General features: G+C 57.7%; 190 protein-coding genes, 2 tRNA genes, 4 rRNA genes and 11 pseudogenes (2 of these 207 only partly in view). 105 read left to right on the top strand and 102 right to left on the bottom strand.

The window, feature by feature from the left end; all coding sequences use genetic code 11:
- Window positions 1-166 carry the end of a GMP/IMP nucleotidase gene (gene yrfG, locus KUIN1_RS26290; protein WP_152092466.1) on the top strand. It extends 497 nt beyond the left edge of the window, so the window shows 166 of its 663 coding nt (coding positions 498-663); its start codon lies off the left edge, out of view; the stop codon is at window positions 164-166.
- A gap of 44 nt (window positions 167-210) precedes the next feature.
- On the opposite strand, the gene lysM is transcribed toward yrfG, so the two are convergent.
- The gene (lysM, locus tag KUIN1_RS26295) at window positions 211-651 is read right to left on the bottom strand and encodes a peptidoglycan-binding protein LysM (protein ID WP_004406991.1); all 441 of its coding nucleotides are present in this window, start codon (window positions 649-651) and stop codon (window positions 211-213) included.
- Between the two features lie 149 nt (window positions 652-800).
- Here lysM and KUIN1_RS26300 point away from each other — a divergent pair, with 149 nt between their 5' ends.
- The 4 genes from KUIN1_RS26300 (at window position 801) to KUIN1_RS26315 (ending at window position 5,605) form a co-directional block, all read left to right on the top strand.
- Window positions 801-1,682, top strand: coding sequence for a LysR family transcriptional regulator (locus KUIN1_RS26300; protein ID WP_003401941.1), 882 nt, complete (start codon window positions 801-803; stop codon window positions 1,680-1,682).
- Window positions 1,683-1,785: 103 nt separating this feature from the next.
- Window positions 1,786-2,622, top strand: coding sequence for a formate dehydrogenase accessory sulfurtransferase FdhD (gene fdhD / locus KUIN1_RS26305; protein WP_003372302.1), 837 nt, complete (start codon window positions 1,786-1,788; stop codon window positions 2,620-2,622).
- Window positions 2,619-4,955, top strand: coding sequence for an FdhF/YdeP family oxidoreductase (locus KUIN1_RS26310; RefSeq protein WP_003401937.1), 2,337 nt, complete (start codon window positions 2,619-2,621; stop codon window positions 4,953-4,955). The genes fdhD and KUIN1_RS26310 overlap by 4 nt, the downstream gene beginning before the upstream one ends.
- A gap of 209 nt (window positions 4,956-5,164) precedes the next feature.
- Window positions 5,165-5,605, top strand: a complete 441-nt coding sequence (locus KUIN1_RS26315) for a glycine zipper domain-containing protein (protein ID WP_003401931.1) — start codon at window positions 5,165-5,167, stop codon at window positions 5,603-5,605.
- Between the two features lie 133 nt (window positions 5,606-5,738).
- Here the strand turns inward: KUIN1_RS26315 and KUIN1_RS26320 are convergent, their stop codons facing one another.
- Complete coding sequence (locus KUIN1_RS26320) at window positions 5,739-7,673, bottom strand: RecQ family ATP-dependent DNA helicase (RefSeq protein ID WP_172980084.1); 1,935 nt, start codon at window positions 7,671-7,673, stop codon at window positions 5,739-5,741.
- A 146-nt stretch (window positions 7,674-7,819) separates the two neighbouring features.
- On the opposite strand from KUIN1_RS26320, the gene KUIN1_RS26325 reads away from it, so the two are divergent.
- A complete protein-coding gene (locus KUIN1_RS26325; protein WP_057456760.1) occupies window positions 7,820-8,641 on the top strand; it encodes a hypothetical protein in 822 nt (273 codons plus the stop codon).
- Window positions 8,642-9,240: 599 nt separating this feature from the next.
- Here KUIN1_RS26325 and KUIN1_RS26330 read toward each other — a convergent pair.
- From KUIN1_RS26330 to tssA, 35 genes are all read right to left on the bottom strand, one after another.
- The gene (locus tag KUIN1_RS26330) at window positions 9,241-9,819 is read right to left on the bottom strand and encodes a hypothetical protein (RefSeq protein ID WP_050586324.1); all 579 of its coding nucleotides are present in this window, start codon (window positions 9,817-9,819) and stop codon (window positions 9,241-9,243) included.
- A gap of 41 nt (window positions 9,820-9,860) precedes the next feature.
- Window positions 9,861-10,718 (bottom strand): tetratricopeptide repeat protein, encoded by an 858-nt coding sequence (locus tag KUIN1_RS26335; protein WP_032636728.1) that lies wholly within the window; start codon window positions 10,716-10,718, stop codon window positions 9,861-9,863.
- 112 nt (window positions 10,719-10,830) lie between these two features.
- A complete protein-coding gene (locus KUIN1_RS26340) occupies window positions 10,831-11,418 on the bottom strand; it encodes a lysozyme inhibitor LprI family protein (protein ID WP_152092394.1) in 588 nt (195 codons plus the stop codon).
- Between the two features lie 95 nt (window positions 11,419-11,513).
- Entirely contained in the window at window positions 11,514-12,449 is a 936-nt protein-coding gene (locus tag KUIN1_RS26345; RefSeq protein WP_116886201.1) for a hypothetical protein, read from the bottom strand.
- Between the two features lie 312 nt (window positions 12,450-12,761).
- Window positions 12,762-13,295, bottom strand: a complete 534-nt coding sequence (locus KUIN1_RS26355; protein ID WP_178112641.1) for a hypothetical protein — start codon at window positions 13,293-13,295, stop codon at window positions 12,762-12,764.
- A gap of 142 nt (window positions 13,296-13,437) precedes the next feature.
- Entirely contained in the window at window positions 13,438-13,848 is a 411-nt protein-coding gene (locus tag KUIN1_RS26360; RefSeq protein WP_146050673.1) for a hypothetical protein, read from the bottom strand.
- 384 nt (window positions 13,849-14,232) lie between these two features.
- The gene (locus KUIN1_RS26365) at window positions 14,233-14,733 is read right to left on the bottom strand and encodes a tetratricopeptide repeat protein (RefSeq protein ID WP_146050672.1); all 501 of its coding nucleotides are present in this window, start codon (window positions 14,731-14,733) and stop codon (window positions 14,233-14,235) included.
- A 1-nt stretch (window position 14,734) separates the two neighbouring features.
- Window positions 14,735-15,070 carry a hypothetical protein gene (locus tag KUIN1_RS26370; protein WP_146050671.1) on the bottom strand — a complete coding sequence of 112 codons (336 nt, stop codon included), beginning with the start codon at window positions 15,068-15,070 and terminating at the stop codon, window positions 14,735-14,737.
- A 220-nt stretch (window positions 15,071-15,290) separates the two neighbouring features.
- Complete coding sequence (locus KUIN1_RS26375; protein ID WP_232059998.1) at window positions 15,291-16,100, bottom strand: hypothetical protein; 810 nt, start codon at window positions 16,098-16,100, stop codon at window positions 15,291-15,293.
- A 174-nt stretch (window positions 16,101-16,274) separates the two neighbouring features.
- The gene (locus KUIN1_RS26380) at window positions 16,275-17,015 is read right to left on the bottom strand and encodes a hypothetical protein (RefSeq protein ID WP_050554490.1); all 741 of its coding nucleotides are present in this window, start codon (window positions 17,013-17,015) and stop codon (window positions 16,275-16,277) included.
- Window positions 17,016-17,023: 8 nt separating this feature from the next.
- Window positions 17,024-20,062: a hypothetical protein gene (locus tag KUIN1_RS26385; protein ID WP_152092395.1), complete on the bottom strand. Its 3,039-nt coding sequence runs from the start codon at window positions 20,060-20,062 to the stop codon at window positions 17,024-17,026.
- The gene (locus KUIN1_RS26390; protein WP_103713752.1) at window positions 20,062-21,057 is read right to left on the bottom strand and encodes a sel1 repeat family protein; all 996 of its coding nucleotides are present in this window, start codon (window positions 21,055-21,057) and stop codon (window positions 20,062-20,064) included. The genes KUIN1_RS26385 and KUIN1_RS26390 overlap by 1 nt, the downstream gene beginning before the upstream one ends.
- A gap of 32 nt (window positions 21,058-21,089) precedes the next feature.
- A complete protein-coding gene (gene tssI, locus KUIN1_RS26395; protein ID WP_152092396.1) occupies window positions 21,090-23,126 on the bottom strand; it encodes a type VI secretion system Vgr family protein in 2,037 nt (678 codons plus the stop codon).
- Window positions 23,127-23,147: 21 nt separating this feature from the next.
- Window positions 23,148-24,155, bottom strand: coding sequence for a serine/threonine-protein kinase (locus KUIN1_RS26400; protein WP_162886067.1), 1,008 nt, complete (start codon window positions 24,153-24,155; stop codon window positions 23,148-23,150).
- A complete protein-coding gene (locus KUIN1_RS26405; protein ID WP_003413669.1) occupies window positions 24,152-24,877 on the bottom strand; it encodes a PP2C family protein-serine/threonine phosphatase in 726 nt (241 codons plus the stop codon). Before KUIN1_RS26405 ends, KUIN1_RS26400 begins: the two co-directional genes overlap by 4 nt.
- Window positions 24,877-28,404, bottom strand: coding sequence for a type VI secretion system membrane subunit TssM (gene tssM, locus KUIN1_RS26410; protein ID WP_162886066.1), 3,528 nt, complete (start codon window positions 28,402-28,404; stop codon window positions 24,877-24,879). Before tssM ends, KUIN1_RS26405 begins: the two co-directional genes overlap by 1 nt.
- Window positions 28,405-28,417: 13 nt before the next feature.
- Window positions 28,418-29,293 (bottom strand): type IVB secretion system protein IcmH/DotU, encoded by an 876-nt coding sequence (gene icmH, locus KUIN1_RS26415; RefSeq protein ID WP_003413671.1) that lies wholly within the window; start codon window positions 29,291-29,293, stop codon window positions 28,418-28,420.
- 5 nt (window positions 29,294-29,298) lie between these two features.
- A complete protein-coding gene (gene tssK, locus KUIN1_RS26420) occupies window positions 29,299-30,630 on the bottom strand; it encodes a type VI secretion system baseplate subunit TssK (RefSeq protein WP_024652737.1) in 1,332 nt (443 codons plus the stop codon).
- A gap of 2 nt (window positions 30,631-30,632) precedes the next feature.
- On the bottom strand, window positions 30,633-31,133 hold the full coding sequence (gene tssJ, locus KUIN1_RS26425; protein ID WP_003413673.1) for a type VI secretion system lipoprotein TssJ: 501 nt from the start codon (window positions 31,131-31,133) through the stop codon (window positions 30,633-30,635).
- Between the two features lie 5 nt (window positions 31,134-31,138).
- A complete protein-coding gene (tagH, locus tag KUIN1_RS26430; RefSeq protein ID WP_024652736.1) occupies window positions 31,139-32,335 on the bottom strand; it encodes a type VI secretion system-associated FHA domain protein TagH in 1,197 nt (398 codons plus the stop codon).
- Between the two features lie 17 nt (window positions 32,336-32,352).
- Complete coding sequence (locus tag KUIN1_RS26435) at window positions 32,353-32,493, bottom strand: hypothetical protein (RefSeq protein ID WP_017702037.1); 141 nt, start codon at window positions 32,491-32,493, stop codon at window positions 32,353-32,355.
- Between the two features lie 87 nt (window positions 32,494-32,580).
- Window positions 32,581-34,098, bottom strand: a complete 1,518-nt coding sequence (locus KUIN1_RS26440) for a sigma-54 interaction domain-containing protein (protein WP_057457106.1) — start codon at window positions 34,096-34,098, stop codon at window positions 32,581-32,583.
- Between the two features lie 10 nt (window positions 34,099-34,108).
- Complete coding sequence (gene tssH, locus KUIN1_RS26445; protein ID WP_103713663.1) at window positions 34,109-36,757, bottom strand: type VI secretion system ATPase TssH; 2,649 nt, start codon at window positions 36,755-36,757, stop codon at window positions 34,109-34,111.
- A 13-nt stretch (window positions 36,758-36,770) separates the two neighbouring features.
- Window positions 36,771-37,778 (bottom strand): type VI secretion system baseplate subunit TssG, encoded by a 1,008-nt coding sequence (tssG, locus tag KUIN1_RS26450; protein ID WP_003413682.1) that lies wholly within the window; start codon window positions 37,776-37,778, stop codon window positions 36,771-36,773.
- The gene (gene tssF / locus KUIN1_RS26455; protein WP_024652733.1) at window positions 37,742-39,529 is read right to left on the bottom strand and encodes a type VI secretion system baseplate subunit TssF; all 1,788 of its coding nucleotides are present in this window, start codon (window positions 39,527-39,529) and stop codon (window positions 37,742-37,744) included. The genes tssG and tssF overlap by 37 nt, the downstream gene beginning before the upstream one ends.
- Window positions 39,519-40,064, bottom strand: coding sequence for a hypothetical protein (locus KUIN1_RS26460; protein WP_178112642.1), 546 nt, complete (start codon window positions 40,062-40,064; stop codon window positions 39,519-39,521). Before KUIN1_RS26460 ends, tssF begins: the two co-directional genes overlap by 11 nt.
- Window positions 40,065-40,200: 136 nt before the next feature.
- Complete coding sequence (locus tag KUIN1_RS26465) at window positions 40,201-40,614, bottom strand: hypothetical protein (RefSeq protein ID WP_050586322.1); 414 nt, start codon at window positions 40,612-40,614, stop codon at window positions 40,201-40,203.
- Window positions 40,611-40,742, bottom strand: coding sequence for a hypothetical protein (locus KUIN1_RS28320; protein ID WP_258041221.1), 132 nt, complete (start codon window positions 40,740-40,742; stop codon window positions 40,611-40,613). Before KUIN1_RS28320 ends, KUIN1_RS26465 begins: the two co-directional genes overlap by 4 nt.
- Entirely contained in the window at window positions 40,739-41,113 is a 375-nt protein-coding gene (locus tag KUIN1_RS26470; protein WP_232059999.1) for a hypothetical protein, read from the bottom strand. Before KUIN1_RS26470 ends, KUIN1_RS28320 begins: the two co-directional genes overlap by 4 nt.
- Entirely contained in the window at window positions 41,110-41,961 is an 852-nt protein-coding gene (locus KUIN1_RS26475) for a hypothetical protein (RefSeq protein WP_024652731.1), read from the bottom strand. Before KUIN1_RS26475 ends, KUIN1_RS26470 begins: the two co-directional genes overlap by 4 nt.
- A 5-nt stretch (window positions 41,962-41,966) precedes the next feature.
- Window positions 41,967-42,470, bottom strand: a complete 504-nt coding sequence (locus tag KUIN1_RS26480; RefSeq protein ID WP_024652730.1) for a PAAR domain-containing protein — start codon at window positions 42,468-42,470, stop codon at window positions 41,967-41,969.
- Window positions 42,471-42,480: 10 nt separating this feature from the next.
- Window positions 42,481-42,888, bottom strand: a complete 408-nt coding sequence (gene tssE, locus KUIN1_RS26485) for a type VI secretion system baseplate subunit TssE (protein ID WP_003413694.1) — start codon at window positions 42,886-42,888, stop codon at window positions 42,481-42,483.
- A 13-nt stretch (window positions 42,889-42,901) separates the two neighbouring features.
- Entirely contained in the window at window positions 42,902-44,380 is a 1,479-nt protein-coding gene (gene tssC, locus KUIN1_RS26490) for a type VI secretion system contractile sheath large subunit (protein WP_003413696.1), read from the bottom strand.
- Window positions 44,381-44,408: 28 nt separating this feature from the next.
- Window positions 44,409-44,915: a type VI secretion system contractile sheath small subunit gene (gene tssB, locus KUIN1_RS26495; RefSeq protein WP_024652729.1), complete on the bottom strand. Its 507-nt coding sequence runs from the start codon at window positions 44,913-44,915 to the stop codon at window positions 44,409-44,411.
- Between the two features lie 32 nt (window positions 44,916-44,947).
- Window positions 44,948-46,504 (bottom strand): type VI secretion system protein TssA, encoded by a 1,557-nt coding sequence (gene tssA, locus KUIN1_RS26500; protein ID WP_003413699.1) that lies wholly within the window; start codon window positions 46,502-46,504, stop codon window positions 44,948-44,950.
- Window positions 46,505-47,284: 780 nt separating this feature from the next.
- Between tssA and KUIN1_RS26505 the strand changes: the two genes are divergently transcribed.
- The 31 genes and pseudogenes from KUIN1_RS26505 (at window position 47,285) to KUIN1_RS26655 (ending at window position 77,883) form a co-directional block, all read left to right on the top strand.
- Complete coding sequence (locus tag KUIN1_RS26505) at window positions 47,285-47,803, top strand: Hcp family type VI secretion system effector (RefSeq protein WP_003413701.1); 519 nt, start codon at window positions 47,285-47,287, stop codon at window positions 47,801-47,803.
- 133 nt (window positions 47,804-47,936) lie between these two features.
- Window positions 47,937-49,979 (top strand): type VI secretion system Vgr family protein, encoded by a 2,043-nt coding sequence (gene tssI / locus KUIN1_RS26510; protein WP_024652727.1) that lies wholly within the window; start codon window positions 47,937-47,939, stop codon window positions 49,977-49,979.
- The gene (locus KUIN1_RS26515) at window positions 49,969-50,712 is read left to right on the top strand and encodes a DUF4123 domain-containing protein (RefSeq protein ID WP_024652726.1); all 744 of its coding nucleotides are present in this window, start codon (window positions 49,969-49,971) and stop codon (window positions 50,710-50,712) included. The genes tssI (KUIN1_RS26510) and KUIN1_RS26515 overlap by 11 nt, the downstream gene beginning before the upstream one ends.
- Window positions 50,709-55,610 carry an RHS repeat-associated core domain-containing protein gene (locus tag KUIN1_RS26520; protein ID WP_152092398.1) on the top strand — a complete coding sequence of 1,634 codons (4,902 nt, stop codon included), beginning with the start codon at window positions 50,709-50,711 and terminating at the stop codon, window positions 55,608-55,610. Before KUIN1_RS26515 ends, KUIN1_RS26520 begins: the two co-directional genes overlap by 4 nt.
- Window position 55,611: 1 nt before the next feature.
- Window positions 55,612-55,953: a hypothetical protein gene (locus KUIN1_RS26525; protein WP_152092399.1), complete on the top strand. Its 342-nt coding sequence runs from the start codon at window positions 55,612-55,614 to the stop codon at window positions 55,951-55,953.
- Window positions 55,954-56,921 (top strand): annotated as a pseudogene (locus KUIN1_RS28225) (RHS repeat domain-containing protein); the annotation flags it as partial. It lies immediately after the preceding gene.
- 412 nt (window positions 56,922-57,333) lie between these two features.
- Window positions 57,334-57,771: an SMI1/KNR4 family protein gene (locus tag KUIN1_RS26535; protein WP_152092400.1), complete on the top strand. Its 438-nt coding sequence runs from the start codon at window positions 57,334-57,336 to the stop codon at window positions 57,769-57,771.
- Window positions 57,772-57,982: 211 nt separating this feature from the next.
- Window positions 57,983-58,291, top strand: a complete 309-nt coding sequence (locus tag KUIN1_RS26540; protein WP_152092401.1) for a scabin-related ADP-ribosyltransferase — start codon at window positions 57,983-57,985, stop codon at window positions 58,289-58,291.
- 3 nt (window positions 58,292-58,294) lie between these two features.
- Window positions 58,295-58,681, top strand: coding sequence for a hypothetical protein (locus tag KUIN1_RS26545; protein ID WP_152092402.1), 387 nt, complete (start codon window positions 58,295-58,297; stop codon window positions 58,679-58,681).
- Window positions 58,682-59,205: 524 nt separating this feature from the next.
- Window positions 59,206-59,309: pseudogene (locus KUIN1_RS28870) on the top strand (Rhs element Vgr protein); the annotation flags it as partial.
- A gap of 388 nt (window positions 59,310-59,697) precedes the next feature.
- Complete coding sequence (locus KUIN1_RS26555; RefSeq protein ID WP_232060037.1) at window positions 59,698-63,183, top strand: RHS repeat-associated core domain-containing protein; 3,486 nt, start codon at window positions 59,698-59,700, stop codon at window positions 63,181-63,183.
- A 15-nt stretch (window positions 63,184-63,198) separates the two neighbouring features.
- Window positions 63,199-63,627 (top strand): SMI1/KNR4 family protein, encoded by a 429-nt coding sequence (locus KUIN1_RS26560; protein WP_232060000.1) that lies wholly within the window; start codon window positions 63,199-63,201, stop codon window positions 63,625-63,627.
- A 120-nt stretch (window positions 63,628-63,747) separates the two neighbouring features.
- Window positions 63,748-63,987 (top strand): annotated as a pseudogene (locus KUIN1_RS26565) (RHS repeat-associated core domain-containing protein); the annotation flags it as partial.
- Complete coding sequence (locus tag KUIN1_RS28875; RefSeq protein ID WP_346330269.1) at window positions 63,970-64,476, top strand: HNH/ENDO VII family nuclease; 507 nt, start codon at window positions 63,970-63,972, stop codon at window positions 64,474-64,476. The pseudogene KUIN1_RS26565 and the gene KUIN1_RS28875, both read left to right, overlap by 18 nt.
- Window positions 64,473-64,898 (top strand): SMI1/KNR4 family protein, encoded by a 426-nt coding sequence (locus KUIN1_RS26575; RefSeq protein WP_054091957.1) that lies wholly within the window; start codon window positions 64,473-64,475, stop codon window positions 64,896-64,898. The genes KUIN1_RS28875 and KUIN1_RS26575 overlap by 4 nt, the downstream gene beginning before the upstream one ends.
- A gap of 184 nt (window positions 64,899-65,082) precedes the next feature.
- A pseudogene (locus KUIN1_RS26580) lies at window positions 65,083-66,936 on the top strand (RHS repeat domain-containing protein); the annotation flags it as partial.
- The gene (locus tag KUIN1_RS26585; protein ID WP_116886982.1) at window positions 66,933-67,403 is read left to right on the top strand and encodes a hypothetical protein; all 471 of its coding nucleotides are present in this window, start codon (window positions 66,933-66,935) and stop codon (window positions 67,401-67,403) included. The pseudogene KUIN1_RS26580 and the gene KUIN1_RS26585, both read left to right, overlap by 4 nt.
- Window positions 67,404-67,499: 96 nt before the next feature.
- Window positions 67,500-67,811 carry a hypothetical protein gene (locus tag KUIN1_RS26590; RefSeq protein ID WP_103713659.1) on the top strand — a complete coding sequence of 104 codons (312 nt, stop codon included), beginning with the start codon at window positions 67,500-67,502 and terminating at the stop codon, window positions 67,809-67,811.
- A 495-nt stretch (window positions 67,812-68,306) separates the two neighbouring features.
- Window positions 68,307-68,516 carry a hypothetical protein gene (locus KUIN1_RS27790; RefSeq protein ID WP_172980085.1) on the top strand — a complete coding sequence of 70 codons (210 nt, stop codon included), beginning with the start codon at window positions 68,307-68,309 and terminating at the stop codon, window positions 68,514-68,516.
- Window positions 68,517-68,693: 177 nt separating this feature from the next.
- The gene (locus KUIN1_RS26600; protein ID WP_116886984.1) at window positions 68,694-69,005 is read left to right on the top strand and encodes a hypothetical protein; all 312 of its coding nucleotides are present in this window, start codon (window positions 68,694-68,696) and stop codon (window positions 69,003-69,005) included.
- A gap of 183 nt (window positions 69,006-69,188) precedes the next feature.
- The gene (locus tag KUIN1_RS26605; RefSeq protein WP_096134047.1) at window positions 69,189-69,497 is read left to right on the top strand and encodes a hypothetical protein; all 309 of its coding nucleotides are present in this window, start codon (window positions 69,189-69,191) and stop codon (window positions 69,495-69,497) included.
- 43 nt (window positions 69,498-69,540) lie between these two features.
- Window positions 69,541-69,831 (top strand): annotated as a pseudogene (locus tag KUIN1_RS26610) (RHS repeat-associated core domain-containing protein); the annotation flags it as partial.
- 10 nt (window positions 69,832-69,841) lie between these two features.
- A pseudogene (locus KUIN1_RS26615) lies at window positions 69,842-70,028 on the top strand (IS66 family transposase); the annotation flags it as partial.
- A 352-nt stretch (window positions 70,029-70,380) separates the two neighbouring features.
- Entirely contained in the window at window positions 70,381-70,809 is a 429-nt protein-coding gene (locus tag KUIN1_RS26620) for a DUF2628 domain-containing protein (RefSeq protein WP_116886985.1), read from the top strand.
- A gap of 140 nt (window positions 70,810-70,949) precedes the next feature.
- Window positions 70,950-71,957, top strand: coding sequence for a 3-oxoacyl-[acyl-carrier-protein] synthase III C-terminal domain-containing protein (locus KUIN1_RS26625; protein ID WP_024652721.1), 1,008 nt, complete (start codon window positions 70,950-70,952; stop codon window positions 71,955-71,957).
- Window positions 71,954-72,970, top strand: coding sequence for an NAD-dependent epimerase/dehydratase family protein (locus KUIN1_RS26630; protein ID WP_152092403.1), 1,017 nt, complete (start codon window positions 71,954-71,956; stop codon window positions 72,968-72,970). Before KUIN1_RS26625 ends, KUIN1_RS26630 begins: the two co-directional genes overlap by 4 nt.
- The gene (locus KUIN1_RS26635) at window positions 72,963-73,769 is read left to right on the top strand and encodes an MBL fold metallo-hydrolase (protein WP_116865909.1); all 807 of its coding nucleotides are present in this window, start codon (window positions 72,963-72,965) and stop codon (window positions 73,767-73,769) included. Before KUIN1_RS26630 ends, KUIN1_RS26635 begins: the two co-directional genes overlap by 8 nt.
- Window positions 73,766-75,049 carry a F390 synthetase-related protein gene (locus KUIN1_RS26640; RefSeq protein ID WP_116865910.1) on the top strand — a complete coding sequence of 428 codons (1,284 nt, stop codon included), beginning with the start codon at window positions 73,766-73,768 and terminating at the stop codon, window positions 75,047-75,049. Before KUIN1_RS26635 ends, KUIN1_RS26640 begins: the two co-directional genes overlap by 4 nt.
- The gene (locus tag KUIN1_RS26645; RefSeq protein WP_116865911.1) at window positions 75,046-75,666 is read left to right on the top strand and encodes a phosphatase PAP2 family protein; all 621 of its coding nucleotides are present in this window, start codon (window positions 75,046-75,048) and stop codon (window positions 75,664-75,666) included. The genes KUIN1_RS26640 and KUIN1_RS26645 overlap by 4 nt, the downstream gene beginning before the upstream one ends.
- Complete coding sequence (locus tag KUIN1_RS26650; protein ID WP_024652716.1) at window positions 75,663-76,796, top strand: sterol desaturase family protein; 1,134 nt, start codon at window positions 75,663-75,665, stop codon at window positions 76,794-76,796. Before KUIN1_RS26645 ends, KUIN1_RS26650 begins: the two co-directional genes overlap by 4 nt.
- Entirely contained in the window at window positions 76,789-77,883 is a 1,095-nt protein-coding gene (locus KUIN1_RS26655) for a fatty acid desaturase family protein (protein ID WP_152092404.1), read from the top strand. The genes KUIN1_RS26650 and KUIN1_RS26655 overlap by 8 nt, the downstream gene beginning before the upstream one ends.
- A 521-nt stretch (window positions 77,884-78,404) precedes the next feature.
- On the opposite strand, the gene KUIN1_RS26660 is transcribed toward KUIN1_RS26655, so the two are convergent.
- Window positions 78,405-80,852 carry a PEP-utilizing enzyme gene (locus tag KUIN1_RS26660; protein WP_152092405.1) on the bottom strand — a complete coding sequence of 816 codons (2,448 nt, stop codon included), beginning with the start codon at window positions 80,850-80,852 and terminating at the stop codon, window positions 78,405-78,407.
- Window positions 80,845-81,312 carry a hypothetical protein gene (locus tag KUIN1_RS26665; RefSeq protein WP_024659492.1) on the bottom strand — a complete coding sequence of 156 codons (468 nt, stop codon included), beginning with the start codon at window positions 81,310-81,312 and terminating at the stop codon, window positions 80,845-80,847. The genes KUIN1_RS26660 and KUIN1_RS26665 overlap by 8 nt, the downstream gene beginning before the upstream one ends.
- 194 nt (window positions 81,313-81,506) lie before the next feature.
- Between KUIN1_RS26665 and acpP the strand changes: the two genes are divergently transcribed.
- The 4 genes and pseudogenes from acpP to KUIN1_RS28885 form a co-directional block, all read left to right on the top strand.
- Window positions 81,507-81,743 (top strand): acyl carrier protein, encoded by a 237-nt coding sequence (gene acpP / locus KUIN1_RS26670; protein ID WP_058399348.1) that lies wholly within the window; start codon window positions 81,507-81,509, stop codon window positions 81,741-81,743.
- Between the two features lie 172 nt (window positions 81,744-81,915).
- The gene (locus KUIN1_RS26675; protein ID WP_058399342.1) at window positions 81,916-82,716 is read left to right on the top strand and encodes a mechanosensitive ion channel family protein; all 801 of its coding nucleotides are present in this window, start codon (window positions 81,916-81,918) and stop codon (window positions 82,714-82,716) included.
- Window positions 82,717-82,836: 120 nt separating this feature from the next.
- A pseudogene (locus KUIN1_RS28880) lies at window positions 82,837-83,943 on the top strand (FIST signal transduction protein); the annotation flags it as partial.
- Between the two features lie 555 nt (window positions 83,944-84,498).
- A pseudogene (locus KUIN1_RS28885) lies at window positions 84,499-84,855 on the top strand (methyl-accepting chemotaxis protein); the annotation flags it as partial.
- 59 nt (window positions 84,856-84,914) lie between these two features.
- On the opposite strand, the gene KUIN1_RS26685 reads toward KUIN1_RS28885, so the two are convergent.
- On the bottom strand, window positions 84,915-86,396 hold the full coding sequence (locus KUIN1_RS26685) for a YdgA family protein (RefSeq protein ID WP_152092407.1): 1,482 nt from the start codon (window positions 86,394-86,396) through the stop codon (window positions 84,915-84,917).
- 275 nt (window positions 86,397-86,671) lie between these two features.
- Between KUIN1_RS26685 and KUIN1_RS26690 the strand changes: the two genes are divergently transcribed.
- The 7 genes from KUIN1_RS26690 (at window position 86,672) to KUIN1_RS26720 (ending at window position 95,985) form a co-directional block, all read left to right on the top strand.
- A complete protein-coding gene (locus KUIN1_RS26690) occupies window positions 86,672-87,361 on the top strand; it encodes an HAD-IA family hydrolase (RefSeq protein ID WP_003407919.1) in 690 nt (229 codons plus the stop codon).
- 20 nt (window positions 87,362-87,381) lie between these two features.
- Window positions 87,382-88,389 carry an aldo/keto reductase gene (locus tag KUIN1_RS26695; RefSeq protein WP_024659488.1) on the top strand — a complete coding sequence of 336 codons (1,008 nt, stop codon included), beginning with the start codon at window positions 87,382-87,384 and terminating at the stop codon, window positions 88,387-88,389.
- 318 nt (window positions 88,390-88,707) lie between these two features.
- Window positions 88,708-89,445: a GntR family transcriptional regulator gene (locus KUIN1_RS26700; RefSeq protein ID WP_152092408.1), complete on the top strand. Its 738-nt coding sequence runs from the start codon at window positions 88,708-88,710 to the stop codon at window positions 89,443-89,445.
- Between the two features lie 818 nt (window positions 89,446-90,263).
- Window positions 90,264-91,040 (top strand): DUF3050 domain-containing protein, encoded by a 777-nt coding sequence (locus KUIN1_RS26705; RefSeq protein ID WP_011269372.1) that lies wholly within the window; start codon window positions 90,264-90,266, stop codon window positions 91,038-91,040.
- Window positions 91,041-91,082: 42 nt separating this feature from the next.
- On the top strand, window positions 91,083-92,030 hold the full coding sequence (locus tag KUIN1_RS26710; RefSeq protein ID WP_024643247.1) for a diiron oxygenase: 948 nt from the start codon (window positions 91,083-91,085) through the stop codon (window positions 92,028-92,030).
- Complete coding sequence (locus KUIN1_RS26715; RefSeq protein WP_152092409.1) at window positions 92,027-95,473, top strand: non-ribosomal peptide synthetase; 3,447 nt, start codon at window positions 92,027-92,029, stop codon at window positions 95,471-95,473. Before KUIN1_RS26710 ends, KUIN1_RS26715 begins: the two co-directional genes overlap by 4 nt.
- 32 nt (window positions 95,474-95,505) lie before the next feature.
- Window positions 95,506-95,985, top strand: a complete 480-nt coding sequence (locus KUIN1_RS26720; protein ID WP_057457813.1) for an SRPBCC family protein — start codon at window positions 95,506-95,508, stop codon at window positions 95,983-95,985.
- Between the two features lie 117 nt (window positions 95,986-96,102).
- Here the strand turns inward: KUIN1_RS26720 and rrf (KUIN1_RS26725) are convergent.
- The 8 genes from rrf (KUIN1_RS26725) to KUIN1_RS26765 form a co-directional block, all read right to left on the bottom strand.
- Window positions 96,103-96,218, bottom strand: a 5S ribosomal RNA gene (gene rrf, locus KUIN1_RS26725).
- Between the two features lie 107 nt (window positions 96,219-96,325).
- Window positions 96,326-96,441, bottom strand: a 5S ribosomal RNA gene (rrf, locus tag KUIN1_RS26730).
- A 153-nt stretch (window positions 96,442-96,594) separates the two neighbouring features.
- Window positions 96,595-99,488 (bottom strand): 23S ribosomal RNA (locus KUIN1_RS26735).
- Window positions 99,489-99,731: 243 nt separating this feature from the next.
- Window positions 99,732-99,807 (bottom strand) — tRNA-Ala (locus KUIN1_RS26740).
- 30 nt (window positions 99,808-99,837) lie between these two features.
- Window positions 99,838-99,914, bottom strand: a tRNA-Ile gene (locus KUIN1_RS26745).
- Between the two features lie 123 nt (window positions 99,915-100,037).
- Window positions 100,038-101,576, bottom strand: a 16S ribosomal RNA gene (locus tag KUIN1_RS26750).
- Together the 16S, 23S and 5S rRNA genes with 2 tRNA genes alongside form the textbook arrangement of a ribosomal RNA operon.
- Window positions 101,577-102,165: 589 nt before the next feature.
- A complete protein-coding gene (locus tag KUIN1_RS26760) occupies window positions 102,166-103,389 on the bottom strand; it encodes a CaiB/BaiF CoA transferase family protein (protein ID WP_172980115.1) in 1,224 nt (407 codons plus the stop codon).
- Window positions 103,390-103,398: 9 nt separating this feature from the next.
- Complete coding sequence (locus KUIN1_RS26765) at window positions 103,399-104,580, bottom strand: acyl-CoA dehydrogenase (protein WP_003401217.1); 1,182 nt, start codon at window positions 104,578-104,580, stop codon at window positions 103,399-103,401.
- Between the two features lie 153 nt (window positions 104,581-104,733).
- Between KUIN1_RS26765 and KUIN1_RS26770 the strand changes: the two genes are divergently transcribed.
- From KUIN1_RS26770 to KUIN1_RS26815, 10 genes are all read left to right on the top strand, one after another.
- Entirely contained in the window at window positions 104,734-105,648 is a 915-nt protein-coding gene (locus KUIN1_RS26770) for a LysR family transcriptional regulator (protein WP_152092411.1), read from the top strand.
- Between the two features lie 419 nt (window positions 105,649-106,067).
- Window positions 106,068-107,189, top strand: a complete 1,122-nt coding sequence (locus tag KUIN1_RS26775; protein ID WP_152092412.1) for a Re/Si-specific NAD(P)(+) transhydrogenase subunit alpha — start codon at window positions 106,068-106,070, stop codon at window positions 107,187-107,189.
- Between the two features lie 10 nt (window positions 107,190-107,199).
- Window positions 107,200-107,523 carry an NAD(P) transhydrogenase subunit alpha gene (locus KUIN1_RS26780; protein WP_002555867.1) on the top strand — a complete coding sequence of 108 codons (324 nt, stop codon included), beginning with the start codon at window positions 107,200-107,202 and terminating at the stop codon, window positions 107,521-107,523.
- A complete protein-coding gene (locus KUIN1_RS26785; protein ID WP_024639005.1) occupies window positions 107,520-108,974 on the top strand; it encodes an NAD(P)(+) transhydrogenase (Re/Si-specific) subunit beta in 1,455 nt (484 codons plus the stop codon). Before KUIN1_RS26780 ends, KUIN1_RS26785 begins: the two co-directional genes overlap by 4 nt.
- A 179-nt stretch (window positions 108,975-109,153) precedes the next feature.
- Window positions 109,154-110,647: an acetyl-CoA hydrolase/transferase family protein gene (locus tag KUIN1_RS26790; protein ID WP_003401225.1), complete on the top strand. Its 1,494-nt coding sequence runs from the start codon at window positions 109,154-109,156 to the stop codon at window positions 110,645-110,647.
- Window positions 110,648-110,967: 320 nt separating this feature from the next.
- Window positions 110,968-111,183 carry a DUF1127 domain-containing protein gene (locus KUIN1_RS26795; protein ID WP_002555870.1) on the top strand — a complete coding sequence of 72 codons (216 nt, stop codon included), beginning with the start codon at window positions 110,968-110,970 and terminating at the stop codon, window positions 111,181-111,183.
- Window positions 111,184-111,494: 311 nt separating this feature from the next.
- Window positions 111,495-111,812: a DUF2388 domain-containing protein gene (locus KUIN1_RS26800; RefSeq protein ID WP_003340363.1), complete on the top strand. Its 318-nt coding sequence runs from the start codon at window positions 111,495-111,497 to the stop codon at window positions 111,810-111,812.
- Between the two features lie 86 nt (window positions 111,813-111,898).
- Window positions 111,899-112,204 (top strand): DUF2388 domain-containing protein, encoded by a 306-nt coding sequence (locus KUIN1_RS26805; RefSeq protein WP_003401226.1) that lies wholly within the window; start codon window positions 111,899-111,901, stop codon window positions 112,202-112,204.
- A gap of 38 nt (window positions 112,205-112,242) precedes the next feature.
- Window positions 112,243-112,563: a DUF2388 domain-containing protein gene (locus KUIN1_RS26810; protein ID WP_003316115.1), complete on the top strand. Its 321-nt coding sequence runs from the start codon at window positions 112,243-112,245 to the stop codon at window positions 112,561-112,563.
- Window positions 112,560-114,521 carry a DUF7844 domain-containing protein gene (locus tag KUIN1_RS26815; protein WP_011269381.1) on the top strand — a complete coding sequence of 654 codons (1,962 nt, stop codon included), beginning with the start codon at window positions 112,560-112,562 and terminating at the stop codon, window positions 114,519-114,521. Before KUIN1_RS26810 ends, KUIN1_RS26815 begins: the two co-directional genes overlap by 4 nt.
- Here the strand turns inward: KUIN1_RS26815 and KUIN1_RS26820 are convergent, their stop codons facing one another.
- From KUIN1_RS26820 to KUIN1_RS26840, 5 genes are all read right to left on the bottom strand, one after another.
- Window positions 114,522-114,899, bottom strand: a complete 378-nt coding sequence (locus tag KUIN1_RS26820; RefSeq protein ID WP_011269382.1) for a hypothetical protein — start codon at window positions 114,897-114,899, stop codon at window positions 114,522-114,524.
- Between the two features lie 165 nt (window positions 114,900-115,064).
- Window positions 115,065-115,508 (bottom strand): hypothetical protein, encoded by a 444-nt coding sequence (locus tag KUIN1_RS26825; protein WP_003401233.1) that lies wholly within the window; start codon window positions 115,506-115,508, stop codon window positions 115,065-115,067.
- A gap of 247 nt (window positions 115,509-115,755) precedes the next feature.
- The gene (locus KUIN1_RS26830) at window positions 115,756-116,031 is read right to left on the bottom strand and encodes an HU family DNA-binding protein (protein ID WP_011269383.1); all 276 of its coding nucleotides are present in this window, start codon (window positions 116,029-116,031) and stop codon (window positions 115,756-115,758) included.
- Between the two features lie 192 nt (window positions 116,032-116,223).
- A complete protein-coding gene (locus KUIN1_RS26835; protein WP_011269384.1) occupies window positions 116,224-117,372 on the bottom strand; it encodes an NAD(P)/FAD-dependent oxidoreductase in 1,149 nt (382 codons plus the stop codon).
- A gap of 63 nt (window positions 117,373-117,435) precedes the next feature.
- Complete coding sequence (locus tag KUIN1_RS26840; protein ID WP_003401239.1) at window positions 117,436-117,603, bottom strand: rubredoxin; 168 nt, start codon at window positions 117,601-117,603, stop codon at window positions 117,436-117,438.
- A 189-nt stretch (window positions 117,604-117,792) separates the two neighbouring features.
- Between KUIN1_RS26840 and KUIN1_RS26845 the strand changes: the two genes are divergently transcribed.
- The 5 genes from KUIN1_RS26845 to KUIN1_RS26865 all read left to right on the top strand — a co-directional run bounded on the left by KUIN1_RS26845 (window position 117,793) and on the right by KUIN1_RS26865 (window position 122,923).
- A complete protein-coding gene (locus tag KUIN1_RS26845; protein WP_024652671.1) occupies window positions 117,793-118,353 on the top strand; it encodes a chorismate--pyruvate lyase family protein in 561 nt (186 codons plus the stop codon).
- Window positions 118,353-119,243, top strand: a complete 891-nt coding sequence (ubiA, locus tag KUIN1_RS26850) for a 4-hydroxybenzoate octaprenyltransferase (RefSeq protein WP_024652672.1) — start codon at window positions 118,353-118,355, stop codon at window positions 119,241-119,243. The genes KUIN1_RS26845 and ubiA overlap by 1 nt, the downstream gene beginning before the upstream one ends.
- 167 nt (window positions 119,244-119,410) lie before the next feature.
- Window positions 119,411-120,100 carry a phosphate regulon transcriptional regulator PhoB gene (gene phoB / locus KUIN1_RS26855; protein WP_002555882.1) on the top strand — a complete coding sequence of 230 codons (690 nt, stop codon included), beginning with the start codon at window positions 119,411-119,413 and terminating at the stop codon, window positions 120,098-120,100.
- Between the two features lie 60 nt (window positions 120,101-120,160).
- Complete coding sequence (phoR, locus tag KUIN1_RS26860; protein ID WP_003401247.1) at window positions 120,161-121,483, top strand: phosphate regulon sensor histidine kinase PhoR; 1,323 nt, start codon at window positions 120,161-120,163, stop codon at window positions 121,481-121,483.
- Between the two features lie 99 nt (window positions 121,484-121,582).
- Window positions 121,583-122,923 (top strand): hemolysin family protein, encoded by a 1,341-nt coding sequence (locus KUIN1_RS26865; protein ID WP_003367992.1) that lies wholly within the window; start codon window positions 121,583-121,585, stop codon window positions 122,921-122,923.
- A gap of 321 nt (window positions 122,924-123,244) precedes the next feature.
- Here KUIN1_RS26865 and KUIN1_RS26875 read toward each other — a convergent pair whose 3' ends face one another.
- From KUIN1_RS26875 to KUIN1_RS26910, 8 genes are all read right to left on the bottom strand, one after another.
- Window positions 123,245-124,147 carry a peptidoglycan DD-metalloendopeptidase family protein gene (locus KUIN1_RS26875; protein ID WP_011269387.1) on the bottom strand — a complete coding sequence of 301 codons (903 nt, stop codon included), beginning with the start codon at window positions 124,145-124,147 and terminating at the stop codon, window positions 123,245-123,247.
- Window positions 124,148-124,337: 190 nt separating this feature from the next.
- The gene (locus KUIN1_RS26880; RefSeq protein ID WP_003401252.1) at window positions 124,338-125,222 is read right to left on the bottom strand and encodes a response regulator; all 885 of its coding nucleotides are present in this window, start codon (window positions 125,220-125,222) and stop codon (window positions 124,338-124,340) included.
- 204 nt (window positions 125,223-125,426) lie between these two features.
- The gene (gene phoU / locus KUIN1_RS26885; RefSeq protein WP_003401254.1) at window positions 125,427-126,188 is read right to left on the bottom strand and encodes a phosphate signaling complex protein PhoU; all 762 of its coding nucleotides are present in this window, start codon (window positions 126,186-126,188) and stop codon (window positions 125,427-125,429) included.
- Between the two features lie 70 nt (window positions 126,189-126,258).
- Complete coding sequence (gene pstB, locus KUIN1_RS26890; RefSeq protein WP_003401255.1) at window positions 126,259-127,092, bottom strand: phosphate ABC transporter ATP-binding protein PstB; 834 nt, start codon at window positions 127,090-127,092, stop codon at window positions 126,259-126,261.
- Between the two features lie 66 nt (window positions 127,093-127,158).
- Window positions 127,159-128,775, bottom strand: coding sequence for a phosphate ABC transporter permease PstA (pstA, locus tag KUIN1_RS26895; protein ID WP_172980116.1), 1,617 nt, complete (start codon window positions 128,773-128,775; stop codon window positions 127,159-127,161).
- Between the two features lie 69 nt (window positions 128,776-128,844).
- The gene (locus KUIN1_RS26900; RefSeq protein ID WP_172980086.1) at window positions 128,845-131,130 is read right to left on the bottom strand and encodes an ABC transporter permease subunit; all 2,286 of its coding nucleotides are present in this window, start codon (window positions 131,128-131,130) and stop codon (window positions 128,845-128,847) included.
- Between the two features lie 143 nt (window positions 131,131-131,273).
- Complete coding sequence (locus tag KUIN1_RS26905) at window positions 131,274-132,272, bottom strand: phosphate ABC transporter substrate-binding protein PstS (protein WP_103713019.1); 999 nt, start codon at window positions 132,270-132,272, stop codon at window positions 131,274-131,276.
- Window positions 132,273-132,438: 166 nt separating this feature from the next.
- Entirely contained in the window at window positions 132,439-133,728 is a 1,290-nt protein-coding gene (locus KUIN1_RS26910; protein ID WP_011269391.1) for an MFS transporter, read from the bottom strand.
- 430 nt (window positions 133,729-134,158) lie between these two features.
- On the opposite strand from KUIN1_RS26910, the gene KUIN1_RS26915 reads away from it, so the two are divergent.
- A complete protein-coding gene (locus tag KUIN1_RS26915) occupies window positions 134,159-134,560 on the top strand; it encodes an acyl-CoA thioesterase (protein WP_003316086.1) in 402 nt (133 codons plus the stop codon).
- 91 nt (window positions 134,561-134,651) lie between these two features.
- Complete coding sequence (locus KUIN1_RS26920; RefSeq protein WP_024651544.1) at window positions 134,652-135,563, top strand: D-hexose-6-phosphate mutarotase; 912 nt, start codon at window positions 134,652-134,654, stop codon at window positions 135,561-135,563.
- Between the two features lie 24 nt (window positions 135,564-135,587).
- On the opposite strand, the gene KUIN1_RS26925 is transcribed toward KUIN1_RS26920, so the two are convergent.
- From KUIN1_RS26925 to purE, 4 genes are all read right to left on the bottom strand, one after another.
- A complete protein-coding gene (locus KUIN1_RS26925; RefSeq protein ID WP_003401267.1) occupies window positions 135,588-136,130 on the bottom strand; it encodes a DUF3299 domain-containing protein in 543 nt (180 codons plus the stop codon).
- Between the two features lie 83 nt (window positions 136,131-136,213).
- Window positions 136,214-136,459, bottom strand: coding sequence for a GlsB/YeaQ/YmgE family stress response membrane protein (locus tag KUIN1_RS26930; RefSeq protein ID WP_003401269.1), 246 nt, complete (start codon window positions 136,457-136,459; stop codon window positions 136,214-136,216).
- 336 nt (window positions 136,460-136,795) lie between these two features.
- Window positions 136,796-137,878 carry a 5-(carboxyamino)imidazole ribonucleotide synthase gene (locus KUIN1_RS26935; RefSeq protein WP_003401272.1) on the bottom strand — a complete coding sequence of 361 codons (1,083 nt, stop codon included), beginning with the start codon at window positions 137,876-137,878 and terminating at the stop codon, window positions 136,796-136,798.
- A 9-nt stretch (window positions 137,879-137,887) separates the two neighbouring features.
- Entirely contained in the window at window positions 137,888-138,379 is a 492-nt protein-coding gene (gene purE / locus KUIN1_RS26940) for a 5-(carboxyamino)imidazole ribonucleotide mutase (RefSeq protein ID WP_003340324.1), read from the bottom strand.
- A 360-nt stretch (window positions 138,380-138,739) separates the two neighbouring features.
- Between purE and KUIN1_RS26945 the strand changes: the two genes are divergently transcribed.
- The gene (locus tag KUIN1_RS26945; RefSeq protein ID WP_003401274.1) at window positions 138,740-139,354 is read left to right on the top strand and encodes a reprolysin-like metallopeptidase; all 615 of its coding nucleotides are present in this window, start codon (window positions 138,740-138,742) and stop codon (window positions 139,352-139,354) included.
- Between the two features lie 50 nt (window positions 139,355-139,404).
- Here KUIN1_RS26945 and KUIN1_RS26950 read toward each other — a convergent pair whose 3' ends face one another.
- Complete coding sequence (locus tag KUIN1_RS26950; protein WP_024651545.1) at window positions 139,405-140,304, bottom strand: LysR substrate-binding domain-containing protein; 900 nt, start codon at window positions 140,302-140,304, stop codon at window positions 139,405-139,407.
- Between the two features lie 318 nt (window positions 140,305-140,622).
- Between KUIN1_RS26950 and aspA the strand changes: the two genes are divergently transcribed.
- From aspA to KUIN1_RS26965, 3 genes are all read left to right on the top strand, one after another.
- A complete protein-coding gene (gene aspA, locus KUIN1_RS26955) occupies window positions 140,623-142,047 on the top strand; it encodes an aspartate ammonia-lyase (protein ID WP_024651546.1) in 1,425 nt (474 codons plus the stop codon).
- A 281-nt stretch (window positions 142,048-142,328) separates the two neighbouring features.
- Window positions 142,329-143,780, top strand: a complete 1,452-nt coding sequence (locus KUIN1_RS26960) for an alanine/glycine:cation symporter family protein (protein WP_024638999.1) — start codon at window positions 142,329-142,331, stop codon at window positions 143,778-143,780.
- 29 nt (window positions 143,781-143,809) lie between these two features.
- Window positions 143,810-144,814, top strand: a complete 1,005-nt coding sequence (locus KUIN1_RS26965) for an asparaginase (protein ID WP_011269397.1) — start codon at window positions 143,810-143,812, stop codon at window positions 144,812-144,814.
- Window positions 144,815-144,869: 55 nt separating this feature from the next.
- Here the strand turns inward: KUIN1_RS26965 and KUIN1_RS26970 are convergent, their stop codons facing one another.
- From KUIN1_RS26970 to pdxR, 3 genes are all read right to left on the bottom strand, one after another.
- Window positions 144,870-145,757, bottom strand: a complete 888-nt coding sequence (locus KUIN1_RS26970; RefSeq protein WP_003316074.1) for a bestrophin family protein — start codon at window positions 145,755-145,757, stop codon at window positions 144,870-144,872.
- Between the two features lie 119 nt (window positions 145,758-145,876).
- Window positions 145,877-147,088, bottom strand: coding sequence for a YeeE/YedE family protein (locus KUIN1_RS26975; RefSeq protein ID WP_003401285.1), 1,212 nt, complete (start codon window positions 147,086-147,088; stop codon window positions 145,877-145,879).
- A gap of 54 nt (window positions 147,089-147,142) precedes the next feature.
- Window positions 147,143-148,705 carry a MocR-like pyridoxine biosynthesis transcription factor PdxR gene (gene pdxR / locus KUIN1_RS26980; RefSeq protein WP_152092413.1) on the bottom strand — a complete coding sequence of 521 codons (1,563 nt, stop codon included), beginning with the start codon at window positions 148,703-148,705 and terminating at the stop codon, window positions 147,143-147,145.
- A 90-nt stretch (window positions 148,706-148,795) separates the two neighbouring features.
- Between pdxR and KUIN1_RS26985 the strand changes: the two genes are divergently transcribed.
- The 3 genes from KUIN1_RS26985 to KUIN1_RS26995 are packed head-to-tail and all read left to right on the top strand — an operon-like array spanning window position 148,796 to window position 150,561.
- Window positions 148,796-149,434 carry an FMN-binding negative transcriptional regulator gene (locus KUIN1_RS26985; RefSeq protein WP_024642900.1) on the top strand — a complete coding sequence of 213 codons (639 nt, stop codon included), beginning with the start codon at window positions 148,796-148,798 and terminating at the stop codon, window positions 149,432-149,434.
- On the top strand, window positions 149,431-149,877 hold the full coding sequence (locus KUIN1_RS26990; RefSeq protein WP_103754217.1) for a GNAT family N-acetyltransferase: 447 nt from the start codon (window positions 149,431-149,433) through the stop codon (window positions 149,875-149,877). The genes KUIN1_RS26985 and KUIN1_RS26990 overlap by 4 nt, the downstream gene beginning before the upstream one ends.
- Window positions 149,878-149,892: 15 nt before the next feature.
- Window positions 149,893-150,561 (top strand): GNAT family N-acetyltransferase, encoded by a 669-nt coding sequence (locus tag KUIN1_RS26995; protein ID WP_152092414.1) that lies wholly within the window; start codon window positions 149,893-149,895, stop codon window positions 150,559-150,561.
- A gap of 152 nt (window positions 150,562-150,713) precedes the next feature.
- Here KUIN1_RS26995 and oadA read toward each other — a convergent pair whose 3' ends face one another.
- Both oadA and KUIN1_RS27010 read right to left on the bottom strand, forming a co-directional pair.
- Window positions 150,714-152,522 carry a sodium-extruding oxaloacetate decarboxylase subunit alpha gene (oadA, locus tag KUIN1_RS27005; RefSeq protein WP_011269402.1) on the bottom strand — a complete coding sequence of 603 codons (1,809 nt, stop codon included), beginning with the start codon at window positions 152,520-152,522 and terminating at the stop codon, window positions 150,714-150,716.
- Window positions 152,523-152,622: 100 nt separating this feature from the next.
- Entirely contained in the window at window positions 152,623-154,038 is a 1,416-nt protein-coding gene (locus KUIN1_RS27010) for an acetyl-CoA carboxylase biotin carboxylase subunit (RefSeq protein ID WP_152092415.1), read from the bottom strand.
- A 160-nt stretch (window positions 154,039-154,198) separates the two neighbouring features.
- Between KUIN1_RS27010 and KUIN1_RS27015 the strand changes: the two genes are divergently transcribed.
- Window positions 154,199-155,149 (top strand): LysR family transcriptional regulator, encoded by a 951-nt coding sequence (locus KUIN1_RS27015; protein WP_024638995.1) that lies wholly within the window; start codon window positions 154,199-154,201, stop codon window positions 155,147-155,149.
- On the opposite strand, the gene KUIN1_RS27020 is transcribed toward KUIN1_RS27015, so the two are convergent.
- Window positions 155,103-155,288 (bottom strand): PA3496 family putative envelope integrity protein, encoded by a 186-nt coding sequence (locus KUIN1_RS27020; protein WP_003401296.1) that lies wholly within the window; start codon window positions 155,286-155,288, stop codon window positions 155,103-155,105. The genes KUIN1_RS27015 and KUIN1_RS27020 overlap by 47 nt on opposite strands.
- Window positions 155,289-155,544: 256 nt before the next feature.
- On the opposite strand from KUIN1_RS27020, the gene KUIN1_RS27025 reads away from it, so the two are divergent.
- Complete coding sequence (locus KUIN1_RS27025; RefSeq protein ID WP_024660273.1) at window positions 155,545-155,856, top strand: hypothetical protein; 312 nt, start codon at window positions 155,545-155,547, stop codon at window positions 155,854-155,856.
- Window positions 155,857-155,949: 93 nt separating this feature from the next.
- On the opposite strand, the gene hexR is transcribed toward KUIN1_RS27025, so the two are convergent.
- Window positions 155,950-156,816 (bottom strand): transcriptional regulator HexR, encoded by an 867-nt coding sequence (gene hexR / locus KUIN1_RS27030; RefSeq protein WP_003401299.1) that lies wholly within the window; start codon window positions 156,814-156,816, stop codon window positions 155,950-155,952.
- A 312-nt stretch (window positions 156,817-157,128) separates the two neighbouring features.
- On the opposite strand from hexR, the gene uvrD reads away from it, so the two are divergent.
- The 3 genes from uvrD (at window position 157,129) to KUIN1_RS27045 (ending at window position 160,917) form a co-directional block, all read left to right on the top strand.
- Complete coding sequence (uvrD, locus tag KUIN1_RS27035) at window positions 157,129-159,312, top strand: DNA helicase II (protein ID WP_011269405.1); 2,184 nt, start codon at window positions 157,129-157,131, stop codon at window positions 159,310-159,312.
- A gap of 221 nt (window positions 159,313-159,533) precedes the next feature.
- Window positions 159,534-160,379 (top strand): Tim44 domain-containing protein, encoded by an 846-nt coding sequence (locus KUIN1_RS27040; RefSeq protein ID WP_103713012.1) that lies wholly within the window; start codon window positions 159,534-159,536, stop codon window positions 160,377-160,379.
- A gap of 130 nt (window positions 160,380-160,509) precedes the next feature.
- Window positions 160,510-160,917, top strand: a complete 408-nt coding sequence (locus tag KUIN1_RS27045) for an SMI1/KNR4 family protein (protein ID WP_003316056.1) — start codon at window positions 160,510-160,512, stop codon at window positions 160,915-160,917.
- A gap of 37 nt (window positions 160,918-160,954) precedes the next feature.
- On the opposite strand, the gene KUIN1_RS27050 is transcribed toward KUIN1_RS27045, so the two are convergent.
- A complete protein-coding gene (locus tag KUIN1_RS27050; protein WP_116866367.1) occupies window positions 160,955-162,718 on the bottom strand; it encodes a cation:proton antiporter in 1,764 nt (587 codons plus the stop codon).
- Window positions 162,719-163,009: 291 nt separating this feature from the next.
- Here KUIN1_RS27050 and KUIN1_RS27055 point away from each other — a divergent pair, with 291 nt between their 5' ends.
- Window positions 163,010-163,495, top strand: coding sequence for an acyl-CoA thioesterase (locus KUIN1_RS27055; RefSeq protein ID WP_003316052.1), 486 nt, complete (start codon window positions 163,010-163,012; stop codon window positions 163,493-163,495).
- 48 nt (window positions 163,496-163,543) lie between these two features.
- Here KUIN1_RS27055 and pdxY read toward each other — a convergent pair whose 3' ends face one another.
- A complete protein-coding gene (gene pdxY, locus KUIN1_RS27060) occupies window positions 163,544-164,410 on the bottom strand; it encodes a pyridoxal kinase PdxY (protein ID WP_011269407.1) in 867 nt (288 codons plus the stop codon).
- 118 nt (window positions 164,411-164,528) lie between these two features.
- Here pdxY and KUIN1_RS27065 point away from each other — a divergent pair, with 118 nt between their 5' ends.
- Window positions 164,529-164,921, top strand: a complete 393-nt coding sequence (locus KUIN1_RS27065) for a DUF3301 domain-containing protein (protein WP_003401310.1) — start codon at window positions 164,529-164,531, stop codon at window positions 164,919-164,921.
- Window positions 164,922-165,057: 136 nt separating this feature from the next.
- On the opposite strand, the gene KUIN1_RS27070 is transcribed toward KUIN1_RS27065, so the two are convergent.
- A complete protein-coding gene (locus tag KUIN1_RS27070) occupies window positions 165,058-166,029 on the bottom strand; it encodes a CobW family GTP-binding protein (protein ID WP_152092416.1) in 972 nt (323 codons plus the stop codon).
- A 52-nt stretch (window positions 166,030-166,081) separates the two neighbouring features.
- On the opposite strand from KUIN1_RS27070, the gene KUIN1_RS27075 reads away from it, so the two are divergent.
- Window positions 166,082-166,456, top strand: coding sequence for a hypothetical protein (locus tag KUIN1_RS27075; protein ID WP_011269409.1), 375 nt, complete (start codon window positions 166,082-166,084; stop codon window positions 166,454-166,456).
- A 3-nt stretch (window positions 166,457-166,459) separates the two neighbouring features.
- Here KUIN1_RS27075 and KUIN1_RS27080 read toward each other — a convergent pair whose 3' ends face one another.
- Together KUIN1_RS27080 and zigA are read right to left on the bottom strand one after the other, a co-directional pair.
- Window positions 166,460-167,110, bottom strand: coding sequence for a DUF1826 domain-containing protein (locus tag KUIN1_RS27080; RefSeq protein ID WP_152092417.1), 651 nt, complete (start codon window positions 167,108-167,110; stop codon window positions 166,460-166,462).
- The gene (gene zigA, locus KUIN1_RS27085) at window positions 167,110-168,318 is read right to left on the bottom strand and encodes a zinc metallochaperone GTPase ZigA (RefSeq protein ID WP_152092418.1); all 1,209 of its coding nucleotides are present in this window, start codon (window positions 168,316-168,318) and stop codon (window positions 167,110-167,112) included. Before zigA ends, KUIN1_RS27080 begins: the two co-directional genes overlap by 1 nt.
- 140 nt (window positions 168,319-168,458) lie before the next feature.
- Between zigA and KUIN1_RS27090 the strand changes: the two genes are divergently transcribed.
- Entirely contained in the window at window positions 168,459-168,842 is a 384-nt protein-coding gene (locus KUIN1_RS27090; RefSeq protein WP_024651559.1) for a hypothetical protein, read from the top strand.
- A gap of 5 nt (window positions 168,843-168,847) precedes the next feature.
- Here KUIN1_RS27090 and KUIN1_RS27095 read toward each other — a convergent pair whose 3' ends face one another.
- Together KUIN1_RS27095 and KUIN1_RS27100 are read right to left on the bottom strand one after the other, a co-directional pair.
- Complete coding sequence (locus KUIN1_RS27095; protein WP_024638986.1) at window positions 168,848-170,074, bottom strand: N-acetylmuramoyl-L-alanine amidase; 1,227 nt, start codon at window positions 170,072-170,074, stop codon at window positions 168,848-168,850.
- A gap of 200 nt (window positions 170,075-170,274) precedes the next feature.
- Window positions 170,275-170,796, bottom strand: coding sequence for a DUF3617 domain-containing protein (locus KUIN1_RS27100; RefSeq protein WP_003316040.1), 522 nt, complete (start codon window positions 170,794-170,796; stop codon window positions 170,275-170,277).
- A 169-nt stretch (window positions 170,797-170,965) separates the two neighbouring features.
- On the opposite strand from KUIN1_RS27100, the gene cls reads away from it, so the two are divergent.
- The 3 genes from cls to KUIN1_RS27115 all read left to right on the top strand — a co-directional run bounded on the left by cls (window position 170,966) and on the right by KUIN1_RS27115 (window position 173,568).
- Entirely contained in the window at window positions 170,966-172,405 is a 1,440-nt protein-coding gene (cls, locus tag KUIN1_RS27105; RefSeq protein ID WP_024641007.1) for a cardiolipin synthase, read from the top strand.
- Window positions 172,406-172,509: 104 nt separating this feature from the next.
- Window positions 172,510-172,977 (top strand): YhfG family protein, encoded by a 468-nt coding sequence (locus KUIN1_RS27110; RefSeq protein ID WP_024651560.1) that lies wholly within the window; start codon window positions 172,510-172,512, stop codon window positions 172,975-172,977.
- Between the two features lie 3 nt (window positions 172,978-172,980).
- Window positions 172,981-173,568: a putative adenosine monophosphate-protein transferase Fic gene (locus KUIN1_RS27115; RefSeq protein ID WP_024651561.1), complete on the top strand. Its 588-nt coding sequence runs from the start codon at window positions 172,981-172,983 to the stop codon at window positions 173,566-173,568.
- Window positions 173,569-173,655: 87 nt separating this feature from the next.
- On the opposite strand, the gene cfaB is transcribed toward KUIN1_RS27115, so the two are convergent.
- From cfaB to hflK (KUIN1_RS27140), 5 genes are all read right to left on the bottom strand, one after another.
- Window positions 173,656-174,843, bottom strand: coding sequence for a C17 cyclopropane fatty acid synthase CfaB (gene cfaB / locus KUIN1_RS27120; protein WP_116886549.1), 1,188 nt, complete (start codon window positions 174,841-174,843; stop codon window positions 173,656-173,658).
- 236 nt (window positions 174,844-175,079) lie between these two features.
- Complete coding sequence (locus KUIN1_RS27125; RefSeq protein ID WP_003401335.1) at window positions 175,080-177,044, bottom strand: heavy metal translocating P-type ATPase; 1,965 nt, start codon at window positions 177,042-177,044, stop codon at window positions 175,080-175,082.
- Complete coding sequence (gene hflK, locus KUIN1_RS27130; RefSeq protein WP_152092419.1) at window positions 177,041-178,111, bottom strand: protease modulator HflK; 1,071 nt, start codon at window positions 178,109-178,111, stop codon at window positions 177,041-177,043. Before hflK (KUIN1_RS27130) ends, KUIN1_RS27125 begins: the two co-directional genes overlap by 4 nt.
- Window positions 178,108-179,145, bottom strand: coding sequence for a protease modulator HflC (hflC, locus tag KUIN1_RS27135; RefSeq protein ID WP_011269416.1), 1,038 nt, complete (start codon window positions 179,143-179,145; stop codon window positions 178,108-178,110). The genes hflK (KUIN1_RS27130) and hflC overlap by 4 nt, the downstream gene beginning before the upstream one ends.
- An 11-nt stretch (window positions 179,146-179,156) precedes the next feature.
- Window positions 179,157-181,103, bottom strand: a complete 1,947-nt coding sequence (hflK, locus tag KUIN1_RS27140) for a protease modulator HflK (RefSeq protein WP_116886548.1) — start codon at window positions 181,101-181,103, stop codon at window positions 179,157-179,159.
- 180 nt (window positions 181,104-181,283) lie between these two features.
- Between hflK (KUIN1_RS27140) and KUIN1_RS27795 the strand changes: the two genes are divergently transcribed.
- The 4 genes from KUIN1_RS27795 (at window position 181,284) to KUIN1_RS27155 (ending at window position 186,889) form a co-directional block, all read left to right on the top strand.
- Window positions 181,284-181,433 carry a hypothetical protein gene (locus KUIN1_RS27795; protein ID WP_172452235.1) on the top strand — a complete coding sequence of 50 codons (150 nt, stop codon included), beginning with the start codon at window positions 181,284-181,286 and terminating at the stop codon, window positions 181,431-181,433.
- Between the two features lie 197 nt (window positions 181,434-181,630).
- Window positions 181,631-183,250, top strand: coding sequence for a glucan biosynthesis protein D (locus KUIN1_RS27145; protein WP_003401346.1), 1,620 nt, complete (start codon window positions 181,631-181,633; stop codon window positions 183,248-183,250).
- A gap of 377 nt (window positions 183,251-183,627) precedes the next feature.
- Entirely contained in the window at window positions 183,628-184,911 is a 1,284-nt protein-coding gene (locus KUIN1_RS27150) for a hypothetical protein (RefSeq protein ID WP_172980087.1), read from the top strand.
- A gap of 94 nt (window positions 184,912-185,005) precedes the next feature.
- Window positions 185,006-186,889 (top strand): acyltransferase family protein, encoded by a 1,884-nt coding sequence (locus tag KUIN1_RS27155; protein WP_116800373.1) that lies wholly within the window; start codon window positions 185,006-185,008, stop codon window positions 186,887-186,889.
- Between the two features lie 106 nt (window positions 186,890-186,995).
- On the opposite strand, the gene KUIN1_RS27160 is transcribed toward KUIN1_RS27155, so the two are convergent.
- The 8 genes and pseudogenes from KUIN1_RS27160 to KUIN1_RS27195 form a co-directional block, all read right to left on the bottom strand.
- The gene (locus KUIN1_RS27160) at window positions 186,996-187,634 is read right to left on the bottom strand and encodes a response regulator transcription factor (protein ID WP_003401355.1); all 639 of its coding nucleotides are present in this window, start codon (window positions 187,632-187,634) and stop codon (window positions 186,996-186,998) included.
- A complete protein-coding gene (locus KUIN1_RS27165; RefSeq protein ID WP_060409288.1) occupies window positions 187,634-188,701 on the bottom strand; it encodes a sensor histidine kinase in 1,068 nt (355 codons plus the stop codon). The genes KUIN1_RS27160 and KUIN1_RS27165 overlap by 1 nt, the downstream gene beginning before the upstream one ends.
- A 51-nt stretch (window positions 188,702-188,752) precedes the next feature.
- Window positions 188,753-190,057, bottom strand: coding sequence for an ABC transporter ATP-binding protein (locus tag KUIN1_RS27170; RefSeq protein ID WP_024640682.1), 1,305 nt, complete (start codon window positions 190,055-190,057; stop codon window positions 188,753-188,755).
- A 22-nt stretch (window positions 190,058-190,079) separates the two neighbouring features.
- Window positions 190,080-191,834 carry an ABC transporter permease gene (locus tag KUIN1_RS27175; RefSeq protein ID WP_024651895.1) on the bottom strand — a complete coding sequence of 585 codons (1,755 nt, stop codon included), beginning with the start codon at window positions 191,832-191,834 and terminating at the stop codon, window positions 190,080-190,082.
- Window positions 191,835-192,302: 468 nt separating this feature from the next.
- Window positions 192,303-193,166, bottom strand: a complete 864-nt coding sequence (locus KUIN1_RS28890; RefSeq protein ID WP_371136417.1) for a methyl-accepting chemotaxis protein — start codon at window positions 193,164-193,166, stop codon at window positions 192,303-192,305.
- Between the two features lie 39 nt (window positions 193,167-193,205).
- Window positions 193,206-194,225, bottom strand: a pseudogene (locus KUIN1_RS28895) (methyl-accepting chemotaxis protein); the annotation flags it as partial.
- Between the two features lie 181 nt (window positions 194,226-194,406).
- Complete coding sequence (locus tag KUIN1_RS27190) at window positions 194,407-196,437, bottom strand: methyl-accepting chemotaxis protein (RefSeq protein WP_024640378.1); 2,031 nt, start codon at window positions 196,435-196,437, stop codon at window positions 194,407-194,409.
- Between the two features lie 426 nt (window positions 196,438-196,863).
- Window positions 196,864-197,088, bottom strand: coding sequence for a DUF6555 family protein (locus tag KUIN1_RS27195; RefSeq protein WP_003316018.1), 225 nt, complete (start codon window positions 197,086-197,088; stop codon window positions 196,864-196,866).
- 427 nt (window positions 197,089-197,515) lie between these two features.
- Here KUIN1_RS27195 and KUIN1_RS27200 point away from each other — a divergent pair, with 427 nt between their 5' ends.
- The 3 genes from KUIN1_RS27200 to KUIN1_RS27210 all read left to right on the top strand — a co-directional run bounded on the left by KUIN1_RS27200 (window position 197,516) and on the right by KUIN1_RS27210 (window position 199,221).
- Window positions 197,516-198,397 (top strand): manganese catalase family protein, encoded by an 882-nt coding sequence (locus KUIN1_RS27200; protein ID WP_011269424.1) that lies wholly within the window; start codon window positions 197,516-197,518, stop codon window positions 198,395-198,397.
- A gap of 36 nt (window positions 198,398-198,433) precedes the next feature.
- Window positions 198,434-198,631 carry a hypothetical protein gene (locus KUIN1_RS27205; RefSeq protein WP_152092421.1) on the top strand — a complete coding sequence of 66 codons (198 nt, stop codon included), beginning with the start codon at window positions 198,434-198,436 and terminating at the stop codon, window positions 198,629-198,631.
- Between the two features lie 92 nt (window positions 198,632-198,723).
- Complete coding sequence (locus KUIN1_RS27210) at window positions 198,724-199,221, top strand: YciE/YciF ferroxidase family protein (protein ID WP_011269425.1); 498 nt, start codon at window positions 198,724-198,726, stop codon at window positions 199,219-199,221.
- A 68-nt stretch (window positions 199,222-199,289) separates the two neighbouring features.
- Here the strand turns inward: KUIN1_RS27210 and KUIN1_RS27215 are convergent, their stop codons facing one another.
- Window positions 199,290-199,808, bottom strand: coding sequence for a DUF4142 domain-containing protein (locus tag KUIN1_RS27215; protein WP_103713845.1), 519 nt, complete (start codon window positions 199,806-199,808; stop codon window positions 199,290-199,292).
- 334 nt (window positions 199,809-200,142) lie between these two features.
- On the opposite strand from KUIN1_RS27215, the gene KUIN1_RS27220 reads away from it, so the two are divergent.
- The 13 genes and pseudogenes from KUIN1_RS27220 (at window position 200,143) to KUIN1_RS27280 (ending at window position 213,298) form a co-directional block, all read left to right on the top strand.
- The gene (locus KUIN1_RS27220; protein ID WP_024640375.1) at window positions 200,143-201,594 is read left to right on the top strand and encodes an iron-containing redox enzyme family protein; all 1,452 of its coding nucleotides are present in this window, start codon (window positions 200,143-200,145) and stop codon (window positions 201,592-201,594) included.
- Window positions 201,591-202,538, top strand: coding sequence for a N5-glutamine methyltransferase family protein (locus tag KUIN1_RS27225; protein WP_024651900.1), 948 nt, complete (start codon window positions 201,591-201,593; stop codon window positions 202,536-202,538). The genes KUIN1_RS27220 and KUIN1_RS27225 overlap by 4 nt, the downstream gene beginning before the upstream one ends.
- Window positions 202,539-202,697: 159 nt before the next feature.
- Window positions 202,698-203,111: a VOC family protein gene (locus KUIN1_RS27230; RefSeq protein WP_024651901.1), complete on the top strand. Its 414-nt coding sequence runs from the start codon at window positions 202,698-202,700 to the stop codon at window positions 203,109-203,111.
- Between the two features lie 275 nt (window positions 203,112-203,386).
- Window positions 203,387-204,166 (top strand): ABC transporter ATP-binding protein, encoded by a 780-nt coding sequence (locus KUIN1_RS27235; protein ID WP_103713846.1) that lies wholly within the window; start codon window positions 203,387-203,389, stop codon window positions 204,164-204,166.
- A gap of 1 nt (window position 204,167) precedes the next feature.
- On the top strand, window positions 204,168-205,118 hold the full coding sequence (locus tag KUIN1_RS27240) for an ABC transporter substrate-binding protein (RefSeq protein ID WP_011269429.1): 951 nt from the start codon (window positions 204,168-204,170) through the stop codon (window positions 205,116-205,118).
- Window positions 205,115-206,158 (top strand): FecCD family ABC transporter permease, encoded by a 1,044-nt coding sequence (locus KUIN1_RS27245; protein WP_054092694.1) that lies wholly within the window; start codon window positions 205,115-205,117, stop codon window positions 206,156-206,158. Before KUIN1_RS27240 ends, KUIN1_RS27245 begins: the two co-directional genes overlap by 4 nt.
- Window positions 206,159-206,342: 184 nt before the next feature.
- On the top strand, window positions 206,343-207,671 hold the full coding sequence (locus KUIN1_RS27250; RefSeq protein WP_024651902.1) for a UDP-glucose dehydrogenase family protein: 1,329 nt from the start codon (window positions 206,343-206,345) through the stop codon (window positions 207,669-207,671).
- Window positions 207,668-208,663: an NAD-dependent epimerase gene (locus KUIN1_RS27255; protein WP_003401393.1), complete on the top strand. Its 996-nt coding sequence runs from the start codon at window positions 207,668-207,670 to the stop codon at window positions 208,661-208,663. Before KUIN1_RS27250 ends, KUIN1_RS27255 begins: the two co-directional genes overlap by 4 nt.
- 11 nt (window positions 208,664-208,674) lie before the next feature.
- Window positions 208,675-209,418 carry a glycosyltransferase family 2 protein gene (locus KUIN1_RS27260; RefSeq protein ID WP_024651903.1) on the top strand — a complete coding sequence of 248 codons (744 nt, stop codon included), beginning with the start codon at window positions 208,675-208,677 and terminating at the stop codon, window positions 209,416-209,418.
- A complete protein-coding gene (locus tag KUIN1_RS27265) occupies window positions 209,415-209,699 on the top strand; it encodes a lipid-A-disaccharide synthase N-terminal domain-containing protein (RefSeq protein WP_003367870.1) in 285 nt (94 codons plus the stop codon). The genes KUIN1_RS27260 and KUIN1_RS27265 overlap by 4 nt, the downstream gene beginning before the upstream one ends.
- On the top strand, window positions 209,696-211,225 hold the full coding sequence (locus KUIN1_RS27270; RefSeq protein WP_024651904.1) for an ArnT family glycosyltransferase: 1,530 nt from the start codon (window positions 209,696-209,698) through the stop codon (window positions 211,223-211,225). Before KUIN1_RS27265 ends, KUIN1_RS27270 begins: the two co-directional genes overlap by 4 nt.
- A gap of 41 nt (window positions 211,226-211,266) precedes the next feature.
- Complete coding sequence (locus KUIN1_RS27275) at window positions 211,267-212,247, top strand: SdiA-regulated domain-containing protein (RefSeq protein ID WP_103713850.1); 981 nt, start codon at window positions 211,267-211,269, stop codon at window positions 212,245-212,247.
- 350 nt (window positions 212,248-212,597) lie between these two features.
- Window positions 212,598-213,298, top strand: a pseudogene (locus KUIN1_RS27280) (NAD-dependent epimerase/dehydratase family protein).
- Window positions 213,299-213,746: 448 nt separating this feature from the next.
- On the opposite strand, the gene KUIN1_RS27285 reads toward KUIN1_RS27280, so the two are convergent.
- From KUIN1_RS27285 to KUIN1_RS27315, 7 genes are all read right to left on the bottom strand, one after another.
- Entirely contained in the window at window positions 213,747-215,072 is a 1,326-nt protein-coding gene (locus tag KUIN1_RS27285) for an Hsp70 family protein (RefSeq protein WP_232060003.1), read from the bottom strand.
- A 99-nt stretch (window positions 215,073-215,171) separates the two neighbouring features.
- Entirely contained in the window at window positions 215,172-215,312 is a 141-nt protein-coding gene (locus tag KUIN1_RS28230; RefSeq protein ID WP_232060004.1) for a hypothetical protein, read from the bottom strand.
- 549 nt (window positions 215,313-215,861) lie between these two features.
- Window positions 215,862-216,107, bottom strand: coding sequence for a hypothetical protein (locus KUIN1_RS28425; RefSeq protein ID WP_024651905.1), 246 nt, complete (start codon window positions 216,105-216,107; stop codon window positions 215,862-215,864).
- A gap of 1,092 nt (window positions 216,108-217,199) precedes the next feature.
- Entirely contained in the window at window positions 217,200-217,319 is a 120-nt protein-coding gene (locus KUIN1_RS28900; RefSeq protein WP_110455622.1) for an HNH endonuclease, read from the bottom strand.
- A gap of 136 nt (window positions 217,320-217,455) precedes the next feature.
- A complete protein-coding gene (locus tag KUIN1_RS27305) occupies window positions 217,456-217,866 on the bottom strand; it encodes a hypothetical protein (RefSeq protein WP_146050677.1) in 411 nt (136 codons plus the stop codon).
- 9 nt (window positions 217,867-217,875) lie between these two features.
- Window positions 217,876-226,710: a two-partner secretion domain-containing protein gene (locus tag KUIN1_RS27310; protein WP_152092422.1), complete on the bottom strand. Its 8,835-nt coding sequence runs from the start codon at window positions 226,708-226,710 to the stop codon at window positions 217,876-217,878.
- 24 nt (window positions 226,711-226,734) lie between these two features.
- A complete protein-coding gene (locus tag KUIN1_RS27315; RefSeq protein ID WP_146050678.1) occupies window positions 226,735-228,438 on the bottom strand; it encodes a ShlB/FhaC/HecB family hemolysin secretion/activation protein in 1,704 nt (567 codons plus the stop codon).
- 256 nt (window positions 228,439-228,694) lie between these two features.
- Between KUIN1_RS27315 and KUIN1_RS27320 the strand changes: the two are divergent.
- Window positions 228,695-228,795 (top strand): annotated as a pseudogene (locus tag KUIN1_RS27320) (transposase); the annotation flags it as partial.
- Window positions 228,796-229,197: 402 nt separating this feature from the next.
- Here the strand turns inward: KUIN1_RS27320 and glmS are convergent.
- Window positions 229,198-230,686, bottom strand: partial view of a glutamine--fructose-6-phosphate transaminase (isomerizing) gene (glmS, locus tag KUIN1_RS27325; protein WP_003401403.1) — the 3' portion only. It continues 347 nt past the right edge of the window; the window shows 1,489 of its 1,836 coding nt (coding positions 348-1,836); its start codon lies beyond the right edge, outside the window — the gene reads right to left on this strand; it ends in the stop codon at window positions 229,198-229,200.

Here is a 230,686-nt window from a genome sequence, read left to right on the forward strand (position 1 = left end):
ACGCAGTCTGTTCATCGACGACACCTTGCCGATCCTGCGCAGCGCCCGACACTTCGGTGTAGCCCATTTGCTCGCGGTCAGCCAGCCCAATAGCCAGAAAGGCCCGAAAGACACCGAGGAGTTCGCCGCAATGGACGACTACCGGGAGCTGAGCAAGGGATTGTAAGCAAAGCCGTGTGCCCGCCTGAAAAGGCGGGCAGCGTCTTCAGTTCACTTCGGAATACGAAGCTTCTGACCCGGATAAATCTTGTCCACGCTCTTGAGCATGGGCTTGTTGGCTTCAAAGATTTTCTGGTACTGGTTGGCATCGCCATACACGCGCTTGGAAATAGCGCTGAGGGTGTCGCCCGACTTCACTTCCACGTATTCGGACTCAGCGCCTGCGCCGCCCGAGACAGTCATCTGGTCGTCGACTTTTTCCACGCCGTGGATATTGCCCAGGGTCAGAACGATCTTTTCCCGCTCTTCCTGGCTGGAGACTTCGCCTTTGACGATGACCGTGCCGCCGTTAACCTCGGTCTGCACATTGGGGTTGCCCAGGCCGACTTCGGAGATATGCTTTTTCAGCACCTCATCGGCGTTGGCTTTATCTGGCAGAAGTGCATCCAGAATTTTCTCGCCTGCTTCTTTGATGAAACTGATAAGACTCATTTTCTGGTTATCCGTAAGTAGTGTTGAGGGCTGCGCGATTAGTGTAGCCCTCGTAAATCAAGGGCTGCAGGCTTCCGACCAACGTAGCTCGACCATCGTTCAGCCTGAACGCGTAGAATCGGCTGTCTGGATGGCTCACCGGAGTGAATATGGACATCAAGCAACTTAAATTTCTGATCGCCCTCGACGAGACGAGGCACTTCGGCCAGGCGGCTGCGCGTTGCAATATTACCCAGCCGACGCTGTCGATGCGCTTGCGCAATCTGGAAGAAGAGCTTGGCTTGCCACTGGTCAATCGCGGCCAGCGCTTCGAGGGTTTCACTGCGCCAGGCGAACGCGTATTGGCCTGGGCACGCACGGTACTGGCGGCCTACGACGGTCTGCAGGCTGAAGCGGCCGCCTGCCGCGGTCATCTGGTCGGGACGTTGCGCCTGGGCGTGGTGCCGCTGTCGAGCTTCGACCCGCTGCCATTGCTGCACCGGCTGCACCAGATGCACCCCAATCTGCGCTTCGAGCTGTCGTCACTCAGCTCCGAGCAAGTGCTGGAACAACTGGCGAGCAATCGTATCGACCTGGGCGTTTCGTACCTAGAACGGCTGGACAACGAGCGTTTCGATTCGCTGACCCTGGACGACACACGCATGGGCCTGCTGTATGACCGTCGGCACTTTACCTTTGGTGACGATCCCTTGAGCTGGGCCGACCTGGTCGAGTTGCCGCTGGGCACGCTGACCAGCGGCATGCATTTTCGCCAGTCGATCGATCACAACTTCCATAGCCGCGGCCTGCAACCCAATCCGCTGATACAAACCGATGCCGTTCATCAGTTGCTGCAAGCCGTACACGGCGGTTTTTGCTGCGCGATCATGCCGCTGGATGGCGGTCTGGAAACGCTGACCGAACATTTGCGTCTGCATCCGATTGCCGACTCCCGGACTTTGGCCCGGCTGGGGTTGATCATGCGCCGCAGTGCGCCGCGCTCGGCACTGGCTGAAGCCTGCTTTGCACTGGTAGCGGAAATACCGCGCTAGAGCGTTGATCGACGTCATCTATCGGGGCATCAGCACTAGCGATTAGACGATTTCCAATAACGGGCCTAGTCTTGCAGATGTCATTCTGCCGGTATTTCAGCCCATGCCCGTTACGCGCAAGGTCAGCTCGGCGTCCTTTGCTACGCCAGCCCCCGAAGCAAGCCAGTCCTACAGCTACTCGAATCTCGAGGGCACGGACTCTGCACGCAACGAACTTGCCGAAGAAGTGGCACTGGCAATTGCCTACAACGGTATCAGCCAGGCGGTCATGCTGGTCAGCCCGACCGATCTGGAAGACTTTATCGTCGGTTTCAGTCTGGGCAGCGGCATCATTGCCTCGCATGACGAAATCTACGACTTCAAAATTAGCGGTTGCGGCTCGGCCATGCAGGCCGAGGTCGAGATCGCCAGCCGCGCGTTCTGGGAACTCAAGCAGCAGCGTCGGCAACTGGCGGGCACCAGCGGTTGCGGACTGTGTGGCGTTGAAGCCGTCGAGCAGGCATTGCCTGACCTGAAGGCGCTGCCCGGCGCGCCCCTGCCCCCGATCGAATGGCTGGAAGGCCTGCGTCAGCGCATCGGCGAGTTCCAGCCGCTTGGCCGCCACTGCGGCGCTGTGCATGCGGCGGTGTTCATGGACGGTAATGGCCAGCTGTTGCTGGGCCGTGAAGACATCGGCCGCCACAACGCGCTGGACAAACTGATCGGCGCCCTGATCCGCCAAGACATCCCCCTGGCCGGCGGCGTCGCCATCGTGACCAGCCGCTGCAGCCTGGAACTGATTCAGAAAGTATTGCGCGCCGGCATCCAGACGCTGGTCAGCCTGTCGTCGCCCACCGGCCTGGCCCTGCAATGGGCCCGCCGTCATAACCTCAATCTAATTCACCTGCCGCAGAAAAGTGCGCCGCGGGTCTATAGCCCTGCGATGGAGATTCAAGCGTGAGCACTCATCATCAAGCCGACAAGACACCAACCCCCCGCTACAAGCCGTACAAAGGTGCGGCAGGCGGATGGGGCGCACTGATCAGCGTGACGCAACACTGGCTGGGCAGTGACAACGCGCTGAAGAACCTGCGCATGATGCTCAAGACCAACCAGAACGGCGGTTTCGACTGCCCGGGCTGCGCGTGGGGCGACTCGCCGGAAAGCGGCATGGTCAAGTTCTGCGAGAACGGCGCCAAGGCGGTGAACTGGGAAGCGACCAAGCGCCGCGTCGACCCGGCCTTCTTCGCCCGCTACAGCGTCAGCTCGCTGATGGAGCAGAGCGATTACTGGCTCGAGTATCAGGGCCGTCTGACCGAGCCGATGAGCTATGACGCGGAAACCGACCGTTACAAGCCGATCAGTTGGGACAGCGCGTTTGCGCTGATCGCCAAGCACCTGAAGAACCTGCCCAGCCCGAACATGGCCGAGTTCTACACCTCGGGTCGCGCCAGCAACGAAGCGGCGTACCTGTATCAGCTGTTCGTGCGCGCCTATGGCACCAACAACTTCCCGGACTGCTCGAACATGTGCCACGAGGCCAGTGGCGTAGCGCTGTCGCAAAGCGTCGGCGTGGGCAAGGGCACCGTGACCTTCGAGGATTTCGAACACGCCGATGCCATCTTCGTCCTCGGTCAGAACCCCGGCACCAACCACCCGCGCATGCTCGAACCACTGCGTGAAGCGGTACAGCGCGGCGCCCAGGTGGTTTGCGTCAACCCGCTCAAAGAGCGTGGCCTGGAGCGTTTCCAGCACCCGCAACACCCGGTCGAGATGCTCACCAACGGCGACCGCCCGACCAACACGGCCTACTTCCGCCCTGCCCTGGGTGGCGACATGGCGCTGTTGCGCGGCATGGCCAAGTTCCTGCTGCAATGGGAGCGCGAGGCGCAGGCCAACAACGCACCTTCGGTGTTCGACCACGCGTTCCTCAACGAACACACCGAAGGCGTACTCGAATACCTGGCCGCCATCGATGACACGTCATGGGACGCCATCGTCGAGCAATCCGGCCTGCCACTGAGCGACATCGAACAATCGGCACGCATGTACGCCAAGGGCAAGAACGTGATCATGTGCTGGGCAATGGGGATCACCCAGCACCGCCACTCGGTGCCGACGATCCAGGAAATTGCCAACCTGATGCTGCTGCGCGGCAACATCGGTCGTCCGGGTGCCGGTCTGTGCCCGGTGCGCGGTCACAGTAACGTGCAGGGCGACCGCACCATGGGCATCAACGAACGCCCACCGGTGTTCCTGCTCGATGCGCTGGAAAAACGCTTCCAGTTCAAAGTGCCCCGCGAAAACGGCCACAACGTCGTCGAAGCCATTCACGCCATGGCCGAAGGCCGCGCCAAGGTGTTCATTGCGCTGGGCGGCAACTTCGCTCAGGCCACCCCGGACAGCCATCGCACCGCCGAAGCGCTCAGCAAATGCGATCTGACCGTACAGATCAGCACCAAGCTGAACCGCAGCCACCTGTTCCACGGCAAGGACGCGCTGATCCTGCCGTGCTTCGGCCGCACCGACATTGATATCCAGGCCAACGGCCCACAAGCCGTCACCGTGGAAGATTCGTTCAGCATGGTCCACGCTTCCAACGGCCAGTTGAAGCCGTCCTCGAAGCAAATGCGTTCCGAGCCTGCGATCATCGCCGGTATCGCCAACGCAACGCTGGGCAAGACGCCTGTCGACTGGTTGTGGCTGGTCGAGGACTACAACCGGATTCGTGACCTGATCGCCGACACCATCCCCGGCTTCAAGGATTTCAACGAGCGCGTCAAGCACCCGGGCGGCTTCTACCTGGGTAACGCTGCTGGCGCACGCCGCTGGAACACTGCGTCGACCCGCGCCAACTTCAAGTCCAACGCGCTGCCGTTGACTCTGATCAATGAACACGTCAGCTCGACCGGGCAGATCCCGGACCTGATCATGCAATCGATGCGTTCGCACGATCAGTACAACACCACCATCTATGGCCTGGACGACCGTTATCGCGGGGTCAAGGGTCAGCGTGACGTGCTGTTCGTCAACGAAGCCGACATCATCCGTCTGGGCTTCCAGCCGGGGCAGAAGGCGGACCTGATTTCGATCTGGAGTGATAACCGCGAGCGCCGCGTCAAAGGCTTCACCTTGCTGCCGTTCGATATTCCGGCCGGTCAGGCTGCCGCCTACTACCCGGAGGTCAACCCGCTGGTGCCGCTGGAAAGCGTGGGCGATGGCAGCAGCACGCCGACATCGAAGTTCGTTGCCATCCGCCTCGAGCGCTCGGCAGAGTCGGCACGCATCCTCTGACGTCCCTGAAAGACGCCCACAAAAAAGGCCCGTTTCACTGGAAACGGGCCTTTTGCAAGTAACCTCAGACTCTCTTTTCAGACTTAAGTTCCTTAGCCAAAACAATAACTTAGCAGTTTGTGTGGCAATCGTGTTACTCGTCGGAATTGCATTGCTACATTCTTCACTTGACACCAAGATCGCGCCGTCATCCCTATGAGATTCCATACATGAAGTATTCCTCGATACTGTTGTTGTCTCTTACCCTGATCAGCGGTGCGGCGTCTGCAGGCAACCTCGAGTCAGGCGTAGGCGGAGCATTGGGTGGGGTACTCGGTTCGGTCGTCGGCCAGCAGGTCGGCGGCAGCACTGGTTCAGCAATTGGCGCAGGTGTCGGCGGCGCAGCCGGTGGCGCTGTAGGCGCGGACCGTCGCAACCGCACAGAGGCAGCCATTGGCGGCGGTCTGGGCGCAGCGGGCGGTAATGTGCTGGGTCGCAGCGTCGGCGGCAACACCGGCAGCCTGGTCGGCTCGGCGGTAGGTGGCGGCGGCGGTGCTGCACTCGGCAACTACATGGGCAACGAAAGCCGCAGCGACGATCGTCGTTATCGTGGTGGCCGTGACCATGGCCATCGCCCGAAGCACCACGGCCATCGCCGTCATCGTGACTGATACCACCGTCAGTTACTGAAACATAAAAACCGGCCGCTCTTGAGCGGCCGGTTTTCATTTGTCTGTCGCAACGCATGCTCAGGACTGGATGCAGAGCATTGCCCCACCTGGTCAGATGAATGTGTACGCGTAGTCAGTTGCCAGCCATCGCCTGCACCCACGTCCTGACCTGTGCGTACGGATAGTCCTCCAGCACCGCAAACCCGGTGGTGGCGCGGGCTTTGAGCCTGGTGAACAGCGGCACGCTGATACCGCATAGAAAACGCGTCAGGCAGTCGGCGCTGGGCGGCTGGCCGGTGTAGTTCTGGTGCTTGTGGATAAACTCGCTGCACAGTTGCTGAAAGTCCCGATTTGCCAAGGGCTCCAGCGCGGGTGGTTCGGGCAGGTGGGCGACTTCGCCCAGGCACACTGAACAATGCCCACAGCGCTCAGGCGCATTGTGGTCACCAAAGTACCGCGCCAGGCGATGGGTCAGGCACTGGTCACTGGCGAACACGTCCAGCATGGTGTGAATGCGCGCCACTTCAGTGGCTTCGTGATGAGCGAAATAATCGTGCAATTCGATGCTCAGGGCCTGTGCATCAAAGTCGCTGCGCAACAGGCTGTAGACCTCGGTCATCTGTTTGCTTTCAAGCTCGATCCAGCCTTTTTCCTGAAAGTAATCCAGCGCCTTGACCACCCGCCCGCGCTCGGCGCCGTATTGCTGGTACATCGCCTGGAAATCGACGGTGGCCCAGGTGCGTGCCCGGTTTGAGGTGTCGATCAGGGCCTGAACGAACCCGCGTCGCTCCCCTTCGAAACGCGCCATCAGGTCTTGCGGCTGGAGCAGAAACTTGAAGCGGTACTCGGCAAAATACGCGTAGCGCGGCGCAATGATCCCGCGCAGTTCCAGTTGCACCAGCAGGGTCTTCAGCGGCAATTGACGAATGTTGCTGAGGTCGGCGAGCGGCCCCAGCAGAAACTCCCACTGCCCGTCATGGCGCGCCCCGAGCAAGTCTTCCAACACACGGGCAATCCCCTCGCGCTCCGGCGTATCGCCATACACGAAGTTCTCCAGCACGTTGAGGCTGTCGCGGTTGGCCAGCACCAGACAATCCGAAGCAGCACCATCACGCCCTGCCCGACCGATTTCCTGGCTGTAGTTCTCGATGGATTTCGGCAGGTCGAAATGCACCACGTTGCGGATATCGCTCTTGTCGATGCCCATCCCGAACGCGATGGTTGCCACGATGCAGTTCAAATGGCCGCCCATGAACTGCTTCTGGATCGACTCGCGCTGATCGTTGGGCAGCCCGGCATGGTAGGCGCTGGCGGGCAGGCCATTCTGTTCCAGGTGCGCGGCGATATGTTCGGCTGTCTTTTGCAGGGTCACGTAAACGATGGTCGGCTGCCCGCGACGCTCGTTGAGCCAATCCACCAGCCGGCGTCGTTTGTCACGGCCGCTGACCGGCTTGACCCACAGGTGCAGGTTGGCGCGGTAGAAACCGGTGGTGATGACATCCTCGGGGGCGATGGCGAATTTGTCCTGCATGTCGATGATGACTTGCGGGGTCGCCGTGGCGGTCAGCAGCAATGTCTGGGGAATATTGAATTCGCGCTGGTAGTCCGGCAGCTTCAGGTAGTCGGGGCGGAAGTTATGCCCCCACTCCGAGATGCAGTGCGCTTCGTCGACCACCAGCAAGGAAATCGGCACTTGGGCGATGAAATTGCGGAAACGCTCGTTCTTCAGGCGCTCGACCGAGATCATCAGAATCTTCAGCTCGCCGGAACGTGCGCGTGCCATCACGTCAGCGATCTCGTCGCGGCTTTGCGCCGAATCAATGCTCGCCGCCGATATGCCATGGCGGTGCAGGAAGGCAAGCTGATCCTGAATCAGCGCCAGCAACGGCGACACCACCAGCGTCAAATGCGGCAACATCAGGGCGGGCAATTGGTAACATAGCGACTTGCCCGAGCCAGTCGGAAAGATCGCCGCAGCCGAGCGTCCGGCCAGTACCGCACTGATGGCAGCCTCCTGCCCCGGCCGGAACTGTGTGTAGCCGAATACCTGTTCGAGACGCTGGTGCATTCGCGGTCCATCCATCAGTCAAAAAACGGGCTCAACCTTAACGCGCCAGGCCGGATGCACATAGCGCCAAAGCGTTGCAGAAACTCTACCCAGCGGCCGATATCATTGTAATATCACCGCCAGACATCGCTTGATCAGGAGCAGGAATGGATTCCCTACAGCAACCCGAGGACGACGGGATCATCCGCATTCAGCGCCTCGTGCCGGGTCAGGTCGATGTGGTGCTGGGCTCGCATCCACGCCGCAAGCGCGTCGATGCGCCTCGCCGCTCACGCCCTTATGGCCTGTGGCTGGCGTGCCTTATTGCTGCAGCCTGCGTGGCCGGACTGATCACCTCACATGCGAGAGGCCCCAAAGCGCTGACAGTACCGCCTGTTGTGCAGTCCATACCCGAAACCCGGACAGTCGAGGCCGAGGCGCAGCCCGTAGCCGCCGCCGATCCCGCGCCCACGCACATTCGAAAAACCGCAGAGCTTGTACCGATCGCGGCCACTGTGGCGCCGCCTGCCCCTGTGAAGCCCTTGGATGACTGCATGAAAAACGGCAACGTCATCGATGAGGCGGTGGCGAACTGTCGATTCGGCCAGGCTCCACGCCCCGCTCAGGCAGAACCGGCAACAGGCATGGTGTCTGCCGACTACATGGCCGATTTCAAGGCCAATGCTTCACGCAATTCCACGCGTTCTTCCAGGCCTTACAGCGTAGCGACGGCCTCCATCCGCGAAGCGGACGGCAGAAATCGCTACCGCGCGCAGTGGCGGATTTACGGCAACACGATCGATGGCGACAGCGTCTGCGAAAACTTCGCCATTCGTTCATTCGAACGGCGCGAGTGTCGCAAGGCGGCAGCGGTCAATTTCAGAGAAGAGTGCCGTGAGTGGACCAAACGTGCGGCGAGAAACCGCGACGAGGACAGTAAAAACGCCCAACAGCGCTATTGTGAAGTGACCACGAATTTCTCACCTTGAAAACAAGCCTGCGCCGCTCTGGCACAACAGTTTCACCGGTTTTTTCTACGTTCCCGATGCATGGCCGTGCACCTGAGAATCCGCAAAAACGGACACATGTATAGCCAAAGGCTTACACGCAATGAAGCGAATGGCTATTTTGCACCTGCCGTCAGAGCCGTAGTATTGGATCCAACAACTGGCGAACAAGGAGTTCGCCAGGATCAGGGACGATCGACCATCGCCGGGAAGGCAGCCGACAGGGAGTTGGAATGGTCTTGGTACAAACCCGCTTCGGCGGGTTTTTTATTGCCTGCAATTTTTGCCGTCAGCAGGCAAACCGCTTCAAGATTTTCCTGACGCCAGATTTCCCGCTCTTCAAAGGGCCGTTCGAAGCTGACCCCGCGAGGTATAGCGAAAGGCTTACACGCGCTGGAGGAATTTGGCTATTTCCGACCCGGCTCGCGCTCCGTAGTATTGGATCCATCAAGGGGTGAACAGGAGTTCACCCGGATCAAGGATGATCGACCATCGCCTCGGAGGCGTCCGACAGGAAGTCGGGATGGTCTTGGAAAAACCCGCTTCGGCGGGTTTTTTGTTGTCTGCAGGAAAGCATCCGGCTATCGACGGCTCGCCTTCCTCTCGCGCAGCATGGCCCTGCGACTCTCGATATGGTGCCTACGCGCATCCCTGAGTTTGTACTCTTCACGCAGCGCCTTGCGGTGAGCGTGATTGAACAGGAACTGCTCACGCATCTCCCGGTGACGCTTGCTGTTCAGCGACAAAAAGCCAAGCAACGGAAACAGCACACCCAATATCGAACTGATCACATCGACACGCCGACCAGGCAAAGCCCAGATCACCAGCACCGTAGCCAGGCAGATCGCCAGCAACGCCACCAACACCCACATCCCCCACAGCCGCCCTCTTGCCAGCAAAATGCCGCCAGCTGACATGATCAAACTGGTACCCATCATGAGCCTGAGGGTATCCATGGAAGCATCGCGGTCATGAGCAAACCAGGCCTGTGTGACGATGCTTGTCGTGATGGCCAGCGAAAATATGCACATGAAGATGGAAAACATGAACATCGGGAAATAGCGGGCGCGAAAGTTATACGGGGCGTAGAAATACATCAGTTTTGGGTCGAGAGGGCCTGGCTTGTTGCGGGATTGTCTGCCCAATTTTTTGGTCTTCATTGCTGGGTAATGGCTCGTCTGCCAAGCGAACTGCTTAGCGCTTATTTCAACCGCAGCTGGACACGATTCGGAATCTTGTTCACAGAGCCTTTTTTCAGCATGGCATCACGGTAAATTGCGTAGTGAGATTTAGCATCGTTGCGCCGCCCCAACGCCCAGAGCGAGTCCGCGATATTAAGCTGCAGAGGAATCCTTTCCTGAGCCAGATCCAATAATTTCTCATAGACCTGCATGGCCCAGAGATGCTCCCCACCTTCCGCGAAGTAGAAACCAAGATCATTGTAAGCCGCAATATTTTCCTTTACCGGATAGCACGCCATGTATGAAGGAACACCCATAAACAGCGTGTCGCTCAGCGAAAGCGCGCGGGACTTGGCAGAGGACAATGTTGACGCCTGATTTCTAACCTCCTGAGGCGAAGATCCTGATTTTGAAAAGTCAATCAAACGACCTGTAGTGTCTTTCCACGCGTTGCCAACCCATTCTCCGTCACATTGAATCGCGGAACCGAGATTTCTGGCGCAACCGCTCTCCAGAGCGATCACATCGCAGTAGGTTTGCTCGGAAATAATACGATTGCCCTGTGGATCTTCGACATAGCCGAGCATTGTGCGCTGGATGAGAACATTCTTTTGATCCGGCGATACCATGCTGTTATCCGATCCTGCTACGACGCTTACCCCAGAATCGCCAATACCATCGGGTGGTGCATAGAGAAAGAAACGATGTGTGGGTGACGTATACTCCACATGGCTCCAGCCGCCGAATTTTTCGTTGAAATGACTGAAATGCAGCGCGCTACCGCCAATCCCGATAATATTGACTGGATCCGTGTCCGCGTGACATAGCATGGAGCATGAAAGAGATAGGGTCACAGCCACAATTTCACGATTAAACATTCAAACACCCTGTGATCGCAAAAACTCAAAAATCTGATAAAGAAGCGCCGATTAAGCATAGCGGACCCAAAAGCATTCGAATACAATTTATTGACGTGGCACTATTGTCATATTAATAAATAGGCGTTTGAAATCTCATTCTCGCCATACAGTCTTTCAGCGACTCACTGTACAATTTATTCGTCATGGCACAATTCTTCCCTGCGTAATCCTTCCATAATGCGCCAAAATCGCCGTCCCCGCTAACGTATTGGAAAGCTTTGGCGTAATCCAAGGATGTTACATTGTTACTTACCATCGAAACTGCTTTGTAGAACCCATCCCCCACAACGCCTGTATGAAGATAAATAATTTCGCTCAAGCGAAAGCTTGTGAATTGTGATTTACAGGAAATAATTTCCACCGAAGACTCAGCACCCGAGTGCTTCAGGTCGTCACAATATCCCTCTTTTAACTTGACCCACACCTTCTGTGTGGATAGCAGCTCGGACCTGGAGGACGAGTCCAGTTCAGAAAGCAACGACTTGTATTGCGCGTTCAATATTCTATCCAACCGGGCATAGGACGCTTGATTACACGTGATAATATCCGGATTGGATACTCCGCTGACATTACAGTCGTTGTCAGCGAACGCAACACCCGTCAAGTTCAGAATACATAACCCCATAAACAATTTCTTTGCTGCGGTTAACGACACCATCTGCCATCTCCTGCCAGTACGAATTATAAAAAATACTATATTACCGAAGACAATTTGATCCATTGATGCAAAATAGCTCCTTTTTGCTTTCGTATCTAATCTCCAAGTAGCCAGAACGATGTTCCAGAAATACGCACACGGTTACCCTTGATCAGATGGCCGTTGCTTCGCGAGCCTTCCGACGAATTAAAATATAACGTGGCCTTGTCTTGACTTACTGCAGCCGAAAAATTTCCAGCCTCTAGCGACAACACGGACTCTTCAAAGACCCAACCGGTAGTTTTTTTGCTTCCCGAATAGACCACATTAAAGTAGGAGGCATTACCATCACTATAATAGTCTTGCAACTCTACAATATCGCCCTTTACAAGATAAGCCTTTCTTTTAACAAAACTAGAAGAACCACTTTTATTAAAAAAATATGACTTTCCTACAACCACGCGCGCGCGTGCCTGCTCCATCGTGTTTTCCTTAACAATCTTTGGCTCGGAACAAGATGTTTCATTGCAAATTTCAAGCTTTTGCAAGCGCTCTGAAAACTGCGTTCTTTTCTCGCAAAAATAATAATCTTTTTTTATACGAGAATAGCAAACAGCGTCATCGTGCTTGATGGGACCATCATTGTAGCTACTTAAGATTTTTTCAGAGACAAAGTCCGGGCTCCCTATCGAACGCACGACTGACTTTTTAAATTTATCTGTTTTTTGGTCAAAAACGAACAGGTAATAACTTTCATTAACAGAGTTTTCTGCATACTGGAGTGCAATAACACAAGGCTCTTCTTTTCCTACGGAGCCATAATAAGCAGACAGATCACCCTCTTGCTTTTCCATATCTAAGTCATAAACCTCCCCAGAGTCTTTAACCACCCCAATACTTCCACTTTCAAACCGCAGGCTATTTTTATTACCAACACACTCAGCTCTTATTTTTTGCGTTACTCCTGACTTGATGAGTACGTCGTCAAATTGCGCGCAAGCTTGTACCGAGAAAAAAATTATTAGAGCCCTCCACGCTATAGAAAGCCTCATTTCATTGCCTCCTTGATCTTACTGACCTTCGAGACGGAGTGACTGGTCAGACCAGTTTGTTGCCACAGCAGCAAAAGCGGCCTCTGCAGAACCGTGCTCCGCATCATCTAGCTAGCTGTCCGATGCTGATACATAAAGTTGAGCTGATGACTGAGTCTCCGTATCTAACTGATTAAAAACTCTCCTCGTTTAAAAGCTCTCGCAGACAGCGATAATTTACCGCCTGGGTCTTGGCATCAAGTACTTTTTCGAGCGACCAGTATTCAATATAGCTTAAGGTCCAGCAATCGCTATACTTGAATGTGAGTATAGTCATTTGAAATCTTCGGCACTTTTAGACACGGTCTCCATGCCTTGATCAGCCTTCCTGCTAATAAACGCATAGCCACCTTCCTCACAGTTCTTCCTCAGTAACAATTTACCATCTTTCAAAACAGTCAAATAGCTAACAAATGCCTGCGCCAGCAAATATGTATATCGACCATTCTTAAATTTAATGATACCTTTGTTAACACTTCCTTCCGAAGCGTCCACCAAAAAGAACTTACCCGCTGGAGGAGCTTTTTTATTTGGATACAACAACTCCATATTATCGGGCGTTCCATATCGATATTGAACATAACCAGAGCCCGGAGCTTCATTATTAGACGCACACACCGAGACAATCTTATTTCCAGGCAAAGGGCAACTAAAGTAAACGTCCTCCTCAGCTGTGCATAAAGTCATACCCAAACCGTCTACATCTGTCTGGCCTGCATCTAAGGGCCCAGCGCATAAACAAGCAATAACAGCAAATAGCGAAGTATTTAGACCTGACTTTCCGCTCCAACTGCATTTCATATTCATTTACCCCCCCCAAAAAAGTTAAAATTTATTTATCCTTGCCCGCCTTCGGCCGCACCCTCTCCCGGAAGCGGCAGCACAAAGATACTTTTTCAACGTTGCAGTAAAAACTCTTTTGTGAGTCGGTGTTGCTGAGGATTTAATACTACTTCTCGGTTTCTAAACATTTTAGGTCTTTGATAGCAGACCCTTCAACTGGAATAATGCAGGCTCTGCGCTGCTCGCCCGTTGGCGTCAGCGGCGTAAAACTAAGCACTAAATGAAGACCATCATTTTTAACAGAGATCTGCTCAAATCCAGCATCGGCAAAGTCAGAATCAAAAGACTTGCCCTCAAAGCTGCAGAAACTCGAAACAGACAAAACTTTCCAATTATTTTCAGGGCTTACCACCTGTACTTCCAAGCAGCTATTATTGAAGGTTTTCACATATCGAACTACGTTAGTACCGACACGACCGACACCCACCTCTGAAACCGCCCCCAAGTCTGCTGCTACTGCAGAGGCACCGCCTACAGACAACACACCAAATATAAAATACACATTAAACATCTTCATGCATCACCTCAAATAATCAACACACTTATCGAATCGATCTTCAGGAACTTTAAGCCATTTTGTCCTATCACTTCTTACAGAAGAGAAGGCCGACAGATTATTACTCGTCATATGCCTCTGAATGATAGCACTAGAACTCCCGGTATAATCCCCTCGTTGTTGCTTCGCAACCTTCAAACCTGCCACGTTTTTGAACAAGTCTTGAACCTCAGCCTCAGCTATCAAAATTTTGATCTGTACTTGATATTTAATACCAACACAAGTATCTTTATTTGGTGAGGTTTTAGGTGTATCTGCAGTAGACCGTTGGATAACTGACCTTTCCCGCAGCGCCTTTAAAGCCACCGAATCAAAACTGGTCTAAGGTGCTGACAGCACTTCATGCTACTTTGTGCGTTCAGCGACTCGCGAAGGAACCTTATTGCTTTTCCCGTTAGCATTCATAGAATCAGCGTATTTCTTGTAGTATTTGACAGCTTCAGGAGTTTTTCCAGTATTCCAGAGCGAGTCAGCGATATTTAAAAACAACACTGTACGTTCGCCAATAGACTCAACTCTTCGATACATTCTAAGTGCGTCGCTATCATCACCCCCTTGAGCCAAATAAAACCCCAAGTCATTTAGCGCCTGTACATTTTCAACGCCTGAATAACAACTCGCATATGATTCAACACCCATGAACATTTGCTCTTTTATAGCGTCGGCCCTTAGGGTTGAACCGCGTACAGTCGAAATCGACTCGATCAATTTTTGAGGATTTATTGTTTCTAGCTTTGGTTTAACATTTTCCCCGCCGTCTGTCGACCAAATAGAACCCTTCCAACTTCCAGAACAAACCTCGGCAGATCTTGAGAGCAACACACAACCGCTATTAATTTCAACCATGTCACAATAGTTTTTTTTCAGTTTCCGTTACTTGCTCCGAATCGTAGAGCTTACCAAATATAGTTCTTTGAACCAGAGCATATCTCCCATCAGAAGACATGCTATCAGTATTTGCCCCTAGTCCTATCGAAGAGTCAGGAGCATTATTATACAAAGAAAAACTCAAGTTCTCTTTTTTAAAATCTACTGTCTTCCAAACGGCAGACTTTTCATCCCACGAGGAAAAATTTAACCTGGAATCGCCAGCCCCATTCAAAATTAGATCAGCAGCCTGGCAATTGGCAGCCATCAAAAACCAGCAAACAGCACTAGCAACTAAAAATCTCAAATTTGACATACTTATAACTCCGCCTTCAAGTGATTATATCGAAGCAATGCATTGGTTATTCTTCTTCGAGCACCATACAAGTCTAAAACTTTTCGTTCATTAAAGTTATATGCTGCGCCCCATGTATCAACATCCCGGCTGACTGTTGGATTTTGAGCAAAAAAAGTGTCAAGAGCAGATCCCAAATCATCCTTCACATACCCGGGTCGATTTATATCGTGATCTAAAACTACAGCTTTTCCGAGAGAGCTCTTGCCCCCCCCCCCGCAGTAAAGTTATAGCCTGTGGGCTTCTTCGTTAAAGAACTACGCAACCTTTCTATAAAATTCATTATTTGTATCTGTATATATGACGGACTTGCGATAGCGCAGGCCATCACTGAAACAGGCTGACAGTCAACCACCTTCCCAAATGTCGATTCACTGCAACCAATTTTTAAATTATCCTTCAGCGCCTGTCCTTCCAACTTTGCGCCACTAGCTCGAGCCGGCCCTTGATAATACATTTTCGTCGAATCACCTGTCTCATCCAACTTCCAGCCTTGAGAATCAAAGTATTCGACGTACGCCTCGGGGTGCTGATTTTTGAACTTTTTAACTTGTAACGGCAGCTCACCGCCACCGGACAAATTAATTGTTTTCTGCATCGCGCCGGCAGTAATTATTTCGCTATCATAACTTTGTACTCCGTTAATTTTCGCCTCGTTTCCAGACATTACAACAATAATTTTTTTCTCCTCTTCCGTTATTTTTCCTTCTGAGACCAGGTCATCCCACTGAGGCGCACTCCCAAGCTCTTTGTCACCCGTATGCAATGGGCCATAGTGCGTCTTACTGGAAGAAACCCAGCGGGTAGCCTTAACTATGGCGTTGCAAGCGCAGACTTTCTTAGCGCTAAATATTGAAATGAATTCTACGGGATGAAAATGCCATATTAAACTTGAGGTCATCTTAGCTTTCCCTGACAACTCATTCCAAAATACATATTTATCAATGCGTTCTTTCTTATGCTTCAACGTCTTCGGCGATGTTGCTAACATTATATCCAGCTTGCTCCAGTTAGCAGAGTCTGCTTTATCCTTACATAACCTGAAAAATCACAGCACGGCTTCCGAGCCAAAAAATAAGATGCTGCCGGAGCATTTCAAAATACGCTTACGACAGAAATTTTTGAAAACGCCCAACACGGAGAACCAAGCCTGTGAAGGTTAATATCATTTAGCGATATTATTTAACTTATCGTAGTCCAACCTATCAAACGCCGACTCCAAACTTTTCGCAACCACCTCAACATAAACAGGAGTGGTAATATTTGGATAATTAAAAACAGTAAAGACGGTCGAATTTCCAAAACTATGGGAGTGCCCGCCACTCTTCACGATGGTGGTCGGAGAACTGTCACTTAATTCTTCTTGCACCTTATATACTCGCACTAGACCAATACCCTTAATTCGCGCCTCTTCAATTGACACATCACGAGGTGGATCCTGCAGCAATGGCGAAATATCGACTGAGTCAACTTCACCTTTCCACAAGTCAGAATACTTATAAATTAGCTGATCATAATCTGCCGTCAGTTTGCTATCCAGACCGCAGACAGCCTTATTTATTAGCAAACCGTTTTGTTCACTCCTGATATTGCCATACACACAGTCGACTAAAACGTCACTGCCCACCCTTTTTACGGTGAGGTACGCTTCAAACTGACTGCGAGAGGCAAGATTCTCATAGTGCAGCGCTTTTTTCCCGCCAAAGTCAGTCAAATTTCTAGTGATTTCTCCTTTATCGCCCACTACACCTTTGATCAAAGCACTTCCGCCAGGCCAAAAAACTTTCAAACCTTGCGTCTTATTATCCACCTCATACGATTCGACGAGAGAACTATTCACCGAACCAGCGGCGTAAGCGTCCCCAAAAAAAATCGACAGCAGAGCAATAACAATTTTCATATTCATATTCATATTCAGTTGACCTCTGGTGCTACTGACGTAGCTTTCAATATCTCTTCAAATTTCAAAGCGTAACTTGCGATCAGTTGTTTTTTGTCCGATCCGTTGATGACTCTACGTGCACCTTCGTAATCAGTGAGACCATTGCGTATATAGGTTCCAATTTTTGCGCCACTGAACACCCCTTCCTTCATACCCCAAATCATGATGGGAATTGAGTGTTTGAACTCAGCAGCCAGCTCTGGGCTGGAGACAAAGTCCACACCGAAGTACTCTGCCGCTTCTCTGTAATTTTTTTTCCATGTTAAGTGAACCAGGCCTCGACCACGATATTTGTAGCCGTCTCCTTCCACTGTGTTTTCCATCTTGATCGCGGTATTTCTTCTTGTGGCAGTATCAGCCAAAACCGGGTCATATTTATTGAAATAAGCCACGCGACCAATTTCCGGCGCAGAGCTAAAAAACTCACGTGCTATAAAGTTGTAGGCTTCATGCCTGGCAGTGGCAAACATATAAGCAAGTTCATACCTAGTTAGTAACACTCGCTCTTTATCTACATAGATATTAATGTTGGTCACAATTTCCGTCAAATTTTTCTTTGATTTTTCCGAAAACGCCGGGCTTTCGGCTTGGAAAGTAGAGTGTTTTTCACTGTATAGAGCGACAAAGCGTTCAACATCAATGTATGCAGATTGAGTCAGGAAATTCCGCACTAATTCAATCGGGTGAAAATGCCAAACGGCATCAGTACTAATCAATGCCTTACCTATCAATTCCTCCCAAAAAACATACTTGTCTATTCTCTCTTTCTCATGTTTCAACGTCTTCGGCGACGTTTCCAGCAGTTTATCCAACTTGCTCCACTTGACGGAGTCTGCCTTATCCTTCCACTCCGTAGGGTGATGGGCAACAAGCCTGGCCCACTGGGTTCTGGTTTCCGGTTTCTTAAGTGCCTCAGCCAGTTCAGCAGGCTCCACCTCGCCATCGTGGTTCTTGTCGATCTTCGCGAATAGGTCTTTGAAGAACTGCGGCATTGCATCCGGGTCCAGGAAGCCATCGGCTGCTGCGTTGTTCTCCTCCACGATCTGAAAGCCCAATTTTTCCCAATCGTGCTGTGTGATGACTGACGCAGTGGTTTTTTTTATCAGGCCGGCTACAGGCTGATCGTCCTCGATCACGCTGACCTCATACCAGTCATCTACGCCTTCTTTGACAACCGTGGCTTTAGCCAAGTCAACCGCATGGTCTTGCTTGAGTGCTGTGGTGCCTGTCGCGGGCGCTTTTTGCTTGAGTACAGCCCCGCTTGCAAGGTGCAGGTATTGCTTCCCAATCTTCAAACCCGCGGTGTTCTTGAGGAATTCTTTAACCTCAGCATCGGCTGTGAAGATTTCGACGTGAACCTGGTATTTGCTGCTGACGCCGCCATTTTCACCGGTGAGATTTTCGGTTTGTCCAAGATAGCCAATTGGATCGCCCGCCTTCACTCCGGTGCTCGTCATAACGACCGTATCAAAACTGGTCGGCGTTACCGAGTCCCATTTCAATACTTTATTAGCAGGGTCATTTTCAACACATGCCCAAAAGCTGGGGGGAACCGCACCATGACCCCGCAGGCCGCCACTCAGCATTGTGCACTTGGCCATCCGATGCAGCTTGCCATCCAGCGCCAGGTTGACGACTTCCGAAGAATTAAACTCGATGACGCTGTTCATGACCAGCTCCAGAGTTCCCTTCCGGGCGCCTGCAGGCTGGCCATTTGTAGGGCTGGCAGGATCATCGTACAGCGGCAACTTATTCACGACGGAGGCTTTGACCTTACCCTGCCAGTAATTGGGTCTTGCTCGCTCAGGCACATCGTCAGCGAGCCAGATGCGCTTAGGGACTGAGTTTTTGTAGGGTTCGCCGTTTTTCAAATAAGCGAACCAGACCTCCGCCCCCTCAACCCGTTTCTTGGTCGCACCCTGCTTCACGCTGCCAGATAGAATCTTACCCTTGGCATAAGTAAGTTCACCATTCTCGGCGGTCTCGCTAATTTCCAACTTGGTGCCGATTGCCAGTTGTCCGCAGGACGCAGTGGTCACTCCGGGCGCTGGAGCGGTGTCGTAAGCCCTGAAATCTCCAACCTTCATGGTCACCTTGGGTTTAGGTGTTTCTGCAGGTGATAAGGGGTAACGCGCAAACGGCAACAGATGCATATACAAGCTGTAAAAACTCAGCTTGTTCTGCTTGCCTTTATTAGCTCCCTCCTCGGGATTAGGCGCTGATTTGTACTCGTGACGCACCAAGCAGAAGGAATTGGAGTATTTGAGTTTTTTCTCGTTATCGCCAAACGTGGATTCCAGATAATCCTCATTCAGACGATAGGCCACAACTTCACCGTCGGCCATACAGCGCACGGGCTCATTCAACACACATTGCGGGGCGCTCCTATCACTTATGTGGATACCACCGTGCCAGAATTTGTTACTGCCCAGCAGGTAGTGGCCGGATGTCTCTCCTTCCAACGCCTTATAGACTTCTTCTGCATCGGTGAACTGCTTCCCGTCAGCCTTGCGGAACGGAAATTGGAAATTCATCAAGGGTGCTGGCCCGGCAGGCGCGGGCGCTGGCGCATCTGCCGGTTGCGCTCCGCTTCGATACTGGGCTTTAGGCCTCAGATATTTGTCGGGCATCGGCCAGTAAGCGCCAGCGCCGAATTTTGCGGACTTCGGTCCCGTAGAGGTTTGCGATCCGAAGAATTCTCCCTTGGTGCGGGTTACATCCATTTTTTCCACAACACCGGTATGCCCCTTCGTTGTCCACAGGGCAATATCACCCTCCTGGACATCATTCAGGGCAATGAAATCGTAGTGGGTGGTGTCTGACGCTAACTCCCTCGTAGTTTTGTAAGGGATGGTATAGCCAGCATCAGTAAGCATTTTGGTCAGAAGATGCGAGCAGTCTATCTCTTTGCGACCGTCACCATCGGCATCGCTGTTACCGACGCTCCCATAACCGTACTCATAACCCGTGTGAGGGTAATTAGCGCGCTGTTCGAGTAATCCTGTGCTCATCAGAAGCGTCCTGCTTTAAGACAGTGAGTGTCGTTGTCTACGGTAATACCCTTCTTGCGAAGCCGTTCCACGTTTGAGGACGCTGCTTCGTGCCCTCCTTTCTCGGCTTCCTCATAGCAGGCCATGGCTCTGGGTAGATCGTTCGGCACAATGGCGCCGACTTCGTAGGCACCTCCCAACTGGATCAACGCTGAAGGAGCGCCTGAACGTGCCGCCGTTACAAGGGCATCCAGCGATTTCTCGGGGTTCAAACACGCTCGCGTCTCCTCGCTGTCACCCTCATTACAGTAAAAGTCGGCCAACGCCACTCCAGCCTCAGGCACGCTCTTGGAGGCATCGATAAGCAGTCCAAGAATCTTCGTGTTTTCGAGACGCGGTGCCTGGCCAGACAGGCTGATTGCCGCAGCAGCAAAAGCGGCCTCTGCAGAACCTTGCTCCGCACCGTCCAGGTAGCTGTCCAATGCCGATACGTAGAGTTGAGCTGATGACTGAGACTGAGTATCCATGCCCAACTGATTAAATAACTCCCCACGTTTAAAGGCTCTTGCAGACAGCGATAATTTACCGCTTGGGTCTTGAGCATCAAGTACTTCTTCGAGCGACCAGTTTTCAATACGGCTCAAGGTCCAGCAATCGCCATGCTTGAAGGTGAGTATCGTCAAAACCTTGCCTTTGTTGTCGCGTATGTAGACTTGATTCGGCAATTGAACGGTCGCGCTCAGGCCAGGCTTTTGAGCGTTTTCGGCAGCCAGTAGTGACTGCGTTGAAGCATCAACAGCTTGCAACGGTCTCGGCACCACCCGATAAGCTGATTCTTTCGGCTCGACCGTCTGCTGGACCACCGGGGAAGCAGTGAAGGCTCGCTGCACTTGCGGGTTCGTAGAGAATTCCTTGAAAAACCCGGCAAAGTCATGCGTCGGGCATTGCGCTGCAAAGGCGCCTGAACTCAGCCCTACAGTGAGCAGGATTAACCATTTAAAACCGAAATTTCGCACTCGATCGTTCCTTTTCATTGCAGACTTCTTCATCACTCAGAAAACACAAAAACAGCCTTCGGTTCAACCTTCTCAGGCGGTGCATTCAACAACGCCGGATCCATCAAACTCCCCGCCTTGTCCTTGTCCACAACCCCCGGCAACCTGGGCGGCTTGATGCCTATCCCGGTGCCGGTTCCGGCGGAGCCTCCAGCGTTGACCTTCGCGATCGGGCCGATCATGGTTATACCGCCCGCGTCGAGCTTGATGAAGCTTCCGCCCGCTTTCACGGTGAGCTCCACGCCTGCCTCGATGACGATCTTTTCGCCGGCCTTCAAGTGAATCTCGGTGCCTGCGCTGGTCAGTTGCGCGGTGCCCAGTTTCACGTGCTGGTTCTGCGCGACGGTCAGGTGGTCGTCCATGCGCACTTCCGTCTTGCGGTCGGCGTGGGTGGTGCGGTGTTCTTCGGCTTTCAGCTCGGTGTAGGTGTTCTTTTCGACCGTGTCGTGGCGTTCGTTGCCGACGCGGATTTTCTGGTCGTGCTCGATGTTCTCGTCCCAGTCCCGCTGGGCATGGATGAAGATCTGTTCCGCCCCTTTTTTATCTTCGATGCGCAGTTCGTTGTAGCCGCCACCGCCAGGGGAGCTGAAGGTCTTGAATACCGTGCGGGTCTTGTTGGTCGGCAGCGGGTACGGAACCTGGTTTTCCTTGTGATACAGGCAGCCGGTCACCAGCGGTTGGTCCGGGTCGCCCTCAAGGAATGACACCAGCACTTCCATACCTACGCGCGGGATGCTGATGCCGCCGTAGCGATCGCCTGCCCAACTGCTGGAGACGCGCAGCCAGCAACTGGTCTTGTCATCGGCCAGGCCTTCGCGGTCCCAGAAGAACTGGACCTTCACACGGCCATACTGGTCGCAGTGAATCTCTTCACCCTTGGGCCCGGTGACCACGGCGGTCTGGCTGCCGAGCACGCGAGGCTTAGGGTGTTGCAGTGCCGGGCGATAAAAGACGGCCCACGGGGTTGCCAGGAATCGGTTGCGATAGCCGTGGTGGAAGTCGTCCTTGTTGTTGGTGGTGTCGCTGGTCACCGACTCCTCCAACACTTGCGGCTGCTTGCCTTCATGGACGATCTCGGTCAGCAGCCATAAGTCGTTCCACTCCGCGCGAGGGTGCTCGGATAACGGAAGAAAATGCCCGCTCTTGAGCGTGGTCTGATCGCCCCAGCCTTCGGCTTGCTGATAGTCGGCGCGATGGCGCTCAAGGGCGCGCTGGCTGAGGAATTTACCCCGCGCACGATCCAGGAAGCGGCCCGGGTAGTCGTAGTCTTCCAGGTCTGGCTCGGTGCTGTCGCCAGCAGGCTTGTAGGCCGCTTCGAGTTGCAGGTTGGGTTTTTCAAAGTCGTAGTCGCGACGGGTGATGCGACTGGTTCGGGTTTCCAGACGCAGTTGGAATCCCTTTATCACCGGCACGTCAGCGACCAGGCCGCTGCCTTGCACATAAGCCGTGGGCCCACTCAGCTTGGGGAAGACCGTTTGATCGTCGCCGAAGACCAGCACATGCCCTTCCTGGCTGTGCTGGAAGTGGTAGTGAACCCCCTCTTCCTCGCACAGCCGCTGGACGAAGTGCAGATCGGTTTCATCGTACTGCACGCAGTAATCGCGCGCCGGGCATGGCTGGCCGAGCTGAAAGCTGTAGCCGTTGCCCTTGATTCCATGCTCTTCCAGGATCAGCGCGATGATTTGCTGCGCCGACATCTGCTGATAGATGCGCTGGTTGGTACGGTGATGCAGGTACTGCAACTGCGGCACCAACGACAGGGTGTAACGCGTCAGACGCTTGCCCGCGTCGCCTTGGGCGATGCGGTAGATCTGCCCGTGGATGCCATTCCCCTGTGGATCGAAGGCCAGAAATGCCTGCTTGTGCAGAAGCGTCTCCAGATCGATGTCGGGGTTTTCGCTAACCAGTTCCAGGTCGAACCGAAACGGTTGGCTGATGCTTTCAGTGCCTGTAAACGACAACACTTGCAGGTCGCCTGAAAAATCTTTGACGGTCAGACTGAAGTGCGTTTCGTTAGAAGGATTGAACATTGTTTGCTCCCTGTTCGGTCGTCATCCGTTACACCAAGGTATCAAGCGTTGCAGCCTGGACGAGGTGGCGGCGAAAGCGTCACGCAGTTGTTTGGCAGTGATCTTGCGATCCTGTGCATCGAATGTCAGTGCCGACCGCAAAGCGGGCCAGCAGTGTTTCGGTAAATTCCTGGGTGCCTTCAACTCACGCTCAAGACGCTCGTCACGCGCCTGGGTCGACGGCAAGCGGCGAAACGGGTGCTTGCCTCCCGACAGTTCAAAAATCACACAGGCAACGCCATACACATCGGCGCTGGCTGAAAGTGCCTGGCCTTCCAGCAATTCCGGGGCTGCATAGCCCGGAGTCCAAGCGTTGAAACGGTCGCGACTCAGGTGAGGCAGGCCCGGCAATACGCCCTCCTCGGCCTGGCCAAGGCCAAAGTCGAACAGGCGCACGCCTTCTTCGCTGAGCATGACATTGCTGGGCTTCATGTCGCCATGCAACACGCCGCGGGCATGGGCATAAGCCAGTGCGTCGAGCAGCGCCAGTGCAATGTCACGCAATTCTTTCCACGGCAGGCCCAAAGGCCGTTCGCATAGCAGTTTGTCCAAGGTCAACCCACGCATGAGCTCCATGGTGATGAAGGCCCGCTGGCAGTGAGTGTCCACTTCGAACGTGTGCAAGCGCAGCACGTTGTTATGACGAAGGCGTCGGGTCAGGGCGAACTCGCTGTAAAGCAAGGCGCTTGCATCCGGCGACTCGGCAAATTCTTCGCTGAGGATTTTCAGCGCAACATAAGGATCAGGCTCGCCGAACTGTTCGCTCAGCAAGTCCTTGGCCCGGTAGACCGCGCCCATGCCACCGGCACCGAGTAGTCGCTCGATACGATAACGACCTGCCAGCACGTCGGGCATCTCACCGATACTGGCCTTGGTCGGCGCCAGCACAGATTCGGCCTTGTGTGATTTGGCAAACGCGAAGTAGGTCAGGTTGCTGTCCTGCTCTTCGCTCACCGGCAGGTCGTCGTTCGGGCGCATGAGTTCAGTCATTTGCGGATCACCACGGCCGTCAGATTGTCTCGCGCAGAACCACGCAAGGCGCCATCGAACAAGCGCTCCAGCGCCACCTGTGGCGCGGTCAGGCTCAAGGCGCTACCGAGTGCATCGCTGCCAAGTCCCTGATACAGGCCATCGCTGCACAGCAAAAATGCGTCGCCGGGATATACCTCTAGCTCCAATACATCCAGGGTCAACTGTTCTGCCGCACCGACCGCGCGCGTCAAGGCGTGCGCGGATGGATGAGCTCTGGCCTGTTCGACGCTCATTTTCTCCTCGTCTATCAGCTGCTGTTGCAGCGAGTGGTCTTTGGACAGCTGGTACAGACGCTGTCCGCGCCACAAGTAACAACGGCTATCGCCCGCCCAGATACAGGCGGCGCGATTGCCCTCAACCATCAGCGCCACTACCGTGCTGCCCATGATGCTGTCATGGCGACCCGCAGTGACTGTCAACTCCTGACCCAGACGGCGGTTGAGCCAGTGCAGACATTGACGAATGCCCTTGAGGCGTTCGTCAAAGCCTTCCTGCACAGGCAGTTCCGCCAGGCTGGCGACGATCAACTGACTGGCAACATCGCCGCCCTGATGACCGCCCATGCCATCCGCGACCACCCACAGCCCATGCTGCGGGGAATCCAGAAAAGCATCTTCGTTACGCGCCCGTACCTTGCCGGCATCGGTGCGCGCAGCGCTGCGCCAAGGGCTGGCCAGCATCAAAGCTGCCCCGGCATACGGAAGGTGCGCAGTGCGCCCATGTCAAACGGGTTCGGCGTACGCTGGCTGGTCAACAGGTAGTTGGCGCGCAAACCACCCACGTCAGCCTTGAGCACCAACACGTCGCGCCCGGTCAGGTATTCGGTCTGCATCAGGTCGAACAGACGGAACAGCGACCATGGACCGGTATTCTTCTCAAGCCCCAGCGGACGACCCACCATTCTGTCGAGTACCAGGCTGGTGCGACCGTCTTCCGCATCTGTAGGCCATTTGAAGGACACCGGTACGATCGGACCGTGACGGTATTCAATGGTCTTGTCGCCAAACTTGAACTCGGAGCGACTGACAGACGGGTCAAGGGTGTAAGGCTCCAGCTTGAACTGCACCTGTGGTTCGGCCGGGTTGTCGGCGAAGAAGCTCTGGCGGATCACCAGTGCCGCGGCCATCTGGTCGAGATAGACCTTGGAAACCGGCAGGCTGTAGCCATCGACGCTGCGCATGCGATAGTTGCCTGCATCGCCACTCACGAACGGACGCATGTAGTTATCGAAGAAGCGATCGGCAATGCCCTGAGCCTTGAAGAACTCACGGAAGTCACTGATTGCCACGTCGCTGGCGCTGTGCGCGTCGAAGGGATAGCGCTTGCTGATCGCCTTGCCATAGAAGCTGTACAGCTCGCTCTGATAGCGCTGGTTAAGGTACTGATAGGAATCGCCCAGCACCAGGCGCCAGGTGTCTTCAGCCAGAACGTTGAACCACACGCCTACCGGACGCGGCAAACGGCCGGACGCCGTGCGCAGATTGCTCAACGCATCGCGCTGGCCACCCATTCGGCTTTTGGCCATTTCGAAGGCGGCCTGATCCGGCGAGCTGGAACGTGCAAGGCTGGCCATCTGCAGTTGCAGCTCATTGAGAGCGGCCAGGGCAGGCGTCAGGTCGGCAGTCGGTCCGTTGTTGTCATCCAGCAAGCGGTGCAACGGCTCGAAGCGACTTTGCAGAGACTTCCTCGCGGTATCCGGCAGTTTTTTCGCCAATGCATCCGATGCCTTGCCTGCTGCAGCAGCTGCCAGTTTGCCAAGCTTGCCACCATTCTCGGTCAGTTGCCCTGCTGCATCGGCAGCTTCTTCTGCTGAATCGGCAACCACCGGGAAGCGGGTATTTTCACGCACCTCTATGAGCAACTGGATGACCGGGGAGTTGGCTGACGTCAGACCTGCCAACTGCTCGGCGCCTTCGCCGAAGTCATTGATTGCTGGCAGTTGAACCTCGCCTATCGCTTCACCCCAATAGTTGGCGTAGTCGCGGAAGTACAGCTGCTCCAGTTCAACCATCAGGCGGCGCAAGTCCATCGTGCTGAGACCGGCACCTTCACCCAGAACCCAGTTATCGCTCAGGATGTCAGTGACCAGTTTGGTGCCCTGAACCGAGAAATACTGCTGGTAGCCCTGTTGGGTGTAGAAGCCGGGGATCGTGTAATCGGTACCGACAAACAGCGCACCCTGAGGGCCAAGGTGCTGGCCCAAAGTGTATTCAGGCAGATTACGGGCCTGCTCGCGCAGCATGCGGTAAACCACGGTCGCCAGGGACTCGCTACGCAGAATCTGACGCGCCTGAGCCACCAGCGGATCATTCAACGGGTAGCTGAATGGCTGCTTCAACAAACGATCAAAATGGGTGTTCAAGCCGTTCTGTACCGCAGTGTTGCCGGTATAGCGCTGGGACCATTCGGCAGCGACCCAATCCTTGAGCCACTGAGCGTCGCGGCGATCCGTCATGTTCAGCATCAGGTACGCACGCAGGCTGTTGAGCAGGCGGTCGCGATCCTTGGTGTTGGCGCGAATCTGGCTTTCCAGCAAGTTTGCAACACGAGGCAGCAACTGGTCGTGAAGCTCACGTTCGTAAGCGACCCTGACCACCGGATTGACGTCTTCGCCTTGATACAGACCGCCACGCTCGTGATAACTCACGTCACCTTTTTCCGGGAAGACTTGAGTGGCTGCGTAACTGGTGTCGAGCGTTTTGAGCACCGCCATGGAGTCATCGCGAGCGCTCAGCGCCGAACGTTGCTGAGTCCAGGTCTGAGCCAGACTGCGCAGGTTTTCCAGACGTGAATAGTTGGCCGAAAAGCCACCAGCCCACAATACGCCGAACAGCGCCAACGCTGCCAGCGCGCCCACGTACAACGCACGTTGGCCCCAATGGATGCGACTGCGCTCACGCTTGTCCAGTCCCGCGAGATCGGCTTCCGGAAAAATGACCCGGCTGAGCAGATGGTGGATAAATCGTGATCGGCCGCTGCGCAGGGTAGGCAACACTCCGGCATTCATACCCAGATTGGCGCCGATGCCAGCCGTAGTAGCGTCCATTTCCTCTGTCAGATGTGGCGCACTGGTCAGGTAAAAGCCGCGCAACTGACTGACACGCTGGTAGCGGTTACCCGTAAATGCCAGATCGACAAACAGGCACAGGCGCTCGCCGATCTGCCCGAGTCGATGCGGGAAGTCGAGAATTCGACCACGACGCTGCGTGTCACGCTCTTGATGCATGCGCATGATCACCTGACTGTTCAGGCGACGCAGCAGCTCTTCGAACTCGGTGCGCAACACCGCCACATCAGTGCCCATCTGCTCTTTGCGGAAGCTCGTGCCGAGGACCTGATCGCTTTCTTCACGCGTCAGTTGATCGAAGAACTCTTCAAAACCCAATAAACGGTCGGCCTTGCTCAGGACCAGATAGATGGGCACATCGACGTGCAGTTTCTGATGCACGTCCTGCAAGCGCGCACGCACCTGACGAGCGAGTGTTTCAAGGTTCTGTTCACTGTCATTCAGCAGGGTTTCGACTGGAATGGTCACCAGTACACCGTTAAGCGGACGATTGCGGCGACGTTTGCGCAGCAGTTCCAGCAAGGTGTTCCAGGCACTGCCGTCGACTTCGGCGTCAGGCTGGGTCAGGTAGCGGCCAGCGGTGTCGATAAGCACGCCGTGATCGGCGAAGTACCAGTCACAATGACGGGTGCCCAGAGTGTCCCGTGTCAGTTTGCGTTCAATCTTGTTGATCGGAAACTCAAGGCCCGAGAAATCCAGCAGGCTGGTTTTGCCACTGCCTTGCGGACCTATCAGCAGGTACCAAGGCAAGTCGCTGCGCCAGCGTTCACTACGGCCGCGATAAAGGCTCGAGGTTTTCAGCGTTTTCAACGCAGCCTTGAAGCGCGTTTTCAGCTCCTTCTGCTCTTCGTCGATCTGCTCTTCACGGCGGATGCGATCCTGGCCGTCTTCGCTGTCTTCGATGGCTTTTTTGCGAACACCCGCGCGCCAACTGACGAAAACCATCGTCAGGCCCCAGATCAGGAACAGCACGCTGATGGTCAGCAGTCGCGATGTGGAGCTTTCCCAGAACTTGTAATCATCTACCGCCAGCAGCGGCCCGGCGAACCACACCAACAGCGCAACAAACAGCACCAGCAGCAGCGTCCAGACCCATGTCTTGCGCAGGAATGCGCCGACTTTCTTGAAGAAGTTTTTCATCATGCGTCCCTGTTTACGGCTGCGACTGCGGCTGGACCGCCGCCGGATCAAACGGCTGATATGGTTGTAAGATGGTTTCGCGTTGATCGCCCAGTACCCAGGCGAAGCCGAAATACATCACTGCCAGACAAACCAGGGTAAACAACACCACCATCCAGGCAGGCACGATGCGCACCAAGCTGCGACGTCGATTGTTCAAGCCTTCCCAATGGGGTGACAGTTCACGTGGCACATCACCGCGCAATTGACGAATCTGGCGATACAGCGCATCACGGATACCTTCAAGCTCGAGCATGCCGCGCGCCTGCACCCGGTACTTTCCCTCGAAGCCGAGCGACAGACACAGGTACATCAATTCCAGCATCGGCAGGTGCTTGACCGGGTTCTTCGACAGTCGATCAAGCAACTGAAAAAACTTCTCACCACCGAAGGTTTCATTGTGGAAGCTGCTGAGCAGGCTCATCTGCGACCACTCGCTTTCGTTACCCCACGGGGTGGTCACCACTGCCTCGTCCACCACCGTGCACAACACGTAACGGGCGGCCATCACCTGGCTGCTTTCAGCACCGTTATGCAACGCGCGGACTTCAAACAGCTTCAGACCCGCAGTCAGACGCTCGTTGAGCGCATACAGGTCTTCACGCGTGTCGCTGTGCTTGAGGCGTACCACTTCCGACAGCAGGTCGGAGCCAGCCGCGACCAGCGAATTGAGGCTGATGTTGAATGCCTCGGCCGGGCGCAGGCGGGCCGCGTAAATCATGCGCTCTTCCAGTTGCTCAAACCGTGGCGGAGCAGCAAAGTCCGTCAGCGGGCTCGCCGCCGGGCCGTGGCCTTGGCGATCGAGCAGGACGGTTTTATCGTCCTGGTTGTAATTCGTATCCTTACTCATGTCGGTCAGTTCCTGATAGCCCAGAATTTCAGTTCAAGCTCGGCGAATTCGCCGGACACATGGAACGCGAAGCCGCCGGAGCGCTCGAGTTGCGCCAGATCTTCGGAACTGAGTTCGAGGATGAAATAGGTTTTGTTCGAATGGAACGCGATCTGCCGCGGGGCCACTGGTAATGGCTTGACCTTGATACCAGGCAGATGAAGGTTGACCAGTTGGCGAATACGCTCCACAGGACCGACCTTAAGGTGCGCTGGCAAACGGTGACGCAGCTCCTCGGAGTCGCAATTTGCGCTGGCTGCCAGAACGAACGACGCCGATCCCAACAGCTTGTGATCATGCAGCGGCGATACGATGATGCCGTACTGACGCGCCTGCAGAACCAGTTCGATAGCGTGCTGTTCCAGCACCATCGACAGCACCTGACGGATCGCCTCCATCAGCTTGCGGAAGCTGGCTCCCTGATCGCTGTGCTGGTAACGGCTGTCCAGACGCGGTCTCTTGCTATCGCTCGAAAACGTCGCCAGATCGCCAAGCATGGTCAGCAGCGTGCGATACAACTCTTCAGGGTGCACCTGCTCGAGGTCCAGATAGTGACGCAACAGCAACTCGGTACGGTTGATCAGTTGCAGCATCATGAAGTCGCCGACTTCGGCACCACCTACTTTACCGTTGGAGCGGATCCGGTCAGCGATGGTGTCGCCCCGGTGGCTGAGCATGCTGATGACTTCCTTGAGGCAAGACAGCAGGTAGCTGGAAGCGTGAGCCTGGAGGTAAGTCGGTACAAAATCGGGATCAAGGCTGATCACGCCATCCGGCGTCGTGTCGAGCACTTCACAGACCTTCAGCTTCACGTAAGCCTGATCGCTTTGCTGCTGGCCAAGCAACAGTTTGAAGTCGGGACGACCACAGCTGACCTGACTCGAGGAGTCATCGCCAGCGTTGGAGTCGGACACCTCAGCCTCGTAGGCGGTATAGCGCGCCAGCACATCGGATTGCTCGGGACGACGCGACTCAATGTGGTTACCCGTGACCAGCGGCAGCGCGAGATAGATCGGCGTATTACCGGTATTGGGCGGCACATCGAGCGCCAGCGGCTCAGTGTTGCCCCCCAACTCGAACAAGCTGCCGTCCGGCAGGATTCCCGAAGCATGGCTGATCACCAGTTTGCCCATATTGAGAAACTGCAGGTCGATGTCCAGACTCAGAAAACCCCACGTGTAGCTTCCCAATAGCTGGGTACGGGTTTTCATCTGGTGATCGTAGTAGCGATCGTTGTGCTGGAAGTGCTGCGGACGCAGCAACATGCCTTCCTGCCAAATGACTTTATGGGATTTCATGGTCAGTCATCTGCCTTGGCGAGCGGTTCATGGGTGTTACGAATGCCGTTCTGATCGAGAGTCAGGTCAGCGTCAGTGATACCTACCGGTGTTACCTGCAGCGTGTAGCGCCATCTGCTGTCCGGCAGGTCCCGATAGGCTGCAAGAACGCCGACGTAACGGCTGCCTTCCTGAAGGCTGAGCTTGAGCTCGACGGTTTCACCCGGCCGCAGTTCCAGCTCTTCAGACGCAACCATGTCCGGAGCCAGAGATTCTTTTGCGCGCTCATACAAGCTGAAGAAATCTGCATTTTCAAACGCTACCGGGTGCTTGAGCTCGAACAGGCGCACAACAACGGGTGACGGGCGACCGTTAAGGTCCGGGTTTACCTGGTCGCTGGCGGTCAGCTTCAGGTTGAGCTTGGTGACGTTTGAGTACGGCGACAACGCAGAGCAGCCGGCCAGCACCAACACGGCGGTGAGCGCAGCCAGCATGTTAAAGAAAGCAGTCGAGCGGCGAGACATGCGCATCATCCTTGGTGGTCAGTGTGGAGTGTGGAAATCAAACGAATCTGCTCTTCGTAGGCCTGAGCGAAATCCCGGGTCAGAAGGCGCTCGCTCCAATCGGTATCCTGGCTCAGCGCTTGGTGATAACGCCCGTAAGCTCTCCAGCGGCTGCCGGAGGTGGCGATTAACGGCTTGTTATCGCGCTCGAAACGCAACATGAGCTGTTGCGGCGAGAAGTGCTCGAGGGTGACTCGAACCGCTGCACGGCTGGCGGTCAGCAAGGCGACCTGGTGAGCCTGCAAATCACGGAATGCACGGGAGATCGCCTGCTCGGCCGGCAACTGCCCTGGCTTGTTGGCGTGCAACAGAATGTCCAGCGCCTCACCGGCATCGACGGCAAACTTCAGCGGGTTTTTCTGCGTGCCTTGCACGATGGTCTGCGCAAGACGCAGCTCGTTTTTGAGCTCGCTGCGAGTGCGCAGGCTCTGCTGCAAACCGCCGACGCTTTGCTTGAGCAAGCGAGCTGCGTTCAAGGCCAACGCTTCTTTAGCATCGTGATCGAGCCCTTTGAGATCAACGCCCAGCGCTGCACCGAACTTTTCCCAGAAGCCGTCGGCCTGGCGCTCAACCGGCGGTGGCGCAGGCGCAGGTGCAGGTTCTTTTGGAACCTCGACCAGTTCCGGCACCAGCAGGCTTTCCATATCGATACGTGCATAGTCAGCACGCTGTTTGCCATCATCAACGGCGATACTCGGTGAGATCAGTTCTTCGATTTCCGAGTAAACGCGCTCTTGCTGATCAAGAGCATTCAGCGGATCGAGATCCAGAAACGCGTCGTCCGGAATGATGCTGCCTGCAGCCTGCGGGCGACCGACTTCTACGTCAAAAGCCGCCGGGTCGCGTACCAGTCGGGCACGAATCTCAAAATCGCCCAGAGTGTATTCACTGCCATGTTCGATGCGTGTCGCTTCACCCTTGCGCAGGCGCGTGCCGTTCGTGCTGTCCTGAATACCATTGCTGCTGGTATCGGTCAGGAAAAACGAGCCGTCGCGATAGCTGATCAGCGCGTGATGATTGGACAGGTGCCGCTTGCGGTCCGGGATTATCCAGTCGCAATCGTCTCCCCTGCCGATCACGCCGCCAGCCTGCTTGAAGGTCTTTTGGCACAAGTCAGTGGGTACGAATTGCTTGGTGTTCAGCATTTCGAAAACCAGTTCCATGATGATGCTCCTTGCGGTCACTTGCCGCGGTTGACCGCCTGCGGATCACCCAATGGGCGATAGGTGTTGTCGTTGAATTTGTAGTTGCCGCTGCAGCCCCCGACGCCGCATAAAACGACAACAGTGAGCAGGACGGCTTGCCAGTGACGAACAGACATCAGAGGGTCTCCAGAAGTGAGTAAAAAGCGCCGCCCCTTTCGGGGAACGCTGTCAGAAGCGAATAAGGTGAAAAGAAGTGCTTTTGCCTAGCCATTGAAGTCACCCAGGTTGATATTCAGGCGCCCCAAACGGTAAAGCAGCGTGCGTCTCGGCAGGCCGAGTTCACGCGCGGAAAGAGTCTGGTTGCCGTCGTTCTTGCGCAGGCAATCGAGCAACAGGCTGCGCTCTACCTGCTCCAGCCGCTCGCGCAGATTGGGGCTGCTGCCTTCAGCCATGACTGCCGGGCGCAGTGAGAAATGCTCCGCCAGCAACTCGCTGCCCTCGCACAGCAGAACAGCACGCTCGACCAGGCCTTTGAGTTCGCGCACATTGCCGGGAAACGTATAACCGGACAGGAGATCAAGAGCTGCGTCCGACCAGCGCAACGGGCTCCGTTGCAAGAACGCACACGTCTTGTCGACGAAGTGCCGCGCCAGGTCGAGAATGTCACCCTCTCGATTGCGCAGGGCAGGCAGCTCAATAGGAAATTGCGCAAGACGGTAATACAAGTCCTCGCGGAATTTGCCTTCGCTGACCATCGCCGACAGGTCACGATGCGTTGCTGCAAGAATGCGCACGTCGATCTTGCGCGTATCGTTGCAACCCAATGGGCGAATCTCGCCCTCTTGCAGCACGCGCAGCAGCTTGGCTTGCAGCGGCATGGGAATGTCGCCGATTTCGTCAAGCAACAGCGTGCCGCCATTGGCAGCCTCGAACAGCCCGGTACGATCACTGTCAGCACCTGTAAAGGCCCCTTTGCGATAGCCGAAAAGCTCGCTTTCAAGTAAGTGCTCTGGAAATGCCGCACAGTTCTGAACAATGAAAGGCTGAGAGCGACGCGGCCCGAAGTCGTGAATAGCCCTGGCAACCACTTCCTTGCCGGTGCCGGTCTCTCCCCGCAGCAATACCGTGTACGGGCTGTGCAGCACCTTGCTGATCATCGTGTAGGTCTGACGCATGCTTGCGCTTTTTCCGATCAAACCGTATCCGCTGACGCTTGGCGTACTGATCACTGCCGGTCTTACCTCATCCACAGGCTTATGCAAGCGTTGCAGCAGGTTGAGTTGACCCAGTACGAACGAGCCGAACTGACCAAGGGAATCAGCAAAACCCTGCAGATCGACATGTCGGCGACTTGCGCATAACAACAGGCCTTCGACAGCTTGCTGATGGTTGACGACCGGGACACACAGCAGCGACTGCCACGGCGTACTTTGCGTCGGCAGAAAACTGGTTTCGTGCAGGCTGCTGCCCAGTTCGCCAAGGCAAACCACACGATTCTGACAAAGGGCAAATTGCAACAACTGTTCGCCGTTGTAATCCACCGGCAGGCTTGCCGCTTCCCTTGGTTGCAGCATCCCGTCCAGACACTCGGCTCTCATCTTCAAACACTTATGAGTGGCGTCCAGCAGATAAAGCTGGGATAGCTCGCAGCCGCTGAGCTCAGCAAGGCCACGTACAAAATCCCCCAGCAATTCGGCGCCATTCACCGCCCGCGCCAAGCTGGCGAATTGCGCCAACAAGGCTTCGGCATACGCCAGCGGCTGCGGCATTTGAGTGAACATCACACCCACCTCAGGCAAACTCACATGTCACGCTGCCGGAACTGTCCAGCGTGGCATGAACACGCTTCAGACTTTCTCCGCTAGCCATGGCATCAAGCAGGCGGTCAGCTACCAGCGGCAGGACATGAAGATCCAGCAGATGGTCGATCAGACGCGCACCGCTGTCGCTTTGAGTGCAACGCTGCGCCAAGTGATCAACGAGGTCCTGGCAGTAAGTGAACTCCAGTTGACGACGGTTAAGGCGCTCGCCCAGGCGACCGAGTTTGATTTCGATCAGCTCGCGTAACACCGGCCCGCTGACCGGGTAGTAAGGCACTACGCGCATACGTGCCAGTAACGCTGGTTTGAAGTGTTTGCTGAGGACCGGGCGAATGGTCTCCTCAAGCACTTCGGCGGTTGGCCGCGCGCCGTCTTCGCACAGTGCGCTGATCTGGTCGCTGCCGAGGTTAGATGTCATCAGAATCAGCGTATTGCGGAAGTCGATCTCGCGTCCCTCGCCGTCGTTGGCCACCCCCTTGTCGAAGATCTGATAGAACAGGTTGAGCACATCCGGGTCGGCTTTCTCGACTTCATCAAGCAGCACGACCGAGTACGGCTTCTGACGCACGGCTTCGGTGAGCATGCCGCCTTCGCCATAACCGACGTAACCTGGCGGCGCACCGATCAGGCGCGAAACGGTATGCTTCTCCTGAAACTCGGACATATTGATGGTGGTGATAAAACGATCACCGCCGTACAACAGATCGGCGAGCGCAAGTGCCGTTTCAGTCTTGCCAACGCCGCTCGGCCCCACCAGCAGAAACACGCCCACCGGCGCATCGGGTTTGTTCAAACCAGCGGCAGTGGCGCGCATGGAGCGATCAAGGGCGTGAACGGCCTGCTCTTGACCACGGATACGAATACGAAGGTCCTTGGCAAAACTGGCAACCTTGGCGTTGTGCTCACGAGCCAGTTGGGCCAGCGGGACACCGGTCCAGGCGCTGATCACCTCAGCCACAAGACGCGGGCAGACCTCGAAGCTCACAAGTCGCTCCTTGACCTGTAGTGCGACCAGGGAGACATGTGCCTCGTTCAGGGCTGCGGTCAGCGCCTCTACGCTTTGCGTCTCATCGAGCGCAACGGATTCGATGACCGTGCCCTCGTCGTCCTCTGCGATTTCGATGGCTGGCTCGACAGCTTCTGCTTCACGCGCCTTGGCCAGTTGCTGACGCAGTTCCAGCAAGCGTTCGGCCAGTGTTTTCTGTTCGAGCCACAACGCTTCCAGCACAGCCCTTTCTTCTTCGGCAGCTTTCAGGCGCGCTTCCAGCGCTTCCAACGCCTCGTGATCAATCAGCAGACCGGCTTCGGCGTCGCGACGCAGTGCCTGACGCTGGCGACCACCTTCAGCCAGCTCGCCACGCAGACGCTCGAGGCTCTCCGGCGCGGCAGCCAGGCTGATACGCACTCGCGCACACGCCGTATCGAGGACATCGACGGCTTTGTCAGGTAGCTGGCGGCCAGCGAGATAACGGGCAGACAACTCGGCAGCGGCAACCACAGCGTCGTCGCGCAAGTAAATGCCGTGGCTCTTCTCATAGACTTGTGCCAGACCACGCAGAATGGTCACGGCTTCGCTGACGGTCGGTTCATGCAATTGAACAGGCTGGAAACGACGGGCCAATGCCGGGTCTTTCTCGAAATACTTTTTGTACTCCGCCCAGGTCGTGGCCGCGATGGTGCGCAGCTCGCCACGCGCCAGCGCCGGCTTGAGCAGGTTGGCTGCATCGGAGCCACCGGCGTTGCCGCCAGCACCGATCAGCGTATGGGCTTCGTCGATGAACAGAATGATCGGCTTCGGCGACGCTTTGACCTCGTCGATCACACCTTTGAGACGACGCTCGAACTCACCCTTGACGCTGGCACCGGCCTGCAGAAGGCCCATGTCCAGCGACAGCAGCTCAACGCCCTTGAGCGCCTGCGGCACTTCACCTGCAGCAATGCGGGATGCGAGACCTTCAACGATGGCAGTTTTACCGACACCCGCTTCACCGACCACAATCGGATTGTTCTTGCGGCGCCGAGCCAGGATGTCGACCATCTGCCGAATCGCGCCATCGCGACACAGCACCGGATCAAGCTTGCCGTCGCGGGCCTGCTGGGTCAGGTTGTGAGTGAAGCGCTCCAACAGCGATTCACCCTGGGCGGCCGATTTGCCGTTGGCAGGCTGCTCCTGTTGGGACAGAGCAAACTCTTTCAGCCGATCAATATTCAGTTTGGCCAGCAAAGGCTGATAGCGGCTACCGGCGTAGCGCATCGGGTTGCGCAGCAATGCAAGGATCAGCGCAGCCTGTTCGACCTGGGTCTGACCCAATTCAAGGTTGGCCACCAGCAGGGCATCCTGCAGCCACTGCACCAGCTCCGGAGCAAACACCGGGTTGCGTGAAGCACTGTGTTCGACCCGCGATTGCAGGGAGGCACTCAATTCACCCGCATCCACTTCAGCATCCTGCAGGGCACGCGAGAGCAGACCTTGCGGACGCTCAAGCAGCTCCAGCAACAGATCTTCAACCAGTATCTTGCTGCCGCCACGGGCGACACAGCGCTCCGCAGAACTTTCCAGATCACGGCGGGTTTCGGCGTCCAGCGCTTGAATAAGTTGTTGCAGGTCTACGTTGCTCATCAGTCATTGATCCTTAATGAATTTTGCTGCCCAAGGTCACCACACCGTCCGCGTTTTCGCGACCGAGCCAACTGGTCCATCCCAGGCGACAGGCGTTCTGTTCACCTATACGCAGCTCGCGGATTTCTTCCTGGCGCAGAACCAGTCGAATGTCGTAGTCGAGTGGATCACGCAGCGTGAAACGCACCAGCGCGCACAGCGGTTGATAGCCGAAACCGATCGGCAGAAATTCGTGAAAGCGTTGCCAGTCGAGTTCGCGGATGTGAATGCGGAACTTGCCGCTGCGGTCACGCACGTGATCGCCCAACACAAGGTCCTCACCGAGCATGCTGTTGGCATGCCCCAGGCGATTGCGCTGTTCGTCGAGAATCTCCACGCGGCGCTCGATGCACTGCTCAATGGTCAGTTCGGCGTGCTTGAAGTAATAACGCAGCACTGCCTCGATCAGCGCAGCCGAGTGCGCACGCAGGCTGAGCAAGCCCAGGTAGGGCAGCAGACGCTTCCAGTTCAGTTCCTGAGCACGTCGAATCTCTTCGCCGCCCAGGCCGATCAAGGCAAACAGCTGTGCGGAAAACGGATCGAGCGCGCCGCTTTCAAAACTGGCCCGGTAGCGATACTTCTTCCAGATCGGCAACATCAGCCGTTGCAAACGGTGATGGAACAGGTCGAGGAAGTTGCGCGTCGGGTTGCCGTCTTCGCTGTCGCCCAGCGCCTGCTCACCGTAGAACGCCGGCAGTGGCGAACCCGAACCGACCAGACCGATCAGGTTGAACTGCATGCGCGCGCGCATCTGCCCATGCTCGTGGAAAAACTCCACGCGATTGACGTCACTCGACGGAAAGCCAAGGCTGGGGTTGGCCTGAAATTCAAGCTGGTCGTACAGGTCGTCTTCGCTCAGGTGCGGGTGCACATCGCGCAGCCGGTCAACGACCAGCAGCACGGCCTGAAACAGCGAGTACTCGCGTATACCCAGGGTCAGCCCGCTTAAAGCAGGGGCTGGAGGCCCATACGTGGTGTCCATTGGTACACCTCTCCCTGTGTGCTTTTTACCCGCAGCTCGTGGTACGAATTGAGACTGGCGTAAAGCGCGAAAAACTCGTTGAGAACCGAAGCGAATACGAACATATCGCCTTCACCGATATAGCCTTCCGGGTCGATGGTCAGCTCAGTGCGCAACCCGCGTACCGGCAACCCTCGGTGCAGTCTGTCTACGTGTCGATGCTTGATTGATTTCAAACCGCCCAGCAGGCGCTTGCTGACTTTTTCCGCGTGCTGGTCGTAGTACCGGGGCAAATCGTACGTTTCCAGAATCACTTTCAGCGCATTGACGTCAGCCAGAGACAAGTAGTTGAGCGACATATTGCTGATCAACTTCCACAGGAAGTCACGGTTCAGCGGGGGCGCGAAACTGGAAGTGGCAGGTGTGATATTGCGAAAACTCAAAAACTCCGGCGTGTCTTCGCAGGCCACGTTGATGTCGCCCAGTTTGAGTTTGCGTGGCAGGTTCTGGTTGGTGCACATCAACTCGATCGACAAGGTTTCGTGCGCTTCTGTGTGGCGAATGCCGAAGCTCAGGTAAGTGTCGAGGCCTTCATGCAGCAAAGAAGAACGCTGGCGAATGCTGTAATGCGGACGGCTGTTGGGCACGTCGAAACTGGGGTCGTGCTCGAAGGATTCGAACGGCACATAATCCTGATAGCCAAGACCGCCCGGCTTCCAACCGGTCACGGTCTCAACCGAAAAGACGCCACAGGTTTCCAGGTTATATTCGGCTGGCAGCAGCAGGTACTCGTCCTGCTTGCCATCAAGGCGAATCGGCAAGGCGTCGTGCTTGAACAAGTTGACGATCGGCGTGCAATGCAGCTTTACGTTATCCAGGGTGGGACGAAGACGCTGAATACCGCTCTTGCGAATATCGAAGCGCAACTCAAGACCGCGCACTTGTTTGAGTGTCTCTTCTGGCAGCGCGTTGAGCAGATCCAGACCGTTGATGTCGACGAACAGGAACTTGTCCTGAAACGCGAAGTACTCCTGCAGGTAACGATAGCCCCGAAACGTGTTCAGCGGATACGGGATCAGCGCTTCTTCTTCGGCAAACCCTACCGGCTGCACGCGATCGCCCGGCATCGTGAACGCCATCGGCATCCCATTGACACCGTTGATGGGCTTGCCGGTACCGTCCAGCGGGATCAGCTCGATACCCTCAAGATTGCGTAGCAGGCAGAGGTACAGCATCTGGCTGATGTAACGCTCGCCTGCAAAATGCAAACGCAGGCGGCTCAGTTCAAGCTCACCCAGGTGACCTTCAGCGCTCATCTCCAGGCGCAGGCTGAGCAACGAACCACCGCCTTTCACCGAGTAATTCAGCGCGGTCAGATCCAGCGCCTGAACTTCGGTCGGGTAGCACGTACGGAAGCGACAACGCACGTCATTAATCGGCTTGCTATCGACCGGTGTATCACGTTCGACCGTCAGCGCAGGACCCGAACGTTTCAACGGATCAAACTGCAAAATACTGAACGCCGGCAACGGCCGCATGTAATTGGGCCACAGCAGGTGCATCAGCGAATGGCTGAGTTCCGGCAGCTCGTCGTCCAGCTTCTGACGCAACCGCCCGGTCAGAAACGCAAAGCCCTCGAGCAACCGTTCCACATCCGGATCCCGCCCGGCCTGCCCGAGAAACGGCGCCAACGCCGGACTACGCTCGGCGAAGCGACGACCAAGCTGGCGCAGTGCAGTGAGTTCGCTTTGGTAGTAGTGGTTAAAGGACACGGGTTACCTGCCTGGTAGTGGAACTCATTGAAAAATTGTCTTGTAGAACGCGAGCGTCAGACCTGGCACTACCTGGCCCACGACGAGCAGAGTCGGACCATGCGACACGGGCGGTGAAACCGCCGTTTAACGCGTTCTCTTTACTGTCGTTTAAAGACGCGCACTCTGAAATATTCCAACCTTCATACCCGGTTGAAGTTGGATAAATCGCATGACCATGAACCCACTGCGAACGCTCATCCGTCGTGAACTCACTCTGCCAAAGCAGCCACTCAGACGACTTCAGCAGCTCTCCTTTATCGGTATACACTCGAAAAAAAGCTTCGCTGGTGAACAGCTTTACAAACCTCCCAACAACACCAAACCTCGAATACTGGGGAATATATGAGTTGATATAACACTTTTTCGAGTCATTCCAGGTTGTTGAATACATTACGGCCGCCGAAGCAGCTCCTTGTTTAACATACAACCAAGTAGCGCCTAAGGCGCAGAGCAAAACACTAATAAAGGCCAAAGTTAACGATTTTTTTCTCATGATCACTTTAGATCCAGAGCGCGAAAAATACTCATCAAAATCGATGGGACCAAAGTTATGTGGCCCACCGAAATAAGTCGTTTAGCCATTAGACGAGCGACTGTGGCAACTTCTACCCTCTCCGTAAGCCCCGCCATCAGTTTTCTAAAACCTTATAAGGCGTATTACTGACAAAAAAATCCAGCCAGTGCTCTCTAGGGTTGGGCAGTGCCAAAGTGAATTTTTTACTTTTCTTGTTAAACTCTATAAAAATAACACCCACCGTATTTTGATCTTCATCCGCTTGCATATCCAAAGAAATATCAGAGAAAAGCGGTGTTCTATAAATCTTATCGGGATTCCTTAAGTCAGTGAATCGCAAGTAGACAGCATCCCTCGGTGTCAAGAGAGAGCTTGCAGGAACCGACTCAATAAGATAATCCCCTGACGGACTTTTTTTTGAAACATCAGGCACGCGACCTAAAATACTGCTAACTAGAAAAGCAATGGCAATAGCCAAGCCAGTTATTAATACCAAAAAAACTACTAAAATTTTATTGAGAACTTTCATTTAGCAAGCCTCTCAATGGGCGTCGTGGACACGCCTTGATATTTTGAATCAACTACCGTAAAAGCCATTTCTGCAGCCGTTTCCATTCCGCCACTAATATTCTTCGGTGCTGCAATCGTGTGGCTCATTTCGCTGACCTTGAAATGAGTCGCTCTGCCATTAGACGAGCGACTATCGCAACAATACTCATGCTCCCTGTAAGTGCGCCATAAGCCATTGCGCGCACAGGATTCTCAGGAAGAAAGTATAGTAGAACGACACCCACCATAAGCCCTATCACAAAAAGCTTAAATAAAATCCTCGGAATCCAAAAAACAATAAAATTAACAAAAATGAAAAAACAAAATGTCAACTCCGCAGTTATACCTACCCCTACACCTCGAGCAGTAAATCCCCCCATATGCGTCTTATAAAAGTCAACGCCATAGTCATGAACAAAGAAATACAGCACCACCACCAAGAGGTAAGCTATCAACCCAGCAATAATCTTAAAAATCATGGCTTCCACGTTTTATATTTGGCAAGAGCATCAGCTGTTACAGCCATTTTCAGCCGTTCGTTTGAAGATGCAGCAAAGACAGTTTTCATAGGCGGGGCGGCGTCGGGAACACTTTTTTCGCCCACGGAATTTACGCCCTTTGGTACTAGAACGAAATTCTCAGACGCCCATAGGCACGCTCGGATAATCATGAAATTGTCATAGACATTTTCGCTACCTTTGTCGCTCCCACCGAGTGAGCCATCAGCCCAATTAAGCCCAGTGACACCAGTCTTCCTAACGGCAGTATCTATTTCGAGTGCTTCTTGCCAATACATCCGAAACGTATCAACGGCAAACGGTATTTGGCCGATCCCGTCGGTCCAATAGGGGCTCCCCTCGACAAGGGTAAGTAAATAACCATCCCCACCGTCCGACTGCCGTTTCCAGTCTCCGGGTAGATGGTTGTAAAACATAACGGAGCTGCGATCAACAATAGCGAAATCTATAATCGACTGCCAAGTGTGATGCTTGTAAGCGCTATAAACTTCAGAGCCTTCAAAACGACTTTTCGCATTAATCCATATCAGCTCCTTGTATTTATCTGCTAATGGCTCAAACCATTGGATTGCTTCAGCATATAGCTTTTCAGCAGTTAAAATACGAAATGGTTTATCACAAGAGCTTGGTCTCAGCGCAAATAGAGGAACACCGTTAGATCGCGTCACCACCCAAGCTTCTGGAAGTCCCAATTCATGAGGGACGATGTCATCACTTGCGGTAGTCACACTTTCAAGCTTTAATACCGTTGCGCCATCAATGGTCACAAATGTATAAGACACTTCGTCAACTTTAATAACCGTTTCCAAAATGCTTACTCCGCCGATACGTAAATCATGACGGGCTCGGCTTTTTGGCCGGTCGAAAAGATCCCAGATATACCGGCGCGTGCCGTACCTACCTTTTCAATACCGCTTCCAGAACGAACGCTATAGTTCAGTCCTTCCACGACTTTTCCACTAGTCGTTTTAAAAGCAAATGAGCGATTGAATATCCCAGGAATAATGACCGGCAACGGCGCCACAAACGGCGCAGGCGTATGGGAATTCCCGATAATCACTGTCCCGGAACCGGCGATCACTTTGTTGCCGTGAGTCCCGACGGAATCCACGGTGGCGGCTGGTTTTCCGTTGATCAGCACGGTGGTCGCCAAACCACCCGACATCGCACCCCCACACGCCGAGGCATCGCCTTGGCGGGCGGCCGGGAGGCCGTCGAAAAACACGTTGCTGGAGCCAGCAACGATAGGATTGGTGCCGTGGCCGGGGAGCGGGCAAGCCGTTGGGTCGGTGACGCGTGCTGCTGGTTTTCCGGACATACGAATCTCCTTAGTTGACCTTTACTTGACCGCTACCATCCAGGCGAGCGGCGAAACTGACCTGACGCTTGAAACCCTCGACTTCCAGCAGGCCTTCAATACTGAAGGACAAGCGAAGCTGATCGTGATCACGCGGCAGGGAAATGACACGCACATTGCTCAAGCGCGGCTCGTAGGCTTCGATGAAGCTTTCGATGGCCAGGCGGGCTTGACTCAGAGAGTCGTGCAGGCTCAGACGCATGTCATTGAGATCGGGTAGCCCGTAGTCGGACAGCGTTTGCACGCTGCCCGCACGGGTGCTGAGCATCTTGGCCAGATGGGCAGCCACGGACGCCGTGGCTGAAACCTCGCGGCTCCAACTGACGCGTTTTTCCGCATCGCCATTGAGGCGTTCGAAAAGGCTGCCGTATCCGGTCATGAGTGAACTCCGTTTACTCTTTGTCCAGCTTGCCAACCAGCGACAGGGTGAAATCAGCACCCATGTATTTGAAGTGCGGGCGCACGTTCAGGCTGACGCGGTACCAGCCGGGCTCGCCTTCGACGTCGCTGACGGTGATCTGGGCGGCGCGCAACGGGCGACGACCACGCACTTCGGCGCTCGGGTTTTCCTGGTCGGCGACGTACTGACGGATCCACTTGTTCAGTTCCAGCTCGAGATCGGTACGCTCTTTCCACGAACCGAGTTGCTCGCGCTGCAGCACTTTCAAGTAGTGAGCCAGGCGGTTGACGATCATCATGTACGGCAGCTGGGTGCCCAGCTTGTAGTTCAGCTCTGCAGCCTTGCCTTCTGCGCTGTTACCGAAGAACTTCGGCTTCTGCACGGAACTGGCGGAGAAGAACGCCGCGTTGTCGCTGCCCTTACGCATGGTCAGGGAGATGAAGCCTTCCTCAGCCAGTTCGTATTCACGACGGTCGCTGACCAGAACCTCGGTAGGGATCTTGGTCTCGATTTCGCCCATGCTTTCGAAATGGTGCAACGGCAGGTCTTCAACTGCACCGCCGCTCTGCGGGCCGATGATGTTCGGGCACCAGCGGAACTTGGCGAAACTGTCGGTCAGCTTGGTGCCGAACGCGTAAGCCGTGTTGCCCCACAGATAATGCTCGTGGCTGTTGGCGACGGTTTCCTTGTACACGAACGACTTGACGGGGTTTTCTTGCGGGTCGTACGGGTTGCGCAGCAAGAAGCGCGGAACGGTCAGGCCGACATAACGGGAATCTTCCGACTGGCGGAAGCTCTGCCATTTTGCGAACTGCGGACCTTCGAAGTGATCTTTCAGATCCTTCAGGTCAGGCAAGCCGGAGAAGCTCTCCAGACCGAAGAATTTCGGGCCGGCAGCAGCAATGAACGGTGCATGAGACATGCAGGCTACGCTGGATACGTACTGCATGAGTTTCACGTCCGGCGAGCTTGGCGACATGAAATAGTTGGCGATGATCGCGCCCACTGGCTGGCCACCGAACTGGCCGTATTCTGCGGTGTAGATGTGCTTGTACAGGCCCGACTGCATCACTTCCGGCGAGTCTTCGAAGTCTTCCAGCAAATCATCTTTGGAGACGTTGAGGATTTCGATCTTGATGTTTTCACGGAAGTTGGTGCGATCGACCAACAACTGCAGGCCACGCCACGACGATTCCAGGGACTGGAAGTCAGGGTGGTGGAGGATTTCGTCCATCTGGCGGCTGAGCTTGGCATCGATCTCGGCGATCATGCGGTCGACCATTGCCTTCTTGACCGGCTCACCGTCGTTCTGCGGCTTTAGCAGCTCTTCAATAAAGGCCGATACGCCACGCTTGGCGATGTCATAGGCTTCGTCGTCACGCGTCAGACTGGTCTGGGCAATGATGCTGTCGAGAATACTGTGTTCGCTTGTCTCAACGCTTTTTTGCTTTGCTGAGCTATTGCTTGGCATGAATTTGACTTCCTTGGCTGATAGGGACTCAGGCGTCCGGGGCTGGGGCTTTCAGGCCCAGTTCACCCAGTACGCGACCGCGGGATTCGTCGTCGGCAAGAACGCCTTCGATAGCTTTGCGGAACGCAGGCGCGTTACCCAGCGGGCCTTTGAGCGCCACCAACGCATCACGCAGTTCCATCAGTTTTTTCAGCTCTGGAACCTGTTCAACCAAGCTGGCCGGGTTGAAGTCTTTCATCGAGTTGACACGCAGTTTCACGGGCAGCTCTTCCGTTACGCCTTCTTCGTCCTGAAGACGATTAGGTACGTTCAGGGTCAGCTCCAACTCCTGCTTGGCCAACACTTCGTCGAAGGTCGTCTTATCGATGCTGATCGGCTTGCGATCTTCAACTTTGCGCTCGTCCCTGCGATGGGTGTAATCACCGATTGCCAACAACTTCAGCGGCAGCTCGATCTCTTCCTGATTACCGCCGGTAGCGGGTTTGAAGGTGACGTTGATGCGTTCCTTGGGGGCTACAGAGCCTTCTTTGGCCATGGCTTTTCTCCTTTCGGTTGTGGCCCTAAGGCCTATTCGAGTACCACTTCGAGATCTAGGTGGCACAGCCTGCGATAAATCTCTTCCTTGCGTTCGCGTACCACTTGGTTCTGCGGTAGCAGCTCACAGCAGCTATGCAGCAGATGCAGCACTTCCAGAGCAAGATCAGGCTCCCATGCATGCAGGCCCGACTCCTGTAATGTCTGATCCAGCGTCTCGAGTTGCGCCTTGGCCAGTTCGTATTTCTTGGCCACGAAGCACAGTCGGGCGAGAGCGAACTGCCAGAAAAATCGAGCGCGTCCGCCCTGCGCTTTTTGCAGCCCTTGCTTGAGGAACTGCACAGCGGGTTTCAGGCCTTCTTTGCGCAGGACGAGCAACGCCGCTTCAAGAGCCACTTCCCAGACTGGCTGGGTATCGGCGACTTCAACCTTGCGCGGTGCGTTGTTGGTTTGCAGATGCGGCAAGACGCTTGCGCTGATCCAGGCGCGCGTCGCCGGGTCGGCGAACGGTGTTCCATCGTGATAGCGCAATTCGACGATGCCGGGCAGACGCTGAATCAAAAGCGCGAAGTGGATTTCCACCTCACGCATAGCCATCTCTGCGTTCAGGCCTTGCAGGCACTCCCATACCATTCGTTGGCCGTCGAACCAGAAAGGCGCCTTCGCCAGACTCGCTTCCAGCTCGACCAGGAGATCGGCATATTGAGCCTGTTCATAGCGATCCCGATAAGCCTTGAGTTTGTCTGCAGGCAGGCCTCGCAGGGCAGTGATTTGCTCCGCGTTACGCTCCGGAACAGCATCGATCGGCAGCCACAGCAGGGTGCGATTAAGCCGCAAGGCTCGCAGATCGCTTGCTTTCTGTTTAAGCCACCAGGCACATAATGGGCGAGCGTTTTCCTGCTGGGCGCGCAAGGCCTTGTGCGCTTCCTTTTCGTTATCGATAGGGGCGCCGGGCGTGAACAGTTGTGCGGCAGCCTGCTTGACCTGGGCAACCGCTGCGCCGACCACACCAGGCTCCGGCTGGTTGTCAGCAGCGCGCTGGACCATGCTTTTCAGACGGCGAGAAATCGGCAACAGCAAGGGTGCGTCGTCGCCCAAATGCTCGGTGCACGCTTTATCGAGGCCTTCAAGGTGCTCGACCAGACGCCGAAACATCGGCAACTGTTCCTTGAGCGCGACGTTTTCGTTTAGCACCTGCTCAAGACGCGGCACCAGCCAGCCAATGGCAGCGGCACGAGTGCGGGCTTTTTTCGGATGAATGTCAGCCCAGTGCTGTTCGCAAAGATGGTGCAAAACACCGAGACCGGCCAACAGGCCCTGGAAGGACTCTCGCTGATACAGCGCCCATGCAAGCCAGGCGCCTACCCGCAAGTCTTTGGATTGGGTACGAAGCAGGCTCTCACTGTTTTCACGGATTTTAAGCCAGTCGATCTGCCCTGCTTCGTGCATGGACTGAGCTTTACCCAGCTCGCTTTCCAGCGACTCGAACTCAACCGAAAAGCGAACGTCATCACCGGCAAAATTCGCAGGCGAAACAGGAACCTTGGCGAGTTCTAAATAGTGGGCAGAAAGCTTACTTGAGTAGGACATCCATGACCTTCAATACGATCATACCTACGGCCATTAGATAAAATGGCACAAGGAAACTGAAAGGGTAGCGACGCGGCCGGGCCGGTCGAGAATTGTGCGCGTCCAAAGAAGTCGCCATGTTACTCACGGTAATGGCCACTAGCAAGCATTCGATTAAACATCAAGGTGAAGACCCTTCTTTTTTTGTAGGAAATTTCTGTACATGGCTACACCTCTGTATGACCTGGCTATATAAGCGAATTAAAAATAAAACGTAAGCCATTGAAAAGTATAGATTTACTCATGAAAACCTCAGCAGGATCCAGACGTCCAAAACCGCTCAAAAAAAGGATCACGTCTAAAAAAGCGATTAAAAATGATACAAATTCAAGCATCCATAATTACAAAATCTCTTTACCGACACATCAAAAACGGTGTACGAAATGTCTGAAATTCATCTTGCTGCGTATTTCGCAGCGACAAAATACGCAGAAGCACAACGCCACCTTGCGCAGAAAGTTGCGCACCAAAACTGTTAGTAACCTGTGGATATATCGCCACAGCACTTAGTTATCAAGGGGCGCAGCCGAGTGCGCAAGAAGTTGCGCAACGGTGCGCAACTTCTTGCGCAAGCCAAAAGCTTTTTTACAACGAAAAGAGGTCAAACGGCCGCAACGGCGAGTGTATTCAGCTGATTTAACTAGTTTTTTGTAACCTGGCATGATGATTGGAAGAGGAGTTAAACCCAATGAGCGATTTCGCCTCCCGGGTTACTACATCTATCCAGCAAGGAGCACCTCCATGGCTACGCCAGCGTACATGTCCATCACCGGCACCAAACAAGGCCTGATCACCGCCGGTGCCTTCACTGCTGACTCGGTCGGCAACACCTTCCAAGAAGGTCACGAAGACCAGGTGATGGTTCAGGGCTTCAGCCACGAAGTCATCATCCCGCGTGACCCACAGTCCGGTCAGCCAACCGGTCAGCGCGTTCACAAGCCAGTCAAGATCACCAAGGTGTTCGACAAGTCCTCGCCACTGCTGCTGGCAGCACTGACGTCGGGCGAGCGTCTGACCGAAATCACCATCCAGTGGTACCGCACCTCGGCTGCCGGCACCCAGGAGCACTACTACACCACCAAGCTTGAAGACGCGATCATCGTCGACATCAAGGACTACATGCACAACTGCCAGGACCCGGCGAACGCGCATTTCACCCACTTGGAAGACGTAGAATTCACCTACCGCAAAATCACCTGGACCCACGAAGTATCCGGTACTTCGGGTTCCGATGACTGGCGTTCCCCGGTCGCCGGCTAAGTCACGCCGACCGCTTCAAGCATCGGCCAGCTCTGCTGGTCGATGTTGTTTACGCAGCTCCAGAATTTCGCGTGTGCCGGGCAATTTTTTTTGAGCCCCGACGCACGCAGCAGCACTGCACGAGGAACAAGGGATGTTCGCGCCGGCCAATCAGACTCACTTCGCCCTGACCATAGAAGGCCTTTCCAATGATCTGCAGGTGCTTGCCTTGCAAGGTCGGGAAGCCATCAGCCAGCCCTTTTTGTTTGAGGTCGATCTGGTCAGTGAACAGCCGTCTCTGGACCTCGAAACACTGCTACACAAACCGGCCTTTCTGCAACTCTCGCCTGACGGCAGCGGTATTCACGGCCAGATCTACCGCGCCTCACAGGGCGATTCGGGCAAGCGGCTGACCCGCTACGCCGTGACCTTGCGCCCGCAGCTGGCCTACCTGGCACACCGCACCAACCAGCGTATCTTCCAGAACCTCACCGTCCCGAAAATCATCGGTATGGTGCTCGAAGAGCACGGTATTCAAAGCAACGCCTACGAATTCAAAGTCGGGACGATTTATCCCGAACGCATCTACTGCGTTCAATACGATGAATCGGACCTGCACTTCGTCCAACGCCTGTGCGAGGAGGAAGGTATCCATTACCACTTCCAGCACAGCACCACCGGCCACACGCTGGTGTTCGGCGATGACCAGACGGTGTTCCCGAAACTCGCACCAGTGGCCTACCAGCAAGACTCAGGCATGGTCGCCACCGATCCGGTGATAAAGCGATTCGACCTGCGTCTGGAAACCCGTACTAGCCGCACGACACGCCGCGACTACGACTTCGAGAAACCGCGCCTGACGCTGGAAAGCGAAAACCGGGGCGATTCCATCCCCGACCTCGAGGACTACGACTACCCTGGCCGCTTCGTGGATCGCGAGCGTGGCAAGCAACTGGCCAAACGAGCACTGGAACGTCATCGCAGCGACTACCAACTGGCCATGGGCAAGAGCGATCAGCCGCTGCTGGTCAGCGGCCACTTTCTGGCGCTGACCCAGCACCCCAAAGCCAAATGGAACGATCTGTGGCTGCTGACCGAAATCCTGCACGAAGGCAAACAGCCGCAGGTACTGGAGGAGTCGGTCACCAGCGACACGACCGACCTGAAGGATGATTTCCATCAGGGCTACCGCAACCGCTTCCAGGCCACCCCGTGGGACGTGCCCAACCGTCCGCAACTGAACCATCCCAAGCCGCGCATTCTCGGCAGCCAGAACGCCGTGGTCACCGGCCCCAAAGGCGAAGAAATTCACTGCGATCAGTACGGCCGCGTCAAGGTGCAGTTCCCTTGGGACCGCGAAGGCCAGTCCGACGACAAGACCAGTTGCTGGCTGAGGGTCTCCTCGGCCTGGGCCGGTGCGATGTACGGCGGCATTGCCATCCCGCGCATTGGCATGGAAGTGCTGGTGACGTTCCTTGAAGGCGACCCCGATCAGCCACTGATCAGTGGCTGCCTGTACCACAAGGAAAACGTGGTTCCGTACGACCTGCCGGCTAACAAAACCCGCAGTACCTTCAAGTCCTTGAGCTCACCCGGTGGTGGCGGGTTCAATGAGCTGCGCATCGAAGACAAGAAAGGCCAGGAACAGATATTCCTGCACGCCCAGCGCGACTGGGACGAGAACGTCGAGAACGATCAGAAGATACGCGTCGGCAACGAGCGACACGACACGGTCGAACAGAACAGCTACAGCGAATTCAAGGCCGAAGAGCACCATACCGTCTACGCCGACCGCAAAGTAGAAGGACGGGCTGACGATCACCTTACCGTGGGTGCGAACCAGCACGTCAAGGTAGGCACCGGCCAGTTCATCGAAGCAGGCCAGGAGATCCACCTGAGCAGCGGCGTGAAAGTGGTGCTTGAAGCCGGTAGCGAACTGACCCTGAAGGCTGGGGGCAGCTTCATCAAGATCGATGCTAGCGGCGTGACCCTGAGCGGCCCGGTGATCCGCGTCAACGAAGGCGGCAGCCCCGGCAGCGGAACCCCGGCGGCCCCGCTGATGCCAGGCCCTTTGCTGCAGGCCGATGCCGACAAGGCCGGTGCGGCTCTGACCCCGGCGCAGATCAACACCCTGAAACGCAATGCCCCGTTCTGTGAAGAATGCGAGAAGTGCAAGGACGGTGCCTGTGCGATCTGACCGACTCACGCCACAAGACTGGCTGACGCAACAACCGCTGCGCAAGGACGAACACCTGTACGTGGTCGTCAGCGCCGCCAGTGATGCCGACGCGCTTAAAACCCTGCACATGGCCGAGCCAGACACCGGATTCATCCCGATCTGGGGCGGCACGCCTTATGACACCTGGCAACCGGTGATGCCTTACCTGAGCGAGCTCAAGCCCCGCTCAGCCTTCCTGACCTGGGTAGCCGAAACCGATGCCGAAGACTGGGGCTGGCTGGCGGTTTCGACGTGTGCGCCGCAAGTGGTGTTCGAACATCTCCGCAGTCTGACCCAGGTAAAGATGCCGGACGGGGCCGAGGTGTTTTTCCGGTTCTGGGATGGGCGGCATATTTATCCGATTCTGAGCGAACTCGGCGCAGAAGCACCTGAAGTGGTTCCGGTTTTTGATCGCTATCTGATCAACGGGCGAGCGTTGATAACCGGTCAGGGGGTCGTCGGCGATCCGATGCCGTTCCCTTGGTGGAGCGTGCCGGACGCACTGATTAAAAAGCTTGCGGGCGATGACCACAACACTGTCATCGACAACATGATGCAGTGGCTGCAAGAAAATGAAGCCGAACTGTACTTTTCGTTTCCCGAATCCAATCTGCGGCAGAAAGTGGCTCGTTTCGTAAAACGCACCTCGCTCACGGAAGAAAACTATACCGGGCTGTTGAAAGCCCACCTGAAAAATGAGGTGACCGCATGAACATTTCCATGGGTTCTATCGTCGGCAACCTGACAGCCGAGCAACCCGATGCCCAGGTCATCATCAAGGACTTCAAGAAGTGCCTCGCCGACTACCGCAAACATGCCGAGGCCTGGTATGGCGGTATTCTGGATGCGGAACAGCAGTTTCAGGTAGGCGATGAAGTCGGCACTCAGGACAAGGACAGCAAGAGCAGCGCTGACCTGTATGCGACATGCCCGGCCAACGGCAAACTCAAGCTGGTGCATAGCTTCGAGTCCGCGCGTTTTGTACCGATCGGCAACACGCCTGTGCGACTTGTGCCTGTAGTCGACGGTTTAATCATGGGCAAAAATGAGGCTGGCGCTCCTATAAACGTGACCATTGGTCCCAGCGGTATCAAAGAAGTCACCGGTCTCAAGCCTAACCAGCAATACAAAATCACCTTTTTCCCCAACCCGACACCCGCCCAGATCGACAGCCTGTTCAACTCCTATCAGGGCGTCATCGGCGAGCTGAGCAGCTGGCTGACCACCCAGTGGAGTACCGATTTTCTGCCGCTCTGGCAGGCGCATAGCAACGCGTCCATGACTGGCCGTGCCCTGCAGCAACTGGATTCAGCCTGGAAAGGCTTTCTCAAAGCCATCATGGGTTTATGGGGAGATATCAAAAGTCTCTACAACCTGGTTGCCCACCCCCGAGAAAACTACGAGAAACTGAAGAAGTTCTTTACCGAGGAAGAGATCAAGAAGATCTACAACGCCTCGAAAAAAGCTATTCACACAGCGCTGCTGATCGCAAGTGATGAGCCTTTGATGTGGATTTACGTCGCTGCCATCGTGGCGTGGGTCAAGATGCTGCCGCCGCAGACCTGTACCGAAGTGCTCGCCGAACTGACCACCGAAGTGCTGATGAACATCCTGATCGGCGTCGTACTGACCGGTGGCATCGGCCTGACTGTGCGGGTCGCTACCAAGGCACTCAAAGCGACGCAAAACAGCGGCAAAGTCATGGCGCTGATTGAAGACTTCACCTCCATGCTGATGAAGCTCAGCCGGAAAAACGCAGAAGCTCACGCCGAAACCGCCAAGCCCCTGCTGCTGAATGCGGATGCCAGGCTGAACCCGGCGCGCAAGGCCGACGTCGCCATCGCACCTCCAAAACCGGCTGTCACGGCTACAGCACCGAAGAAAAAACCGCCCATTTCCGGCGCGGTGGAAGCGGACGCGCAGGTTCAGGCACGAGGCAAGAAGAAGAACGCCACAAAGGTTGAACAGAAAGAGCCAGTCGACGACGCGCCTGAACAGTCGAAGAACCCGGCTGATCAACCTGCGCAGTGTGCCAATAATACATGCACAAATGGTGAGCCCGTTTCAATGGTCACGGGGGAGGAACTGTTAACGCTGACCGACGGAGAGTTGGATGGTTTGTTACGGCTGCCATGGACTCGCTTTTACCGAACCAGTGCAGTAGAAACTGATAGTCGCTTGGGCTACGGCTGGAGCCACTCTCTTTCCCATCGCCTTCAACTGGACGATGAAGGAGTTCTGTGGACGGACAATGAGAACCGTCAAACCCGCTTTCCAATGCCCACCGAGCGACGCCCAGCCATAACCAATAGCTTGTCGAAATCGGCCATCTACCTCGGCGATACACCAGGTGAGCTAGTCCTTAACCAAGCAGAACAAGGTGACCGCTTTTACCATTTTCGAGCAAACCGCCTGATAGCTGTCAGCGATGCTTATGGCAACCGGATACACATAAGTTATGACTTGGTTGACCGGGTTCAGCGCGTCGACAACGGTGCAGGGCGGGCCTTATTACTGCGCTATGAAGACCGTCATATTACAGCAGTGGATTATCAGCAACAGCGTTCAGAATATGATGATCGTGGTGAGCGACAAGACCCTTGGTTGACCATTCAGACGCTGGTTACCTATCAATACAACGAAAAAAACCAACTTCTGTCAGCGACCAATGCCGCCGGTGAGGTGGAGCATTATCGTTACAACGAACAGCACGTTATCCTTGAGCGACAGCTAGCGGGTGGTGCAAGTTTCTTTTGGGAATGGGAGCGTGAAGGCAAACTATCACGATGCGTTCGTCACTGGGCCAACTATGCACAAATGGAAGCACGCTACATCTGGGACGATAAAGGCACCGTTACAGTTCTCAACACCGACGGTAGTGAGCAGGTCTACGTGCATGATGAGAATGCACGACTGATCAGTGAAACTGCGCCTGACGGTGCAGAAACGCAAAGAGCTTATGATGACGAAGGCCGCCTGATAGCGGAGAAAGACGCGCTCGGTGCTATCACCGAATATCATTACAACAATGCCGGACGCTTGATGTCCGTCGTACCAGCCGACGAAGAAGCAACGCACTACAATTACTTCGATGGTCAGCTCGTTGAGGTTCAACGCGGCGATGCGCGATGGAAATACGATCGCAATCGTCAAGGTGACATCACCGTCCAGATCGATCCGGACGGCAACGAAACCCATTACAGCTACGACCTGCACGGTCGCCTTCTGGAAATCCGTCACCCCGACGGCAGTCGTCACACGCTGGGCTGGAACGGCCTTGGCCAATTGCTCGAAGAGCGCCTGCCCGACGGCGGTCAGCGCAAATACCGCTACGACGCACTTGGCCGGCAGATCACCCGTCAGGAAGAAACCGGCGCCATCACCCATTACCAATGGGACGCAGCCAACCGCCTGGCGCAGATCACCCTGCCCGGCGGCGCCACCCGCGCGTTCACCTACAACGCCTACGGCAAAGTCACCGCCGAGCGCGACGAACTGGGCCGCATTACCCGTTACGAATACGCCGACAACCTGCATCTGGTCAGCCGCCGCATCAACCCGGATGGCAGCCAACTGCGTTATCGCTACGACAATGCCCGCCTGCTGCTTACCGAGATCGAGAACGAACGTGGCGAGCACTACCACCTCGACTACTACAGCAATGGCCTGATCCAGCGAGAAACCGGCTTCGACGGCCGCAGCACCGCCTACGAGTACGACCTCAACGGCAAGTTGCTGAAGAAAACCGAGTTCGGCGACGACGGCAGTGAATTGGTCACCGAGTATCAGCGTGACAGCGCTGGCCGTCTGCTGGTCAAAACCCTCGCCGATGGCGAGGAAATCCACTACCGCTACGACGCGCTTGGGCGCCTGGTGAACGTTGATGACGGAAACTGGCCGCTGGCTTACGAATACGACCTGCAAGACCGCCTGATCACCGAGCATCAGGGCTGGGGCACCACCCGCTACGAGTACGACGCGCTTGGCCAGTTGAGCCAGTGCCGCCTGCCTGACGGCAGCAAACTCGATTACCACCACCAGCGCGGCGGACAGCTGAGCAGCATCGACCTCAACGGCTCGCGCCTGACCACCCACCAGTTCAGCGCAGGCCGCGAGCAGCAACGCCAGCAAGGTCTGTTGCTCAGTCAGTATCAGTACGATGAACAAGGCCGACTGCAAGCACACAGCGTTAGCCAGCAGGACCGCCACCTGCTCCATCGCCACTACGCGTACGACGCAAATGGCAATCTGGCAGGCGTCAACGACAGTCGAAAAGGCAACCGTAGCTATCATTACGATCCGCTCGACCGCCTGATCAACGTGCGTGGCACCACCCCGGAAAGCTTCGCCCACGACCCCGCAGGCAACCTGCTCGGCCAAGGCGACCAACCGGCTGCAAACCTGGCCAACGTCAAAGGCAACCGCCTGCTGATGCAGGGCGACCGACACTTTGACTACGACGCCTACGGCAATCAGATCCGTGAGCGCCGCGGCACCGGACAGAAGCTTGTCACTGAATACCGCTACGACTGCCAGCACAGACTGATCTGCGTCAGCCTGCCGGGCGGTAGTACCACGTCCTACAAATACGACGCCTTCGGCCGTCGCATCGAAAAGACCGTCGATGGCCACACCACCGAATTTCTCTGGCAAGGCGAACGCCTGATCGCCGAAAGCGCCGACAACCGGTATCGCACCTACATCTACGAACCCGGCACCTTCCGCCCGCTGGCCATGCTGGACGGCGAAGGCCCGCTGAAAGCAACTCCGTTCTACTACCAACTCGACCACCTCGGCACCCCACAAGAACTCACCGATTACAGCGGCGAGATCATGTGGTCGGCGAAATACCGCGCCTACGGCAACCTCGCCACCCTCGACATCGCCGAAATCGACAACCCGCTGCGCTTCCAGGGTCAGTACTTCGATGCGGAAACGGGCTTACACTACAACCGCCATCGCTATTACAATCCCGGCACTGGACGGTTTCTGACGCCCGACCCGATCAAGCTGGCGGGTGGGTTGAACAATTACCAGTATGTGCCTAACCCTACGGGGTGGGTGGATCCGTTGGGGTTGGAGTGCGTAGGGGCGGACGGACATGAACCAGCGAATGGGACCAAGGATGCCAGTGCTAAAGCAGCCGTCGATGAGGGCGAGCCAGAAGTACCAAGTTACAAAACTCCTTATAAACCGTTAAGCGGGCCGAACAAAAAGGCAATAGAAGGTAAAATTGCAAACAGAACGGCGACTCAAGATGAGATGGCTAATTATGACTGGGACAGACGCTTCAGCTTGAGAAGACGGCAAGGCGTTAGAAGTTTTTGGACTGATGAAAGAAACAGGCTCAAGAGAGGCGAACCTGGAACAAGGGATTGGTCAGATGCCCAAAAAGAAGACATTTTAAACAAAAAGACTCCAAAATTTGATGGCAAGCCAATAGAGGGTCATCACATGTATAACGCTCTCGACTACCCACAACTGGCTGATAGCAAGCTAAATATCTACCCGACTACAAAAAGTGAACACCTTTATCGCTGGCATGGCGGCAACTTTCAAAATGACACGAAGGGCAAGCCGCTTAACCCCCTAGTTCCAGAGGAGTTCTGACATGCCTAAGATAAGCATTTCGTGCAGCAATCCTGTAAAGGATATAGAGGCAACAAAATTTTTGCACAAAACACTTGGATGGGCTTTAGGCAGCGCATCAAACATGCTGGCCATGGGCGAGAGGGGGGTTTTTTACACCTGTCAACTCTATCTGAGCGACCACATGGAACATGATAAAAAAATAAGGGCGATAATTGCTTTTTTTCAAAGAAAAAAAATACCATTAACAATAATTGAAATTGATGATGACGAAGATTGGGGATCGGTAGATCCAAGTGATTTGGACGACATAAAAATAAGTGAAGAGCTTATGCTAAATGAATTAAACAGCTCTGACGTTTAGAAAGAACGCCTGCAAGGTCTACTGCTCAGCCAGTATCAGTAGCCTTCAGGCCCGCAGTGTCAGCCAGCAGGACCGCAACCTGTTCCACCGCCACTACGCGTACGACGCAAACGGCAACTTGGCAGGCGTCAACGACAGCCGAAAAGGCAACCGTAGCTATCATTACGATCCGCTCGACCGTCTGATCAACGTGCGTGGCACCACCCCGGAAAGCTTCGCTCATGACCCGGCAGGCAACCTGCTCGGCCAAGGCGACCAACCGGCTGCCAACCTGGCCAACGTCAAAGGCAACCGCCTGCTGATGCAGGGCGACCGACACTACGACTACGACGCCTACGGCAATCAGATCCGTGAGCGCCGCGGCACCGGCCAGAAACTCGTCACCGAATACCGCTACGACTGCCAGCACCGGCTGATCGGCGTCAGCCTGCCGGGCGGCAGTACCGCGTCCTACAAGTACGACGCCTTCGGAAGACGCATCGAAAAGACCGTCGATGGCCACACCACCGAATTTCTCTGGCAAGGCGAACGCCTGATCGCCGAAAGCGCCGACAACCGCTATCGCAGCTACATCTACGAACCCGGCACCTTCCGCCCGCTGGCGATGCTGGACGGCGAAGGCCCGCTGAAAGCAACTCCGTTCTACTACCAACTCGACCACCTCGGTACGCCGCAGGAACTCACCGACTACAGCGGCGAGATCATGTGGTCGGCGAAATACCGCGCCTACGGCAACCTCGCCACCCTCGACATCGCCGAAATCGACAACCCGCTGCGCTTCCAGGGTCAGTACTTCGATGCGGAAACGGGCTTACATTACAACCGGCATCGCTATTACAATCCGGGCACTGGCCGGTTTTTGACCCCGGATCCGATCAAGCTGGTGGGTGGGTTGAACAACTACCAGTATGTGCCTAACCCTACGGGGTGGGTGGATCCGTTGGGGTTGGATAATTGTCCGGGTGCGGATGGGAGCAAGCCAGGCTTTGACGCCGATAACGCTACAACAAAACCGGCGGTCGACGAAGGCCAACGCGACGCCCCCACTTCTACGGGCTATGGCCCTAATGATCCAGCAGTGAGGATTGAAGGTGACTGGTCTACAAATGATCTGAAACAAGCACTGCTTGGCCACCCACCGAGAGGACTCAGAAGTCCTGACCTTCATCATGCGGATCAAATGCCGGGATCAGCAATTCATGAAATATTGCCAGCGGAGCATCGCGGTAACAAAACACTTCACCCTAACAAGTTCAATCAGGGCGTAACTCTAGAAATGAGGCAGCAGGATCGAAATCTCCACTGGTGGTATCGTGCGAGAGAACAGGGTGCAGATGAAAAGCTACCAGAATGGATTTATGACAATAAAGGCCCCAAAAAATGAACTTCCACGAATTTGAAGAATTTGTAAATGAAAAAAAGCTGGCCAATCCAGTTTGGTTTGGTTTGGATCCAGATAGCCTTGCAAGCGAAGAAAGTATAGAATTCGCTCAAAAGGAACTAAACGCAACTCTGCCTCATGAATACGTCCAGTTTGTGAAGCGATATGGCGGCGGATATTTTGCATTCGGCATAGTCTACTCACTAGATAAAGACAGCAGCTTTAATATTTTAGAAATAAATAAAGCCGAGTCTAAAAAAAGAGAAGATCATATTCTTTTCTCTGAAAATGGAGTAGGTGATTATTACGGATTTAAAATCAAAGAAAATCAATGTTTGCCAGACGTTTACTTTTTCGACCATGAAACTGAAAGCTGGCAGAAAACAAAATACGAAAATATGCTGACTTACCTTAGCGAGATTGCGCTCTCCAACTAAATGCAAAACAATAAATAGTAACGAAAAAAAGGATCGATCTATGAAAAATAAAAAATTAGCTTTGGTGTTATTTTATTTATCCCCGTAGAGGAATGATTCAAGTCTGCGAGATTTTTATATGTATCACAGTGCTATAAATATACCACCACAATTGGAGTTTACAAGAAATCTGTAACGCTTCAGAAATTACCTGACTCGTACTCCTGATAGCATGGACTTAGAACTCCATGCATTTGACAACAACACCCCTCCAAGCAATTTCATTAGCACATCAACCTCCCCTGATGTGGCGATAGACTTCGGAACAGCTTATAGAACGAAAACCGGAAATCTTTACACTCTAGGACGAATAGATGGTCGAGACGTCAATAGAGAGCTGGGATCAAAGATTCCTTTCCCAGAAGAAAAAGAAATTGCAATACCCGGGCAAATAAATACAGAAGATATTTTGGGGGTGACACCTTTGAAATCAGATGGTAGCTATGAAGGATATTCAATACCCAATCCGGCGAGAAAATGACAAATGGACAATAGAGAAATCACCTTAATACATAATGGGCTTCGAGAAAAAGCAACTATATATTACGATGTAGAACAACCATCTATAATCTTTAGATTCAAAAATCTTGAAAGAATCTGCCATGGTGAAAACTTATTTTCCTGTTTCATTAAGCTAAGGCAAGAGCTACCCGAAATTAAATTTCTTTGCAAAGGAGCAAAACGTAATGTACATCCGTCCAGAATGTCATCACAAATGTCAGCTGGATTAATGGCATACGAACTTGAGCTAGGAAAACAAGCCCGCAGAGAAAATCTGGTTAATATTTTTGATCATGAAGAAGAAAACTTGACTAACGAGCCCACCATGCAATCAGAATATTTTAAAAACTGGCTTAACTCACTCCAATAGAAATATTTTCAAATCCCATTTGCTCTCTAAAGGTGGCATGCTGGTAACTTTCAAAATTAGATAACAGGAAAGTCACTTAACCCACTAGTTTTTAGGGTTTTTAAATCATGATCAAAATAAGTATTGCCCCTGCATCTCCAACTCATGACATTGAAATCGCAAAATTCCTACATCAACGTTTCAAGATGTCACTTATTGACTCTCAAAAGAAACTGGCCAAGGGCGACAAAGGCTTTTTTTATATGTGCGATCTCTATGGAAACGACCACGTTCAGCGCGAAAAGATCTTCGAGACATAATTGACTTTTTCAATAAAAAGAGCTGCCCTTTATTTCTCTTGGAAATAGAGGATGATCAAGAGTGGGGGGACTTGGATGCCGCCAATCTTAGTCAAAACTCAATATCCGAAGAGAAATTGCTGAACGCTCTGAATTCGTCTATGGGGCTTTACGAGTAACTTAACTACTCCTTAATTAGTTACAAATCTATAAGGCGAAGAAATTCACTGCGATCAGCACGGTTATAAGACCGGTGCGGCTCTGACCCCGGAGCAGATCCCACCCTGAAACGTAACGCGCCGTTCTGTGAAGAATGTGAGAAATGTAAGGCAGGTGCGTATGCGATCTGATCTTTTGACTCCGCAGGTCTGGTTGGCTTAGCGGCCATTGCAGGTTGGGGAGCGTCTCTATCTGGTTGTTAAAAACGCAGAAGCTCACGCCGAAACCGCCAAGCCCCTGCTGCTGAATGCGGATGCCAGGCTGAACCCGGCGCGCAAGGCCGACGTCGCCATCGCACCTCCAAAACCGGCTGTCACGGCTACAGCACCGAAGAAAAAACCGCCCATTTCCGGCGCGGTGGAAGCGGACGCGCAGGTTCAAGCACGAGGCAAGAAGAAGAACGCCACAAAGGTTGAACAGAAAGAGCCAGTCGACGACGCGCCTGAACAGTCGAAGAACCCGGCTGATGAACCTGCAGAACCTGCGAAGAAAACCTGTACCAACGGCGACCCTGTTTCAATGGTCACGGGGGAAGAGCTTCTGACCCTCACCGACGGTGAGCTCGGCGGACTGCTGAATCTCGAGTGGACACGTCTGTACCGGACCAGCGCAGTCGAAATTGATAGCCGCTTGGGCCACGGCTGGAGCCATTCGCTTTCCCATCGTCTGCAACTGGACGATGAGGGTGTTCTCTGGACTGACAATGAGAATCGTCAGACCCGCTTTCCGATGCCAACCGAACAACGTCCGGCCATTACCAACAGCCTGGCCAGTGCAGCAATTTTCGTCGGCGATGCGCCGGGCGAACTCATTCTGACCCAGGCTGGGCAAAAGCCGCGCTTCTATCATTTCCGTGCGGGTCGACTGACAACCATCAGCGATGCCTACGACAACCAGTTACATATCGAGTACGACCTGGTTGACCGCATCCAGCGTATCGACAACGGCGCAGGACGCTCGCTGCTGTTGCGTTACGACGACCGCCACATCGCCTCGGTCGACTACCAGCAACAACGTCCGGAATATGATGAGCAAGGCAAGCGGCAGGATCCGTGGCTGACCATACAGACCCTGGTCACCTATCACTACAACGAGCACCATCAACTGGTACGCGCCACAAACGCAGCGGGTGAAAGCGAGCACTATCGCTACAACGATCAGCACGTCATTCTCGAACGGCAATTGGCCGGTGGTGCCAGCTTCCACTGGGAATGGGAACGCGAAGGCAAGGCTTCGCGTTGCGTGCGCCAGTGGGCCAACTACTCGCAGATGGACATACGCTACGTCTGGGATGACAACGGCACAGCCACGGTCGTCAATGCCGACGGCAGCGAACAGGTTTACGTGCATGACACCAACGCCCGGCTGGTCAGCCAGACCGATCCTGATGGCGCAAAAACACAGAAAATCTACGACGAACAAGGGCGTCTGATTGCAGAAAAAGATGCACTCGACGCCGTCACTGAATACCGCTACAACGACGCCGGACGCCTGATCGCCCTCGTCCCCTCTGAAGGACTTCCAACCTATTACGGCTATTTCGACGGCCAACTGGTAAGCGTCGAACGTGGCGATGCGCGATGGAAATACGATCGCAATCGTCAAGGTGACATCACCGTCCAGATCGATCCGGACGGCAACGAAACCCATTACAGCTACGACCTGCACGGTCGCCTTCTGGAAATCCGTCACCCCGACGGCAGTCGTCACACGCTGGGCTGGAACGGCCTTGGCCAATTGCTCGAAGAGCGCCTGCCCGACGGCGGTCAGCGCAAATACCGCTACGACGCACTTGGCCGGCAGATCACCCGTCAGGAAGAAACCGGCGCCATCACCCATTACCAATGGGACGCAGCCAACCGCCTGGCGCAGATCACCCTGCCCGGCGGCGCCACCCGCGCGTTCACCTACAACGCCTACGGCAAAGTCACCGCCGAGCGCGACGAACTGGGCCGCATTACCCGTTACGAATACGCCGACAACCTGCATCTGGTCAGCCGCCGCATCAACCCGGATGGCAGCCAACTGCGTTATCGCTACGACAATGCCCGCCTGCTGCTTACCGAGATCGAGAACGAACGTGGCGAGCACTACCACCTCGACTACTACAGCAATGGCCTGATCCAGCGAGAAACCGGCTTCGACGGCCGCAGCACCGCCTACGAGTACGACCTCAACGGCAAGTTGCTGAAGAAAACCGAGTTCGGCGACGACGGCAGTGAATTGGTCACCGAGTATCAGCGTGACAGCGCTGGCCGTCTGCTGGTCAAAACCCTCGCCGATGGCGAGGAAATCCACTACCGCTACGACGCGCTTGGGCGCCTGGTGAACGTTGATGACGGAAACTGGCCGCTGGCTTACGAATACGACCTGCAAGACCGCCTGATCACCGAGCATCAGGGCTGGGGCACCACCCGCTACGAGTACGACGCGCTTGGCCAGTTGAGCCAGTGCCGCCTGCCTGACGGCAGCAAACTCGATTACCACCACCAGCGCGGCGGACAGCTGAGCAGCATCGACCTCAACGGCTCGCGCCTGACCACCCACCAGTTCAGCGCAGGCCGCGAGCAGCAACGCCAGCAAGGTCTGTTGCTCAGTCAGTATCAGTACGATGAACAAGGCCGACTGCAAGCACACAGCGTTAGCCAGCAGGACCGCCACCTGCTCCATCGCCACTACGCGTACGACGCAAATGGCAATCTGGCAGGCGTCAACGACAGTCGAAAAGGCAACCGTAGCTATCATTACGATCCGCTCGACCGCCTGATCAACGTGCGTGGCACCACCCCGGAAAGCTTCGCCCACGACCCCGCAGGCAACCTGCTCGGCCAAGGCGACCAACCGGCTGCAAACCTGGCCAACGTCAAAGGCAACCGCCTGCTGATGCAGGGCGACCGACACTTTGACTACGACGCCTACGGCAATCAGATCCGTGAGCGCCGCGGCACCGGACAGAAGCTTGTCACTGAATACCGCTACGACTGCCAGCACAGACTGATCTGCGTCAGCCTGCCGGGCGGTAGTACCACGTCCTACAAATACGACGCCTTCGGCCGTCGCATCGAAAAGACCGTCGATGGCCACACCACCGAATTTCTCTGGCAAGGCGAACGCCTGATCGCCGAAAGCGCCGACAACCGGTATCGCACCTACATCTACGAACCCGGCACCTTCCGCCCGCTGGCCATGCTGGACGGCGAAGGCCCGCTGAAAGCAACTCCGTTCTACTACCAACTCGACCACCTCGGCACCCCACAAGAACTCACCGATTACAGCGGCGAGATCATGTGGTCGGCGAAATACCGCGCCTACGGCAACCTCGCCACCCTCGACATCGCCGAAATCGACAACCCGCTGCGCTTCCAGGGTCAGTACTTCGATGCGGAAACGGGCTTACACTACAACCGCCATCGCTATTACAATCCCGGCACTGGACGGTTTCTGACGCCCGACCCGATCAAGCTGGCGGGTGGGTTGAACAATTACCAGTATGTGCCTAACCCTACGGGGTGGGTGGATCCGTTGGGGTTGGATAATTGTCCGGGAACCCCCAGTTGTAAGCCGAGTATGCGTGGACCAGAGGATCCATCCGCAGCGGACCGTAACGAAGTCTTAAGCGGCATGGCAACGCCACTAGATCCTCATGCGTATAGCGTTTTGTACGAGACCAAAATTGGTCCAGATATATTAGCCATTCCAAATCGCGCAGAGCATTTCAAAGTTGCGAATGGAAATCTTTTAAGCGCTGCAGATTCTGATGCTGATTTCAATAGGATTATGGAGATCATGGTGCCAGGATTCAGGCAAGTCAAAGGAACCAAGATACCGACAAAAGGCATAAGCCCTAGCAAAGAAGTAACATGGCACCATGTACCGGGGACAGATATACTCCAGCTAGTTTGGCGATATCAGCATGAACAATCGAAGGGCCCACAGTGGAACGCTTTGTGGCAAAGGCTCTTCCATCCAGGTAATAAAGGAGGCTTTGCAGATGGTAAAAACTAACGTTAGGAGAGTTTTATGAAGATCGATTGGAGCTCCTTTGGAATTGAAAAAAACTCTGTTATAGACAGCAATTCAATATCTAAGGTACAGACATCACTTGGTGTGACCTTTCCGAGCACATACTTAGATTTGGTCACTTACTCTGATGAAGCGTCTCCAGAAATTTCTTCCTTTCCGTATGCTGAAACAGGAACATGCATAAGCGAATTTTTTTCGCTACTGCCTAATGACTTACCATATACAGTTTCATGGTATTCAGGATCCGGAAAACCACCAAACATTCCTAATGGTTTTGTTCCTATAGCAAGGGACGCAGGCGGTTACTTAATTTGCTTAAACTTTAAAAACCCCTCTCCCACCGTGGAGATATTTGACCCAAACTCAAATGAAACATCCTTTATAGCCAATAACTTTGACGAGTTTGTTAACATGTGGAGCGAGTAATAAACATCAACGCTATTTCCGAAAAATCGTGCTGAGATTTATTCTTTTTAGCTAATTTACAGAAATGGCTTGCGAAAGCTCACCGGCCACAGTAGCAATACTCTGTAGCCGGCGGGCATTGCCCACGACAACCTCGCCACACTCGACATCGCCGAAATCGACAACCCGCTGCGCTTTCAGGGTCAGTACATCGATGCGGAAACGGGCTTACACTACAACCGCCATCGCTATTACAATCCCTGCACTGGACGGTTTCTGACGCCCGACCCGATCAAACTGGCAGGTGGGTTGAACAACTACCAGTACGTGCCTAACCCCACGGGGTGGGTGGATCCGTTGGGGTTGGATAACTGTCCGGGAGCGGACGGGTGTAAACCTCTATCCAGACCTGAGTCTCCTGAAACTGGCGCTAAGGTAAATGAAGGTGCACCGGATGCTCCGGGGCCTGAAAGCGGTAAGAATCCAAAGTTCTTTAAAACTGAAAGCACATGGAAAGCAAGTGGAAAGGGTACAGGGAATGAATACAAAGTTTTTCAACAGGATATCGACTGGAATTTGGAGCATAAAGGCATGTCGAACTTGGATCGAGCAAAAGAAGGAGGTGCCCCTTACATCATGAAGGATGGGGTTCCTCAACAGCTTCAGTTGCACCACTCAAGACAAAATGGAAAGGGGCCGCTTTTTGAGCTAAGTCGTAAGACTCACCTTACAACCTTAAAAGGTAAGGGCCGAGAAGCAGTACATCCTTACGGACATAACCAACACCCAGATGCACCTGTAGACAGAGAGCTCTTCAAGAAAGAAGTCCCACAATACTGGAAAGACCGAGCAGCGGAGGCCGCGAAATGATTCCGAACGAGCTGATTCAACTTATTGAAAAGCAACCGGGCAATGTTCATCGGACAGATAAACGATCAGTTATCGAAGCGCTAGCAGCACTAGATATAAATCTAGACAGTGAGTTGTCAGAGTTTTTTCTAAATTACACAATAACGTTTTTCAAAAGCAACTCTTCAAATGAAGAACTCTGTGACATAGCCGAACCTAGCAATGAGATAGAGGTCGGCACCAACTTTATTCATGAGGTATGGGATCTTCCAAAAAATTTCATTTGCCTAACAAGTGTTCAAGGCGAAGGATGTTATCTGTATGACAAAAATAGCGGGCAGGTTTTAGATTTCAGCCTTGCTAGTCGAGATGATTTTCTAGCTGGAAAACAGCAGTTAAAATGGGACAGTTTTTTTGAGTTTCTAACTTGGTACTTATCTTAACGATAAAACCAGTCGATACAGTTCACGCAGCACAATGAGTCCTGGGGCGGTACCGCTTATGCGTCGCTGTCTAGTAGTCATTAGCCGCTGAGTTGACCAAATTGAGTTAACATGTAAGGCGTTAAGCTGCAACTGGTCCCGCCGTTGCCATCCACAAAGGTCTAGGAGGGCGCGCGTTAATTAGCGCGGCGAGCACTATCACCTCGACTATTACAGCAATGGCCTGATCCAGCAGGAAACCGGCTTCTATTTCCACAGCACCGCCTACGAATACGATCTGCAAGACCGCCTGATCACCGAGCATCAGGGCTGGGGCACCACCCGCTACGAGTACGACGCGCTTGGCCAGTTGAGCCAGTGCCGCCTGCCTGACGGCAGCAAACTCGATTACCACCACCAGCGCGGCGGACAGCTGAGCAGCATCGACCTAAACGGCTCGCGCCTGACCTCTCACCAATTCAACGCCGGCCGCGAACAGCAGCGCCAACAGGGGTTGTTGCTTAGCCAATACCAGTACGATGAACAAGGCCGACTGCAAGCACACAGCGTTAGCCAACAGGACCGACATCTGTTCCATCGCCACTACGCTTACGACGCAAACGGCAATCTGGCAGGCGTCAACGACAGTCGAAAAGGCAACCGTAGCTATCATTACGATCCGCTCGACCGTCTGATCAACGTGCGTGGCACCACCCCGGAAAGCTTCGCTCATGACCCGGCAGGCAACCTGCTCGGCCAAGGCGACCAACCGGCTGCCAACCTGGCCAACGTCAAAGGCAACCGCCTGCTGATGCAGGGCGACCGACACTACGACTACGACGCCTACGGCAATCAGATCCGTGAGCGCCGCGGCACCGGCCAGAAACTCGTCACCGAATACCGCTACGACTGCCAGCACCGGCTGATCGGCGTCAGCCTGCCGGGCGGCAGTACCGCGTCCTACAAGTACGACGCCTTCGGAAGACGCATCGAAAAGACCGTCGATGGCCACACCACCGAATTTCTCTGGCAAGGCGAACGCCTGATCGCCGAAAGCGCCGACAACCGCTATCGCAGCTACATCTACGAACCCGGCACCTTCCGCCCGCTGGCGATGCTGGACGGCGAAGGCCCGCTGAAAGCAACTCCGTTCTACTACCAACTCGACCACCTCGGTACGCCGCAGGAACTCACCGACTACAGCGGCGAGATCATGTGGTCGGCGAAATACCGCGCCTACGGCAACCTCGCCACCCTCGACATCGCCGAAATCGACAACCCGCTGCGCTTCCAGGGTCAGTACTTCGATGCGGAAACGGGCTTACACTACAACCGCCATCGCTATTACAATCCGGGCACTGGCCGGTTTTTGACCCCGGATCCGATCAAGCTGGTGGGTGGGTTGAACAACTACCAGTATGTGCCTAACCCTACGGGGTGGGTGGATCCGTTGGGGTTGAGCTCGGCTTGTCCGGGGCCTGATTGCAAGCTTCCGACAAACTCGGCGAACGCTACTAAACCTGACCATTTGCCAATGACTCAGGAAAAGTTCGACGAAATTATCGACATGGACAAAGCAGATCGGCCACCGAATCCCGGCGACTATCTTCCAGAGAGTTATGTAAGCGCTCATCGGGAAATTTTTGCAAAAGAAGGTGGATCCTTTGTCGTAATTGAGAAATGGATCACAGGTGCAAGATACGGGAGTCTCCCAGAGCGTAAATTCGTAGGTTTATCATCTGAAATGGATGAAGTTGTAGGAAAATATAACTCATCCAATAAAGATTGGCGCGTCTTAAGTAATGAGCTCAATTTAGGAGCAGATGATCTATCCGATACGGCCATTTACTTGGTGCGTATAAAACCAGAAGACCCTCGATTTACATACGAAATGCCCAACGGAAGGGAAAATGGTGCTTACCCAGAAGAATGGGTTCCTGGAGGAGCGACAAAAAGTGGTACAAAAGAAGCCGCATTAATAGGTTCAGAGCAAATAAAACACGACAAAAACATTGGCGCACTGCTAGATCAATTCGAAGACTGGGAAAAGCTTCAATGAAAACTAAATTCCAAATAGCTTTAGAAAAAAACGAATTTCCAGAGTTTTTTAAAGGTCAAAACGAATATTTTTCTCGTGACCCTGACTGGGGCGACCACCTCTATATCAACAACTGGCAAGGCTTATGTGGATATTTAAAGCTGAAAGAAAATCCTAACCGAATATTATTTGATGCATTCGGCGCATACTTAGACCCTTTAGATATCAACTACCAGAGCGCAGACTCACTCCTATTAAACATAGGCTGCTATTACTTGCTGCGAACAGAGACAAGCTTTATGTCTGAGAACGGCTTTGACCTGATCCAAAAACTTGATGATGCACAGAAAGAAAAGATCGGAAAGCTGTTTAGATTGCTTCGAAAAGAGTATGACATTAAAAACGCAGGAAAGCCGGTAATCAGCTTTGATAATTTCCTTTTAGAAATAAAATCAAATGGCTGCACCATCGATCTTGAAAATCTTTGAGCAACTAAAAGTAGCATTAGAGATATCTCAAACAAAGTCACAACTCTATAGACTAATAATAAAATTCGATAGAGTAGATATCCTCCCGGAGAAAGAATGAATAATTACTATGTGATTGAAAAAAAGGAATTGGAGCCAGAAATATTAAACAGTCCAGAATGGCCAAAAATCATTGGCTACTGTCATGAAAACAAATCATTTATTTTTATTGAAGGCAACGGTCACGGATTTAATGGCATTGTCGTGCCCGAAACTATCGCCAACGAACCCCGATGGGATAGACTATTCAAAATACTGGACGCCAACTGGTTCCTAAAACTAATTACTAGCACCCCGAGATTAGAAAAAACATTACTTGAAACCCATATAAAAGCAAAGCGCAACACTGTTGAAATCATAAAATCATGATATATAAACTCAAAAAATGGGTTAACCCCTTGTAAATCCAACTCTGACGATCCTGGATTTCAATATGAAGTGCCTCATGAAAATGAAGCAGGAGTATATGACAAAAAGCGAGCACCCAGAGGTGAAACGAAAAGCGGAATTAAGTAAGCAGCTTTAATAGCTTCAGCAAAAATTGTGCATGGAATGGATATCAACAAATTTCTAAACGCCTACGATGACTGAGAGAAACCTCAATGATTAGTAATTTTGAAAAAGCTTTGAATAGAAATGAGCTTCCAGAGTATTTCGGGGGTATGGGAATTTACTTCACAAGAGATCCAGACTGGGGCACTCAGCTCCACGCAATTAACTGGTCTGGACTATGTAGCTTTCTAAAAACGCAAAAAAAAACCGGACACCTTACTAAAAAATGCTTTTACAACGTACGTACTAAGCATAGAAGGCACTGTTGAAGATGCTAATAACCTGTTGGAGAATATTGTCTGCTATTACCATATGAAAAAGAAAGCTCCAATTCTATCCGAAAACAATCTTGACCTAGTCCGTGATCTAGGATCGAAAGCAACAAAGAAAATCTCAGAATCCATAAGGTTATTAAAAAAAGAAATCAGCAATTCCAGCGACAACCAAGATATTGAAAGCTATAATGCAAAAATAAAAAAACTAGCCAAAGATGGTGGACCAAAAAACATAGAAAATTTATAGCTGAAATTAAAATTCGCAGTCAGCCAAAGCAACAGCATTAATACGGCAATCATAATCCTCGATACTAGATCTCAAAGATCCCACTCCAGATATGACCTGTAGATCGACGTAATAGGGATTGCAATAAAACCCATAAATATTACCAACCCAATCAAGCCCACATAATACTGGACAAGAATGAGAGCTTTCTACGTGATAGCAAAAAAACATTTAGAACCCACACTGCCACATAGTTCTAAATGGCCAAAATTAATAGCCTACTCATATAAATATAACTTATTTTATCTAGCCGAAGGAAACGGCTATGGGTTCGCCGCAAACGATATGCCAGAATCTGAAATCAAAGAACCAAGGTGGCGCGACACCCTTACCACTTTAGATGCACTATGGATCATAGACTTTATAGATAACAATAAATTTCATGATGAAGAAGACTTTCTAGAAAAGCTGAAAACTGTAATAGGAACCCCCGAATTTATAGAGTCCTGAAAATTAATCGATCAAATTTACGCCTTAAAAACTCTGGCCATTCTGGAAATGGTGACTAAGATAAAATCAACGTAGAACCACTTCCTGAATCATATCCAGAATATGGCAATGTAGATGCACAACAGATTCACACAAGCAGTTGAGTTATTTATTTTGACGAAATAGAGGTCCTGCGGAAAAGTAATGAAAGACTACTTCATTTTAGCAAAGAAAGAGATTCTGTTAGATAACTCTCACGATTCGGACTGGCCAAAATTTATCGCGTACTCCTACGAGCATAAATGCTTGTTGTTTTCAGCAGGGAAAGGGCATGGGTTATCGGGATTCGAGTTACCCGAGGCTGAAGCAGCCGATCCCGAGTGGACACCTTTGTTTGTCGAACTAAACGCGCTCTGGATACTGGACCTTCTAAAGCTGTCACCCCCCACACTAAACGACTTCATCCAGTCGCTCAAAAAATTCAATATACCGATAATTAAATTCCGAGCGTAAATGAATGACGTCCGCAGAAATCGTGTTCAGTACAGTCACCGAACTGCTGAGTCAGTATCAGTACGATGACCAAGGCCGACTGCAGGCGCACAGCGTCAGCCAGCAGGACCGAAACTTGTTCCGGCGCCGGCATCGGCGACAGCCGCAAAGGCAACCGCAGCTGCCACCTAGACCCGCTCGACCGCTTGATCACGTGCGGGGCACCACCCCGGAAAGCTTCGCTCATGACCCGGCAGGCAACCTGCTCGGCCAAGGCGACCAACCGGCTGCAAACCTGGCCAACGTCAAAGGCAACCGCCTGCTGATGCAGGGCGACCACCATTACGATTACGATTACGATGCCTAAGGCAATCCGACCGTACGCCATCGGGCGAAAAGCCTGGCGGTTCAGCGACATAACCAAAGGCGCCACTGCCAGCGCCCAGATCTACAGCCGCGTAGAGACCGCTAAACTCAACGCTCAGGAGCGTTATACGTGAGCGTTTGCAGCATGCTGCATCGGTAAAAGATTACGAAGCCCGACTGCCTTAGAACTGCTCGCCAGGGATGCCTCGGTAAACCAGATACTCATTTTTGCCAAGCGGGGTTCGTGGCGCGGATCCCTTGGCAAGACGCTTTAGGCGCGTCCAGCCATGGGGACGGACCAGCCACGACAGCCGATAATCTGGCCGCAACCTGACCAGAAAAACGAGCGACTCCAGTCAATGGCTGCCTATCAGGCTGACCAGATGAAGAATTGTGGCGATTTAGCGCCCAGGTTACACGGTTGCGTAGTACACCACCCGAAAACTCCATACACTCAGCACCCTGATCATAAAAACGCCAGAACACAGGATTTCCCGGAAGAAAGACGTCACCCCAATGGAACATCAGGAGCAGCACCATGAGCACAGCAGATCAGACGCGCAGCACTGGCACGTATAGCGCCACGTGGCAGGAGCGCTTCAATTTCTTCGAGACGTATGGTGCGCCGAACGACCCGCGCTTCAAGGCCGGCCTAAAATCACTTCCCGGCTTCAGGAAGAAAATGCGGATCAATTTCAACGTCATCGCGTATTTCTTTGGCCCCATTTATTTCTTCGTGTTGGGCCTGTGGAAAAAAGGCATTGCGTTGATTGGCATAATGCTCGCGACCAACGCCTTGATCCTTCTGGTATGCACGCTTTTGGGAACCGAGGTTCCTTACGCGTTGGGGGGAGGTCTGAATGTGGCCTTCTCGCTGATGTATGCCTTGACCGTCAATTATTCGTACTACCTCAAAGAAGTAAAAGGCGAGCAAGGCTGGAACCCGTTCAAAGGCATGCGTCTTTAACCCGAAAAGATAACCGATGACACCCTACCCTTGCCGAGCATGAGGGTTCGCGGTTCATCGACCCATGCCATGTTCAGCCAGCGTTATATTTGAATCAGTCATTCAGGTAATTGCCACATGGATGCGAAGCCAGGACTCCAATGACAGCGCCCTCCTCCTCCGCAGCCTTGCTGCCACTGAAAATTATTGCGACTGGCGTAGCGGTGCCCGCAAATCGAGTGGACTCGTCTGCGCTGGACACGTTATTGAACAAGCCTGCGGGTTATGTCGAAAAGCGCTCCGGCGTACATTGTCGTTTTCACGCAACACTCGATGCCAGCCAGGCCGAACTTGCAGCACAAGCACTTCAGGATGCCTTGAGAAGAGAGCAGATCCCGGCGGGTTCGATCGATCTGTTGATCTCGGCCTCGGCAGTACCCATGCAGGCCTTGCCCTGCACGGCAGCATTGATTCTCAAAGCGGCCCATCTGCCATCGGGTACGCCCGGCTTTGATATCAACAGCAGTTGTGTCGGCTTCATTACAGCGCTACAGGTCGCTGCCGGCTTGCTCAATGCCGGGATCTACAAACGCATTGCGGTCGTGTCGGCAGATCTCGTTTCACGCGGTATCGACTGGGATGACGAAGAAAGCTCGCTGATCCTCGGCGACGGAGCAGCCTGCGCCATTGTCGAACGCGGTGACGGCAGCAGCGGCATTCTGAGCAGCCTGTCCGAGACCTATCCACAAGGCAGCGACCTGTGTGAGATTCAAGCAGGCGGTACACGCCGCAATCCACGTGCAGGCATGACTGACAGCGACTTTCTGTTCCATATGAAGGGCAAGCAGCTGTTTCGTCAGGCTGCCGCGTTGATCGAGGGCTACCTCGCACGCCTGTTGGAAAGGAGCGGATTGACGCTTGCCGAGATCGCCACCGTCGTCCCCCATCAGGCCAGCCATCTGTCGCTTGAGCACATGCGGAAAAGGCTTGGAGTACGGCCTGAGGTGCTGGTGGATATTTATCGCTATCACGGTAATCAGGTCTCGGCATCGATTCCGACGGCGCTGCATACTGCTTTTACCACCGGCCGCTTTACACCCGGCAAACCCGTGATGCTGATCGGTACCGCTGCCGGTCTGACATTGGCGGGCATGGTGCTGCTGCCATGAAGGTTCTGCTGACCGGCGCCACCAGTGGCCTCGGACGCAATGCGGCAGAGTGGCTATTGAACGCAGGCCATAGGGTACATACCACCGGACGTGACTCGGCAGTGGGGAATCTGCTGCGAGAACAAGGAGCGGCGTTCACCGCCCTGGATCTGACCCGGGCTACAGCACAGCAATGCGAGCAATTGATGCTCGGCAGTGACGTGGTCTGGCACTGCGCGGCAAAGTCTTCTCCCTGGGGTAGCGAGGCCGAGTTTCATGAGGCCAATGTAGTCGTCACAGAAAAGCTGGCCGAGGCAGCGGGCCGCTGCGGCGTTTCGCGCTTCGTGCACATATCCACGCCTGCGATCTATTTCGATTTTCAAGACCATGAGTGTATTGACGAGCAATACCGTGCCCGACGATTCGCCAACCACTACGCCAGCAGCAAGTATCAGGCAGAGCAATCCATACAGGCGCTGGTACCGCTTTATCCACAGACCACGTTTATTATCCTGCGGCCCCGTGGCTTGTTCGGCCCGTATGACCGGGTGATTCTGCCCCGTATTCTGGGCCAGATAGAACGCGACCGCGGCATGCTGCGTTTGCCCGGTGGTGGTGAGGCGGTACTGGACCTGACGTTTGTACTGAACGTTGTGCACGCCATGGACCTGGCGAGCCATAACAATTCTTTGTCTTCAGGCGCCGCCTACAACATCACCAATCATCAGCCCATGCGACTGGTGGATACCTTGCAGTTGTTACTGCACGAACAACTCGGCATTCGTTATCGTGTGCAGCGCGTACCTTACCGATTGCTGCACTCGCTGGCGACGGCACTCGAGCTTCTGGCCTGTATAACGCGCAAGGAACCCGTGCTGACTCGATACAGTGTGGCGGCGGTGAACTTCGATATGACCCTGAGCCAGACGCGAGCCATTGAAGAACTGGGCTACCGGCCGCGATACTCGATGGAAGAAGGCGTTCAGCTCACGGGAGAGTGGCTTAAGTCTCACGCGGTGAAGCCCCATGGCTAGCATTACCACCTTTGAAGTGGGTTACTGCACGCATATCGGTTGTATGGCGTTGCAAGGCGCGGGCCTGAGGGTCTGCAAATTTCCGTCCAGAGCTTATCTGCTGGAGGTTGGCGATCGCCGCTGGTTATGGGATACCGGCTACGCCAACCATTTTCAGGAGCATACCCGGTCGGGGGTGTTCCGCATCTACAGCCAGGTTACTCCGGTATACCTGGATGCGGGTGAAACGCTGCTGGATCAGCTGCGTAATGCGGGTTACGCGGCCAACGATATTCAGGCGCTGATTATTTCCCACTTTCATGCCGATCACATTGCCGGCCTGCGGGACTTCAGTCATCTCGACTTTATCTGCTCGGGCGAAGGCTGGCAGAAAACCCGCTCATTACGTGGCATCGCCGCGCTCAAGCGCGCCTTCGTACCGGGACTGATTCCGGAAGGTTTCGAAGCGGCGTTGCAGTTCGTGGAGGGCTTTGAGCAGGTGAGCCTGTCTGCACAGTTGGCCCCGTTTACACATGGCTACGAACTACCGGGCAGTGACGGGCAGATTGTTCTGGTGCCGCTACCAGGTCATGCCGCCGGACACCTGGGTGCATTTATTCTCACCGAAGATGGCTGGACATTGCTGGCCAGTGATTCCGCATGGTCGCCGCTGAGCTATCAAGAATTGCGCGGGCCTTCGGTGCTTGCCAACGTGCTGATGGACGACAGCAAGGCCTACTACCAGACGCTGAACCGTCTGAACCTGTTGTGGGCAGCAGGCCATGTGGATATTCGTTTGTGCCACGAGGGCGATTTATGATCCCGGTGATGACGCTCTGGCACTACTGGCGAGCACGTCGCCTGCGCTTTTCCAGTCGCCAGGCACTGGAGCATTTTCAGAACAGGCAACTGAAACGCTTTGCGAATAGGGTGCTGGCCAAAAGTCCTTATTTTCGGGCTTACAGCGCTCTGCCATTCAACGAATGGCCGCTGATGGACAAAGCGCTGATGATGACGCAGTTCGACCAGATGAACACCGCAGGTCTGCAACGTGATCAGTTGCTGGCCTGCGCAAGGCGCGGCGAAGCCGAACGCGACTTCACGCCACGCATCGGCCGCTTTAGCGTCGGGCTGTCCTCGGGCACGTCAGGGCAGCGCGGCGTTTTCGTCGTGAGCCCGCAGGAACAGCAGATCTGGGCGGGCGGGATGCTTGCCAAGATGCTGCCAGACGGTATTTTCGCGGGTGAGCGAGTCGCGCTGTTTTTACGTGCGGACAATAACCTGTACCACAGCGTCGACAATCGCTGGCTGAGCCTGGCCTTTTATGACCTGTTCGCGCCGTTCACTGAGCAGTTGCCTCGCTTACAAGCACAGGCGCCGACCATTATCGTTGCGCCAGCACAGGTGCTGCGCGCCCTGGCCCTGGCCGTTCTGGACGGGCAGATCCAACTCGAAGTAAAGAAAGTGATCTCCGTCGCCGAAGTCCTGGATGAGCAGGATCGCCAGTTGCTGAACACGGTGTTCCGCGAGGTCGGCGAGGTGTATCAGGCAACCGAAGGTTTTCTGGCGGCCACGTGCTCTCATGGCACACTGCATTTGAACGAAGAGTTCGTGCATATCGAGCCCCAGTGGCTTGATGAGCAGCGCTTCACGCCGTTGATCACCGACTTCACTCGCAGCACCCAGCCTATCGTACGCTACCGACTGGATGATGTACTGGTCAGGCAATCCGAGCCCTGCCCGTGTGGTCAGCATTCGATGGCGATTTCCCGAATCGAAGGTCGCCGCGACGATCAGCTTTCGCTGCCCGACCAGCACGGTGAGATGCAGATTATCTTTGCCGACCTGTGCAGTCGGGCAATTGCCAATGCACTGCCACTGACCAGTGACTACCGCTTGATTCAGCTTTCGAAAACCCGGCTGCAGCTGATTGCAGACTGTACGCAAACCGAACTGGAGCACAGCCGTAGACAACTTGTCGCCCTGTTCACACAACAGGGTATTGCCACTGACAAACTTGAATGGCAACTGACGGTGCAGAACGTGATGCCGAACTTCGATCGAAAACGACGCCGTATTGTCCGGCAGGCAGAAGCATGAACAACCCCATGATGTTTCGGTTGTGGCACATGCTGCTTGGCTGGGGTTCGGTCGGTCTGATCTATACGCTGACCGACCATTTGCAGAGCACCGGCCAGGTCATGACACCCTCGCCGCTCGACCGAATGATCGCATTCACGCCCCACGCAATCTGGCTGTACCTGTCGTTCTTCGTGGTTGTTCCACTGGGCTATCTGATGACCCCGCTTGATCGGGTGCGCTGGCTGTCTCGCGCCATGCGTCTTACCGCACTGGGTGCCGGAACGGTCTATCTGCTGTGGCCGACAACGATGGTGTACCCGGTCGATGAGGGCACAACGTTAAGCTCTACACTTCTGGCAGCACTGACCTATGTGGACTCGACCCAGAATTGCCTGCCATCCCTGCACATGGCCCTGATGGTGCTGGCAGTCTGGGGGATCAGTGCAGCAAGGCGTAGCGCGCGTACTGCAGTGTTTGTCTTATGGGTGGCCGCCATTGCTTATTCGATCCTGCAATTGCGCCGTCATCTGTTCATCGACGTGGTCAGTGGCGCCGTGCTCGCACTGGTGGCGGGTATGCTGTTCGATGCGCTCGGCCGAAGCAGGCAAGTCGCACTCAAAGGGAATATGCAATGAGCGATCTGGCCATTCCGATCATCATCATGCTGCTGGCCGTAACAGGCGAGGCCGTCATTCTGCAGTGGATGCAGCGCAAGCCGGTTGACTGGCATGACGTGGTGTTCAATCTGAATTCCGGCCACCTCATGCTGTGGCTGTTCCGTGGCCTGGAAGTCATCTGTTACGGATTTGTCGCCACGTACTTGAGCCTTGGCCTGCTGGATACATGGCCGCCACTATGGGTCTGGGCGTTCGCGTTGCTGGCCTGGGATTTCTGTTTCTACTGGCTGCACCGCCTGCATCACCACGTTGGCGTACTCTGGGCCGTGCATGTGGTGCATCATCAGGGCGAGCACTTCAACCTGTCCTTGGGCGTGCGTAACTCTTGGTATTCGTCACTCACCTCGATTCCGTTCTTCATTCCGCTGGCCGTGCTGGGGGTGCCACTGCATGTGTTTGTCGCAGTGTCGATCCTGCATTACTCGATGCAGTTTTTTAACCATAATGCGCTGACACCCAGGCTGGGCGTGCTGGAAAAGATTTTCGTTACTCCGACCCATCATCGCGTGCATCACGTCAAAGACCGGGCCTACTCAGACAAGAACTTCGGCGGTACTTTCATTTTCTGGGACAAGCTGTTCGGCACATTTTCCAGGCTGCCCGATGTGCCTTACACGTTTGGAATCGGAGGGCCTCGCTCTTCCGCAAATCCGTTCTGGGCCAGCAACGTACCTTTTCTGCATTACCTGCGACTGTCGATAAAATCGAACGAACCGACCCGCTCGCGCGTTTCGGGTTTGAGCATTTTCAGCGGCGCGTTGCTGCTCTTCGCGCTGGTGGTGGGCTATATCTATCAATACGGCTATGGCTACAGCGACATCACCTGGCCGCAGGTCGTCCTGTTCGTCTTTCTCGTGGTGGGCTCTGTGGCGCTGGGAGGGATGACCGAAGCGAGGACCTGGAGTGTTCCTGTCTGGCTGATAGTCAGCCTGGGGCTGGCGTTGCTGTTTCTGGGTTATTACGGCTGGTCGCAGGTTTACTGGCAATTGCCGATGGTCGCCCTCGCCCTGCACGGCGCATGGGTGGCTGTGTCTTCTCGCGGCTACAACCTTTCAGCCGCAAATCCGGTGGAAAAACATCATGGCTGAGTCACTTGCCCCCCTGTCATTTCCTGCCGATGGCGAACAGGCATTTCATCACGCCCTCAAGCAGGCGGCCCACGCCTACCTGGCAGACGACCATCGCTACGCAAGCATTCGGCAAAAGGTGACGGCATTGCTCCTTATCCTGCTGTGCGGCGGTTTTTATGCCTCGAGCCTTATGCAACTCAATGCGTGGGCATTCGTGGGCTGCTATTTCCTGTTTGTCCTGACAGGCATGCTACTCAACGTAATGGTGTTTCACGACGCCACCCACAATGCTTTTTTCCGGGCCGCCTGGGCAAACCGGCTGGTGGGGAGGTTGATGACCTTGCCGCTCGGGATTGATCCGGATTATTGGCGAGTCAGGCATGTGCAGTTTCATCATGCCTATGCCAACGTTGAACATTACGATCTGGACACCGAGGAGAATGGCGTCCTGCGACAGTCGCCCTTCCAGGGCTGGCGTAAGCACATGCGTTATCAACATCTTTACTGGCCCATGGTCGCAGCGTTGTCGCTGCCCTACATCTCATGGATATTCGACTGGTCGGACCGTCTTGGAAAGACGCCGCTCAAAGCCAAAAGAATACTTCCGGGAAACAAAGGCTGGGCGGTATTTCTGGCCAGTAAGGCATGCCATCTGCTGCTGGTACTGATAGTGCCGCTGGTGATATTCGAGGGCAGCTGGACGACGGTGCTGATCGCGTACTTTGTGAGCCAGATGCTCGCCTCTCTCTGGGTGGTATTTCTGCTGCTCGGTACGCACTGGGCAGAAGCGGAGTTCTATCAGCCATCAGACAGCCCGTTGATGCCACACGGCTGGTATCGACATAACTTCGCGACAACCTGCGACTGGCAAACCTCTCCACGCTGGCTGCACCATGCCGTGGGCGGGCTGAACTTTCATCTGACTCACCACCTGTTCCCTGGCTGGAGTCATCGACACTACCCGGCGCTGGCAAACATCATCGCCGACCTGGCACCCCGCCACGGTCTGCACTATCGCTGCATCGACTACCGTGAGTTGCTCAGGCAGCAGCGAAAGTTCTTGCGCAGCATGGGTCAGGATACGCAGGTGACGAACATCACCTGACGAACTCAGAGCCAGAAGCGTTGTGACTTCTGGCATGACCGCACTGATATTGTTTGTCTGTTTTTCCCATCGCTGGCCTTTTGTCGCTCAACAGCCGGCACGGTCGCGAATTGCATGTGCATTGGGCGCTCATTCGGTGCGAGCGCAAGGAGATCTGTCGGGAGATGCATCGCCGTAAAGATCTCGAGGAACATCGTCAGAGCCTGCGCAAGCGGAAGTCACCGCGCACATGATCCGGGATCACAGAGGACTTTATCGCGCCCAACAAAAAACCCGCCGAAGCGGGTTTTTCCAAGACCATCCCGACTCCCTGTCGGCTGCCTCCTAGGCGATGGTCGATCATCCTTGATCCTGGTGAACTCCTGTTCACCACTTGATGGATCCAATAATACGGAGGAAGGACCAGTTCGGAAATGGCCAAATCCCTCCACCGCGTGTAAGCCTTTCGCTATACCTCGGTGGTGCCAACCCGCGCCGCTCAATGAGCGTGCGGGTTGGCTGTGGATAACTCCCCTCGGGCTTTATGCCTGCCCTTCCACCAGCCGCAACTCCCCATCCACATACAACACTTCGCGCCCTACCCACGCCAGATCAACCTGCGGCAGCACGGCCGAGGGTTTGCGCAGTTCACGCAGCAAGGTCGAGCCGTGCGAGAGACGCCCGCCCATGCGCGCGATCACCGCGCGGGCGTTCTGGTAGTGCGCGTGGCGTCCGGGGTCGAGGGTGTCTTCCAGCAGGATGTCCTCGCCCAGAATGCCCTGGACCTGGCCCGGATAGATCATGAAGCCGGTGGCCTGCTCGGTGCCTTCGCGGCCGTCCTGCCAGAAGCTCCCCGTGCGGCTGCGAATGTCCGGATGCGGCGCAAACCAGTGTTCGCGGTCGGCGCTGGGCATGGCGTGGTGCAGGCGGAAGAACAGGCGCATCAGGTTGTCGCGATACCACTCGCGTACTTGCAGGTAGTAGCCGCGCATGCCCGGCAGGCCTGCGCGGTGGGCGATGCGAATGAAACCCGGCCAGGTCGGGAAGGCCTGTAAAGGCAGGTCAGTGGCTGCCGGGCGCGGGGTCGCGGGGTCGGTTTCCCAGGGCAGCCGGTGCGGGCAATGCTCCAGGTCGTCGTAAGCGGTCGGCGGACGTCCCAGCAGGTCTCCGCCGCTGCTGGCCAGCGAGGTGGCGATGCACAGGTTGCCTTGCACGACGAATACGTAGAAACGGGTGAACCAGTCAGCCAATTGCTGGCCGTCAGCACCTTGGGCCGTGAGGGCATGCAGCTCTCGGTCGAAGCGGTGCAGTTGCTTTTCCAGGGTCAGCAAGTGGCCACGCGCGATGCGCTGCATCCGCAGAAACACCGGTAATGAGCGCACCAGACGCAGCGGTCGCCACGGAAGATGCGGGGTCGCGCCGCCGACCTCGTCGGCGTAGCTGCTGGAGGCGATGCCCCAGTCAGCCAGACGTGCGAGAAACAGGTCGTTGTTGATGTAGGAAGCTGCGCCAAACAGTGCGGTAAATGGCTCGTTGTCCTGCAACACGCGTGAATCCCAACGCGCCATGATCGCCGGGATGCTGCCTGCGGCACGCCGCTGTGCGTACTCGACCAGCCTGCTGGGCTGTGGCGGCAGGATCTCCGCAATATTGGCGGCGGTCAGGTGGCGGCGCCAGCCGTAGTCACTGATCGGGCGGTACTGCAGCAGCCACAGCTGGCGGCCATCCCAGGCCCACTCCACGTCGCCCGGCACGTAGTGGAATACGCGCAGAACGCCCTGCAGGAAGTCCCAGAGCACCTCCTCGGTCAAACCGTGGGATGGCTTGAAGCCCCCGCTGCTCCAGGCCGCGCCGAGGCGGGAAATGATCGCTCGCTCAGGACTTGCCTGACCGTCGGCCAGCGACTCCAGATGGCCTTCCACCCACTCCAGCTCGACCGACAGGTGACGCACGAAAGCGATGCCGGAAAGCACCGGCGTAATGAAGCGCTGCACCACAACCTCTTCGACGCCAGCGTTGTGCAGCTCTGCGACGCGCGCGGGTACGTTGTGGCCGGGCTCACGAAGAAAAGTGGTGCTCAGACCGGCATTGGCCGCATCGGCCTGATCCTCACCGAAGCTGGATGAGCGCACGGCCCAGATAGCGTCAGGCTGACGGGCCAGAAACGCGGGCAAGGCCGAGTCATCGCCCTGCTCCAGAGACAGTGCCTCGGGCACCGGTTGCCCGGCGATGGCCGCCAGACGTAGACGGCCGCCTTTGGTGTGCGCAACGAAGCCGCGCTCGCCCGACTCCAGCCACTGCGCAAACTCGGCCGGCGCGTCGATCCACGGGTAGTGACCCCAGCCCGGTTTCAGGCTGATGGTCAGGTCGGCACGCGCCAGAATGGCCGACCACGCGGCTGCCTGCTCGATGCCCAGGACCTTGTCCTGATCGCCCCAGACCAGCTCTATCGGATCCTGCACCCACTCCAGCAGCGGCAACGCGGTGTCGGCACGCAACAGGTCCCAATACGGCACGAAAGCACGGCAGCGGGCGTAACCGGAGCCCATGCGCTGGTAGTGCGCGGCAGGCCAGGTCTGTCTGGAAAACTTGTGCGCAAACAGTGTGGGTTTGTTGGCCAGCAGCCAGTGAATGGTCTTGCGAATGGGCAGCGGCGACATCAGCGCAGGCAAGCGCCGCCGCCACAGAAAAGCCCCCACCGGTGCCAGCAGCACGCTTCTGCAGAAATGCCCCGGCTGGCGCTGCAAGGCATGCATGACCAGCAAGGCATTGACGCCCACAGCGACGATGGCGCTGCCCTTCACGGTCGCCGCCAACAGCGCATCGGCGCAGGCGGCAAGGTCTTCGCAGGGTGGCTGAGGATTGTTGCCGAAACCTGGCAGCTCCAGCGGCACGACCTGATGCTGCTGAAAATGCGGCAGCGCGTCGTCCCACCATTCGGCACTGCTGCCGTTGCCCGCCAGCAGATACAGCAGCGGCAAGTCAGACATGGCGAGGCTCCTTCGACGTGCGGCGATCATGGCGATACAGCCAGATCAGCGGCGGCAACAAGGCCAGCAGCGCTGCCAGATCGAGCCACACATGCGACCAGACGCCCCCACGCACGGAAATCAGGATGTCCTGAGGCGCCCAAAGCAGCAGGCCCGCAATCAGCCAGCCCCAGGGCATGGCGCTTTTCAGGCGGTTGCCCAGGTGCACCAGCGCCAGCATGTACACGGAATACGTTTGCAAGGTTGCGCCGAACAGCGCCATCCACCAGACCTGTTGCGCGCGAGCAGCGGCGGGAACCGCCTCGGTCCAGAACGCCTGCTCGAGGCTAGTCAGATAGCCATCGAGCAAGCCGGAAAAGCCTGCCCAGGTGAACACCAGACTGCCCAGCACATGCGCAACTGCGACGGCATACAGCCAGATCACCAGTGTACGGCGCAGGGTGTCAGAAGAGAGCGGCATACCAGGTCCTTGAATCGTCCTTGTGAGATGGCGAGTTTAGCGATTTCTCGATGGGCTTAATACGAGCATGGCCAAACTGCTCAGACCTCCCACTGTTGAACAACTGTTATTAATGCCAGTAGACAGCTTTTCTGCCGCGGCCTAATTTTATCCTTCAGTAGTCAGTAAAAAACGCAATCAAGGAGATGATCATCATGGTAGATGTAATGACACGTGTAAAAGAATTGGTGGCCGAGCATTTGGAAGCAGCGCAAGAAGATGTAAAACCGACATCTGACATAACCAAGGATCTCAAGGGTAGCAGTTTAGAAATTGTCGAGCTCGGCATGGCTCTGGAAGAAGAATTCAACATCAAGATCCCGGATGAAGACTTTGAAAAATTCAAAACGGTGCAAAACATAGTTGACTACATCTCAAAAAACAAAAAATAGACACGATGTAGGCTAACAGCCCACCACACTTGCTGAGTTCCCCAACGCCAGTTGCAGGCCCTTTGCCTCCAGTCAAAACTACCAGTAGCCACCAACCCGCTTTGCCCTTCAATGTACGGCTCCGCTCGTCAGGCCATCTGCCGGGCGAGCCTAGCAGTCGGGAGTAGCGGTGATGGATGCGCTGAATGTCATCAATATCGACACTGACGGAATCAACTCGCTGTTCACTATCGTTCTGCAATACGGAGCGACTGTTGTTTTGAGGTTGGTGATCGCCGCATTGCTGTGGATTGTCGGTCGCTGGCTGATCGGTGTGCTGGTCAGGATGGCGCAGCGTTCGCTGACGCGGCAGCGGTTTGATCCGACGGTTCTGCGCTATGTCGGCTCGTTCATCACGGTGACGCTGCATATCATTCTGGTGATCGCCATTCTGAGCTATTGCGGCATCGAGACCACCAGTTTTGCGGCGCTGCTGGCGGCCGTGGCGCTGGCGATCGGCATGGCCTGGTCGGGTTTGCTGGCCAATCTGGCAGCGGGGGGGTTCATCATCGTGCTGCGGCCCTTCAAGGTCGGCGATCTGATTTCGGCGGCGGGCGTGACCGGGACCGTTGTCGAAATCGGCTTGTTCGTCACGTCGATCAACACTCCGGAAAACGTGCTGAATCTGGTGGGCAACAACAAGATCTTCTCTGACACGATCGTCAATTTTTCCAGCAATGCTTTTCGCAGCGTCGAACTGACCGCGACATTGCCAGGCACCGCCGACGAGCAGAAGATCATCCCGCGCCTCAAGGATCAGATCGCCCGCCTGCCCAATGTACTGAGCAGCCCCGCTGTCGATGTGCACCTGTCCTCCACAACGGCCGACTCCATCACCCTGTCGGTACGGCCCTATTGCCACAATGATCATTATGATTCGGTGCATCGCCAGACGCTTGCCCTCATCAGAGCGTTGATGCTGCACCTGTCCTGAGCGGCACGCATAGGCAAAATTCATCGCCCTTCAAGCTCACCCGAACCTGTTGGCAGCCGATCAATAAGGATCGGTCCATATTCCGCGTGGCCTCTGCTTTTTATCTTTACGGGTTTAACCATGAGCCTTTTATCTCGTTTTCGGGCCGGCACGTCGCGGACCGAGGGCGCCATCAGTGTCATTACGTCCGCCCGAGAATTGAACGCCAAACTGTCTGCGCTGAGCTTCGATCCGGTCTATCTGACCGGTTTCGTTTCGCCGCACGTCGACTTCGATCAGGTAGCCAAGTCTGTCGCTGCGCGCTTTCCCAACGCGAAGATCAGCCTGTGCACAACGTCAGGCGAACTGTGCTCGGGCAATGATTCGCTGTACTGCGCGGCGGATAACCAGTGGGACAGGATTGTCCTTGCGCTGTTCGACTCAAGCGTCATCAAGAGTGCGGAGGTGTTACACATTCCGCTGCACAGCGAAGACATTCGCGGCGCGGGCAAGCGACTGTCGATGCGTGAGCGCATTGCGCGCCTGACCGACTCGATCAAGCGCACGCAGATCAACACCCCCATCGACCACCGCGATACGCTGGCCTACGTCACGTTCGACGGGCTGTCGGCGTCGGAGTCGTTCTTCATGGAAGCGCTGTATGAGTCCGGGCGCTTTCCGTGCCTGTTCGTCGGCGGTTCTGCGGGGGGCAAAGGCGACTTCAAGAAGACCTTGATTCACGACGGCAAACGCAGCTACGAAAATCATGCCCAGGTGGTGTTTCTCAAGAGCGCAAAAAACGTGCGCTTCGGCGTCTTCAAGAGCCAGAACTTCGAGCCGACGCCACTGAGCCTGAGTGTGCTGACGGCCTCCCTGGAGGAGCGTTACATCAGCCAGGTGGTCAACGCCAGAGGCGAGATCACCACCATGGTTGCGGCGCTGTGTGACGCGCTCAAGTGCGAGCGGCATGAGCTGGAGGGCAAGCTGGCGCAGTACTCGTTCGCCATCCGGGTGGGCGAAGAGCTGTTCGTGCGCTCGATTGCGCGCATCGATTATGAAAGCGAGCGGGTTCACCTGTTCTGCGACGTGGCGCCCGGCGAAGAGCTGGTGATGGTCAAACGAACATCCATGATCGACACCACGCGCAACGACTTCGCGCGCTTTCTGCAGGGCAAGTCCGGAAAGCCGCTGCTGGGTCTGTTGAGCGACTGCATCCTGCGGCGCCTGAACAACGGCAGTGAGCTGGGCCGGATGAACGATGTGTTCGGTGCGACGCCGGTGGTGGGCTTCTCGACCTTTGGCGAGATTCTGGGGTTGAACCTCAACCAGACGCTCACCGCCGTGTTCTTTTTCAAAGTGCCCGAAGGCCAGCCGTTCCGCGACGACTACATCGATAACTTCATCGCCTATTACGGCGAGTTCAAGGCGTTCTTTCTGCGCCGGCAGATCAAGAAGCTGGCTGGTCTGAGCCATGTGGTGGTCAAGCAGATCGATCAGTTCAAGCAGCGTAACTTCGTGCAAACCATTGACCCGAGTGGTCTGGACGAGCAGATCCGCCCGGTGTTCGGTGGCCTGAGCGACCTGGGCGATGTGCTGGTCAAGGCCCATCATGATCAGGAAGAAATCGCCGCTCAGTTGCGCCACTACTCTGGCGAGCTGCATGTGTCGATGGACGAGCTGTCGCAGACCATCACCCAGCAGGAAACGGTTATCGACAAAGCGGGCAATACCGTCAAAAGCCTGGTCAGTCAGGCGGACGAGGTGGTGCTGGGCTCGCGGGAGCTGGCCAAGTCCAGCCTGCGCATTCAGTCGGTGGTGCAGACGATCCAGCAGATCGCCGGACAGACCAACCTGCTGGCGCTGAACGCCGCCATCGAGGCTGCACGGGCGGGTGAAATGGGACGTGGCTTTGCCGTGGTGGCCGATGAAGTGCGCCAGCTGGCGCAGAAGACGTCGCAGAACGCCAACGACATCGGCACCGATATCGAGCGCCTGGCCGAGGAGATTCGCAAGGTGGCGCAGCACATCGAGGAGCAGTCCCTTGAGGTCGGAACGCTGACGGGGCTGCTGTCGGAACTGGAAGGCTCCAGCGACATGACGGCGGGCACTTCACAGCGTACCCGCCAACTGGCCGATACCCTGCGCGGGCTGACTCAGTAGCAGCGCCTGCGTCAGGACGGCATATTGCCCGTCCTGACGCAGACCGAGTTACAGGCGGCTTACTGGTTACCCAGCACGCCGACCTTGCCCATGACGTTGCTCATGAACTGCTGCACGGTCATTTTCTGGCCATTGAAGTCGACCATCTGGTTGGCGTAATGCAGGTCGGAGACGATGTTGTCGCCGTCGACCTTGGCCAGTTGCATCATCTCGGCCATGGCGCTGGCCATGTCGCCAGCGGCCTTGGCCTGATCGGCGATGACCTTGAGGTCGGTCTGGCCTTCACGAATGGCTTGCTGGGTCGCGAGGTCGCGAATCATCGGCTTGGACAGGACGACCCTGGCGTTGACTTCGCCCAGGCTCTTCATGAGCAGCGCATCGGAAGGCTGATCGAGCGAGCCTGGATCGGCCAGGTCCACGGCGATACGCATGTGGCTTTCACCGTTGCTGGTCTTGAGCGAGAGCTTTTCCAGCTCGATGTGCGGTTTGGCCGCCAGCAGCGTTTTCATCTGGGTGTTCATCAGCTCCTGATCAGCCGGGCTCAGCTCCAGGCGGAACGGACGTTTCTCCTGCGCGGCCTGTTGCTGCTGAGGCAGGATTTTATCCTGATACAACTGATACAGCGCCTGAGTCGCCAGCACATCGAAGTTGGCGATCTTGAAGCCCATGTGCGCAGAACCGACGTCCTTGCCGGCGTAGGCGATCATGCCGGCATCGTAGTTGATCTGGGCTGCCAGGTTACCGGCATCTTCCTGCGCCAGGTTGGTGTTGGTGAAATCGCGAATCTGCACCTGTGGCTTGCCCACCACCTGGAAACCCGCGTTCTGGATTTTCATGTTGGTGTGGCCCAGATAGAAACCGGACTTGCCTTTGGTACCACCCGTGTCGAAGGTCATGCCTTTGATTTCGATGCTGACCGGGCCGTCGGGCGACGCGACATTGAGTTGCAAATTGTCCATGTTGCCCGCAAGGCTGAATTTCTCCGCGTCGGCGGACGACTCGGCGTTCAGGTCCAGACCTGAAAAACGGAACGTGCCGTCGACGTCGGTCATTTCCAGCGGAGCCATCTGCAGCGTGCCTTTGGTGGCGCGGTCATAGCCGATGCTGGCCTGGCCCTTGAGCGGTGGAACGTCCTTGCTCATGGCGAACCATTTCTCGGCGCTGGGGCTTTTTTCCATCTGGACATTGCTCAGGGCCATGACCGGCAGCAGGTTCAGGGTTTTCAGATGCGACAGCGGAATGGGGCCGTGCTCGATATGGTCGACAAACAAGAACTGGCCGCCCTGGGTGCTATCGGACAGGTTCTGGATGTCGACGCGGTAGTGCGCCGTGCTGCTGAAGAAGTGCTTGTCGAGCGAGAGCATTTCCAGTTTGACGCTGGTGTCCGTGCCTTTGAACGACTTGGCCAGCTCCTGATTGGCCTTGCTGATCGAGTCGTTCAGCGCGCCTTCCAGTTGATTGCCGGTGTACCAGGCACCAGCCGTAGCCAGTGCGCCCGCTACGACGATGACGCCAATCGCTATACCTGCTGATTTATTCATAGTGACGTGAAGATATCCGTTCTGATGATGGGAAAGTCGTACCGGGAGCGGCAGCGCCGATTGAAAGCCGCGAGAGACTATCATCGGCAGATCCCGAGAGCCCAGCCTTCATGGTCATTTCTGTGGGCGCGTCGCCCTTCTGTAAGCGCGTTGGACATGGCCTTGTGCCTTTTGTTGCGCATGCCAATCCCGCTGAAAGGTTTTGAAACAGACCCTAGCCACAGCCTTCCCGGAAACGTTAGGCTGAAACGAATTTGCGAACAGGACGTGATCACATGAGCGAGCAGCAAAAACAACGAGGCCCGATCAAGGCCGTCATTTTCGACATGGATGGCCTGTTGCTGGACACCGAGGGGGTTTACACCGAAGTCACCCACTTGATTGCCAGCCGCCACGGTCGCACCTTCGACTGGTCGGTCAAGCAGCACACCATTGGCCGCGGTGCCCGGGACTTCTCGGACTACGTGATCAAGGCGCTGGAGCTGCCGATGTCGATCGACGAGTTTCTCGAAGTCAGGGAGCCCATGCTTGAAGAGCGTTTCCCGCGCGCCGCAGCCATGCCGGGTGCCGAAGCGCTGGTCCGTCATCTGGCTGCGCATAATATTCCGATCGCCGTGGGCACCAGCTCGTCGGTGCATTACTTCGAGGCCAAGACCACCCTGCACCGCGCATGGTTCGAACTGTTCGACACCGTCGTCACCGCCGACGACCCGGAAGTCGGCGCCGCCAAGCCGGCCCCGGACATCTTTCTGGTCGCCGCCCGCCGTCTTGGCGTCTCGCCTGCCGATTGCCTGGTCTTCGAAGACTCGCCATTCGGTGTGACCGCCGCCAAGGCTGCCGGGATGTACGCGGTGGCCGTGCCGGACTCGCACATGCCGGTCGAGCAATACGAGCATGCGGACCTGCTGCTGGGCTCGCTGGCCGACTTCCCGCTCAAGGCGTGGGGGTTGCCTGAGCTCGCCTGAATGACATGGAGATGCTGAGCATGAATTATCGAACCCTTGGCCAGTCCGGCCTCAAGGTTTCCACACTGACACTCGGCTCGATGATGTTCGGTGAGCAGACCGCTGCCGAGGAATCGCTGCGCATCATCGACAAGGCCAGGGATCAAGGCATCAATTTCATCGACACGGCGGATGTCTATAACGCCGGGCGCTCGGAGGAAATCGTCGGCCGGGCCATCGCGGCACAGCGCAGCGACTGGGTGCTGGCCACCAAGGTCGCGATCGGCCCGTCCGATGGTGTGCCCAATCGGGCCGGTCTGAACCGCAAGCACATGTTCAATGCCATCGAGAACAGCCTGCGGCGGCTGGATACCGACTATGTGGATATCTATTACCTGCACAAGGAAGATCACGACACGCCGCTGGAAGTGACGGTGTCGGCGATTGGCGATCTGATCCGGCAAGGCAAGATCCGCTATTGGGGCGTGTCGAACTTCCGCGGCTGGCGAATTGCTGAAATCGTCAACGTTGCGCAACGCCTGGGCGTGGACAAGCCGGTCATCAGCCAGCCGCTGTACAACATCGTCAACCGCCAGGCCGAGGTCGAGCAGATCACTGCAGCCGCACATCATGGCCTGGGCGTCGTGCCCTACAGCCCGCTAGCCCGCGGTGTGCTCAGTGGTAAATACGCTCCGGACATCGCTCCCGACAGCGAGAGCCGCGCCGGACGTCAGGACAAGCGACTGCTGGAAACCGAATGGCGCATGGAGTCGTTGCGTATCGCGCAGCGAATTCAGGCGTATGTGCAGGACAAAGGCGTCGGCATTGTCGAGTTCGCCATTGCCTGGGTGCTCAACAACCAGGCCGTGACCTCAGCCATCGTCGGACCAAGAACCGAGCAGCAGTGGGACGGGTATACCAAGGCACTCACGGTGGATATCACCGCTGAAGACGAAGCGTTCATCGATTCGCTGGTGACCCCCGGCCATGCGTCGACGCCCGGCTTCAATGACGTTCAGCACTTCGTTTCCGGCCGCCTGACGCGCTGAGACGATCACGCCTGCGGCCTTATGCCGCGAGCGTGTCACTGTTGCGCTCTGGACCGGTCGTTTCAGAGCGCGCTGTCATAAAAACAACACGTGAAACTCCTGTTACCTGTGAATACGCACTCGGTACGTGAGGTCGATGAGCGCTAAGATAGACGCGTATTTTGTCGAGTTCGCCGGGCTGCAGCGCGATTCGCTGCTCGCCGTTAAACATGATGATGTTTGTATTTTCGCGACGGACTGGCAAGTCTTGGCTAGTCTGTCGGCAACAAAGCGATTAATTGGACATTGTCCAGCCAGGGTTGATGAAGAAGTAGGCCAATGCGCAAATCAGATAGAGAAGCCTTTCTGGGCTCCGTACTGGGCAATGAGCAGCCTCCGGCGCACCTTGCCAGAACCGTGATTGAAGAAAAGCTGCGAAACGCCATTATCGATGGCAGCCTGCCAAGCGGCACGGCATTGCGCCAACAGGAACTGGCGACGCTGTTTGGCGTCAGCCGCATGCCTGTGCGCGAAGCACTGCGCCAGCTCGAGGCGCAGTCGCTGCTGCGTGTCGAAACGCACAAGGGCGCGGTGGTCGCGCCGCTGATCACCGAAGACGCAGTGGACGCCTATGCCCTGCGCATACTGCTGGAATCCGAAGCGTTGCGTCTGTCTATCCCGTTGCTAGATGCCGACGATCTGGCGGCGGCGAAGGGCTACATCGAGCAGCTTGAGGTCGAGACAGATTTCGGCCAGATCGGCAGACTCAATCGAATGTTCCACCTTTCGCTGTATGCCAAGAGCCACAACACGCGTCTCATGCGTCTGGTTGAAGAAGGCCTGAACGAAGAAGAACGCTTCCTGCGTTTCAATCTGTCCGATATGGGCCTGGGCAAGCTTTCTCAGGATGACCATTGGCAACTGTTGCGGCTCGCCGAGCAGAAAGCGATCGAACCCTGTGTCGAAGCACTGCAGCATCACCTCAACCGAGGTGTTCAGGCCGTCACTCAATACCTGAACAGCAAAAAGGCCACCAAGGCCAAGCCGCCCCGCGCAACGAAGAAAAACCCCGCCTGAATCATCAAGGCGGTCTATCCAGCAGGCGGTGACACAACGTCTGCGGCTTGGCCGCTTGTACCTCCCGTCCTCCGCCTCACACCTCGTCAGCGTATCGCCAGGCTCAACCCCGGCATGGCGTTTTTATCGCTATTTTCCTGATCTGCCGGATGGCCCAACGCTGGAATGAGGCAAACTCGGCCGTGACGCTGAGGAAACCAACCGGAGGATGTTCCCTGGCTACGGCTGAACGGCTCGCGCAGGATCGGAGCGGTTCTCTGTTCATATGAACTCAATGGATAAGGAGTTGTTGAACGGGGCAAACAGACAGTGGAAGTCATTTCCAACTTCGCCCATTAAAAAAATCCAGAACCCTGATTATTCAGCACATCGGCAACGCTGGGCGAGGCATTCGCTCATTATTAATAATTCTGACTTAATCAGTCGGAAGGGTTGTCTGCGCGCCTATAAAACGTACACCCGACGTTTTATATAGCCACTTACACCCTCAAAAAACACCTCCTTTAATTATTATTAAAAAACGATTGCAGCCCTTGTTAAATTTGTTTTAAGTTTTCTTCGCCGGCCGTGTTATCGACGGCATGCCGGGGTGAACACCTTGCCCCACAAGGGCCAAGGCTCGGTAAACCGGCGTTGCGCTGTATCGTGTAATTCAATAACCGATGCGTGTTTGTGGCAAATCAGCCCTCACACTTCAGGCCCTTGTTCGCCTCGCATTCGGGGACTTTATTACGTGTCATCGTCGCACTGCCGATAACGCTCACCCCTTGAGTAACTGCATTAACACTGACCACCACCATGACAATAGGGATATCACTATGCTTTGTGAAAAAACACTGCTCGCACACAAGAAAGTTGAACTTGGCCGTCATCCGATCTTTGCAGAAATCACCACACTGGATGTACTCCGACGTTTTATGGAAACCCATGTATTCGCCGTCTGGGATTTCATGTCGCTGACCAAGCGCCTGCAACAGGAACTGACCTGCACCCAATTGCCGTGGTTGCCGCCGACAGATGCTTCCGCTGCCCGCCTGATCAACGAGATCGTGCTGGGGGAGGAGTCCGATGACCGACTGGGCGCGGGTCATTACAGCCACTTCGAGCTGTACCTGGATGCGATGCGCGAGATTGGCGCGAGCACGGTACAGATCGAGCGCTTCATCGAACTGCAGAGACAGGGCATGCGTTACACCACTGCGCTGCAACACGTCGACGCGGGACAGGCGGCGACGGCATTCGTGACACACACGCTCGACATCGCCCTGCATGCGCCGGCACACAGCGTTGCTGCGGCCTTTCTGCATGGTCGCGAGAGTGTCATCCCGCTGATGTTCCAGACCATCCTCGATGACTGGGGCATCACCGCCGACCAGGCACCCACCTTCCGCTACTACCTGGAGCGCCACATCGAAGTGGACGCTGAAGATCACGGCCCGGCAGCAGAGCAGTTGCTGGCTCGTCTGGTTGCTGGCGACACGCAGCGCGAACGAGAGGTTTATCAGACCGCCATCGCGGCTGTGGAAAGCAGGATCCGGCTATGGGACACGCTGCGCCTGAGCATGCGAACGCCGCGCATGCAGGCCAGCGCGTAGGACCCGCTCGCAACACCCTGAAGCCTTTACAAGGAAGCCATCATGAAAGCAGAAGACTACATGTCGTTCATCGATGCGTGGGAAGGTCGCGCCACCATTCGTACGCGTCCACGCAGGATGGTCGAGAACGATGAAAAACTCATCTACCCCCTCAGCCGACAGCCGCTGGTGCTCAGTGACACGTTCACCCGCGAGTGCGCGCATTGGCGCGATTACGCGCTGGTGCAGAGCCTCTACAAGTTCATCAACGATGTGGTGATCTTCGAGACCGAGATCGTCGACAGGACCGCGCGCAGTATCGCCAAGGACAACTTCGCGATTCGCTTCCCGTTTGCCTGTCGCTATGACGCGATGACGGTGGTGGTCGATGAGGACTACCACGCACTGGTGGCGATGGACTTCATGCAACAGACCATCGCCCTGACGGGCATAGAACCTATCCCGTTGCCGGACGAGATTGAACTCAGCCGGGCCATTCCCGCCGCATTGGCTCTGGCCCCCGAGCATCTGCGCAGCGCGGTGGAGCTGATCTGTGTCGCCATCGCGGAGAACACCGTGACCAATGACGTGGCGGCGTTTGCCAAGGACGAATCGGTCAAGCAATCGGTGAAGGGGCTGATGGCCGACCACTTGCTGGACGAGGGGCGTCACTCGGGCTTCTGGGCGCGGCTGGTACGCATCTATTGGCATACCGCTCCCCAACAGGACCGGGAATCCATCGCCCGCATCATGCCGGTGTTCATCGCTCAATACCTGACCAACGATATTCAGAATGGCTTCGACTTCACCCTGATCGACCACCTGCAGGTGCCGGACACCGTCAAGCAGGCGCTCAGGGATGAGACCAGGGCTGTGAGTTTTCCAGTCAACCGCCATCATCCACTGGTGGCCAACATCGTGCGTTTCTTCAAGAACAGCTCGATGCTGGACGATCCTTGTGTGCAGCGGGCGCTGGCGGACTATCTGCCTGCGCAGAGGGCGCTGCAATGAAGCGCCTGGAGATTGTGCTCATCGGTCACAGCCTGACCTTGAGTGAACTGAATAGCGAGCTGCTGGACCACGGGCATGGCGTGCGGCATCTGTCTGATCAGCAGGCGCTGGACGCGTTGACGGTGCCTGATGGCGGCGTGCTGATCGAAGACGGCAGCCTTGACCTGTCCGAGGAACAACTGAGTACGTTCGGCCACTGCACGCAACTGCGACTGCGGGTCGGTATCAGCGGGGAACTGGAATACGGGTTACCCCGGCTGGAGCTGCTGTGCTGGCATGGCGCAGCCGAGGCTCGACGTTTGATCGTTCATGAGTGGCTTGCGGTCGAGGAATCAGGCAACGGGCGGGTACTGCGTGATGCCGCTGTCGCAGCCATGGTGGATCTGGCGACATTGCAGATCAGCCGGTTATCCAGAGACGAAGACTGTCTCAACGGTATGACAAGCGTCACACCCGCCCGGAGCGATCGGCAGCACGGCTTGCAGGCGGTTGATCAATTGCTGTTCGAGCATCGTTTCAATCAGACAGATCAACCGCATCTGCTGAAACTGTCCGAAACACCCATCACCGAGCGGCTGGAGCAGGCGCTGCTGAAGTTTGCCGAACGCCCGGCACTGTCCGTTCGCAACCGGACGCTCAGCTATCGGCAACTGCACGCGCACAGTCTCGCCATCCAAAGCTTGCTGCAGCCGTTGCTGGCGCACGCGAAAGCCGGCACACCTGCCGTGATCGGTATCTGCCTGCACAAGTCAGCCGAGCTGTATGCGGGCATTCTCGCGGTTCTGGGTTGCGGTGCGGTTTACCTGCCACTTGATCCCGGCCAGCCCGTGCAGCGTCAGCAGTACATTCTGGAAAACTCGGGAGCGATGCTGTTGCTGCACGATGGCTCGCACCCGCTGGCGGCTGCGGAGTTTCCGGCGCTGGATATCGCTACGGTTCCTGTGGGAGATGGAGCTCCAACCCATGTACGCGTTGCTACCGATCAGGATGCGCCCTGCATGGCGCTGTACACGTCGGGCACCACGGGACAGCCGAAAGGCGTATTGCTCAGCCAGCGCAATCTCAGCCACTTCACCGCCTGGTATGCCGAGCATTTGAGCCTGAGTGAACACAGCCGGGTGCTGCAATTCTCTACGCTGAGTTTCGACTCATCGATTATCGACATTTTCCCCACCTGGCTCAGTGGCGCCGAGCTGGTGGTCCCCGATGAAGACCAGCGACGTGATCCGTTGCAGTTGGTCAGCGCGCTGCAACAAGGCATCACCCATGCATTCCTGCCGCCGGCGCTGTTGAGCATCCTGCCGCTGGATCAACCGCTGGGGCTTGAGCATGTCATGACCGGAGGCGACGTCTGTGAGCCGCACGTGATTGCGCAACTCACCAGGCAATGTCATTTCCACAACCTGTACGGCCCCACCGAGGCCACGGTGTTGGTCACCGCCTGCGAGTTCGGGCCGTCCAGCAGCAACCGACATCTGGGCCGACCGATCGCCAACAGCCAGGCGTGGATTCTGGACGAGCAATTGCAGCCCGTGGCCGAACAGACTCAGGGTGAGCTGTACATCATCGGTCCCGGCGTCTGTCTGGGCTATGTAAACAATCCCGCGCTTACCGCCGAGCGCTATGTGTGGCTGACGAAGCCGGATGGCCAGCTTATGCGTGCCTATCGCACCGGCGACATCGCCAAGTGGACGGCTGACGGCATCGTCCTCAGCGGACGTCGTGATAATCAGGTGAAGATTCGCGGCTTTCGGGTCGAGCCGGAAGAGATCGAGCATTGCCTGCGTGACAGCGGACTGTATCGACAGGTTGCCGTGGTGATCGACAGACAGCGACGAATTCTGGCGTTTCTCGCTCAACCGTACCTTGAGCATGACGAACAGGCACTGAAAGCGCATGTACAACGCCTGTTGCCTGATTACATGCATCCCGCCGTCTACACGATGTTGCCCGGCATGCCGTTCGCCAGCAACGGCAAGGTCGATCGCAAAGCGCTTCTGGAAATACCGCTGAGCTTTATCGGGCAGCACGCTCGTCGCCAGCCCGAGACGGAGCAGGAGCGGGCGCTGCTGGAGCTATGGGGCGAGCTGTTGGAGCTGCCGCCAGACGACATCTCGACTGATGAAAGCTTTTTCAATCTCGGTGGTCACTCGATCCTGCTGTCGCGCCTGTTGCTGGGGGTTCGTGAGCGCTTTGGGCGCAGCATTCCCATCAATCGTTTTATCGAAGCACCGACCGTGCTGACGCTCGCCAGCCTAATCGCCAGTGACGGCACTTCTGCCGGAGTCCTCAGTGCTCAGGCCCTGCGGGATGCCAACCCGGACTTTCAGCTGGCTACATTGCCCGTCAGCAGGCTGGGTGATGTTCATAAAGTGATTGTCACGGGTGCCAATGGCTTTCTGGGTGTGCATATCGTCGAAGCGCTGCTCAACCGGGGGGCGACCGAGATCGCCTGCCTGGTGCGCGAGGCTGCTGGACAAAGCGCGCAGCAGCGCTTCGAGGATGCCCTGCGGGAAAACCGTCTGGACCACCTGGACCTGAGTCGCGTGCAGGTCTACCCCGCTGACCTGACCAAGCCTCGGTTGGGGCTCAGTGAAGCGGTGTATGAGCGGCTGGATCTCGAGTTTGGTGCGTTGGTGCACAACGCTGCCAATGTGAACCATGTTCAGGACTATGAAAGCCTGGTCAAAGACAATGTCGCCCCGGTCTTTGAATGCCTCAAGCTGTGTGAAGGGCGCAGTAAAAAGATCTTCAATTTCGTGTCGACGTTGTCTGCCTGCAGTGCCATCGATGCCGCCGGTAATGTGCTTGAACAGCCCGCTGCCACGACCCCGCCGATCTACATCAAGAATGGCTACAACCTCTCCAAATGGGTGGCTGAGCGCATCCTGCAATGTGCCCGGGACCAAGGTGTGTGGGTGAACATCTATCGCCCCGGCAACATCGCCTTCAACAGCGTTACCGGCGTGTGTCAGCCACAGAAAAACCGTTTGATGCTGATGCTCAAGGGCTCGCTGCAATTGGGTCAGGTTCCGGCATTCGCCATCAACTTCGACCTGATGCCGGTGGACTTTCTGGCGCGCTTCATCGGCTTCCATGCCAGCCGTTACCAACCAGAACACGCGGTGTTCAATCTGCATAACCCCGAGCCCTTGAGCTGGAGCGACTACGTGCACGCCTTCCGCGAGGCAGGGCGTCAGTTCGAGCTGGTCAGCGTCGAGCAATGGCAGGCGCAACTCCGACGCGTCGACAGCCAGAACGCGCTGTTTGGCGTGCTGGGGTTTTACCTCGACGGGTTTGAAGAAGACATCGGCGACATCTCGATGATCGAGCACCGCAACACCCTGAACGGCATTCGTCGCATGGGCGAACAGTACCCGCAAAAAACCCCGGCGTTGTTGCGCAGGGGCTGCGATTACCTGAAAGAAATCGACTTCATCTGAGCCACTACCCACTGAGATAAATGGAGAACGACATGAACACACTTCACAGCAATCTGAAACCCGACACCCTTATCAAGAACCCAGAGGCATGCCGAGTGGTGTCCGCCGTGGAAGTCTCCGGTGATGCGGCCAGCGTGTGGGCTGTCGTCGGCAATTTCGGTGGCTTCCAGGCATTCATACCGGCGCTGGAGAGCATCGAGGTCACCGGCGAAGGTCCGGGCTCGGTTCGCAGCAAGCTGTTCAAGGATGGCAACGTGGCCATCGAACAACTGAACTCCAGGGACGATCAAGCGCTTTATATGACCTGGTCACTGATCCACACCAGCTTGCCGGTCAGCAATCTGTGGGCGGCAATGACTGTTGAAGCAACCGGTGACGGCGATACCTGCATCGCCAGTTGGACGATTGTTGCCGACCCTGTTGAGAATGGGCCTGAAGGGGATGCATTCGAGGCGTTTCTTCAGGGGTTTGCAGATGGCGCAATGAGTAACGTGCGCAGCCTGTTTGGCTGATTGATGCTGCATCACAGCAGCCCGCTCGGAGCGAATGCCTGAGCGGGCTTTTTTATTTGATGCCCCATAACGACAAAACCCCTCATCGCGTAAGCGATGAGGGGTTTCGGAATTCAATCTTGACGATGACCTACTCTCACATGGGGAAACCCCACACTACCATCGGCGATACACCGTTTCACTGCTGAGTTCGGGATGGGATCAGGTGGTTCCAATGCTCTATGGTCGTCAAGAAATTCAGTTGCCGATCCGTTAGCAGGTAACGTTCCAGCGAATTTTGGTGACTTCTACTTAAACAAAAACCCTCAGCGCGTAAGCGATGAGGGTTTCTGGAATTTAATCTTGACGATGACCTACTCTCACATGGGGAAACCCCACACTACCATCGGCGATACATCGTTTCACTACTGAGTTCGGGATGGGATCAGGTGGTTCCAATGCTCTATGGTCGTCAAGAAATTCGGGTACCGAATCGTGCCGTGCGGCGCGCTTCAGCAAATCAGGTATGTGATAGTCAGTCAGGTGTCGTTCGTGACGCAAACTTTCGGTTCGTGTCATCTTCACAGTCACCGCAATCTGGTCGTTCGACGCAAATTGCTTGGGTGTTATATGGTCAAGCCTCACGGGCAATTAGTATTGGTTAGCTCAACGCCTCACAGCGCTTACACACCCAACCTATCAACGTCGTAGTCTTCGACGGCCCTTCAGGGAACTCAAGGTTCCAGTGAGATCTCATCTTGAGGCAAGTTTCCCGCTTAGATGCTTTCAGCGGTTATCTTTTCCGAACATAGCTACCCGGCAATGCCACTGGCGTGACAACCGGAACACCAGAGGTTCGTCCACTCCGGTCCTCTCGTACTAGGAGCAGCCCCTCTCAAATCTCAAACGTCCACGGCAGATAGGGACCGAACTGTCTCACGACGTTCTAAACCCAGCTCGCGTACCACTTTAAATGGCGAACAGCCATACCCTTGGGACCGGCTTCAGCCCCAGGATGTGATGAGCCGACATCGAGGTGCCAAACACCGCCGTCGATATGAACTCTTGGGCGGTATCAGCCTGTTATCCCCGGAGTACCTTTTATCCGTTGAGCGATGGCCCTTCCATACAGAACCACCGGATCACTAAGACCTACTTTCGTACCTGCTCGACGTGTCTGTCTCGCAGTCAAGCGCGCTTTTGCCTTTATACTCTACGACCGATTTCCGACCGGTCTGAGCGCACCTTCGTACTCCTCCGTTACTCTTTAGGAGGAGACCGCCCCAGTCAAACTACCCACCATACACTGTCCTCGATCCGGATAACGGACCTGAGTTAGAACCTCAAAGTTGCCAGGGTGGTATTTCAAGGTTGGCTCCACGCAGACTGGCGTCCACGCTTCAAAGCCTCCCACCTATCCTACACAAGCAAATTCAAAGTCCAGTGCAAAGCTATAGTAAAGGTTCACGGGGTCTTTCCGTCTAGCCGCGGATACACTGCATCTTCACAGCGATTTCAATTTCACTGAGTCTCGGGTGGAGACAGCGCCGCCATCGTTACGCCATTCGTGCAGGTCGGAACTTACCCGACAAGGAATTTCGCTACCTTAGGACCGTTATAGTTACGGCCGCCGTTTACCGGGGCTTCGATCAAGAGCTTCGCTTGCGCTAACCCCATCAATTAACCTTCCGGCACCGGGCAGGCGTCACACCCTATACGTCCACTTTCGTGTTTGCAGAGTGCTGTGTTTTTAATAAACAGTCGCAGCGGCCTGGTATCTTCGACCGGCAGGGGCTTACGCAGTAAATGCTTCACCTCCACCGGCGCACCTTCTCCCGAAGTTACGGTGCCATTTTGCCTAGTTCCTTCACCCGAGTTCTCTCAAGCGCCTTGGTATTCTCTACCCAACCACCTGTGTCGGTTTGGGGTACGGTTCCTGGTTACCTGAAGCTTAGAAGCTTTTCTTGGAAGCATGGCATCAACCACTTCGTGTTCTAAAAGAACACTCGTCATCAGCTCTCGGCCTTAAGATCCCGGATTTACCTAAGATCTCAGCCTACCACCTTAAACCTGGACAACCAACGCCAGGCTGGCCTAGCCTTCTCCGTCCCTCCATCGCAATAACCAGAAGTACAGGAATATTAACCTGTTTTCCATCGACTACGCTTTTCAGCCTCGCCTTAGGGACCGACTAACCCTGCGTCGATTAACGTTGCGCAGGAAACCTTGGTCTTTCGGCGTGGGTGTTTTTCACACCCATTGTCGTTACTCATGTCAGCATTCGCACTTCTGATACCTCCAGCAAGCTTCTCAACTCACCTTCACAGGCTTACAGAACGCTCCTCTACCGCATCATCAAAAGATGATACCCGTAGCTTCGGTGCATGGTTTGAGCCCCGTTACATCTTCCGCGCAGGCCGACTCGACTAGTGAGCTATTACGCTTTCTTTAAAGGGTGGCTGCTTCTAAGCCAACCTCCTAGCTGTCTAAGCCTTCCCACATCGTTTCCCACTTAACCATGACTTTGGGACCTTAGCTGACGGTCTGGGTTGTTTCCCTTTTCACGACGGACGTTAGCACCCGCCGTGTGTCTCCCATGCTCGGCACTTGTAGGTATTCGGAGTTTGCATCGGTTTGGTAAGTCGGGATGACCCCCTAGCCGAAACAGTGCTCTACCCCCTACAGTGATACATGAGGCGCTACCTAAATAGCTTTCGAGGAGAACCAGCTATCTCCGAGCTTGATTAGCCTTTCACTCCGATCCACAGGTCATCCGCTAACTTTTCAACGGTAGTCGGTTCGGTCCTCCAGTTAGTGTTACCCAACCTTCAACCTGCCCATGGATAGATCGCCCGGTTTCGGGTCTATTCCCAGCGACTAGACGCCCTATTAAGACTCGCTTTCGCTACGCCTCCCCTATTCGGTTAAGCTCGCCACTGAAAATAAGTCGCTGACCCATTATACAAAAGGTACGCAGTCACCCAACAAAGTGGGCTCCCACTGCTTGTACGCATACGGTTTCAGGATCTATTTCACTCCGCTCTCCGCGGTTCTTTTCGCCTTTCCCTCACGGTACTGGTTCACTATCGGTCAGTCAGTAGTATTTAGCCTTGGAGGATGGTCCCCCCATATTCAGACAAGGTTTCTCGTGCCCCGTCCTACTCGATTTCATTGCAAAGGGATTTTCGCGTACAGGGCTATCACCCACTATGGCCGTCCTTTCCAGAACGTTCCGCTAATCTCAATACAACTTAAGGGCTGGTCCCCGTTCGCTCGCCACTACTAAGGGAATCTCGGTTGATTTCTTTTCCTCAGGGTACTTAGATGTTTCAGTTCCCCTGGTTCGCCTCTTGCACCTATGTATTCAGTACAAGATAACCATCTTATGATGGCTGGGTTCCCCCATTCAGACATCTCCGGATCACAGTCTGTTTGCCGACTCCCCGAAGCTTTTCGCAGGCTACCACGTCTTTCATCGCCTCTGACTGCCAAGGCATCCACCGTATGCGCTTCTTCACTTGACCATATAACCCCAAGCAATCTGGTTATACTGTGAAGACGACATTCGCCGAAAGTTTGCATTTCACAAACTTTACCTTAGCCCGGACACGCACCAGTGAAAGAGGTGCCCGGTCTATATTTCTTTCTATCACATACCCAAATTTTTAAAGAACGATCTAATCAAAGACTAGAAATCAACATTCAGGCACTGATCATCAGGATCAATGGAATGCTCATTTCTAAGCTTTCAAAACAGAAGCAGTAAGTGGTGGAGCCAAGCGGGATCGAACCGCTGACCTCCTGCGTGCAAGGCAGGCGCTCTCCCAGCTGAGCTATGGCCCCGTATTTCTACAGGCGTTTCCCACACAAAATTGGTGGGTCTGGGCAGATTCGAACTGCCGACCTCACCCTTATCAGGGGTGCGCTCTAACCAACTGAGCTACAGACCCAATTTCGAGCTTGTAGCCGCTAGCGTTGAGCTATCAGCTTGGAGCTTAAAGCTGCTTCTAATCGTCTTCTTCAATGAATCAAGCAATTCGTGTGGGTGCTTATGGTGCAGCTGAGTCGTCGATTAAGGAGGTGATCCAGCCGCAGGTTCCCCTACGGCTACCTTGTTACGACTTCACCCCAGTCATGAATCACACCGTGGTAACCGTCCTCCCGAAGGTTAGACTAGCTACTTCTGGTGCAACCCACTCCCATGGTGTGACGGGCGGTGTGTACAAGGCCCGGGAACGTATTCACCGCGACATTCTGATTCGCGATTACTAGCGATTCCGACTTCACGCAGTCGAGTTGCAGACTGCGATCCGGACTACGATCGGTTTTGTGAGATTAGCTCCACCTCGCGGCTTGGCAACCCTCTGTACCGACCATTGTAGCACGTGTGTAGCCCAGGCCGTAAGGGCCATGATGACTTGACGTCATCCCCACCTTCCTCCGGTTTGTCACCGGCAGTCTCCTTAGAGTGCCCACCATAACGTGCTGGTAACTAAGGACAAGGGTTGCGCTCGTTACGGGACTTAACCCAACATCTCACGACACGAGCTGACGACAGCCATGCAGCACCTGTCTCAATGTTCCCGAAGGCACCAATCCATCTCTGGAAAGTTCATTGGATGTCAAGGCCTGGTAAGGTTCTTCGCGTTGCTTCGAATTAAACCACATGCTCCACCGCTTGTGCGGGCCCCCGTCAATTCATTTGAGTTTTAACCTTGCGGCCGTACTCCCCAGGCGGTCAACTTAATGCGTTAGCTGCGCCACTAAGAGCTCAAGGCTCCCAACGGCTAGTTGACATCGTTTACGGCGTGGACTACCAGGGTATCTAATCCTGTTTGCTCCCCACGCTTTCGCACCTCAGTGTCAGTATCAGTCCAGGTGGTCGCCTTCGCCACTGGTGTTCCTTCCTATATCTACGCATTTCACCGCTACACAGGAAATTCCACCACCCTCTACCATACTCTAGCTTGCCAGTTTTGGATGCAGTTCCCAGGTTGAGCCCGGGGATTTCACATTCAACTTAACAAACCACCTACGCGCGCTTTACGCCCAGTAATTCCGATTAACGCTTGCACCCTCTGTATTACCGCGGCTGCTGGCACAGAGTTAGCCGGTGCTTATTCTGTCGGTAACGTCAAAACAATCACGTATTAGGTAACTGCCCTTCCTCCCAACTTAAAGTGCTTTACAATCCGAAGACCTTCTTCACACACGCGGCATGGCTGGATCAGGCTTTCGCCCATTGTCCAATATTCCCCACTGCTGCCTCCCGTAGGAGTCTGGACCGTGTCTCAGTTCCAGTGTGACTGATCATCCTCTCAGACCAGTTACGGATCGTCGCCTTGGTGAGCCATTACCTCACCAACTAGCTAATCCGACCTAGGCTCATCTGATAGCGCAAGGCCCGAAGGTCCCCTGCTTTCTCCCGTAGGACGTATGCGGTATTAGCGTCCGTTTCCGAGCGTTATCCCCCACTACCAGGCAGATTCCTAGGCATTACTCACCCGTCCGCCGCTCGCCACCAAGTACAAGTACCCGTGCTGCCGCTCGACTTGCATGTGTTAGGCCTGCCGCCAGCGTTCAATCTGAGCCATGATCAAACTCTTCAGTTCAAACATCTAACTGGGTTTTGAGAAAACCCTAAACTTGGCTCAGCAATCGTTGGTTACATCTTTGATTTCTCGCGGAGTAACTTGGGTTGCTGATAATCTGTTGACTTCAGTCTGACACCACAAGCACCCACACGAATTGCTTGATTCAGTTGTTAAAGAGCGGTGGGTTAAGACTTTTCGTCTCAACCGAGGCGCGCATTCTACAGCGTCCTCTGTATCTGTCAAGCGGTTATTTCAAGAAGTTTTCAAAGTTTCCTTTGCAACTTCAACCACTTGCGCTGCGATCAACTCTTGAGTTGCTCATCAGCGGGAGGCGAATTCTACAGCGTTACAACCGCGTGTCAAACTCTTTTTTCTCACCGCTGCCGATCACTCCAGACCCGACCTCCTTCCTCGCTGACTCTTCACTCTAAAACCTTGCAAACTATTGATCTACAAGGCTTTTTCGTATCCGTCTGCGCCGGAAGTGGGGCGAATTATAGACACCTCACAGAGGGCGTCAACCGTTAATTTCAAAATCGCCAAAATTAACCTTAAAGGCCCCTTGGCTATATAGAAGAGCCCGTCGCAAACGCTTTCTTCTATATAGCTACAGCACCCCTGCCTCGCGCAGCAGAGTGATCTCTTCCTCTCCCATCCCCAGCAGCGCCTGCAGCACTTGCGCCGTATGCTCTCCCAGCAATGGCGGCGCCCTTGTGTATTCGACTGGCGTCTCAGACAGCCGTATCGGGCTGGCGACCTGCGGAACACGCCCGGCCAGCGCATGGGGAAGCTCTATGGCCAGGCCACGCGCTACCACGTGCGGATCGGCAAACACCTGGGCCAGGTCATTGACCGGCCCGCAAGGCACACCGGCGGCCTCCAGCTCACCGACCCACTGGGCAGTGCTCTTGAACACCGTCACCTGGCGAATCAACGGAATCAGCTCGGCACGATGAGCCACTCGTAGCGTATTGGTCAGGAAGCGCGGATCGTCCGCCCACTGCGGTTGCCCCGCCACAGCGGCAAACTTCCTGAACTGACTGTCATTGCCGACGGTAAGAATCAGGTCGCCATCAGCCGTGGGGAAGTCCTGATACGGCACGATGTTGGGATGAGCATTTCCCAAACGTTTTGGCGCTACCCCTGTCGTCAGGTAGTTCATGGCCTGATTGGCCAGACAGGCTACTTGTACATCCAGCAGCGCCATATCGATATACTGGCCGATATCGCTTTGATCACGATGCGCCAGAGCAGCGAGAATGGCCGTCGTCGAATACAGCCCCGTCAGGATGTCGGTCAATGCGACGCCGACCTTCACCGGCCCGGCACCCTCTTCACCCTCCGGCAAACCGGTAAGGCTCATCAGGCCGCCAAGCGCCTGGATCATGAAGTCGTAACCCGGACGCCGCGCATACGGCCCGCTTTGCCCGAAGCCGGTAATGGAGCAATAGATCAGCCTCGGGTTGACCGCCCTCAGCGACTCGTAATCCAGTCCGTAAGCCGCCAGCCCGTCGACCTTGAAGTTTTCGATCACGATGTCGGACTTCGCTGCCAGTTCGCGCACCAGCCTTTGCCCTTCAGGACGCGTGAAGTCGATGGTCACTGACTGCTTGTTGCGATTGGCGGACAGGTAATAAGCCGCCTCGCTGGTGTTCTGCCCCGCAGCATCCTGAAGGAACGGCGGCCCCCACGAGCGCGTATCATCGCCACACCCGGGGCGCTCGACCTTGATGACGTCAGCGCCGAGGTCAGCAAGGATCTGCCCGGCCCATGGCCCGGCCAGGACTCTCGACAGGTCGAGCACCCGGATATGCGAAAGCGCCCCCATGATCAGCCCTCCTTAATAGAAAGCCTGAATGCCGGTCTGCGCACGCCCAAGGATCAACGCATGCACGTCGTGCGTGCCTTCGTAGGTATTCACAACCTCCAGGTTGACCAGATGCCTGGCGATACCGAACTCGTCCGAGATGCCATTACCGCCCAGCATGTCGCGCGCCAAGCGCGCGATATCCAGCGACTTGCCGCACGAGTTGCGCTTCATGATCGAGGTGATCTCCACGGCAGCCGTACCTTCGTCCTTCATGCGCCCCAGACGCAGGCAACCCTGCAAGGCCAGAGTGATTTCGGTCTGCATGTCTGCCAGTTTCTTCTGGATCAGCTGATTGGCCGCCAACGGACGCCCGAATTGCTGGCGATCCAGGGTGTATTGCCGCGCGGTGTGCCAGCAGAACTCCGCGGCACCCAGCGCACCCCAGGAAATGCCGTACCGTGCCGAGTTGAGGCAGGTGAACGGCCCCTTCAGACCGCGCACGTCGGGGAAGATGTTCTCTTCGGGGACGAACACGTTATCCATGACGATCTCGCCGGTGATCGATGCGCGCAAACCAACCTTGCCGTGAATGGCCGGAGCGCTCAGGCCTGCCCAGCCTTTTTCGAGAACGAAACCGCGAATATCGCCGGCATCGTCCTTGGCCCACACCACAAACACATCGGCGATCGGGCTGTTGGTGATCCACATCTTGCTGCCGCTCAAGCGGTAACCACCCTCGACACGCCGGGCACGGGTAATCATCGCTCCAGGATCGGACCCATGATCAGGCTCGGTCAGGCCGAAGCAGCCGATCCATTCGCCCGAAGCCAGTTTGGGCAGGTACTTCTCTTTCTGGGCCTGCGTACCGAACTCGTTGATCGGCACCATGACCAGTGAGGACTGCACACTCATCATTGAACGGTAGCCCGAGTCGATACGCTCGACTTCGCGCGCAATCAACCCATAACACACGTAATTCAGACCGCTGCCACCAAACTCTTCCGGGATGGTCGCCCCCAGCAGCCCCACCTCGCCCATCTCGCGAAAGATGGCCGGGTCGGTTTTCTCGTGACGGAACGCTTCCAGCACGCGCGGGGCCAGCTTGCTCTGGGCGAACTGCTCGGCCGTGTCGCGGACCATGCGCTCTTCTTCAGTGAGCTGTTGATCCAGCAACAAGGGGTCAATCCAGTTAAAGCTTGCCTTACCGCTCATGCCAGTTCCTCGCATTCAGATGAAATCATGCAGCGATCCTAGTCCCGGCCCATGCCAGCGACAAACGAGGTTTTATCAAGCGTCTGTGCTAATTTCTCACTCCGTGACACAGGACTGCGCTCTAAAACAAAAATATCAGTGAGAAGAAAGTACATGAGACGCAAGATACCCAGCACCACTGCACTGGTCAGTTTCGAGGCAGCCGCCCGCCACGAGAGCTTCACCAAGGCCGCCAATGAGCTGTCCCTCACGCAAGGCGCTGTGTGTCGGCAAATCGGCGGACTGGAGGAGTTTCTCGGCGTTGAGCTGTTCCGGCGTTCGCGCAGGGGCGTAAAACTCACGGAAGCGGGGCTGTCCTATAGTCGTCGTGTGTCCCAGCAACTGGACGCGGTCGAGCGTGACACACTGTCGGTCATGGGCCAGCAAGGTGCCAACGCCATCGAGCTCGCCGTGGTGCCGACCTTCGGCACTCAGTGGCTGCTGCCGCGCCTGAAGGACTTCCAGCACAAGCACCCCGACGTCACGGTCCACCTGACCAACCGCACCCGCCCGTTCCTGTTTGCCGACACCGACTTCGATGCCGCGATCTACTTTGGCGATGCCGATTGGTCCGGCACCCAGTCGCATCGGCTGATGGGCGAAAACTCCATGCCGGTTTGCAGTCCCTCCTTTCTTGAAGGTCGCGACAGCCTGGAAGCACGCGAACTGGCCGAATTGCCACTGCTGCAACAGACCACCCGGCCCTACGCCTGGCGGCAATGGTTCAACGCACAGGATCTGGATGTAGCGCGTGACATGACCGGTCCGCGCTACGAGCTGTTCTCCATGCTGGCGAAGGCGGCCATGCACGACATGGGCATCGCCCTGATTCCGCCCTTCCTCATTCAGCGTGAACTGCAGGAAAGTCGCCTGGTGATCGCAAACACCCGCGCACTGCCCGGCAGTAGCAGTAAGGCCTATTACCTGATGATTCCCGAGCGCAAAGTGGAATCGGCCTCGCTGACTGCATTTCGTGACTGGCTGATCGAACAGGCCCAGCGCTACCGGCTGCCCCAGGAACAAGCCTGAAGCCGTTCAAAGGTAGTCCATAGCGAAAGTCGCCTACAGATATAACCTTATGTCGCAATGAAGAAACTTCCCACTGTTCACAAAAATCCGGCATCCCCCTTTGTTTATAGGGACTTTAGTGCTATTCGCTGCTTTTCCCGGTTTTCCGCCAGAAAACTTCTATCACCTGTTTTTCGTAAGGAATAGCGCCACAAGCCTTACAGATAAAGGTCCTCGTCAGATCAGTGCGACAATAGGTCACAGTGTGACTTGTAGTTCATCTATAGTTTCGTTACAGAATGTATTGAAGCCCGCAAACTTCGCCTGCAAAATGCCCCGCCCCTGCTGCAAAGGGGTGTGCTGATTGGCCAAGCCAGACGCACCAGCCGTAGTGCACTGGCCTACATACGAACGATAAAAAATCGCGCAGGAGATTTGTCGTGCACATTGGTGTTCCTCTCGAAACACAAGCGGGCGAAACCCGGGTAGCTGCTACCCCGGAAACCATCAAAAAGCTGATCAGCCAGGGTCACAGGGTTACGGTGCAAAGCGGCGCGGGCCTTCATGCCAGCGTTCCGGACAGCGCTTACGAGGCTGCTGGCGCAGTGATCGGTGACACTGACGAGACCTATGCGGCCGAGCTGATTCTCAAGGTCGTCGCACCTGACGATGAGGCGCTGAGTATGATCAAAAGTGGCTCGGTGGTCGTCGGCATGCTCAACCCCTTCAACAATGAACTGATCGGCAAGATGGCCGCACGCGGCATTACCGCGTTCGCCCTGGAAGCCGCGCCGCGCACATCGCGCGCGCAAAGCCTTGATGTGCTGTCTTCGCAAGCCAACATCGCGGGCTACAAGGCAGTACTGCTCGCCGCACATCATTACCCGCGCTTCATGCCCATGCTGATGACAGCTGCCGGCACCGTCAAAGCTGCCCGGGTGCTGATCCTGGGCGCAGGCGTTGCCGGTCTGCAGGCCATTGCCACCGCCAAAAGGCTGGGCGCCGTGGTAGAAGCCTCGGATGTGCGTCCGGCAGTAAAGGAACAGATCGAGTCGCTGGGCGCGAAATTCATCGATGTGCCCTACGAGACCGACGAAGAGCGCGAATGCGCCGAAGGCGTCGGCGGCTACGCGCGGCCCATGCCGGCCAGCTGGATGCAGCGCCAGGCCGCCGCTGTGCATGAGCGCGCGAAACTGTCGGACATCGTCATCACGACCGCACTCATTCCCGGCCGCAAGGCACCGGTGCTGCTCGGCGCAGAAACCGTGGCGCAGATGAAACCAGGCTCGGTGGTGATCGACCTGGCCGCAGCACAGGGCGGCAACTGCCCGCTGACCGTTGCCGATCAAGTGGTTGTCGAGCACGGCGTGACCATCGTCGGCCACACCAACCTGCCCGCTCTGGTCGCAGCCGATGCATCGGCGCTCTACGCCCGCAACCTGCTGGACTTCATGAAGCTGCTGTTCGACAAGGACGGCACATTCTCGATCAACCTCGAAGACGACATCGTCGCCGCATGCCTGATGTGCCGCGACGGGCAAGTTGTCCGCAAGAACGGCTGAGGACACACCAATGGAAGAGCTGATTTCCCCCGGCGTCTACAACCTGATCATTTTCGTACTGGCGATTTATGTCGGCTACCACGTGGTCTGGAATGTCACGCCTGCGCTGCACACGCCACTCATGGCGGTCACCAATGCCATCTCCGCCATCGTCATCGTCGGCGCCATGCTCGCCGCCGCGCTCACGGTTACCCCGCTGGGCAAGACCATGGGCACGCTGGCGGTCGCACTGGCGGCCGTGAATGTGTTTGGCGGGTTTCTCGTCACTCGGCGGATGCTGGAGATGTTCAGGAAAAAGGCCCCCAAGGCAAAGGATGAGGCGCCCAAGTCATGAGCATGAATCTGGTTACCCTGCTGTACCTGATCGCATCGATCTGCTTCATCCAGGCACTCAAAGGCTTGTCGCACCCGACCACCTCGCGCCGTGGCAACCTGTTCGGCATGCTCGGCATGGGTCTGGCGGTCATCACCACAATCGGCCTGGTGTTCAAGCTCGCGGCACTGTCTAGCGCTGAAGGGACCAGCGCGGGCATCGGCTACATCGTAGTCGGCCTGCTGGTGGGCGGAACCGCTGGCTCGATCATGGCCAAGCGCGTCGAAATGACCAAAATGCCGGAGCTGGTGGCGTTCATGCACAGCATGATTGGCCTGGCAGCGGTGTTCATCGCTATAGCAGCCGTGGTCGAGCCTCAATCGCTGGGTATCGTTCGCAATCTGGGCGATGCGATTCCGGCCGGCAACCGTCTGGAGCTGTTCCTGGGTGCAGCCATCGGTGCGATTACCTTCTCGGGTTCGGTCATCGCTTTCGGCAAACTCTCGGGCAAATACAAATTTCGCCTCTTTCAAGGCGCACCGGTACAGTTTGCCGGCCAGCACACGCTCAATCTGGTCCTGGGTCTTGCCACGCTGTTCTTCGGCCTGACCTTCATGTTCACCGGCAGCCTCACTGCCTTTGCGATCATGCTGGCGCTGGCCTTCGTCATCGGTGTGCTGCTGATCATCCCGATTGGCGGGGCCGACATGCCGGTGGTGGTCTCGATGCTCAACAGCTATTCAGGCTGGGCAGCAGCCGGCATCGGCTTTTCGCTGAACAACTCGATGCTGATCATTGCGGGCTCACTGGTAGGCTCCTCGGGCGCGATCCTTTCCTACATCATGTGCAAGGCGATGAACCGCTCGTTCTTCAACGTGATCGGCGGTGGCTTCGGCGGCGCAACGGACTCGGCAGGCCCGGCGGGTGCCAAGGAAGCGCGCCCGGTGAAGTCAGGTTCGGCAGACGACGCAACCTTCTTGCTGACCAATGCCGATACCGTGATCATCGTGCCCGGCTACGGCCTGGCAGTGGCTCGTGCCCAGCATGCGCTCAAGGAACTGACCGAGAAGCTCGTCCACCGCGGCGTCACCGTGAAGTACGCCATTCACCCGGTGGCCGGACGCATGCCCGGGCACATGAACGTGCTGCTGGCCGAAGCCGAAGTGCCTTACGACCAAGTCTTCGAGATGGACGACATCAACTCCGAATTCGGTCAGGCCGATGTGGTGCTGGTGCTCGGCGCCAACGACGTGGTCAACCCGGCCGCCAAGAACGATCCGAAATCCCCTATCGCCGGGATGCCCATCCTGGAGGCGTTCAAGGCCAAGACCATCATCGTCAACAAACGCTCGATGGCCAGTGGTTACGCAGGTCTGGATAACGAATTGTTCTATCTGGATAAAACCATGATGGTGTTCGGAGACGCCAAAAAGGTGATCGAGGACATGGTGAAGGCCGTCGAAAACGCCTAGCCTCACAGCGCTCCATTGAAGCCCCGGCTCGCTTGGCGACCGGGGCTTTTTACATTCCGCGTAACAGTGTTTTGCGCTGGAACCCGCCAATCAGAGCGCTCAAATGCGACCTTGGTAGCAGGACGAAGCCCGTCCAAGGCTCTAGACTTGTCGTTCGCTTCTATCTACGAGACAGACCCATGTACCGTGACCGTATCCGCCGGCCCTCCCTGATGAGCAAGGTTATGAGCGCAGCCGACGCTGCCGCCTTGATTGAAGACGGCATGACCGTCGGCATGAGTGGCTTCACCCGTGCAGGCGAAGCCAAGGCCGTACCCCACGCGCTGGCCGAGCGCGCCAAAGTGACGCCGCTGAAAATCAGTCTGATGACCGGCGCCAGTCTGGGCAATGACCTGGACAAGCAACTGACCGAGTCCGGCGTGCTGTCCCGGCGCATGCCCTTTCAGGTCGACAGCACGCTGCGCAAGGCGATCAACAACGGCACGGTGATGTTCATTGATCAGCATTTGTCCGACACCGTCGAGCTGCTGCGCAATCGGCAGATCAAGGCTGTGGACCTGGCCGTGATCGAATGCGTGGCGATCACCGAAGAGGGTCATCTGGTGCTGAGTACCTCCGTGGGCAACTCGGCCAGCTTCGCCATTCTGGCCAAACAGGTCATCGTGGAAATCAACCTGTCCCAGCCACTTGAGCTGGAAGGCCTGCACGACATCTATATACCCAGCTACAGACCGACACGCCTGCCGATTCCGGTCCTGGAGGCCGATTCGCGTATCGGCAGCCACGCGGTGAAGATCGACCCGGCAAAAATAGTCGGCATTGTCATCAGCAACCAGCCTGACTCGCCCTCCACGGTCACACCACCTGATGCGGACACGCAGGCCATCGCCAATCATCTGGTGGAGTTCTTCAAGAAGGAAGTGCGCGAAGACCGCCTGACCGACAAGCTGATGCCATTGCAGGCCGGTATCGGCAACATTGCCAACGCCGTAATGCATGGCCTGCTGGCGTCTCCCTTCACCGACCTGACGATGTATTCCGAGGTGCTGCAGGACTCGACCTTCGACCTGTTCGATGCAGGCAAACTGACTTTCGCCTCGGGCAGCTCCATGACTTTGTCGGCGGCCAAGCACGCCGAGGTCTTTGCCGACTTCAATCGTTACAAGTCCAGGCTGGTGTTGCGCCCCCAGGAAATCTCCAACCACCCCGAGGTGATCCGCCGTCTGGGCATCATCGGGATCAATACCGCGCTGGAGTTCGACCTGTACGGCAATGTGAACTCCACCCACATCTGCGGGACACGCATGATGAACGGCATCGGCGGTTCCGGAGACTTCTCGCGCAACGCGCACCTGGCGATCTTCGTCACCAAATCGATCGCCAAAGGTGGCGCGATATCCAGCGTCGTGCCCATGGTCAGCCATGTCGACCACACCGAACACGACGTCGACATCCTGGTCACCGAGCAGGGCCTGGCGGATCTGCGCGGCCTGGCGCCTCGCGAGCGCGCCAGGGTGATCATCGACAACTGCGTGCATCCGGATTATCGCGACGCGCTGAACGCCTATTTCAGTGCTGCTTGCGCTGTGGGCGGGCACACCCCGCACATCCTTCGCGAAGCACTGAGTTGGCACATCAACCTGGAAGAAACCGGGCGGATGTTGCCAGCCTGAACAGGACAGTTGCAAGTGAGCAAGACCTTTTCTGGCTCACTTGTCGCGAGTACTTGCAGGCTTATCGAAAAACTGTACTTCTGTACCGGTCATAAAAACGCCTTAAAAGGCCAAAATCACCACAATCGACCACAAAATGCACCCATAAAGTGCAGACCGGTACAGTTGCCCCATTTATGAACAAAACAGTGCCCGATCACAGTTAACTGAACCCTCACAATACAGGTGAACTGTGTCTATGGAAGCTGGACGCGCACGAGGAAAATGGGCACCAGTCAAGCAACTCACTTATCCCGCCACAAGCGGAAGGAAGTCACACCATGGAACGTACAATCAGTTCCGATCTGTTCAGCGAAAGCACCGTTACCACCGCAAAAGCCTCTCTGCCTCTGCGCGTATTCGCCAACCTGATGCTCTGGCAGCGTCGCCTGTCCAGCCGCCACCAGCTGGCCCGTCTGGATGCACGCCTGCTGGCTGACGCCGGTATCAGCGAATCCCAGCGTTACGAAGAGCTGAGCAAGCCGTTCTGGCGCTAAACATGCGCCCGCTGGTCCTTGACCGTTAGGTCTCCTGCCAGCACCCCGAATTGCTTCATACAAGACCCGTCTCAGGCAACTGAGGCGGGTTTTGTCGTTTCAGGGGGCGGATTAAAGAGTTCTGGCTAGACAGGTACAGTTTTTAAGAAGCTTAAAACTGCAGGTACAGTTACCAAATATTGCAAACTGTGTAAGCCGAAGCCATCGACCGTCATGACAACTGCGGTATCGGTGGGATAGTCTAGCGCTCTACCTCAGCCCTTCGGCTTCGCAGGCAGTCTGTGCCCACTTGTCCACAACGGAACTCGATCATGTCTCTGCTACGTAACCTTGGCGCTGTCTTTCTGTTGACCGCCGCAGCCGGTGCAAACGCCTCCAGCTTCATTGTCACCACCGACGCAGTGGTCGATGCCGTCAATGCAGCGACGCGCGCGACCTCCAACGTTTCTTCTTCCCTGAAAGACGACAAGATCGTTCTTGCCGCCCGTGACGACGCCGCCAGCTTCGTGGCCAGCTCCGGCGACATCCGCAGTGCTCGACTCGAAGGCGCGCTGCAGCATATCCGCCAGGTCCTGCCTGAACTGCAAGCCAGCGACAGCCAATTGGCTCAAGCCATCCTGGCCATCTGACCGCTGCGCCCCGGCCATGTGCCGGGGTAGCTCTGGCCCGCGCATTGCGCTAGCCTTGGAGGCTGTTTTGCCGGTTCGTGAAAGTCATGCGTTTAGTGCACCTTCTGTATATCGCTCCCTTTGCCAGCCTGATGTACGTCAGTCAGGTTCAAGCGTTCGATACGACCACGCAAGGCCTGGTCAAGACCGGCTACGCCACCAGTCAGGTTTCGACAGGACCGTTCGATAACAAACTGATCATGGCTGCCCGTGACGATGCTGCTGCATTCATCGCCAGCGGCGGAGAAATGCGCGGTGCCCGGCTTGAGTCAGCGCTGCACGCCCTGCGTCAGGCAGATGCAAAACTTCATGCCAGCGACCTTGAACTGGCGCAGGCAATCCTCGTCCAATAGCCACTTTCCCCTCTTCGCGTAACTGGAGACGTCACTACATGCGTACCCCGCTGATTGCTGCTTCCCTTGGCCTGCTCTTGCTGGCCGATTTTGCCCAGGCCCAGACTGTTGTGGCCACGAGCAACATCATCGTTCGTGCGTTCGGCCGTACCATCGATTTCACTTCCGACACCACCACATCGATCCGCGATTCCAAGGTCGTTCTCCAGGCCAAGGACGATGCTGCCAGCTACGTTGCCACCGGCGGTGATATCCACGGTGCCCAACTGGATGCTGCGTTCGACACGCTGCGTACCCGCGTGCCGGAAGCGCGCGGTGCAAGCGATCAGACCCTGGCTGAAGCAATCCTCGCATTGTGAGGCGGCTTCGCGCCTGGCTGCTCGCTGGCGCGCTGTCGCTGGTCGGTACGCATGCCTTTGCCAGCCTGAAGCTGGAACTGCACACCGACGGCCTCGATGCACCTCAACAGCAAGCCAGCCAGGCGCTGCTCGACGAAGCCCTGCATGCGTTACCGCCCAGCTTCGTCGAAGCACTGGACCGCACCGTCGAGGTGAGCTGGTCCGCTGACATGCCGCAGAATGCCTACGGTCAGGCTGCCGGTCCCTATCAGCTGTACCTCAACAACCACCTGCTGGCGTCATTGACGGACGGCTCGGCCGCCACCGCCCAGACGGGCCGACCACACGGCACGGTGCGTCGTGAGTTGCTCGCCACTGTCCTGCATGAGCTGACCCACGTCTACGACCGCGCCCGCCTGTGGTCGCCCAGCGAGCGAGCGGCGATTTTTCGCTGCACATCACGCAGCAGTTCGCTGGGCAAGGTCGGCCTGCCTGACAACTGCCGCGGCCAGACCGAGCGACGCTTCACCCTGAGTGACGATCCACGCCTGCTGGACCTGGCGGGCTGGCAGCAATATGTCGGACGTCGTGGCGACCGCGAGGAACATAACGGCCAGGTTGCCCGCAGCCCGGACATCTACGAAACCACCAGCCCGCTGGAATTCGTGGCGGTGAACATGGAGTATTTCCTCCTTGATCCGGCCTACGCCTGCCGTCGCCCTGCCCTGTATGCGTATTACAAGGAGCGTTTCGGCTGGGCACCTGCAGCCCATAACGAATGCCCGAAGTTTTACCCCTACCTGAATGCCGGCAGCGACTTCGGCCGGGAGCCGCTGGGCAAGCTGGACCCGGAACGGGTCTATGCGGTGGACTATCTGCTGGCCGAGGCGAACCAGAACTGGGCAAGCCGCTGGGGCCACAGCATGTTGCGCCTGGTGATCTGCAAACCCGGTCGCCCGCGCGGCCCGGATTGCCGACTGGACCTCGATCAGCATCTGGTGCTGTCTTACCGGGCGTTTGTCGGCGACGTGCAGCTGTCCAGCTGGGACGGCCTGATGGGGGCCTACCCGTCGCGCCTGTTCGTCCTGCCACTGGCGCAGGTCATCGATGAATACACCAAGACCGAACTGCGCAGCCTGGCGTCGGTACCGATCAAGCTGTCGCGTCCGGAAATAGAAGGGCTGGTGCAGCACGCTGCCGAGATGCACTGGAGCTACGACGGCAACTACTACTTCCTTTCGAACAACTGCGCCGTTGAAAACCTCAAACTGCTGCGCGCCGGTACGCACAACCCCAAACTCGTCGGCCTGGACAGCATTTTGCCCAACGGTTTGCTTGAAGTCCTCGAAGGCCGTGGGCTGGCTGACACCAGCGTACTGGATGATCCCAAGGAGGCGCTGCGTCTGGGCTATCGGTTCGACTCCTATCGCGACCGCTATCAGGCGATGTTCGAAGTGCTGAAGAAGCACCTGCCGATCAAACAGAACACCGTGGAAGACTGGATGGCCCTGCCAGCCAGTGAGCGCAGCCAGTGGTTCGCTAAAGCCGATCTACGTACCAGCGCTGCGATTCTGCTGCTCGAGCAGGCCAGCCTGCGCAGGCAACTGCTGTTGGCCCAGGACGAAGTGAAACAGAGCTACCTGGGTGCACGGGAATTGAAAGACGGCAAAGTCTCCAACGCGACCAAAACGCTGCAGGAAATCCTCGCCAGCAGCGGGTTCCTCAGCCGGCCTGCCGAGCTGCTGGGCAGCGACGGGTACGGTTTGCCACAGGCGGGTGAATGGCAGCGTCTTGAGGCAGAAAGCAGTCAGCGCCAGAAGCAGCTCAAGCGCCTGACCGGCGATCTCGACAAGGAAGTGCGAGCCCTGCTGGAGCCTGAGCGCGCCAAAGAGATTGCCGCCAACGAAGCCAACCTCAAACAGGTGTCCGAGCACCTCAGGGCGTTGCACAAGGCTGCAGGCGGGCTGCAGCTGCCGTGATCAGGCGGCTTTCTTTCTCGGTTTGAGGTATTTGACCAGGCCCTGGAACCAGATCACCAGGGCCGGGTTGCCCTTGATCTGAATATCCTTGTCCTGAATGCCCTTCATGAACGCCAGCTGCTTGTTCTTCGCCTGCAGGGTATCAAAGCCGAAGGCTGCATCACGAAACACGATGGCAAAGGCCGGCTCTGCAACCGTGCCACTTGCACTGCGAATCCGCTGATCGTGGACCATGAAGTGACGTGCAACCTTGCCATCTGCGGTCTGCAACTGAAAGGTCAGGTCCTTGCCAGCCAGTTGCTGCTGAAACGCAGGGTTGTTACGACTGGCGCGAGCCATCAGCAGGCCCAGCATCCACAACAGAAAACGAAATTTCATACACGGCCTCTGAACACGCGGGTTCCGATTCGGGATCGGCGTGGCAGTGTAGCGGGTTATCGGCGCAAAACCTGTAGGACAAAATGGATATCGAAGGAGATCGGCACTAAACGGCCGTTGAGCACGAGGATGCTGCTCCGCGTGGGAAGCAGCATCACACTGACATCAACGAATGCTGTTGATGCTGCCTTTGTTACCCGTGACCTTTACATCGACCTTCTTGAAGATGAAGTAGTCCTTGACGCTGACTTCGTAGCGCGGCGCGACGATCAGATCGGCGCCGGAGGATTTGACCGCTTTGAAGGCGGCTGCCGCTTTGGTCGTTGACACAGGATCAGGCAACGCCAGACCCAGGCCGCCACCGCCACTTGCGCCACCGTAGGTCACGCCATCGGCGAACTGATTATCGCCGCCGAAGCTCAGGAAATTGAACAGCACGTTGGTGGACGACTCGCCGCTGATGGTGCCGCCAACCTTGACGTCAGCCTTCAGGTCGGTTTTGACCGTGCCTTCCAGCGGTGCGCTTGGCTGGCTGACGTTGTAGCTCACACAACCGCTGGTCGTGGCGATCAGCGCCGCAACAGCAGCAAACTTCCATGGCTTTTTCATTCGAGATTTCCCAAGAGTAATTGAAGGGGTGCAGCAGGGGCGGCACTCTAAGGGAATCAACAACAAGAAGAAGTCAGGCAAAGCTGGGGCTTTGGAAGGCAATTACACGCAATGGGGTAGGACAATTCTCGCAGGGAGCGAAAGGCATCATCGGCGTCATACGACAGAAACAAGAAACGGGCACCCAATCCGATTGGTGTGCCCGCCTGTGGGTCGCGCGCCTCCCGCCGAGGCGCACAACAGGGTGTCAAGGATTGACGCTGTCTTTCAGGGCTTTCCCCGGTTTGAAGGCAACCGTGTTGCTTGCCTTGATTTTAACCGGCTCCCCGGTCTGTGGGTTCTTGCCAGTGCGAGCGCCGCGGTGGCGTTGCAGAAAAGTACCGAAACCTACCAGCGTGACACTGTCCTTGCGGTTCAGTGCGCCAGTAATCTCTTCAAGGATGGCATTGAGAACGCGATTGGATTGTTCTTTGGTGAGATCCGCCTTTTCAGCGATGGCGGCTGCAACATCTGGTTTGCGCATATGAAGCCTCTTTTACGGTTTTTTGTTTTTATGTCCCGCGCCGCTTTTGTAAAACAACGGCAACAAGGCGCCGCGACAGCTCTACGTAGCGGCAGACAAGACCGAGGATGGCATGCCGAACTGACCCGCGCCAGTGCATGAACGCGGTTTATTGGCAGAAATACAGGGTCAATCCGACAAAATGACGAGAAATCACGCCAATAACGCAGGTAACGCCTTGTTGAGTGCGAGTTTTTCCATAACCGCAGCGCCTGTCAGGGCATAGCCCAGCAGATGGCCATCAGCGTCGTGACACAGCGCCTTGATGTCAGCGCCCTGCCCTTCGACGCTCCAGTGGCCATCGCTGCCACGCGGCGGCGGCGAAACCACCAGCGGGCAGGCGGGCGTCTTCACGGTGATCGGCATGGGCCCGTATTTGACGGAAGTCGGGTTTCCGGCCAGCGTCTGGGCCAACGCACGAGCGCAGCTCATCAACGGCATCACGTAGAGCAGGTTCAGGCCATCGACTTCAGCGCAATCACCCAGCGCGTGGATGTTGGCGTGGGAGGTTTGCAACAGGCGGTCGACCAGAATGCCGCGCCCGGTCTGCAGCCCGGCGGCAGCGGCCAGTTCGATGCGAGGACGCAGGCCGATGGCTGACACCACCAGGTCGCAGTCCATCACCTGCCCGTCCGACAAGTGCGCTTGCAGGCCATCACCATTGCGATTCAGACGGGTCAGCACCGGCCCCAGATGGAAACGTGCACCCAGGCTTTCAAGGCCGGACTTCACAGCAGCCGCAGCCTCAGGGGGCAACAGGGTCGGCATGACCTGTTCGCACGGGGCCACCAGATCCACTTCATAGCCGCCCAGGATCAGGTCGTTGGCGAACTCACAGCCAATGAGCCCTGCGCCGAGAATCAGCACCCGGCGTTTGCCCGCCGCAGCCGCCCGGAAACGGGCGTAATCCTGAAGATCGTTGATCGGGAAAACCGCGTCGCCGGCGTCGCCTTCCACCGGTACACGAATGGTTTCGGCGCCCCAGGCCAGCACCAGATCGCGGTAATACACCGCCTCTTCGCCGATCCACAGGCGTTTGTGGCCGGCATCGATCCCGCTGATGCGCGTGTGCGTACGAATCTCGGCCTTGAGCTGATCGGCCATGGCGCCGGCTTCAGCCATGCTCAGGCCGTCAGCCTCCTTGTTTTTGCCAAAGCCGGTAGAGAGCATCGGCTTGGAGTAGGAACGGCCATCGTCGGCCGTGATCAATAGCAGCGGCGTGTCCACGTCCAGCTTGCGAAACTCTCGGGCGAGGTTATACCCCGCAAGGCCGGTGCCGATGATGACGACAGGTGCGCTCATTGTTCTTCCCTATTTCACTGTGCCTGGTGCTCGTTGTTGCCAGCCCTTGTTTGCGGGCAGCAATCAGCCGATTTCGATCATCTCAAAGTCCATCTTGCCCACGCCGCAATCCGGGCACATCCAGTCTTCAGGCACATCCTGCCAGAGGGTGCCGGGCGCAATTCCGTCATCCGGCCAGCCATCGGCTTCGTTATAGACCAGGCCGCAGACGATGCATTGCCACTTCTTCATGTCAGGTTCTCTCGTTTATCAGGCTCAATAGCGTACGACGGTCGGTTGCCGTCTTCTGAAGGGGCGTTGTACTGATCGGCAGGCGCGGATGCAAGTCTGATTCTATAACCCGACGCTCTATCGACCGTCGGTCGAGACCGGCAATCATGCTAAGCTCGCGGCCTCGTTGGCTGCCGGAACTGGCTTACCGTGACCCAGCAATCCCCCGCATTCATTGGCCCTGCCTGGCTTGAGCGCGAGCAATTGATCGACGCACCGGACCCGGTAATGCTCGACTGGTTGTTCAATCAGGACTCCCTCACTCGTCGGTTGGACCGTTTGTCTGACGGTCGTTTCAGCGTATTTCCGCAGTTTGAAGGCTGGCAGCCCTTGCGCCCTGACGAGTGCCTGGCGCTGGGCCTGCCAGAGGCTGGCGAAGGCTGGGTGCGCGAGGTGTACCTGCGTGGTAACGGCAACAACTGGGTGTTCGCGCGCAGTGTCGCCGCCCGCAGCGCCCTGCAGGATGGTGGCCTGAATATGGACGAGCTGGGCACTCGCTCGCTGGGTGAGTTGCTGTTCAGCGACCCGGCGTTCGTGCGCGGCACGCTTGAAGTGTGTCATTACCCCGAGGCCTGGCTGCCGGCTGCCGATGCAGCGCGCGGACTGTGGGCACGCCGCTCGCGCTTTGATCGCGATGCCTTGAGCGTGCTGGTCGCCGAAGTTTTCCTGCCTGCCCTGTGCACTGCGATTCATGACAAGGACCACGTCTGATGTACCTGTCCCTCCTCAAATCCCTCAATCGTCTGAGCCCGCGCGCCTGGGACTTCATCCAGCTGACGCGCATCGACAAGCCCATCGGCGTCTACCTGCTGCTGTGGCCGACCCTGTGGGCGGTCTGGATTGCAGGCAAAGGCGCGCCGTCGCTGCAGACCGTGTGCATTTTTGTGCTCGGCGTCTTTCTGATGCGCGCGGCAGGCTGTGTGATCAATGACTTCGCCGACCGCAAGGTGGATGGCCACGTCAAACGCACCGAGCAGCGTCCGCTGGTCAGCGGCAAAGTCAGCTCAAGGGAAGCACTGGTGCTGTTTGCGGTGCTGGTCGGCCTGAGCTTTGTGCTGGTGCTGTTTACCAACGCGGCGACTATCTGGCTGTCGTTCGGCGGTCTCGCCCTGGCGGCCAGCTATCCGTTCATGAAGCGCTACACCTATTACCCGCAAGTGGTACTGGGGGCTGCGTTCTCGTGGGGCATGCCGATGGCCTTCACTGCCGAAACCGGAGAACTGCCCGCTGCAGCCTGGCTGCTGTACATCGCCAACCTGCTGTGGACCGTGGGCTACGACACCTACTACGCCATGGTCGATCGCGACGACGACCTGAAAATCGGCGTGAAATCCACGGCCGTCCTGTTCGGCGATGCCGACCGGGTCATCATCCTGACCCTGCAAGGGCTGGCACTGGGCTGCCTGATGCTGGCCGGTGCGCGCTTCGAACTGGGCGCGTGTTTCTACATCGGTCTGCTGGCAGCGGCAGGCTGCTTTGCCTGGGAATTCTGGAGCACCCGAGAGCGCGAGCGAGACGCCTGCTTCAAGGCCTTCCTGCACAATCACTGGGCCGGGCTGGCGATATTCCTGGGCATCGTCGCCGACTACGCGGTGCGCTGAAAACAGCCAGCGCCAGCCTGGGCACGAATTAAATAACTTCAGGATCGCGGGGCCTGCGGGCCCCCGCAGCCTGTCAGCGTGCTAGCCTCATTCAGACCTGTCACACGACTGCAATAATTCCGTTATCTAATGCGCCCCAAGACAGTTAAATGACAAGAGGTTCGAGCATGGCTGGCAGGAGCATCCTGATCGTTGACGACGAAGCGCCAATTCGCGAAATGATCGCCGTTGCGTTGGAAATGGCTGGATACGACTGTATTGAAGCCGAAAACTCTCAGCAGGCCCACGCGATCATCGTGGACCGCAAGCCTGACCTGATTCTGCTCGACTGGATGCTGCCTGGCACGTCCGGCATCGAACTGGCCCGGCGCCTCAAGCGTGATGAACTGACCGGGGACATCCCGATCATCATGCTCACCGCCAAGGGTGAAGAGGACAACAAGATTCAGGGCCTGGAAGTCGGCGCCGACGATTACATCACCAAGCCTTTCTCGCCCCGCGAGTTGGTGGCACGCCTCAAGGCTGTGCTGCGTCGCGCTGGCCCGACTGACGGCGAAGCGCCCATCGAAGTCGGCGGCCTGCTGCTCGACCCGATCAGCCACCGGGTCACCATCGACGGCAAACCGGCCGAAATGGGCCCGACCGAATACCGTCTGCTGCAGTTCTTCATGACCCACCAGGAGCGCGCCTACACGCGCGGTCAGTTGCTGGATCAGGTATGGGGCGGCAACGTCTACGTCGAGGAACGCACCGTCGATGTTCACATCCGCCGCCTGCGCAAGGCTTTGGGGGATGCGTATGAAAATCTGGTACAAACCGTACGCGGCACTGGCTATCGTTTCTCGACCAAAAGCTGACAACCGCTGCGTCGACGCAGGGCAAGGGCCGGTGCAGACCAGACAAGGATTTACCCCTAATTGAATCAAAATTGGCACGGCACTCTGATACGCCACATGTTGTTGCTGGTCACCGCCTGCCTGTTGGTCGGCCTGATCAGTGGGCAATATGCCTGGAGCCTGGCCGCCGGGCTGGGGCTGTATCTGGCCTGGACCCTCAAGCAACTGTTGCGCCTGCATGAATGGCTGAGCAGCCACAAGGCCGACGAGCCGCCTCCGGACGGTTACGGTCTGTGGGGCGAAGTCTTCGACAGCATCTACCACCTGCAACGTCGGGATCAGCGCGTCCGCGGCCGCCTTCAGGCGGTCATCGACCGCGTGCAGGAATCCACCGCCGCGCTGCGTGATGCGGTGATCATGCTCGACAGCGACGGCAACCTGGAGTGGTGGAACCGCGCCGCTGAAACCCTGCTGGGTCTGAAGACGCCGCAGGACAGCGGGCAGCCCGTGACCAACCTGGTGCGGCATCCACGTTTCAAGGAATACTTTGCGCTGGGCGACTACAGCGAGCCGCTGGAAATCCCGTCGCCGACCAACGATCGCCTGCGCATTCAGTTGCTGATCACCCGTTATGGCAACAATGAGCATCTGATGCTGGTGCGCGACGTGACGCGCATTCATCAGCTGGAGCAGATGCGCAAAGACTTCGTCGCCAACGTGTCTCACGAGTTGCGCACGCCGCTCACGGTGATCTTCGGCTACCTGGAAACGCTGCTCGATAACGTGGACGAGGTCAATCCACGCTGGGTCCGTGCGCTGCAACAGATGCATCAGCAAGGCGGGCGCATGCAGACGCTGCTCAATGACCTGCTGTTGCTGGCCAAGCTCGAGGCCACCGATTACCCCTCGGACAACCACCCGGTGGTCGTCAATTCCCTGCTCAAGACCATCACCGCCGATGCCAACGCGCTGTCGGGCAGCAAGAACCAGCAGATCCACCTCAGCCTGGAAAGCGACATGCGCCTCAAGGGCAGCGAAAGCGAACTGCGCAGCGCGTTTTCCAACCTGATTTTCAATGCCGTCAAATACACCCCGGCCGAGGGCGTGATACGTGTTCGCTGGTGGGCCGACGAACGGGGCGCGCACCTGAGCGTGCAGGATTCAGGGATCGGCATCGAGACCAAACACCTGCCGCGCCTGACGGAGCGCTTCTACCGGGTCGATACCAGCCGCGCGTCCAATACTGGCGGTACAGGGCTCGGTCTGGCCATCGTCAAACATGTGCTGCTGCGCCATCGCGGCAACCTTGAGATCAACAGTGTTCTCGGCAAGGGCAGTGTTTTTACCTGTCACTTTGCCAGCGCTCAGTTGTCCAAACCCGCGAGCGACGATTCAGACTACTAGGCAATCCCGCTTCGAGCCGCTACATTGCCGGGTTCATAGCGTCCTCTCTGGCGTGACACGACCCTCTTCCTGTTAATACGGACCCTGCAAAACCCAATCATGGACCCTTCCCCTAGTTTTAACCTGTCTTCACTCTTCGCCGATTTCGGCATGATTCTTTTTGCTTTGTTCCTGGTCCTGCTCAACGGCTTTTTCGTTGCGGCAGAGTTCGCCATGGTCAAACTGCGCTCGACCAAGGTTGAAGCCATTGCCGACAAGAACGGCTGGCGCGGGCACATTCTGCGCAAGGTCCATGGCCAGCTGGACGCCTACCTTTCGGCCTGCCAGCTGGGGATCACCCTCGCCTCTCTGGGCCTGGGCTGGGTCGGTGAACCGGCCTTCGCGCACCTGCTGGAGCCGTTGCTCGCGGCGATGGGCGTGGACACTCCGGAATTGATCAAGGGCGTGTCGTTCTTTACCGCCTTCTTCATCATTTCCTATCTGCACATCGTCATCGGCGAGCTGGCCCCCAAATCCTGGGCGATCCGCAAACCGGAGCTGTTGTCGCTGTGGACAGCGGCGCCGTTGTACTTCTTCTACTGGTTGATGTACCCGGCCATCTACCTGCTCAACGCCAGCGCCAACGCCATTTTGCGCATCGCCGGCCAGGGTGAGCCCGGCCCGCACCATGAACACAGCTACAGCCGCGACGAATTGAAACTGATCCTGCACTCCAGCCGTGGCCAGGACCCCAGCGATCAGGGCATGCGTGTGCTGGCGTCGGCGGTGGAAATGGGCGAGCTGGAAGTGGTCGACTGGGCCAACTCCCGCGAAGACATGGTGTCACTGGACTTCAATGCGCCGCTCAAGGAAATCCTTGCCTTGTTCCGCCGTCACAAATTCAGCCGTTATCCGCTGTATGACGCTGAACGTGGCGAGTTCGTCGGCCTGCTGCACATCAAGGACCTGCTGCTGGAACTGGCAGCGCTGGACCATATTCCGGAGTCGTTCAACCTGGCCGAGCTGACCCGCCCGCTGGAACGTGTTTCCCGGCACATGCCGCTGTCGCAGTTGCTCGAGCAGTTCCGCAAGGGTGGCGCGCACTTCGCCGTGGTGGAAGAAGCCGACGGCAAGATCGTGGGCTACCTGACCATGGAAGACGTGCTCGAAGTGCTGGTGGGCGACATCCAGGACGAACACCGCAAGGTAGAGCGCGGCATTCTCGCCTATCAGCCCGGCAAACTGCTGGTACGCGGTGACACGCCATTGTTCAAGATCGAGCGCCTGCTGGGCGTCGACCTGGATCACATCGAAGCCGAGACACTGGCCGGTCTGATCTACGACACGCTCAAGCGCGTGCCGGAAGAAGAGGAACAGCTGGAAGTCGAAGGCCTGCGCATCATCATCAAGAAGATGAAAGGCCCGAAAATCGTCCTGGCCAAGGTGCTGAAGCTGGACTGACCCGATCAGCGGCGCCTGTTCAGCATCGGGCGCAGGGTGTTCTACCGGACGCCCATCGTTCCTCACGCTCCAGTGGGAATGCATTTCGCGACGCTCCGCGTCACAAATCTGCGCCGCGCCCCATGTTCAGGAGAGGACGCAGAGCGTCCAGAACGGCATGCCCACGCTGGAGCATGGGCACGATGGTGATCTACCTGCCGCCTATCGTTCCTCACGCTCCAGCGTGGGAATGCCTTGCGTGACGCTCCGCGTCACAAATCTGCGCCGCGCCCCATGTTCAGGATCGGACGCAGGGCGTGGGAGCTATGAATGGCCCCCTGCTCAATTCCCGCCGACGGCGAAGTTGGGCAGGCTCTGCACCGGTGTGGCGAATTCGTAGGGGATCGAGACCAGTTCATTGCCCGAGTTGCGCTGCACGACAAAGTGCAGGTGCGGGCCGGTGCTGTTGCCGGTGTTGCCCGACCGTGCCAGCGCTGTTCCGACACTCACCCGCTGACCTTCCCTGACACTCACCGAGCCGCGCATCAGGTGCAGGTAGACGCCCATGGTGCCGTCGTCGTGCAAGATGCGCACAAAGTTGCCTGACGCATTCGAGCCCCGCCCTGACTGGCTGTTTTCGATCTTCACCACCGTGCCGCCGCGCGCGGCAATGATCGGCGTTCCCTCCGGCATGGCGATGTCCATTGCATAGCGCCCCTTGACGCCGTAATGGCTGTACCTGCCATTCGGGCCCTGAGTCAGGCGGAACGGGCCGCCAATCCACGGCAGCGGGTATTTGTAGGCCTGCACCGAGCCTTTGGGGTCTCCCAGAGTTGAAGTCAGCATCGAGGCGTAGTTCATCGGCTTGCTGCCCACCTTGGGGCTCAAGACCACCACGCGCTGGTTGCTGCGCGCAGCGATCGTGCGGCGCAGCGTTGCCGACGAGCCAGAGACCCCCAGCACGTTGGTCACACTGGAAAGCTTGAGTTCGACCTCGACCGGGGCATACAGATCATTGCGCACGTACAGACTGTGTACGCCCTTTTCACGTCTGACACTCAAGTGCACCTGGCCGTCGATACGCTCGACCATGCGGTCCCGAAACACCATGACCGATGCGCCGGGCGTCGGCCGGTCCGAGAAGGACACCACGCCATTGGCATCGGTGAATTTATAAATCGTGACCGCCCCGGCCGACTGCACAGTCAACGTCAGGGCAAACAGGATAAGCAGGCGTTCAAGCATCGGGATGGTCGGGTTCAAGGGCACTGGGTGCCAAGCCTAGCAGCCTTGCAGGCAGAAGAGGACGCAAGGGTATCAATCGGACATGAATGAAGCGTCAAGGAAGGCACGCCAGAGCGCCGGTACGCGGTGTTGTGTAACACCGCGCAAGGCTGACGCAGCGTGGGCACGCCGTTCAGCTCAGAGGTGGATGTCAGGCACCCGGGATAAAGTGCTTCTGCGCCGTACCGCGGGCAATCAGACGCGACAGATAGTCGAGCTTCTGCGCATCCTGGTCGACGAAACGGAAAGACACCTGCAGCCATTCGCTGTCGGGCTTCTGCTCGAACGCGGCAACCGAGTGCAGGTAGCCATTCAGGCGCGCGACTTCGTTGCTCTCGCCCTGCTCAAGGTCCAGCACCGCGCTGTCGAGTACCTGCGGCAGGTTTTCGCTGACGCGAATCACCAGCGTGGCGTCTTTCAGGGTGAGGGCCTTGATCACGCACGACTGAATGCCGTTGGGCAGGCGCAACTGGCCCTGTCCGCGACCGGTCGGCTCTGCCGATCTGGCGGGTGCAGGTGCTGGCTTGGGAGCTGCGGCAGCAGCAGGCGCGCTACGAACCACTTCGGCCTTGCCACCGGTCAATGCACTCAGCGAGTCATTGAGCGGCGAGTTCATGCGTGCCGGGGCTGTGGACATGACAGCGTCAAGCTTGCCGACTTTTGCCAGCGCTTTCTTGACCTTGGTCAGCAGCTGTTCATTGGTGAACGGCTTGCCGACAAAATCGGTCACTCCAGCCTGAATGGCCTGCACGACGTTTTCCTTGTCACCACGGCTGGTCACCATGATGAACGGAACGGTTCTCAGGTAATTGTCTTGCTGGCGGCACCATGTCAACAGCTCAAGGCCGGACATTTCTGGCATTTCCCAGTCGCACAGGATCAGATCGAACGCCTCTTTGCCCAGCAACGTCTGAGCCTTGCGACCATTGACCGCGTCCTCGGTATGAATCCCGGGAAAATAATTGCGCAGCCCTTTCTTGACCAAGTCGCGAATGAAAGTCGCGTCATCCACCACCAATACACTGACCTTACTCATCGACGCTCCTGCGGGCGTGTTCACCTGGAGGCGAACTGCGGTATGCCAACACGCCCTTTGTTTCGGCAAGCATAGCGTTGACTGATAGCCAACTGCCATATTGATTGACTGCGCCGCGGCATTTAATCCGCTGGCGACGGGAAATACTGATCTGCACAACGAAAAACGCCCAGCGCGTGCTGGGCGTTTTTCTCGCAGGCAATCTTACTTATCGTCAGCGTCGCCCGGAACATTAGCGGTTTCGCTCGATATACCCTGCACTTCTTCCTTCATGCGCTTGAGACCCATGTGCCGCACGTCGGTCCCGCGCACCAGGTAGATCACCAGTTCGGAAATGTTGCGTGCATGGTCGCCGATTCGCTCCAGAGAGCGCAGCACCCAGATGATGTCCAATACCCGGGAGATCGAGCGTGGATCTTCCATCATGTAGGTCGCCAGCTCGCGCAGAGCCGTCTTGTACTCGCGGTCGATGGTCTTGTCGTACTGCGCAACCGACAGGGCCAGCTCGGCGTCGAAGCGGGCGAACGAGTCCAGCGCATCGCGCACCATATTGCGCACCTGATCGCCGATGTGACGCACCTCGACGTAACCACGCGGCGCCTCGCCCTCTTCGCAAAGCTTGATGGCACGGCGTGCGATCTTGGTGGCTTCATCACCAATGCGCTCCAGGTCGATCACCGACTTGGAAATGCTGATGATCAGGCGCAGGTCGGACGCCGCAGGCTGGCGACGAGCCAGAATGCGCAGGCACTCTTCGTCGATGCTGCGTTCCATCTGATTGATCCGGTCGTCGACCTCGCGAACACGCTGGGCAAGACCGGAGTCGGCTTCGATCAACGCCGTGACCGAATCGTTCACCTGCTTCTCGACCAGGCCACCCATTTCGAGCAAATGGCTGCGAACATCTTCGAGTTCAGCGTTGAACTGTTGGGAAATGTGATGCGTATGGCTGTCTTTGTGGATCATGCTGGGTGTCCTTGGAACGTCCGGTTAATTGCGAAAACGCAGCGGTGGTTCAGGGCTGACGAAGCACGTACTACCCGTAACGACCGGTGATGTAGTCTTCTGTCTGTTTTTTTGCCGGGTTGGTGAACAAGGTATCCGTATCACCGAACTCGACAAGCTTGCCCATGTACATAAACGCGGTGTAATCCGACACCCGAGCCGCCTGCTGCATGTTGTGGGTAACGATCACAATGGTGTATTTCGATTTCAGTTCGTAGATCAGTTCTTCGACCTTGAGAGTCGAAATCGGATCAAGTGCCGAACAGGGTTCGTCGAGCAGCAGGACTTCCGGCTCCACGGCGATCGTTCGGGCAATGACCAGACGCTGCTGCTGCCCCCCGGACAAACCCAATGCCGACTCATGCAGTCGATCCTTGACTTCATCCCAGAGCGCAGCGGCTTTCAGCGCCCACTCGACAGCTTCATCGAGCACGCGCTTCTTGTTGATCCCCTGAATGCGCAGCCCGTAGACCACGTTTTCATAAATCGTCTTGGGGAACGGATTGGGCTTCTGAAACACCATGCCGACGCGTCGACGCAACTCGGCGACTTCCTCGCCCTTGGTGTAGATGTTGTGCCCGTACAGGTTGATCGCGCCCTCGACACGGCAACCATCGACCAGATCGTTCATGCGGTTGAAGCAGCGCAACAACGTCGACTTGCCGCACCCGGAAGGGCCGATGAACGAGGTTACCTTCTGCTTCGGGATATTCAGGGCAATATCGAACAGCGCCTGCTTGTCGCCATAGAACAGATTCAGGCCTGGCACTTCGATGGCCACGCTCTCGTCGGCCAGATCCAGGCGTTGCTTGTGCCGCCTCAGGGCCGACATGTTCATGCCACTCGTCGGGCTTTCATGCTGCATGGATTGCTCCTGTGCGAACGGTTCGCGTCATCGAACGGCCGCGTTTGCCAAAGGGCGAATTCGGAATCAATTGTCGAGCGCCTTGTACTTTTCCCGCAAATGGTTACGGATGCTCACCGCCGACAGATTGAGCAAGGCGATGACCAGTACCAGCAGCAGTGCGGTGGCATAGACCAGCGGGCGGGCTGCCTCGACGTTGGGGCTCTGGAAGCCGACATCGTAAATGTGGAAACCCAGGTGCATGATCTTCTGATCGAGGTGCAGATAAGGATAGTTGCCGTCCAGCGGCAGTGACGGCGCCAGCTTGACGACGCCCACCAGCATCAAGGGCGCAACTTCCCCGGCGGCACGCGCCACCGCGAGAATCAGCCCGGTCATCATTGCCGGGCTGGCCATCGGCAGTACGATCTTCCACAGCGTCTCGGCCTTGGTTGCACCCAGTGCCAGCGAACCTTCACGCAGGGTCAGCGGAATGCGCGCCAGCCCTTCTTCGGTTGCCACAATCACCACCGGCACGGCGAGCAGTGCCAGGGTCAGCGAGGCCCATAACAGGCCAGGCGTGCCGAACGTCGGAGCCGGCAGCGCTTCAGGAAAGAACAGCCGATCCACCGAACCGCCAAGTACATAGACGAAAAAGCCCAGGCCGAACACGCCGTAGACAATCGCAGGCACGCCGGCGAGGTTGTTCACCGCGATGCGAATCAACCGGGTCACCGGCCCCTGACGCGCGTACTCACGCAGGTAGACCGCCGCCAGCACACCGAACGGCGTGACGATCACGGCCATGATCAGGGTCATCATCACCGTGCCGAAGATCGCCGGGAAGATACCGCCTTCGGTGTTGGCTTCGCGTGGATCGGCACTGAGAAACTCCCACAGCTTCTCGAAGTAGAAGCCGAGCTTGGTCACCGTGCCCATCGCATTGGGCTGATAGGCACGCACCACTTTGCCCAGGCTGAGTTCGATCTCTTTGCCGCTGCCATCACGCGCGGTCAGGCTGTCGCGATCAAAGGCCTGGTGCAGCCCGTCAAGACGCGCCTCGATCACCTTGTAACGCGCATCCAGCTCGGCACGCTCGGCGGCCATGTCCGCTTGCGCGGCGGCATCCAGCCGGCCATCGAGCTCCAGCTTGCGGGCCTGCAGACGCAGGCGCTCGATGCTGTGATTGATGGCACCAATGTCTTTCTTTTCCAGGGTATAGAGTTCGTCAGCCAGCTTTTCGACGCGTTTGATGCGCTCTTGCAGGACCGGCCAGGCCGCCTCGCCTTCGGCCACGATGCGTCCGCCCTCCTTGACGTTGACCAGATAGCCGTAGAAATTGCCCCACTCGCGACGCTCCAGCGTCATCAGGTCTGCAGGCCGGCTCTGCCCGGTCAGCCATTCGCCTACCACCCAGTTGAAGTCACTGGGGTTGATATCCCGATTGCCGACCTTGAACAGCTCACGGGTCATGAATTCCGGCCCTTGATCAGGCACCGGCAGGCCCGCGCTTTTCAGGCGCGCACGAGGTACCTGCTCCTGCTCGACCCGTTCACCGACCAGAACACTCGATTCCTGATTGGGTACCGCGTACTGCGCGCTCACCAGATCGGCGGGCCAGAAATGCCCAAGGCCGCGCACGGCGATCACCGCCAGCAGGCCGATGGTCATGATCACAGCGATGGATACGGCACCCGCACTCATCCAGACGCCGGGGGCGCCACTTTTGAACCAGTTCCTGAGGGAGTTCCGCTTCACCAACGCCTACCTTCCTTACAGCGACGAGTATTGCTTGCGCAGACGCTGACGAATCAGCTCTGCGAGGGTGTTCATCACGAAGGTGAACATCAACAGCACCAACGCCGCCAGAAACAGCACCCGATAATGGCTGCCGCCCACTTCCGACTCCGGCATCTCCACCGCGACATTCGCCGCCAGCGTACGCATGCCTTCAAACAGGTTCATGTCCATGATCGGCGTATTGCCGGTCGCCATCAGCACAATCATGGTTTCCCCCACGGCCCGGCCCATGCCGATCATCAAGGCGGAAAAGATGCCAGGGCTGGCGGTCAGGATCACCACCCGTGTCAGGGTCTGCCACGGCGTTGCGCCCAGTGCCAGCGAACCCAGCGTCAGGCTGCGCGGCACGCTGAACACGGCGTCTTCGGCAATCGAATAAATGTTGGGGATCACTGCGAACCCCATGGCGATACCGACCACCAGCGCATTGCGCTGATCGTAGGTGATACCCAGGTGGTCGCGAATCCAGGTGCTCATGTCCCCGGCGAAGAACCAGCTCTCCAGGTGCGGGCTCATGCTCAACGAGAACCAGCCCACCAACAGCACGACAGGAATCAGGATCGCGCTTTCCCAGCCATCGGGAATACGCAGGCGAAGCGAATCAGGCACGCGGGTCCAGAAAAAGCCCGCCAGCAAAATGCCGATCGGCGTGAGCAGCAGCACACTGAAAATGCCGGGCAGATGCCCTTCCAGATACGGGGCCAGAAACAATCCGGCAAAAAAGCCGAGAATCACCGTCGGCATCGCTTCCATCAATTCGATCACCGGCTTGACCTTGCGGCGCATGCCCGGGGCCATGAAGTAGGCGGTATAGATCGCCGCAGCCACGGCCAGCGGCGCGGCCAGCAACATGGCGTAGAACGCCGCTTTCAGCGTGCCGTAGGTCAACGGTGCCAGGCTCAGCTTGGGCTCGAAGTCGGAGTTGGAGGCCGTGGACTGCCAGATGTACTTGGGCTCATCGTAATTCTCGTACCAGACCTTGCCCCACAGCGAACTCCAGGAGACTTCCGGGTGTGGGTTGTCCAGCGTCAGCGGCAGCAGCTTGCCAGCGCTCTCGATCAGAATCCGGTTGGCGCGCGGCGACAACGCCAGAATGCCGGGCCCCTCGGCAACCTGGTCGATCAACAGGGTGCGGTGCGCAGTGCTGTGGAATACGCCCAGCTTGCCGGAAGTATCCAGAGCGATGAAGCCCTTGCGGCGCTGCTCGGCCTTGATCTGCGCGATAGGTGCGCTGCCCAGGCCGAAATCGCGGATGCGCATCAGGCGCTGCTCACCGTCGGTGCCACGGGCCATGAACCACTGGGACAGGCTGCCCTTGGAGTTGCCGATGATCAGCGAAATGCCGCCGACCAGTTGAGCGCTCGCCGTGATCTCGGCGTTGCCGTCTTCCAGCAATTTATAGCGGCCATTGAGGCTGCGATCGCGCAGGCTGAACACATCCGCCTGCGCGCGCCCGTTGATGACATACAACCATTGCTGGCGCGGGTCGATGTAGATCGCCTTGACTACAGCAGACATCTGCGGCAATTCGATGCGCGTCTGCTCGCGGGTCATCTCGCCGGTCATCACGTTTTCTTTCTGTTCGAGCGAGACGACATGCAACTGAGTACCGGTCGACCCTGCCAGCTTCAGGCTGTCGCCATCGGAACTGACCGTGACATGCTCGACCGCACGCCCGGCCTCATCCAGTACCAGGGGCGCTTCGCCGTAGGGCCAGGCCACGCTCGGGGTGATGGTTTTCTGATCGTTCGGGTAGGTCGTCAGGTACGAGTGCCTGAACACCAGCACCTGGCCGTTGGACAAACCCAGGGCTATCAATGGCGCGCCGGGCTGGTCCTTGCCGATGGACGCGACGGACACGCCCGCGGGAAGCGGCAAGGCAATGCGCTGCAGCTCTGCGCCGTCCTCGAGGTTGAAAAAGACCACTTCGCCCTTGTCGGAAATGCGCATGCCGATCTGGTTCTGCTCTTCGATGGTGATCATCAGCGGCGCACCAGCGTCCTGCAGCCAGGCGGCATGCAGCGCAGGCTCGGCGGTCAGGCTGGCGCCTTTGAAAAGCGGCGCAACGACATAGGCAAGGTAGAAGAAGATCAGCGTGATGGCCGCCAGCACGGCAAGGCCACCAATGGCGACGTACCAATGAGTGAGACGATCCTTCAACGCACGGACACGACGCTTTCGCACCATTGCGGGCGTATTGAAATCAATACGCGCCGGAGGCGAATTCTGGTCCATCGTCGATTTGAACAGCTCATTCATGCGCACACACCGTAGACGCCTTGTATGACAGAAACATTACAGCAAGGTGACGCAAGAAAGCCCGCTGCCTGCGCAACCGGCGGCGGACTGTTCAATTTTGTGTGCAGGCCAGTCCATCAAGCCTCGCCCCAACGCGTAAGCGATTACTTTAACGCCACGCCGCTCGCGCCCTGCAGGCCAAGATCGACCAGCGTCTTTTCCACGACACGCGCAGGCAGCGGGATGTAACCGTCCTTCATCACTACTTCCTGGCCCTGTCTCGACAGCACCAGTTTCACGAACTCGGCTTCCAGCGGCGCCAAGGGCTGGTTCGGCGCCTTGTTCACATACACATAAAGAAAGCGCGACAGTGGATAACTGCCGTTCAGGGTATTGGCTTCGCTGTCTTCGACAAACTCGCCCCCTTCCTTCTTCGCCAGCGCAACAGCCCTGACGTTGGATGTCTTGTAACCGATCCCCGAGTAACCGATGCCGTTACGCGAATTGCTGATCGCGCTGACCACCGAAGCAGAGCCGGGCTGCTCGTTGACGTTGGCCTTGAAGTCGCCTTTGCACAGGGCTTCTTCCTTGAAGTAACCGTAAGTACCCGACACCGAGTTACGACCAAACAACTGGATCGGTTTGCCTGCCAGATCGCCGGTCACACCGACATCACCCCAGGTTTTCGCATCTGCCCTGGCACCGCACAGGCGGGTCGCGGAAAAGATCGCGTCCACTTGCTGCAGGGTCAGGCCCTTGATCGGGTTGTCCTTGTGCACGAAAACCGCCAGGGCATCCACCGCGACCGGAATCGCGGTCGGCTTGTAGCCATGCTTCTGCTCGAAAGCCGACAACTCGCCGTCTTTCATCTTGCGGCTCATCGGGCCCAGATTGGCCGTGCCCTCGGTCAGCGCGGGTGGCGCCGTGGAGGAGCCGGCCGCCTGGATCTGGATGTTCACGCTCGGGTATTCTTTCTTGTAGGCCTCGGCCCACAATGTCATCAGATTTGCCAGGGTATCGGAGCCGACACTGGAGAGATTGCCCGACACACCGGAGGTCTTGGTATAGGCCTTGATGGCAGGGTCGACCGCAGCCAGCGTATTGGCTGCCGTCACTCCGGCGGCAACCAGGGTCAGTGCAGTCATCAAACGCTTGAGTGTCATCCTTGCGCTCCTGGCAGGGTGTGTCGGTGTCCACGAGCCTTTTTTGGCCAGTCTTGTGACTACTCTATGAATTGATTATGACAATAAGATGAAAAGGCTATCGACCTGTGCAGGTAGATAGCCTTTGGCTGTAGCGGTGCCAGAGCGATTCAACAGTGGGCGATGATCAACGCTTTCGGCTCAGCAAGAACGCACCGATGGCCATGCCCAGGCCGCAGAGGATCGCGACGTACCACGCCGGCCCCATCGGACTGCTCTTGAGCATGAAGGTCACGACCATCGGCGTCAGACCGCCGAAGATCGCATACGCCAGGTTGTAGGAGAACGACAGCCCCGAGAAGCGCACCACAGGCGGGAACGCCTTGACCATGACGTAGGGAACTGCGCCGATCGTACCGACGAACAGGCCCGTCACCGCATACAGCGGGAACAGCACTTCCGGATGGCTGCCGAGGATGTGATAGAACGTCCAGGAACTGATCAGCAGACCTGCGCTGCCCAGCAGAAACACCCAGCCTGCGCCGAAGCGATCCGCCAGAGCACCTGCCGCGATGCAGCCCACGCTCAGGAAGACAATGGCCAGGCTGTTGGCTTTCAGCGCCGTAGCAGCCGGAAAGCCATAAATGGTCTGCAGGATGGTCGGCGTCATCAGGATCACCACTATGATCCCGGCAGACAACAACCAGGTCATCAGCATCGACAGCGCAACGGCGCCACGATGATCGCGCAGCACCGCCTTGAGCGGCACTTCCTCGGCCAGTGCCTTGCGCAGTTGCAGCTCGGCGAAGACCGGCGTTTCATGCAGCAGGCGGCGCAGATAGACCGACATCAGGCCGAACACGCCACCCAGCAGGAAAGGGATACGCCATGCGTAATCCGATACCTCGACCGGGGTGTAGATGCTGTTGATCGCCGTGGCGACCAGCGAGCCCAGCAGGATGCCCGCTGTCAGGCCGGCGGTCAGGGTGCCGCAGGCATAGCCGACACGACGTGCAGGCACATGCTCGGACACGAACACCCAGGCGCCCGGCACTTCACCGCCAATGGCGGCACCTTGAATGACGCGCATCAACAGCAGCAGAATCGGCGCCCACATGCCGATCTGTGCGTAGGTCGGCAGCAGACCCATGATCAGGGTCGGCACCGCCATCATGAAAATGCTCAGCGTGAACATTTTCTTGCGCCCCAGCAGATCGCCGAAGTGCGCCATGATAATGCCGCCCAGAGGCCTCGCCAGATAACCGGCGGCGAAAATGCCGAACGTCTGCATCATGCGCAGCCAGTCGGGCATGTCCACCGGGAAAAACAGTTTGCCGACCACCGCCGCGAAAAACACGAAAATGATGAAGTCGTAGAACTCCAGCGCACCACCCAGAGCCGACAGCGACAGGGTTTTGTAATCGCTGCGAGTCAGAGGCCGCGCAGGCTGCGTGGAACTTGGAGGAACAGATGACATGACAAGGCTTCTCTTTACGTGTTCTTTGAAAAGGGGCGAGCGACAGCAACGCTGGCTGCTGCGGGGTGCCGTGCAGAAGCGATTGTCGGGAGCAACGGTGCAGATAGGCACCAAAATTGCGTGTACAGGCAGTCTTGTCACCTGTAGAGGTCCAGCAAGATAGCAAATTGCTACAAAAAACACATGGCAGAACTGCCACTGACACAAAATGAAGACCCACGGTCGTTCTATGACGCAACGCCCGATATACTCGCAAGTCGTCAACAGCCTTGGGAAGCTGTGCGAAAACGTCTGAATCAGCGGGTTTCGCAGAGTTTCCCTTTGGGCCACACCGGCGCTGAACACATAATGTTCATGCTCATGGTTTTGAATGGCACCTGTTAACCGCGACATACAATAATGAGAGTCATGGGTCAGAGGCACCCTAGGCATGATCGAGCTCGAACAAGAAGACCCAACCCCGCAAGGCGACCTTGCACTGCAAATCACCGCCCTTCCCCGCGAAACCAATGGCTTTGGCGACATCTTTGGCGGCTGGCTGGTGTCCCAGATGGACCTGGCAGGCACAGCGATGGCCAGTAAAGTGGCGGGTGGCCGTGTGGCGACCGTCGCCATCGATCGCATGGCGTTTCTGGTCCCGGTGGCAGTCGGCGAACAGCTTTCCTTCTACACCCGCACCCTCGAAGTCGGACGCACCTCGATCAAGATGATGGTCGAAGTGTGGAGCGACGACCCGCTCACCAGCGAATGGCGCAAGGTCACCGAGGCTGCGTTCGTGTTCGTGGCCATAGATGCCAGCGGCCGGACGCGCTCGGTTCCTGCGCGACGGTAAATTGTCGTTCGGTCATGGATTGGCTGCACGGGTAAACTCACCGAGCGTGAAGCGGTCTATTTTCGTCACGGTCATTGAGTGAGAACTTTGCATGCCAACATCCCCGGTTGAACCCACCGTTGAATCCATCCTTTACGATGAGCTGAACTGCTGGCGTATTTGCCACGGCGAAGCAGAGCTGCTGGTTGCGCAACAAGGCGCACACATCCTCAGCTATCAAGTGGCCGGGCAGCAGCCGCTGGTGTGGCTGAACGAAGAGGCGGTTTTCAAACGCGGCAAAGCCATTCGTGCCGGCATGCCGATCTGCTGGCCGTGGTTCGGTAACCTGGAGCGCAACCCGCAAAGCGTGCAGGCCATGCGCGACAGCAGCGAGCCTGCCAAGGCGCATGGCGAAGTGCGGGCGCTGGACTGGCAGTTGCTGGGTATTGGCGCAGATGGCGACGCACTGCTGGTGGAGTTCGTGCTTCCCGAAGCCGAAGGCCACTTGCCTGGCTGGCCGCACAACGTCGCCCTGAAACTGAGCATTCGTCTGGACCACGCACTGAATGTCAGTCTGGTCAGCTACAACTGCGGCACTGAGCCAGTAGTGATCAGCCAGGCGCTGCACACCTATTTCGCCGTCAGCGACGTACGTCAGGTCAGCGTCGAAGGGCTCGACGGCCTGCGTTACATCGAAACCCTGGCAAACTGGGAAGAACGCGAGCAGAGCGGCGACCTGACCTTCACAGGCGAAACCGACCGCATCTACAAGGACACGCCGGGCGTGCTCAGCATCGTTGACCCCGAGTGGCAGCGACGCATCCACATCCGCAGCACGGGCTCGAACTCAGCCATCCTGTGGAACCCGTGGATCGAAAAGACCGGCAAGTTCACCGACATGGCAGCAGACGGCTGGCAGCGCATGGTTTGCGTCGAAACCGCCAACGTGCTGGACGACGTGGTCACGCTGGCACCGGACCAGATGCATGTGCTGGGTGTGAGTATCTGGAGCGAGGCGCTCTGATCGATCAGTAATCGATCAAGCCCATCAAAGGTCCGACTCAACCACCACACGGACCTTTGATGCATCCATCGCATACGCCGCATCGGCAAGGTCGTTACTGACCTTCTCGATTTTCAGGGTGCCTTCTACCCACAGTGGTGTGTAGATATCATCCAGTTTCAGACCCTTGGGGTAACGCACCAGCACCAGCTGGTTGGGCGGCGGTGGCGGAACGTGGATGCAGGCGCCTGGGTAAGGCACGATGAAGAACAGCGTACTGCGGCCCTTGGCATCGGTTTCGAGAGGCACAGGGTAGCCGCCGAGACGAATCGTCTTGCCATTCATTGCCGGGACGGTTTTGGTCGAATACATGACCGCTGGCAGACCCTTGCTCTGCTTCAGCCCACCCTTGCTGTCGAACGTGCCCATGGCTTCCGGAGAATTGTGGTCAATCTCGGGCATGGCTTCGAGGGCTTTTTGATCGGACTTGGGCATCAGCTCAAGCCAGTCGGTTTCCGGCAACTGGGCGAGTGCGGGACCGGAGAGCGCGGATAACAGCAGAAGAGTCATCAACAGGAAGCGACGCATGATAAAGCTCGGCAAAGGGGTGGAAAGTTGCCGAGCATTCTAGCCCTCTGCGCACTGTAAAACAGAGGGCTGACGCATAAGCGTTATTTCTTTCTGATCATGCCGTAGATAACCAGCAGGATGATTGCACCTACCAGCGCGCCGAGGAAACCTGCACCCTCGCCTGCCTGATAGATACCCAGCGCCTGACCACCGTAAGTGGCTGCAAGCGAACCGGCGATACCCAGCACGATGGTCATGATCCAGCCCATGCTGTCGTCGCCCGGCTTCAGAAAGCGAGCCAACAGACCAACGATCAGGCCGATAAAGATGGTTCCAATGATACCCATGCCATTTCCCTCTGTATTAAGTGAATATGCCCGGGCTAATAGCAGCCCCGACCTACTGCTATCTGAGAACAGCGACAGGGAATGGTTCCGGCGCGATGGCGAGTTTGAGTCGAGGTGGAGAATTCTTCATGAATGACGGGGCTGAACCGACCTGAGCTGAGGCCAGGCGTCTCGAACGGCGCTGCAACGCAGAAGCATAGGCACGACAGTTCAAAACGCTCGTTCCGCACGCTCTGCGTGGGAATGCAGTTCTCGACGCTCCGCGTCGCAAAAGGACGCGGAGTGTCGAGAACTGCATGCCAACGCGGAGCATCGGCACGCTAGCCGTGGGCCGGATCAGCCCTTGATCAGCGACTCTACCAACTTCACCTGACGATCCAGCGTTGCGCGGTCTACGCTGCGGACCGTGGCGTGTCCTACCTTGCGGCCAGCCTTGAAGGCCTTGCCGTAGTGATGCAGGTGGCAGTCTTCGACCGCGATGACCTTGTCCACTGCGGGCACTTCACCGATGAAGTTGAGCATGGCGCTTTCACCGACCTTGGCCGTAGAGCCCAGCGGCAGACCGGCAACCGCACGCAGGTGGTTTTCGAACTGGCTGCACTCGGCGCCTTCGGTGGTCCAGTGACCGGAGTTGTGCACGCGCGGCGCGATCTCGTTGGCTTTCAGGCCACCGTCGACTTCAAAGAATTCGAATGCCAGCACACCCACGTAATCCAGCTGCTTCAGAACGCGGCCGGCGTAGTCCTCGGCCAGTGACTGCAAAGGATGATCGGTGCTGGCGATGGACAGACGCAGGATGCCGCTGTCATGCGTGTTGTGCACCAGCGGGTAGAACCGGGTCTCGCCATCACGCGCACGCACGGCAATCAACGACACTTCACCGCTGAACGGCACGAAACCCTCCAGCAGGCAGGGCACGCTGCCCAGCTCGGCGAATGTGTCGACCACATCGGCCGCCGAACGCAGGACCTTCTGGCCCTTGCCGTCATAACCCAGGGTGCGGGTCTTGAGCACGGCAGGCAGACCGATGCTGGCTACCGCGGCATCCAGGTCGGCCTGCGACTGGATATCGGCGAATGCCGGCGTCGGGATGTCCAGGTCCTTGAACATGCTTTTTTCGAACCAGCGATCACGCGCAATGCGCAACGCCTCGGCGCTCGGATAGACCGGTACGAACTGTGACAGAAACGCCACGGTCTCGGCGGGAACGCTTTCAAACTCGAAGGTCACCAGATCGACTTCATCCGCCAACTGACGCAGATGATCCAGATCGCCGTAATCGGCACGCAGATGCTCGCCAAGTGCCGCAGCACAGGCGTCCGGCGCGGGATCGAGAAAGGCGAAGTTCATGCCCAGCGGCGTACCTGCCAATGCCAACATGCGGCCCAGCTGGCCGCCACCGATTACACCGATCTTCATGGAAAAACCTCAGGCGTGGCGTGGGTCTGGATTATCCAGGACGCTGTCTGTCTGTTCAGTGCGAAATTTCTTCAGCGCTGCGTGGAATTGCGGGTGCTTTGCGCCAAGGATGCTGGCTGAAAGCAGCGCTGCGTTGATTGCACCCGCCTTGCCGATGGCCAGGGTCGCGACCGGGATACCGGCCGGCATCTGCACGATCGACAACAGCGAATCGACCCCCGAAAGCATCGAAGACTGCACCGGAACGCCCAGCACAGGCAGGTGGGTCTTGGCAGCGCACATGCCCGGCAAGTGAGCGGCACCGCCGGCACCGGCGATGATCACTTCAATGCCACGGCCTTCCGCTTCGTCGGCGTACTGAAACAGCAGATCCGGTGTGCGGTGAGCTGACACCACCTTGACTTCAAAAGGGATGCCGAGCTTTTCCAGCATATCGGCGGTGTGGCTAAGGGTGGACCAATCGGACTTGGAGCCCATGATCACGCCAACCAGTGCGCTCATCGTCGTGCCTCTCATCGGGCGCCCGCAGGCGCGTCTGAAAACAACAAGCCACGCGGGGGAACCGGCGTGGCTTGTTGTACGAATAATGACCGATTTAACCGGCCAAAGGCCGCGCAGTATACCGCAAAGTGGGGCGTTTAAAGCACCTGCAATCACCTTCTGTCAGCAGCCCTGCAAGACGTCGACGCAGACAGTGCCTGCAGTCCCCAAGGGAGCCTGTGCATCTTACGTCATGACAGCCCATGCCCTACCGTGTCAGGCGCAGAGTGCGACTGTCAGACACAAACAGTATTTGTTTAACTGCCTCGTCGACATTTGAAGTCGCTATTTAACCTGACGCTCAAGGATGAGAACGTACCCATGAAGAACACACTGAAAATCTGGCTGTCACTGGCCGTCTTTTTTTACCTGCCGTTTGCCAGCGCCGGCGGTCCCAATCTGGGACTGTTCCTGATCATGCACGATCAACTTACAAAACATGAACGCGCTGAACTGGCGGACAGCTACTTGAATCCCCTGCTCGCTCAGCTGGAGGAAATCACCGGGCGCAGGACAACGGTCACGTTCATCGAAAACGAACCGGGCCTGACAAACTTCGCCTATCGCGGGGAGAAGCTGGACACTGTGCTCTACCGGTTGTCCAGGGAGAGCATCGAATATGCAAACGCAAAGAACCTGCCGCGCCCTTCGGAGCGGCATAAATATGTGCTGATCACTTCCAATAAAATCAACGGGACAGTACACGGCGTCACGGCAACGAGCCATAACGTCGCAATGGCGTCCCTTAAAGATTACAACACGCTGCCACATGAGGTCGGTCACCTGTTTGGTGCTGAACATGAGGCTGCAACCGGTTTTCCATGCCAGACGACAATGTGGGAAAACTCCACTACATCGATTATCCCCTGCTATTACTTCAGCGACGCCAACAAGGAACTGATCCGCAAATACGTCGACAACCTGTCTGTTCGCTGAGCAATCGGCCTGACGTTATGCCTCACACGCCAGGCCACGCTTGCCTCGTCCTACGAAGCCGCACTCTCAAGCTTGCGCCAAAGCAGACGCACATTGGCCTTGCGCACCAATGCGCAACGGTACAGGCGGATCTCCAGCGGCACATGCCATTGCGGTCCGCCACACACCACCAGCTCACCGCGCGCCAGTTCGGCGCGCACACTCAGTTGCGGCACCCAGGCGATGCCCAGACCTTCAAGCGCCATGCTTTTCAGGCTGTCAGCCATCGCCGTTTCGTACACCGTGGTGAAGCGCAGATTGCGCTGACGCAGCAACAGGTTCACCGAGCGTCCGAGAAAGGCCCCGGTGCTGTAGGCAAGCAGCGGCACACTGCCCTCACCTTCCATATCGAATAACGGTCGCCCCTCGGCATTGGCGGCACAGACCGGCAACATCTCGGTATGCCCCAGATGCAGCGAGGGGAAGATTTCCGCGTCCATCTGCAGCGCGGCATCGGGATCGTAGAACGCCAGCATCAGATCACAGCCACCTTCACGCAACGCATGCACCGCATCACCGACGTTGGTCGCCACCAGACGGGTCGCAATGTTCAGCCCCTCGTTGCGCAACTGGGCGATCCAGCGCGGAAAGAACCCCAGCGCCAGGGAGTGTGCCGCAGCCACCTGCATCACCTCGCCCTGCCCGCCTTCCAAGTGATGCAGATGGCGCACGACCTCGCCCAGTTGCTCGACCACGGTGCGGGCCGTGACCAGAAACAATTGTCCGGCGGCGGTCAGCTCGATGGGGGTACGCGAGCGATTGACCAGCGTCAGCCCCAGCGCCGACTCCAGACTGCGAATCCGCCGGCTGAATGCCGGCTGGGTCACGAAGCGACGCTCGGCGGCCTGAGAAAAGCTGCGAGTGGCGGCCAGGGCGCTGAAATCCTCCAGCCATTTGCTTTCCAGATTCATCAGGTCCTCCCGGACAATGGATGACGGCCTCGACAGGCCATTGCGCATGCCCTGCAAACACCCGGTTTGAATCGCTCCAGTGGGACGACCGGCGAAGCGCCGCGGATACATGCCTGGACGGCTCTGGAGGAACGACCGAAGAAACGTGCCGGTGCGACATTTTGCCCCCTTTACGCACTGAACGGAATCCAGGTCACGCCCTGATTATGCCGTTATTGCATAGGCCAGCGTTTAACAGCATTGGTCAACCGAGGACGGCAAGCCCACTATTCGTGGCGTTCCGGCATTGTCCGTGCCTTTTTTGAGACTTTTTTTATCATGTCCTCGCCTGCATCATCGCGCATCGAAAAAGACCTGCTTGGTGTTCTCGAAGTACCTGCCAACGCTTATTACGGCATCCAGACCCTGCGAGCGGTGAACAACTTTCACCTCTCCGGCGTGCCACTTTCGCACTACCCGAAACTGGTAGTGGCGCTGGCCATGGTCAAGCAGGCGGCGGCGGATGCAAACCATCAGCTTGGACACCTCAATGCCGCCAAGCATGCGGCCATCAGCGAGGCCTGCGCGCGCCTGATCCGCGGCGACTTCCATGATCAGTTCGTGGTCGACATGATCCAGGGCGGCGCTGGCACGTCCACCAACATGAATGCCAACGAAGTCATCGCCAACATCGCTCTGGAAACCATGGGTTTCGAGAAAGGCGAATACAAACACCTGCACCCCAACAACGATGTCAACATGGCGCAGTCGACCAACGACGCCTACCCCACTGCGATCCGTCTGGGTCTGCTGCTGGGTCACGACGCCCTGCTCGCCAGCCTGTCCAGCCTGATTCAGGCGTTCGCCGCCAAGGGCGAAGAATTCAACCACGTGCTGAAGATGGGCCGCACCCAGTTGCAGGACGCCGTTCCGATGACTCTGGGTCAGGAATTCCGCGCCTTCGCCACCACCCTGACCGAAGACCTCAACCGCCTGCGCAGCCTGGCCCCCGAGCTGTTGACCGAAGTGAACCTGGGCGGAACCGCCATCGGTACCGGCATCAACGCCGACCCCGGCTATCAGAAGCTGGCGGTCGATCGTCTGGCGCTCATCAGCGGCCAGCCTCTGGTGCCTGCCGCCGACCTGATCGAAGCGACCTCAGACATGGGCGCCTTCGTGCTGTTCTCGGGCATGCTCAAGCGTACTGCGGTCAAGCTGTCGAAAATCTGCAACGACCTGCGCCTGCTGTCCAGCGGCCCGCGCACCGGCATCAACGAAATCAACCTGCCGGCACGCCAGCCAGGCAGCTCGATCATGCCCGGCAAGGTCAACCCGGTGATCCCGGAAGCGGTCAATCAGGTGGCTTTCGAAATCATCGGCAACGACCTGTCGCTGACCATGGCTGCCGAAGGCGGACAATTGCAGCTCAACGTGATGGAGCCGCTGATCGCCTACAAGATCTTCGACTCGATCCGCCTGCTGCAGCGCGCCATGGACATGCTGCGCGAGCACTGCATCGTCGGCATCACGGCCAACGAACAGCGCTGCCGCGAGCTGGTCGAGCATTCGATCGGTCTGGTCACCGCCCTGAACCCTTACATCGGTTACGAGAACTCCACCCGTATCGCCCGCATCGCGCTGGAAACCGGCCGCGGCGTGCTGGAACTGGTGCGTGAGGAAGGTCTGCTCGACGACGCCATGCTCGACGACATCCTGCGCCCGGAAAACATGATCGCTCCTCGCCTGGCCCCCTTGAAGGCCTGACAGGAATGACCTGCGCAACCTGCTCACCAGATTGAGGGCCTAGACACCCCTCAATTTTTTGAGGGTCTGGGAGTGATTCTCCAGACCCTTTTTTTTGCCTGCAGCAAAGGGCTCCGACACTGGACCCAGAGCCTTCGGCACCCTACTTTTGCGGAGCCATCCGTGGAAGTATTCATTCATCGTCGCGAATGAAGAATCAGCCGTCCAAGAAAGCGACTACAGACGTAAAAACTTTGCACCGGTATAGTGCGCCCCCTCAAAAGTAGCGAGGAATAACAAAAATGCTGGAAATGATTAACGACTTTCTCTCCGGTAAGGTACTGATCGTCCTTATCGTAGGCCTGGGTAGTTACTTCACGATCCGCTCGCGTTTCGTTCAGTTTCGACACTTTTTCCACATGTTCTCGGTTTTTCGCGACAGTCTGCGCAGCAGCGCGGGTCAGTTGAGTTCGTTTCAGGCCCTGATGCTCAGCCTGGCGGGCCGCGTCGGTGCCGGTAACATCGCAGGCGTCGGCATTGCCGTGACGCTCGGCGGGCCGGGTGCCGTGTTCTGGATGTGGGTGACCGCACTGGTCGGCATGGCCAGCAGCTTCATCGAGTGTTCACTCGCTCAGCTCTACAAGCGCAAGGATTCCGAAGGCCAGTTCCGTGGCGGTCCGGCGTTCTACATCCAGCACGGTCTGGGCAAGCGCTGGCTGGGCATGGTCATGGCCGTACTGCTGCTGGTGACCTTCGGTTTTGCTTTCAACGGCCTGCAATCGCACGCTGTGACCGACTCGCTGAAAAGCGCGTTCAACGTCGACACCCGAACCACCGGCATCTGCCTGGTCGTACTGCTGGGCCTGGCGTTCATCGGCGGCATCAAGCGTATCGCGGCGATTTCCGACCTGCTGGTTCCGGTCAAGACCCTGATCTACATCGCGGTCACCATCTACGTCATCGTCCTGCAGATCGACCACGTTCCCGGCATGCTTATGACGATCGTCAGAAGCGCCTTCGGCCTTGATCCGGTCTTCGGCGGCCTGATCGGCAGCGCGATCGTGATGGGCGTCAAACGTGGCGTCTTCGCCAACGAAGCCGGTCTGGGCAGTGCGCCCAACGTGGCTGCCGTGGCACAGGTCGAGCACCCGGTGGCACAGGGCGTGGTTCAGGCGTTCAGCGTGTTCCTCGACACCTTCGTGATCTGCACCTGCACCGCCTTGCTGATTCTTCTGTCCGGTATATACGACATCGGCTACGACGGCAACGGCATCGTTCTGGCACAGAACTCGCTGGCAGCCGTGGTCGGAGACTGGGGCCGGGTGTTTATCAGCGTAGCGCTGGCACTGTTCGTCTTCACCTCGATTCTCTACAACTACTACTTGGGCGAAAACAGCCTGCGGTTCCTGTTTGGCGAGAAGATGCAGACCATCATCATCTACCGCATCGCGGTACTGGTATTGATCATGTGGGGTGCCGTCGTCGACCTGAAAGATGTACTGGCATTCGCCGACATCACCATGACCATGCTGGCGTTCGTCAACCTGATCGCCCTCGCCATGCTGTTCAAAGTCGTCAAGCGCATTTTGAATGACTACGATGCGCAACGTCGGGCCGGGGTCAAGACGCCGGTGTTCGATTCCAGTCAGTTCCCTGATCTGGACCTGGACCGCAACGCATGGCCAGCCAATCCGACCCGTCAGTCGACGCAGGATGCCGAAGCGGCAGCCAAGCCTGCGCCCGAAGCACGATAACCACCGCGACACTACGCCGGAGAAGAGCCATGCCTGATGACGCACAACAACCCGCCCAACGCGTGATGGTTCTTTACACCGGCGGCACCATCGGCATGCAGGCCAGCGCCAACGGCCTGGCACCGGCCTCAGGTTTCGAAGCGCGAATGGCCGGGCAACTGGCCGAGCACCCGGAACTGGTGGTGCCGCAGTGGCGCTTTCGCGAGATGTCGCCGCTGATCGACAGCGCCAACATGACGCCTTCCTACTGGCTGCGCCTGCGCGCGGCGGTGATCGAGGCGGTTGAGGTCGACGGCTGCGATGCGGTGCTGGTCCTGCATGGCACCGACACCCTGGCGTACAGCGCAGCGGCGATGTGCTTCCAGTTGTTGGGGTTCAGCGCGCCGGTGCTGTTCACCGGTTCGATGCTGCCTGCCGGCGTGCAGGACAGCGATGCCTGGGAAAACGTCAACGGCGCTCTGCTGGCGCTGGGTTCGGGTCTGGTGTCAGGCGTTCAGCTGTATTTCCACGGGCAACTGATGACACCCGTACGCTGCGCGAAAATTCGCAGCTTCGGTCGTCAACCCTTCGCACCGCTGCAACGCTCGCGGGGTGGCCATGCGGTGATTTCGCTCCCTGACGCACTGAACTATCGCCAGCCCAAGACACTTACAGAGGTGGCGGTATTGCCGCTGTTTCCCGGTGTCGGTGCTGCCCAGCTGGACGGTCTGATCAACAGTGGTATCCGCGGTCTGGTGCTCGAATGCTTCGGCAGCGGCACCGGCCCCAGTGACGATCCGCAATTTCTGGCCAGTCTGGAGAACGCACGAGCGCTGGGTATCTGTGTGGTAGCGATTACCCAGTGCCATGAGGGCGGTGTCGAACTTGATGTCTACGAAGCGGGCAGCCGTCTGCGCAGTGCAGGCGTGCTCTCCGGTGGTGGCATGACCCGTGAAGCAGCGCTCGGCAAACTGCATGCGCTGCTGGGCGCCGGCCTGACGACCGAAGAGGTCCGCCGCCTGGTCGAACTGGACCTGTGCGGCGAGCTGCGTTAAGCGGCTGCCTCTGCTTTACCCGAGGCGTCACGCACTCGCGCGACGCCTCACCCCTTCATGAAGCCTTGCATTCTTCCTGCGCGCCCCTGAGCATCGAATCCAGATTGCGCTCGATGTTTTCGCACAACGCCGTCATCTGAATCTCATGTTCACTGGCACGGAACGGGCTCTGCAGGTCGGTGCCGATCTTCTCGATCGCCAACAGCATGAAACCCACCACCGTCGACGCCAGTGGCGTGAACCAGCCAAGGGTCTCCACCAGGCCAATCGGTACGATCAGACAGAACAGCGTGATGAACAGGCGCGGAAAGGCCACGTACGGATAAGGCAACGGTGTATTGGCAATACGCTCCATGCCGCCCTGACAATTGGAGATATCCACCATGGTCGACTCCAGACGCGCCAGACGAATGCTGTCGAGCCGCCCGGCCTGATACTCCTTGGCCAACAGCGCCGCCGACGTATTGAGCAGGTCGTTAGGAAAATTGTTGGTGTCGTGACGACGTTCGAATTCCTCGCGAGGGATCAGCATCTGCACCTCGTCACCACACTTGGCGCCCTTCAGGTGCGCAGACAGGCACTTCACATAGGCGACGTGACGACGCAACAGCGTGGCCTTGACCGGGTTGATCCCGTCGTCATCCTCGACCAGCGTCAGCACTTGCCGAGCGAAGCTGCGTGAACTGTTGACCAGCGCACCCCACAGCGTCCTGGCTTCCCACCAGCGGTTATAGGCACTTGAATTGCGAAAGCTGGTCAGCACCACCAGCGCCGAGCCCAGCAGGGTCAACGGCATGGACGGCAAGGTGATCTTGCGTTCCAGGTAGAGCATGAAGTCGACCGTGACAATCACGTCCCAGATCAACAGCCAGAAAAGCGACCATCCTACATAGCCGATGGTCTTGCCGAGAAAACGGATTTTCGAAATGATCGTTTGCTGCAAAAGAACCACCCCATCGAAAAATAAGCGAACCGCATACGCACAGTTACCGCATGGCCTTTGAATACGAAACCGGCAGTTGGTTCGCAAGCGGCCCGCTTATCTCGGGGTTTCGGACGTTTTCAGCAGCCGCTCAGGGCCACCTGCGGACGCTCGCCGGTGAAGAAAACCGGCCGCAGGCGGACACCGATCACGTTACCGGCGTAGGCCGCCACCAGCCACAGCCAGCCGTGCAGGCTGCCGGAGGCAATGCCGCTGAAGTACGCACCGATGTTGCAGCCGTAGGCCAGGCGCGAGCCGTAGCCGAGCAACAGGCCGCCGATGACCGCCGCCACCAGAGAGCGCGTGGGGATGTCGAGGCTGGGCGCAAAACGACCCGCCAGGCCTGCCGCCAGCAAGGCACCGAGCATGATGCCGATGTCCATCACACTGGTGATGTCTTCCCACACCGGAGCCGCCAGCGCCTTGGCGTTCGCAGCGCTCTGCCAGAACACCCAACTGCCGACGTCCACGCCCAGACCACTGGCCGCTTTCGCGCCCCACAGCGCGAACGCCGAGGTGATGCCCCACGGGCGACCGGCCAACGCCAGCGTTGCGTAATTGAGCAGTGCCAGCGCGACAGCGCCCCAGACCAGAATCCACGGCCCGCGCAGCACGCGACTCAGGCCACGATGGTCCGTGGCTGGCGGCACTTCAAGCTGGCCGTGACGGCGCTTTTCGAGCTTGACGGTCACCAGCGCGATCAAGCCGAACAGCGCCAGATTGACCAGCAGCGCAGGCAGCACGCCGAAGGTCTTGACCACCGACACCGCCGGGAACGAAGGCAGGGCAAACCACCAGTCGACGTGATGGGTGGCAATCAGTGAGCCGAGGATGAAAAACAGCAGCGTCACCAGCATCCGCGCGTTGCCACCACCGGCAGTGAACAGTGTGCCGGACGCACAGCCACCGCCCAGCTGCATGCCGATGCCGAAAATGAACGCGCCGACGACGACCGAAACCCCGGCAGGCGCAACCAGGCCGGTGACTGGCTGGCCGAACAGCGTGCCCGCACCGAGTGCCGGGAAAAACAGCACCACAGCGACCGCCAGCATGACCATTTGCGCGCGCAGGCCAGCACCCCGCCGCTCGCGGATGAACACCCGCCACGCCGAGGTGAAACCGAATGCCGCGTGATACAGCGTTACGCCCAACGCCGCGCCGACGATCCACAGCATCACCTGGCGGGTGCCGACACTGAGCAGAAGGAACTGGGCACCCATCAGCAGCAGGAACAGCGCAGCCAGCGGCGCGCCGAACTTGCGTCCGGGTGTTGCAGTAAGAGAGTTGTTCATGGGTATCTCAAGGACAGGTAACAGTAAGCGCAGATTATACGCCTGCCAACGGGACTACTCGGACCAGGCCTCGCGCAGCCTGTTCAATGCATCGAGCATTTCGTCCTCGGGCACTGCGGCAAAGCCCAGTACCAGCCCGGCGCGGTTATCCACAGGCTCAGTGGAGTCAGGCAGCCAGTAATCACTCAGGGCATTCATTTCGACACCGACGCCATTGGCCTTGGCAATCAGCGCCTGCTCGCGCGCCACGCTGTCGACCTTGACCATGACATGCAGCCCGGCAACCACTCGGGGCATTGCCGCGCATCCCGGAATATCGGCCGGCCAGTTATCCAGCAGCACATTGCGACGACTGAGCGCCGCGCGGCGCATGCGACGTATGTGTCGCTGGAAATGACCCGACGCAATGAATTGCGCCATGACCGCCTGAACCCCTATTTCGGTATGACGCATGTCCACGGCCTTGCGCTGGCTGAACACCGGCACCAGTGGCTCTGGCAACACCAGATACCCAAGGCGCAGCGCCGGGAAGGCGATTTTGCCAAACGTCCCGACGTACAGCACTCGCGCGTTGCGGTCGAGCGCGGCCAGGGGGGCCAAGGGTGAACCGCTGTAGCGATACTCACCGTCGTAATCATCCTCGACGATCCAGCCCTTGTGCCTCTCGGCCCAGGCCAGCAATTCCAGGCGCCGCGCCAGGCTCATCACCACGCCGGTCGGGTATTGGTGTGAAGGCGTCACGTAGGCCAGTCGACAGTCTGCCTGCTCAAGGTCGGCGCAACGCATGCCCTCGTTATCCACAGCCACGCCGTGCAATCGAGCACCTGCCAGTGCAAACGCATGACCGGCCGCCCGATACCCCGGATTCTCCACGGCAACGCCCTCGCCCGGGGCAAGAAGCAACTGTGCACAAAGGCTGATCGCATGCTGTGCGCCGCTGGTGATCACAATTTGCTCAGCACTGCAATGCAGCCCACGCGATGAGCGCAGGTAGACCGCAATCAGTTCACGTAGCCGCGAGTCTCCCGCTGCCGACCCATAACCGAGCTGGGCAAGGTCCGGCTTGCGCCAAAAAGCGGCGTACAGCTTGCCCCACAAGGCAAAGGGGAAAAGATCGAACGCCGGAACGCCTACCCGAAAGGCTCGTGGCTGACCCGCCGGAGGTTCATGCAGATGATGTTTTTCGAGCAGCGCCAGTGCCGGGCTGTGGATAACTTCACAGCAGGCATCCGACGGCATTTCAGCCGCGATTGTGGACAAACCTGTGCGTAACCCTGTGGATACACCTGTGGGTAAGTTGGTGGATAGTTTTTTACGGCTCGCACGCCGAGACGCAGCGCCTGGTTCCGCTAGCTGCGCAACATAGGTACCGTCGCCAACGCGTCCTTCGATGAAACCCTCGGCATACAGCTGGTCATAGGCGCGGATCACGCTGTTACGGGAGATGCCCAGTGAATGCGCCAGATCGCGACTGGCTGGCAGACGCGTGCCGCCGCTCAGACGCCCATCAAGGACCTGCTGGCGCAACAGGCCATAAAGCTGCTTGCTCAGGCCCTGATTCGGGTCCAGCGCGATACCGGTGAGGGTGGACGCAAACGCAACGGGGAGATCAGGCATGCATTGGCCCTGCTAAAACGATCAAAAATGGATCTTACATCAGACCAATGCCTTGCCTACGATCCTGTCACTCGCCAAGGAACAGTCCCCATGTACATCCCTGCCGCTTTCAACGATAACGACACGCCGAGCCTGCACCAGCAGATGGAGCAGACGCGCCTGGCGATCCTGGTCACCGACGGCGCAGAAGGATTGCAGGCAACCCACCTGCCGCTGCTGTTGCGCCGCGATGAAGGTTCGTATGGCACGCTTTACGGGCATCTGGCCAAAGCCAATCCGCAATGGCAGCAACTGAGCTCAGGTGCCGAAGCACTGGTGATTTTTCCTGGCGGCGATGCCTACGTGAGCCCGTCGTTCTATCCGAGCAAGAGGGAGCATGGCAAGGTCGTACCCACGTGGAACTATGTGGCCGTGCATGCTTATGGGCAGGCCGAGGTTTTCACCGACGCCGCGCAATTGCATCAATTGCTGGCTGACCTGACCCATCGCCATGAATCCGACCGAGCGCAACCCTGGTCCATTGACGATGCGCCAGCGGACTACATCGCGAAGATGCTCGGAGCGATTGTCGGATTCGCCATTCCGGTGCAGCGGCTGCAGGGCAAACGTAAACTCAGTCAGAATCGCAGCGCTGCGGACATCGCCGGTGTGCGCGACGGCCTTGCCGCAAGCCAGGATGCAAATGACCAACACATCGCTCGCCTGATGAGCGAAGGGAGCAGCTCATGACCGATATCCGGATTCGCCGCGTTACCATCGACGATCATCACGCCTGGCTGCCTCTGTGGCAGGCCTACCTGCGCTTCTACAACACCGAGTTGACCGAAGGCGTCAGCGACACCACCTGGCAACGCCTCGTGGACCCGAACGAGCCGACTCACTCGGCGCTCGCCTGGCGGGGTGACGAGGCGGTGGGCATGGTGAATTTCATCTACCATCGCTCCAACTGGAGCATCAACAACGCCTGTTACCTGCAGGATCTGATCGTCGCCCCCGAAAAACGCGGGACAGGCATCGGCAGGCAACTGATCGAGTTTGTCTACGCCACGGCCAAGGCAGACGGTTGCGACAAGGTGCACTGGCTGACCCACGAAACCAACGCCACGGCCATTCAGTTGTACGAGCGAATCGCCGAACGGCCCGGCCTCATACAATTTCGTAAAGCACTCTGAAACAGGAAGTGACTGATGTCCGACACCCTGCTGGACTGGCAAGCCGCTGCACTGCCCTCGGCCCATACACTGACAGGCCGTTTCATTCGCCTGGAAAAACTCGATGCCGCGCGTCACGCCGATGACCTGTGGGCGGCACTCGAAGGTCCGAATGCGGACCCGAAGCTGTGGGATTATCTGCCGTACGGGCCGTTCAGTGACCGTGGCGCATTTGGTGCGTGGCTGGTCGGGCACCAGGCGGCCACCGATCCGTGGTTTTACACCGTGGTCGATCAGCAGACCAATAAGGCCGAAGGCGTCATCAGCCTGATGTCGATCGTCGCTGCCCATGGGCGTATCGAGATAGGTCATGTCACCTTCGGCGCGGCCATGCAACGCACGCCCAAAGGCACCGAAGCCATTTACCTGCTGGCCAGAGAGATTTTCGCGCTGGGCTATCGCCGCCTGGAGTGGAAGTGCAACGCCAACAACGCCCGCTCCAAACGCGCTGCCGAGCGATTCGGCTTCAGCTACGAAGGCACCTTCCGCCAGCACATGGTGGTCAAAGGCCAGAGCCGGGATACCGAGTGGTATTCGATCCTCGATAGCGAATGGCCTGAGCGGCAGAACGCCTTTGAGCGCTGGCTGGCTGTGGATAACTTCAAAAACGGGCAACAGATCAAGGGGCTTGAGGCGTTTCGGTAATCCTGAGGACGCAGAGCGTCCAGAACTGCATTCCCACGCTGGAGCGTGCGGAACGATAGTCGTGACCACTGGCCGCACCTGCACAGAATAAAAAAAGGGAAGCCACGAGTGCTTCCCTGAGGTAAACCTTTGGATGATGCGCGGGTGTCAGCTCAACCTTCGATCTCGATCAGCACTTCGCCCGGATTGACGCGGTCGCCCTTGGCGACGTGGATGGCGACGACCTTGCCGGCGACCGACGCCTGAACCTCGGTCTCCATCTTCATCGCTTCAGTGATCAGCACTGCCTGACCGGCCTTGACCACATCGCCCTCCTTGACCAGCACATCGACGATGTTGCCGGGCATGGTGGTGCTGACGTCGCCCGGTGCGTGGGCCTGCTTGCGTTTGCTGGCCCCGCCGCCGACAAATTCGTTGAGCGGCTCGAACACCACCTCTTCCGGCATGCCGTCTATGGTCAGGTAGAAGTGGCGCTTGCCCTCGGCCTTGACGCCCACACCGGTGATGTCGACCCTATAGGTTTCGCCGTGCACATCAATAACGAACTCGGTCGGCACGCCCTCACCGCCGGCCCTGGCCACGCTTCCGGCTTCGGGAATCGGCAGCAGCACTTCCGGCGCCAGCGTCCCGGCTGCACGTTCCTCAAGGAACTTGCGGCCAATGTCCGGGAACATGGCAAACGTCAGCACGTCCTCTTCGGACTTGGCCAGCGCGCCGATATCAGCCCTTAGCTTGGTCATCTCCGGCTTGAGCAGGTCGGCCGGACGAACATCGATCAGCTCTTCATTGCCGATCGCCTGACGACGCAGTTTTTCATCCACCTGACCCGGCGCCTTGCCGTAGCCGCCTTGCAGGTAAAGCTTCACTTCATTGGTGATGGTTTTGTAACGCTCCCCGGCCAACACATTGAAGAACGCCTGGGTACCGACGATCTGCGAGGTCGGGGTTACCAGCGGCGGATAGCCGAGGTCTTTGCGCACGCGCGGAATTTCAGCCAGCACTTCGCTCATGCGGTTGAGTGCGCCCTGCTCCTTCAACTGATTGGCCAGGTTGGAAATCATCCCGCCTGGCACCTGGTTAACCTGTACCCGGGTGTCGACTGCAGTAAATTCGCTCTCGTACTGATGATATTTCTTACGCACCGCGTAGAAGTACAGACCGATTTCCTGCAGCAGCTCCAGGTCCAGCCCGGTGTCGAACTCGCTGCCCTTGAGCGCAGCCACCATCGATTCGGTGCCCGGATGGCTGGTGCCCCAGGCAAAGCTGGAGATCGCCGTGTCGATATGGTCTGCGCCGTTTTCAATCGCCTTGAGCTGACACATGGCGGCCAGACCGGCCGTGTCATGCGAGTGGATGAACACCGGCAGCGACTGCTCGGCCTTCAGCGCCTTGACCAGCTCCCCCGTGGCATAAGGCGTCAACAGGCCGGCCATGTCCTTGATCGCCACTGAGTCACAGCCCATGGCTTCCATCTGCCGGGCCTGCGCCACGAAGGCCTCGATGGTGTGCACCGGGCTGGTGGTATAAGCAATAGTGCCCTGCGCATGTTTGCCCGCCGCTTTCACCGCCTCGATGGCAACCCGCAGGTTACGCACATCGTTCATGGCATCGAAAATACGGAACACATCAATACCGTTGACCGCCGCCTTGGCGACGAACGCCTTGACCACGTCATCGCTGTAGTGCCGATAGCCCAGCAGGTTCTGGCCACGCAGGAGCATCTGCAACCGGGTATTGGGCAAGGCCGCACGCAGCTGGCGCAGGCGTTCCCACGGGTCTTCCTTGAGAAAACGCACGCAGGCATCGAAGGTGGCGCCGCCCCAGACTTCCAGCGACCAGTAGCCGACCTGGTCGAGCTTGTCGCAGATCGGCAGCATGTCTTCGGTACGCATGCGCGTCGCCAGCAACGATTGGTGAGCGTCACGCAGGATGGTGTCGGTTACAAAGATCTTCTTGGTCATGGGTAGTCCTTTCGAGCTGCAAGTTGTCAGCTGCAAGCTTCAAGTAAGAGCGACTCGGCTTTTACTTGCGGCTGGTAGCTTGAAACTTGCAGCTGCTTATTCATAAGCCTGCATGGGCGGCAATGGCGGCGGCGATGGCCAGGGCCAGCTCTTCGGGTTTGCGTTTGATCGAATAATTGGTCAGCTCGGGATGGCTCTCGACAAAGCTGGTGTTGAACTCACCGCTGCGAAACTCCGGGTTGCGGAGGATTTCCTGGTAGTAGGCAGCCGTGGTCTTGACCCCTTGCAGGCGCATGTCATCGAGCGCACGCAGGCCGCGGTCCATGGCCTCTTCCCAGGTCAACGCCCAGACAATCAGCTTCAGGCACATCGAGTCATAGAACGGCGGGATGGTGTAGCCGGTATAAATCGCCGTGTCGGTGCGCACGCCAGGGCCACCGGGCGCGTAATAGCGGGTGATCTTGCCAAAGCTGGGCAGGAAGTTGTTCTTCGGGTCCTCGGCGTTGATCCGGAACTGCAGGGCAAAACCGCGATGGATAATGTCTTCCTGCTTGACCGACAGCGGCAGGCCGGAGGCGATACGGATCTGCTCGCGAACGATATCAATGCCGGTGATTTCTTCGGTGATGGTGTGCTCGACCTGCACCCGGGTGTTCATTTCCATGAAGTACACCTCGCCCTCGGCGAGCAGAAACTCCACGGTGCCGGCGTTCTCGTAACCGACGGCCTTGGCCGCACGTACCGACAGATCGCCGATGTAGGCGCGCTGTTCGGGGGTCAACTGCGGGCTGGGAGCAATTTCGATGAGCTTCTGGTTGCGTCGCTGAATCGAACAGTCGCGCTCGAACAGGTGCACCACGTTGCCGAAGCTGTCGCCCAGAATCTGCGCTTCAATGTGCTTGGGATTGACGATGCACTTTTCGAGAAAGACTTCTGCCGAACCGAAGGCCTTGGTCGCTTCGGAAATCACCCGCGGGAAGGCCTGCTCGAGCTCTTCACGGCTGTTGCAGCGGCGGATGCCACGTCCACCGCCTCCGGAGGTGGCCTTGAGCATCACCGGGTAACCGATACGCTCGCCTTCGGCCAGCGCCTCATCGATATCTGCCACGTTGCCTTCGGTACCGGGCGTGACCGGCACGCCGGCCTTGATCATGCTGCGCCGGGCCTCGGTCTTGTCCCCCATGCGGCGAATCACTTCTGCGGCGGGACCGATGAATTTGATCCCTCGCTCGGCACAGATATCGGCCAGTTCGGCATTCTCGGAAAGAAAGCCATAGCCGGGATGCAACGCATCGCAACCGGTCTCCACTGCCAGATTCACCAGTTTGCGCGGGTTCAGGTAACCTGCCAGAGGTTCGGCACCAATGCTGTAGGCTTCGTCCGCACGTTTGACATGCAAGGCATGCCGGTCCGCTTCGGAAAAGATCGCCACCGAGCGAATGCCCATCTCGGCGCATGCACGCACGATGCGAACGGCAATCTCCCCGCGGTTGGCGATCAGAATTTTTGTTATCACTGACGTTTCCCTCGACCCACACTTGTAACCGTGTATGTGACTGAATGTCGCAGGGCCACCCTATGCCGAATCGAGGATTAACAAAAATGAGTAAAAGTTGGGAGGTGCATAAGTAAAAGCTTATAGTTGAGGCTTCAGCAGCGTCAGGAAGCTTTTATAAATGCGTAAGTCATTGATGCGTATGACATTGCGTCAGTTGCGCATTTTCAATGAAGTGTGCGATCTGCGCTCCTACAGCCGTGCGGCCGAAGAGATGTCGCTGACACAGCCCGCTGTCAGCCTGCAGATTCGCCAGCTCGAAGAGCTGATCGGCCAGCCGCTGTTCGAATACGTCAGCAAAAAGCTCTACCTGACCGAAGCGGCGCAAGCGCTACAACAGGCCAGTCGGGATATTTTCGGGCGCCTGGAAAGTCTCGACATGCAGCTTTCCGACATGCAGGGCTCGCTGCAGGGCCAGTTGAAGCTCGCCGTCGAGTCGAGCTGCAAGTACTTCATCCCTCACCTGTTCGCCGCCTTCAAGCGCCAGCACCCGGAAGTCAGCCTGAGCCTGATGGTGGTCAATCGCGCGCAAGTCATCAGGCGCCTGTCGGATAACCGCGATGATCTTGTGGTGATGTCGGCAGTGCCGCTGGACATGGGCCTGGAGTTCCTGCCGTTCCTGAATAACCCGATTGTCGCCGTCGCGCCGCCTGACCATCCGCTGAGCAGCCGCGCGACGCTGAATCTGAAAGATCTGGAGCCATGGCCACTACTGACCCGGGAAACAGGATCGGGCACACGTCGGGCCTGCGAGGAGTTTTTCAAGGAGAAGCGCGTGCATTTCACGCAGACGCTGGAAGTCTCCTCCAGCGAAGCACAACGTGAATGCGTGGTTGCCGGGCTGGGCCTGGCGATGCTGACTCGACACGCAGTCTGCCAGGAACTCGCCACAGGCGCCCTGGTGGAGCTGCCCGTGGCGGAGTTGCCGCTGTATCGCAGCTGGTGTGTTGCTCAGGCCGGGGACAAACGCCTTTCACCCGTGGCACATGCGTTTCTTGCGTTCATCCGCAGTGAACGTGCGCAGATCAGCCAGCTTGTCGAGCGTTTCGACGGTCGACCGCGGGCAACTTGATCGCCTGCCAGACGGCGTTGTCCATGCCGTCCATGTAGTCGCACAACTCCTGATTGAGCTGACGTGCCTCGCTGTAGCTTTCAATTGCCCGACGAAACTCCATGCGACGCTGATCTTCCTGCTGACGGCGGGTTTTCACGGTGCTGGTAGGTAAATCATCGTAATGCCGAGCCATGTCCTGTCTCCCAATACGTTTTGTGGGAGCACCAGAATGGAGCGTGACAGTGACAGTCAGGCGGCGGACACATGACAGCTTGGTTAAATTTTGAAACGTGGTAGCCGGAAAAGAGCCGCGAAAAATATATATCTACCGCATTCCGGCGCTCTAACGATAGAAACTGGCCCTGCAGGATGCAATTCACTCATTACATCAATTAATAGCAAGGAGCTACCTAATGACTATCGCAAACAAAAACTGGCAGGCACGTGATGACAGGATGCCAGGCGTTAAGACCTTGAAAGTTTGCGGCATCGTGACTGCCCCGCAGGCAAATTCGGTTCCGGTACTGGTCAAGAGCGCCAGACCAGCCGCTTTCAGCCATCTGGGTCTGGATCTGACGTTTGAAGCCCAAGACATCGGCGCCCAGGTGCTTACCGACAAAGAAGTTGTCTATACCCAGCCAAGTGGTGCCGATATCACGACTGTCAGCGTTTACTACAACGGCGAGCTGCTGGCGTCCATCAATGCAGTAGAAGTGACGCATTGATCAACGCAACATAGCATCTGATTCATGGGCTCCTGCCAATCACCTCAGGTCATTGGCGGGAGTTTTGGCGTCGTTTTCAAATTGAAAACGGCCTCAGTCTTCGTGGGTCTTGATCGACTTCGGTGACAAGCGCAAGCCGCGCAGGCTGCGTTTGACGCTCTTGAGGTGGTTGACCAGACCTGGGCCGCGGGCCATTGCGACACCCATCGCGAGCACATCAATGACCACCAGGTGCGCGATGCGAGAAGTCAGCGGCGTGTAGATTTCGGTGTCTTCATGCACATCGATGGCCAGATTGACCGAGGACAACTCGGCCAGCGGCGTCTGACTGGGGCACAGGGTGATCAGTGTGGCGCCGCTCTCGCGGACCAGATTGGCGGTGATCAGCAAATCCTTCGAACGGCCAGACTGCGAAATGCACACCGCGACATCCGTCGGCTTTAGCGTGACGGCCGACATTGCCTGCATGTGCGGATCGGAATACGCCGCAGCGGTCAGCAGCAAACGAAAGAACTTGTGCTGCGCATCGGCGGCTACTGCGCCGGACGCGCCGAACCCGTAGAACTCGACACGGTTGGCCCCGGCCATGGCCGTGACCGCCAGTTGCAGCGCATGGGGATCGAGGTTTTCGCGCACTTCCATGAGCGTGTGCAGCGTGGTGTCGAAAATCTTCAGGCTGTAGTCGGCAACCGAATCGTCTTCGTGAATCGCGAACTGTCCAAAACTTGCGCCCGCCGCGAGGCTCTGCGCCAGCTTGAGCTTGAGGTCCTGAAACCCGGTGCAGCCGATGGCCCGGCAGAAACGCACGATGGTCGGCTCGCTGATACCGACGCTGTGCGCCAGGTCTGCCATGGAACTGTGCATCACGGCCGCAGGGTCGAGCAGCACATGGTCGGCTACCTTGAGCTCCGATTTGCGCAGCAAATTACGTGACTGGGCGATGTGTTGCAGCAGATTCAAGGGGCAGACTCGGCAAAAGAGAGGTGGGCTGGGTTGTAGCTTTCTTGTAGTTATACTACATGACCTGCCAGCCGCCCAGTTAAACGAAGCTGTCACGGGCTGGCTGTGCTGGCTTTATCAGCGGCATTTGTGGGAATAATCCTACATTAGGCCGGATTCCCTGTCAGACCCTGACTGTTCACCAATAACGGTAGACGCAACGCATTCGCTCCCGGCGACAGGCGACGACCGGTCGTCAGCGCCTCCGCCATTTTTATTGCCTGACGCAAAGCATGGTTTGCCCGTCATCGCGCGGCACCCTAGAATGCGCTGATGCGCGATGATCTCTCTCTTCTTCTGAATTCCCTCAACGATGCCCAACGTCAGGCCGTAGCTGCCTCTCTGGGTCGTCAGTTGGTTCTGGCTGGTGCTGGCTCCGGCAAAACCCGTGTGCTGGTGCATCGCATCGCCTGGCTGATGCAGGTCGAGCAAGCCTCCCCGCATTCGGTCCTGTCGGTGACGTTCACCAACAAGGCCGCCGCCGAGATGCGCCACCGTATCGAGCAGCTGATGGGCATCAGCCCGGCTGGCATGTGGGTGGGCACCTTCCACGGTCTGGCCCACCGCCTGTTGCGTGCGCACTGGCAGGAAGCCGGGCTGGTACAGACCTTCCAGATTCTCGACAGCGACGACCAGCAGCGTCTGGTAAAGCGCGTGATGCGCGAGCTGGGCCTGGACGAACAACGCTGGCCTGCACGTCAGGCCCAGTGGTTCATCAATGGTCAGAAAGACGAAGGCCTGCGCCCGAAACATATTCAGGCCAGCGGCGACCTGTTCCTGACCACCATGAAAAGCGTCTACGAAGCCTACGAGATCGCCTGCCAGCGAGCCGGCGTCATCGACTTCTCCGAACTGCTGCTACGCGCACTCGACCTGTGGCGCGATAACCCGGGCTTGCTGGCGCATTATCAGCGCCGCTTCCGTCACGTCCTGGTGGACGAGTTCCAGGACACCAACGCCGTGCAGTACGCCTGGCTGCGCCTGCTCGCCCAGGGGGGCGACAGCCTGATGGTGGTCGGCGACGACGATCAGTCCATTTACGGCTGGCGTGGCGCGAAGATCGAGAACATCCACCAGTATTCCTCCGACTTCCCGGACACCGAAGTCATCCGCCTGGAGCAGAACTACCGCTCCACGGCGAGCATCCTCAAGGCCGCCAATGGCTTGATCATCAATAACAGTGGTCGCCTGGGCAAGGAATTGTGGACCGACGTCGGCGATGGCGAGCTGATCAATCTGTACGCCGCGTTCAACGAGCACGATGAAGCGCGTTACGTGGTCGAGACCATCGAGAGCGCGCTGAAAACCGGTATTTCGCGCAACGATATCGCCATTCTGTACCGCTCCAACGCCCAGTCGCGGGTGCTTGAAGAAGCCCTGCTGCGTGAGCGTATTCCGTACCGCATCTACGGCGGACAGCGCTTCTTCGAGCGTGCCGAAATCAAGAACGCCATGGCCTACATGCGCTTGCTGGAAGGCCGTGGCAACGATGCGGCACTGGAGCGGGTGATCAATGTTCCGGCGCGCGGCATCGGTGAAAAGACCGTCGAAGCGATTCGCGAGCATGCGCGTCATGCCGACGTCTCCATGTGGGAAGCCATGCGCCTGCTGGTGGCCAACAAGGGCCTGACCGGACGCGCCGCCACTGCCCTGGGCGGTTTCATCGAGCTGATCGAGAACCTCGCGGCCAAGGTCATGGAAATGCCGCTGCACCTGATGACCCAGACGGTGATCGAACAGTCCGGGCTGATTACCTATCACGAGCAGGAAAAAGGCGAGAAAGGTCAGGCGCGGGTAGAAAACCTTGAGGAACTGGTCAGCGCTGCGCGTGCCTTCGAGAATCACGAAAGCGAAGAAGACCTGACGCCACTGGCAGCGTTCCTGGGGCATGCCTCGCTGGAAGCGGGCGACACCCAGGCGCAGGAGCATGAAGACAGCATTCAGCTGATGACCCTGCACAGCGCCAAGGGCCTGGAATTCCCGCATGTGTTCCTGGTAGGCATGGAGGAAGGGCTGTTCCCGCACAAGATGAGCCTGGAAGAACCGGGCCGTCTTGAAGAGGAACGGCGTCTGGCCTATGTCGGCATCACCCGGGCCATGAAACAGCTGGTGATGACCTACGCCGAGACGCGTCGTCTGTACGGCAGCGAAACCTACAACAAGGTCTCGCGTTTCGTACGGGAGATCCCGCCTGCGCTGATTCAGGAAGTCCGGCTGTCCAACAGCGTCAACCGTCCGTTCGGCGGCACGCCGAAATTCAACAGCAGCAGCCTGTTCAACGGCACCGGCATTCCGGAAACCGAGTTCACCATGGGCCAGCGCGTCCAGCATGCGGTGTTCGGCGAAGGCGTGATCCTCAACTTCGAAGGCGCTGGCGCCCAGGCGCGGGTGCAGGTCAACTTCTCCGAGGGCAGCAAGTGGCTGATGATGGGCTACGCGAAGCTGGTGCCGTTGTAGGCCGGTCAATCATCGTCCATACGCCCCTGACTGCCCCTGACTGCCCCTGACTATCGTTCCCGCGCTAAGCGTGAGGAACGATAATCCTCGTACACATCTTACGAAGCGCGTAGAAAAGTCCTACGCTGTTTATGTAAAAGTCCGAAACACTAACGCGCTGGTCATGTCGCCATCCGCTGTGCAACATGGCGCGCGTGCAATCACAAAACGGGAATACCCTTATGCAACGTTTTCTAAGCATCGCGATGGCGCTGTGCATCGGGCTCACCATGAGCCTGGATGTGAACGCCGCGCGCTTCGGTGGCGGCAAGAGCATGGGCTCGGCGCCTACGCATCAGACACGTCAGGCCGCGCCTTCCACACCTGCGGCAGCGCCTAACGCTGCGGGTCGTCCTGCCGCTGCGGCAAGCGGTGCTTCGCGCTGGCTGGGCCCATTGGCCGGTATCGCTGCCGGTGGCCTGCTCGCATCGATGTTCATGGGTGACGGCTTCAACGGCCTGCAACTGTTCGACATCCTGATCATGGGCCTCATTGCCTTCCTGATCTTCCGCTTCATTGCGCGTCGTCGTCAGCAGCAACAGCCGAAAATGGCTGCTGCCGGTGCGCCGCCGTACCAGCGCGAAACCAGCCAGCCTGCACAGAACCCGATCTTCGGCAGTTCGTCGCCTGCCTCTGCTGCGCCAGTGATCAACGCACCGGCCTGGTTCAATGAACCGCGCTTTCTGGACGCTGCCCGCGGCCACTTCCAGTCGCTGCAGGAGCACTGGGACGCCAACGAGATGGACAAGATCGCCGAGTTCGTCACCCCGCAAATGCTGCAATTCCTGAAAAAGGAACGTGCAGATCTGGGCGACGGCTTCCAGTCGACCTTCATCGAAAACCTTCAGGTTCAGCTGGACGGTGTGGATGATCGTGCCGACAAGACCATTGCCACCCTGACCTTCTCGGGCGTGTCCAAGACGTCGCGTTTCGATCAGGGCGAAGTGTTCAGCGAAAGCTGGAACATGGAACGCCCGCAAGGCGATAACCAGCCTTGGCTGGTGGCAGGAATTCGCCAGAACGGTTGAACCAGAACCCGTTCTCGCGTTCAGAACCCCGGACATGTCCGGGGTTTTTGTTTATCCGTTCGGATAGTTATTTTGAGAAAGGCTTTACGCTACTGTATAACCCGCGCCATCAAGTGAGAGGATCTGTGTCGTGGAAGAAGTCATTGAACAACTGCGTGAAGCAAATGAACCGGTTCCGGTTCCGCTTGAGCTGCCTGACGAAGACCAACTGGTCGAGATCGAGGAACAGCTGTTCATCAACATTCCGTTTGTCTTCAAGGAATTTCTCCTGACAGTCAGCGATGTGGTGTATGGCAGCCTTGAACCCGTCACAGTGACCGACCCGCAGTCGCACACCTACCTGCCAGACGTGGCCGCCACGGCCTGGGACCTGGGCGTACCACGCGAGCTGATCCCGATCTGTCAGGACGGTGACGACTACTACTGCGTCGAGGAAGACGGCACTGTATTGCTGTGGTCCGCCGAAGAAGAACTGGTCACCGAAGACAGCTGGGAGTCGGTCTGGCACTGGGCCCGGGATGTCTGGCTGGAAAGCTGAGACACCCCGCCGCGCGCGTTTGAAGGATCTCCGGGCGCTAATGCCCGGGGGATTCCGGATGATTCCCCAGCGTCTCAAGCAACGCAATCTGCATCCGTGTATGCACACGGATCAGCCAGCGCCACAGCAATGCAGCGACCAGCGCAGCAACCAGAGCGACCACCAGCAGCAGTTCGTTGGCGGGCAGAATGCTTGCCGACAGCGCCGCCAGCATCACGAAAATCACCACCAGCGACAACAACGGAATCACCTCGGCCACGACCTTGCGCACGCGCACGGTATGCCGGCCCGCCATCTCGGGTTTCACGCCCATCTCGGCCAGCAGCATCGACAGCGCCTTGAGCTTGCGGTACGCGGCAATCAGAAACGGCAGTGACAGCAGCAGTGCAGCGCCGCAGATCCAGGCTTTCTGATGGCTGACATCGCCCACCCACTCGCTCATGTAGCCGCCCAGACGCTCGGCGAAGTAACCACCACTGAAAAAGATCGCCATCACCAGCGCCAGGTTGACGCCGACCTGCAAGAGAATCCGCCTGATCATCCCGGCCAGCACTGCACTCTGGCCTTGCGGCTGAATGCTGCGCAGCCACTCGCCGTACATGCCGAACACCCGCGCAACGCGCCGGGGCATGATCGCCGCCAGCTTCAGCGACAACGGGGCTGCGCCACGAATCAGGTAGGGCGTCAGCAGGGTGGTGATGGCGGATACGGCGACTGCCACCGGGTACAGAAAGTCGCTGGTGACCTGCAGGGTCATGCCCAGCGCCGCGATGATGAAGGAGAACTCGCCAATCTGTGACAGTCCCATGCCCACGCGCAGCGAGGTACGGCCATCGTTGCCAGCGATAAAAGCGCCCAGCCCGCAGGACAGCATCTTGCCCAGCACCACGGCAACGGTAATGACGGCGATCGGCCAGGCGTATTGCAGCAGGATGCCCGGATCGATCAGCAAACCGATGGCGACGAAAAAGATCGCGCTGAACATGTCGCGAACCGGCTCGATCAGGCGCTCGATCTTCAGCAATTCACGCGACTCGGCCATGATCGCGCCGATCAGGAAGGCGCCCAGTACCATGCTGTATTCCAGCTTGACCACCAGCAGGCAAAAGCCGAAACACAGGCCCAGCACGGTGATCAGCAACATCTCATTGCTTTCGAATCTGGCGACATAGGACAGCAATCGAGGCACCACAAGGATCCCGATCACCAGCGCCACAATCATGAACAGCGACAGCTTGCCGACGGTGGAGAACACTTCCCCGGAACTGACCGAGCCGCTGACAGCGATGCCGGACAACAGCGCGATGATGCCGATACCGAGAATGTCTTCCACGATCAACACACCGAAGATCAACTGGGCAAAGCGCTGGTTCTTCATCTTCAGGTCGTTGAGCGCCTTGACGATGATGGTGGTGGAAGAGATCGCCAGAATCGCGCCGAGAAACAGCGAGTCCATGGTTTTCCAGCCAAAGAACTGCCCGATCTCGTAACCGATCCAGATCATCAGGGCAATTTCCAGGAAGGCCGCGATGAACGCCGTGGCGCCGACCTTGAACAACTTGCGCAGGCTGAACTCCAGCCCCAGGCAGAACATCAGGAAGATCACCCCCAGCTCGGCCAGAATTTTGATGGTTTCTTCGTCGTGGATCAGACTGAATGGCGGGGTGTGCGGACCGATGATGAACCCGGCAACGATATAGCCCAGCACGACCGGCTGCCGGAGGCGATGGAACAGGATGGTCACCACACCGGCCACCAGCATGATCACTGCCAGGTCCTGAATGAAATTGATGGCATGCATGATGGCGAAGCTCCTTGTGATGATGACGTTGCAAGCCGATATCGCCGTGCCCTACAGGGCGACAGCTATCCTTTTCGTCACTAAAATCCGATAAAGACGCAGGAAAAGACCCGATCCACAGGTTTTTGCAGGTTAACACCGCCCCCTTCGACATAAAGGCGGTGCAATATATGGAAACAGATAGTTATGACGCGTGACGGCCGCCTGCTGGCCAGCGTCCCGATAACTGTCGCAAGCCCCTTGAGCGCCAGCATAGGCGCCCCTTGAACACCTTGACCGTGTGAGTACGCTATGGAACCCGGAAACGCCCAGCTGTCGATGACTGTATTGATGACCCCGGACATGGCCAACTTCTCTGGCAACGTACACGGCGGCACGCTGCTCAAGTACCTGGACGAAGTGGCCTACGCGTGTGCCAGCCGCTACGCCGGGCGCTATGTGGTGACGCTGTCGGTAGACCAGGTGATTTTCCGTGAGCCGGTGCACGTCGGCGAACTGGTGACCTTTCTCGCCTCGGTCAATTACACCGGCAACACGTCCATGGAGGTGGGCATCAAGGTGGTCACCGAAAATATCCGCGAGCGCTCGGTACGCCATTCCAACAGCTGCTTCTTCACCATGGTTGCCGTGGACGACAATCGCAAGCCCGCCAGCGTCCCGCCCCTGGAGCCCGAATCGGCCGATGCCAAGCGGCGTTTCATCCAGGCGCAGCAACGCCGCCAGATTCGTCAGGAACTGGAAAAGCGCTATCAGGACATCAAGGAAGAAGCGTTGTAAGAGGCAGACTCGGGCACGGATGCCCGAGTCGTCGGCAGCAGCCGGGATTTACAGACGCACTGCTTCGAACTTCACCCGCGGATGCGCGATGCGATCCTGGGCACGCACCAGTTCCAGCTCGTAGCTGCCACAGGCCTGGGTTTCCAGCAGCACTTCGTGGACGGCAGCCGCAGCGAACTCGAACGCGGCAACCAGATCGTCGCCCAGCAGCACACGCGACAGAAACAAACCGGAGGTCAGATCACCCACGCCGACCGGCTGACGCGGAAACGCCAGTAAAGGGCGGCGCAGGTGCCAGCTCGCCTCGGCGGTGACCAGCAGCATTTCGAAGCCATCGGCGGCCTTGCCGGGGTAATCGAGGTGTTTCACCACAATCGCCCTGGGGCCACGCGCCAGCAAGGCACGCGCCATCGCCAGGCAGTCGTGCAGTGATTCGGGCTTACGACCCGAGAAGCTGTCCAGCTCCAGTTGATTGGGGCACATGAAGTCCGCCATGGCCGCCGCTTCCTGCAGCAGGAAATCACTGACTTCGGGCGCAACGATGCAGCCTTTTTCAGGATGGCCCATCACCGGGTCGCACAGGTACAGCGCTTTCGGATTGGCCGCCTTGATGCGTGCCACGCCCGTGAGAATCGCCCTGCCCTGCGCCGCACTGCCCAGATACCCCGACAGCACCGCATCGCAGTTGCCCAGCTCGCCGATGGCGGCAATCCCGTCGATCAGCGCAGGAATCTGCTGCGGAGCCAGCACTTCGCCGGTCCACTGCTTGTATTGCGTGTGGTTGGAGAACTGGACCGTGTTGAGCGGCCAGACGTTGACCCCGATACGCTGCATCGGGAACACCGCTGCGCTGTTGCCGGCGTGGCCGAATACCACATGGGACTGGATAGCGAGCAAATGAGGCGTACGTTTCATGGGGGGCGGAATCCTGAACACGATGCAAATGCAATAATGAGAAATATAAGTCGCGCAGTATGGCTGTAAATCACTCAGGACAGTTAAGCTGACGACTCCTACGCTGGAGCACTCCGTCATGCTGACCCTGGGAAACATCTTCGTGCTGATGCTGTTCGCGAGCGCCGCGGCCTGGTGGTGGCACGCCCATGGTCTGCGCGAAAAGGCCCTGGCACGCGTCAAGCAACACTGCGCACGCCTCGAACTGCAACTGCTGGACGACGCGGTTGCCCTGCGCCGCCTGACCTTCGCCCGCGACGCTCAAGGCCGCAAACGCCTGGCCCGCGTGTATGGCTTTGAGTTCACGGTGACCGGCGAGCAACGTCACCCTGGCACGATCACCCTGTTCGGCGCGCACACTGCGCAAATCGAACTGGCACCCTACCCGTTTGAAATCAAAACACCACCGCCCAGCGCTGAAGTTATTCAGATGAGTGAATGGCGTCAATCGCATCAGAAATGGAAGCAGTAGCCGCGCACGACGCTCGTCGCCGCGATTCAGCGCTCATGTCCATGCCTGAACCCGACTGACTATCGTGCCAATGCTCCGCGTTGGCATGCCGTTCCGGACGCTCCGCGTCCTGCCCTCAGCTATCAACTGACACCTGTCACGCCAGACACTCCGCCATCTGCGCCTGCAACTTATCCACATCCTGAGCAGTGGAAAAGATCAATTCCAGGCGTGAGTCCTGACGCCATTCGCTGATTTGCCAGGCCAGCGGAGCACCATCAACGACGTTGCCGGAATACCAGCCGCCCTCGCTGTGGATAACCATCTTCGCCCGCCGCCAATCAAGGCTTTCCAGCCAGTGCAGGATGCGCTGCAGATCGAAGCGCTGCGAGGGATGCCAGCGCCAGCCGATGCTCCAGCCTTCAGCACTGACCTGACTCAGACAGATCGGCAACTTCGGGTCGGTCCATAGCGCGGGCAAGTGGCCGACGCCGTTGGGCAGCATCAGCTTATCCACAGCCTGTTTATCAATAGCGGTGCCACTGGCGAACCCCGGCACACGGCTCAGGGGCAGCTCGCCGTGTCGGGTCCAGATCAAGGCGTGCGGCAGCAACTGTTCGGTCAATGCCTGGCGAGCCAAGTCGTCCAGTTGCTCGGACTTGTTCATGACCACCAGCCCGGCATGCGCCAGGGCTTCCTGCTGAGTACTCGGCAACGGTTGTCCGGCGAGCATTGCCTGCGCGTCCAGCACCACCACGCCGGGCTGGACATCCAGGACGCCGCGCCATGGCGCTTCGCGCAATTGTGTCATCAGTTGCGCGGGATGGCCCAGTCCCGAAGGCTCGATGAACAGACGGTCCGGCCGTGCCTTGCGCAACAAACGCCCCAGGCCGATCTGAAAGGGCACGCCATTAACGCAGCACAGGCAGCCGCCAGCCACTTCGCCAAGTGCGATACCATCGGCGTCCGTGGTCAACAGCGCAGCATCCAGGCCGATCTGCCCGAACTCGTTGATCAATATGGCCCAGCGCTCATGGGCAGGTTTCTGCGCCAGCAGGCGCTTGATCAGGCTGGTCTTGCCGGCGCCCAGCGGGCCACCGATGACATGCGTCGGTATGTTTTGCAGCATGAGATCACTTTTGGCGAATGCGTGGTTCATTGAAGAGCAAGGAAGGATAACGATGCAAGTAATGCGGCTGTCTGCCCGCCTGGCGTTGATGCTGCTGACAGTGTCTTGCGGTTCGGCGTGGGCCGAAGCGTGTCTGGTCCACAGCCAGGCCGAAAGGCTCGACGTGAAGGTCTGCCAGGAAAATATAAACATCCCGGCAAACCTGTTTCACGACAGCTTCTGCCAGCCGCAGCTGGCCGGGCAGAAGACTGAGACCGTCTATTCGCAACAGTGCCCGACAGGTGCGTTCGGCGTCTGCCGCAATGCGCAGGTTGCCAATATGCCGTATCGCGAGCACATCCACTATTACGGCGTCGCCGGTGATGCGCTGTACCTCAAGCCCTTCTGCGAAGGCCAGAGCAAGGGGCAGTGGCTAACGCCTGACTGAACCTCAGGCCAGCCAGTCCAGCGTCAGAATCAACCTGCGCTCGTTGCGCAGCAGTTGCGGCGAGCGGTGGATCAGACCAAAACCTTCATTGCCGTGCCAGCGCTCGCCCTTGAGCAGCGCCACTTCACCGCTGTTGATCTGCTGGATATGGGCAGCATCCGTCGGCTCGGCGTCCAGACGCCCCAGTTGTTTGCGGTCCATCACCCCTTCATGCAGCCATTGACTGCCAACCCCGCCGTAAGTGGTGATGAGACGCACCGGCACGTGGTCGACATGGAAGCGCGGGCACATGGCCTTGTCGAGCACCCGCAGGCGCAGGCCAACGCATTCGGCACCCAGCAGACAGGCATAGGCGCTGACCAGCCAGGAAACGTCGGCAATGAACCCCTGATAGCCCAGCAGGTCGGAATAGCCCGATGCCAGCGCGCTCAGGTCAGGCTCGACCTCGCCGCCCTGCACTTCCAGGGTCATGGACTCGGCAAGAGGCTCACCCATCGACAGCAGCAAGGCACCGAAGTCTTCTATGTGCGCAGGCAACTGACGCTGCCAGAGCGCCAGGTTGACGCCATCCTGCAGAATCTCGCTCAACACGTCGGGCGTAGCGCCTTGCGCCTGTCGGACTGCGGTTTCAGGTTTAAAACGATAAGCCAGCATCAGGCAGCCACCTCTTCATGCCAATCGCCAAACGGATCGGCCAGCGCACGCCAACGCTCGACACCCGCCTCCATCTCCGCATCAGTGAGCAGGCAGTTGTCCAGCTCGGCGGTCAGCCGCGCAAAATCAATGTTCTGGCCGATGAACACCAGTTCCTGCCGACAGTCGCCAGTCTCAGTCGACCAGTTCTCCAGAATGGAACTGACGCTTTCCTTGTCCTCGGGCCAGCTGTCGCGGTTCACGAAACGCCACCAACGCCCGGCAAAGCCATGGCGCATCAAACCGCCTGCCTGCGACCAGCTGCCCGCATCCTTGTATTTGCTGGCCAGCCAGAAGAAGCCTTTGGAGCGCAGCAGCTTGCCGTTAATCCAGGGACGATTGATGAAATCGAAAAAACGCTCCGGATGGAACGGCCGGCGAGCACGATAGGCGGTTGATGCAATGCCGTACTCTTCGCTTTCCGGCATGTGTTCGCCGCGCATTTCCTTGAGCCAGCCCGGTGCCTGGGAAGCGCGCTGGAAGTCAAAGCGCCCGGTGTTGAGAATCGTCGCCAACGGCACCTGACCCATCACCATCGGCACAATCTCGGCCTCCGGGTTGAGGCGCTTGAGGATCGCCATCAGCTCTTCACGCTCAATGGAACTAATCAGGTCGATCTTGCTGAGCAGGATGACGTCGGCAAACTCGATCTGCTCGATCAGCAGGTCGGTAATCGAGCGATCATCGTCTTCACCCATGGTTTCACCGCGTGTGGACAAGCCGTCTGCGGCCTCGTAATCGAGCAGGAAGTTCACGCCATCGACCACGGTGACCATGGTGTCCAGGCGCGCCAGGTCCATCAGGCTTTTGCCGGCCTCGTCGCGGAAAGTGAAGGTTTCAGCCACCGGCAGCGGCTCGGAGATTCCCGTGGATTCGATCAATAAGTAATCAAAACGACCGTCCTGTGCCAGGCGGCTGACCTCTTCGAGCAGATCCTCGCGCAAGGTGCAGCAGATGCAGCCATTGCTCATCTCGATCAGCTTTTCTTCGGCGCGGTTGAGGCTGACATCACGCTGAACTTCGCTGCCGTCGATGTTGATCTCGCTCATGTCGTTGACGATCACCGCAACCCGCAGGTTTTCACGGTTGCGCAGCACGTAATTGAGTAAAGTGCTTTTTCCGGCCCCGAGAAAGCCGGACAGGACGGTAACGGGTAGAAGTTTTGCCATCAGGATTCTCCAGGCAGCTGCAAGGCTTGAACCTTGTTCATGTCGGCTGCGACGAATCCCTCTGGCAGCCCACTCTAATCACATCAGGATGTTATAGTATAACAAGCCGAAATAGCTATGGCCTTGGTGAAGGGATCTTCATGAGACGGGTTTCGACAGGTTTGATGGCGATGCTGATCAGCACGCATTTGATGGCTGCACCACCAAGACCCTCCGCCGACCTCGCTACCTGTACCCGCAGCGCGACGCTGCTGGCGTGCAACGATGCGCAGGGCAATAGCTACAGCGTGGCAGCCGCCGGATCAACGACGTGGTTAAAGGGCTACGAGGTACTCGACAAGCGCCGTTGGGCGCAGACCAACAGTCGCTATGGCCAGTTGACGTTTTTTACCGGGCTGGCTTCTGATGGCGAAGCCTGGGTAGGCACTGTGCAGCGTGTGGGCTGGACGACAATCACCCGGGTATCCAGCTCAAGCGGCACGCGCAGCAAGATCACCTGCAGCCGCTTGAATGGCTGCCGCTGAGCCGATCAGACCGGCTGTTCCTGCTTCTGCGCCTGCAGCCAGGCCATGTGCGAGTCGACTGGCGGGTTACGCTGGAAATAGCGCTGCAGGCCATCGAACAGACCATCGGCAACGGCCTGTTGATGACGCGCCGTGACCAGGCGCTGACTGTCGCGGCTGTTGGAGATGAAGCCGGTCTCGACCAGAATCGACGGCACATCCGGTGATTTGAGAACGGCGAAACCGGCCTGTTCAACGCGCTTCTGATGCAGCGTGGTGATGCCTTCGAGACTGCCCAGTACGGTGTGACCCAGTTGCAGGCTGGCCGCAATGGTGGCGTTCATCGACATGTCGAGAATCACCCCGGCGAGCATCGGGTCCTTGTCCTTCAGATTGAGCAGCGACGTGGCACCCAGCAGGTCCGCACCGTTTTCCCGCTGAGCCATGAAACGCGCGGTTGCCGACGTTGCTCCGCCTTCGGAAAGGGCAAACACCGACGCACCCGATGCCGTCAGCCGAGGCGCAGCATCGGCATGCACGGAGATGAACATGTCAGCGTTGGACTTGTGCGCGAACTCGACGCGCTTGCGCAGCGGTACGAAAAAGTCATCGTTGCGCACCAGACGTACGTCGAAGCCCTTCTCGCGCTTCAAGCGTCTGGCCAGCAACTGAGCAATGGACAGCACCACATCTTTTTCACGCTCACCCCGCGAACCAACAGCGCCAGGATCCTTACCGCCATGACCGGCATCGACTACCACCATGATGTCGCGTCCGGTGTGCGCCTTGCTGGTCGGGATCGGCACAGGCACTGGCGGCGGCAGCTCAGCCATCTGCACAGGCGCATGAGCCGTGGAACTCATGTCCAGCACCAGCCGATGCCCCTGCCCGCCTTCCGGACCAAGCAGGAAACTGTTGAGCTGTACTGGTGCGGTGAGGTCCAGCACGATGCGCGTGTCGTCACCCTGGCCGTAGTGCCCGGAGCGAATCGATTTTATGACGGTACGGTCCAGCGCCAATTGGCTGAAGTCGCCGGTCAGCCGCGAACCGCTGACGTCGATGATCAGGCGGTCGGGGGCTGTCAGGGTGAAGGTCTTGTATTGCACCGGGCCGCTCAGGTCGAGAACCAGTCGCAGCTTGTCGTTGGTACGCCAAAGGCGGGCGTTACGAATCTGCGTGGCGTAAGCACCCAACGGCAACGTCAGGGCCGCGCTGGCCAGCAGCATGTTGAGCAACACTTGGCGTCGGTGCATGGAACGTCTCAAAGAGCAAATTGAGCATCCCGGCTCACGAAGGGTTCATCCACATCATTAGTAACAATATAACATGCAGTTACGGACGAAAGATGAGGCCCTTCATGAAGATTAAGTCATCTGAAACGCTGTCAGAGGCGACAAAAAATCATCACCTCTGCGCAGCGTGTTCCACGTGGAACATAACTCCATGAATTTGATCAGGTACGCGGGGCGACGTTGCCACATTGCGGCCCCAGCCACACCGCGCGGGTGTCCATGCTGCCGTTCTGTTGCTGACCGGTGGCGTTGAATGTGCCGACGACGTTGGTGGTGAACTCGCGATCACTCAGGAACTGCGCCTGCCCGGTGCCCTTGGCTTTCGGGCAGCTGAACTGGAAGTTCCAGGTCTTGCCGTTGCGCGCCGTGATCTTTTGCGTGCATCCGGATGCCGGGTCAGTCAGGGGAATGTCGTCCGACTGCACCTGCGCCTGAGTCAGGCAGGCCCTCACACCTTTGCCGCCCAGGGTGACGCCCTGCTTCTTCATCATCTGTTCCATCATCGCACGCTGCTCGGGCGGCAGATTCTGCAACTGCCCCAGCATCAACTGCATGTCCGGCAGCTGCTGTCCGTCCACTTTCATATTGCTGGACGTCAGCTCCCACAAACCCGGTTGCAGCATCTGCGCCTGAGCCAAAGGAGCCGCCAGACAAAACATCCAAGCCAACATGCGTTTGTTCATTTCAAGATTCCTGATCGGGCATTACGGATGAAAACGAGACTGGAATAATCCAGCCAAAAGATAAACCTTAGACGGCACACATGTCGCCCAGTTGCACCCGGAATTAAATAGCGACATTCCTGTTCAGCTGTGGTCTGTTAGGCAGCAAAGGCGAGGAGCATTGTTCCACATGGATTATCACGACCCGTACTTTTTCGGTTACGTCCTGGGTTTCATTCATTTACTCGGTACAGGTGCCGCCATCCATGCATTGCTGACCGTGCGGACTTCCCAAGGCGCAATTGCCTGGGCGATGCCGCTGCTGTTCATTCCCTATTTCACCTTGCTGCCTTATCTGGTGTTCGGCCGAAGCTCATTCGATGCGTACATCAAGGCGCGTCGCCAGGCCAACCAGGAAATGCGGATCGCGATCGGCAGCCTCAACTGGCGGCCATGGATGGAAGAGGCCGTGGCTGCGCGTCGATCGGATGCCTATGCGGCGCTGCGGGCAATGCCCAAGCTGGGCAACATGCCGGCGCTGGCCAACAACAAGGTCAGGCTGCTGATCAACGGCGAAGAAACCTTCGGGGCGATTTTTCAGGCCATCCGTGAAGCGAAAAAGACCATCCTGATTCAGTTCTTCATCATCCATGACGACAAACTCGGCCGCGAGCTGCAGTCGCTGCTGCTGGAAAAAGCCGCCGAAGGTGTAGCGATCTTTGTGCTTTACGATCGTATCGGCAGCCACGCCTTGCCGGGCGTCTATATCGATAAACTGCGCGACGGTGGCGTGCAGATAAAAGCCTTCGCCACACGCGGCGGCTGGCTCAATCGCTTTCAGATCAACTTCCGTAATCACCGCAAAATCGTTGTCGTCGATGGCCTGAAAGGCTATATAGGCGGTCATAACGTGGGTGATGAATACATGGGGCTGAAGCCGCCGCTGGCCCCATGGCGCGACACTCATGTGCAAGTCATCGGCCCGGTGGTCGCCTGCTTGCAGGAGTCGTTCGCCGAGGACTGGTTCTGGGCCACCCGCGAACTGCCACCGCTCAGCCTGCCTGATGAATTTCCCGAAGACGGTGTGCTTTGCCAGTTGCTGACCAGTGGCCCGGCTGATGCGCAGGAAACCTGCTCGCTGTTCTTCGTTGAAGCCATCCATGCTGCCGAAGAGCGCGTGTGGATCACCAGCCCCTACTTCATACCTGACGAAGCCGTCAGCGCTGCGCTGACCCTGGCGGTATTGCGCGGCGTGGACGTGCGCCTGCTGCTGCCGTCGCGCCCCGATCATTACGTGGTGTACGCCGCTTCAAGTCTGTACGCCTTCGATGCTGTGCGTGCCGGCGTACGGGTGTTCCGCTACGAACCGGGCTTCCTGCATCAGAAGGTCGTCCTGGTCGACAACGAGATTACCGCCATCGGCAGCGCCAACCTCGACAACCGCTCGTTCCGCCTCAACTTCGAATTGATGCTGCTGACCGTCGACAGCGACTTTTCCAGCCAGGTGGAATCCATGCTCACCGCCGACTTCAACCTCGCCCGTGAAATCTCCGTGCAGGAAAGCCACGAAACGCGACGTCTGCATCAACTGGGTATGCGTGTGGCGCGGCTGATTTCACCGATTCTGTGAAGATTAAGGCGTACGACTTGTTGCACCTCAACCATTGGATAACCAATGAGTTTTCACTAGAATTTTGGTAACCACGCGCATCTACGGATTTTACGAGGCTCAAGATGAAGGCGTCACTGCAGCAGGTGTTACAAGCTGATCGAATCGACGACCTGCAAAAACTCGGAACATTTATTGAAGTGAAGAGAGGCATCGAAACTCAGTTGATGTTGAAGCTCGGGGTCAACGGCTGGGTAGCGTTATTCTCGAAACTGAATGTTCTGAAAACCGCACTCTGGACGAGTAAGGCCTCCATTCACATGGCCGCCCGTGAGAACACCTTCAGGGACGCAAAACGTAAAATTTCAAAAAGCCTGGGTTTTCAAATAACGGCACACAATCAAGCGGAGCTCGATCGGCTGATACAAACATGCTCACTGTATGTTCTCGGTCGTACGGTCGACCCGCACAAGCGTTTTGAAGAGAAAAAGCACAGAAATTTCATAAGCAGTTCGAAACTGGAAGGAATCCACATACCCCCCACGGACGAGAAAACGTCTTTGGAGATGATACTGGCCAAGCACAGAAGATGATCAATGGACAGATACGATGCTTCTCATGACCACTATTGCTATCCCGCCTCACCGGTACTGAAAAACAAGCTGAACATTCAAGACATGGATGACCTTGAAGCAGCAGAACGAGACATCACGGCCATTACCGTTAATCGCGTCCAGTACGTCGCACCGCCTTACAGTCTCGATAATTTAAAACAGTTGCATCACCTGCTATTTTCCGACCTCTACGAGTGGGCCGGAAACCTCAGAAGTGTCGATATTTCAAAAGGTGGAACTCGCTTTTGTACCTGTGCACGAATTGAGGCGGAGGCGGCAAAAATTTTTGCCAGCCTTCAGAATAACAACTGGTTAGGCGCATTGGACAAAGACGCTTTTTGTGGAGGCTTGGCAGAGTATTACTGTGAGCTCAATATGATCCACCCCTTCCGCGAAGGCAACGGCAGGGTTCAGCGCATTCTCTTTGAGCACCTTGCCTTGTCTGCAGGCTATGAGCTCGATTGGGCAACCGTTAGCCAGGCGGAATGGGTAAGCGCCAATATCGACGGCGTCAACGTGAACTATGGCCCCATGAAAGACATATTCGAGCGCATCGTAACCCTCTGCTAATCGGCTTACGGAGGACGGACGCCGCCTTGCATGCTCAACACACTGAGTACTCTCAGATCCACCAGCCTCGGCGCTCGTAACTAAAGCTCACCCATAAATATCCTCACGCGTCAGTGGCAGTCCGGTCTTGCCGTCGGCGAAGGGTTTTACGGCGAGTATCTGGTGCAGGTTGATCCAGCCTTTGGTGAATCCATAGGCGCAGCCTGCGAGGTACAGCCGCCAGATGCGCAGGGTCTGTTCGGGCACGATGCGCGCGGCTTCGTCGAGCCGGGATTCCAGTCGTGCGCTCCAGTGCTCCAGGGTTTTCGCGTAGTGCGGGCGCAGGCTTTCTACGTCGACCACTTCAAGCCCGGCTTCGCTGATCTGGGCGCTGATCATGGCCATATGCGGCAGCTCGCCATTGGGGAAAACATAGCGATCGATGAACTCGCCGGCACCACGCCCGACAGGACGACCGTCGGTGTGCCGGGCGGTGATGCCGTGATTCATCACCAGGCCGCCCTCCTTCACCGCGCCGAACAGGCGTTGCGCGTACAACGGCAGGTTGGCGTGCCCGACGTGCTCGAACATGCCGACACTGACCACCTTGTCGAAGCGCGCATCCTGCGGCAGATCGCGATAGTCGAGCAGTTGCAGGTCGACCTTGTCCTGCAGACCTTCGGCTTGCACGCGTTCGCGGGCCAGCGCCAATTGTTGCTGGCTCAGGGTGATGCCAAATACCTTCGCGCCGTATTCACGAGCCGCAAAACGCGCCAGCCCGCCCCAGCCGCAGCCGACGTCCAACAGGTACTCACCGCGCTTGAGCCGCAGCTTGCGGCACAGGTGGTGGAATTTATCCTGCTGCGCCTGCTCCAGCGATTCGTCGCCGGTTTTGAAATACGCGCAGGAGTAGACCATCTCCCTGTCGAGCCAGAGCTGGTAGAAGTCGTTGGAAACATCGTAGTGATAGGCAATCGACGCCGCGTCAGTGTCCTTGTCATGTTCGACCCGGACCGGATTGCCAGCGCTGTGGTCATCGTCCACCAGCGCATGGGTCAGTTCATCGCAGACCCGGACCACTTCGCTGATTGAACCCTCCAGCTCCAGCCTACCCTCCACGAACGCGCTGCCAAGCAGGCCCAGACTGGGGTGGCTGAAGTCGGAGACCAGTTGCGGATCCTTGACGACTATCGTGACGCTGGGCGAAGGCCCGAGGTCCATCTGATGACCGTCCCAGAGCCGGAGCCGCAACGGCAGATGAAGATTCTGCAAGGTCGTTGGAAGTTGTGTAAGCATTTCAAAATCACCCCCTTATCCAGAGACTCAAAAAAGAGTAATCCAGCAAGGACCCTGCAAAAGGGCCCGAAAAGGCATTGGCGACGGCAAAACTGCTATGAATCAACTGCGGGGGAACAGCCCTGTGCCCTCTGATTCGAGCCGAGAGTCAGCCTGAATCTGGATCATGCAATGAAACATAGCGCTTAATCTGTAACAGATTTTGTCAAAGCTCAAGCCATTTGACGCACTGACCCTCAGCGCAAACGCGAGCCCTGATGCTGCACGCCCGCGTCCTCGAGCTTGAGCAATGGCTCCTGAAAGCGCAGCAAACGTCCGGCGTTGCCCAATACCAACAGGGTGCTTAGATTGTGCAGGATAGCTGCGACCATCGCGCCCGCAGCGCCAAGCAGACCAAAGGCGGCGAGTGCCACGATGGCCAGCGTCCAGCCCAGTCCGATGATGACGTTGACCTGCAGGGTCTGACGACACTGACGGCTGAGTCGCACGCAGGTGCCGAGGCGGCGCAGGTCGCTGCCGATCAGCACGATGTCGGCAGACGCCAGCGCGATATCCGCCCCGCCCGCGCCCATCGCCACGCCGACCACGCCCGCCTTCAGGGCCAGTGAATCGTTGACCCCGTCGCCCACTACCATCGGCCGGAAGCCATTGGCAATCTCACCCATGACACGGTTGAGCTTGTCCTCCGGCAGCGCCTGCGCCTGCACGTCGGCGATGCCGATATCGTGCGCCAGGCTGTCGGCCACGCTCTGCCGGTCACCGGTCAACAGCAACTGTCGGCCCAGGCCCAGGCCGCGCAATTCGAACAGTGCCGCCTGGGCTTCGGGTTTGACGCTGTCGGCGAGCAGCAGCCAGGCGAGAAAAACCCCATCCAGCGACAGCCCGGCCAGCGGGCCGTCATGTGCCGGGACGGCAGGCGTGACGATGCCCATCTGTGCGAACAACTCCGGGCGACCCAGTGCTGCATCGCCCTGCCCGGTCGACGCCACCACACCCAGGCCCTGGCGTTCACGGGTGTCGGTCAGCGGCAACAGTCGGGCGTTGTCCACCAGCCCGGCCAAAGCCCGACTCACCGGGTGGCTGCTGGCCGACCCGAGGCTCGCGGCCAGCTCCAGCAATTGTGGATGCTGTGGGCCGTCGGCCTGCACGGACTGCAGGCGCAGACGGCCGTAAGTCAGGGTACCGGTCTTGTCCACAACCAGTGAGTTGAGGTCAGCCAGTTCTTCAAGAAACGCCGAACTGCGGATCAGAATGCCGTGCCGCGCCGCGACCGCAATACCTGCAATGGCGGTGGCCGGGGCTGAAAGCACCAGCGCGCAGGGACAGGCCGCGACCAGCACCGCCAGCATCGCCTGCGCATCCTGAGTGATGAACCAGGTCAGCGCCGCGATCAGCAAGACCAGCACCATGTAACTGCCCGCGTAACGCTCCAGCAGACGCGTGATAGGTGGCTTGGAACGCTCTGCGCTCTGCATCAGCGCGATGACCTTGCCCAGCGTGGACTGATCGCCGATGCGGGTCACTTCGATGCGCAGCAGGCCGTCCAGGTTGATGGCGCCACCGAACACTTCGACCCCGACACTGGCTTCCAGTGGGACCGATTCGCCGGTGATCGACGACGTATCCAGACTGGCCTGCCCGGACAAAACCCGACCGTCCGCCGGAACCCGGTCGCCCGCCCGCACTTCCACCTGATCGCCGGCTTTGAGCGTCGCGTTGTCGACCTCGCGCACGCTGCCGTCGGCGCCCAGCAAACGCGCCTGGCTGCGGGTCAGGCGTCCCAGCGCTTCGATGGCCTCCTGCGAGCCGATCACGCTGCGCTCTTCCAGCACATGCCCGAAGATCATGATGATCGGCAGCAAGGCGGCGGTCATCAGGTCACCGGTGGCCCAGGCACCGAGCATCGCCAGCGCAATCAACTGATCGGTGATGCCGTGCAGGCTCGGATGCCGCAGGCTGTGCCAGCCGGCGCTGATCACCGGTATCGCCACCAACAGTGATGCAGCGCCCAACAGCAACTGGCTGACACCTTCCTGCTCCGGGGCGAAAAACCGCCAGACCAGTCCCAATCCCAGCAAGCCCAAGGCCAGCATCGCGAGGGTCAGTTGCCGGGCCGCACTGCGCTGCTCGGCGCTGCTCAGCAGACTGCCAGGCGCTTGCGGCTGTTCGGCGTCGTGGGTGTGAACGGCTTCGCCACTCATTGTGGTGCTCCCTGAATGATCAGGCGGGAATCGTCTTTGGGGTCGATCGTGGTCACCGAACCCGCCTGATGCAGAATGGCCGGTACGCGTTCACGGTAGAGGCGTTGCAGCAGACCGGGGTCGCTGCGGGTTTCGGCGGATTGCGTCAGGCTGACGACCGTTGCGGTGGCCGCCTGCGCCTTGGCCAGACGCTCGGACGCCTGTGCGTGCGCCACTTGCAGGGTTCGGTCGGCCTGTTGATTGGCGGTCTGGGTCAGCTTTTCGGCATCCGTGCGCGCGTTGGCCACGGCCTGATCGGCCTGCTGACTGGCCGTCAGCACGGCATTGAACGCGTTGACTGCCGAGGTCGGCAGGCTCGACTGCACATCCACCCGAGCGACCTCGACGCCGATGCCCATGCCGGTCGCCTTGAGCTCGGCCAGACGCTGATTGATGCCGCGCACCAGGTCGCCACGCAGCCGCTCACGGCGCTCGGCGGCCTGGCTGTCAGCACCGATCAGCTCGGGACGGGCAACCAGAATGGTGTCCAGATCCCGCGCTGCAGTCAGCGCCACAGCGCTGCGATTGACCAGCCGGTCCAGCGCGGACAATACATGCTCGCCCTGCAATACGAAGGCAGTGGGGTCAGTCACTTTGTAAAACACCGTGACGTCCAGTTGCACCACACCGGCATCGCCAGTCAGCAGAAAACCTGAGCCTGCCAGTGCATCGCTCATGGGTGCCGACAGGGTCGCGACTTCATCGGCCTTCAACGCGGCAGGCGAACGCAGCAGGGTTTCCACGCGCCGCTCTATCACCCGATCAGCCGAAGGCAGCAGCACCACCTGTTCGAATGGCTGCGGCCAGGCGACCAGCAATCCTGCATTCTGAACCCGTTCGATCGCGCCGAAGTGCACGACCACCGCGCGATTCTGTGGATCGATCTGGCGTATGTTGGACGTCGCCCAGGCCAGCGCGGCGAGCAGTGTCACGCCATACAGCCCCAGAAACGCCAGACGACTCGCCTGCAACCAGGGGCTGTTTACCGGCGGGCGCTGCGCCACGGCTTCGTCGACCGGCTGGCTCATGGCTGCGTTCCGCTCTTGCCATCCAGCGTCGGCGGGCCGTCCACCAGTACGCGGAACGGCGCGGCGTCGGTACGCAGTATCAGACGGGTGCCCGGCGTCACGATGGTGCCCAGCGTGTCCAGCGAGCGCAGCAGGTTGTAGAGCTGCGGCGAGCCCGCATAGGCACGCCCATAGATCTGCGCGGCTTCAACCCGCGACTGTGCTTCGATATCGGCCGCCTTGACCGTAGCATCGGCTTCGACAATCCGTGCGTCGCGCTCGGCGGCGGAACGAATCTGCGCCGCCTCACGCTTGCCCACGGCGGTGCGCTCGGTGGCGATGGTCTCGCGCTCGGCGCGCATGCGGTCCACCGTAGCGTTGAGCGTCACCGACGGCAGGGTCAGCCGTTCAACGCCAACCTGCAGGACACGCACCCCGTAAGTCGCCAGCAGTTGCTGATCGATCTGCTGGCGCAGCTGATTTTCGAAGGCGGTGATATTCACCTTGCTCGCGTCGGTATTCACCAGGCTGGAGAGGTCGAAACTGCTCGCCGTGGTTTCCAGTGCCGAGCCAACAAAAGTGCGAATCTGCCGCGCCGCTTCGTCGGGCTGGTTCTGTACCGCGCGCATGAAACGCTGCACGTTGTCGGCATCGCCCTGCACCTGCCACGCCACATAGGCCTGCACGATGATGCGCAAGCCATCGCGGGTACCGACGTCCTGCAGACCGCTGGAGGTGGTACGCAGGCGCAGATCCACCGGGATGGTCGCCTCGAACGGTGCCGGCCAGCGCCAGTTGAGGCCAGGCTCCAGCAGGACGCGGGACGGGTTGCCGAAGCGCGTGACGACGGTCGCCTCGCCCGAACGCACCTGCACCAGGCTCGCTGCCGCAATCGCAAACGCGATCAGCAGCGCAGCCAGGCTTGCCCGTCGCCAGGGGAACGCGGCGGGGCCGCTCGCGCCATGATGGTGGTGGTGATGACCGTGGCCGCCATGGCCGTGACTGTCATGGCTATCGTGGTCGGCGTGATCGTGATGATGATGGAACAGACTCAAGGGACGACTCCTTACTGAACGGCTTTACGCGGCGCCGTTGGGTCTGCCGGTGGGGTGAAGGTACGCAGGTCGATGGTCGGCGCACTGTCGCCGCCCAGACGGTGATCAAGTATCAGCAATTTCGCATTGCCCAGGCCCTCGGTCAGTTGGGCCAGGTATTGCTCCAGCAAAAACGCCTGGCCTGCCTTGGCATAGGCCTGACGTTCAGCACTGAAGCGCAGGTCCGCACCCTGTGCGCCGGCCAGAATCTCGCGGGCGGCGGCACTGGCCTGATCACGCGCCACGCTGGCGTTGAGCTGCGCCTGATTGGCCTTGTCGCTGGCAGCGCCGCGCTCGCGGGAGATCAGCGCCTGTGCACCAATCTGCGCAGCCTGCACAGCATGATAGGCATTGGCAGCACCGGCGGGCGGGTGGATGGCTTCGACCACCGTGGCGAGCAATTCGACGCCACTGTCCAGACGCTGCAAGTCGGCCTGCACGGCCTTGCCGATGTCATCGGCCAGGCCGCTGCGCTGTTCGCCGAGCAGCTCATCCAGCGTGCGCGAGGCAAAGTCGTGCACCAGCACGCGGCTGGCCGTGCTGCGAATCAAGGCCGGAATGTCAGCGCTGTTATAGGTCGACGCCATGGCTGCGGCATCTGTCAGGCCGATGCGATAGACGAATCGCACGTCCATGTTGACGATCTGAAAGCTCTGCTTGTCGCCGGCACTGCTGGCAATGACCTGGGATTTTTCGTTGATATGGCTGGCATCCCACAGACGGTTGGCGCTGCCCGGTGGCGGGCCTTCGGCCGGGTCCAGCGTCTGCTCGAAAGTGTCGGCGGCCGAAACGCTGGTCGCCAGCTCATGAACCACGCCGTTTTCGACGGCCAGCACGCGCCCGAACGGCCAGGGCAAACCCACATGCAGACCGGGACCGAATACATCGACCGGCTTGCCGAAGCGCTCATAAATGCCCCGCCCCTGCATGGGGATTTCATGCACGCCGCTCAGCACCCAGCCCAGCGCTGCGACCACCGCCAGCACCGGCAAAAAGGCGCGACGCATGTAGGTAAAGGCCCAGATCTGGCGCAGATCGATGCCGAAACGGTTGTGCAGTTCGTGCTGCAGGGCGAGCAGCGGGCGCGGCGGCCAGCGCAGCAGGTCAGCGATGAAACTGGCGGCCAGCAGGCGCGGTTCGCTACGTGGGTTGCGCGGGCTGAACACCGACAGCACAGCGCGCAGCAGGAACTCCAGCGCCACGCCAAGCGGCAGCAGGCCGATCAACACCGCCAGCCGCGCAGGCCAGACACGCTCTGCACTGGAGAAGAACAGGCACAGCGCGCCAATCAGCAGGACGATGAGCGTCATGCGCACCAGTTGCGCCAGCGCTCCGGCCTCCGGCGACTGACTGTCGGACTCGCTGCTCAATTGCCGCTCGATGACCAGCAGGCCGAACGCCAACAGCAGCATGACACTGCCGGCCAGGCTACCAGCCGTGGAGAGGTCGACGCCGAACAGCGCCAGGTTCCAGAAGGCGCGAACGACGATCAACGCCAGCACCGCCCAAGCGGCAAGCCACAGGGTCGAACTGCCCACATGCCTGACCAGCGATTTGCCGGAGTCACTCAGCCGTTCAAGCAGGCGCTCGTACCAGCCGCTCTCGTCGGCAGCAGACAGGCTTTCGTCGAAGGTGTCTGCATCCGGCGAACGCAGCGCGCGAGCCCGCCACAGCGCGACATGCCGCGCCGATTGCAAGCCCGCCGTGAGCAGAAACAACGCCGCCGAGGCGTTGCACAGCACAGCCATCCACAAAGAGCCGGGGGAAAACAGATCGATGGACAACGCCAGCAGCAGCCCGAACGCCCCTGCCCCACCGGTCACATACATCAATCGTCCCAGACGCCGAACCTGTTGCACCGCCATTTGAAAACGCGGCAGGCCTTCAAGGCCTTCGTGCTCATCCAAATCAACCCGCATCACTACCCCGGCACCCGCTTATTTATCGCCCTTTGGAGAGCCCTGCATTGGCATCTGAATGCCAGTGAATCATAGCGTTACGATATAACACGCGGAATGAAACTTTCGTCAGGACTATTAGCTGAACGAATGTGCGATAGCGGTGCTGCCCAGCGGTCAATTCGACCTGAAGTCGTACAGATGATGAGCCCGCACGCCCGAAAAATGTTTGCTGAATATTGCCTGGCAAAAAAAATTTCAGCGTCGTCCGAAGGCACCGAGTTGATCGGCGCTTCTTGCCCCGATCGGCTGGAAGCCTTGCGCCAAGCGGCGATGCGCTTAATCGATTAGTCTAAAGCGCTGCAAAAATCCGCGTTATAGCCGTCAATACGCCGGATTCATTACCCCTGATCGGCGTTTTTTTTGGCCGATTTCCGAACCGTATCTCGTCTTTGTTATCTGTTGTGGGTAGTTTGCGTTCGGCAAGGAGTCGTTGGCGCGCCATTTTTTGTGCAGGACGCACAGAATTACTCAGAGGCTTCACCTTTATGAATCGCAGAAATCTCCTGAAAGCGTCCATGGCGTTGGCCGCCTACGGCAGCGTATCGGCCTCAGGGCTTTTTGCTGCGCGGGCACTGGCCGCCGCAGCCGATGGCGAGATCGAACACTTCGATTTTGCAGAGTTGCAGGCGCATGCCAAGAAGCTTGCGAGCAAAGGGTATGTGAGCAACAAGCAGGTGCTGCCACCGGTACTTGCGAACATGACGCCGCAGCAATTCAATGCCATCCGCTACGACCCGAATCACTCGCTGTGGAAAGACGTCCACGGCCAGCTCGACGTGCATTTCTTCCACGTCGGCATGGGTTTCAAGACGCCCGTGCGCATGTACAGCGTCGATCCGCAGAGCAAGCAGGCGCGCGAAGTGCATTTCCGCCATGACCTGTTCAACTACGAGAACAGCGGCATCGACAAGAATCTGGTCAAGGGCGATCTGGGCTTTGCCGGTTTCAAACTGTTCAAGGCGCCTGAAATCGCCATCAATGACGTCGTTTCGTTCCTCGGCGCCAGCTACTTCCGCGCGGTGGACAGCAACAAGCAATACGGCCTCTCGGCCCGCGGCCTGGCCATCGACAGTTACGCCAAGCGTCAGGAAGAATTTCCGGACTTCACCAAGTTCTGGTTCGAAACGCCGGACAAGAACGCGACACGCTTCGTGGTTTACGCACTGCTCGATTCGCCGAGCGCGACGGGTGCCTATCGCTTCGACATCGACTGTCAGGCCGGCCAGGTGGTCATGGAAATCGACGCGCACGTCAACGCGCGTACCGACATCCAGCAGTTGGGCATTTCGCCGATGACCAGCATGTTCAGCTGCGGCACTCACGAACGCCGTATGTGCGACACCATCCACCCGCAAATCCACGACTCGGATCGCCTGTCGATGTGGCGTGGCAACGGTGAGTGGATCTGCCGTCCGCTGAATAACCCGGCCAAACCGCAATTCAGCGCGTTCTCCGACACCGATCCGAAAGGCTTCGGGCTGGTACAGAGCGATCACGAATTCTCCAGCTATCAGGACACCGTCGTCTGGTACAGCCGCCGTCCAAGCCTGTGGGTCGAGCCGATCACGGCGTGGGGCGAAGGCGAGGTCAGCCTGCTGGAACTGCCGACCACCGGCGAGACGATGGACAACATCGTGGTGTTCTGGACACCGAAGACGCCGGTCAAGGCCGGGGATTCGATGAACTACGGCTACAAGCTGTTCTGGAGCCCGCTGCCGCCGGTGAGCACGCCGCTGGCGCAGGTCCATGCGACACGTTCAGGCATGGGCGGTTTCCTCGAAGGCTGGGCACCGGGCGAGCATTACCCGACAACCTGGGCACGCCGCTTTGCGGTGGACTTCAACGGCGGCGGTCTGGATCGCTTGCCGGAAGGCACCGGGATCGAACCCATCGTCACGGTCACCCATGGCAAGGTGCAGGACTTCAACATCCTTGTGCTGCCGGACATCAAGGGCTACCGCGTCACCTTCGACTGGGTACCGGACAGCGACTCGGTCGAGCCGGTTGAAATGCGCATGTTCATCCGCACTGGCGACCGTACGCTGAGCGAGACCTGGCTCTACCAGTACTTCCCGCCCGCACCGGACAAACGCAAATACCCGTAATCCGCAGATTTGTGACGCAGAGCGTCACGAAGGGCATTCCACGGAGCGTGAGGAACGATAAGTGTCTGGGCTGGGGCATGAGGAACGACAGGGGTTCTCAGGAACACTATCGTGCCCATGCTCCAGCGTGGGTATGCCGGTTCCGGATGCTCCGCGTCCTGTCCCGGGCACGGGGCGTGCAGCGCATATCCATTAATCCTGACTAATTAATTGACAGTTGCCCCAACTGCGACTGATATACCTGTTGTCATGCCGTTGCGAGCGTCCGCTCCAGACCCCCATCTCCCAAAGCCTCCCTGTGTCGACACGTCCCCGTGATCGTCGGGCGGTAGCTTTGTCCGCGCAATTCCCCTGACGTATTTCACAAGGCAGCCAGCATGGCGTTGAATACTGCGAACGGCGTCGACGCCAGGTCGTCGTTAATGTCCTTTGACAAGTCCACGGTGGTGGTGTGGGTCGCCATCGGCCTGATGCTGGTCGAGACCTTTTCCGGGGCCTTGCGCTTCTACTTCGATCAGGCAGGCCTCAGTCCCCTGCTCTATCTGCCCAAAGCCGCCTGCATCCTGCTGTTTGCGCTTGAACTGTGCACCTTCAGAGCAGGAAAGCTGTTCTGGACATTCATGATCCTGTGGCTGCTTTCCGGGCTGCTGGCCATGCTGCATCGCGCCAGCGTGCACAACCTGGCGTTCAGTCTGTTCGCGCTGAGCCCGCTGGTGTTCGGCCTGGTGTGTGGCCGGCACCTGCTGTATCGCCGCAAGCTGCTGTACCGCGCCATTGCTTTCTGCCTGCTGGCCTCGCTGCTGGGGATTGCTCTGGACAAGCTCACCTCTGTGCCATGGAAGGGCTACAGCTACAGCGTCGGTGAGACGCAGTTGAGCGCCAATACCTCATGGAGTGCGGACGAGGTGGATCGCATTGCCGGTTTCGCCAGGGTGTCCAACGTGCTGTCGATCATGATCGCCTTCTACACGCTGTACCTGATCATGTTCCTGCGCTCGCGCCTGATGATGGTGTTGCTGAGTGCGGTGGCGCTTTACGCCATCGTGCTGACCACCAGCAAAGCGCCAGCCGCAGCCTTCGCCCTGACCATCGTGCTGCTGTTGTTGCGGCGGATGAGCTGGACCTGCAGGACAGTGTGCACCGTGGTGGTAGGCATCGGTCTGCTGTTGCCGGCGCTTGGCCTGATCGTGGGTCCTGATGCCTACGCGGTCAGCAGCGGCGGCTCGCTGGCCTCGCTGTATGACCGGCTGATCAACACCTGGCCCGGCCTGATCAATGCGATGAGTCGCGAAGGCTGGATGATCAGCGGCGCAGGCTTCGGCATGGTCGGCAGCACGATGGGGCTGTTTCCAGTGGACGGTGCCGGGGTATTTCTCGGCATGGACAGCTCCGCCCTGTACCTCTGGGCAATGCTGGGCGTGCTCGGCTTGCTGCTGTATGTGCTGCAGATTCCGCTGTTGTTCCGCCTGATCGATGATCAGACCCGTGTCGGCCATATGCTGCTGGCGATCAGCTTCTGCTGGTGCCTGATCAGCTGGACCACCGACATGTTCGAGGTCGCTGTCGCCAACCTGTTCATCGGCCTGGCGATTGGTCATGTGATTGCCGGCAGAGAACCTTCTGCGAGCCATGCGCCCGGACTGTCGCCGGCTGCCCGCTGACCGCCACCCCATCACCACCACGCTGGCCGCCGATACGTTTCGGCTGATCCCGGCACCCTCTCCCTTACGATCAGCCAACGGATGGCGTTCTCAAATGGACTTCAGAAAAGACATCAATGGCCTGCGCGCCATCGCAGTGATCGCAGTACTGCTCTTCCACTTCCACCCCGACTGGCTGCCTGGCGGCTTTGCCGGTGTCGACGTGTTTTTCGTGATCTCGGGGTATCTGATCACCGGGATCATCCTGCGCGGCTTGAGGAGCGGTAAATTCAGGCTGGCGGCGTTCTACTCGTCACGGGCCAGACGCATCGTCCCGGCCCTCGCTGCGCTGTGTTTTGCCTTGCTGCTGCTGGGCTGGTTCGCCCTGCTGCCGCTGGATTACAGTGCGCTGGGCACACATGTGGCGAGCAGCCTGGGGTTCGTTTCCAACTTCGTCTATTGGCGTGAGGCGGGGTATTTCACCGCAAGTGCCCATGAGAAATGGTTGCTGCACACCTGGTCGCTGTCGGTGGAATGGCAGTTTTACCTGCTGTACCCGATTGCGCTGCTGATGCTCAGCCGCTTCGTCGCGCTGCATAACCTGCGCTGGTGGATACTCGGAGCAAGCCTGGCAGGCTTTGTGGTCTGCATACCTGCCTCCTCGCAATGGCCGGAGGCGGCGTTTTACCTGCTGCCGACCCGCGCCTGGGAGTTGCTGGCAGGTGGTGTGGCCTGCCTGTTCCCGCTGCAATTGAAGGCCCTGCAGCAGCGCGCTCTGGAACACATCGGCCTGACGCTGATCGTGGCCGGTTTCTTTCTGCTGTCCGTGCAGGACACATGGCCGGGTTATCTGGTGCTGATGCCGGTGCTGGGGACATTCGCGGTGATCATCGCCGCGCGCAACGACTCGCTGCTGACCTGTAACCCGCTGGCCCAATGGACCGGCACACGCTCGTACTCGCTGTACCTGTGGCATTGGCCGGTGGTGGTGTGGATGAATGACGCCGGGTTGCTGGGCGAGACCCGCACGGTGCTGGTGGGCATCGGCGTGGCCGTGACGCTGGGTCTGGTTTCATGGCGGCTGATCGAGCAGCCCGTCAGCAGGCCGTTGTCCGATCAGCGCAGCAGACGTGCCACGTTCGGCGCGCTGATCGCTCTGCTGTTCGTCGGCGGAGCGCTGGTGAGTGCGACTGGCGGCGCGGTATCGCCACTGCGCCCGGTCAGTGTTTCGGACAAGGCGCGTTTCATTCAGGAGTACGCTGATCGTCAGCACAACCTGTACGAGCCTTACTGGCTGAAATGTGATGCCTTCTCTGCCCTGACCCAACGCGGCCAATCAGCCATCGACGAAGCCTGCACCCGCAAACAGGGGGTGGGCGGCGTGTTCCTGTGGGGCGACTCTCACGCGCAGGCGCTGTCGCTCGGCTTGCGTACCTTGCTGACGCACAGCACGCCCTTCTATCAGGTCGCCTCAGCCAGTTGCCGCCCCGCTCTGAGTGACCATCAAGGACGTACCTCTGCGACCAGCAGGGCCTGTGACTACTCCAACAGAACGGCCCTGCAGGGCATCGAAAAGCTGCGCCCGGATATCGTGGTCATCGCGCAGAAGGATGGGCACGACAAGACTGACTGGACGCAGATCGCGACCCGGCTCAAGGGCTTGGGCGTGAAGCATATCGTGCTGATCGGCCCGGTCCCGCAGTGGAACCCGTCGCTGCCCAGCGTCATCGCCAACCGCCATTGGGGGCTGAGCGAATCGCACATCCGCGATCCGGCTCTGGATCAAAGCATCATGCTGGTGGATCAGGCGGCCCGCAATTTGGCCGCATCGGCAGGCATCCAGTTCGTGTCGCTGATCGACAAACTGTGCATCGCCGATGCCTGCCTGGTACGCCTGGAAGACAACCGCTCGCTGCTGCAGATCGACTCGGGGCACTTGAGCGCAGAAGGTTCGCTGTACGTGGTGCGCAACTATGTACTGCCGCAATTGGTGAATTAGTCAGCCGCTGAGTACAAACGTCCTGTTTCTGGAGGCTGTAGCGGCCTCCGGCCGGCATCAAAGGCGGACTTGTGTATAACGATGAGGGCTCGGCGTGGGCCGGTGATCAATGCAGCTCTTTGAGCCGCTCGGCAAACTTGACGAGGTCGGCCAGGGAATCGGCTTCCATCTTGCGCATCACCGAGCCACGGCGGACCTTGACGGTGATTTCGCTCACGTTCAGCCGGGCTGCAATCTGTTTGTTGAGCAGGCCGCTGACCACCAGCTCCATCACCTGCTGCTCACCGAGATTGAGGCTGGCGTGGCGGCGCCGCAGTTCGGCTTCGACGGCGGCACTCTGGCGCCGGCTGCGATCCTGCGCCAAGCCCTGCTGAATGGCGTCGAGCAAGTCCTGATCGCGAAAGGGCTTGGTCAGAAACTCCACCGCACCGGCCTTCATGGCTCGCACGGACATGGGGATGTCACCATGCCCGGTGATGAAAATGACCGGCAGGGAAATCCCCGACCTGGCCATATGTTCCTGGAAATCCAGGCCGCTCATGCCCGGCATGCGGATGTCCAGAATCAGACAGCCCGGCGCGTCAGGGCGCGGGGTGTCCAGGAACTCGCGGGTCGAGCCGAACAGCATGCTGCGCAATCCGACCGAGGCCAGCAGGTCCTCCAGCGAGGAGCGCACCGACAGGTCGTCATCGAGGACGTAGATGATCGGCTCTTCGGTCGGTGATGCGGTGGCAGCTGTGCTCATCAGGTTTCCATCTTTCCAGTAGGCAGGGTGAAGTGAAACGTAGCACCGATTGACGGGTTGGGCGTGACCCAGATGCGCCCGCCATGGGCCTCGATGATCGAACGGCTGATCGCCAGGCCAATCCCCATCCCTTCCTCCTTGGTGGTGTAGAACGCGTCGAACAACTGGTGGATGTTTTCCGGCAGCACGCCGATCCCATTGTCGCTCACCGCAAATCCGATATCGCCGCCGTCTTGCAAGCCCACCCGAACCTCCAGTTGCGCCTGATCTGCCTTGAGCTTTTTCATCGCATCCACACCATTGAGCATCAGGTTCAGCAACACTTGCTGGATCTGCACCCGATCAGCCAGCAGCGGCGGCAGGCCCTCCGGCACGTCGACCAGCAGTGCGACGCCCTGCCCTTCTATCTCGCTGTGTGCCAACGCGACGATCTCGGCGACGGTATCGGCCACGCTGATCCACTCCTTGTGAGTGGACGAACGCTTCGCCAGGGCGCGCACTCGCACGATGATGTCCCCGGCGCGGTTCGCGTCACTGATCATGCGCTCGACCGCCTGGCGGGCCTTGTCCAGGTTGACCGGCTCGGTGGCCAGCCAGCGCTGACAGGCATTGCCACTGGTGACAATGGCCGACAGCGGCTGATTGACCTCATGAGCAATGGACGCCGTCAGTTCACCCAGTTGATTGACCCGTGCGATCCGCGCCAGCTGCGAGCGCGCTTCGTGTACCGAACGGATGGCCAGCGCCATGCGCAGCGCCAGCCAGGTGGTCATGGCGATGGCCGCCAGGCTGATGATGCAATTGATCAGCCCGGACGCCTCACTGCCTCTGGAGGTCGTCATCTCGTAACTGATCACGGTCAGCACCATGCACAGCAACGCCATCGCGATAACGCCTGTGGCCGGCAGGAACCTGACCGCCAGCAGCACCACCACAATCTGAAATACGCCCACGGCGATTTCCAGGTCGGTCAAGGTGTCGGCAACCGCAATGACCAGCGCCAGCATCAGCAACGCGATCAGCCGCACTGCCATAGCGGCCTTGCCGTAGGATTCAGGTTCACGCATGCGCATCATCCCGCTGGTTGCAAAAGGCCCGTTGAGTATGTCCTACAAACCTCAGGACGGGTTGTCCAGGCTGAACTGATCGGCCAGTTCGTCATAGGCAAACAACTCCGCGTAGCGCCCCCATTGAATCACTGCATTGAGGGTCTGCATGGCGTCGCTTTCGGACATGAAGTCTTCGAGTTGATCACGAAAGCGCCGTGCCGGTGCCGTGTGCGTGGGACGATCATCCAGCACTCGACGGATATGCGCCACCAGCGGCACGAAGCTCAGCAGGTGCTGGGCGAACAGTTGCTTGCGCTCGTCGACATCCGCCAGCGCATAGCGATTGGCGGCAGGCAGCAGGCGAATGTCGCCGCCCTTCAGTTCAGCGAAGCGCAATAGTTGCAGCACCTCGGCAATCGGGAACAGCTCGTCGGCGTTGTAGTGCAGCGCCGCGGCCAGCTCCGGCAGATCGGCTTTCAGGCTATAGGGCGGCGCGTGAATCGCCTCGATCAGCCCGGCCAGTGCGTTGGTGGAAACCTGTGGCAACACCATCCCCAGCCCGGTGCCCGGAAACACGCCCTGACGGATTTCGCCGGCGTCGTTGTCCTGGGTCATCAGCACGTAGATTTCTTCCACCAGCGCCCGAAAGATCGGGTCCTGGCGGTTACGTGGCTGGGGCAGATCGACCTTGATCTCGCTGATCACCCGCCCAGGATTGGAGGAGAACAGCAGGATGCGGTCGCACATCAGCACGGCTTCGGCGATGTTGTGCGTCACCATCAGGATCGACTTGATGGGCATGCGCCCTTCGCTCCACATGTCCAGCAAGTCAGTGCGCAGGGTTTCGGCGGTGAGCACGTCGAGCGCGGAAAACGGTTCGTCCATCAACAGCACGTCAGGATCGATGACCAGCGCGCGCGCCATGCCCACCCGCTGGCGCATCCCCCCGGAAAGCTCCTTGGGGTAGGCGCTCTCGAAACCGTCCAGGCCGATCAGATCAATCGCCGCCAGTGCGCGCTTGCGGCGGACCGCGGCGGGCACACGTTGCGCTTCGAGGCCGACTTCGACGTTTTCCAGCACGGTCAGCCAGGGAAACAGCGCAAAGCTTTGGAACACCATGCCCACCGACATCGCCCGCCCTTGCGCACGGCGCGGGAAATTCACCTCACCTTCGGTGGGCACCACCAGCCCGGCGATGGAGCGCAACAGGGTCGACTTGCCCGAACCGGACCGGCCCAGCAGGCCCACTATTTCGTTCTCGTTGAGCGTCAGGGTCACGTCATCCAGCACCAGGCGCTCTTTGCTGCCTTTGCCGTACACATGTCGGACCTTTTGAACATCTACCAGGCAACGCGTTTCGACAGCCATCATGATGGCGCCCTCCCCTTACACAAGATCAGACAAGACTCAGACGTCGCTCGGCAAACCCGTACAGCGGGCGCCACAGCAACCGGTTGAACGCAATCACGAAGACCGACATGACCACGATGCCCAGCGCGACGCGTGGAAAGTCGCCCGCCTGGGTCGCATTGGCGATGTATGACCCCAGGCCTGCCGCTTCCAGATGCTGATCGCCCCAAGACACCGCTTCGGCGACGATACTGGCGTTCCACGAACCACCCGACGCGGTCAGCGCCCCGGTGATGTAGTAGGGAAACACGCCGGGCAGCGCGACACGCCGCCACCATTGCCAGCCACGCATGTTGAACATGGTCGCCGCTTCGCGCAGGTCAGTCGGCAAGGCACTGGCCCCGGCGATCACGTTGAACAGGATGTACCACTGGGTGCCGAGCACCATCAGCGGCGACAGCCAGATGTCCGGGTTCAGGTGCAGGCCGACAATTGCGATCACCGCAAAAGGGAACAGAACGTTGGCCGGGAACGCCGCCATGAACTGCGCGATTGGCTGCAAGCGTTCAGCCCAGACCGGACGCAGGCCGATCCAGATACCGACAGGCACCCAGATCAGGCTGGCGACGACGATCAATACGATCACGCGCACCATCGTCGCCAGGCCCAGACCAAAGGCAGTAACCATATCGCTGGCGCCCAGTGACGCCTCGATGAACCTGAACAGGTACACGCTGCCGGCCAGGCAGGCGGCCATGACCAGACCCAGCCACGCGTAGTCGAGCACGCGGGCGACGCCTGGGGTGAGCTTCACTTTCCACAGCCGGGAGATCACGCGCCCGTCGATCAGCATCAGGCATTTCCACGGTGCAGCCAGGACCGAGCTCAGCATCGGTGCGACACGGGAGCGGCCCAGCACGCTGTACATCCACGAGCGCGGACGCTTCGACGATGCGGTTTGCTCGAAGCGGAATTTGTCCGCCCAGGCGACGATCGGCCTGAACAGCAATTGGTCATAGGCCAGAATCACCAGCGCCATTGCGCCCACTGCCCAGGCAATCGCAGCCAGGTTTTTCTGCTCGATGGCCAGCGCCAGCCAGGAACCGATGCCCGGCAGATTGACCGTGGTATCGCCGACCGAAATGGCCTCGCAGGCGACCACGAAAAACCAGCCGCCGGACATCGACATCATCATGTTCCACACCAGCCCCGGTATGGCGAACGGCAGTTCCAGGCGTGTAAAGCGCAGTACTGCAGACAGCCCGAACTGACGGCTGACTTCATTCAGGTCACTGGGCACAGTACGCAGTGACTGATAGAAACTGAAGGCGAGATTCCAGGCCTGGCTGGTGAAGATGGCAAAGATCGCTGCGCATTCAACGCCCATCTGCCGACCGGGAAACAGGCCCATGAAGAAGGTCACGGTGAACGTCAGAAAACCCAGCACCGGTACCGACTGAAGAATATCCAGCGCCGGGATGATCACCTGCTCGGCCTTGCGACTTTTGGCTGCCAGCGTGGCGACGACAAAGGTAAAGATCAACGAAGCGGCCAGCGCGATGAACATACGCATTGTAGTGCGCAATGCATATTCGGGCAGGCGCGCCGGATCGAGGCTCATGGGGCTTGAATTAAGCACCGCCAACGGCTGCATCATCTGGCCAAGGCCATAGATGAACAGGCCAATGAACAGAGTCAGGATGGCCAGGCAAATACCATCGGCCCAATAAGGCGTGCGTGCACCGGGTTTGACGAAACGGGGCGTCCGCAGGCTTTTACCGAATTCAAATATCGAATGCATTGCTCACCTCGAGCCGGCCGCGCAGGCGCAGACCCACCCGCTTTAATAAGCAAACAGGCAGTCAGCGATAACAGATAAAGGCCGTGAGTTAATAGTTGCCGTACAGTGAGGTAAAGCTTATAGCGTTTCGATCAACAGTAGAAACCTGCATAAGTAGCTCATGTTTATCTGTCAGTATCAGTGATATATACCAACGTATAGTTATATAACGGTGGCTCTGTTGTTCAGGCCAGTTAAGCGTTGTACAAAAGAACATTATCGTGCCCATGCTGTAGCGTGAGGAACGATAATCTCGACTATCGTGCGACGCTCCGCGTCGCATGCCGTTCCGGACGCTCTGCGTCCTCACCTGAGAAAGCGGTGCGGCCTGGAGCTGTGACGCGGAGCGTCACGAACTGCGTTCCCACGCGGGAGCGTGCGGCACGACAGATGTCCGGCTGCTCCGCGTGGGCACGAACGTCAGGTGGATCACACCCGGAAGTGGCTGACCATCATCTGCAGCTGGCCACCGAGGCGTGCCAGCTCGACGCTGGAGGCTGCGGTTTCTTCGCTGGCTTCGGCGGTCTGTTCGGATACATCGCGAACGTTGACGATGCTGCGGCTGATTTCGTCGGCCACCGAGCTTTGCTGTTCGGCAGCGGCAGCGATCTGCTGGTTCATCGCCTGAATGCTCGAGACGGTCCGGGTGATGCTTTCCAGCGACGTACCGGCCCTGCGCGTCAGCTCGACACTGCTGTCTGTCAGGGTGCGGCTGCCAAGCATGATGCCCGACACCTGACGCGTGCCGTTCTGCAATGCAGCCACCAGCCCTTCGATTTCTTCGGTGGACTGCTGGGTACGCTGCGCCAGGCCGCGAACTTCGTCGGCGACCACGGCAAAACCCCGGCCGGCTTCCCCGGCACGTGCTGCTTCGATAGCAGCATTGAGGGCCAGCAGGTTGGTCTGCTCGGCGACCGCCTTGATCACATCCATGACCTTGCCGATCTTGTCACTGTCCTGCTCCAGCACGTTCATTGCGTCAGATGAGCGAACCACTTCGGCGGCCAGTCGCTCGATCTGCTGGATGGCTTCGCCGACGACCTTATCGCCGTCGCGCGCCTGCTGGTCGGCATCGGAAGCCGCCACGGAAGCCTGCTCGGCATTGCGCGCCACTTCGTGCACCGTCGCCGACATTTCATGCATGGCGGTGGCCACCTGGTCGGTCTCGACCTTCTGACTGTTGACCCCTGCACTGGTCTGCTCGGTAACTGCCGACAGCTCTTCAGCCGCGCTGGCAATCTGTGTGACGCCATCGCGTATACCGGAGATAAGTTCGCGCAGGGTTGTCCCCATGCGCTGGATGCCTTGCTGCAAGACGCCCAGCTCATCGCGTCGGGTGACCGCTTCGGTATGCGTCAGGTCGCCGGACGCAATACTCTCGACGATGGCCAGCGTATCGCGCAATGGCCGGGTGATCTGACGCGTGATGATCACCGCGGCAAGTATGCCCAGAAGCATGACCAACACCACACAACCTATCTGCAGGCTGCGCGCGTGAGCGGTGTCTTCCTTGCCCATCTGCATCTGCAGGCCGTACAACTCGTCGCCCAGCTTGACGATGGTCGCACCCTGGGTGGTCAGATCCTTGCGCACGCTCGCTGCTGTCTGAGTGGTTGCCTTGAAGGCATCGACCGAGCTGCGGTAATTGCGTAAAGCGCTTTCAAACTGTGCGATCTGTTCGCGGTTGGCAGGACCAAAAGCGGCCTTGAACCTGTCCAGATGACTGATCGCGCTATCCAGTTGCTGGAAGGCTGCTGTCTCGGTCTTGTCATTCGGATTGCCGGTATAGCCACGCACTTCATAACGCACCAGAACCAGGTCTTGCCGGGCGCTGTTCGCCAACTGGGCCAGATCGAAGCGTGCCGGGTCAGCAGGATCTATCTGCAGGACGGCATTGTTCAACGACTCGACGGCCTGCATGGCCGCTGTACCATTGGCGGTCATCTCGTTGCGCACTTTGGCACCGGCCTGGTACACGGCGCGCATGCTGTTCAGGGATGCTTCATAGTCGCGGGTGACATCGGCCAGTTCGCGCAGCGGCTTGAGATTGACCGGGTTGTTGAAGCTGATGAGCAGTGATTGCTGCTGTGCCTTGAACACATCCAGCTTGCTTTGCATATTCTGTGCTGCGGTTTCATCGCCGTCAGTCAGCATGTATTGCAGACGCGCGACTCGCAGATTGGTCAGGTTGTCACTCAGCCTGGTGATATCGCCGATGCGGTCGGTGCGATAGATGAGCTTGTCGAGGCTGGTCCAGCCAACAAGGGCGAGGACAGCCGTGAAGAAAAGAACGGTCCCAAAGCCCAATGCCAACTTCATGTTGACGCTGATATTCGCAAATCTGCTGTTCATAAAATCTCCTGAAGATGCTTTTTTGTGCGCAACGAAAGAGCTGAGATTTGTTTTTATGGACAGCAAACCCGCGCGCCAGAGCTATCGGCCGCAGAAGAGCAAAACTTGATCGGAAAAAGGCAATCCGCGCGAGCGCGCCGATTCGGGAGGGAAATCGGGGGCTGAACAGCCCCCGATTCAATCAGGCAATCAGTTTGAAACGCGCCACGACATTGCGCATGTCGCTGGCGACCCGCGCCAGTTCATCGGCGGTAACCGCGTTGTTGTCGATACCCAGCATCAACGTCCCGGAGCTGTTACGAATCTCCATGACATTGCGGTTGATGTCTTCGGAGACCGCATGCTGCTGCACGGCGGCACTGGCGATCTGCGTGTTCATCTCGACGATACGCTCCACGCCCTGACTGATGCTCGACAGGCTGCCCGAGGCATCGCTGGCGGCACTGATGCACGCATGAGCCTTCTGCTGCCCGGCCTGCATCTGCTGCACGGCAGCGTCGGTCGCACCTTGCAGTTGCTGAATGATGCCGCGAATTTCTTCGGTCGACGCCTGAGTGCGCGAAGCCAGCGTGCGGACTTCATCAGCCACCACGGCAAATCCGCGACCCTGCTCACCTGCCCGTGCAGCTTCGATGGCGGCATTGAGGGCCAACAGGTTGGTCTGATCGGCAATGGTGCTGATGACCTGGATAACACCACCAATCGACTGACTGTGCAGGGCCAGCGCCTGGACCTTCTGGGCACTGAGTTCCACTTCTTCGGCCAGCGCCTGAATGGTCGAGTGTGCCTGGTGCATGATGCGCAGGCCGTTACGTGATGCAGTATTCGCTTCATCGGCGGCCAGCGCAGCACCTTCGGTGTTCTGCGCCACATCGGCGACGCTCGCGGTCATCTCGTTGATCGCGGTCGCCACTTGCTCCGTTTCAGCCTGCTGCGCATTCATCGACTGCTTGGCCAGGCCGATGGATGCGCCCAGCCGGGACGCTACATCCGTCAGTTCGTAAGAGGTGCGGTCCATGTGCGAGATGGAGCTGGCGAAGGCGTCGGCCATCAGGTTCAGGCCGTTGGCGATATCCGCCACTTCGTCCTTGCTGACGACCGCTACGCGTGCACTCAGATCGCCCTCGCCCAGACGGCGGGTAACGCCCAGCAGGCTGTCGATGGTCAGGCGCAAGGCGCGGTAGATGCTGCAGAACGCGTAGAGCAGCAACAAACCCATGATCACGCACATGGCAATCACGACTTCGCGTTGCAGCACCAGGGCGTCGTAGCGCGTATTCAATTCATTCTGAAGCGCGGTCTGAATTTCGTCCTGAGCCTTGTAGAGGCCCGAGACAACCACGTTGCCGCGCGCACTCAGCGCCTGACCCTGCTGCACCGAAAACTCTGTGCCTTTTACGTACGCGTGCAGGTCGCCGCGAAAGCTGTCCATCGCTGCAGTAGCGGCAGTGATCGGGTCACTGATGCGCGCGGCCAGCTCTGGCGAACGACGCTTGAGCAGTCGAATGCTTTGCTCCAGCTCCGCCCGAAATTGCAGTTCGATCTTCAGCAGGCTTTCCAGCGAGCCGCGCATCGATACACTCAGCCCCTGACCGGTTACCAAACCTGCCGTGATACCGCGGATCTGACCGGCGACGTTGATTTCCCGAGGCATACGGATGGTGCTCAGGTCGATCAGAAACAGCGAGGCGTAATCTTCGTCCAGCACCATGCCCGAGGTAGCCGAGACGTAGTAGATAAAGTTGAGTGTCTGGGCCAGTTGCTCGTTCCACTGGGCGAACACTTCATCCTGCGACAGGCCTGGCTTGATACTGTCCATCAGGGAGCGGGTGCTTTCACGCAGGCGCTGTACGCGGTTCTCGGTTTCCAGCTGCTGCCCTTGGCGTGCGTCCATGTCGGCAAGATTGGCAAGAGCGGTTTCGAGCTGAGCGCGATTGCTGATCACATCCTGAGCGGCAGAGGCATCGCCGGCGAGCAGACGGTTACTGGCCGCGCGCTGGAGCATGGAAGTTCGCAGCACGGGGGTGGTCAATTGCAGGTATTCACGGCCGACGCGCTCTTGCGCGACCGTGTCGATGCTTGCATTCAGGCTGTTGAAAACCCGAAGACCGAGAACGATCAGCGGGATAACGATAATGATGGCTAAAACGGCAAACTTGGCAGGGAAACGCAGGCGATTGGTCAGGTAGATACCAGGCGAAAGAATGTTCATAGTGTTCTCTTTTTAATTAGGGTGTCCGATCCGGGCGGAAAAGCTCCTTTCTTTGCATCACGGGTAGTACAGGGCAGCTATGCCGTGCTGAACGAGGTCATCCATTCAGATGGAGGCACATTGACATCACTTGAGAGCAGTGGCCTGTCAGGAAGTTCAATGGGTGCTATAGCCTGATACTCGGGCTATCGACCAGGCCACGGTTAACGTGAGGTCAGGATCATCGGGCGAATGGCGGGCGAGAGCGCTTTACCGCTAATACGCTTGCGGCAGGCATGATTCGAATGAGGGCATTCAGGTCAATCAGGCGGGAAACAACTGTTCATCTGACAGTCTGGCGACCGTAGACTTTGCAAAAGAGAAATACCGTCGTGCGACATCGTGACGCACGACGGTAGGTGTCGTATCGAGGTGATCGAGGGCTCTTCAAGCCCTCGCCCACTCCACGTTCGACAAACCGAGCTTTTCCGCCTGAGGCTTGCTCAGCTTCGGCACCGGGTCGGAACGGTACTTGGGGATCGCACCGAACCCGGCATCCACTGAAGCCCAGTGCCAGGCCTCTTTATTGTCCATGGCGCCTGCTCTTATGTAGAACGTCTTGTAACTGCCATGCAGCAGGTAATCGATACGGTAGTGTTTTTCATCAGCCATTGTGGTGCTCCTGCTTTGTCGACTCGCAAAACAGATCACAGCAGTTTCAAAAAATTCAAAATATTAATGCCATCATTTAAATGATGTCATTTAGCCATAACCTGATGTATCTTTATAACTGAACCCTAGGGTTTAGTTGGCGATAGAGTTTGTTTATAACTGCACTTTTACGCTGTTTTCAGCGGGAAACAGTGACGGCCGCCGAGCCGGTTAAAATAGGCTTCTCCGCCACGATGAACGGACATTCAGCGCAGCATAGGGAATAATAAAATTCTATTGAACGGCAGTTTAAACACCGTCGGTCCTCTTTAAAAAAGTTAGCAGTAACGATCGTGCTCCTCAGTCTCTCATAACCTGTGACTGCGTTGAATCGAGCCCATGCACATGGGTTGACGCTTCCCGAGAGATCAAAGCCTGAGGATACGACATGTTCATGTATAACAAGCGACTTCAATATACCGTACGCGTAGCAAGACCCAATCCTGGACTGGCCAACCTTCTGCTTGAGCAGTTCGGTGGGGCTCAGGGTGAACTGGCCGCCGCCGGCCGCTACTTCACTCAAGGGTTGAGTGAAGAAGATCCAGGCCGTAAGGACCTGCTGATGGATATCGCCACCGAAGAACTGAGCCACCTTGAAATCGTCGGTTCCATTATTGTCATGCTCAATAAGGGCGCCAAAGGTCAATTGGCTGAAGGCATCGAAGAAGAAGGCGAGTTGTATCGCGCTATCAACGGTAATGGCAATGACTCACATATCACCAGCCTGCTATACGGCTCCGGTGCGCCGCTGACCAATTCTGCCGGTGTGCCTTTTACAGCGGCTTATATCGATACCATCGGCGAACCAACAGCGGACTTCCGTTCCAACATCGCCGCAGAATCAAGAGCCAAGATTGTTTACGAGCGATTGATGAACGTGACCGATGACCCTGGCGTTAAAGAAGCGCTGGGCTTTCTCATGACTCGGGAAATCGCACACCAGTTGTCGTTTGAAAAAGCCCTGCACGCCATCCAGCCCAACTTCCCGCAGGGCAAGCTGCCGGGCATGCCGGAATTCACCAACAAGTACTTCAACATGTCCGGCGAATCCAATGTACGCGGCGCCTGGAATCAAGGCGGCGACTGGGAGTATGTGGAATCGCCACAAGCGGCTGTCGATGGCGGCGATGGTACGGCCTCGGTCACGCTCAATGAAAAGGACACCGAGGCGCTGGAAATGATGAAGGAACGGACCCAGTCCGACCCGGCCGCCAACCCGATCACCGGGGCGGACCTGGGTTCTGGTCTGGTCCAGGGCAAAGATGCCTGAAACGGCAACCCTTGTTATGTTCAGGAGAATGGAATCATGAAGAAACTTCGCTCCAGCACATCCCCTTCGCCGCAGGGCGAGTTCGATACCGCCTTGAGCGACGCGGTATTTGTAAAAGGGCTTCGTGCCTTCGAAGCCCAGGCGCTGCGTGCACGCCGAGGCTTCCAGGTGGTGATGGCGATCAAGGGTTTCTGCGTTGGAACCCTGCTTGAAAACAACCTGCCACGGCGCTGATCTCACAGCGCATCAAACCCGACTTGTCCACAGGCCAGCAGGCAATCCGCTCGCCTGTGGACAAGTCTCTCTTCGCTGAAAAGGGCAAGAACATGACTCGCACGACGATAGAAGATTTGTTCATTCACGAACTTTCAGACGTTTACAGCGCTGAAAAGCAAATTACCAAAGCACTCCCGCGTCTGGCACGCGCTTCGACCAATCCACTGCTGGCAGAAGCCTTCAAGGCTCATCTTGAAGAAACTCAGGGTCAGATCGATCGTATCGATGAATTGGTGGAAGGCGCTGGTCTGAAGCTGAAACGCATGAAGTGCGCGGCCATGGAAGGTCTGATCGAAGAAAGCAAGGAATTGCTGGAAGAGATCGAAAAAGGTGCAGTGCTCGATGCCGCGTTGATCGGCGCATGCCAGAAGGTCGAACATTACGAGATCGCCAGTTACGGCACACTCATCGCAATGGCCAGACATTTAAATATGAAAGAGGCAGCCGCTCTATTGAGTGCCACGTTGGCGGAAGAAAAAGGCGCAGACGAAAAGCTCACGGAGATCGCCGAACAGGGCGGAACCCAGGCGGCCACTTCGAAAAAGTAATCATGGTTCACTGCGTCAGCCGCATGACGGTCTACAGGGTGTAGGTCCCGTCATGCGGGCCAGTGGAATTACTTCTTGGCAGCATCACCGCCATGCGCAGCAGCGAGTTTTTTCGCATGCTCCAGATGCTTCTCCAGCGTAGGCAGCGTTGCCTTTGCAAACGCCTTCAGATCTGGATCCTTGCCATTCTCGGCCTCTTCCTTGTACAGCTTGATCGCCTGCTCATGCGCGGAGACCTGATTGTTGGCATAAGCCTGGTCGAACGACTTCTCGCGCATCTCCAGAATCATTGCCTTGGCTTTGTCCATCAGCATAGGGTCTTCGGACACTTCAAGGTTCTTGCTTTTTGCGATTGCAGCCAGCTTCTCATTGGCAGCGGTGTGATCCGTGACCATCTGCTTTGCAAATTCCTTCACATCTGCAGAGACACCTTTCTCATCCTGTGCGAGCTTGCCAACCTGAACTTCGGCGATGCCTTTGGCAGAAGCATCTTCTACGAAATCATCAGCGTCCTGAGCAGCAACAGCCATTTGCGAACCTAGCGAAAGCACAACGGCAATGGCGCTCATGCGAAAATAATTGGTCATTTTCGGTCATCCTTTTATGGGCTGAATACGTCATCGTTATCGATGACATAAACGTTACGACCGGCTTCAAATACCTGCGTTCAGCCTTTTTGATCGGACACGGCATACGCCGATGCCGCGGTCACCTGTTGCGGATGTAAACCCCGACCGGCAATGCATTTTTTCCGCGCAACCTTCGCCCGCTGGAATAAGCACGATCGCCACCTATCGGCGCCCGGAAAATTACGCTGAATTTCCCTGTACCGAGGCACTCACTTATCTACGCTGCATAGAAAAACAGAAAGTCCCGAATGACTGCGTCAACGTGATGTTCAACTGCCGAGGTACGATTTTCATGACGTCTCTTCAAGTGATGACAGGCGATGCCGTCGTCAAAACCGTCGTTGAAGAAGCCCGTTCAAAAACCGTCTATCAATCATGGATGAATGAACGTGCTCCCGAACATCAACACGATGCGGTCCTGTTTCTGAATCACTGCCTGGCCCTGGCCGAGCGGGAACACTGCGACCTTCCGGCCCAGCCTGAAGCGCTTGAACAGTGGATGGAGCAGAACGTAGGGGTCGTGGCTGATCAATATGCGCTCTATCTCGAGCAACGCCGCGCAGGAAAACCGAGACGGTTTTTCAAGAACAAAGCGCACGCGATGTATTTCATTCAGCAGGTCGCACCGACCAAAATGGTCGACGGCGCCTGGCTATACGGATTGCTGCCGCGCTGGGCAGACTACCGCTTCCACGGCCTGATTCGTACGTATCTTGAAGAGCTCGGTGACGGCGAACAGGCGCAGAATCATGTCTCGCTGTACCGGAAACTGCTGGCGGATCTCGACTGCGATACCAACGCGCCACTGGCAGACGATGCTTACCTGCAGGGAGCGATTCAGCTGTCACTGGGGCAACTGAGCGAGCAGTACCTTCCCGAGGTCATTGGTTACAACCTGGGTTATGAACAGCTGCCGCTGCACTTGCTCATCACATCATTCGAGCTGAATGAACTGGGCATTGACCCTTACTACTTCACCCTGCATGTGACGATCGATAACGCCAGCACCGGTCATGCGCGCAAGGCTGCGCAGAGCGTCCTTGAACTGATGCCGGTAGGCCAGGAACGCGACGAGTTTTACCGTCGTGTCGCCAGTGGTTACCGGCTCAATGAGCTGGGCATGGGTTCAACTCAGGTGATCCAGTCGTTCGACCTGGAGCAGGAAGTGATCACCATGCTCGAGCGCAAGCGCACGTTCGGTCAGCACATGCATTCCGACTACTGCCGTCTCGACGGCAAGACTGTCAACGAATGGCTCGCCGAGCCCGATCAGATCCCGGAATTTCTTGCTGTACTGCAGAACAGAGGCTGGATCAAGCGTCACGAAGACCCTCTGCACAGCCGCTTCTGGAAGCTGTTCGAGGGCGCCGGCGCACCGATGTTCGGCGTCTTCAACGGTTATGAAAAGCAACTCGTGCACGACTGGATCGCCGGTGACTGGCTGTCGGATGGCAGCGCTCAGCCCACGGTTGGCAAACGGCTTCCGGAAGCCTTTCGCTCGCGCTTCCGCAACCTGCAAGATGGCGCTCAGCCCTCCCCCGCGCTTGCAGTGCCTGCCTCGGCAGACGCTGACCCGGACGTGCGCGAACTGCACATGAAACTGGAATCTGCGCCCGCCTCGGAGAAGATGTCCACGTTGATCGAAAGCATGTCGCCGGCAAGACACGCGACCGCCGCCGGCCTGCACGCGACGCGTCTGTTTGTGAACAGCATGGCCGAGCGCATGACAGGAGCCCACGCATGAGTCATCCCCTCCCCGACAGCGCCGCGCTGATTGCCCTGGCGCAGCGTCTTGAAACCAGCGGCTATCGCTTTATCACGCCCACGCCCCTGACTCATCAACACGTCAATCAACGCCCGGAAAATCGTACTGCCGCGTCACTGCGCGATGTGTTCGGCTGGAGTCGGCTGATACCGGAATCCATGCTGCCGGTCGAGGAGGCTCAAGGGTTGCTGGCTGCCGGTATTCTGGAACGTAAGGAAGACGGCTTGAAAAGCCGGGTGAGATTTTCCAGCCTGGATGATCTGCTGCTGGTGCATTCGGCGTTTCCTACCTCAGATGAAGACTCGGTGTTTTTCGGTCCGGATACCTACCGCTTCGCGCAGTCCATCAATCGCCATCTGCAAGGTACGTCGCACCCGGTCAACCGCGCCGTCGACATCGGCTGTGGCACGGGTGCCGGCGCCATGTTGATCGCGGTCGCCCGTCCGCAGGCACAGGTTCATGCCGTCGACATCAACCCCAAGGCACTGCATTTCGCACAGACCAATGCGGCAGTCGCCGGGCTGAAGAATATGGAGTGCTGCCACAGCGATATTCTCTCGGGCCTGAGCGGAAATTTCGACCTGATCGTCGCCAACCCGCCCTACATGAAAGACACCCAGCGCCGCGCCTACCGCCACGGAGGTGATGCACTGGGCGCAGACCTGTCTGTGCGCATCCTGCGCGAGTCACTGGACCGCCTGGCCCCGGGCGGCTCGCTGGTGCTTTACACCGGCGTGGCCATGGTGGGCGAGCACGATCCGTTTTTCGAAGCGGTGCAGGCCGATATCGACCATGCGGCACTGACATGGACCTACCGCGAACTGGACCCGGATGTCTTCGGCGAAGAGCTGCTTGAAGAGGGTTACGAAGACGTGGACCGTATTGCAGCGGTGGAGCTGGTGGTCACCCGACGCCCCGCATGACCCACCGAAATATCTTCAATAGTTCGTGCTTATAACGCGCATAAGAACCAAGCATTGGTCAGCCTGACCGCATCCCGGTGAAACTTGCCACGAGCCATCGATCAACACCCTGCTGTTGATCGATGCAGGCTCGTCGCACACCGAAAAGGATGACGACACATGCCACGCCTGAACCGGATTATCGAAACAGCCCTCTACGTAGACGATCTGGCGAACGCCAGGGAGTTCTATTCCGACACCCTTGAACTGGAAGTGATGTTCGAAAGCGCGACATTGGTGGCGTTCAACGTCGGCGGTGTGAGCACCCTGCTGTTGTTCAAGCGCGGCGCTTCGTTGCAGACGCAGTACCTGAGCGGCGGAGAGATACCACCCCACGATGCACACGGCCGGATTCATGTGTGCTTCGCCATCAATGCCGACGAGATGCAAGCCTGGGCGGATCGCCTTGCCAGGGCCAGCGTCGCCATCGAAGGCCGCACCGAATGGCCCAAAGGCGGATCGAGCGTCTATTTCCGCGACCCCGATGAAAATCTCGTCGAACTCCTGACGCCGGGCTGCTGGGCGATTTATTGAATCGCTCAGGTCACACGTTGCTCTGCAAAGGTGGGTCAATAAAGCGGGGCAATCGAATATTGATACGCGGGTGTGCCGCGCCTCAAATGTTATGTTATAACGATTGAAGATTCTTAATGCAGCCTTCCCAAGCGATCTTCCGCCGCCATGATCAACCCTGTTCCCCAATCCTTTCCAGTCACCACCAAGCACGCCTTGCAGGGAGGTCAGCATACTCAGCAATGGATACCCAGTGAGCCGCACTCGCGGCACGTCACTGTGGACCCGCGTGTTTGATGCTGGCGCTGGAACGCCTCGCGTGGGCACCGGAACAGACGTCAGTCTGCACGCACCAACATTTTGCCTTGAAGGATATCGACCTGCAGATCGCCGCAGGCGAGTTCGTCGGCCTGATCGGACCCAACGGCAGCGGCAAGACCAGCCTGCTGCGTTGCGCATTTCGCTACAGCCGCCCGCACAGCGGCAAGGTCGCCATCAATGCCCGCGATATCTGGTCCTGCAGCTCGCGCTGGTGTGCCCGGCACGTGGCAGTGGTTGCCCAGGAGTTTCCCGATGCATTCGGCCTGACGCTGCTGGATGTGGCAAACATGGGGCGCGCGCCTCATCAGGGGTTCTTTGCCGCAGACAGTGACCACGACCGCGCAATTGTACAAAACGCGCTGAATGCCGTCGGGCTGGCGGGCTATGAGCAGCACCGGTTCGACACACTTTCCGGCGGCGAGAAGCAGCGTTGTCTGCTGGCGCGGGCGCTGGTGCAAGAACCCCGATTGATGGTGTTGGACGAACCCACCAACCACCTCGACCCGCGCCATCAACTGGAATTGCTCGGGCTGGTCAAACAGCTCGGCATGGCCACGCTGGCCAGTATCCATGACCTGAACCTGGCGGCGGCATTCTGTGATCGCCTGTGTGTCGTTCATCACGGCCGGCTCAGTGCCCAAGGCACGCCCCGGGAGGTGCTGACCCCGGAAATGCTGCTCAGTGTGTTCGGCGCCAAGGCGCTGGTCGACAGCCACCCTCTGCGTGACTACCCACGCATCACCTGGATACCCTGACATGAACTGCCTGTCCGTCCGCCTGGCTTTGGCCGCGTTGCTATGCAGCCCGATGGCGCATGCCGCCTACCCCGTCACGGTGCAAAGCTGCGACCGCTCTGTAACGTTCACGGCTGCGCCGCAGCGTGCGGTCAGCAATGATGTGAACCTCACCAAAATGATGGTTGCCCTGGGTTTGCAATCGCACATGGTCGGCTACAGTGGCATCACCGGCTGGAACAAACCCGATCAGGCGCTCTTACGCGACCTGGGCAAACTGCCCGAGCTGTCCAGTAAATACCCGTCTCTGGAAACGCTGCTCAATGCCAACGCCGACTTCTATTTTGCCGGCTGGAACTATGGCATGCGCGTCGGTGGCGATGTCACGCCGCAAAGTCTGGCCCCGCTGGGCATTCAGGCCTATGAACTGACCGAGTCCTGCGCCCAGATAATGCCCCGCGCCGAGGCGACGCTGGAGGATGTCTACAACGACCTGCTCAATCTGGGCCGGATATTCGACGTGCAGACCCGGGCCGAAACGCTGGTTGCGCAGATGCGCCGCAGCGTGAGCGACGTCGAGAACAGCGTGGCAGGCAAATCGCCGCCCAAGGTGTTTCTGTACGACAGCGGCGAAGACCGGCCGATGACCGCCGGGCGCCTGGCCATTCCCCAGGCGCTGATCAGCGCTGCAGGCGGCCGCAATGTCATGGGCGATGTAGCGGCCAGCTGGACCCACGTCAACTGGGAGTCGGTCGTGCAAAGCAATCCCGAGGTGATCGTCATCGTCGACTACGGCGAAGTCAGCGCTGCGCAGAAGCAGCACTTTCTTGAAAGCAATCCGGCACTGCACTCCGTCGACGCGATCCGCAACCGGCGTTATGTCGTGCTGCCCTATGTGGCAGTGACGCCCGGCATCGACAATGTCACGGCCATCGAGACGCTTGCAGCGGCATTTCATGACGTGAAGCGATGACGCTGGCGCAGTGGCTGACCGAACGGCCGCGCCGTTACCTGGGCCTGTTGATCGCTCTGACGCTTTTGCTGCTGACGTCGTGCCTGGTGTGCATCACCTTCGGCGCGGCCCCTGTGCCCTTGAGCCGGGTGATGGCTATCCTGATGTTCAAACTCTCCGGTACTGCCGAACACCCACCGCTCTGGACAACGGGACAGGAAACCATCGTCTGGCTGATACGTACGCCCCGCGTCTTGCTGGGCGCGCTGGCAGGCGCAGGGCTGGCGTTGATCGGCAGCGTTCTGCAAGCCGCGACCCGTAATCCGCTGGCCGATCCGCATTTGCTGGGGGCGACCTCGGGCGCCACGCTTGGCGCCGTGATCGTGGTCATGCATGTGGGGGAAGTGTTTGGCATGCTGACATTGCCACTGGCCGCCTTTGTCGGCTCGCTGGTCAGCCTGTGCCTGGTGCTGTGGCTGGCCAGTCACCAAGGCCGGCTGGACAGCCAGCGCCTGCTGCTCGGCGGTGTGGCCGTGTCCTTCGTGATGATGGCAATCGCCAACCTGTCGTTGTTTCTGGGCGACCACCGCGCCAGTTCCTCGGTGCTGTTCTGGATGCTGGGCGGGCTGGGTCTGGCCCGCTGGGAATTGCTTGCGGTGCCGTTTATCACGGTGCTATGCGGTTGGATCCTGCTGCAAGGGCTGGGTCGTTCACTGAACGCGCTGATGGGCGGCGACCAGACCGCCGTGAGCCTTGGCCTGCAAGTGCGCAATATGCGCCTGCTGGTTTTTCTGATCGCCTCACTGATGACCGGCGTACTGGTCGCCCTGTGCGGCTCCATCGGTTTTGTCGGCCTGATGGTGCCGCACATGGCCAGACGTCTGGTGGGCTCGGAGCATCGACGACTGTTGCCTGTCGCCACCCTTCTGGGCGCATTGTTGATGGTCTGGGTCGACGTCATCTCCCGCACGCTGATCGCCCCCGAAGACCTGCCGATAGGCATTACGACCGCCTTGTTGGGAGGGCTGTTTTTCATTTTCATGATGAAGCGCGGTCAGTAATCGGCAAGGTGTTTGCCGTGGGCAAACAGGACTGCCCGCGGCCCTTCCGACTACATGACAAACTCGTGTCATCGTTCCTTAACACCTTTATGACATTTATTTTGCGCTGGTTATTTCAGGCTGCCGAGGCGCCTGAGAACAAACCGGCTCATCCATTCATGTCATGAGGCGGAAGGAGCGGCACTTGAAAGTGACAGTGTTCGGAACCGGTTATGTGGGGCTTACTCTTGCCGCCTGTCTGGCTGAAGTAGGCCATACCGTCTGTTGCATGGATGTCGACAGCAAGCGCATTGATGCGCTTCGCGAAGGCATATGTCCGATATTCGAACCCGGTCTTGGCGAACTTCTGCGCAACGGCCTGGACTGCAAAAGACTGAGTTTCACGACCGATGAGGTACACGCCAGTCGCTTTGCAGAGTTGGTCTTCATCGCCGTCGGTACGCCAGCGCAAGCCGACGGCAAGGCGGACCTGAGCCAGGTGCTTGCCGTACTGCGCTGCGTGATCAGACACGCCGAAAGTGCCCCGATCATTGTCAACAAGTCGACCTCGCCAGTGGGCACCGTTGACCGCCTGCTCGCTGAGATCGCTGCCAGTGCGCGATGCGATGACGGCTTTGAAGTGATCAGCAACCCCGAGTTTTTCAAGGAAGGCTGCGCAGTCAGTGATTGCCTGCGTCCGGATCGCATTATTGTCGGCGGGGCCAGTCCGCGAGCGCTGGAGCAGATGCGCGAGTTGTATCAGCCCTTCAGTCGCAACCGCGAGAAGTTTGTGGTCATGGATGCGCGCAGCGCAGAGCTGTCCAAATACGCTGCCAACTGCCTGCTGGCGACCAAGATTTCGTTCATCAACGAGATCGCCAACCTGGCTGAACAGGTGGGTGCTGACATAGAACAGGTCCGGCTTGGCATCGGCTCCGACCCTCGTATCGGTTATGACTTCATTTACCCGGGCTGCGGCTTCGGTGGCTCATGCTTTCCCAAGGACTTGCAGGCGCTGATCGGCACGGCCAGCGAGCACGGCGTGGAGACGGCGTTGCTCAACGCCGTGGAACAGGTCAATCGCCGCCAGAAGCACCGCCTGTTCGAAAATATCCACACGCATTATCACGGTGATCTGAGGGGCAAGGTCTTCGCTGTCTGGGGACTGGCCTTCAAGCCCAATACCGATGACATTCGCGAAGCAACCAGCCATACCCTGCTCAAAGCACTCTGGGCAGCCGGTGCCAGGGTTCAAGCGCACGACCCTCAAGCAATAGAAGCGGTCAGGCATCATTACGGCGAGCGAAACGACCTGCAACTGGTGCAGTGCAAGCAAGATGCACTGGAAGGCGCAGACGCTCTGGTGGTGGTGACCGAATGGCAGGACTACCGGGTGCTGGATCTGGACGCGCTCGGCGAAAAGCTCGGTGATCGCGTGGTGTTCGATGGCCGCAACCTGTTCGACCCGTTACAGCTGCGTGAGGCGGGCTTTACCTACTACGGCATTGGTCGTGGCCAGGCGACGCCGGCATGACGGTACTGGTGACAGGTGCTGCAGGGTTCATCGGGTTTCATGTCGCCAAGCGTCTGTGCGAGCTCGGTGTGGAGGTCGTCGGCATCGACAACCTCAACGATTACTACAGCGTCGAGCTCAAACAATCGCGCCTGGCCCTACTCCAGCGCCTGCCAGGTTTCACGTTCCACAGGCTGGACATCACCGATGCCGAAGGGCTGTCCGCGCTCTTCTCGCAAAATGGCTTCGAACAGGTCATTCATCTGGCGGCTCAGGCCGGTGTGCGTTATTCGCTTGAACAACCGAATGTTTACGCCCAATCCAATCTGGTCGGCTTTATCAACGTGCTCGAGGCCTGTCGGCAGTATCGACCGGCGCACCTGATCTACGCGTCGAGCAGCTCGGTCTACGGCGCCAATACGCGCATGCCGTTTCAGGTCGAGGATGCGGTCGACCGGCCGCTGTCCCTGTATGCCGCCACCAAGCGCGCCAACGAACTCACCGCCTACAGCTATTGCCACTTGTACGGCCTGCGCGCCACAGGGCTGCGCTTTTTCACCGTCTACGGCCCCTGGGGCCGGCCGGACATGGCGCTGTTCAAGTTCACCAAAGCCATGCTGGCCGGCCAGCCTGTGGATATCTACAACCACGGCGAAATGGCGCGGGACTTCACCTACATCGACGACATTGTCGAAAGCATCCTGCGCCTGCGTCTGCTGCCGCCCGATGCGGTTGGCAGCGAGCCGCCCCATCGACTCTTCAACATCGGCCGGGGTCAGCCCGTCAAGCTGCTGGAGTTCGTCGATTGCCTGGAGGCCGCGCTAGGCCTGCGCGCGGAAAGGCGCTACCTGCCCTTGCAGGCGGGCGACGTGCTGCAAACCTGGGCTGACGTCAGTGCGCTGAGCCAATGGATCGACTTTCAACCACAGGTCTCGGTCGACACCGGCGTCAGGGCCTTCGTCGACTGGTATCGGGAGCACTATCAGGCCCGGATCTGCGAGCCACTTCAGTAACAAGGACTTCCATGACCACGCCCACTTTTCTCTCCGTCGTGATCCCGGCCAAAAACGAAGCCGATAACCTGCCCAGCCTGATAAAAGAAATTTGCACAGCGCTGGACGGGGAACGCTACGAGATACTGGTCGTTGACGACGGCAGCACAGACGACACCTTGAAAGTGCTGACGCACCTCAAGGACAGCGGGCTGACCATGTTGCGGATCCTGCGCCACGAGCGATCACTCGGGCAGAGCACCTCGGTCTATCACGCAGCACTGGCAGCCAACGGCTCCTGGCTGGCAACCCTGGACGGTGACGGTCAGAACGACCCGGCGGACATTCCAGGTATGTTGGCGCTGGTACGCGCTCACGCAACGGGCTCGGAGGCGATACAGCTGGTGGCCGGTCACCGGGTGAATCGGCGCGATACCGCCAGCAAACGCTGGGCCTCGCGCTTTGCAAACGGCCTGCGCAGCCGGCTTCTCAAGGACGCGACTCCAGACACCGGGTGCGGCCTGAAACTGATCGAGCGAGCCGCGTTTCTGCGCCTGCCGTACTTCGACCATATGCACCGGTTCATTCCAGCGCTGATTCAGCGACATAACGGCCGTATGGTCACGCACCCCGTCAACCACCGTCATCGCCAGGCTGGCGTGTCCAAGTACGGCAACCTGGACCGCGCGCTGGTGGGCATTCTTGATCTGGTCGGCGTCTGGTGGCTGATCCGTCGGACTCGCCTGGATGTTCAGGCACAGGAACTGCGGCCATGAAGCCGGACAACGAGACTTTCTGGCTGATCCTCGGCTTTGTCGGGCAGGCGGTTTTTACCGGCCGCTTTGTCCTGCAATGGCTGTACAGCGAATTCAAGAAGCGCAGCATCATCCCGGTAGGCTTCTGGTACCTGAGCATGCTGGGCAGCACGATCCTGCTGGCCTACGCCATTTATCGACAGGACCCGGTCTTCATCGCCGGCCAGGCCTTTGGCCTGCTGGTGTACATGCGCAACCTGCAGCTGATCAGCCGACAGGCCAAGACACCTGAGGAGCAATGACGGTGCGAACTCACCTTTCGCCTCGCCTCGAGGGATGGCTACTGGTCGCGCTGGCCGTTTTACTGGTCGGGGGCGGCCTGGGCTTGCGTCTGCCGCAGAACGTGGACGAAGAGCGTTTTCTCGGCGTCGCCCTGGAAATGCTGCAGAACGGCTCATGGTTCGTCCCGCACCGGGCCGCGCAGATTTATGCCGACAAACCGCCGCTGTTCATGTGGGCGACGGCATTCTTCATTTGGCTGACGGGCAGCCCGAACATCGCGCTGTACCTGCCCGGGCTGCTCTCTGCAGGCGCGACCACCGCAGTCCTCTACGATCTGGGCACCCGCCTGTGGAACCGACGCATCGGTCGGTACGCCGCCTTGCTGTTCCTGGCCACCTATCAGACCTACAGCATCCTGCGCACCGGGCAGATCGACAGTTTTCTGTGCCTGTGGATTGCGCTGGGCTTCTACGGCCTGGTTCGCCACGTGTTGCTCGGGCCGGCCTGGGGCTGGTTCTATTTCAGCTGTGCGGCGATGGGCCTGGGCATTATCACCAAGGGCGTCGGTTTTGTTCCCGCGTTGATGTTGATCCCTTACGCCTATGCCGCGCGCAAAGGTTGGCAAGGTGTCGTGGCCATGCCTGGACAGGCCGCGCGCTGGGCGCTGGGTCTGCTGGTGTTATTGCTGGCCTGCTGCCTGTGGCTGGTGCCTATGATTATCTCGGTCGTGCGTGACGGCGGCCCGGAAGGCTTCGCCTACGTGCAGGAAATACTCTTGCACCAGACCGCCAATCGCTACGCCAGCGCCTGGGACCATCGCGAGCCCTTCTGGTATTTCTTCGTCAAAGTCATCCCGCAGTATTGGCTGCCGCTGGTGCTGGCGCTGCCCTGGCTGATCCCGGCCTGGCGCCGACAGTTGAGCAAGCACGATGGCCGGGTGTTGGTACTGCTCGGGTGGGTGTTGCTGGTGCTGCTGTTCTTCAGCCTCTCCAGTGGCAAACGCAAAATCTACATCTTTCCGGCGCTGCCCGGCCTGGTACTGATAGCCGCCCCCTTGCTGCCCTGGTTATTGAAACGCTGGTTCCATGACCGCATACGGGCTCGGCGAATCGTCCCGGTGGTGGTGGTTATCTGGCTCGGTCTGTGGTTCGCCAGAGGGTTCGTCGAACCCGTCATAGAAGGCCAAAACCCACACAAGGAATTGATGGAACAGGCCGCTTACGTCACTCAAGGTGCTGATCTGGTGCTGGTCAACTGGCGCGAGGGGCACTGGCTCTATGCACGCCAACCCATTGTGCATTTCGGTTTTGCCAAGCCGTCGGCAACCGAACAGGCCGCCCGCTGGCTAAGAGAACACCCCGGCACCTTTGCGCTGGTGCCAGGCGAGCAACTGGCCAATTGCTTCTTGCCGGAAAAAGCCCGGCCGCTGGGCCAGACCTCCAGAGCTGACTGGTTCATCGTCGATGCCGATGCCGACAATGGCCGGTGTAAACCGCAACGCCCTATGCAGGCCTATCGCTTCGCCTGGCAGCAGAATGTTGATTAATCCCCCGCCCAGCCACCCAACACGCGGGAGTGCCTGAAGCCATGCAGCTGGAAACGATCAAGGCAAAGCGCCTGACGTGGTCGAACGTCGCTCGAAGGCAGGTATCACTCGCACAACTCGTGTTGAGTGCAGCTGCTCTCGGGCTGCTGATCCTGGCCTATGCCGTGTCGACACACTTTCAGGTCCACCAACAGCTGTACCAGTACGGTCGCACCTGGTTAAAGGGCAATACGGCAGCCGACAAGAATATCTGGCTGCCGGATTTCCAGGTGGTTATCGACGCCAAACCACTTGCCCCGGACGTCGCCAATATCTCCGGGATCACCTACGACTACGACAATGACCGACTGCTGGCAGTGACCAACAAAGGCCCCATGCAACTGCTGGCGCTGAACACGAACGGCGACATAATCGACCGCTACCCACTGATCGGTTTCGACGACACAGAGGGTGTGGCTTATCTGGGCAACGGTCGCATCGTGCTGTGCGATGAAGATCTCCAGCAACTGGACATCATCACGTTGCCGACGCAGGCACGCCCCATCCACGTCGAGGAAGCTCAGTTCATTGCGCTACTGATCAACCCCAGCATTCATAACAAGGGATTCGAAGGCGTGACCTACGATCCCGCCAACGACCGCCTGTTCGCGATCAAGGAACGCGATCCACGGCAGATGTTCGAGGTTTCCGGCGTCCTGCGCTCCATCGATCAAGGCCACTTGCAGATCAAAGTTGCCGACCGGCTGGACTGGATCACGAAAAGTGTCGCTGCACGCGACCTTTCAGACGGCTACTACGACCCGCGAACCAGCCATTTACTGCTGCTCAGCGACCAGTCGCGCTCGATCACAGAACTGGACAGCAAAGGACGATTCGTCAGCATTCGATCACTGCTGGGTACCTTCTCCGACCTCAAGCACAGCGCCCCCCAACCCGAAGGCCTGACCATGGATCGCGCAGGCAACCTGTACGTCGTGAGCGAGCCGAATCTGTTTTACAAGTTTTCGAAAGTGCCGGAATAGGTAGTGAAGAAACCAGGCCTTGAGGGTGACTTTCGGGGAGTGGGGGTAGGGTCTTTTTTGGGAGAGCTAATGGAATTCGGAAAAATGTGCGAGTTGCTCAGGACGTGAGCCGTGACAGATCGGGTTTCGCGATAGTTGCCATTATGAAATGCTCCTGATTGTCACTCGATTCAAAGTTAATCACAGTAAATAATCTAGCATCCTCAAGCGCGCTGTCAGGCCGAGCCTATTCCTAGGCCTAGTCGATAACCTACCCGATAGAATCCACGGCTTTTATTAGAGGGTATCGACACAGTATCAGGCGAGTGACTGCCTTGCTTCTGCAATGAAACCTCAAGGAGATGAGTGCAATGTCGCGTAAAGTTTTTGTAGCCGGCGCGTCCGGTGTAATCGGCAGAGCCCTGCTCAAGCTCTTGGTGGCTGCGGGCTACAGCGTGTATGGCGCTACCCGCCGCGCCGAAAAAGTGAAGGACATAGAGGTCACAGGTGCTACGGCAGTGGTGGTTGATGTCTATGACGCCGAGCGTTTAAACGAAGAGTTGGTCCGAATCCAGCCATGGGCTGTTATTCATCAACTGACAGATCTGCCTCGTGGCCTAAGTCCCGAATTGATGGCAAAAGCGGTCGAGAACAACGCTCGTATCCGTACAGAAGGAACGCGCAATCTGGTAGCCGCCGCTCGAGCCGCTGGCGCTACCCGTCTGATAGCTCAAAGCATCGCCTGGGCCTGGAAACCAGCCCTCTGGACGTAGAGGCACAAGGCAGCCGTGGCATCAGCGTGGAGGGTGTGGCGGCCCTGGAACAGCAAGTGCTCAGCGAGCCTGCATTGAACGGCACCGTCTTGCGCTATGGTCAGTTGTATGGGCCCGACACCGGCACTGACGAGCCGACCGGTACCAGCCCAGTACACGTACAAGACGCTGCGCGTGCAGTACTGCTGGCGTTGCAAAAAGAGCAAAGTGGTATTTTCAATATCACTCAGGACAGCCCGACCGTCAGCAACGAGAAAGCCAAGCGCATACTGGGGTGGTCTCCTTCCGTGGAGGCTTGACGCCACAACGCAGTTACTCCGTACGAAGGAGTGACCGCGTTAGGACTTATTTTGAATAAATCTGAGTCTGCTCTAATTTACTGAAGCTGAATCTAAGGAATAAAAACTGTCGCGAAAAACCTAGCAAACACGGGGTATGGCTGAAACCCAAACCAGCTCCAAAAACTGTCGCTACGTCCAAAAACGGCCATTCCATGAGTTGCTCTAGGTATTAAAAACTGTCGCGAGCATTTCACAACCATCAATTGGCTCGATTCGCCGCTAGGGCGGACCGGCTTTGCCAACCGTCATCACGGCTGACTATCGCTCTTAACCTCCTCCTGGTGCCGATAAACGGCCAAATCCAGCATCCGCCCGTATCTGCGAAAATACGGGGTTGCCTTGCTGAAGCTGATCTAGCATCTCAAACTGGTCAGTCGCGGTGCGAACAGCCATCGGTATGGATACGCTAGTCACGACACAGGATTTCTTCAATGCTCAGCCCTTTGTCCGCACCTTCGTACGTATGTGGAGCAGGCTGTCCCGGCCCCTGTGCTGCGGCAAACTGTGCCAACCCTGCCACTACTCCAAGCGAAGCATCACCCATCACCACCTCTGATCCGGCAAACACCTCGCATACGCATGCCTGCACATATGGTGCTCGTGACATCCCCCCCGTCATGAAGACCACCGGCACAGCGTTGGACAATTCTGCGCGAACTTTCTGCAACAGCATTCGAAAATCTTTTAGAAAACGACGTGTACTTGTTTCCAGCACATTGCTGTCTGCAGTCACCCTCAATTCAGGCTCTATGTAATCCAGCTCCCGACTTGCGTAACTATCGCCGCTCAGGTCAATCTTGAGCTGTTCAATATCTCGATTGAGCCGAACGGTGGTGCCCTTTTCCTTCAGGCGTTTCAGCCGTGTCTTGAAGGGCTCGATGACCCGCGCCAAATCCTGTTTAACGAAGTCACGTTGCAAGCTCAGAGCACTGATCTGCGCAGCGCTGCGATAAGCGTGTAGGGGCAAGCCGTGTTTATCATCCTTGCCGAACATCGGCATCGCCGCGCTGATGGAGAGATCGACATCGACATCGGTACCACCAAAGCCCTGACCCCAGACCTGATGGATAACCGGCTGTGCTACTTCACCGCCTACTTGGGCATAAGCGATATCAGTGGTTCCGCCACCGATATCAATGATCAATGCAGCATGGGCATGAGGGGATTGCATGTGGTAAGCGTAAGCTGCGGCGGAAGGCTCGCGCAGGAATTCGACGTCAGCGAAACCAGCCTCTTTGGCCGCGCGCTCGAGCAGATCCTGTGTCTGCTGATCGTCACGACTACCGACAGTGCCGCGAAACTCGACGGGGCGCCCGAGTACGACAGCAGTGACTTCCTTGTTCAACTGCCGGCTTGCAGTCTTACGAATATGCGCTAGCACCTGACTGATTACACCGACCACCACGTCACGATGATGCGGTTCCAAACGATAACCAAGCATGGACTTGGGGGACTGGAAAATCCGTCCGTCTTCATCGTTATACAGTGCCTCAATGGCATCCTCACCAAAGATGCCATTGGCCTTGCGCACGTCAAGGCCTTCTTGGGCAATACTCTCGCGCTGCATGCTGACCCAGCGCCGGCGCAACATGTTGATAGTCGATTGACGAATATCCTCATCAGAAACTTTCCTAGGCTTGGCCACCCGCTCGCGCAACAGCGCCTTCTTCGCAGCCGAATAGCCATCACGACCATAGCCGCCGGCCATGCCTCCTTTATCGATACTCTCCAAGCGCGCTCTATACAGGGCCATTTGAGAGTTGTAGAAGCTCTTCTGAGTGGCTATAGCACTGTCGATCTCATGCTCATGCTTCGCCGTCAGCACAAACTGTTAGGGATCGACGTAGCGATCAGGAAAGAACACCGCCGTGCGAAATTGCTGATCGTTGCCAAAGGTGATTGGCTGCACCTCCCCATTTACAAAAAACGCCGCACTGGAAAAACTGGTTCCGAAATCAACACCGATCTTCACACTCTACTCCTGTCTGGCCGCAGCCTAATCCCTTAAACTCATCTGCAAGTGCACAGAATCTACCTGCTCATCGCGATAGAATCCATCCACTCGCTTGGTTAACGGCCTTGAGGTTAAGGCAGGTCATGCGAGGTGAGTCATGAAAGTCGTTAGACCAGTTGAAATCATTTCGGTCTTGGATGTGCAGTGCCATGCATGTGGGTCCTCCACCAAACTGGACACTGGCACCCTCCAGCTTGCGAATCTTCAAGCCCGCCGGGGTTTTGGTGCGGATCACGTCCACTGCACATCTGCCAATGTCGCAGGTAAGCGTCCGGCCGAACTCATCTTTCAAAGTCCGAGAGAGTACAAGGCCACCATACGCATAATGAACTGTTAGCAATGTGCAAAATTTGCATATTGCATTTGTCGTCCGGGAATCACTCTTGAATGCGTCATTGGCGTAGGTACATCATGGTGATAAGGCGGTCGTGTCCGCTAAAAGTGGGCACATCCATTACCTCCAATGCTGGAGTCCTGAAAGTCTGTTCACTGGGTGCTTTGTTGACGTCAGTCAGTGGCTTCAACCTCAGAGGAAACCTCAGTCGCAGCTTCCCTGGCCTTGCTCAGAAGCTTCTCCTGCCTTTTGTTCATTGCCTCAAGCTTCTTGAACGACTCGAACTTTGACTGAATCAACTCATAACATTTATGGGTGGAATAGACTTCATCCAGCACGCGATTCTGAATCTCAGCATGGTTCTTGGCTTCATAGAGCTGCCAAACGCTTTTGCCCGGCTCGAATTTCGTCCCGTACATGTATTTATTCAGAATGTGATTTTTGGATTTTGGATATAAGAGGTTGCTAGGGTTGTTGAACGTCCCGATAACGAGCAGGGAAAGGTCTACGACCCGAAAACTGTTTTGGAACGCGAAGGCTTCCTGATTCGAAAGGATATGAAAGCGTTTGAACAGCTCGAACAGAATCGGAATGTCTGATGAGGTAATTCCAATCCCGCACAAAATTGCGGACACCGCACCATCGTGGGCGTTTTTCACCTGGTCACAAGCTGTTTTGAGCAAGGCATAGATATGCTCAAGCATCTCCTTCTCTGTCGCATGCTCCCATAGCCAGAAGGATTTGGTCTTCTTAAAGACCTCGGATTTTGCGATGCTGAAGTCCCGCTCGGGATTAGCCACCAGGAATGAGCCACCGATGAACCTGCAATCCTTGTCCCATGGGTTGTAGCAGAAACCCGATGCTGTGCGCTTCTTCTCAGGAACGTAAAACTCCAAATCGAAGAACACCACTTTGCATTTTCCTGGCCTGAGTCGACCTTTTTGACTTGCCATCCTTGCTTGCCACCTTCCACGTTGCGCCAGTCACAGGGGGTCGTATCATCGCAATGAACACGAGTAGCGGCAAGCTCAGCCGCATGTTCAGTGAGCCAGTTCGCTTTGACGGTGCCGCGCGGGTGCTGAATTTCAACACAGATGTTCGATGCTGCCGGGCGCAAGTTCGCCCCGGCCAGCGACACAGGTAGCGGAACATGCTCCTGATTTCCTGCGAAGGTTTACCCCAACCGCCAAGCTCAGGCAGGCATCAGCCGATGCTTCAGACAGTTGGTGACCGGCGCTGGCCGCCAGGTCCTTGGTTATGCTCAACTCGCCAGGGAACGTGTCAAGGTTAAAAGCAGCCTCTACCCGACCAGGCTGGTCGGATGTGAAGTCAGAGTTGATCTGACTTCCCGAGTCGCACGCGCCCACCAGTTGCTGCGTGCCTAAAAGGCCTAAGCCTGCCGGCAAAGCGCAGGTCACGACGCCTACGCAGGCCGGCGGCACGGCCATCATGCCAGCATAAGGCGGTGTCCACGCTCGCATCCGCAGCTTGAACAACGTTGCCGTGGGCATTCAGGAAGTCATCGCTGCGATCTGTCCAGCTACGACCTGCGGCATAGTTTTTGCATTTTCAACGTGGTGCCATACATAGCCATCCGGGGTACTTTTGAGACCTACCGCCTTGTTGGCCATTGCTGCATCTTTAGCATAGCTTCCAGTCAAACCATTGATATCGACTTGAGCCTAAGTACAAGTCGAAAATTAGGAAATACTTGCTCGTCAAAGCTGTTTTAAAGCACGAGCAAACTGTATAAAAGGCTCTAAAACCTCAACTCCATCGCACACCAACACAACAAGAGCCTCCTTTCGGATCCAGGTAAGAAGTTATAACTCCCCAAAAAAAATCATAAGAAATCATATTCTCATTTTTTTTATCAGGCTTACCTAGCAAGTCTTCAAGAATTTTGTCATGCAACTCCCTAAGAGCAGTGAGATCAGAGTTTACGGAGCTGATAACTGTAAATTTAAAACCAATCAGTGCATCACGATAAAAATCAAACTGCATATTTGATCTTTGTCCAAAAACCATGTGTGGACCGCTTACACAAGATGACCAATCTCCATTAATGCTTGATTCGATATAAACACCCAATCCCTTTTCAAGCTCAACCTTCGTCAGCCGAGGTTTAAGAGTAAATTTATTATCAATTAAAACATAACCATCTTTAGTATTTACCATAGATGACACTCACTTACTTTTAAAAGGAATAGAATACAGGGGTACAAGTATATTCTCAAAATTCGGAACGAATATCTGATCAACATTTCCAGCACCCAGATTAGGGTTAGCCAATGCGACTCCCGATGCAGCATCCGCATCCGAACTCAGCCTGTAGACAGTCACACCTTTTCTATATTTTGGATAAGCTGGATTAGTTGTATTAGGGGCGATCTGAAGCCCATCGTAATACCCGGCAGCTGTGCCATCTGTAGTTTTAAAACCTTGTATCGTTGTGTAGTAGGGTGACTGACCTGGTGCTGCGCCAACAACTAAATCTCCCTCGCGAAGTTTAACATCACTATAGACGTCTACACCAAAGTAAGGATCAGATCCTTGCCAGCTTGCCGCAATTTTTGAGGGAGATTGGGCTTTTGGCCCTATAAAGTCGGAATCTCCGGGAACCGGAATCGGCTTGATAGGCGGCGTATCAAAAAGCTCTTCGGTAGACTTTCCTGCAAAACCGAATTCGTCACCCCCCTTGGCAACCGCTCCCCACTTACCCAGCGAAACGACCCGCTCTACCGGTACAAGGTTCAGCCCAAACTCCACATTGCCCTGATTTCGGATCGCAGCAGCCGCTTCGTTATTGCCCTGCATCTGGAAAGCAGTTGCCAGGCCTTCCTCGCTCTGGCTTGACTCCAGACTGTTCCATGCGGATGTCAGAGGGTTTTTGGTCAATGACATCACGCCATTGGCCAGTTGCTCACTGCTCTGCATCGGGCTGTTCAACAACGACCAGGCGGAATTCACTGTATTGGAAATAGCTGCCTTGGTGCCCTGCCATGTGCCCGAGAGCCCACTACTGACCGTATTACCCAAGTCGTAGGAAACTGCGATGTTTCTGTCGTAGAAACGGGAGTAGTCGTACGTCAGGTCCCCAGTATAAGCACCCTGAAAGTTGATCGAGTTGATTGAAGTGTCGGTGTACCTTGCTGGATTGATCTCCGCAAACTGGTCGAGCAGCGTGGACGTTTCAGCCGGGTTGTATGCTCTTTCAGCCTGTGTAGTCGGCACATCGGATGAAGTTGACGCAGCGTATTGGCCAGCCATTGGTGCCAATGCGTTACCCAGATATTTAAGGGTGGTTGCGTCCGGCACCGTGCCGTTCTCGGTCATCACTCCGTTCCAGTTCTTGTCGGTGTAGTAGACCGCAGCTTGGGCCAGACGCTGCTCGGCTTCTGCTGGGGAGATATTGGTGTCAGCCGCGAATTGCGGCGCTTCCTTCTTGATCAGCTCCACCGCCCTCGGGTGCAGTTGCTCGTTATAACGCTCAACATTCCCCGCCACCCACGCAGCCTCATTCGGATCGCCGTTCACCAGTGAGCCCGCCGCAATGCCGACGATCTGGGCCGTCGCGACCCGGAACTGATCGTCCGTCACAAAACGGGTGTCCAGGTATTTGCCGAGATTATCCGTCGCGACGCCCGTCAGCCCCTCAGCCGCTCCGGCAGCAATTGCGCCGGTTTTGAAGTCTCCCCCACGGGCGGCTGACAGTGCGCCGCCCAGCATGGCGTGCAGAAAGATTTTCTCTGCCGAGCCGGGGCTCAGATCCATGTAGTCTGCAAAGTCACCTAGGTTTTTGTTGCCAACGGCAGCTGCCAGATCAAAACCTTGCGATACCAACGCAGAGCCCAGATTGTCTTTCAGGCTACCGCCGTTAATGGCCGTGGAGATGCCGCTCTCGATAACCGCATGCGTGCCGCTGCGCACGACTGCATCCTGCGCTTTCTGCCAACTGAGCCATTCGCTGGAGTAACCCGGATTTTGCACCGGCCCACCTGTGATGACCTTCGCCCCATTTCCGTTGGCCGGGCTTGCACCCTGAAACCAGGTGCTGTCGGCATAGTTCAACGCACCGGCAGTCAATGCGCCAATGGTGGCGTTCTTCAGGCTGTCGCTGCCAAAGGTATCCTTGAGAGCAGTGCCCAGATTGCCCTTGTTGTTGATGACGCTCACCGCGCCGGTGCTAGCCATGGACGTCAGTGCTGCCGTGGCCATTACGTTACCCCAGCCGGCAGCTGTATAAGAAGCGCCAGCTGCGAGAGCTTGAGTGGTGGTTGCTGCCGCCATGGCGCTTCCCGAACCTGCGGTCGCACCTGCTGCGCCTCCTGCCAGCGCACTCGCCCCGCCTGCCGTTAAAACTGTGACGATGATGATCACCGCCAGCATCGCTCCCTGGCCCATGCCCGAGTGGCTGTATTTGAACGAGTCGTGAAGCTCTTTCACTTGCCGCCAATCCACATCCCCACGCTTCTCCGCTTCCTTGATCCAGGCCAGTTGCGGGTCGGCCTTGACCATAGTGTCAATGGTCTGGCTGACGGTTTGCTGATTGACTTGCTTGACGTCGATCTTCAGCCCGTTTACGGCCTGGATCACGGTCTGGCCCTGGGAGACCAGTTCGCTCTGTCGCAGGGTTTCGTCGGTGTTGCCTTTGCCTTTCATCGAGAACCAGGCCATGTCGCTCTTGCTCTTGGTATGGCTCTCGTCGTGCAGGTCTTTCACGCCTTCGAAGGTGACCGCGCCGCCGCTTTGCAGGGTCAGGTCCTGGCCGCTGTTCAGCTTGGCGACCTGGTACAGCTGGTCGCCGTTGCTGCCCAGTGTGAGGTTGCCAGCAGTGCGGATTTCAGTACCGACGTTGGTGGTCTGGGTGACTTCGTCGCGCTGGGCTTTTTTCGCCCCGAAGCTGCCCTTTGCCTTCATGTCGTACAGGGTGTGTGTGCTGTCCTGCGCAGCGAGCAGGCTCAGAGTGTTGCCGCTGTACAGGTACGCTTCGTTGCCGGCGGTGATCTTGCTGGCGACAAGCGTGGTGTTGCGGCCAGCCTGGACGCTCACGTTGTTGCCCGCTGTCAGCTCGCTGGCGAGCTGGGTGGTGCGGTCGTTGGCTTCAGTGATGCGTTTTTTACCGTCCTTGGTTTTGGTCGCGATGTTGTGAACATCGCCCGCCGAACTGACGTTGATGTCCTGACCTGCTGCCAGCCTCAGGTCGTTGCCCGCCCTGGCCTGACTGGCCAGAACATTGATATCCCGCCCCGCATCAATCCCAAGATCGCCGCCCGCTGTAACGGTTGAACCCAGGTTTTTCACATCCGTGGTGATGACCGACTTGCGCCCGCCATCGAACAGTTCGTGCTTTTCGCTGCTGTCGGTTTTGGCCAGCAGATTGATGTCGTTGCCGGCCTTGAGTGACAGATCGCCACCAGCGCTCATGGCTCCATAGTTGGTGATGTCGCGACCGGCGTTGAGGGCGAGGTTTTCACGGGCAGTGATGGTGCTGCCCGCGTCGGTTACGGTGCGCATACCCGCGCCGTCACGCACCTGGATGGCGGTGCGGTCGTTGAGGATGTCGCCTTTGACGGCGGTGAGGCTGACTTGTCCGCCACGAATCTCGCCGGCCATCGCGTTGCGAATGCTGTCCTGCGCGATCATCTGCAGGTTATTGCCCGCGTCTACCAGGCCACCCTGATAAATGCTGCCACCGCTGCTGACGTTGAGGTTGTTACTGGCGCGCAGGGTTCCTACGTTGATCAGGTCGCCGCCCGAGATCAGGTTCAGGTCGCGGCCCTGGATGAGGCTGTTCCCGCGCAGGTTGCGTGAGTCTGCCTGTGCCAGGTACAGCACCGGTACAAGGACTTTCTGGCCGTCGACGACACGGTTTTCCATCCACACGATGTCGTGGGTCAGGGCGCTGACCTGTTCGGCGTTCAGCGCTACGCCGAGGCTGAGGTTCAGGGCGCTTTTGCTGGCCAGCGCGTTGTCCATGAGATAGCGGTACTGGTCGTAATCGCTGGTTAGGCCGTCGGCGAGGAAGCGCTGTCCTGTTTGTGCCAGTACTGCGTCGCGTATCAGGCGCTGTTCGTACAGGCCGTCACCCAGACGACGCCAGTTGTTGTCGGGGCTGATGTTGAGGCGACTCAGGATGTAATCGGACCCGAGGAACTTCGACAGGTTGGTCAGGTTCGGGTTGGTTTCGATCAGGTAGCTGCTAGTCGGGTCAGGGTTGCGAATGAACAGTCCGTAATCGCCTTTGGGCAGCTGGAAGGTCGCGCCAGCGGTCGGGTCCACGGCGGCGAACGGAATGCCGCTGTAGTCCACCGGAGTGAAAACGGTCTGCACGCTGCCATCGGCGGCGACGCGCTGGACGGGCTTGACCGACGCCACGGTCGCAGTGCTCGCGTCGGTGGCCTGTTTGTTGATGGTGATGTCGATGCCACCGACCTTGATACCTGTCTGATCCTCACCCAGCTTTCCGGTGAGTATTTCCGGGGTATTGTTGGCGCGCAGCGAGCCGTTTTGCACAGTGCGGGCGACGTTCAGGTTGACCGTACCACCCGCTTGAAGCGTGGCGGCGTATTTGGGCTGCGGGCTGTCTGTCCACACAGTGACATTGCTTTGTTCTTCAAAGCGACTGTCGGAGGAACGAGCCTTGAGCACTTCAAAACGTGCCAAGTCAAAGTTGCCAGCAGCCACAGCGGCTTTGAAGGCCGGGATGTCGACAAACTCCATCTGGTCCCAGTAGCCGGTGTCGATCCGCCCTGGTGTACCGATCGAGATGCTGTTCTGCCCGGTGCGCTCTGAGGCGCCCTGGTTGAGCAAGTCGTTGGCAGTGATGCTGAGGTTGCCATTGGCGGCCAGCAGGCTGTAACGGTTCTGGACATTACCCGCCTGAATCGTCAGGTCTTTACCTGCGACCAGTCGGGCCGACGGGGAATCCTTGGTGGCGGTTTCCAGCAGCGTCTGCTGGATGGTAATCGCGCCGCGCTTGAACGAGTCGTGGCCGTCACAATGCTGACCACACTGCCAGTCAAGACTGCCATTGACGATCTTCTGCCCCAACTCGAACTCGGCCTTGGCGTTTTCCACGGCGGTGGCATTGATGCTGATTGCGCCTTCGCTTTCCACCGTGCCAGACAGGTTGCTGAAACGCTGTGCTGCGCCGCCATCGAGATTGGCTACGCTGAGGTCGCCACGGCTGTACACGTCGCCGTACAGGTTGCTAAACGTGCCAGTGCGCAAGGCCATTGCGCCGCCGCTGAACAGTAGCGAGTCGGCGCTGTTGGTGATGGCGTTGCTGGCATTGAGGTTAACGGCGCCCTGTGCGCCCAATGTGCCGCGGTTGTCGATCTGCGCTGCGTCGATGCGCAGGTTCTGGCGAGCGGTCAGGTAGCCGAGATTGTCGAGAGTGCCGCCCAGGTCAAGGCGCGTGTCTTTACCCGCGCCGATACGACCGCCGTTCTGGCTGACGTTGCTGGCTTTGATGGTCAACAGATTTTGTGCAGACAAACGACCGCTGTTGGTCAGATCGCCGTTCAGGTTGAGGGTCAGGTCGCCATCGCTGAGCAGTTCGCCGCCGTTGTTGAGGCTGTTCAGGTTGAGGGTCAGACCGGTGCCACTGGCCAGCCGGTCACCGGCCAGCAGCGCCAGTGAGTCGCTGGTATAGGTCAGTGCATTGTTGAGCTGCACCTTGCCCAGCCCGTCGACAGCGCCAAAATTCCAGTCCCCGCTGCCCAGCGCGGTAATACTGCCGCCCGCCCCGGAGACGCGATTGAAGTCCAGTGTCAGCAGGCCGGTGTTAGCGTGCTCGATGCTGCCTGCGCGGTTGTCCAGCGCATCGGCCTTGAGGGCGAAGTCGGTGTTGCCGACTTCGATACGGCCGCTCTGGTTGATGATGCTGCCGGCGAAATCGAACGTGCTGGTGTCGGTGGTCAGGGCGCGCAGTGCGCCGGTGCCTGTGTTGTTGATGCCCGCATTTTTGTTGACCACGTTGCCCAAGGCGCGCAGTTGCCCCGAGGTGTTGTTCAGCGAACCACCTTGCAGATTCAGCGTGGTATTCGATTCGATCAAGCCGCCGCTGTTGATCAGGTTGTTGGCGGTGAGGTTAACGCTGTCGCCGCTGAGCTGGGCGCCGTTGGTGTTCGACAGTGTGGTGCCAGTCGATACCAGCGAGGTCTTGGCGAAGAGTTTGCCCGCATTGCTGGTCACCGAGCCCACGTTCAAGGTCAGGCTGTCGACCAGACTGGAGACCATGCCCGCCTTGCTGCCATCACTGCTGGTGTCCAGCGAAGCGGCGGTGACGCTTACCGTGTCGCCCTGAATCGTACCGCCGACGTTGCTGACGGTGCCGCTGCCCAATTCCACTCGCGTGGTGCCGCCACTGCTGAGCAGCGTACCGCCGTTGTTATCCAGCGCGCCGCCGGTGTAGATCAGCCCGCCGCTGCCCGCAACCAGTTGGCCTTGCTGGCCGTTGCGCAGGGTGCTTGCTTGCAGGCTCAGCTGTTTGCCACGAATGCTGCCGCCCTGGTTGTTGAGGTCAGACGAACCGCTGATCGTGACCAGGCTGCTGCCCGCATCGATGATGCCGGTCATGTTGCTCAGCAGGTTGCTGACTTTCAGAGTCACGTCGCCGCCATTGCTGACCACTGCGCCATTGTTGTCGTTGATAAGCCGTGGTGCGTCGATCAGCACGTTCTGGCCAAGCAGCGTACCGGCGCTGTTGTCCAGCCATGCGCCGCTGACCAACAGGCCGGCATCGCTCTGAATCTGGCCGCCGCGGTTGAGCAACTGGGCCTGGCTCGCCGTCGGGGCAAAGTTCAGGGCCATGCCCCGCGTACCGGCTGCCAGCAGGCCTTGCTCGCGGTTGTCGAGACCGGCGGCGTTCAGGTCGATGCGGTCACCGACGATTTTGCCGCCACGGTTATCGATCTGCGCACCGGGCGCGCTTACGTTGACGCCGGCCCCCAGCACGCTGCCGCTGCGGTTATCCAAGCCTGTCGCGTTAAGGTCGAGATTGCCGGTGACGGCCAGCAGGCGGCCGCTCTGGTTTAGGACATTGCCACCGGTGACGCTCAGCAGGTTCTGCGCCTGAACGGTGCCGCCGGTGTTATCCAGTATGCCGGTCGCCGTAACCCGTGCATCGCCCGCACGGGCCGACAGCAGGCCGGAGCGGTTATTGAGCGAAGTGGACGCAATGGTAAGGCTATTGCCATCGATCTGACCCGCACTGTTATCCAGTGCATCCGCACTGATCGTCAGGCTGCCGCCAGATGCCTGAATCAGGCCGCTACGGTTGTCGATTTGCGCGCCCGGCGCAGTCACGTTGATGCTCGTCCCCAACAGGCTGCCGCTCTGGTTAAGAACATTGCCACCGGTGACGCTCAACAGGTTCTGCGCCTGAACGGTGCCGCCGGTGTTATCCAGCGTGTTGCGCGCCGTCACACGTGCATCGCCCGCACGAGCTGACAACAAGCCGGAGCGGTTGTTGAGCGTGGTGGACGCAACCGTAAGGCTACCGGCGTCGATCTGACCGGCACTGTTGTCCAGTGCGCCCGCGCTGATCGCCAGGCTGCCGCCCGTTGCCTGAATCAGGCCTTCGCGGTTATCGAGGCTGTCGAGTTGCAGGCTGGCCGCCTGCCCGGTAGCAAAACGAATAACGCTGGACAGGTTGACAATGGCCGGGGTCGAGATGAACAGCGACTGTTCACCGACGAGACGTGCCGCCAATCCCTGATTAATGATCTGGCCGCTGGTCAGGTTGACCGCGCCGCCTTGCACCACGCTCTGGTTGTTGAGGGTCTGAGCCGCATTGATAGTCAGTGCGCGACTGGCTTCTATGCTGCCTGTGTTGACGACCACCGGCGCGTTGATCGTGACGTCACCGCTCGCGTTGCGGCTGTTGTCGGCTTCGATGCCCGAAGCGATGGTCCCCGCGTTAGTGACTTTGCCCGCGTTGATCTCGACCCGCTCGCGTGCCGCCAGGCTTTGCTGGTTGACCAACTCGCCGGCGGTGCGCACGTTAACGCTGCTCGCATAGGTTTTGCCGGTCATTTCGACGCTAGGTGCATTGACGTTAAGCGCACCCTGCGCCGAGGCCTGCGCCATGTTCAGGTGACCGTTGGCGTCTATCTGAATATCGCCGCCACTGGCAGCCATATTGCCTGCCGTCTTTACGCCGACACCCTGTTCGGTGCCGACCAGCTTGATCGCGTTGGCGTACATACCGCCAAGCGCAGAGGAATCAATGGCCAGTTGCGGCTTGTCGGCGGCATTGGCAGCACGCTGTGTGGTCGCCAGCGTGTCGGCGTTGACGTCGTTGGCACCGGTGACGATGTTGAGTTGTTTTGCGTAGATATCGGCGTTGATCTTCGCAGAACGGGTGATCAAATCGAATTGGTCGACTGCGCTTGCATCCAGGCCTCTGCCATCGATCGTGACGCTGCCGCCGTCCACGGCAAAATGGTCGAGTTTGCCGTTCGCATCGAGTACCGGTTTGCCAGTGCTGAGGGTGACGCGAGGCGTGTTGATAAAGCCGCAACCGCTGCAGGTGACGCCATACGGGTTGGCAATGATCACGCGGGCTGCCTGCCCGGCCACCTCGGTGTACCCATTCAACTGGCTGGCGTTGGCGCCGGTCACTTCGTTGAGGATGGTGCTTGCGGCGCGCCCGCCTAACTGATTATTGCCAAGGATATTGCCGCCCAGCTGTGTGGCTTGTATGGCATTGGTGGCGTTGTTGAGAATCACACCCTTGCTGTCGACGTTGTACTGCTGGTACTGGTTATGCGAAAGCCCTGCCGCGTTGGGAGCGGCAATGTTGATGACCGGCACACCGTTGCCTGCCTGGCCTACGGACGTATTGGTGGTACCGCTGACTGCTATCCCGTCGGCCTGCGCCCAGATCGGCTGCCAGAACATGACGTTGGCCAGCAGCAACGCCAGCAGGCGCTTGGGAATGCCCAGAAATCGCGTGCGCTCGGCTACTGCAGCAGAGGGCTGACGTGCCAGCAGAGCCAGTTGATGAGCGTCCATGTGGGCGACCTCGGAGCAGCGTTATTAAAGGAAAAAGTCCATACGGAAGTAGATCGGCGCTTCGCGCTCGATCACGTCGGGACGTTCCAGGGAATGGGCAAAGGTGACGGACGCAGCGACGTGCTGGCCGCGGGTAAACAATTCCAATGAGTTGCTGGACAACCGACCATGGTTTTGGCCGTTATAACGATCATTGCGGATAACCCCCTGATCGTAGCCAGCAGCGGCGCCGTATTCATTGAATACCGGGCGCAGCCAGTCGAGCACTACCGGACGCGTCAGACGTATTTCATTACGCCAGTAACCGCCACTGTCGCCGGACAGAAACTCGTCCTTGTAACCGCGCACAGATGACGAACCGCCGAGGCTCAGACGTTGTGGACTGAACAGCACGTCCTCGCTGCGTTGCCCTGTGGCCAGGCTGGTGAAGGCCAGATTTTCGCCCCATAACTGAAACGGATGCAGGTAGCTGATGGTGCCGGTGTATTTGCGATAGCGCGCATCGGCCTCGCCCGGCCCCGGATCGTGGTTGCCTTGAGCATCCAGTAAGCCGATGCCCTGCTGCATGCCCAGGTCAATGTTGACGAACGCAGAGCCAACGCGCCGACCATGGTTGATACCGAACTGTGCTTCGGTGATCCGGTTGCTGCTAACGGCCAGCTTGCTGTCTTCGACGTAGTTGTTGGTGCGCAGGTAAGCCAGGCCGGCATTGAGCGAGGTCTTGCTGACGGAATCGCGGTGAATGACGCGCTCGGCACGAAACTGGTGATTCTGGCTGTCGCCATCCTGTTTGAACTTGACACCGTCGGCCTCGGCCTGCGACCGGTATTCGGTTTCGCTATAAAGATAGCTGAAAGTCCACCAGCCCCACGGCAGGCTGTATGACAGAAGGCCGTTGTGCGAGGCTTGCTGGTGGTCGCTGACCGCATCATGACCGCCGCGCAGACTCAACTGATCGGCAAGACCCAACGGGCTGTCCCAGTCCAGACCCACGTTCCACTGCTGCTCGCCAGTACTGCGCTGGCCTTCGTTATTGCGCGAGAGGTTGGCACGCCAAGGCTTCTGCGGGGTATTTTTGACCACGACATCGCTACCGCCAACAGCCTGGCCCGGAGTCAGCTCCATTTGCGCCTGATTGGACGGCAGGCGGTTGAGCTGATCAACCATCTGCTCGATTTCCCGCAGATTGAGTAACTCGCCCTCTTTACCCGGAAAGGCCATGGCCAGTTCGCGATCCGAGAGGCCGCTGGCAGCGTCACTGCGCAGATTCTCTAGCTTGCCCTCGATGACCAGCACCTGCAGGTCACCCTTGGACAGATCCTGCTGCGGCAGATAGGCCCTAGTGGTCACCAGACCTTTGTCGATGTAATGGTCGGTGATGGCCTTCAGCAGTTCATTGAGCTGGGCCACGCCCAGGCATTTGCCCTGAAACGGCTTGATCAGTGCATCGCGCTCAGCGGGCGACAAGGAATCCGCGCCTTTGAGTTCGATGTGATTGATAGTGAAGCAGCGGGTGTCGGCGGGCGTGGCGGGTGTTGTCGGCGTGGTCTGCTTGCCGGGCAGGTCCTTTAGCTCTTCCAGGCGACGGCGCTGCTCTTCGAGCAAGCGGTCCTGGCGATCACGTATGAGATCCTGTTCGCCGGGGGTTGCAGCCTGAACAGGCGTCAACGCTCCTGTGGCCAAGAGCAGCGCACACAAACCCAGCCATGTCCTTTTAAAGGCAAGCATAAATATTCCATTAGAAGAGCTAGTGGCGAGAGGTACGCCTGTTCGGGATTGGTCAATACGACGTTCAGTGCCATGCCAGATAGCGGCAAATTGGCATCACATGTAACCATCGTGAAACAGACTACATAGATATCAGAAAATTCCCATTAATTTCTATTTTGGCGCTGATTTCTGATTACTTATGCAGTTCTAGTGAATCGCCCCCGGTTTCCTAGATACCCCAAAGCCTCATCATGAAGCCCAACGAGGAGGTGCCGTGAGTCGTCAGCGTTACCCCGAAAATTCAAGATCGAAGCGGTCAAGCAAGTTACCGAGAAAGGCAAGCCTGTCGACGATGTTGCCCAGCGCCTGGCTCTACCTGGCGGTAGTGCTGGATCTCTTCTCACGCCAAGTAATTGGTTGGTCAATCGACGCGAAGTTGATGACGAGCGTGCGCGAGGATTGTCTGTACTGTCTCTACGTTGGTAGTCACGACCAAGACTTTTGCAGCAAACGAGCGCCTGCCACTAGGGGACGAACCTTGTTTGATATCTTCGTGCAACGTCAGATGCTTGATTCTCTGAGGGCCGGCGCGGGCTGTTGCTGGAGTTTGTATGGCTAATCAAGCAGAACGGATAGGGTCCGTCACTTCGTCTGCGAAGCGAACGGACCCCGAGAGGCATAGAGGACTGTCTAAGTGAGGGGGCGAGGCCCTATTTTGAAGAGACCTGCGACAGTTTTAATTCTCTAAAACCACAACCCCTCACCCCTGTGGATAACTCACTCCACCGTCACCGACTTCGCCAGGTTCCTCGGCTGATCGACATCCGTCCCCTTCAACACAGCCACATAATACGAAAGCAACTGCAGCGGGATGGTGTACAGAATCGGCGCCAAAGCATCGATGATGTGTGGCATGGCGATGACGTGGGTGCCCTCGCCGTTCTTCATGCCGGCTTGCTCATCGGCGAATACGATCAACTCGCCGCCGCGTGCGCGCACTTCCTGCAGGTTGGATTTGAGTTTCTCCAGCAGTTCGTTGTTCGGTGCGACGGTGACGACTGGCATGTCGGCGTCGACCAGCGCCAACGGGCCATGCTTGAGTTCACCGGCCGGGTAGGCTTCGGCGTGGATGTAGGAGATCTCTTTGAGCTTGAGTGCGCCTTCCATTGCCACCGGGAACTGTGCGCCGCGTCCGAGGAACAGGGTGTGGTGCTTCTCGGCGAACAGTTCGGCGACTTTCTCGACCGTGCCGTCCATTGCCAGCGCTTCGCCGAGGCGGGTTGGCAGGCGACGCAGTTCTTCGACCAGTTGCGCTTCGACGCCCTCCTCCAGCGAACCCTTGACCTGACCCAGCGACAGGGTCAGCAGCAACAAGGCAACCAGCTGGGTGGTGAAGGCTTTGGTCGATGCCACGCCGATTTCCGGACCGGCCTGGGTCAGCAGGGTCAGGTCGGATTCCCGCACCAGTGAGCTGATGCCCACGTTACAGATCGCCAGGCTGGCCAGAAAGCCCAGTTCCTTGGCGTTGCGCAGCGCTGCCAGGGTGTCGGCGGTTTCACCGGACTGCGAGATCGAGACGAACAGGGTGTCCGGTTGAACCACTACCTTGCGATAACGGAACTCGCTGGCCACTTCGACCTGGCACGGGATGCCAGCCAGGCCTTCAAGCCAGTAACGCGCGACCATGCCTGCGTGGTAACTGGTGCCACAGGCCACGATCTGAACATTGCGTACTTTGGCGAACAGCTCGGCAGCCTGTGGACCGAATGCGTGGACCAGCACTTGCTGCTGCCCCAGACGACCTTCGAGGGTGCGCTGTACAACCTTGGGCTGCTCGTGAATTTCCTTGAGCATGAAGTGGCGGTACTCGCCCTTGTCGGCGGCTTCGGCGCCTTCGTGGTATTGCACCACTTCGCGCTCGACCGAAACACCGTCGACGTTCCAGATCTGCACGCTGTCGCGACGGATCTCGGCGATGTCGCCCTCTTCCAGGTACATGAAACGGTCGGTGACCTGACGCAGCGCCAGTTGGTCGGAGGCCAGGAAGTTTTCACCCAGGCCCATGCCGACAACCAGCGGGCTGCCGCTGCGGGCTGCCAGCAGGCGATCGGGCTGCGCGGCATTGATGACCGCAAGCCCATAAGCACCGTGAAGTTCTTTCACCGCAGCTTTCAGGGCAACCGCCAGATCGGCGGTGTCCTTGAGCTTGTGGTGCAGCAGGTGGACGATGACTTCAGTGTCGGTATCGGATGCGAAGACGTAACCC

It is taken from the genome of Pseudomonas sp. KUIN-1 (genome assembly GCF_009176725.1).
GTDB classification, from domain to species: Bacteria; Pseudomonadota; Gammaproteobacteria; order Pseudomonadales; family Pseudomonadaceae; genus Aquipseudomonas; species Aquipseudomonas fragariae.

Coding starts and splice junctions, on each gene's coding strand:
- KUIN1_RS26960 (WP_024638999.1), top strand. CDS start 142,329: ATGCTGGAAATGATTAACGACTTTCTCTCCGGTAAGGTACTGATCGTC.
- KUIN1_RS26315 (WP_003401931.1), top strand. CDS start 5,165: ATGAAGTATTCCTCGATACTGTTGTTGTCTCTTACCCTGATCAGCGGT.
- KUIN1_RS27240 (WP_011269429.1), top strand. CDS start 204,168: ATGAACTGCCTGTCCGTCCGCCTGGCTTTGGCCGCGTTGCTATGCAGC.
- KUIN1_RS26770 (WP_152092411.1), top strand. CDS start 104,734: ATGAGACGCAAGATACCCAGCACCACTGCACTGGTCAGTTTCGAGGCA.
- KUIN1_RS26830 (WP_011269383.1), bottom strand. CDS start 116,031: ATGCGCAAACCAGATGTTGCAGCCGCCATCGCTGAAAAGGCGGATCTC.
- pdxR (WP_152092413.1), bottom strand. CDS start 148,705: ATGCCTGATCTCCCCGTTGCGTTTGCGTCCACCCTCACCGGTATCGCG.
- KUIN1_RS26945 (WP_003401274.1), top strand. CDS start 138,740: ATGAAGAACACACTGAAAATCTGGCTGTCACTGGCCGTCTTTTTTTAC.
- KUIN1_RS27215 (WP_103713845.1), bottom strand. CDS start 199,808: ATGACCAATTATTTTCGCATGAGCGCCATTGCCGTTGTGCTTTCGCTA.
- KUIN1_RS26325 (WP_057456760.1), top strand. CDS start 7,820: ATGGATTCCCTACAGCAACCCGAGGACGACGGGATCATCCGCATTCAG.
- tssI (WP_152092396.1), bottom strand. CDS start 23,126: ATGTTCAATCCTTCTAACGAAACGCACTTCAGTCTGACCGTCAAAGAT.
- KUIN1_RS26720 (WP_057457813.1), top strand. CDS start 95,506: ATGAACACACTTCACAGCAATCTGAAACCCGACACCCTTATCAAGAAC.
- KUIN1_RS27165 (WP_060409288.1), bottom strand. CDS start 188,701: ATGCGTGAACCTGAATCCTACGGCAAGGCCGCTATGGCAGTGCGGCTG.
- cfaB (WP_116886549.1), bottom strand. CDS start 174,843: ATGCTTACACAACTTCCAACGACCTTGCAGAATCTTCATCTGCCGTTG.
- KUIN1_RS26710 (WP_024643247.1), top strand. CDS start 91,083: ATGAAAGCAGAAGACTACATGTCGTTCATCGATGCGTGGGAAGGTCGC.
- KUIN1_RS27070 (WP_152092416.1), bottom strand. CDS start 166,029: ATGCTGCAAAACATACCGACGCATGTCATCGGTGGCCCGCTGGGCGCC.
- KUIN1_RS26405 (WP_003413669.1), bottom strand. CDS start 24,877: ATGCTGGCCAGCCCTTGGCGCAGCGCTGCGCGCACCGATGCCGGCAAG.
- KUIN1_RS26535 (WP_152092400.1), top strand. CDS start 57,334: ATGAACTTCCACGAATTTGAAGAATTTGTAAATGAAAAAAAGCTGGCC.
- KUIN1_RS27080 (WP_152092417.1), bottom strand. CDS start 167,110: ATGCTGGCTTATCGTTTTAAACCTGAAACCGCAGTCCGACAGGCGCAA.
- tssH (WP_103713663.1), bottom strand. CDS start 36,757: ATGAGCAACGTAGACCTGCAACAACTTATTCAAGCGCTGGACGCCGAA.
- phoU (WP_003401254.1), bottom strand. CDS start 126,188: ATGATCCACAAAGACAGCCATACGCATCACATTTCCCAACAGTTCAAC.
- KUIN1_RS28900 (WP_110455622.1), bottom strand. CDS start 217,319: ATGGCCAACAAGGCGGTAGGTCTCAAAAGTACCCCGGATGGCTATGTA.
- KUIN1_RS26825 (WP_003401233.1), bottom strand. CDS start 115,508: ATGAAAAAGCCATGGAAGTTTGCTGCTGTTGCGGCGCTGATCGCCACG.
- KUIN1_RS27100 (WP_003316040.1), bottom strand. CDS start 170,796: ATGAACAAACGCATGTTGGCTTGGATGTTTTGTCTGGCGGCTCCTTTG.
- KUIN1_RS27305 (WP_146050677.1), bottom strand. CDS start 217,866: ATGGTAAATACTAAAGATGGTTATGTTTTAATTGATAATAAATTTACT.
- KUIN1_RS26915 (WP_003316086.1), top strand. CDS start 134,159: ATGATCGAGCTCGAACAAGAAGACCCAACCCCGCAAGGCGACCTTGCA.
- icmH (WP_003413671.1), bottom strand. CDS start 29,293: ATGAGTAAGGATACGAATTACAACCAGGACGATAAAACCGTCCTGCTC.
- KUIN1_RS26360 (WP_146050673.1), bottom strand. CDS start 13,848: ATGAAGATGTTTAATGTGTATTTTATATTTGGTGTGTTGTCTGTAGGC.
- KUIN1_RS26905 (WP_103713019.1), bottom strand. CDS start 132,272: ATGACACTCAAGCGTTTGATGACTGCACTGACCCTGGTTGCCGCCGGA.
- pstA (WP_172980116.1), bottom strand. CDS start 128,775: ATGAGTGCGGGTGCCGTATCCATCGCTGTGATCATGACCATCGGCCTG.
- KUIN1_RS27095 (WP_024638986.1), bottom strand. CDS start 170,074: ATGCACCGACGCCAAGTGTTGCTCAACATGCTGCTGGCCAGCGCGGCC.
- KUIN1_RS28425 (WP_024651905.1), bottom strand. CDS start 216,107: ATGTACGGGACGAAATTCGAGCCGGGCAAAAGCGTTTGGCAGCTCTAT.
- KUIN1_RS26665 (WP_024659492.1), bottom strand. CDS start 81,312: ATGCCGCTCTCTTCTGACACCCTGCGCCGTACACTGGTGATCTGGCTG.
- KUIN1_RS27155 (WP_116800373.1), top strand. CDS start 185,006: ATGGACTTCAGAAAAGACATCAATGGCCTGCGCGCCATCGCAGTGATC.
- KUIN1_RS26715 (WP_152092409.1), top strand. CDS start 92,027: ATGAAGCGCCTGGAGATTGTGCTCATCGGTCACAGCCTGACCTTGAGT.
- KUIN1_RS26795 (WP_002555870.1), top strand. CDS start 110,968: ATGGAACGTACAATCAGTTCCGATCTGTTCAGCGAAAGCACCGTTACC.
- tssI (WP_024652727.1), top strand. CDS start 47,937: ATGTTCGCGCCGGCCAATCAGACTCACTTCGCCCTGACCATAGAAGGC.
- KUIN1_RS27055 (WP_003316052.1), top strand. CDS start 163,010: ATGGAACCCGGAAACGCCCAGCTGTCGATGACTGTATTGATGACCCCG.
- KUIN1_RS26575 (WP_054091957.1), top strand. CDS start 64,473: ATGATTCCGAACGAGCTGATTCAACTTATTGAAAAGCAACCGGGCAAT.
- KUIN1_RS27275 (WP_103713850.1), top strand. CDS start 211,267: ATGCAGCTGGAAACGATCAAGGCAAAGCGCCTGACGTGGTCGAACGTC.
- KUIN1_RS27260 (WP_024651903.1), top strand. CDS start 208,675: ATGACCACGCCCACTTTTCTCTCCGTCGTGATCCCGGCCAAAAACGAA.
- KUIN1_RS26320 (WP_172980084.1), bottom strand. CDS start 7,673: ATGCACCAGCGTCTCGAACAGGTATTCGGCTACACACAGTTCCGGCCG.
- oadA (WP_011269402.1), bottom strand. CDS start 152,522: ATGACCAAGAAGATCTTTGTAACCGACACCATCCTGCGTGACGCTCAC.
- zigA (WP_152092418.1), bottom strand. CDS start 168,318: ATGGCAAAACTTCTACCCGTTACCGTCCTGTCCGGCTTTCTCGGGGCC.
- KUIN1_RS26995 (WP_152092414.1), top strand. CDS start 149,893: ATGTCCGACACCCTGCTGGACTGGCAAGCCGCTGCACTGCCCTCGGCC.
- KUIN1_RS26985 (WP_024642900.1), top strand. CDS start 148,796: ATGTACATCCCTGCCGCTTTCAACGATAACGACACGCCGAGCCTGCAC.
- KUIN1_RS27190 (WP_024640378.1), bottom strand. CDS start 196,437: ATGAACATTCTTTCGCCTGGTATCTACCTGACCAATCGCCTGCGTTTC.
- tssK (WP_024652737.1), bottom strand. CDS start 30,630: ATGAAATCCCATAAAGTCATTTGGCAGGAAGGCATGTTGCTGCGTCCG.
- KUIN1_RS26900 (WP_172980086.1), bottom strand. CDS start 131,130: ATGAATGAGCTGTTCAAATCGACGATGGACCAGAATTCGCCTCCGGCG.
- KUIN1_RS26650 (WP_024652716.1), top strand. CDS start 75,663: ATGAGCGATCTGGCCATTCCGATCATCATCATGCTGCTGGCCGTAACA.
- ubiA (WP_024652672.1), top strand. CDS start 118,353: ATGTACCTGTCCCTCCTCAAATCCCTCAATCGTCTGAGCCCGCGCGCC.
- KUIN1_RS26400 (WP_162886067.1), bottom strand. CDS start 24,155: ATGACTGAACTCATGCGCCCGAACGACGACCTGCCGGTGAGCGAAGAG.
- KUIN1_RS26340 (WP_152092394.1), bottom strand. CDS start 11,418: ATGGTGTCGTTAACCGCAGCAAAGAAATTGTTTATGGGGTTATGTATT.
- pstB (WP_003401255.1), bottom strand. CDS start 127,092: ATGCAGCATGAAAGCCCGACGAGTGGCATGAACATGTCGGCCCTGAGG.
- tssM (WP_162886066.1), bottom strand. CDS start 28,404: ATGAAAAACTTCTTCAAGAAAGTCGGCGCATTCCTGCGCAAGACATGG.
- KUIN1_RS26335 (WP_032636728.1), bottom strand. CDS start 10,718: ATGTTTAATCGTGAAATTGTGGCTGTGACCCTATCTCTTTCATGCTCC.
- KUIN1_RS26835 (WP_011269384.1), bottom strand. CDS start 117,372: ATGAGCGCACCTGTCGTCATCATCGGCACCGGCCTTGCGGGGTATAAC.
- KUIN1_RS27790 (WP_172980085.1), top strand. CDS start 68,307: ATGAAAAAGAAAGCTCCAATTCTATCCGAAAACAATCTTGACCTAGTC.
- KUIN1_RS27110 (WP_024651560.1), top strand. CDS start 172,510: ATGAAGGCGTCACTGCAGCAGGTGTTACAAGCTGATCGAATCGACGAC.
- KUIN1_RS27040 (WP_103713012.1), top strand. CDS start 159,534: ATGCAACGTTTTCTAAGCATCGCGATGGCGCTGTGCATCGGGCTCACC.
- KUIN1_RS27270 (WP_024651904.1), top strand. CDS start 209,696: ATGACGGTGCGAACTCACCTTTCGCCTCGCCTCGAGGGATGGCTACTG.
- KUIN1_RS27795 (WP_172452235.1), top strand. CDS start 181,284: ATGATGAGCCCGCACGCCCGAAAAATGTTTGCTGAATATTGCCTGGCA.
- KUIN1_RS28320 (WP_258041221.1), bottom strand. CDS start 40,742: ATGAGCCACACGATTGCAGCACCGAAGAATATTAGTGGCGGAATGGAA.
- KUIN1_RS26910 (WP_011269391.1), bottom strand. CDS start 133,728: ATGTCATCTGTTCCTCCAAGTTCCACGCAGCCTGCGCGGCCTCTGACT.
- KUIN1_RS26645 (WP_116865911.1), top strand. CDS start 75,046: ATGAACAACCCCATGATGTTTCGGTTGTGGCACATGCTGCTTGGCTGG.
- KUIN1_RS26785 (WP_024639005.1), top strand. CDS start 107,520: ATGAGCATGAATCTGGTTACCCTGCTGTACCTGATCGCATCGATCTGC.
- KUIN1_RS27200 (WP_011269424.1), top strand. CDS start 197,516: ATGTTCATGTATAACAAGCGACTTCAATATACCGTACGCGTAGCAAGA.
- KUIN1_RS27145 (WP_003401346.1), top strand. CDS start 181,631: ATGAATCGCAGAAATCTCCTGAAAGCGTCCATGGCGTTGGCCGCCTAC.
- KUIN1_RS26805 (WP_003401226.1), top strand. CDS start 111,899: ATGCGTTTAGTGCACCTTCTGTATATCGCTCCCTTTGCCAGCCTGATG.
- KUIN1_RS27315 (WP_146050678.1), bottom strand. CDS start 228,438: ATGCTTGCCTTTAAAAGGACATGGCTGGGTTTGTGTGCGCTGCTCTTG.
- KUIN1_RS26780 (WP_002555867.1), top strand. CDS start 107,200: ATGGAAGAGCTGATTTCCCCCGGCGTCTACAACCTGATCATTTTCGTA.
- KUIN1_RS27150 (WP_172980087.1), top strand. CDS start 183,628: ATGGCGTTGAATACTGCGAACGGCGTCGACGCCAGGTCGTCGTTAATG.
- KUIN1_RS26655 (WP_152092404.1), top strand. CDS start 76,789: ATGGCTGAGTCACTTGCCCCCCTGTCATTTCCTGCCGATGGCGAACAG.
- KUIN1_RS26560 (WP_232060000.1), top strand. CDS start 63,199: ATGAAGATCGATTGGAGCTCCTTTGGAATTGAAAAAAACTCTGTTATA.
- KUIN1_RS26460 (WP_178112642.1), bottom strand. CDS start 40,064: ATGAGAAAAAAATCGTTAACTTTGGCCTTTATTAGTGTTTTGCTCTGC.
- lysM (WP_004406991.1), bottom strand. CDS start 651: ATGAGTCTTATCAGTTTCATCAAAGAAGCAGGCGAGAAAATTCTGGAT.
- KUIN1_RS27025 (WP_024660273.1), top strand. CDS start 155,545: ATGACTATCGCAAACAAAAACTGGCAGGCACGTGATGACAGGATGCCA.
- tagH (WP_024652736.1), bottom strand. CDS start 32,335: ATGGAACTGGTTTTCGAAATGCTGAACACCAAGCAATTCGTACCCACT.
- KUIN1_RS26480 (WP_024652730.1), bottom strand. CDS start 42,470: ATGTCCGGAAAACCAGCAGCACGCGTCACCGACCCAACGGCTTGCCCG.
- KUIN1_RS27220 (WP_024640375.1), top strand. CDS start 200,143: ATGACGTCTCTTCAAGTGATGACAGGCGATGCCGTCGTCAAAACCGTC.
- tssA (WP_003413699.1), bottom strand. CDS start 46,504: ATGTCCTACTCAAGTAAGCTTTCTGCCCACTATTTAGAACTCGCCAAG.
- KUIN1_RS26700 (WP_152092408.1), top strand. CDS start 88,708: ATGCGCAAATCAGATAGAGAAGCCTTTCTGGGCTCCGTACTGGGCAAT.
- KUIN1_RS26675 (WP_058399342.1), top strand. CDS start 81,916: ATGGATGCGCTGAATGTCATCAATATCGACACTGACGGAATCAACTCG.
- KUIN1_RS26365 (WP_146050672.1), bottom strand. CDS start 14,733: ATGGTTGAAATTAATAGCGGTTGTGTGTTGCTCTCAAGATCTGCCGAG.
- KUIN1_RS26790 (WP_003401225.1), top strand. CDS start 109,154: ATGTACCGTGACCGTATCCGCCGGCCCTCCCTGATGAGCAAGGTTATG.
- KUIN1_RS27050 (WP_116866367.1), bottom strand. CDS start 162,718: ATGCATGCCATCAATTTCATTCAGGACCTGGCAGTGATCATGCTGGTG.
- aspA (WP_024651546.1), top strand. CDS start 140,623: ATGTCCTCGCCTGCATCATCGCGCATCGAAAAAGACCTGCTTGGTGTT.
- KUIN1_RS26925 (WP_003401267.1), bottom strand. CDS start 136,130: ATGCGTCGCTTCCTGTTGATGACTCTTCTGCTGTTATCCGCGCTCTCC.
- KUIN1_RS26685 (WP_152092407.1), bottom strand. CDS start 86,396: ATGAATAAATCAGCAGGTATAGCGATTGGCGTCATCGTCGTAGCGGGC.
- KUIN1_RS26950 (WP_024651545.1), bottom strand. CDS start 140,304: ATGAATCTGGAAAGCAAATGGCTGGAGGATTTCAGCGCCCTGGCCGCC.
- KUIN1_RS26620 (WP_116886985.1), top strand. CDS start 70,381: ATGAGCACAGCAGATCAGACGCGCAGCACTGGCACGTATAGCGCCACG.
- uvrD (WP_011269405.1), top strand. CDS start 157,129: ATGCGCGATGATCTCTCTCTTCTTCTGAATTCCCTCAACGATGCCCAA.
- KUIN1_RS26300 (WP_003401941.1), top strand. CDS start 801: ATGGACATCAAGCAACTTAAATTTCTGATCGCCCTCGACGAGACGAGG.
- KUIN1_RS27255 (WP_003401393.1), top strand. CDS start 207,668: ATGACGGTACTGGTGACAGGTGCTGCAGGGTTCATCGGGTTTCATGTC.
- KUIN1_RS27125 (WP_003401335.1), bottom strand. CDS start 177,044: ATGAGTGGCGAAGCCGTTCACACCCACGACGCCGAACAGCCGCAAGCG.
- KUIN1_RS27015 (WP_024638995.1), top strand. CDS start 154,199: ATGCGTAAGTCATTGATGCGTATGACATTGCGTCAGTTGCGCATTTTC.
- hflK (WP_116886548.1), bottom strand. CDS start 181,103: ATGCGGGTTGATTTGGATGAGCACGAAGGCCTTGAAGGCCTGCCGCGT.
- KUIN1_RS26555 (WP_232060037.1), top strand. CDS start 59,698: ATGGTCACGGGGGAAGAGCTTCTGACCCTCACCGACGGTGAGCTCGGC.
- KUIN1_RS26810 (WP_003316115.1), top strand. CDS start 112,243: ATGCGTACCCCGCTGATTGCTGCTTCCCTTGGCCTGCTCTTGCTGGCC.
- tssE (WP_003413694.1), bottom strand. CDS start 42,888: ATGACCGGATACGGCAGCCTTTTCGAACGCCTCAATGGCGATGCGGAA.
- KUIN1_RS27175 (WP_024651895.1), bottom strand. CDS start 191,834: ATGCATTCGATATTTGAATTCGGTAAAAGCCTGCGGACGCCCCGTTTC.
- KUIN1_RS27225 (WP_024651900.1), top strand. CDS start 201,591: ATGAGTCATCCCCTCCCCGACAGCGCCGCGCTGATTGCCCTGGCGCAG.
- KUIN1_RS26920 (WP_024651544.1), top strand. CDS start 134,652: ATGCCAACATCCCCGGTTGAACCCACCGTTGAATCCATCCTTTACGAT.
- KUIN1_RS26370 (WP_146050671.1), bottom strand. CDS start 15,070: ATGTCAAATTTGAGATTTTTAGTTGCTAGTGCTGTTTGCTGGTTTTTG.
- KUIN1_RS26345 (WP_116886201.1), bottom strand. CDS start 12,449: ATGAGGCTTTCTATAGCGTGGAGGGCTCTAATAATTTTTTTCTCGGTA.
- KUIN1_RS26660 (WP_152092405.1), bottom strand. CDS start 80,852: ATGTCTGACTTGCCGCTGCTGTATCTGCTGGCGGGCAACGGCAGCAGT.
- KUIN1_RS26525 (WP_152092399.1), top strand. CDS start 55,612: ATGCCTAAGATAAGCATTTCGTGCAGCAATCCTGTAAAGGATATAGAG.
- KUIN1_RS27310 (WP_152092422.1), bottom strand. CDS start 226,710: ATGGACGCTCATCAACTGGCTCTGCTGGCACGTCAGCCCTCTGCTGCA.
- phoB (WP_002555882.1), top strand. CDS start 119,411: ATGGCTGGCAGGAGCATCCTGATCGTTGACGACGAAGCGCCAATTCGC.
- tssB (WP_024652729.1), bottom strand. CDS start 44,915: ATGGCCAAAGAAGGCTCTGTAGCCCCCAAGGAACGCATCAACGTCACC.
- KUIN1_RS26875 (WP_011269387.1), bottom strand. CDS start 124,147: ATGCTTGAACGCCTGCTTATCCTGTTTGCCCTGACGTTGACTGTGCAG.
- KUIN1_RS26435 (WP_017702037.1), bottom strand. CDS start 32,493: ATGTCTGTTCGTCACTGGCAAGCCGTCCTGCTCACTGTTGTCGTTTTA.
- KUIN1_RS26840 (WP_003401239.1), bottom strand. CDS start 117,603: ATGAAGAAGTGGCAATGCATCGTCTGCGGCCTGGTCTATAACGAAGCC.
- tssC (WP_003413696.1), bottom strand. CDS start 44,380: ATGCCAAGCAATAGCTCAGCAAAGCAAAAAAGCGTTGAGACAAGCGAA.
- KUIN1_RS27265 (WP_003367870.1), top strand. CDS start 209,415: ATGAAGCCGGACAACGAGACTTTCTGGCTGATCCTCGGCTTTGTCGGG.
- KUIN1_RS26380 (WP_050554490.1), bottom strand. CDS start 17,015: ATGAATATGAAAATTGTTATTGCTCTGCTGTCGATTTTTTTTGGGGAC.
- KUIN1_RS26465 (WP_050586322.1), bottom strand. CDS start 40,614: ATGAAAGTTCTCAATAAAATTTTAGTAGTTTTTTTGGTATTAATAACT.
- cls (WP_024641007.1), top strand. CDS start 170,966: ATGGATTATCACGACCCGTACTTTTTCGGTTACGTCCTGGGTTTCATT.
- KUIN1_RS26440 (WP_057457106.1), bottom strand. CDS start 34,098: ATGTTCACTCAAATGCCGCAGCCGCTGGCGTATGCCGAAGCCTTGTTG.
- KUIN1_RS27090 (WP_024651559.1), top strand. CDS start 168,459: ATGAGACGGGTTTCGACAGGTTTGATGGCGATGCTGATCAGCACGCAT.
- KUIN1_RS26965 (WP_011269397.1), top strand. CDS start 143,810: ATGCCTGATGACGCACAACAACCCGCCCAACGCGTGATGGTTCTTTAC.
- KUIN1_RS26690 (WP_003407919.1), top strand. CDS start 86,672: ATGAGCGAGCAGCAAAAACAACGAGGCCCGATCAAGGCCGTCATTTTC.
- KUIN1_RS26765 (WP_003401217.1), bottom strand. CDS start 104,580: ATGAGCGGTAAGGCAAGCTTTAACTGGATTGACCCCTTGTTGCTGGAT.
- hflK (WP_152092419.1), bottom strand. CDS start 178,111: ATGAGCCAGCCGGTCGACGAAGCCGTGGCGCAGCGCCCGCCGGTAAAC.
- KUIN1_RS26585 (WP_116886982.1), top strand. CDS start 66,933: ATGAAAACTAAATTCCAAATAGCTTTAGAAAAAAACGAATTTCCAGAG.
- fdhD (WP_003372302.1), top strand. CDS start 1,786: ATGCCCGTTACGCGCAAGGTCAGCTCGGCGTCCTTTGCTACGCCAGCC.
- KUIN1_RS26590 (WP_103713659.1), top strand. CDS start 67,500: ATGAATAATTACTATGTGATTGAAAAAAAGGAATTGGAGCCAGAAATA.
- KUIN1_RS26505 (WP_003413701.1), top strand. CDS start 47,285: ATGGCTACGCCAGCGTACATGTCCATCACCGGCACCAAACAAGGCCTG.
- KUIN1_RS26600 (WP_116886984.1), top strand. CDS start 68,694: ATGAGAGCTTTCTACGTGATAGCAAAAAAACATTTAGAACCCACACTG.
- KUIN1_RS26625 (WP_024652721.1), top strand. CDS start 70,950: ATGACAGCGCCCTCCTCCTCCGCAGCCTTGCTGCCACTGAAAATTATT.
- KUIN1_RS26540 (WP_152092401.1), top strand. CDS start 57,983: ATGGACTTAGAACTCCATGCATTTGACAACAACACCCCTCCAAGCAAT.
- KUIN1_RS26355 (WP_178112641.1), bottom strand. CDS start 13,295: ATGAATATGAAATGCAGTTGGAGCGGAAAGTCAGGTCTAAATACTTCG.
- KUIN1_RS27210 (WP_011269425.1), top strand. CDS start 198,724: ATGACTCGCACGACGATAGAAGATTTGTTCATTCACGAACTTTCAGAC.
- purE (WP_003340324.1), bottom strand. CDS start 138,379: ATGAGCGCACTGGTTGGCGTGATCATGGGCTCCAAGTCCGATTGGTCC.
- pdxY (WP_011269407.1), bottom strand. CDS start 164,410: ATGAAACGTACGCCTCATTTGCTCGCTATCCAGTCCCATGTGGTATTC.
- KUIN1_RS27230 (WP_024651901.1), top strand. CDS start 202,698: ATGCCACGCCTGAACCGGATTATCGAAACAGCCCTCTACGTAGACGAT.
- KUIN1_RS26705 (WP_011269372.1), top strand. CDS start 90,264: ATGCTTTGTGAAAAAACACTGCTCGCACACAAGAAAGTTGAACTTGGC.
- KUIN1_RS26930 (WP_003401269.1), bottom strand. CDS start 136,459: ATGGGTATCATTGGAACCATCTTTATCGGCCTGATCGTTGGTCTGTTG.
- KUIN1_RS26640 (WP_116865910.1), top strand. CDS start 73,766: ATGATCCCGGTGATGACGCTCTGGCACTACTGGCGAGCACGTCGCCTG.
- KUIN1_RS27205 (WP_152092421.1), top strand. CDS start 198,434: ATGAAGAAACTTCGCTCCAGCACATCCCCTTCGCCGCAGGGCGAGTTC.
- KUIN1_RS26865 (WP_003367992.1), top strand. CDS start 121,583: ATGGACCCTTCCCCTAGTTTTAACCTGTCTTCACTCTTCGCCGATTTC.
- KUIN1_RS26820 (WP_011269382.1), bottom strand. CDS start 114,899: ATGAAATTTCGTTTTCTGTTGTGGATGCTGGGCCTGCTGATGGCTCGC.
- KUIN1_RS26695 (WP_024659488.1), top strand. CDS start 87,382: ATGAATTATCGAACCCTTGGCCAGTCCGGCCTCAAGGTTTCCACACTG.
- KUIN1_RS27115 (WP_024651561.1), top strand. CDS start 172,981: ATGGACAGATACGATGCTTCTCATGACCACTATTGCTATCCCGCCTCA.
- acpP (WP_058399348.1), top strand. CDS start 81,507: ATGGTAGATGTAATGACACGTGTAAAAGAATTGGTGGCCGAGCATTTG.
- tssJ (WP_003413673.1), bottom strand. CDS start 31,133: ATGTCTCGCCGCTCGACTGCTTTCTTTAACATGCTGGCTGCGCTCACC.
- KUIN1_RS27075 (WP_011269409.1), top strand. CDS start 166,082: ATGCAAGTAATGCGGCTGTCTGCCCGCCTGGCGTTGATGCTGCTGACA.
- KUIN1_RS26990 (WP_103754217.1), top strand. CDS start 149,431: ATGACCGATATCCGGATTCGCCGCGTTACCATCGACGATCATCACGCC.
- KUIN1_RS26470 (WP_232059999.1), bottom strand. CDS start 41,113: ATGATTTTTAAGATTATTGCTGGGTTGATAGCTTACCTCTTGGTGGTG.
- KUIN1_RS26635 (WP_116865909.1), top strand. CDS start 72,963: ATGGCTAGCATTACCACCTTTGAAGTGGGTTACTGCACGCATATCGGT.
- KUIN1_RS26375 (WP_232059998.1), bottom strand. CDS start 16,100: ATGTTAGCAACATCGCCGAAGACGTTGAAGCATAAGAAAGAACGCATT.
- KUIN1_RS26975 (WP_003401285.1), bottom strand. CDS start 147,088: ATGAACAACTCTCTTACTGCAACACCCGGACGCAAGTTCGGCGCGCCG.
- KUIN1_RS27195 (WP_003316018.1), bottom strand. CDS start 197,088: ATGGCTGATGAAAAACACTACCGTATCGATTACCTGCTGCATGGCAGT.
- tssG (WP_003413682.1), bottom strand. CDS start 37,778: ATGGACACCACGTATGGGCCTCCAGCCCCTGCTTTAAGCGGGCTGACC.
- KUIN1_RS27235 (WP_103713846.1), top strand. CDS start 203,387: ATGCTGGCGCTGGAACGCCTCGCGTGGGCACCGGAACAGACGTCAGTC.
- KUIN1_RS26605 (WP_096134047.1), top strand. CDS start 69,189: ATGAAAGACTACTTCATTTTAGCAAAGAAAGAGATTCTGTTAGATAAC.
- KUIN1_RS26520 (WP_152092398.1), top strand. CDS start 50,709: ATGAACATTTCCATGGGTTCTATCGTCGGCAACCTGACAGCCGAGCAA.
- KUIN1_RS27160 (WP_003401355.1), bottom strand. CDS start 187,634: ATGAGCACAGCTGCCACCGCATCACCGACCGAAGAGCCGATCATCTAC.
- KUIN1_RS26630 (WP_152092403.1), top strand. CDS start 71,954: ATGAAGGTTCTGCTGACCGGCGCCACCAGTGGCCTCGGACGCAATGCG.
- KUIN1_RS26545 (WP_152092402.1), top strand. CDS start 58,295: ATGGACAATAGAGAAATCACCTTAATACATAATGGGCTTCGAGAAAAA.
- KUIN1_RS28890 (WP_371136417.1), bottom strand. CDS start 193,166: ATGGGGACAACCCTGCGCGAACTTATCTCCGGTATACGCGATGGCGTC.
- KUIN1_RS26330 (WP_050586324.1), bottom strand. CDS start 9,819: ATGAAGACCAAAAAATTGGGCAGACAATCCCGCAACAAGCCAGGCCCT.
- KUIN1_RS26385 (WP_152092395.1), bottom strand. CDS start 20,062: ATGAGCACAGGATTACTCGAACAGCGCGCTAATTACCCTCACACGGGT.
- KUIN1_RS26935 (WP_003401272.1), bottom strand. CDS start 137,878: ATGAAGATCGGTGTAATCGGTGGCGGCCAGCTGGGCCGCATGTTGGCA.
- KUIN1_RS26800 (WP_003340363.1), top strand. CDS start 111,495: ATGTCTCTGCTACGTAACCTTGGCGCTGTCTTTCTGTTGACCGCCGCA.
- KUIN1_RS26880 (WP_003401252.1), bottom strand. CDS start 125,222: ATGAGTAAGGTCAGTGTATTGGTGGTGGATGACGCGACTTTCATTCGC.
- KUIN1_RS27065 (WP_003401310.1), top strand. CDS start 164,529: ATGCTGACCCTGGGAAACATCTTCGTGCTGATGCTGTTCGCGAGCGCC.
- KUIN1_RS27245 (WP_054092694.1), top strand. CDS start 205,115: ATGACGCTGGCGCAGTGGCTGACCGAACGGCCGCGCCGTTACCTGGGC.